202 protein-coding genes, 2 tRNA genes and 1 riboswitch (1 of these 205 cut by a window edge) are annotated in these 230,686 nt (G+C 69.5%); of the genes, 72 read left to right on the forward strand and 132 right to left on the reverse strand.

The genetic code is table 11. From position 1 onward, the window contains the following. On the reverse strand, window positions 1-1,423 hold a 1,423-nt coding region (gene guaB1 / locus H284_RS19920), incomplete at its 3' end, for a GMP reductase (protein WP_020075365.1). Between the two features lie 136 nt (window positions 1,424-1,559). Between guaB1 and H284_RS0105005 the strand changes: the two genes are divergently transcribed. After that, window positions 1,560-5,432, forward strand: coding sequence for a multifunctional oxoglutarate decarboxylase/oxoglutarate dehydrogenase thiamine pyrophosphate-binding subunit/dihydrolipoyllysine-residue succinyltransferase subunit (locus H284_RS0105005; RefSeq protein ID WP_029042823.1), 3,873 nt, complete (start codon window positions 1,560-1,562; stop codon window positions 5,430-5,432). Window positions 5,433-5,505: 73 nt separating this feature from the next. Here the strand turns inward: H284_RS0105005 and H284_RS0105010 are convergent, their stop codons facing one another. After that, window positions 5,506-6,411, reverse strand: a complete 906-nt coding sequence (locus H284_RS0105010) for a formylglycine-generating enzyme family protein (RefSeq protein ID WP_020075367.1) — start codon at window positions 6,409-6,411, stop codon at window positions 5,506-5,508. An 86-nt stretch (window positions 6,412-6,497) separates the two neighbouring features. Here H284_RS0105010 and H284_RS0105015 point away from each other — a divergent pair, with 86 nt between their 5' ends. Next, window positions 6,498-7,280 carry a VOC family protein gene (locus H284_RS0105015; protein ID WP_020075368.1) on the forward strand — a complete coding sequence of 261 codons (783 nt, stop codon included), beginning with the start codon at window positions 6,498-6,500 and terminating at the stop codon, window positions 7,278-7,280. Window positions 7,281-7,305: 25 nt separating this feature from the next. On the opposite strand, the gene H284_RS0105020 is transcribed toward H284_RS0105015, so the two are convergent. Then, the gene (locus H284_RS0105020) at window positions 7,306-7,551 is read right to left on the reverse strand and encodes a zf-HC2 domain-containing protein (RefSeq protein ID WP_018190122.1); all 246 of its coding nucleotides are present in this window, start codon (window positions 7,549-7,551) and stop codon (window positions 7,306-7,308) included. Then, complete coding sequence (locus H284_RS0105025) at window positions 7,548-8,159, reverse strand: sigma-70 family RNA polymerase sigma factor (protein ID WP_172823274.1); 612 nt, start codon at window positions 8,157-8,159, stop codon at window positions 7,548-7,550. The genes H284_RS0105020 and H284_RS0105025 overlap by 4 nt, the downstream gene beginning before the upstream one ends. Before the next feature lie 154 nt (window positions 8,160-8,313). Between H284_RS0105025 and aroA the strand changes: the two genes are divergently transcribed. Together aroA and rsgA are read left to right on the forward strand one after the other, a co-directional pair. Continuing rightward, window positions 8,314-9,681, forward strand: coding sequence for a 3-phosphoshikimate 1-carboxyvinyltransferase (aroA, locus tag H284_RS0105030; protein ID WP_020075369.1), 1,368 nt, complete (start codon window positions 8,314-8,316; stop codon window positions 9,679-9,681). Continuing rightward, entirely contained in the window at window positions 9,678-10,739 is a 1,062-nt protein-coding gene (gene rsgA / locus H284_RS0105035; protein WP_020075370.1) for a ribosome small subunit-dependent GTPase A, read from the forward strand. The genes aroA and rsgA overlap by 4 nt, the downstream gene beginning before the upstream one ends. Before the next feature lie 9 nt (window positions 10,740-10,748). On the opposite strand, the gene H284_RS0105040 is transcribed toward rsgA, so the two are convergent. From H284_RS0105040 to H284_RS0105050, 3 genes are read right to left on the reverse strand one after another with little or no spacing between them, the layout of a single operon-like run. Further along, entirely contained in the window at window positions 10,749-11,810 is a 1,062-nt protein-coding gene (locus H284_RS0105040) for a glycosyltransferase family 2 protein (RefSeq protein ID WP_020075371.1), read from the reverse strand. After that, window positions 11,807-13,117: an MATE family efflux transporter gene (locus tag H284_RS0105045; protein WP_231371071.1), complete on the reverse strand. Its 1,311-nt coding sequence runs from the start codon at window positions 13,115-13,117 to the stop codon at window positions 11,807-11,809. The genes H284_RS0105040 and H284_RS0105045 overlap by 4 nt, the downstream gene beginning before the upstream one ends. Next, a complete protein-coding gene (locus tag H284_RS0105050) occupies window positions 13,107-14,174 on the reverse strand; it encodes a UDP-N-acetylglucosamine 2-epimerase (protein ID WP_020075373.1) in 1,068 nt (355 codons plus the stop codon). Before H284_RS0105050 ends, H284_RS0105045 begins: the two co-directional genes overlap by 11 nt. A gap of 300 nt (window positions 14,175-14,474) precedes the next feature. Here H284_RS0105050 and H284_RS0105055 point away from each other — a divergent pair, with 300 nt between their 5' ends. From H284_RS0105055 to bcp, 5 genes are read left to right on the forward strand one after another with little or no spacing between them, the layout of a single operon-like run. Further along, on the forward strand, window positions 14,475-15,029 hold the full coding sequence (locus tag H284_RS0105055) for an acyltransferase (RefSeq protein WP_020075374.1): 555 nt from the start codon (window positions 14,475-14,477) through the stop codon (window positions 15,027-15,029). Beyond that, on the forward strand, window positions 15,026-16,120 hold the full coding sequence (locus tag H284_RS0105060) for a DegT/DnrJ/EryC1/StrS family aminotransferase (RefSeq protein ID WP_020075375.1): 1,095 nt from the start codon (window positions 15,026-15,028) through the stop codon (window positions 16,118-16,120). Before H284_RS0105055 ends, H284_RS0105060 begins: the two co-directional genes overlap by 4 nt. Beyond that, window positions 16,120-17,163: a Gfo/Idh/MocA family protein gene (locus tag H284_RS19925; protein WP_020075376.1), complete on the forward strand. Its 1,044-nt coding sequence runs from the start codon at window positions 16,120-16,122 to the stop codon at window positions 17,161-17,163. The genes H284_RS0105060 and H284_RS19925 overlap by 1 nt, the downstream gene beginning before the upstream one ends. Then, on the forward strand, window positions 17,160-18,671 hold the full coding sequence (locus H284_RS0105070) for a DUF2142 domain-containing protein (RefSeq protein ID WP_020075377.1): 1,512 nt from the start codon (window positions 17,160-17,162) through the stop codon (window positions 18,669-18,671). Before H284_RS19925 ends, H284_RS0105070 begins: the two co-directional genes overlap by 4 nt. Window positions 18,672-18,675: 4 nt before the next feature. Then, window positions 18,676-19,152, forward strand: coding sequence for a thioredoxin-dependent thiol peroxidase (gene bcp, locus H284_RS0105075; protein WP_020075378.1), 477 nt, complete (start codon window positions 18,676-18,678; stop codon window positions 19,150-19,152). Here the strand turns inward: bcp and H284_RS0105080 are convergent. From H284_RS0105080 to H284_RS0105110, 7 genes are all read right to left on the reverse strand, one after another. Beyond that, on the reverse strand, window positions 19,149-19,913 hold the full coding sequence (locus tag H284_RS0105080; RefSeq protein ID WP_020075379.1) for an ABC transporter ATP-binding protein: 765 nt from the start codon (window positions 19,911-19,913) through the stop codon (window positions 19,149-19,151). The two genes, bcp and H284_RS0105080, sit on opposite strands and share 4 nt — an antisense overlap. Further along, a complete protein-coding gene (locus tag H284_RS0105085) occupies window positions 19,910-20,725 on the reverse strand; it encodes an ATP-binding cassette domain-containing protein (RefSeq protein WP_020075380.1) in 816 nt (271 codons plus the stop codon). Before H284_RS0105085 ends, H284_RS0105080 begins: the two co-directional genes overlap by 4 nt. Next, window positions 20,722-21,597, reverse strand: coding sequence for an ABC transporter permease (locus tag H284_RS0105090; RefSeq protein ID WP_018190108.1), 876 nt, complete (start codon window positions 21,595-21,597; stop codon window positions 20,722-20,724). Before H284_RS0105090 ends, H284_RS0105085 begins: the two co-directional genes overlap by 4 nt. Continuing rightward, the gene (locus H284_RS0105095) at window positions 21,594-22,556 is read right to left on the reverse strand and encodes an ABC transporter permease (protein WP_020075381.1); all 963 of its coding nucleotides are present in this window, start codon (window positions 22,554-22,556) and stop codon (window positions 21,594-21,596) included. The genes H284_RS0105090 and H284_RS0105095 overlap by 4 nt, the downstream gene beginning before the upstream one ends. An 85-nt stretch (window positions 22,557-22,641) precedes the next feature. Beyond that, entirely contained in the window at window positions 22,642-24,138 is a 1,497-nt protein-coding gene (locus H284_RS0105100; RefSeq protein ID WP_231371073.1) for an ABC transporter substrate-binding protein, read from the reverse strand. Between the two features lie 58 nt (window positions 24,139-24,196). Further along, window positions 24,197-24,952 (reverse strand): DUF1684 domain-containing protein, encoded by a 756-nt coding sequence (locus H284_RS0105105; RefSeq protein ID WP_020075383.1) that lies wholly within the window; start codon window positions 24,950-24,952, stop codon window positions 24,197-24,199. A 35-nt stretch (window positions 24,953-24,987) separates the two neighbouring features. After that, window positions 24,988-25,428, reverse strand: coding sequence for a hypothetical protein (locus H284_RS0105110; protein WP_020075384.1), 441 nt, complete (start codon window positions 25,426-25,428; stop codon window positions 24,988-24,990). Between the two features lie 225 nt (window positions 25,429-25,653). Between H284_RS0105110 and H284_RS0105115 the strand changes: the two genes are divergently transcribed. Continuing rightward, window positions 25,654-25,902 carry a WhiB family transcriptional regulator gene (locus H284_RS0105115; RefSeq protein WP_018190103.1) on the forward strand — a complete coding sequence of 83 codons (249 nt, stop codon included), beginning with the start codon at window positions 25,654-25,656 and terminating at the stop codon, window positions 25,900-25,902. A 140-nt stretch (window positions 25,903-26,042) separates the two neighbouring features. Here H284_RS0105115 and H284_RS0105120 read toward each other — a convergent pair whose 3' ends face one another. Beyond that, window positions 26,043-27,536, reverse strand: a complete 1,494-nt coding sequence (locus tag H284_RS0105120) for a sensor histidine kinase (protein ID WP_018190102.1) — start codon at window positions 27,534-27,536, stop codon at window positions 26,043-26,045. A gap of 158 nt (window positions 27,537-27,694) precedes the next feature. Between H284_RS0105120 and H284_RS0105125 the strand changes: the two genes are divergently transcribed. After that, entirely contained in the window at window positions 27,695-28,315 is a 621-nt protein-coding gene (locus H284_RS0105125) for an Rv3235 family protein (protein WP_231371074.1), read from the forward strand. Window positions 28,316-28,376: 61 nt separating this feature from the next. On the opposite strand, the gene secA is transcribed toward H284_RS0105125, so the two are convergent. The 4 genes from secA to H284_RS0105145 all read right to left on the reverse strand — a co-directional run bounded on the left by secA (window position 28,377) and on the right by H284_RS0105145 (window position 33,739). After that, complete coding sequence (secA, locus tag H284_RS0105130) at window positions 28,377-31,178, reverse strand: preprotein translocase subunit SecA (protein ID WP_020075386.1); 2,802 nt, start codon at window positions 31,176-31,178, stop codon at window positions 28,377-28,379. An 81-nt stretch (window positions 31,179-31,259) separates the two neighbouring features. Continuing rightward, on the reverse strand, window positions 31,260-31,841 hold the full coding sequence (locus H284_RS0105135; protein WP_081630370.1) for an RBBP9/YdeN family alpha/beta hydrolase: 582 nt from the start codon (window positions 31,839-31,841) through the stop codon (window positions 31,260-31,262). 120 nt (window positions 31,842-31,961) lie between these two features. Then, a complete protein-coding gene (locus H284_RS0105140) occupies window positions 31,962-32,873 on the reverse strand; it encodes a serine hydrolase (RefSeq protein WP_020075388.1) in 912 nt (303 codons plus the stop codon). After that, on the reverse strand, window positions 32,870-33,739 hold the full coding sequence (locus H284_RS0105145) for a LysR family transcriptional regulator (protein WP_020075389.1): 870 nt from the start codon (window positions 33,737-33,739) through the stop codon (window positions 32,870-32,872). Before H284_RS0105145 ends, H284_RS0105140 begins: the two co-directional genes overlap by 4 nt. Window positions 33,740-33,895: 156 nt before the next feature. On the opposite strand from H284_RS0105145, the gene bla reads away from it, so the two are divergent. Then, window positions 33,896-34,834 carry a class A beta-lactamase gene (bla, locus tag H284_RS0105150; protein ID WP_020075390.1) on the forward strand — a complete coding sequence of 313 codons (939 nt, stop codon included), beginning with the start codon at window positions 33,896-33,898 and terminating at the stop codon, window positions 34,832-34,834. A 76-nt stretch (window positions 34,835-34,910) separates the two neighbouring features. Here the strand turns inward: bla and hpf are convergent, their stop codons facing one another. The 5 genes from hpf to mtrA all read right to left on the reverse strand — a co-directional run bounded on the left by hpf (window position 34,911) and on the right by mtrA (window position 40,598). Continuing rightward, a complete protein-coding gene (gene hpf, locus H284_RS0105155; protein WP_018190095.1) occupies window positions 34,911-35,612 on the reverse strand; it encodes a ribosome hibernation-promoting factor, HPF/YfiA family in 702 nt (233 codons plus the stop codon). A gap of 91 nt (window positions 35,613-35,703) precedes the next feature. Then, on the reverse strand, window positions 35,704-36,459 hold the full coding sequence (locus H284_RS20675; protein WP_081630371.1) for a ComF family protein: 756 nt from the start codon (window positions 36,457-36,459) through the stop codon (window positions 35,704-35,706). Window positions 36,460-36,558: 99 nt separating this feature from the next. Beyond that, window positions 36,559-38,268 carry an LpqB family beta-propeller domain-containing protein gene (locus H284_RS0105165; protein ID WP_231371075.1) on the reverse strand — a complete coding sequence of 570 codons (1,710 nt, stop codon included), beginning with the start codon at window positions 38,266-38,268 and terminating at the stop codon, window positions 36,559-36,561. Beyond that, window positions 38,265-39,899, reverse strand: coding sequence for an MtrAB system histidine kinase MtrB (gene mtrB, locus H284_RS0105170; RefSeq protein ID WP_020075393.1), 1,635 nt, complete (start codon window positions 39,897-39,899; stop codon window positions 38,265-38,267). Before mtrB ends, H284_RS0105165 begins: the two co-directional genes overlap by 4 nt. 15 nt (window positions 39,900-39,914) lie before the next feature. Next, entirely contained in the window at window positions 39,915-40,598 is a 684-nt protein-coding gene (gene mtrA, locus H284_RS0105175) for an MtrAB system response regulator MtrA (RefSeq protein ID WP_018190091.1), read from the reverse strand. 180 nt (window positions 40,599-40,778) lie between these two features. Here mtrA and H284_RS0105180 point away from each other — a divergent pair, with 180 nt between their 5' ends. From H284_RS0105180 to H284_RS0105200, 5 genes are read left to right on the forward strand one after another with little or no spacing between them, the layout of a single operon-like run. Further along, window positions 40,779-42,131: a hypothetical protein gene (locus H284_RS0105180; RefSeq protein WP_020075394.1), complete on the forward strand. Its 1,353-nt coding sequence runs from the start codon at window positions 40,779-40,781 to the stop codon at window positions 42,129-42,131. Then, the gene (locus H284_RS0105185; protein WP_018190089.1) at window positions 42,116-42,775 is read left to right on the forward strand and encodes a DUF4129 domain-containing protein; all 660 of its coding nucleotides are present in this window, start codon (window positions 42,116-42,118) and stop codon (window positions 42,773-42,775) included. The genes H284_RS0105180 and H284_RS0105185 overlap by 16 nt, the downstream gene beginning before the upstream one ends. After that, complete coding sequence (locus tag H284_RS0105190) at window positions 42,772-44,064, forward strand: DUF4350 domain-containing protein (protein WP_231371077.1); 1,293 nt, start codon at window positions 42,772-42,774, stop codon at window positions 44,062-44,064. Before H284_RS0105185 ends, H284_RS0105190 begins: the two co-directional genes overlap by 4 nt. Continuing rightward, a complete protein-coding gene (locus H284_RS0105195) occupies window positions 44,061-45,068 on the forward strand; it encodes an AAA family ATPase (protein ID WP_020075395.1) in 1,008 nt (335 codons plus the stop codon). Before H284_RS0105190 ends, H284_RS0105195 begins: the two co-directional genes overlap by 4 nt. An 8-nt stretch (window positions 45,069-45,076) precedes the next feature. After that, window positions 45,077-46,408, forward strand: coding sequence for a DUF58 domain-containing protein (locus H284_RS0105200; protein ID WP_020075396.1), 1,332 nt, complete (start codon window positions 45,077-45,079; stop codon window positions 46,406-46,408). A gap of 13 nt (window positions 46,409-46,421) precedes the next feature. Here the strand turns inward: H284_RS0105200 and H284_RS0105205 are convergent, their stop codons facing one another. Beyond that, window positions 46,422-47,417, reverse strand: a complete 996-nt coding sequence (locus H284_RS0105205; RefSeq protein WP_020075397.1) for a stage II sporulation protein M — start codon at window positions 47,415-47,417, stop codon at window positions 46,422-46,424. 17 nt (window positions 47,418-47,434) lie between these two features. Here H284_RS0105205 and H284_RS0105210 point away from each other — a divergent pair, with 17 nt between their 5' ends. Together H284_RS0105210 and H284_RS0105215 are read left to right on the forward strand one after the other, a co-directional pair. Then, the gene (locus H284_RS0105210) at window positions 47,435-48,274 is read left to right on the forward strand and encodes an RDD family protein (protein ID WP_020075398.1); all 840 of its coding nucleotides are present in this window, start codon (window positions 47,435-47,437) and stop codon (window positions 48,272-48,274) included. A gap of 40 nt (window positions 48,275-48,314) precedes the next feature. Continuing rightward, a complete protein-coding gene (locus tag H284_RS0105215) occupies window positions 48,315-48,995 on the forward strand; it encodes a cyclase family protein (protein WP_020075399.1) in 681 nt (226 codons plus the stop codon). Window positions 48,996-49,008: 13 nt separating this feature from the next. Here H284_RS0105215 and H284_RS0105220 read toward each other — a convergent pair whose 3' ends face one another. From H284_RS0105220 to H284_RS0105235, 4 genes are read right to left on the reverse strand one after another with little or no spacing between them, the layout of a single operon-like run. Further along, complete coding sequence (locus tag H284_RS0105220) at window positions 49,009-49,560, reverse strand: GNAT family N-acetyltransferase (RefSeq protein ID WP_018190082.1); 552 nt, start codon at window positions 49,558-49,560, stop codon at window positions 49,009-49,011. Then, the gene (gene ahcY / locus H284_RS0105225) at window positions 49,560-51,038 is read right to left on the reverse strand and encodes an adenosylhomocysteinase (protein ID WP_020075400.1); all 1,479 of its coding nucleotides are present in this window, start codon (window positions 51,036-51,038) and stop codon (window positions 49,560-49,562) included. The genes H284_RS0105220 and ahcY overlap by 1 nt, the downstream gene beginning before the upstream one ends. A 47-nt stretch (window positions 51,039-51,085) precedes the next feature. Further along, window positions 51,086-52,507, reverse strand: a complete 1,422-nt coding sequence (locus tag H284_RS0105230; RefSeq protein WP_020075401.1) for a phosphomannomutase/phosphoglucomutase — start codon at window positions 52,505-52,507, stop codon at window positions 51,086-51,088. A gap of 52 nt (window positions 52,508-52,559) precedes the next feature. Beyond that, a complete protein-coding gene (locus tag H284_RS0105235) occupies window positions 52,560-52,769 on the reverse strand; it encodes a DUF3499 family protein (protein WP_026307082.1) in 210 nt (69 codons plus the stop codon). A gap of 42 nt (window positions 52,770-52,811) precedes the next feature. Between H284_RS0105235 and H284_RS0105240 the strand changes: the two genes are divergently transcribed. Then, a complete protein-coding gene (locus tag H284_RS0105240) occupies window positions 52,812-53,255 on the forward strand; it encodes a metallopeptidase family protein (protein WP_020075402.1) in 444 nt (147 codons plus the stop codon). Window positions 53,256-53,296: 41 nt separating this feature from the next. On the opposite strand, the gene H284_RS0105245 is transcribed toward H284_RS0105240, so the two are convergent. The 4 genes from H284_RS0105245 to galE all read right to left on the reverse strand — a co-directional run bounded on the left by H284_RS0105245 (window position 53,297) and on the right by galE (window position 59,559). Continuing rightward, window positions 53,297-54,733 (reverse strand): DUF5719 family protein, encoded by a 1,437-nt coding sequence (locus tag H284_RS0105245; protein WP_020075403.1) that lies wholly within the window; start codon window positions 54,731-54,733, stop codon window positions 53,297-53,299. Further along, window positions 54,726-58,013, reverse strand: coding sequence for a glycosyltransferase (locus H284_RS0105250; RefSeq protein ID WP_020075404.1), 3,288 nt, complete (start codon window positions 58,011-58,013; stop codon window positions 54,726-54,728). Before H284_RS0105250 ends, H284_RS0105245 begins: the two co-directional genes overlap by 8 nt. Window positions 58,014-58,086: 73 nt before the next feature. Further along, the gene (locus tag H284_RS0105255; protein ID WP_018190075.1) at window positions 58,087-58,410 is read right to left on the reverse strand and encodes a WhiB family transcriptional regulator; all 324 of its coding nucleotides are present in this window, start codon (window positions 58,408-58,410) and stop codon (window positions 58,087-58,089) included. Between the two features lie 186 nt (window positions 58,411-58,596). Beyond that, complete coding sequence (galE, locus tag H284_RS0105260; RefSeq protein ID WP_020075405.1) at window positions 58,597-59,559, reverse strand: UDP-glucose 4-epimerase GalE; 963 nt, start codon at window positions 59,557-59,559, stop codon at window positions 58,597-58,599. Between the two features lie 94 nt (window positions 59,560-59,653). Here galE and H284_RS0105265 point away from each other — a divergent pair, with 94 nt between their 5' ends. Further along, complete coding sequence (locus H284_RS0105265; protein WP_020075406.1) at window positions 59,654-60,151, forward strand: hypothetical protein; 498 nt, start codon at window positions 59,654-59,656, stop codon at window positions 60,149-60,151. Window positions 60,152-60,255: 104 nt separating this feature from the next. Here the strand turns inward: H284_RS0105265 and H284_RS0105270 are convergent, their stop codons facing one another. From H284_RS0105270 to H284_RS0105290, 4 genes are all read right to left on the reverse strand, one after another. Then, a complete protein-coding gene (locus H284_RS0105270; RefSeq protein WP_020075407.1) occupies window positions 60,256-60,693 on the reverse strand; it encodes a hypothetical protein in 438 nt (145 codons plus the stop codon). A 160-nt stretch (window positions 60,694-60,853) separates the two neighbouring features. Further along, a complete protein-coding gene (locus tag H284_RS0105280; protein ID WP_020075409.1) occupies window positions 60,854-61,258 on the reverse strand; it encodes a hypothetical protein in 405 nt (134 codons plus the stop codon). Further along, window positions 61,255-62,466: a hypothetical protein gene (locus H284_RS0105285; protein ID WP_020075410.1), complete on the reverse strand. Its 1,212-nt coding sequence runs from the start codon at window positions 62,464-62,466 to the stop codon at window positions 61,255-61,257. The genes H284_RS0105280 and H284_RS0105285 overlap by 4 nt, the downstream gene beginning before the upstream one ends. A gap of 132 nt (window positions 62,467-62,598) precedes the next feature. Further along, a complete protein-coding gene (locus tag H284_RS0105290) occupies window positions 62,599-63,777 on the reverse strand; it encodes an acyl-CoA dehydrogenase family protein (RefSeq protein ID WP_020075411.1) in 1,179 nt (392 codons plus the stop codon). Between the two features lie 115 nt (window positions 63,778-63,892). On the opposite strand from H284_RS0105290, the gene manA reads away from it, so the two are divergent. Genes manA through H284_RS0105305 form a run of 3 tightly spaced genes read left to right on the forward strand, consistent with a single transcriptional unit; the run spans window position 63,893 to window position 67,736 of the window. After that, window positions 63,893-65,050: a mannose-6-phosphate isomerase, class I gene (gene manA / locus H284_RS0105295; RefSeq protein WP_020075412.1), complete on the forward strand. Its 1,158-nt coding sequence runs from the start codon at window positions 63,893-63,895 to the stop codon at window positions 65,048-65,050. Between the two features lie 43 nt (window positions 65,051-65,093). Continuing rightward, window positions 65,094-66,437 (forward strand): O-antigen ligase family protein, encoded by a 1,344-nt coding sequence (locus H284_RS0105300; RefSeq protein ID WP_020075413.1) that lies wholly within the window; start codon window positions 65,094-65,096, stop codon window positions 66,435-66,437. A gap of 9 nt (window positions 66,438-66,446) precedes the next feature. Further along, the gene (locus H284_RS0105305) at window positions 66,447-67,736 is read left to right on the forward strand and encodes an O-antigen ligase family protein (protein ID WP_029042826.1); all 1,290 of its coding nucleotides are present in this window, start codon (window positions 66,447-66,449) and stop codon (window positions 67,734-67,736) included. A 33-nt stretch (window positions 67,737-67,769) separates the two neighbouring features. Here the strand turns inward: H284_RS0105305 and H284_RS0105310 are convergent, their stop codons facing one another. From H284_RS0105310 to H284_RS0105320, 3 genes are read right to left on the reverse strand one after another with little or no spacing between them, the layout of a single operon-like run. Continuing rightward, window positions 67,770-68,171 (reverse strand): DUF2304 domain-containing protein, encoded by a 402-nt coding sequence (locus H284_RS0105310; RefSeq protein WP_020075415.1) that lies wholly within the window; start codon window positions 68,169-68,171, stop codon window positions 67,770-67,772. Further along, complete coding sequence (locus H284_RS0105315) at window positions 68,168-68,905, reverse strand: glycosyltransferase family 2 protein (RefSeq protein ID WP_020075416.1); 738 nt, start codon at window positions 68,903-68,905, stop codon at window positions 68,168-68,170. Before H284_RS0105315 ends, H284_RS0105310 begins: the two co-directional genes overlap by 4 nt. 52 nt (window positions 68,906-68,957) lie before the next feature. Then, window positions 68,958-69,845, reverse strand: coding sequence for a glycosyltransferase family 2 protein (locus H284_RS0105320; protein WP_020075417.1), 888 nt, complete (start codon window positions 69,843-69,845; stop codon window positions 68,958-68,960). A 212-nt stretch (window positions 69,846-70,057) separates the two neighbouring features. Here H284_RS0105320 and H284_RS0105325 point away from each other — a divergent pair, with 212 nt between their 5' ends. Together H284_RS0105325 and H284_RS0105330 are read left to right on the forward strand one after the other, a co-directional pair. Then, entirely contained in the window at window positions 70,058-71,266 is a 1,209-nt protein-coding gene (locus H284_RS0105325; RefSeq protein ID WP_020075418.1) for a polysaccharide biosynthesis protein, read from the forward strand. A 180-nt stretch (window positions 71,267-71,446) separates the two neighbouring features. Further along, window positions 71,447-72,994 carry a DUF2142 domain-containing protein gene (locus H284_RS0105330; RefSeq protein WP_231371079.1) on the forward strand — a complete coding sequence of 516 codons (1,548 nt, stop codon included), beginning with the start codon at window positions 71,447-71,449 and terminating at the stop codon, window positions 72,992-72,994. 1,405 nt (window positions 72,995-74,399) lie between these two features. On the opposite strand, the gene H284_RS0105340 is transcribed toward H284_RS0105330, so the two are convergent. The 3 genes from H284_RS0105340 to H284_RS0105350 form a co-directional block, all read right to left on the reverse strand. Next, the gene (locus H284_RS0105340) at window positions 74,400-75,374 is read right to left on the reverse strand and encodes a glycosyltransferase family 2 protein (protein ID WP_020075421.1); all 975 of its coding nucleotides are present in this window, start codon (window positions 75,372-75,374) and stop codon (window positions 74,400-74,402) included. Next, a complete protein-coding gene (locus H284_RS0105345) occupies window positions 75,371-77,848 on the reverse strand; it encodes a glycosyltransferase (RefSeq protein ID WP_020075422.1) in 2,478 nt (825 codons plus the stop codon). Before H284_RS0105345 ends, H284_RS0105340 begins: the two co-directional genes overlap by 4 nt. Window positions 77,849-77,920: 72 nt before the next feature. Continuing rightward, entirely contained in the window at window positions 77,921-79,918 is a 1,998-nt protein-coding gene (locus tag H284_RS0105350) for a LasA N-terminal domain-containing protein (protein WP_020075423.1), read from the reverse strand. A 232-nt stretch (window positions 79,919-80,150) separates the two neighbouring features. Between H284_RS0105350 and H284_RS0105355 the strand changes: the two genes are divergently transcribed. From H284_RS0105355 to H284_RS0105390, 8 genes are all read left to right on the forward strand, one after another. Beyond that, window positions 80,151-80,387, forward strand: coding sequence for a hypothetical protein (locus tag H284_RS0105355; RefSeq protein WP_020075424.1), 237 nt, complete (start codon window positions 80,151-80,153; stop codon window positions 80,385-80,387). A gap of 3 nt (window positions 80,388-80,390) precedes the next feature. Then, window positions 80,391-81,215, forward strand: a complete 825-nt coding sequence (locus H284_RS0105360) for a rhamnan synthesis F family protein (RefSeq protein ID WP_020075425.1) — start codon at window positions 80,391-80,393, stop codon at window positions 81,213-81,215. Between the two features lie 20 nt (window positions 81,216-81,235). Further along, complete coding sequence (locus tag H284_RS0105365; protein WP_020075426.1) at window positions 81,236-83,272, forward strand: glycoside hydrolase family 99-like domain-containing protein; 2,037 nt, start codon at window positions 81,236-81,238, stop codon at window positions 83,270-83,272. Window positions 83,273-83,280: 8 nt separating this feature from the next. Continuing rightward, window positions 83,281-84,402 carry a glycosyltransferase family 2 protein gene (locus H284_RS0105370; protein WP_231371080.1) on the forward strand — a complete coding sequence of 374 codons (1,122 nt, stop codon included), beginning with the start codon at window positions 83,281-83,283 and terminating at the stop codon, window positions 84,400-84,402. A gap of 94 nt (window positions 84,403-84,496) precedes the next feature. After that, on the forward strand, window positions 84,497-85,399 hold the full coding sequence (locus H284_RS0105375; protein WP_020075428.1) for an ABC transporter permease: 903 nt from the start codon (window positions 84,497-84,499) through the stop codon (window positions 85,397-85,399). 10 nt (window positions 85,400-85,409) lie between these two features. Then, entirely contained in the window at window positions 85,410-86,648 is a 1,239-nt protein-coding gene (locus H284_RS0105380) for an ABC transporter ATP-binding protein (protein WP_020075429.1), read from the forward strand. 14 nt (window positions 86,649-86,662) lie between these two features. Beyond that, window positions 86,663-87,520, forward strand: a complete 858-nt coding sequence (locus H284_RS0105385; protein WP_020075430.1) for a glycosyltransferase family 2 protein — start codon at window positions 86,663-86,665, stop codon at window positions 87,518-87,520. A 16-nt stretch (window positions 87,521-87,536) separates the two neighbouring features. Beyond that, on the forward strand, window positions 87,537-88,910 hold the full coding sequence (locus tag H284_RS0105390; protein ID WP_020075431.1) for a glycosyltransferase family 4 protein: 1,374 nt from the start codon (window positions 87,537-87,539) through the stop codon (window positions 88,908-88,910). A 30-nt stretch (window positions 88,911-88,940) separates the two neighbouring features. Here the strand turns inward: H284_RS0105390 and rfbA are convergent, their stop codons facing one another. Genes rfbA through H284_RS0105405 form a run of 3 tightly spaced genes read right to left on the reverse strand, consistent with a single transcriptional unit; the run spans window position 88,941 to window position 93,492 of the window. Then, on the reverse strand, window positions 88,941-89,810 hold the full coding sequence (gene rfbA / locus H284_RS0105395; RefSeq protein WP_020075432.1) for a glucose-1-phosphate thymidylyltransferase RfbA: 870 nt from the start codon (window positions 89,808-89,810) through the stop codon (window positions 88,941-88,943). 3 nt (window positions 89,811-89,813) lie between these two features. Continuing rightward, on the reverse strand, window positions 89,814-90,437 hold the full coding sequence (locus tag H284_RS0105400) for a dTDP-4-dehydrorhamnose 3,5-epimerase family protein (RefSeq protein WP_020075433.1): 624 nt from the start codon (window positions 90,435-90,437) through the stop codon (window positions 89,814-89,816). After that, window positions 90,409-93,492: a rhamnosyltransferase WsaF family glycosyltransferase gene (locus H284_RS0105405; protein WP_020075434.1), complete on the reverse strand. Its 3,084-nt coding sequence runs from the start codon at window positions 93,490-93,492 to the stop codon at window positions 90,409-90,411. The genes H284_RS0105400 and H284_RS0105405 overlap by 29 nt, the downstream gene beginning before the upstream one ends. A gap of 106 nt (window positions 93,493-93,598) precedes the next feature. On the opposite strand from H284_RS0105405, the gene rfbB reads away from it, so the two are divergent. From rfbB to H284_RS19930, 4 genes are all read left to right on the forward strand, one after another. Further along, a complete protein-coding gene (rfbB, locus tag H284_RS0105410; RefSeq protein WP_020075435.1) occupies window positions 93,599-94,588 on the forward strand; it encodes a dTDP-glucose 4,6-dehydratase in 990 nt (329 codons plus the stop codon). Further along, complete coding sequence (gene rfbD / locus H284_RS0105415) at window positions 94,588-95,436, forward strand: dTDP-4-dehydrorhamnose reductase (protein ID WP_020075436.1); 849 nt, start codon at window positions 94,588-94,590, stop codon at window positions 95,434-95,436. The genes rfbB and rfbD overlap by 1 nt, the downstream gene beginning before the upstream one ends. Beyond that, entirely contained in the window at window positions 95,433-96,581 is a 1,149-nt protein-coding gene (locus tag H284_RS0105420; protein WP_020075437.1) for a glycosyltransferase family 4 protein, read from the forward strand. The genes rfbD and H284_RS0105420 overlap by 4 nt, the downstream gene beginning before the upstream one ends. Window positions 96,582-96,657: 76 nt before the next feature. Next, a complete protein-coding gene (locus tag H284_RS19930) occupies window positions 96,658-97,845 on the forward strand; it encodes an acyltransferase family protein (protein ID WP_020075438.1) in 1,188 nt (395 codons plus the stop codon). Here H284_RS19930 and H284_RS0105430 read toward each other — a convergent pair. Then, entirely contained in the window at window positions 97,822-99,087 is a 1,266-nt protein-coding gene (locus tag H284_RS0105430; RefSeq protein ID WP_231371081.1) for an acyltransferase family protein, read from the reverse strand. The genes H284_RS19930 and H284_RS0105430 overlap by 24 nt on opposite strands. Window positions 99,088-99,236: 149 nt before the next feature. On the opposite strand from H284_RS0105430, the gene purE reads away from it, so the two are divergent. Next, window positions 99,237-99,740, forward strand: a complete 504-nt coding sequence (purE, locus tag H284_RS0105435; protein ID WP_020075440.1) for a 5-(carboxyamino)imidazole ribonucleotide mutase — start codon at window positions 99,237-99,239, stop codon at window positions 99,738-99,740. Window positions 99,741-99,750: 10 nt separating this feature from the next. Next, window positions 99,751-101,109 carry an LCP family protein gene (locus H284_RS0105440; protein WP_020075441.1) on the forward strand — a complete coding sequence of 453 codons (1,359 nt, stop codon included), beginning with the start codon at window positions 99,751-99,753 and terminating at the stop codon, window positions 101,107-101,109. A gap of 41 nt (window positions 101,110-101,150) precedes the next feature. On the opposite strand, the gene H284_RS0105445 is transcribed toward H284_RS0105440, so the two are convergent. Continuing rightward, window positions 101,151-102,293 carry a 5-(carboxyamino)imidazole ribonucleotide synthase gene (locus tag H284_RS0105445; RefSeq protein ID WP_029042829.1) on the reverse strand — a complete coding sequence of 381 codons (1,143 nt, stop codon included), beginning with the start codon at window positions 102,291-102,293 and terminating at the stop codon, window positions 101,151-101,153. Window positions 102,294-102,411: 118 nt separating this feature from the next. Here H284_RS0105445 and H284_RS0105450 point away from each other — a divergent pair, with 118 nt between their 5' ends. After that, window positions 102,412-102,990: a GtrA family protein gene (locus tag H284_RS0105450; RefSeq protein WP_018190030.1), complete on the forward strand. Its 579-nt coding sequence runs from the start codon at window positions 102,412-102,414 to the stop codon at window positions 102,988-102,990. On the opposite strand, the gene H284_RS0105455 is transcribed toward H284_RS0105450, so the two are convergent. Both H284_RS0105455 and H284_RS0105460 read right to left on the reverse strand, forming a co-directional pair. Then, complete coding sequence (locus tag H284_RS0105455) at window positions 102,952-103,500, reverse strand: PH domain-containing protein (RefSeq protein WP_231371082.1); 549 nt, start codon at window positions 103,498-103,500, stop codon at window positions 102,952-102,954. The two genes, H284_RS0105450 and H284_RS0105455, sit on opposite strands and share 39 nt — an antisense overlap. 6 nt (window positions 103,501-103,506) lie before the next feature. Further along, the gene (locus H284_RS0105460) at window positions 103,507-104,268 is read right to left on the reverse strand and encodes a biotin--[acetyl-CoA-carboxylase] ligase (RefSeq protein ID WP_020075444.1); all 762 of its coding nucleotides are present in this window, start codon (window positions 104,266-104,268) and stop codon (window positions 103,507-103,509) included. Window positions 104,269-104,362: 94 nt separating this feature from the next. On the opposite strand from H284_RS0105460, the gene H284_RS0105465 reads away from it, so the two are divergent. After that, window positions 104,363-105,985, forward strand: coding sequence for an acyl-CoA carboxylase subunit beta (locus tag H284_RS0105465; RefSeq protein ID WP_020075445.1), 1,623 nt, complete (start codon window positions 104,363-104,365; stop codon window positions 105,983-105,985). Further along, on the forward strand, window positions 105,982-106,230 hold the full coding sequence (locus H284_RS0105470; RefSeq protein ID WP_018190026.1) for an acyl-CoA carboxylase epsilon subunit: 249 nt from the start codon (window positions 105,982-105,984) through the stop codon (window positions 106,228-106,230). The genes H284_RS0105465 and H284_RS0105470 overlap by 4 nt, the downstream gene beginning before the upstream one ends. Window positions 106,231-106,588: 358 nt before the next feature. Here the strand turns inward: H284_RS0105470 and H284_RS0105475 are convergent, their stop codons facing one another. The 4 genes from H284_RS0105475 to H284_RS0105490 form a co-directional block, all read right to left on the reverse strand. Next, window positions 106,589-107,611: a DUF8320 family protein gene (locus tag H284_RS0105475; RefSeq protein WP_018190025.1), complete on the reverse strand. Its 1,023-nt coding sequence runs from the start codon at window positions 107,609-107,611 to the stop codon at window positions 106,589-106,591. Beyond that, window positions 107,608-108,933 (reverse strand): sensor histidine kinase, encoded by a 1,326-nt coding sequence (locus H284_RS0105480; protein ID WP_018190024.1) that lies wholly within the window; start codon window positions 108,931-108,933, stop codon window positions 107,608-107,610. Before H284_RS0105480 ends, H284_RS0105475 begins: the two co-directional genes overlap by 4 nt. Then, window positions 108,920-109,579, reverse strand: a complete 660-nt coding sequence (locus tag H284_RS0105485) for a response regulator transcription factor (RefSeq protein WP_018190023.1) — start codon at window positions 109,577-109,579, stop codon at window positions 108,920-108,922. Before H284_RS0105485 ends, H284_RS0105480 begins: the two co-directional genes overlap by 14 nt. 127 nt (window positions 109,580-109,706) lie before the next feature. After that, window positions 109,707-110,999 (reverse strand): class I SAM-dependent RNA methyltransferase, encoded by a 1,293-nt coding sequence (locus tag H284_RS0105490; protein WP_018190022.1) that lies wholly within the window; start codon window positions 110,997-110,999, stop codon window positions 109,707-109,709. A 24-nt stretch (window positions 111,000-111,023) separates the two neighbouring features. Here H284_RS0105490 and H284_RS0105495 point away from each other — a divergent pair, with 24 nt between their 5' ends. Further along, complete coding sequence (locus H284_RS0105495) at window positions 111,024-111,662, forward strand: Maf family protein (RefSeq protein WP_196802427.1); 639 nt, start codon at window positions 111,024-111,026, stop codon at window positions 111,660-111,662. A gap of 94 nt (window positions 111,663-111,756) precedes the next feature. After that, window positions 111,757-113,520: an acetyl/propionyl/methylcrotonyl-CoA carboxylase subunit alpha gene (locus tag H284_RS0105500; RefSeq protein WP_026307072.1), complete on the forward strand. Its 1,764-nt coding sequence runs from the start codon at window positions 111,757-111,759 to the stop codon at window positions 113,518-113,520. A gap of 151 nt (window positions 113,521-113,671) precedes the next feature. Here H284_RS0105500 and H284_RS0105505 read toward each other — a convergent pair whose 3' ends face one another. The 3 genes from H284_RS0105505 to H284_RS0105515 all read right to left on the reverse strand — a co-directional run bounded on the left by H284_RS0105505 (window position 113,672) and on the right by H284_RS0105515 (window position 118,126). Next, entirely contained in the window at window positions 113,672-114,529 is an 858-nt protein-coding gene (locus H284_RS0105505; RefSeq protein ID WP_018190019.1) for a hypothetical protein, read from the reverse strand. A gap of 216 nt (window positions 114,530-114,745) precedes the next feature. Beyond that, window positions 114,746-116,677, reverse strand: coding sequence for a cation:proton antiporter domain-containing protein (locus H284_RS0105510; protein WP_018190018.1), 1,932 nt, complete (start codon window positions 116,675-116,677; stop codon window positions 114,746-114,748). 15 nt (window positions 116,678-116,692) lie between these two features. Then, a complete protein-coding gene (locus H284_RS0105515) occupies window positions 116,693-118,126 on the reverse strand; it encodes an NAD(P)H-quinone dehydrogenase (RefSeq protein ID WP_018190017.1) in 1,434 nt (477 codons plus the stop codon). An 84-nt stretch (window positions 118,127-118,210) separates the two neighbouring features. On the opposite strand from H284_RS0105515, the gene H284_RS0105520 reads away from it, so the two are divergent. Together H284_RS0105520 and H284_RS0105525 are read left to right on the forward strand one after the other, a co-directional pair. Then, window positions 118,211-119,044: a purine-nucleoside phosphorylase gene (locus tag H284_RS0105520; RefSeq protein WP_018190016.1), complete on the forward strand. Its 834-nt coding sequence runs from the start codon at window positions 118,211-118,213 to the stop codon at window positions 119,042-119,044. Next, window positions 119,041-120,762, forward strand: a complete 1,722-nt coding sequence (locus tag H284_RS0105525; RefSeq protein WP_020075447.1) for a phospho-sugar mutase — start codon at window positions 119,041-119,043, stop codon at window positions 120,760-120,762. The genes H284_RS0105520 and H284_RS0105525 overlap by 4 nt, the downstream gene beginning before the upstream one ends. Window positions 120,763-120,841: 79 nt before the next feature. On the opposite strand, the gene H284_RS0105530 is transcribed toward H284_RS0105525, so the two are convergent. Continuing rightward, a complete protein-coding gene (locus tag H284_RS0105530; protein ID WP_018190014.1) occupies window positions 120,842-122,029 on the reverse strand; it encodes an MFS transporter in 1,188 nt (395 codons plus the stop codon). Window positions 122,030-122,079: 50 nt separating this feature from the next. On the opposite strand from H284_RS0105530, the gene H284_RS0105535 reads away from it, so the two are divergent. Further along, window positions 122,080-122,382 (forward strand): ArsR/SmtB family transcription factor, encoded by a 303-nt coding sequence (locus H284_RS0105535; RefSeq protein ID WP_018190013.1) that lies wholly within the window; start codon window positions 122,080-122,082, stop codon window positions 122,380-122,382. Window position 122,383: 1 nt separating this feature from the next. Here the strand turns inward: H284_RS0105535 and H284_RS0105540 are convergent, their stop codons facing one another. The 11 genes from H284_RS0105540 to H284_RS0105590 form a co-directional block, all read right to left on the reverse strand. Then, entirely contained in the window at window positions 122,384-122,656 is a 273-nt protein-coding gene (locus tag H284_RS0105540) for a PTS sugar transporter subunit IIB (RefSeq protein WP_018190012.1), read from the reverse strand. Next, window positions 122,653-123,111: a PTS sugar transporter subunit IIA gene (locus H284_RS0105545; RefSeq protein ID WP_018190011.1), complete on the reverse strand. Its 459-nt coding sequence runs from the start codon at window positions 123,109-123,111 to the stop codon at window positions 122,653-122,655. The genes H284_RS0105540 and H284_RS0105545 overlap by 4 nt, the downstream gene beginning before the upstream one ends. Window positions 123,112-123,135: 24 nt before the next feature. Beyond that, the gene (locus H284_RS0105550) at window positions 123,136-124,254 is read right to left on the reverse strand and encodes an adenosine deaminase (protein WP_020075448.1); all 1,119 of its coding nucleotides are present in this window, start codon (window positions 124,252-124,254) and stop codon (window positions 123,136-123,138) included. A 10-nt stretch (window positions 124,255-124,264) separates the two neighbouring features. Then, a complete protein-coding gene (locus H284_RS0105555) occupies window positions 124,265-125,572 on the reverse strand; it encodes a thymidine phosphorylase (RefSeq protein WP_020075449.1) in 1,308 nt (435 codons plus the stop codon). A gap of 16 nt (window positions 125,573-125,588) precedes the next feature. Next, complete coding sequence (locus H284_RS0105560; protein ID WP_020075450.1) at window positions 125,589-126,026, reverse strand: cytidine deaminase; 438 nt, start codon at window positions 126,024-126,026, stop codon at window positions 125,589-125,591. Beyond that, window positions 126,023-127,315: an ABC transporter permease gene (locus H284_RS0105565; RefSeq protein WP_018190007.1), complete on the reverse strand. Its 1,293-nt coding sequence runs from the start codon at window positions 127,313-127,315 to the stop codon at window positions 126,023-126,025. The genes H284_RS0105560 and H284_RS0105565 overlap by 4 nt, the downstream gene beginning before the upstream one ends. After that, window positions 127,312-128,610 carry an ABC transporter permease gene (locus tag H284_RS0105570; RefSeq protein WP_018190006.1) on the reverse strand — a complete coding sequence of 433 codons (1,299 nt, stop codon included), beginning with the start codon at window positions 128,608-128,610 and terminating at the stop codon, window positions 127,312-127,314. The genes H284_RS0105565 and H284_RS0105570 overlap by 4 nt, the downstream gene beginning before the upstream one ends. Continuing rightward, the gene (locus tag H284_RS0105575) at window positions 128,607-130,127 is read right to left on the reverse strand and encodes an ABC transporter ATP-binding protein (protein ID WP_020075451.1); all 1,521 of its coding nucleotides are present in this window, start codon (window positions 130,125-130,127) and stop codon (window positions 128,607-128,609) included. The genes H284_RS0105570 and H284_RS0105575 overlap by 4 nt, the downstream gene beginning before the upstream one ends. A gap of 213 nt (window positions 130,128-130,340) precedes the next feature. After that, window positions 130,341-131,423: a BMP family lipoprotein gene (locus tag H284_RS0105580; RefSeq protein WP_018190004.1), complete on the reverse strand. Its 1,083-nt coding sequence runs from the start codon at window positions 131,421-131,423 to the stop codon at window positions 130,341-130,343. A 178-nt stretch (window positions 131,424-131,601) separates the two neighbouring features. Continuing rightward, a complete protein-coding gene (locus H284_RS0105585; RefSeq protein WP_020075452.1) occupies window positions 131,602-132,735 on the reverse strand; it encodes a magnesium and cobalt transport protein CorA in 1,134 nt (377 codons plus the stop codon). Between the two features lie 64 nt (window positions 132,736-132,799). Further along, the gene (locus H284_RS0105590) at window positions 132,800-133,969 is read right to left on the reverse strand and encodes a glycosyltransferase family 4 protein (protein WP_020075453.1); all 1,170 of its coding nucleotides are present in this window, start codon (window positions 133,967-133,969) and stop codon (window positions 132,800-132,802) included. 74 nt (window positions 133,970-134,043) lie between these two features. Here H284_RS0105590 and H284_RS0105595 point away from each other — a divergent pair, with 74 nt between their 5' ends. Then, complete coding sequence (locus H284_RS0105595) at window positions 134,044-135,183, forward strand: mannose-1-phosphate guanylyltransferase (protein WP_020075454.1); 1,140 nt, start codon at window positions 134,044-134,046, stop codon at window positions 135,181-135,183. 16 nt (window positions 135,184-135,199) lie between these two features. Here H284_RS0105595 and H284_RS0105600 read toward each other — a convergent pair whose 3' ends face one another. Continuing rightward, window positions 135,200-135,424: a hypothetical protein gene (locus H284_RS0105600; protein ID WP_018190000.1), complete on the reverse strand. Its 225-nt coding sequence runs from the start codon at window positions 135,422-135,424 to the stop codon at window positions 135,200-135,202. A gap of 161 nt (window positions 135,425-135,585) precedes the next feature. Here H284_RS0105600 and sdhC point away from each other — a divergent pair, with 161 nt between their 5' ends. The 9 genes from sdhC to H284_RS0105645 all read left to right on the forward strand — a co-directional run bounded on the left by sdhC (window position 135,586) and on the right by H284_RS0105645 (window position 143,599). Then, window positions 135,586-136,002: a succinate dehydrogenase, cytochrome b556 subunit gene (gene sdhC, locus H284_RS0105605; protein ID WP_081626591.1), complete on the forward strand. Its 417-nt coding sequence runs from the start codon at window positions 135,586-135,588 to the stop codon at window positions 136,000-136,002. Window position 136,003: 1 nt separating this feature from the next. Then, window positions 136,004-136,447 (forward strand): succinate dehydrogenase hydrophobic membrane anchor subunit, encoded by a 444-nt coding sequence (locus tag H284_RS0105610; protein ID WP_018189998.1) that lies wholly within the window; start codon window positions 136,004-136,006, stop codon window positions 136,445-136,447. A 21-nt stretch (window positions 136,448-136,468) separates the two neighbouring features. Continuing rightward, complete coding sequence (gene sdhA, locus H284_RS0105615) at window positions 136,469-138,271, forward strand: succinate dehydrogenase flavoprotein subunit (protein ID WP_020075455.1); 1,803 nt, start codon at window positions 136,469-136,471, stop codon at window positions 138,269-138,271. After that, window positions 138,271-139,032: a succinate dehydrogenase iron-sulfur subunit gene (locus H284_RS0105620; RefSeq protein WP_020075456.1), complete on the forward strand. Its 762-nt coding sequence runs from the start codon at window positions 138,271-138,273 to the stop codon at window positions 139,030-139,032. The genes sdhA and H284_RS0105620 overlap by 1 nt, the downstream gene beginning before the upstream one ends. Before the next feature lie 93 nt (window positions 139,033-139,125). Beyond that, entirely contained in the window at window positions 139,126-140,352 is a 1,227-nt protein-coding gene (locus H284_RS0105625) for a YihY/virulence factor BrkB family protein (protein ID WP_020075457.1), read from the forward strand. Window positions 140,353-140,385: 33 nt separating this feature from the next. Continuing rightward, window positions 140,386-141,222 carry an exodeoxyribonuclease III gene (locus H284_RS0105630; protein ID WP_029042832.1) on the forward strand — a complete coding sequence of 279 codons (837 nt, stop codon included), beginning with the start codon at window positions 140,386-140,388 and terminating at the stop codon, window positions 141,220-141,222. A 45-nt stretch (window positions 141,223-141,267) separates the two neighbouring features. Then, on the forward strand, window positions 141,268-142,278 hold the full coding sequence (gene trpS / locus H284_RS0105635; RefSeq protein WP_020075459.1) for a tryptophan--tRNA ligase: 1,011 nt from the start codon (window positions 141,268-141,270) through the stop codon (window positions 142,276-142,278). Further along, on the forward strand, window positions 142,278-142,871 hold the full coding sequence (locus tag H284_RS0105640) for a GNAT family N-acetyltransferase (protein ID WP_020075460.1): 594 nt from the start codon (window positions 142,278-142,280) through the stop codon (window positions 142,869-142,871). Before trpS ends, H284_RS0105640 begins: the two co-directional genes overlap by 1 nt. Next, window positions 142,868-143,599 (forward strand): HAD family hydrolase, encoded by a 732-nt coding sequence (locus tag H284_RS0105645; RefSeq protein ID WP_020075461.1) that lies wholly within the window; start codon window positions 142,868-142,870, stop codon window positions 143,597-143,599. The genes H284_RS0105640 and H284_RS0105645 overlap by 4 nt, the downstream gene beginning before the upstream one ends. Window positions 143,600-143,729: 130 nt before the next feature. On the opposite strand, the gene H284_RS0105650 is transcribed toward H284_RS0105645, so the two are convergent. The 4 genes from H284_RS0105650 to H284_RS0105665 form a co-directional block, all read right to left on the reverse strand. Next, window positions 143,730-144,461, reverse strand: a complete 732-nt coding sequence (locus H284_RS0105650; RefSeq protein WP_029042833.1) for a hypothetical protein — start codon at window positions 144,459-144,461, stop codon at window positions 143,730-143,732. Between the two features lie 208 nt (window positions 144,462-144,669). Beyond that, window positions 144,670-146,190 carry a glycerol kinase GlpK gene (gene glpK / locus H284_RS0105655; protein WP_018189990.1) on the reverse strand — a complete coding sequence of 507 codons (1,521 nt, stop codon included), beginning with the start codon at window positions 146,188-146,190 and terminating at the stop codon, window positions 144,670-144,672. 72 nt (window positions 146,191-146,262) lie between these two features. Further along, on the reverse strand, window positions 146,263-146,991 hold the full coding sequence (locus H284_RS0105660; RefSeq protein WP_020075463.1) for an MIP/aquaporin family protein: 729 nt from the start codon (window positions 146,989-146,991) through the stop codon (window positions 146,263-146,265). 180 nt (window positions 146,992-147,171) lie between these two features. Beyond that, window positions 147,172-148,911, reverse strand: coding sequence for a glycerol-3-phosphate dehydrogenase/oxidase (locus tag H284_RS0105665; RefSeq protein WP_020075464.1), 1,740 nt, complete (start codon window positions 148,909-148,911; stop codon window positions 147,172-147,174). 146 nt (window positions 148,912-149,057) lie between these two features. On the opposite strand from H284_RS0105665, the gene H284_RS0105670 reads away from it, so the two are divergent. From H284_RS0105670 to ribH, 5 genes are all read left to right on the forward strand, one after another. Then, window positions 149,058-150,083, forward strand: a complete 1,026-nt coding sequence (locus H284_RS0105670) for a sugar-binding transcriptional regulator (protein ID WP_018189987.1) — start codon at window positions 149,058-149,060, stop codon at window positions 150,081-150,083. A 66-nt stretch (window positions 150,084-150,149) separates the two neighbouring features. Beyond that, a riboswitch (FMN riboswitch) is annotated at window positions 150,150-150,303 on the forward strand. A gap of 90 nt (window positions 150,304-150,393) precedes the next feature. Next, window positions 150,394-151,482 (forward strand): bifunctional diaminohydroxyphosphoribosylaminopyrimidine deaminase/5-amino-6-(5-phosphoribosylamino)uracil reductase RibD, encoded by a 1,089-nt coding sequence (gene ribD, locus H284_RS19935; RefSeq protein WP_020075465.1) that lies wholly within the window; start codon window positions 150,394-150,396, stop codon window positions 151,480-151,482. A 5-nt stretch (window positions 151,483-151,487) separates the two neighbouring features. Then, the gene (locus tag H284_RS0105680; RefSeq protein WP_018189985.1) at window positions 151,488-152,117 is read left to right on the forward strand and encodes a riboflavin synthase; all 630 of its coding nucleotides are present in this window, start codon (window positions 151,488-151,490) and stop codon (window positions 152,115-152,117) included. After that, complete coding sequence (locus tag H284_RS0105685; RefSeq protein WP_020075466.1) at window positions 152,114-153,415, forward strand: bifunctional 3,4-dihydroxy-2-butanone-4-phosphate synthase/GTP cyclohydrolase II; 1,302 nt, start codon at window positions 152,114-152,116, stop codon at window positions 153,413-153,415. Before H284_RS0105680 ends, H284_RS0105685 begins: the two co-directional genes overlap by 4 nt. Next, window positions 153,412-153,888 carry a 6,7-dimethyl-8-ribityllumazine synthase gene (gene ribH / locus H284_RS0105690; RefSeq protein ID WP_020075467.1) on the forward strand — a complete coding sequence of 159 codons (477 nt, stop codon included), beginning with the start codon at window positions 153,412-153,414 and terminating at the stop codon, window positions 153,886-153,888. Before H284_RS0105685 ends, ribH begins: the two co-directional genes overlap by 4 nt. A 37-nt stretch (window positions 153,889-153,925) precedes the next feature. Here ribH and H284_RS0105695 read toward each other — a convergent pair whose 3' ends face one another. From H284_RS0105695 to H284_RS0105715, 5 genes are all read right to left on the reverse strand, one after another. Continuing rightward, window positions 153,926-154,363, reverse strand: coding sequence for a VOC family protein (locus H284_RS0105695; RefSeq protein WP_020075468.1), 438 nt, complete (start codon window positions 154,361-154,363; stop codon window positions 153,926-153,928). Then, on the reverse strand, window positions 154,360-154,998 hold the full coding sequence (locus tag H284_RS0105700) for a dihydrofolate reductase family protein (protein ID WP_020075469.1): 639 nt from the start codon (window positions 154,996-154,998) through the stop codon (window positions 154,360-154,362). Before H284_RS0105700 ends, H284_RS0105695 begins: the two co-directional genes overlap by 4 nt. Before the next feature lie 27 nt (window positions 154,999-155,025). Continuing rightward, window positions 155,026-155,508, reverse strand: a complete 483-nt coding sequence (locus H284_RS0105705) for an SRPBCC family protein (protein WP_018189980.1) — start codon at window positions 155,506-155,508, stop codon at window positions 155,026-155,028. After that, window positions 155,505-155,858 (reverse strand): ArsR/SmtB family transcription factor, encoded by a 354-nt coding sequence (locus tag H284_RS0105710; protein WP_020075470.1) that lies wholly within the window; start codon window positions 155,856-155,858, stop codon window positions 155,505-155,507. Before H284_RS0105710 ends, H284_RS0105705 begins: the two co-directional genes overlap by 4 nt. A 96-nt stretch (window positions 155,859-155,954) precedes the next feature. Then, the gene (locus tag H284_RS0105715; protein ID WP_029042836.1) at window positions 155,955-156,383 is read right to left on the reverse strand and encodes a DUF2269 family protein; all 429 of its coding nucleotides are present in this window, start codon (window positions 156,381-156,383) and stop codon (window positions 155,955-155,957) included. 169 nt (window positions 156,384-156,552) lie between these two features. Between H284_RS0105715 and H284_RS0105720 the strand changes: the two genes are divergently transcribed. After that, window positions 156,553-157,947, forward strand: a complete 1,395-nt coding sequence (locus tag H284_RS0105720; protein WP_020075472.1) for an MFS transporter — start codon at window positions 156,553-156,555, stop codon at window positions 157,945-157,947. An 18-nt stretch (window positions 157,948-157,965) separates the two neighbouring features. Here the strand turns inward: H284_RS0105720 and H284_RS0105725 are convergent, their stop codons facing one another. The 3 genes from H284_RS0105725 to H284_RS0105735 are packed head-to-tail and all read right to left on the reverse strand — an operon-like array spanning window position 157,966 to window position 160,597. Next, on the reverse strand, window positions 157,966-158,745 hold the full coding sequence (locus H284_RS0105725; protein ID WP_172823277.1) for an ABC transporter permease: 780 nt from the start codon (window positions 158,743-158,745) through the stop codon (window positions 157,966-157,968). Between the two features lie 47 nt (window positions 158,746-158,792). After that, window positions 158,793-159,674 carry an ABC transporter permease gene (locus H284_RS0105730; RefSeq protein ID WP_020075474.1) on the reverse strand — a complete coding sequence of 294 codons (882 nt, stop codon included), beginning with the start codon at window positions 159,672-159,674 and terminating at the stop codon, window positions 158,793-158,795. After that, a complete protein-coding gene (locus tag H284_RS0105735; protein WP_018189974.1) occupies window positions 159,671-160,597 on the reverse strand; it encodes an ABC transporter ATP-binding protein in 927 nt (308 codons plus the stop codon). The genes H284_RS0105730 and H284_RS0105735 overlap by 4 nt, the downstream gene beginning before the upstream one ends. A 96-nt stretch (window positions 160,598-160,693) precedes the next feature. Between H284_RS0105735 and H284_RS0105740 the strand changes: the two genes are divergently transcribed. Beyond that, window positions 160,694-160,909, forward strand: coding sequence for a hypothetical protein (locus H284_RS0105740; RefSeq protein WP_018189973.1), 216 nt, complete (start codon window positions 160,694-160,696; stop codon window positions 160,907-160,909). 53 nt (window positions 160,910-160,962) lie between these two features. Continuing rightward, entirely contained in the window at window positions 160,963-162,951 is a 1,989-nt protein-coding gene (locus H284_RS0105745) for an ABC transporter ATP-binding protein (protein WP_020075475.1), read from the forward strand. 80 nt (window positions 162,952-163,031) lie between these two features. Here the strand turns inward: H284_RS0105745 and H284_RS0105750 are convergent, their stop codons facing one another. Beyond that, complete coding sequence (locus H284_RS0105750) at window positions 163,032-164,864, reverse strand: phosphoenolpyruvate carboxykinase (GTP) (RefSeq protein WP_020075476.1); 1,833 nt, start codon at window positions 164,862-164,864, stop codon at window positions 163,032-163,034. 115 nt (window positions 164,865-164,979) lie between these two features. On the opposite strand from H284_RS0105750, the gene H284_RS0105755 reads away from it, so the two are divergent. Then, the gene (locus tag H284_RS0105755; RefSeq protein ID WP_020075477.1) at window positions 164,980-166,434 is read left to right on the forward strand and encodes an XRE family transcriptional regulator; all 1,455 of its coding nucleotides are present in this window, start codon (window positions 164,980-164,982) and stop codon (window positions 166,432-166,434) included. Window positions 166,435-166,525: 91 nt separating this feature from the next. On the opposite strand, the gene H284_RS0105760 is transcribed toward H284_RS0105755, so the two are convergent. The 25 genes from H284_RS0105760 to topA all read right to left on the reverse strand — a co-directional run bounded on the left by H284_RS0105760 (window position 166,526) and on the right by topA (window position 199,111). Then, entirely contained in the window at window positions 166,526-167,287 is a 762-nt protein-coding gene (locus H284_RS0105760; protein ID WP_020075478.1) for a 3-hydroxyacyl-CoA dehydrogenase, read from the reverse strand. Between the two features lie 45 nt (window positions 167,288-167,332). Next, the gene (locus tag H284_RS0105765) at window positions 167,333-168,523 is read right to left on the reverse strand and encodes a thiolase family protein (RefSeq protein ID WP_020075479.1); all 1,191 of its coding nucleotides are present in this window, start codon (window positions 168,521-168,523) and stop codon (window positions 167,333-167,335) included. Window position 168,524: 1 nt separating this feature from the next. Further along, window positions 168,525-169,988 (reverse strand): NAD-dependent succinate-semialdehyde dehydrogenase, encoded by a 1,464-nt coding sequence (locus H284_RS0105770; RefSeq protein WP_020075480.1) that lies wholly within the window; start codon window positions 169,986-169,988, stop codon window positions 168,525-168,527. Then, the gene (locus H284_RS0105775) at window positions 169,988-170,527 is read right to left on the reverse strand and encodes an Lrp/AsnC family transcriptional regulator (protein ID WP_020075481.1); all 540 of its coding nucleotides are present in this window, start codon (window positions 170,525-170,527) and stop codon (window positions 169,988-169,990) included. The genes H284_RS0105770 and H284_RS0105775 overlap by 1 nt, the downstream gene beginning before the upstream one ends. Before the next feature lie 1,112 nt (window positions 170,528-171,639). Continuing rightward, a complete protein-coding gene (locus tag H284_RS20850) occupies window positions 171,640-172,158 on the reverse strand; it encodes a hypothetical protein (protein WP_155885445.1) in 519 nt (172 codons plus the stop codon). A gap of 57 nt (window positions 172,159-172,215) precedes the next feature. Beyond that, window positions 172,216-172,599, reverse strand: coding sequence for a hypothetical protein (locus H284_RS21150; protein ID WP_231371083.1), 384 nt, complete (start codon window positions 172,597-172,599; stop codon window positions 172,216-172,218). Then, window positions 172,599-173,819 carry an RHS repeat protein gene (locus H284_RS21155; protein WP_020075482.1) on the reverse strand — a complete coding sequence of 407 codons (1,221 nt, stop codon included), beginning with the start codon at window positions 173,817-173,819 and terminating at the stop codon, window positions 172,599-172,601. The genes H284_RS21150 and H284_RS21155 overlap by 1 nt, the downstream gene beginning before the upstream one ends. A 552-nt stretch (window positions 173,820-174,371) precedes the next feature. After that, window positions 174,372-180,551: an RHS repeat-associated core domain-containing protein gene (locus tag H284_RS19940; RefSeq protein WP_231371084.1), complete on the reverse strand. Its 6,180-nt coding sequence runs from the start codon at window positions 180,549-180,551 to the stop codon at window positions 174,372-174,374. Then, window positions 180,551-180,733 (reverse strand): LPXTG cell wall anchor domain-containing protein, encoded by a 183-nt coding sequence (locus H284_RS0105790; RefSeq protein ID WP_020075483.1) that lies wholly within the window; start codon window positions 180,731-180,733, stop codon window positions 180,551-180,553. The genes H284_RS19940 and H284_RS0105790 overlap by 1 nt, the downstream gene beginning before the upstream one ends. Before the next feature lie 19 nt (window positions 180,734-180,752). Then, complete coding sequence (locus tag H284_RS21010) at window positions 180,753-181,229, reverse strand: hypothetical protein (protein ID WP_020075484.1); 477 nt, start codon at window positions 181,227-181,229, stop codon at window positions 180,753-180,755. 53 nt (window positions 181,230-181,282) lie between these two features. Continuing rightward, the gene (locus tag H284_RS0105800; protein WP_020075485.1) at window positions 181,283-182,011 is read right to left on the reverse strand and encodes an alpha/beta fold hydrolase; all 729 of its coding nucleotides are present in this window, start codon (window positions 182,009-182,011) and stop codon (window positions 181,283-181,285) included. Between the two features lie 6 nt (window positions 182,012-182,017). Further along, on the reverse strand, window positions 182,018-182,341 hold the full coding sequence (locus H284_RS0105805) for a biotin/lipoyl-containing protein (protein ID WP_018189959.1): 324 nt from the start codon (window positions 182,339-182,341) through the stop codon (window positions 182,018-182,020). After that, window positions 182,334-183,308 (reverse strand): alpha-ketoacid dehydrogenase subunit beta, encoded by a 975-nt coding sequence (locus tag H284_RS0105810; RefSeq protein WP_196802835.1) that lies wholly within the window; start codon window positions 183,306-183,308, stop codon window positions 182,334-182,336. The genes H284_RS0105805 and H284_RS0105810 overlap by 8 nt, the downstream gene beginning before the upstream one ends. 10 nt (window positions 183,309-183,318) lie before the next feature. Further along, window positions 183,319-184,350: a thiamine pyrophosphate-dependent enzyme gene (locus H284_RS0105815; protein WP_020075487.1), complete on the reverse strand. Its 1,032-nt coding sequence runs from the start codon at window positions 184,348-184,350 to the stop codon at window positions 183,319-183,321. A 67-nt stretch (window positions 184,351-184,417) separates the two neighbouring features. Then, window positions 184,418-186,619, reverse strand: a complete 2,202-nt coding sequence (locus H284_RS0105820) for an MMPL family transporter (RefSeq protein WP_020075488.1) — start codon at window positions 186,617-186,619, stop codon at window positions 184,418-184,420. 80 nt (window positions 186,620-186,699) lie between these two features. Further along, complete coding sequence (locus tag H284_RS0105825; RefSeq protein WP_020075489.1) at window positions 186,700-187,275, reverse strand: isochorismatase family protein; 576 nt, start codon at window positions 187,273-187,275, stop codon at window positions 186,700-186,702. A gap of 40 nt (window positions 187,276-187,315) precedes the next feature. Next, on the reverse strand, window positions 187,316-188,923 hold the full coding sequence (locus H284_RS0105830) for a D-alanyl-D-alanine carboxypeptidase/D-alanyl-D-alanine-endopeptidase (protein WP_020075490.1): 1,608 nt from the start codon (window positions 188,921-188,923) through the stop codon (window positions 187,316-187,318). A gap of 153 nt (window positions 188,924-189,076) precedes the next feature. Further along, window positions 189,077-189,289 (reverse strand): hypervirulence associated TUDOR domain-containing protein, encoded by a 213-nt coding sequence (locus H284_RS0105835; protein ID WP_020075491.1) that lies wholly within the window; start codon window positions 189,287-189,289, stop codon window positions 189,077-189,079. A gap of 38 nt (window positions 189,290-189,327) precedes the next feature. After that, window positions 189,328-191,880, reverse strand: coding sequence for a PKD domain-containing protein (locus H284_RS0105840; protein ID WP_020075492.1), 2,553 nt, complete (start codon window positions 191,878-191,880; stop codon window positions 189,328-189,330). Window positions 191,881-191,988: 108 nt separating this feature from the next. Beyond that, window positions 191,989-192,064: transfer RNA gene (locus tag H284_RS0105845), tRNA-Thr, on the reverse strand. Between the two features lie 80 nt (window positions 192,065-192,144). Next, window positions 192,145-192,834 carry a TetR family transcriptional regulator gene (locus tag H284_RS0105850; RefSeq protein WP_231371085.1) on the reverse strand — a complete coding sequence of 230 codons (690 nt, stop codon included), beginning with the start codon at window positions 192,832-192,834 and terminating at the stop codon, window positions 192,145-192,147. A gap of 63 nt (window positions 192,835-192,897) precedes the next feature. Continuing rightward, on the reverse strand, window positions 192,898-194,472 hold the full coding sequence (locus H284_RS0105855; protein ID WP_020075494.1) for an alpha/beta hydrolase: 1,575 nt from the start codon (window positions 194,470-194,472) through the stop codon (window positions 192,898-192,900). Next, window positions 194,469-195,659, reverse strand: a complete 1,191-nt coding sequence (locus tag H284_RS0105860; RefSeq protein WP_018189949.1) for a DNA polymerase III subunit delta' — start codon at window positions 195,657-195,659, stop codon at window positions 194,469-194,471. The genes H284_RS0105855 and H284_RS0105860 overlap by 4 nt, the downstream gene beginning before the upstream one ends. Before the next feature lie 57 nt (window positions 195,660-195,716). Next, window positions 195,717-196,337: a dTMP kinase gene (gene tmk / locus H284_RS0105865; RefSeq protein WP_020075495.1), complete on the reverse strand. Its 621-nt coding sequence runs from the start codon at window positions 196,335-196,337 to the stop codon at window positions 195,717-195,719. Beyond that, window positions 196,334-199,111 (reverse strand): type I DNA topoisomerase, encoded by a 2,778-nt coding sequence (gene topA / locus H284_RS0105870; protein WP_020075496.1) that lies wholly within the window; start codon window positions 199,109-199,111, stop codon window positions 196,334-196,336. The genes tmk and topA overlap by 4 nt, the downstream gene beginning before the upstream one ends. Window positions 199,112-199,408: 297 nt before the next feature. Here topA and H284_RS0105875 point away from each other — a divergent pair, with 297 nt between their 5' ends. Beyond that, entirely contained in the window at window positions 199,409-199,654 is a 246-nt protein-coding gene (locus H284_RS0105875; RefSeq protein WP_018189946.1) for a hypothetical protein, read from the forward strand. Between the two features lie 43 nt (window positions 199,655-199,697). Here H284_RS0105875 and H284_RS19945 read toward each other — a convergent pair whose 3' ends face one another. Genes H284_RS19945 through H284_RS19955 form a run of 5 tightly spaced genes read right to left on the reverse strand, consistent with a single transcriptional unit; the run spans window position 199,698 to window position 202,690 of the window. Beyond that, window positions 199,698-200,075 carry an Rv3654c family TadE-like protein gene (locus H284_RS19945; protein ID WP_231371086.1) on the reverse strand — a complete coding sequence of 126 codons (378 nt, stop codon included), beginning with the start codon at window positions 200,073-200,075 and terminating at the stop codon, window positions 199,698-199,700. Window positions 200,076-200,083: 8 nt separating this feature from the next. Then, entirely contained in the window at window positions 200,084-200,425 is a 342-nt protein-coding gene (locus tag H284_RS0105885; RefSeq protein ID WP_020075498.1) for a TadE/TadG family type IV pilus assembly protein, read from the reverse strand. 8 nt (window positions 200,426-200,433) lie between these two features. Then, a complete protein-coding gene (locus H284_RS0105890) occupies window positions 200,434-200,706 on the reverse strand; it encodes a DUF4244 domain-containing protein (protein ID WP_020075499.1) in 273 nt (90 codons plus the stop codon). Between the two features lie 59 nt (window positions 200,707-200,765). Beyond that, entirely contained in the window at window positions 200,766-201,677 is a 912-nt protein-coding gene (locus tag H284_RS19950) for a type II secretion system F family protein (protein ID WP_039731212.1), read from the reverse strand. Then, a complete protein-coding gene (locus tag H284_RS19955; RefSeq protein WP_051092447.1) occupies window positions 201,674-202,690 on the reverse strand; it encodes a TadA family conjugal transfer-associated ATPase in 1,017 nt (338 codons plus the stop codon). The genes H284_RS19950 and H284_RS19955 overlap by 4 nt, the downstream gene beginning before the upstream one ends. Window positions 202,691-203,036: 346 nt before the next feature. Here H284_RS19955 and acs point away from each other — a divergent pair, with 346 nt between their 5' ends. Continuing rightward, window positions 203,037-204,986: an acetate--CoA ligase gene (gene acs / locus H284_RS0105905; protein ID WP_020075502.1), complete on the forward strand. Its 1,950-nt coding sequence runs from the start codon at window positions 203,037-203,039 to the stop codon at window positions 204,984-204,986. 55 nt (window positions 204,987-205,041) lie between these two features. On the opposite strand, the gene H284_RS0105910 is transcribed toward acs, so the two are convergent. Together H284_RS0105910 and sp36 are read right to left on the reverse strand one after the other, a co-directional pair. Continuing rightward, window positions 205,042-205,512 carry a RidA family protein gene (locus tag H284_RS0105910; RefSeq protein WP_020075503.1) on the reverse strand — a complete coding sequence of 157 codons (471 nt, stop codon included), beginning with the start codon at window positions 205,510-205,512 and terminating at the stop codon, window positions 205,042-205,044. Then, window positions 205,512-205,679: a Sp36 family protein gene (gene sp36, locus H284_RS20860; protein WP_020075504.1), complete on the reverse strand. Its 168-nt coding sequence runs from the start codon at window positions 205,677-205,679 to the stop codon at window positions 205,512-205,514. Before sp36 ends, H284_RS0105910 begins: the two co-directional genes overlap by 1 nt. Before the next feature lie 81 nt (window positions 205,680-205,760). On the opposite strand from sp36, the gene H284_RS0105920 reads away from it, so the two are divergent. The 3 genes from H284_RS0105920 (at window position 205,761) to H284_RS0105930 (ending at window position 209,405) form a co-directional block, all read left to right on the forward strand. Further along, on the forward strand, window positions 205,761-208,283 hold the full coding sequence (locus tag H284_RS0105920) for a transglycosylase domain-containing protein (protein ID WP_020075505.1): 2,523 nt from the start codon (window positions 205,761-205,763) through the stop codon (window positions 208,281-208,283). Continuing rightward, window positions 208,283-209,263 (forward strand): metallophosphoesterase, encoded by a 981-nt coding sequence (locus tag H284_RS0105925; RefSeq protein ID WP_020075506.1) that lies wholly within the window; start codon window positions 208,283-208,285, stop codon window positions 209,261-209,263. Before H284_RS0105920 ends, H284_RS0105925 begins: the two co-directional genes overlap by 1 nt. Before the next feature lie 68 nt (window positions 209,264-209,331). After that, window positions 209,332-209,405, forward strand: a tRNA-Pro gene (locus H284_RS0105930). 188 nt (window positions 209,406-209,593) lie between these two features. On the opposite strand, the gene msuE is transcribed toward H284_RS0105930, so the two are convergent. From msuE to H284_RS0106015, 17 genes are all read right to left on the reverse strand, one after another. Further along, window positions 209,594-210,184 (reverse strand): FMN reductase, encoded by a 591-nt coding sequence (gene msuE, locus H284_RS0105935; protein ID WP_020075507.1) that lies wholly within the window; start codon window positions 210,182-210,184, stop codon window positions 209,594-209,596. A gap of 88 nt (window positions 210,185-210,272) precedes the next feature. Then, on the reverse strand, window positions 210,273-211,283 hold the full coding sequence (locus H284_RS0105940; RefSeq protein WP_020075508.1) for an LLM class flavin-dependent oxidoreductase: 1,011 nt from the start codon (window positions 211,281-211,283) through the stop codon (window positions 210,273-210,275). A gap of 77 nt (window positions 211,284-211,360) precedes the next feature. Then, window positions 211,361-211,924, reverse strand: coding sequence for a hypothetical protein (locus H284_RS0105945; protein ID WP_018189933.1), 564 nt, complete (start codon window positions 211,922-211,924; stop codon window positions 211,361-211,363). Between the two features lie 52 nt (window positions 211,925-211,976). Further along, entirely contained in the window at window positions 211,977-213,854 is a 1,878-nt protein-coding gene (locus tag H284_RS0105950) for a DUF4012 domain-containing protein (protein ID WP_020075509.1), read from the reverse strand. Window positions 213,855-213,921: 67 nt separating this feature from the next. Continuing rightward, on the reverse strand, window positions 213,922-215,229 hold the full coding sequence (locus H284_RS0105955) for a UDP-glucose dehydrogenase family protein (protein ID WP_020075510.1): 1,308 nt from the start codon (window positions 215,227-215,229) through the stop codon (window positions 213,922-213,924). 46 nt (window positions 215,230-215,275) lie between these two features. Further along, a complete protein-coding gene (locus H284_RS0105960; protein WP_018189930.1) occupies window positions 215,276-215,950 on the reverse strand; it encodes a thymidine kinase in 675 nt (224 codons plus the stop codon). A 44-nt stretch (window positions 215,951-215,994) separates the two neighbouring features. Further along, on the reverse strand, window positions 215,995-216,699 hold the full coding sequence (locus H284_RS0105965) for a response regulator transcription factor (protein ID WP_231371087.1): 705 nt from the start codon (window positions 216,697-216,699) through the stop codon (window positions 215,995-215,997). Beyond that, window positions 216,696-217,940, reverse strand: coding sequence for a hypothetical protein (locus H284_RS0105970; protein WP_020075511.1), 1,245 nt, complete (start codon window positions 217,938-217,940; stop codon window positions 216,696-216,698). The genes H284_RS0105965 and H284_RS0105970 overlap by 4 nt, the downstream gene beginning before the upstream one ends. Beyond that, window positions 217,937-219,211, reverse strand: coding sequence for a sensor histidine kinase (locus H284_RS0105975; RefSeq protein ID WP_020075512.1), 1,275 nt, complete (start codon window positions 219,209-219,211; stop codon window positions 217,937-217,939). Before H284_RS0105975 ends, H284_RS0105970 begins: the two co-directional genes overlap by 4 nt. Before the next feature lie 125 nt (window positions 219,212-219,336). Further along, window positions 219,337-220,506 carry an Rv2578c family radical SAM protein gene (locus tag H284_RS0105980; RefSeq protein ID WP_020075513.1) on the reverse strand — a complete coding sequence of 390 codons (1,170 nt, stop codon included), beginning with the start codon at window positions 220,504-220,506 and terminating at the stop codon, window positions 219,337-219,339. Between the two features lie 27 nt (window positions 220,507-220,533). Further along, complete coding sequence (locus H284_RS0105985) at window positions 220,534-222,147, reverse strand: ABC-F family ATP-binding cassette domain-containing protein (protein WP_020075514.1); 1,614 nt, start codon at window positions 222,145-222,147, stop codon at window positions 220,534-220,536. Window positions 222,148-222,376: 229 nt separating this feature from the next. Further along, window positions 222,377-223,852, reverse strand: a complete 1,476-nt coding sequence (locus H284_RS0105990; protein ID WP_020075515.1) for a malate:quinone oxidoreductase — start codon at window positions 223,850-223,852, stop codon at window positions 222,377-222,379. A gap of 121 nt (window positions 223,853-223,973) precedes the next feature. Beyond that, complete coding sequence (locus tag H284_RS0105995; protein WP_020075516.1) at window positions 223,974-225,059, reverse strand: aspartate-semialdehyde dehydrogenase; 1,086 nt, start codon at window positions 225,057-225,059, stop codon at window positions 223,974-223,976. Between the two features lie 70 nt (window positions 225,060-225,129). Then, entirely contained in the window at window positions 225,130-226,416 is a 1,287-nt protein-coding gene (locus H284_RS0106000; RefSeq protein ID WP_018189922.1) for an aspartate kinase, read from the reverse strand. A 108-nt stretch (window positions 226,417-226,524) separates the two neighbouring features. Then, complete coding sequence (gene recR, locus H284_RS0106005; RefSeq protein WP_018189921.1) at window positions 226,525-227,121, reverse strand: recombination mediator RecR; 597 nt, start codon at window positions 227,119-227,121, stop codon at window positions 226,525-226,527. Between the two features lie 3 nt (window positions 227,122-227,124). After that, window positions 227,125-229,653, reverse strand: a complete 2,529-nt coding sequence (locus H284_RS0106010) for a DNA polymerase III subunit gamma and tau (protein ID WP_020075517.1) — start codon at window positions 229,651-229,653, stop codon at window positions 227,125-227,127. A 48-nt stretch (window positions 229,654-229,701) separates the two neighbouring features. Beyond that, window positions 229,702-230,686, reverse strand: partial view of an acyl-CoA thioesterase/BAAT N-terminal domain-containing protein gene (locus H284_RS0106015; RefSeq protein WP_231371088.1) — the 3' portion only. The gene runs 254 nt beyond the window's last position; the window shows 985 of its 1,239 coding nt (coding positions 255-1,239); the start codon falls outside the window, past its right edge — the gene reads right to left on this strand; its stop codon occupies window positions 229,702-229,704.

The raw sequence follows: 230,686 nt of genomic DNA on the forward strand, positions 1-230,686 counted from the left end.
GCGCCTTGCCCTCCTCGTAGCCGGCGGCGGACTGGATGCCGACCAGTGCGCGCTCGTGGAACTGCGCGAGGGTGCGCGCCCCGGCGTACGTGAACGAGCTGCGCACACCGGTCGTGATCATGTCCAGCAGGTCCTCGACGGACGGCCGCAGCGGGTCCAGGTAGATGCGCGAGCTCGAGATGCCCTCGGCGAAGAGCTCCTTGCGGGCGAGCTCGTACGCGTCGAGCCGCTCGAACCGGCCCTTCACCGCCTTCGTGGACGCCATGCCCCAGCTCTCCTTGTAGAGGCCGCCGTTCGCGTCGCGGTCGAGCATGCCGGGCGCCTCGATCGTCCCGGCGAACCAGGAGCCGATCATGACGGATGCGCCACCGGCGGCGAGCGCCAGCGCGACGTCGCGGGGGTAGCGCACACCGCCGTCCGCCCAGACGTGCGCCCCGAGCTCGCGCGCGGCGGCGCTGGTCTCGAGCACCGCGGAGAACTGCGGGCGGCCGACGGCGGTCATCATGCGCGTCGTGCACATCGCGCCGGGGCCGACGCCGACCTTCAGGATGTCCGCGCCCGCCGCGACGAGGTCGCGGACGGCCTGCTCGGTGACGACGTTCCCCGCGACGATCGGCAGGCCGAGACCCAGCTCCTTGACGGTGCGGATCGCGCGGATCATGCCGTCCTGGTCACCGTGCGCCGTGTCGATGACGAGCACGTCGACGCCCGCTGCGGCGAGCGCCTTCGCCTTGCCGGCCACGTCGCCGTTGATGCCGACCGCCGCGGCGACGCGGAGCCGGCCGTGCGCATCCAGCGCCGGCGTGTAGATGGTGGAGCGGAGGGCGCTGCGCTTCGACAGCGTTCCGACGACACGGCCGTGGTCGAGGACCGGCGCGAAGTCGATGCCGGCCGCATCCATCACCTGGAACGCCGCGCGCCCATCGGAGAGGTCCTCCGCATCGAGCGAGGTCAGGGCGCCGTGCAGCAGGTCGCCGACCCGCGCGTCGGCGAGCGCCGACCCGAGCTGGACGGCCGCAAGGCAGCCGAGGTACGCGCCGTCGTCGCCGGTGACGACGATGCCGTGCCCTTCGACGGCCGGGATGCGGCGGAGCACGTCGGCGACGCTCTCATCCGGGTGGGCCTCGTACGGGGTGTCGAACATCACCGGCTGCGCCTTCACCCAGCGGATCGCCTCGTCGAGGTCCTGCAGGTGCATGTCCTGCGGGAGGACGCCGAGACCGCCGCGACGGGCGAGGGTGGCGGCGAGCCGCTTCCCGGTGACCGAGTTCATGTTCGCGGACACGATCGGGATGGTCGCGCCGGTGCCGTCGTTGGGGGCGAGGGACACGTCGAGACGGCTCGTGACGTTCGACCGCGACGGCACGAGGAAGACATCCGAGTAGGTGAGATCGTGGCGCGGCGATGTTCCATAGAACTGCATGGGAATAACGCTATCCCGCTCGGCTGAGCGCCCGCACGCGAGTACCGATGGGATTAGGCTTGAGGATCGGATGGAAGCGGGCGGTGACAGGCCGCCCGGTCACGACGAAATCGATGGAGAGAGTGGGCGATCGGCTGTGTCGAGCCAATTGACCGGAGTAGGGACCGAAGACGGCGCCGCGGGCGAATTCGGAGCCAACGAATGGCTGGTGGACGAGCTGTACGAGCAGTTCGTGCACGACAAGAACTCGGTCGACAGGTCGTGGTGGCCCATCCTCGAGAACTACCACCCGGCGGTGAAGGACGAATCGATCCCGTCGCCCGGTGAGACCCCCACGGAGACGCCGTCGGAGCCCACCATCCCGACCCCGTCGGAGCCGACGGCCCCGAGCCCGGCCGAGCCGACGGTCCCGACCCCGTCGGAGCCGACGGCGCCCGGCCCGTCCGAGCCGTCGACACCGGCTCCCCCGGCGGGCGGTGCCCCTGCCCCGCACCCGAACGAGCCGAAGCCCGTCACCACGCCCATCCCGGTGATCGGTCAGCAGCCCGTCGCCCGCACGACCTCGGTCGCGCCCAAGCCGCAGCCGGTTCCCGCCGACGCCCCGGTGACCGCCCCGAACGCCACCGTCGAGGCCGCCGAAGAGGACAAGGTCACCCCGCTGCGCGGCATGTCCAAGACGCTCGCCACCAACATGGATGCGTCGCTCACGGTGCCGACCGCGACCAGCGTCCGCACCATCCCGGCGAAGCTGATGATCGACAACCGCATCGTCATCAACAACCACCTGAAGCGCGCCCGCGGCGGCAAGGTCTCCTTCACCCACCTCATCGGCTGGGCGCTCATCCAGGCGCTCAAGGAGTTCCCGAGCCAGAACGTCTACTACGACGAGGTCGACGGGAAGCCCTCCGTGGTGGCCCCGGCGCACATCAACCTCGGCATCGCGATCGACATCCCGAAGCCCGACGGCACGCGTGCGCTGCTCGTCCCGAGCATCAAGCGGGCCGACACCATGCGTTTCGGCGAGTACCTCGCCGCGTACGAGGAGCTCGTCAGCAAGGCCCGGAACAACAAGCTCGCCGCCGGCGACTTCGCGGGCACCACGCTCTCGCTCACGAACCCGGGCGGCATCGGCACCGTCCACTCGGTCCCGCGTCTCATGAAGGGGCAGGGCTGCATCATCGGCGCCGGCGCCCTCGAGTACCCGGCCGAGTTCCAGGGCTCCAGCGAGAAGACGCTCGCCGGCCTCGCGATCGGCAAGACGATCACGCTGACCAGCACCTACGACCACCGCGTCATCCAGGGCGCCGGCTCGGGCGAGTTCCTCAAGATCGTGCACGAGATGCTGATCGGGAAGCGCAACTTCTACGAGGACATCTTCGCCGAGCTGCGCATCCCCTACATGCCGATCCACTGGAACCCGGACATCAGCGTCGACCTGGCCAGCGCCGTCGACAAGACGGCCCGTGTCCAGGAGCTGATCAACTCGTTCCGCGTGCGCGGCCACCTGATGGCCGACATCGACCCGCTCGAGTACAAGCAGCGGTCGCACCCCGACCTCGAGATCGAGAGCCACGGCCTCACCTTCTGGGACCTCGACCGTGAGTTCGTCACCGGCCAGTTCGGCGGCGACAAGCGCAAGATGAAGCTGCGCGACATCCTCGGCGTGCTGCGCGACTCCTACTGCCGCACCGTCGGCATCGAGTACATGCACATCCAGGACCCGGCTCAGCGCAAGTGGTTCCAGGACAAGCTGGAGCGGCCGTACGAGAAGCCGACCCACGACGAGCAGCTGCGCATCCTCGGCAAGCTCAACGAGGCCGAGGCGTTCGAGACCTTCCTGCAGACCAAGTACGTCGGCCAGAAGCGCTTCAGCCTGGAGGGCGGCGAGTCCACGATCGCGCTGCTCGACTCCATCCTGCAGGGCGCTGCAGAGGCCGGGATGGACGAGGTCGCCATCGGGATGGCGCACCGCGGCCGCCTCAACGTCCTCACCAACATCGCGGGCAAGACCTACGGTCAGATCTTCCGCGAGTTCGAGGGGACGCAGGACCCGCGGACCGTCCAGGGCTCCGGCGACGTCAAGTACCACCTGGGCACCGAGGGCACCTTCAAGGGTGCCGGCGGCGAGGAGATCCCGGTCTACCTGGCCGCGAACCCCTCGCACCTGGAGGCTGTGGACGGCGTCCTGGAGGGCATCGTCCGCGCCAAGCAGGACCGCCGCCCGGCGGGCACGTTCCTCACCCTGCCGATCCTCATCCACGGTGACGCGGCGATGGCAGGTCAGGGCGTCGTGGTCGAGACCATGCAGATGTCGCAGCTGCGGGCGTACCGCACCGGCGGCACCATCCACGTCAACATCAACAACCAGGTCGGCTTCACCACCCCTCCCGGCGAGGCCCGCAGCTCGGTGTACTCGACCGACGTGGCCAAGACCATCCAGGCGCCGATCTTCCACGTGAACGGCGACGACCCCGAGGCCGTCGTCCGAGTCGCGGAACTCGCGTTCGCCTATCGCCAGGAGTTCAAGCGCGATGTCGTCATCGACCTCGTCTGCTACCGCCGCCGCGGACACAACGAGGGCGACGACCCCTCGATGACCCAGCCGCTGATGTACAGCCTCATCGAGGCGAAGCGGTCCGTCCGCCGCCTCTACACCGAGGCGCTCGTCGGCCGCGGCGACATCACCGAGGAGGAGTACGAGCAGGCGCACCGCGACTTCCAGGACCGCCTCGAGCGCGCGTTCATGGAGACGCACGCGGCTCAGACGAACTCCACGCCGGTGCTCGACTCCGACGAGTCCGCGGACCTGGAGAAGCCGGCGCAGTCGGACGCCAACGACAACGTCGGCGAGCCGGAGACGACGGCGGTCAGCGAGCAGGTCATCGGCATGATCGGCGACGCGTTCAACAACCCGCCTGCCGGCTTCACCGTCCACCCGAAGCTGCAGCAGCTGCTCAACAAGCGCAGCGAGATGAGCCGCAACGGCGGCATCGACTGGGGCTTCGGCGAGTTGCTGGCCCTGGGCTCGCTGCTGGTGGAGGGCACCCCGGTGCGCCTCGCCGGACAGGATGCGCGCCGCGGCACCTTCGTCCAGCGCCACGCGGTGCTGCACGACCGGGTCAACGGCCAGGAGTGGCTGCCGCTCGCGAACCTCAGCGACAACCAGGCGAAGTTCTGGATCTACGACTCGCTCCTCAGCGAGTACGCGGCGATGGGCTTCGAGTACGGCTACTCGGTCGAGCGCGCGGACGCCCTCGTGCTGTGGGAGGCGCAGTTCGGCGACTTCGCCAACGGCGCCCAGACGATCATCGACGAGTTCATCTCCTCCGCCGAGCAGAAGTGGGGCCAGCGCTCGTCGCTGGTGCTGCTCCTCCCCCACGGCTACGAGGGACAGGGACCGGACCACTCCAGCGCCCGCATCGAGCGCTACCTGCAGATGTGCGCCGAGAACAACATGACCGTGGCGCGTCCGTCGACGCCCGCGTCGTACTTCCACCTGCTGCGCCGCCAGGCGTACGCCCGTCCGCGCCGGCCGCTCGTCGTCTTCACCCCGAAGGCGATGCTGCGACTGCGCGGCGCGGCGAGCAACGTGGAGGACTTCACCAATGGCCGCTTCGAGCCGGTGATCGACGATGCGCGCATCAGCGACAAGGGCTCGGTGAAGCGGGTGCTGCTGATGGCCGGGAAGCTCTACTACGACCTCCTCAACGAGCTCGAGAAGAATCCCAACCCGGAGATCGCACTGGTGCGGGTGGAGCAGTACTACCCGCTGCCCGCCGCCGAGCTGAAGGCGGTCGTCGACTCGTACCCGAACGCCGAACTGGTCTGGGTGCAGGACGAGCCGGAGAACCAGGGCGCCTGGCCGTTCATGATCCTCGAGACGTCGAAGCTCGGCCCGCGCCCGCTCGGTGTGGTGTCGCGTCCGCCGTCGGCGTCGCCCGCCGCCGGGTCGGCGAAGCGTCACGCTCAGGAGCAGCAGGTGCTGATCCAGCGGGCGCTCACGCTGTAGTCCGCACGCGCGTCACGGGAGCCCCGGTCCGATCAGGACCGGGGCTCCCGCCGTTGCGCCGCGTGCCGGCGACTCAGACGTCGGCCGCGCAGCGGAACCCGATATGGGTGGTCGCCGTGTCCTCCGCCTGCGGCGACCGTGCCGCCGGCCGGAAGCGGAGGCAGTACTCGGGGCTGCACAGGTACGAGCCGCCCTTCAGCACCCGACGAGGGATGTCCGACCCGGGCTCCGCACTGCTCGCCCCGAGCAGGTTCAGCCGTCCGCCGGCGTCCGGTGCGCTCTGGGCGGGGACGACATGCCGCGGCGCGTAGTAGTCGCTCGTCCACTCCCACACATTGCCGATCAGGTCGTGCAGCCCATAGCCGTTCGCCGGGTACGACCCGACGGGCGCCGGGGTCGCCCCGAAGCGTCCCTGGTTGTCGTAGGGGAAGTGCCCGATCCACGAGTTCGCCTGCGCCTCCCCGCCCGGGTAGGCCTCGTCGCCCCACGCGAAGCGGGCGCCGTCCACGCCGCCTCGGGCCGCGTACTCGTACTCCACTTCGGTCGGGAGGCGCTTCCCGGCCCAGGCGGCGTAGCGGACCGCATCCTCATAGGCGACCTGCACGACCGGCCGGTCCATCCGCTCGTCGATGCCGGACGTCGGCCCCTCGGGATGCCGCCAATCCGCCCCCGGCTCCCATCGCCACCACTGCCGCCAGTCGGAGAGGTCGACCGGCCTGTCCGTCGCCGTGAACACCAGAGCACCCGGGAGGAGGTCGTCGTCGGGCAGCTCGGGGAACTCCGCCGCGTCGAGGGGACGTTCGGCGACGGTGACGTACCCGGTGTCGGCGACGAACGCGGCGAAGTCGGCGTTCGTCACCTCGAACCGGTCGATGCGGAACGCGGCGACAGAGCGCTCGTGGACGGGCTGTTCGTCCGGGTAGAACTCGGCGGAGCCCATCCGGAACCGTCCGCCCGGCAGGGGAACCATGTCGTCCATGGCCTCACGCTATCGACCCCGGAGGCTCGCGGACAGACCGCCGTCACCGCTGGCCGGTCCGGCGGCCTGCGGCGTATGGTGAGCGCATGACCGTCGTCACCACCCACCGCCTCGGCGAGCCCTGCTGGGTCGACTACACCAGCTCCGACGTGCCGCGCGCGACCGAGTTCTACACGAGCCTGTTCGGCTGGACGGCCGAGACCGCCGGCGCGGAGTACGGCGGCTACGTGACGTTCCGGCGAGACGGACGTACGGTCGCGGGCCTCGGTCCGACGATGGGCGACGCCCAGGCGAACACGTGGCTCACCTACCTCCTCGTCGAGGATGCGGACACGGCCGAGAAGGCGGCGCTCCAGGCCGGCGCACAGGTGATCGCTCCGACCATGACGGTCGGCGACCAGGGCCGGCTCGCGGTCATCGCCGACCCGGGCGGAGCGGTCGTCGGACTGTGGGATCCCGAGCAGCACCGCGGCTTCGAGCTGGTCGCCGAGGTCGGGGGCATCGCCTGGCACGAGCTGTACGCGCGCAACTACGCCGCGCAGGTCGATTTCTACACCCGGGTCTTCGGCTGGAGGACGCAGGTGCTCGGCGACACCGCCGACTTCCGGTACGTCACCTTCGGCGACCCGGACTCGCCCGCCGGCGGCGTCTACGACGCGGACGGGATGCTCCCGCCGGGCGTCCCGTCGCACTGGGTCGTCTACTTCGGGGTCGCGGACGCGGCGGCCGCCTCACAGCGCGTGATCGAGCTGGGCGGGACCGTCATCCGCGATCCGTGGGACAGCGAGTTCGGCCGCTTCGCGCAGGTCACCGACCCGCTGGGCGGTCTGTTCTTCCTCCACGAGGTCGGGACGGGCGGCTCCGCTTAGGCGATCGCAGCAACACCCCCAGGGCTCAGTGCACGCTCGCCTGGAAGGAGCGGATGCGCAGCAGCACCTCGGTGCGCAGCGTCTCGGGCGCCGTCTCCTTGCACGCCCGCTGCACCACCTCGGTGAGCACCACGTTCAGGTGCGCCTCGTCGGAGCACCCGGTGCAGTTCGCCAGGTGCTCGCGCACGTCGGCAGCATCCTCGCTGCACAGTTCGTTGCGCAGGTACTCTTCGAGTTCGGCCTTGGCCTTCTCACAACCGCAGTCGGTCATCTCTTGCTCCTGGGGGTCTGCACGGCCCGGTCCCCCTGGACGGCGGAGAGACCGCGCTCGTGCGCGTAGTCGGTCAGAAGCTCCCGGAGCATCCGGCGGCCGCGGTGGAGGCGGCTCATCACGGTGCCGATCGGGGTCTTCATGATGTCGGCGATCTCCTGGTAGGAGAATCCCTCGACATCGGCGAGGTACACGGCCAGCCGGAAGTCCTCCGGGATGGCCTGCAGCGCGTCCTTGACGGCGCTGTCCGGCAGATGGTCGATCGCCTCGGCCTCAGCCGAGCGGCTGGACGACGAGGACATGGACTCCGCGCCGCCGAGCTGCCAGTCCTCGAGCTCGTCGATCGTCCCCTGGTAGGGCTCACGCTGCTTCTTGCGGTACGTGTTGATGAACGTGTTGGTGAGGATGCGGTACAGCCACGCCTTCAGGTTCGTGCCCTGCTGGAACTGGCCGAACGCCGCATAGGCCTTCACGAACGTCTCCTGCACGAGGTCCTGCGCGTCCGACGGGTTGCGTGTCATGCGCAGGGCAGCCGCGTACAGCTGGTCCATGAAGGGCAGGGCCTGATCCTCGAAGAGGTGGCCCAGATCCTCGGTCTCGGTGCTCATCACCGGCCAGTCTAGTTGCGACGCCAGCGACGCGCTGAGAAGGCCTTCGGGGTCGACGAGGTCGTGCGATGCGACGCTGGGGGCGTCGAGCACGGCGGTGGCGGCCACGGGCGGATCCTTCCTGATACCGGGAACACGGATAATCTGGACAACAATGCTGATCTCGAAATATTCCGCCCCCGACTTCGACCCGTATGGCGACAACCGCGTCGAGGAGCCGAACACGCTCTGGGCCGCCCCGGTGGCCGGCGGTCCGGTCGCCGCGACCGTGTCCCTGCCCGGCTCGAAGTCGCTGACCGCGCGGGAGCTGGTGCTGGCCGCCCTCGCCGACGGACCGTCGCTGCTGCGGGCGCCTCTGCACTCGCGCGACAGCGCGAACATGGTGGAGGCCCTCCGCGCCCTGGGCGTGACGGTGGAGGAGAAGCCGGGCGACGGCGAGTTCGGCGCTGACCTGCTGGTCACGCCCGCGGAGGAGCTGCTCGGCAGCACGACGATCGAATGCGGTCAGGCCGGCACCGTGATGCGGTTCGTCCCGCCGATCGCGGGGCTGGCGCTCGGTCCGACCATGTTCGACGCCGACGACTCGGCCCGTGGCCGTCCGATGGGCGCGATCATCGCCGCCCTGCGCGCGCTCGGCGTCGACGTGAACGACGACGGCCGCGGCTCCCTCCCGTTCACCGTTCACGGCACCGGCCGGGTCGCGGGCGGCGCGGTCGAGGTGGATGCGTCCAGCTCCAGCCAGTTCGTCAGCGCGCTCCTGCTGTCGGCCAGTCGCTTCGACGACGGTCTCGATCTGACACACGCCGGCGAGCGGCTCCCCAGCCTCCCCCACATCGAGATGACGATCGCGGCCCTCGCCGCCCGCGGTGTGACCGTCGAGTCGCCGGAGGTCGGCCGCTGGATCGTCTCGCCTGGCACGATCGCCGCCCGCGACGTCAACATCGAGCCGGATCTCTCCAACGCCGCCCCCTTCCTCGCCGCGGCCGTCGTGACGGGTGGGACGGTGACCATCACCGGGTGGCCCGCGTCCACCACGCAGGTCGGTGCGGATCTCGCCGACCTGCTGCCGCTCTTCGGCGCGACGGTCACGCGCGAGGGCGACCGCCTCACCGTCACCGGGCCCGACCGCCCGACGGGCATCACGCTCGACCTCACGACGGGCGGCGAGCTCGCGCCCGCCCTCGTGGCGATCGCCGCCCTCGCCGACGGCCCGAGTGAGATCACCGGCATCGGCCACATCCGCCATCACGAGACGGACCGCCTCGCTGCCCTCGCCGCCGAGATCAACGGCCTCGGCGGCGCCGTCACGGAGCTGGAGGACGGCCTGCGCATCGACCCGCGCCCGCTCCACGGCGGCGTCTGGCGCAGCTACGAGGATCACCGCATGGCGACGGCCGGCGCGATCGTCGGGCTCGTCGTCCCCGGCGTCGAGATCGAGAACGTGGCCACGACGGCCAAGACGCTCCCGCAGTTCACCCAGCTGTGGGTCCGGATACTGCAGAAGGGCGCCGACGTCGCGTGACGGACAACAGCGGCTCCTGGTGGGCGAACGACGAGGACGACGACGAGCTCGACCTCTACGACGAGTCCAGCATCCGCAGTCGCCCGAACCCGAAGGGCAACCGCCCGCGGACGAAGACCCGGCCAGAGCACGCCGACGCCCAGATCGCTCGCGTGCTGGGCGTCGACCGCGGCCGGTACACGGTGCTGCTCGACGAGGACACCCCTGAGGAGCGGCAGGTCACCGCTGCCCGCGCCAGCGAGCTGCGGCGGAACCCGATCGTCACCGGCGACCGCGTGGCCGTCGTCGGAGACACCACCGGAGAGGAGGGCACCCTCGCCCGCATCGTGCGGGTGGAGCCGCGCACGACCCTGCTCCGGCGGAGCGCCGACGACACGGACGAGGTGGAGCGCATCGTCGTCGCCAACGCCGACCAGATGCTCATCGTCGTGGCAGCAGCCAACCCGGAGCCGCGCACACGCCTCGTCGATCGCTACCTGGTCGCCGCCTACGACGCCGGCATCGACCCGATGGTGTGCGTGACGAAGACCGACCTGGCCGACCCCGAGCCGTTCCTGTCGAACTTCGCCGGCCTCGACCTGCCCGTCTTCACCAGCCGCCAGGACGACATCCCGCTGCACGACATCACGGCGGCGCTGATCGGGCACGACACGGTCGTTGTCGGGCACTCCGGGGTGGGCAAGTCGACCCTGGTCAACGCGATCGTCCCGAGCGCGCACCGCGCCACCGGTCACGTCAACGTGGTCACCGGTCGCGGACGGCACACGTCCTCATCGACCGTGTCCCTCCGCGTCGAAGACGACGAGGGACGCCACGGCTGGGTCATCGACACCCCGGGCGTCCGCTCGTTCGGGCTCGGGCATGTGAACGCCGACAGCATCCTGAAGGCCTTCACCGATCTCGCGGAGCTCGCCGAGGACTGCCCGCGCGGGTGCACACACCTTCCCGATGCGCCGGACTGCGCGATCATCGAGGCCGTCGAGGCCGGGAAGCTCGGCGAGGCCGGGCGCGCGCGCCTCGACTCGCTGCAGCGCCTGCTGGAGACCTTCGCGCGCTGAACCGCCGACTCAGGGCGTCGAACTGGACTGAGCCTGCCTCCGCGACCCGCGGAACGCTGCTCGGTGCACCCAGACGCCGCGCGCGAGTCCGGCCCAGAAGACCGCACCGAAGGGGATGACGTAGAGCAGGAACGACAGCACGGCGCGCCCCGCGGCCGCTCGCGCCGCCGAGACGAGCACCAGGGCGAGGATGCCGGAGACGGCCAGGGCCAGCACGACGATCACCAGCCACCAGAGGCCGAACGCGATCGCGAGCACGAGCAGGATGAGCGCGACGACCGGTGCGACGACCAGAGCGACGAGGACCAGGTTGCGGAGGAGGCTGGTGCCTGCGTAGCTGTCGACGAACAGCGTGCCCCGCACGAAACCGTGACGGAGGAAGCCGCCCACCGTGATGCGCGGACGGTAGAGCGCACGGAAGCCCGGGTCGATGCGGAGGGCGCCGTGGTCGGCGACGTACCGCAGCAGCCGCGTGTCGTCCGATACGAGATCGGCGTTCTCCTCGGGCCAGGCCGCACGGCAGGCGTCGGCGAAGGCGGCACGGTCGATCACCAGGCACCCGGTGCCCTTCGGCATGCGGTCGAAATTCTCCGGAGTGATGTCGGTCGGCGCGGGATGCGCCAGGTATCCGCCCCAGAAGACGTGGGTGGGCACCTCCCAGAAACGTCCGACGAGCGGTGCCGCAGGGTCCGTCGGCACGTGCCCGACCCACGCGCGGGCGTCCGGGCGGAGCGCGTCCACGCTCTCAAGGTAGGCGAATGCGTCCGGAGCCATCAGGAGTCGCGAGTCGAACAGCAGGATGCGGTCGGCCCGCGCAGCCTGGACGCCCTCCCAGCGCGCGAGGAACCGCCCTTTGTTGGGCTGGGAGATCACGCGGAGCGGAACAGGGGACGACGCCGCGATGCCCGCGAGCACGGCGGCGGTGTCGTCGGTGGAGCCGTCATCGACGACCACGATCTCCGCCTCCACCGAGCTGTTGCCGAGGGCGGTTGTCAGCGATCCGATCGTGGTGGGGAGCCAGGGCGCCGAGTTGTACGACGCGATGACGATGCTGAGGGCAGGCGAGGTCATGGCGCGGGCTGCTCCTCGACGACGGCCTCCCGGCCGGTGCGCCTGCTGCGGAGCAGGAGCGCCCAGTGGATGCCGTACAGCGCCAGGAAGGTCACCAGCCCGATGAGGCCGTTGCCGACCAGCCAGGCATCCACGTCGGGCAGGGTCGCGGAGGCGACGAGCCACTGCGCGACGGCGGCGAGCAGGAAGACGGCGAGCGCCGCCTTCGACGCCGCGGCCGTGATGCGCACGAGCACACCCTGGGCCAGCGCCCACGGGATCCAGGCGAGGGAGAAGCCGACCACGATCTGCGCCGTCGCGGCGTAGTGCGAGCCGAACAGCAGGCCGACGATCCACGGCCCGAACAGCACGACCAGGAGGAACATCGCCACCTCGGTCAGCAGCGTCACTCCGAGGATCACGGTCACACCGAGGTTCGTCAGTGCGGCATTGCCCTTGGAGCGGACGAACCGCGGCAGCAGATAGAGCGAGAACGTCGCCGGGATGATGAGGGTCGTCTTCACCAGCACGGCGGCCGCAGCATACGCTCCGGCCAGCTCCTCCGGCGTTCCGGCACGGACCAGCACAACGTCGGCGTTCGTGAGCCACGCGAACCCGACGGTGAGCAGCAGCACGACGGTGCTCTGCATCGTGAACGGCGACCGGCCGACCGCCAGGGACCGGCGACGCGCCACGGCACCTGCGCCGATCGCGCCGGTGAGGGCGGTCAGGACGAGGATGGCCAGAATGGCCGCGGAGCCCGCGTGGGCGAGCATGGCGATCAGGGCGAGCACCGCCTGCGCGACCTGGGCACCCGTCGACCACCAGACCACGGAGCGGGAGTCGCCTGCCCCCTGCAAGCGCCCCTGAGCGAGCGCGAACAGGAAGTTCGGGATCATCGCCGCGGCCGTGAGGACGACGGTCAGGACACCGGTGGCGCCGGGAGCAGCGAGGGTCGACGACAGGGCGAAGACTCCGAGCGTGCCGATCCCTCCGAGCACGAGCGCCTCGACCAGGGCTCCGTCCACCCGGCGGACGCGATCGCCGGGGATGCTGCGCGGCGCGTGCAGCGCCTCGGCCGTCGTGACCGCGACGGAGTTGCGGAGCGCCGAGCTGCCGATCGCCGCAACGTTGATGAGTGCCAGGGCCGCAGCGAGGAGGCTGTACGAAGCGGGCCCGAGACCACGGATCGTGATGAGCTGGAACGCGGTCGTCGCCACGATCCCCACGATGCTGACGCCGGCGATCTCGGCGAGCGCGCGACCGTGACGGCTGATCATCCCCGGCGCTCGACGCTGCGCCTGCTCGCCGCCCGCGCTAGTCGGCATACCCTCGGCTGATCAGGTCGTTGACGATGATGTCCGACGGCGACCGCTCCGGGCGGTCGGGCTCGTGCCGGAGAGATTCGTAATCTCTCAGGAACGAACGCAGCCGGCCGAGGTCCCATTCGGACAGCACGATGTTGCGGCCGATGCCTTCACCCTGCTCCGTCGTCTTGCGGTGGATGAGCGTCGGGACGCCGAGCAGCGCCGACTCGGCCTGGATTCCGCCGGAGTCCGTGACCACGAACGCGGCGTTCTCCAGCAGGGCGACGAACTCGTCGTGCCGCAGCTTCGGGAGGACGGTGATACGGTCGCCGCCCTGATTGGCGAGCAGCTTCTCCAGCGTTTCCCTGTTGTAGGCGTCGACGATGAGCCGCAACGGGACCTCGCTGGTCGCGAGCACCTCGAGGGTGTCGTCGACGAGCTGGCTGTTGGAGATGAACTCGAACCGGTGCAGCAGCACGACGCCGTACGGCGCGTCCGTGCCGGCAGCGCGCATCCCGTGGTCGAGCACAGCGTCGAGGGCCGTGTTGCCGTGCGTGTACACGACGTTCGAACGCTTCTTCAGGTTCTCGGTCGCCTCGATCGACGGCGTGTAGTGCACCGTCGCCATGGTCCCGACGATGCGCCGGTCCAGCTCCTCCGGGAAGGGGTGCCGCCAGTTGCCGCTGCGGAGACCCGCCTCGATGTGGGCGCAACCGAAGCCCATGCGCTTGGCGATCCAGGCGCCGACGACGCTCGTCATGGTGTCGCCGTGCACGACGATGACCGTGTTCTTCGGCAGCGATGCCGCGACCCGCTTGCGGTTCTTCCGCAGCCAGCCGAGCACCGTCATGCCCCAGCGGACGACGTCGCCGGTGCCCCGGAGCGGCTTGCCTGCGGCACCGTGGGCGATGACCTGATCGGGAGTACCGAGTCCCAGCTGCTCCATTGCGGTCATCAGAGCCTCTGTGTGCTGCATCGTCACCCACTGCTGGGTCGCAACACCTCGCTCACGGAGCCGGCGGATGACCGGGGCCAGTTTGATGGCCTCCGCCGTCGTTCCGTAGATGAACACGATCATGGTCGAGTGTTGCGCCTTCTGGGTCGGAGAGCTTCATGTCGCGAGCTGACCGCTCCACCGTTGGGATCGGCGCTGTGACACCTGGGTGATCCCACACCATCCGCCTGCGTCCGTCCGACCGCGCAGATGCTGTGGAGAGCCCGAGCCTCCAGCCGAACCGGAAGCCACTCGATGATACATTCTATTTGGTCTGCCCGACGTGGCCGGACGACGCGCGCCGAGACGGAAGACTCCCCCAGGGAGCCCGGGCGCAGGGGAGGAAGAAACTCGTTGTTTGTTGCCGAGAATGCCGATGTCGCCGTGTCCGCCGCGGTCGGTGACGGAACGAAGATCTGGGACCTCGCACAGGTGCGAGAGAACGCCACGATCGGCGAGGACTGCATCGTCGGGCGAGGGGCGTACATCGGTTCCGGCGTGAGCATCGGCAGCAACTGCAAGATCCAGAACCAGGCGCTCGTCTACGAGCCGGCCGTGCTCGAGGACGGCGTCTTCATCGGGCCGGCCGTGGTCCTGACCAACGACACGTTCCCGCGCGCCGTGAACCCGGACGGCACGCTCAAGTCGGCCGCCGACTGGGAGCCGGTCGGCGTCGTGGTGCGCTCCGGAGCATCCATCGGCGCCCGCGCTGTCTGCATCGCGCCCGTGGTGATCGGCTCCTGGGCGACCGTGGCCGCTGGGGCGGTCGTGACGCGGGATGTGCCAGACTTCGCCCTGGTCGCCGGCGTCCCCGCACGGAGGATCGGCTGGGTGGGCCGCGCGGGCATCCCGCTGGTCCAGGACGCCGATGGATGGGTCTGCCCGACGACCGGCGAACGCTACCGCGAGAACGACGAGAAGCTGGAGGTGGTCGCGTGACCGATCTGGAGTTCATCCCGGCCGCCCGGCCGCTCATCGGCGACGAGGAGCGCGCGGCGGTCGACGCCGTGCTGCAGAGCGGGATGCTGGCGCAGGGCCCCGAGGTCGCCGCCTTCGAGCGCGAGTTCTCCGACGCTCTGGTAGCGGGCCGCCCCACGGCGGCGGTGAACTCCGGCACGTCCGGTCTCCACCTCGGCCTGCTCGCCGCGGGCATCGGCCCGGGCGACGAGGTCATCGTCCCCTCCTTCACCTTCGCCGCGACTGCCAACGCCGTCGTGCTGGCGGGCGCCGTTCCTGTGTTCGCGGACATCGAGCCGAACTCGTTCAACCTCGACCCCGATTCCGTGGCTCGAGCGATCGGTCCGAACACCGCGGCGATCATGCCCGTGCACCTTTACGGCCACCCTGCGGACATGGGCCGCCTGTCCGCCCTCGCAGCCGAGCACTCGCTGGCCCTGTTCGAGGATGCCGCGCAGGCCCACGCCGCGACCATCGACGGGCGACAGGTCGGGACCTTCGGCGACTGGGCGATGTTCAGCCTCTACCCGACCAAGAACATGACGTCGGGCGAGGGCGGGATGGTCGTCTCCGCCTCCGCCGCCACCGACGAGCGCGTCCGCCTGCTCCGCAACCAGGGCATGGCCCGGCCGTACGAGAACGAGATCGCCGGGTTCAACGCCCGCATGACCGACCTGCACGCCGCGATCGGCCGTGCCCAGCTCCGGAAGCTGGCCGGCTGGACGGAGCAGCGGCGCAGGAACGCTGCCCGCTTCGACGCCGAGCTGACGGGCGTGGTCACACCCCCGGTCGCCGATGGTGCAGAGCACGTCTACCACCAGTACACGATCCGCGTCGCAGAGGACCGCGACGGGTTCGCTCGCGCGCTCCGCGAGGAGCACGGGATCGGCACCGGCGTCTACTACCCCACTCCTGTGCACCGGCTCCCGGTCTTCGGGCTGGAGCTCGACCTGCCGGAGACCGAACGGGCCGCTCGCGAGGCGCTCTCGCTCCCGGTGCATCCCTCGCTCAGCGAGCGTGACGTCGACCGCATCGTGTCCGCTGTGAACACGCTCGCGAAGGCGGGAAGCTGATGGCCGCGCTGCGGGTCGGCGTCGTCGGCCTCGGGGTGATGGGATCGCACCACGCGCGCGTGGTCCGCGAGCTGGACGGCGTCGAGCTCGCGGGCGTGGTGGAGACCGCCCCCGAGCGCGCCGCCTCCATCGACGCCCCGGTCTACCGTTCCGTCGGCGAGCTCATCGAGGCGGGCGTCGACGCCGCCGTCGTCGCCGTGCCCACGACGTTGCACGAGTCGACGGCACTCGAGCTCGCCGATGCCGGCGTCCACGCCCTCGTCGAGAAGCCGATCGCCGCCGATCTGGATGAAGCGCGCCGGATGGCCGACGCCTTCCGCCGGAACGGTCTCGTCGGAGCGGTCGGACACATCGAGCGGTTCAACCCGGCCCTGCAGAACCTGCGGAGCCGCGTCGAGGCCGGCGAGCTGGGCTCGGTGTACCAGATCGCCACGCGCCGACAGGGACCGTTCCCGATCCGCATCGCCGACGTCGGCGTCATCAAAGACCTCGCGACGCACGACATCGACCTCACCTCCTGGCTGGCGCAGAGTCCCTTCCGGGCCGTGCACGCCAACACCTCCCGCCGGAGCGGCCGACCGCACGAGGACATGGTCGCCTTCAACGGCCGCCTCGACGACGGGATCATCACCAACCACCTGGTGAACTGGCTGTCGCCGATGAAGGAGCGCATCACGGTCGTCACCGGCGAGCGCGGCGCGTTCGTCGCCGACACGCTCAGCGGCGATCTGACCTACTACGAGAACGGCACCGACGCGACCGAATGGGACGCCGTCTCTAATTTCCGTGGGGTCGCCGAGGGATCCGTCATCCGGTTCGCGCTGAAGAAGCGCGAGCCGCTGCGCATCGAGCACGAAGCCTTCCGCGATGCCATCCTCCACGGCCGACCCGGCATCGTGACGATGGACGAGGGTCTCACCACGCTCGCGGTAGCCGAGGCCGTGATGCGGTCCGCCGACGAGCAGCGGGAGGTGGAGATCGACCCGGAGACTCTGCCCAGCGCTCTCGCCGGCCGCCTCGCCGGGAACGGCACGACACGATGAGGCCGGCGTGGAGGCCGTGGCGGATCGTCGTCGCAGCGCTCATCCCCGTCGCGCTTCTGATGAGCCTCGTCAGCTGGGCATTCGCTTCGCCCGTCGGTGCAGCACCCGACGACGACTACCATCTGGCGAGCATCTGGTGCGCCCAGGGCGACCGCCCGGGCCTCTGCGAGCCGGGAGCGGAAGCGAACGAGCGCTCGGTTCCGCGCGGGACCGTCCTGGCGTCGCTCTGCTACGCGCATCACTCCGAGATCCCGGGCGACTGCCCCGTGGCGAAGTCCGATGAGCTGGTCACCACCGACCGCGGCAACTTCAACGATCACGGCTACCCGCCGATCTACTACGCCGTCATGAGCGTCTTCGCCTCGACGCATGAGGCCACGGCCGTCCTGACGATCCGCATCTTCAATGCGTTCCTGTACGTCGCGATGCTCACCGCGCTTTTTCTCCTGCTCCCGGCACGGCGGCGCGGCCTCCTCGTGTGGTCCGCTCTTGCCACGCTGATCCCTCTGGGGTTCTTCCTCATCGCCAGCACGAACCCCAGTGGATGGGCGATCACATCGGCGACGACGCTCTGGCTCGCCCTCCTGGGCTACTTCGAGGTGAGGGGGCTCGGCAGACGGATCGGACTGGGGGTGCTCGCCACGGTCAGCGTGCTGATGGGCGCAGGCGCCCGGGCGGATGCTGCCACCTACGGTGTCCTGGCGATGATCCTGGTCGTCATCCTGAAGGCGGAACGCACCCGGGCGTTCTGGCTGCGCACGATCCTGCCGGCCGCCCTCTCCCTCGTCAGCGTGCTGCTGTACTTCGGCGCTTCGCAGGGCGGGATCGTCACGCGGGCCACGACCGCGCTCTCCCCCTACGACTTCGTCTGGCTGCTGTGGAAGGACCTGCTCGACCTCCCCTGGTTCTATGTGGGCGCGTTCGGCTACGCGCCGCTGGGGTGGCTGGACACCTTCATGCCGGTGACCGTCTGGGGCACGATTTCGCTGGTGGTCTGCGGTCTCATCTTCTGGGGCATCGGGCGGATGACCCGCCGGAAGCTCTGGGCAGTGGGGATCGCGGCATTCGCCCTGGTGTTCGTGCCGATCTACATCCTGATGCACGACCAGATCTGGGTCGGGACCGGCGTGCAGCCTCGCTACCTCTACCCACTGCTCATTCTGCTCGTGGGCCTCTGCCTGTACGGACTCAATCGGTTCGACCTCGGTCTCGGCCGCACTCAGCTCGTCGTCATCGGAGGCCTACTGATCGCGGGCTTCACGATCGCGCTCTACGTCAACATCCACCGCTACACGACCGGGACGGACGTCAAGACGCTGAACCTGAACACCAACGTGGCCTGGTGGTGGGACATCCCGCTGCACCCGATGCAGTGGTGGGTGCTGGGAGCCTTCGCCTTCGCCGTCGCGGTCGCGGCGGCCGTGGTGCTCGGGCTCTCGACCGCGCGCCGCAACGCGCTGCGCGGCTTCCGGTACCGCGCGCTCGAGACCACCGTGGCAGGAGAATAGACCCATGACTGACGCTCGACTCGAGGCCGGCGCTCCGGCGCCCGCCTTCACACTCACCGACCAGGACGGCACCACCGTCTCGCTCTCCGACTTCGCCGGCGAGAACGTGATCGTGTACTTCTATCCCGCGGCGATGACCCCGGGGTGCACGACGGAGGCCTGCGACTTCCGCGACAACCTGAACTCGCTCAAGTCGGCCGGATACCAGGTGATCGGCATCTCGAAGGATGTGCCGGCGAGAAATAAGGAGTTCCAGGAGCAGGAGGGCCTCAACTTCCCGCTGCTGTCCGACGAAGACCTGGCCGTGCACCGCACGTACGGCGCCTACGGCGAGAAGAAGCTCTACGGCAAGACCGTCGAGGGTGTCATCCGGTCGACGTTCGTCGTCGACCCGGACGGCACGCTCCGCCTGCCGCTCTACAACGTCAAGGCGACGGGACACGTCGCCTCGCTGCGCAAGAAGCTGGGGATCGACGCCTAAGCCGGCAAGCGGGGCACCGACGCCAGCAGGCGGCGGGTGTAGTCGTCGCGCGGCGTCCTGAGCACCTCGCTCGTGGCGCCCTGCTCGACGACGCGCCCGCCGCGCAGCACGACGGTCTGAGCACAGAGGGCTGCGACGACGCTGAGATCGTGCGAGACCATGACGACGGTCATCCCCTCGTTCGCCGCCAGTTCGCCGAGCAGGTCGATGATCTGGATGCGCGTCGTCACATCCAGCGCGCTCACGGGCTCGTCGGCCAGCAGCACGCGCGGCCGTGACACGATCGCCCGGGCGATGGCGATGCGCTGCCGCTGGCCGCCGGAGAATTCGTGCGGGTAGCGACGCGCCGCGTCGGCAGGAAGGGCGACGGAGTGAAGCGCCTGCGCGACACGTTCCCGCGCCTGCTCGCCGCCCGCGAGTCCGAGGGAGGCGAGGGGTTCGCCGACGATCCGGCCGACGCTCTGCCGCGGGTCGAGGGAGGAGTACGGGTCCTGGAAGACCGGTTGTACGCTCCGGCGGAAGTCGCGCACCTGGGTGCGATCGCGAGGGTTCAGCGGTCGGCCGTCGAAGAGCACGCTGCCGCTGGTGGGCGTCGTGAGCCCCAGGAGGAGCGAGAGAGCCGTCGTCTTGCCCGCCCCGGACTCTCCGACCAGGCCGAGGCTCCGTCCCGGCTCCACGGTGAAGGAGACGTCGTCCAGCGCCGGGTTCGCAGCCCGGCGGTACCGGAAGCCCGCGTCACGCAGTTCGAGGATGGGCGTCATGGCAGCTCCAGAGCGGAATCGAGCTCTCGGGCGCTGCGCACGAGTTCGGCGGTGTACGGGTCGCGCGGGTCGGACAGCAGGCCGTCGATCGCACCCTCCTCGACGACGCGACCCTGACGCAGCACGAGCGCCCGCTGCGCCATACGGGAAACGACGGCGAGGTCGTGGCTGACGAACAGGAGCGCCATCCCGCGTTCTGCAACCAAGCGTTCGAGCAGCGCCAGCACGTCGGCCTGGACGGTCACGTCGAGCGCTGTCGTCGGCTCGTCGGCGATCAGCAGCTGCGGGCGGCAGGCGAGGGCCGCGGCGATCGCGACGCGCTGCCGCTGCCCCCCGGAGATCTCCCAGGAGTAGGCGTGCGCGATGCGCTCCGGTTCGGGGAGGCCCACTTCGGCGAGCGCGTCATGCACCGCCTGACGCAGGGCATCGCCGCGCAGCCCGAGGTGCCGGCGGAGCGGCTCGGCCACCTGGCGCCCGAGACGCATGAGCGGGTCGAGGGCGGTCATCGGCTCCTGGAAGACGGTCGACGCCACCCGGCCGCGCAGCGCGACGAGCTCGCGCTCCCGCGCGCCGATGACCGGCACGCCGTCGAGCAGGACGCTGCCGGTCGCGTGCAGTCCTTCGGGCAGTAGACCGGTGAGGGCGAACGATGTCAGCGACTTGCCCGAGCCGGACTCGCCGATCAGGCTGAGCCGCTCCCCCGCGTCGAGACGGAACGACACGTCGCGTACGAGCACGTCGCCGTCCCGTGTCGCGATGTTCAGGCCGTCGACCTCGAGGAGGCCGCGCGCCGCACTGTTGTGGGTGGTCATCGCGACCTCCTGCGGGTCGGGTCGGCCACATCCCGAAGACCGTCGGCCACCAGGTTGACGCCGATCACGAGCACGACCAGGGCAACGCCAGGGGCGATCGCACCGGCAGGAGCCGTGGACACCGTCCCCTGAGCCTCCTGCAGCAGACGCCCCCAGGAGGCGTTGGGAGGCGGCGCCCCGAGCCCCAGGTACGAGAGGCTCGCCTCGGCGAGCACGGCCACTCCGAACTGCAGCGCGAGGTTCACGCTGAGCGTCGGCCAGATGTTCGGCAGGATGTGCCGTGCGATGATCCCCGGCCACGAGGTGCCGGAGGTGCGCGCGGCCGTGACGTACTGCTGCGACAGCACCCGCTTGGCGAGTACACGCGTCAGCCGGGCGACGACCGCCGACATGGCGAGCCCGATCGCGACGATGGCCGTGCCGAGCGACGCCCCCTGGGCGGCCACGATCAGCATCGCCAGGAGCAATGTGGGGAACGCGATCAGGATGTCGAGCACGGCCGACAGCGTGTCGTCCAGCCATTTGGTGGCGAAGGCGGCCAGCAGGCCGAGGGTTCCGCCCACCACCGCACCGATCGCGACGGAACCGAGGCCGACGGCCAAGGCGATGCGCGCCCCGATCATCAGCTGGGTCACCAGGTCGCGCCCGAACCGGTCCGTTCCCAGCCAGTGCGCCGCGCTCGGCTGCTCGAGCCGCGTGCCGGAGGTGTCGGACTGCGCGTACGGCAGCCAGAAGAACGACACGACGGCGACGATCACCACCAGGCCGACCAGGACGAGCCCGATGCCGAGCGTCAGCGAACGGCGGGCGCGGCGCCGCCCCCGCGCTTCCGGTGCGGCCGCCTCGGCCGCCTGCTCGACGATCGCGCTCATGTGTTCCCCGAGATGCTGCGACGGAGGCGCGGGTCGACGAGCCGCTGTGCGATGTCGGCGAGGAAGCCGACGATCAGCACGAGCAGCGTCGAGACGAACAGGATGCCCTGGATGTTCGGGTAGTCGTGCTGCTCGATGGCCTTCAGCAGCATGCTGCCGAGCCCGGGCAGGGTGAAGACGCTTTCGACGACGACCGCTCCGAGAAACGTCGTGGCGAGCTCGATCCCCAGCACGGAGATCACCGGCACAGCGCCATTGCGCAGACCGTGGCGCCACATCGCTCCCGCGAAACCCGACCCCAGTGCGCGGGCGTTGCGCAGATAGTCGCTGCCGATCACATCCAGCGTCGCGCTTCGGACGTAACGGGAGATGGATGCGCTCATCACGATCGCGATCGTCACGACCGGCAGGGCGAGCGAGGTCAGGGCCTCGGCCGGATCGGACCAGTCGTCACGCGGGAATCCGCCGGACGGGAACCACCCGAGGGTGATCGCGAAGACATCGACCAGCAGGATGCCCACCCAGAACACGGGCACGGCGATGCCCAGCTGCGAGAACGCGGACAGCAGGATGCCGTACCAGCGGTCGGCCTTCCACGCCGCGACGAAGCCGATCGGCAGCGCGAGCACGAGCGCCAGGACGAACGAGAGGAGCGTCAGCGGGATGGTCACGGACAGCCGCGCGGCGATCTCGGGGCCGACCGGCAGCGAGCTGATGAACGACTCGCCGAGATCGAGCGACACCAGGCTGCCGAACCACGAGAAGAACTGCTGCAGCAGCGGCTGATCGCTGCCCACCTGGTGCTGCGCCGCCGCGATCTGCTCCTTCGTCGCTCCGACGGAGAGCAGCGCGTTCGACGGGTCGCCCGGCAGCACACGGAGCAGGAAGAACAGCACGACCATGGCCAGCAGCAGTGACACCACGAGGAACGCGGTGCGACGCAGGAGGTAGAGAGCCATGGTGGTTTTCAGCGTAGATGCTCGGGGAGCCGGTCGGCTCCCCGAGCATCGGGGTTGTGGAAGAGCGGTCCTTGTGGAGAACCGCCTACTTCTTGACGATGTCGTACGCGAAGAACTGCGAGTTCAGTCCGTTGACCGGGTAGCCGCTCACGTCGCTGTCGGCGACGACGATCTGCGGGTACAGGTACAGCCAGGCGCTGGCCGCATCCTTCGCGATCTGCTCGTTGACCAGCTTCAGCTTGGCGGTCTGATCTGCCGTCGTGCTCGCCTGCTCGGCCTCGTTCACCCATGCGGTCACCTGCGGGTTGTCGTAGCCCCAGTAGAAGTCCGGGTTTCCGTACCAGACCACATCGCGGTCGTTGACGTGCTCCTGCAGCGTCGCGGTGAAGTCGTGGTTCTTGAACACCTTCGTGTACCACTCGTCCGCCGAGATGGAGTTGATGTTCACAGTGATGCCGACCTTCGCCAGCTCGCTCTTCAGGAACTCGGCGACCGCGGGGTGCGGGTCGTACGTGGGCGTGTCGAGCGTGAAGGTGAACCCGTTCGCGAGACCGGCCTCGGCCAGCTCCTTCTTAGCGAGGTTCACGTCGTACGGGTTGACCTTCGTGAGGTCCTCGTACCAGGGGTCGCTCGGCGGCACGATCGAGCCGATCAGCGTTCCGTAATCGCCCCAGATCGAGTTGAGCAGCTTCTTGGTGTCGATCGCCGAGTAGACCGCCTTCCGGACCTCGACGTTGTTGAAGGGGGCCACCCTGTCGTTGAACGCCAGGAGCTCCTTGGTCGTCGACTTGCCGTCGGAGATCGTGTAGTCCTTGTTTCCCTTGAATGTGCTGAGGGCGTCGGGGCTCTGGATGCTCGTCACGATGTCGACCTGCTTGGTCTGGAGCGCGTTCGAGAGGGCCGAGGCGTCGGTGAAGTAGTCGAACTCCACCTCCTTGTTCTTCGCCTTGTCGCCCCAGTAGCCGCTCCAGCGCTCGAGGCTGAGCGAGCTGCCGCGCTTCCAGGTGCCCAGCGTGTACGGGCCGGTGCCGTCCTCCGCGGTCTTGTAGTTCGACGTACCCGGGCCGTAGATCCACACGTAGCTGAGGTTGTACGGCAGCGAGATGGACCGCGAGGACAGGGTGATGGTCACCGTCTTGTCGTCCGGGGTGTCGATGCTCTTGATGACCTCGAGCTGCGACTTGCGCGCCGACTGCGAGTCGTCGGACGTGACGCGCTCGATGCTGCGCTTCACGTCGGCGCTGGTGAGCGGCTTGCCGGAGTGGAACTTCACCCCGTCGCGCAGGGTGAACGTGTACGTGAGGCCGTCGGCGCTCGTGGTGTACTTCGTCGCGAGCAGCGGCTCCACCTTGCCCTCGTCGGTGAGCTTGAACAGCCCCTCGTAGACGTTGCCGTTGAGCGCCTCGGTGACGCCCTGGCCGCCTCCGGCGGTGTTGTCGAGGTTGACCGGCTCATAGAGCGAGCCGATCGCGATGGTCGCGCCGTCACCGCCGGCGGACGACGAGCCGCCCGCGCAGCCCGCGAGCGTCAGGGCCGACGCCAGGCCGATCGCGAGCGCAGCGAACAAGGGGGTCTTTCTCACGGTAGTTCTCCAGTGCTGTGGGGGGTGGATGCTTCGGTGCTTCGGGCGCTCGGCCCGCTCAGTGCTGTGCGCCGCCGCGGAAGGTCACGCGCTTCTCCCCCGCGGTGACCGCGACGGGGAAGCGGTTGTTGTGCGGCGGCAGCGGACAGTTGTACTGGTCCGAGAACCCGCACGGCGGGACGAAGGCGCGGTTGAAGTCGAGGACGACGTGGTCGTCGACGTGCTCGACGAAGAGGAAGCGGCCGGACGCGTAGGTCCCGTCCTCCCCCTCGGCGCCGTTGGTCGGGTCGCCGAACACCAGGAGCAGCGTCCCGTCGTCGTCGAAGGCGCTCAACGTGTACGCGATGCCGTCCCGTTCGAACGTGATGTCGCCGGGCACCACCAGCTCCCGTGTCAGCCCGTTGTCACGGATGTGCTCGAACGGAATGGTGCGGTCGTCGCTGACGGGCGTGAACGTCGCCTCGATGACCCAGCTGGGGTCGAAGGGGAAGACCTCGATGGTCTCGAAGTCTTGGATGGCTGGGGATGCCGCATCCCAGAGCCGGATGCCGCGCTCGACCTCTCCGGTCTCCAGGCTGCGGCGCGTGAGCTCTGTCGCGGTGACCGTCGCCGGATGGCCGGCCAGGGCCTCCTCCGGAGTCGTGGTGTCGCCCTCCTGCAGCCACCGCGTCTCGATCAGAGCGAGGTTGCCGGTGGGCGCCGTCACGCTGCTCAGGCGGTTCGCACGCCAGGCGTCCCAGCCTGCGCGGGCGCGCTCGATGGTCGCGGAGGAAGCGGAGGTCTGTGTGGAGATATCAGTCACGATGCCGGACATAACCATCCGAGTCTCCGCCTTGTTCCCGGTGGACGCTATTCGTGTTGCTCCATGTTGCGGGACGTGGCCCGGACCACCGCCGGGGAGACGGCGAGGACGCCCGCGACGACCGCCGGCACCAGGAGCGCCCAGCCGACGTCCGGCCGCGCATAGAACCCCTGGAAGCATCCGATGGCGACGGCGAGCTGGAGGATCTGGATGGTCAGCGCCGACGCGCGTGCCCAGCTCCGCAGCCGCAGGATGCCCACGAGCGTCGCGATCAGCCAGGCCGCCGCGAGCAGGACGAGGACCACGATCGCGACCGCGGACGGGTACGACTCCGGCTTCTGCGTGAGCAGCTCGTACACCAGCCAGCAGGCGACACCGACCACGAGGACCGTCTCCAGGGCGAGGATGACGGTGAGCACCGTGAGGAGGGGTGGACGCGACGGGCGGCGCTCCGTGGCCGCCTCCGGGGCGTTCTGGGGGTCGGGCACTATAGCATCCTGACGTTTCCGGCTCGTGTTCTCAGCGTTATCCCATACAAAACTATTGATTCGCAATAACCGCTATGGGAGCATATTCAACGGTCGAGTTAACGCTCACAGGGTCGTGGGCAGGTCTGATTCCCCACGGATCTAAGCACCCTGCAACCCGACTGCTTATCTGCATTCTATGGCCCTCTCGGGTCAGGAACCCCAGTAAACAAGGAGCACATCTTCATGGATTGGCGCGACAAAGCCGCCTGCCTCACCGCGGACCCCGAGCTTTTCTTCCCGGTTGGCAACACCGGCCCTGCGGTCGACCAGATCGACAAGGCCAAGGCGGTCTGCGCACGCTGCACCGTGACCGAGATCTGCCTTCAGTACGCCCTCGAGACCGGTCAGGACTCGGGTGTCTGGGGCGGGCTCTCCGAGGACGAGCGCCGCGCCCTCAAGCGCCGCGCTGCGCGCGCACGCCGCGCGTCCTGACGCTCCACCCGCTTCTCACTGGTCGGCGCGGGCCATACCCTCCCGCGCGTCCGACACAGCCGAGGCGGCGCTCGCACACCTAGCATCGAGCGCCCCTCGGCATTTTTCATGCCCGGCTTCCTACGCGGCTTGGTCGCCGGTCAGATCTTGGTGAGGTAGCGCAACGGGACCTCGATGGTCACCTCGGTGCCCTGCCCCATCATCGTGTGCCAGTCGATCGCACCGCCGAGCTCGCCCTGGATGAGCGTGCGGACGATCTGCGTCCCCAGGCCGGTCCCGACCTTGCCCTCCGGGAGGCCGGAGCCGTTGTCGACGACCTTGACGGTCAGCGACTCCTCGGACCGGTGGGCGACGATCTCGACCTCTCCTTCGCGCCCGGCCAGACCGTGCTCAACTGCGTTGGTCACGAGCTCTGTGAGCGCCAGTGCGAGCGGCGTCGCGTACTCCGACGGCAGCTGGCCGAAGGTGCCCGACTTCTTCGGGTGCACGGTCGTGGTGTGGCTCGCCGCGACCTCGGCCACCAGCAGCAGCACGCGATCGAAAACGTCGTCGAAGTCGACGATCTGCGCGAGGCCGGTCGAGAGGGTGTCGTGGACGACGGCGATGGCCGCGACCCGGCGCATAGCCTGGCTGAGAGCCTCGCGCGCCTCCTCCGAGTGCGTGCGGCGCGCCTGGATGCGCAGGAGGGATGCCACGGTCTGGAGGTTGTTCTTCACCCGGTGATGGATCTCGCGGATGGTCGCATCCTTCGTGATCAGCTCGCGCTCCTGGTGGCGCTGCTCCGAGACGTCGCGACAGAGCACGATGGCCCCGACGCGCTCACCGCGGTTCCGGATGGGGATGGCGCGGAGCGACACCGTGACGCCGCGGGCTTCGATGTCGGTGCGCCAGGGGGCGCGGCCGGTCACCACCAGCGGCAGCGACTCGTCGACGGTGATCGTGCCGGCGAGCAGACCGGTCGTCACCGTGGCGAGGGACTCCCCCTCGAGCTCGCCGGTGAAGCCCATCCGGTTGAAAGCGCTCAGCGCGTTGGGGCTGGCGAACGTGGTGACCCCGTCGACGTCGAGCCGGATGAGACCGTCAGCCGCACGAGGCGCCCCTCGGCGAGGCGCGGCCGGGGCACCGAGGTCCGGGAAGTCTCCGGTCGCGATCATGTTGAAGAGATCGTTGGCGCACTCGTTGAACGTCAGCTCCTGCCGGCTCGGCGTACGCGCCTCGCTCAGGTTGGTGTGGCGCGTGATCACCGCCACGGGTTCCGGCGCGGTGTCCGGGGAGTGGACGGTCAGGCGGCGGATCACGGGAACGGCGCGCACCCGGGTCGGGGTCTCCTCGTACCAATCCGGCGCTGACGTGTCGATGATCTGCTTCGACCGATAGGCGTCGGTCACCTGCTGGCGCCACTCCGGCTTGATGCGCTGACCGACGAAGTCGCGGTAGAAGAGCGTGGCCGCCGAGGACGGACGGGCGTGCGCCACCGCGACGAAGTCGTCATCGGCGGTCGGCACCCACAGCACGATGTCCGCGAAGGCGAGGTCGGCGAGCAGTTGCCAGTCGCCGACGAGGCCGTGCAGCCACTCGACGTCCTCTTCCGAGGAGCGGCCGTGAGCGTGGACGAGATCGCTGAGGGTGGACATCACCCCATCCTAAATGGCGCTCCGACAGGCATGACGAGAGTTATCCACAACGCGTTTATGCCCTGGTCCGCCGCGCGCCGACCTGTTTGAGTGAGGCATCGTACATATCACGGGTCTATTTCAGCACCGACCACCGACACACCCCCTCGGGAGAAAAAATGCACCACCTCGCCCTCGCACCCGCGACCCCGTCCACCACCGGAATTCCCGGTGACCGGGCCGCGGATCCCGGCCGTTCCGGCATCCGACCCGGAGACCGCTCCGGAGCCCATCCGGCTCCCCGTCCCGGGATGCCCGAGGCCGCTGTCGCGTTGCCGCACGAACACCCTGCCGGGCGGCTGACGCCGGGCCGCGCTGACCGCCGCACCCCAATTGCGGCCACCGGCTTCGGGCGGGCTCGCACGGGCGGAGGGGCCATCGTCGAGTTCCCCACGGGCGACGAGCCGAGTCCGGCAACGCTGTGCTCCAACCTCGCGCGATCGGTCGTGGAGATCCTCGCGGGCGCGCGTCCGCTTGATCAGATCGGCCGCTGGGTGAGCGACTCCGTCTACGTCCACCTGCTACGCCGCACCATGCTCACCGTCCAGGCGCGGACGACGGCGGCCGAGAATCCGCTGCGACCGCGCATGACCATCGGCGATCCTGTCCTGGCGTTCCCGGTCGATGGCGTCGTCGAAGCGGTCGTCATGGTCCACCAGCCCGCTCGTTCCCGCGCGGTGGCGATCCGCCTGGAGCGACACCGCGCCCGCTGGCGCGCCACGGCCATCAACGTCCTCTAGCCGGCAAGACGACGATGGCGGCCCCGCAGGGCCGCCATCGTCGTGGTGATCGGTCGCGCGATCAGCGCTTCTTCGCCTGCGCGCGACGCTCTGCGCGGTTCGCGGGGGCCTCGTCCGAGGACTCGACGCGCTGGCCGAAGGCACCGCGCTGGTTGGACGCCTGCGCGGGCGGAGCGGCCGGGGCGGCCTGCTGCTGCGCGCGCTGCGCACGGGCGGTCGCTGCCTGCTCGAGCTGACCGCGCTGGTTGCGCACCTCGACGCCGCCCTGCTCGGCGGGAGCCGAGTAGCTGAGCTTCGTGTCGCTCTCGCCCCGCGCGAGGCCCTTCGCGGCGACGGCAGGAGCCTCGACCTCTCCGGGGGCCTGGTTGACCTCGACCTCCAGGTTGAACAGGAAGCCGATGGTCTCCTCGCGGATGGCGCCCATCATCTGCTGGAACATGGCGTAGCCCTCGCGCTGGTACTCGACCAGCGGGTCGCGCTGAGCCATCGCACGGAGGCCGATGCCGTCCTTCAGGTAGTCCATCTCGTACAGGTGGTCGCGCCAGCGGCGGTCGATGACCGAGAGCACGACGCGGCGCTCCAACTCGCGCATCGCCGGAGCGCCCAGCGACTCCTCGCGACGCTGGTAGGCGATCCGGGCGTCCGAGAGGATCTCGCGGCGCATGAACTCGCGGTTGATCTTGCCCTTGTTGCCGGCCTCCGAGATCACCTCGTCGATGCTGACACCGACCGGGTAGAGGGTCTTGAGCTCGGCCCACAGGGCGTCGAAGTCCCAGTCGTCGCCGCTCCCCTCGCCGGTGTGCTGGTCGAGGATGTCGTCGATCACGTCGGTGAGGAACTGCTGCACGCGCTCGTGCAGGTCGTCGCCCTCGAGCACATGACGGCGGTCGCTGTAGATCGCCTCGCGCTGGCGGTTCAGGACGTCGTCGTACTTGAGCACGTTCTTGCGGATCTCGGCGTTGCGGGCCTCGACCTGCGACTGCGCGCTGCGGATGGCGCGGCTGACGACCTTCGACTCGATGGCCATGTCGTCCGGGACGCTGCTCCGGCCCATGAGGCTCTCCGCCGCGCCCGCGTTGAAGAGGCGCATCAGATCGTCGGTGAGAGACAGGTAGAACCGGCTCTCGCCCGGGTCGCCCTGACGGCCGGAACGACCGCGGAGCTGGTTGTCGATGCGCCGGGACTCGTGGCGCTCGGTACCGAGCACGTAGAGACCGCCGGCCTCGATGACCTTCTCGGCCTCCTCGGCGACCTGCGCCTTGACGTTCTCGAAGACGCCCTCCCAGGCGACCTCGTACTCGTCCGGCGTCTCGACCGGCGACAGACCGCGGGCGTTCATCTCGGCGACGGCGAGGAACTCGGAGTTGCCGCCGAGCATGATGTCGGTACCGCGGCCGGCCATGTTGGTGGCGACGGTCACGGCGCCGAGACGCCCGGCCTGGGCGACGATCGCGGCCTCGCGCGCGTGGTTCTTCGCGTTGAGGACCTCGTGGCGGACGCCCCGCTTGGCGAGCAGACGCGAGAGGTACTCGCTCTTCTCGACCGAGGTGGTGCCGACCAGCACCGGCTGGCCCTTCTCGTGACGCTTCACGATGTCCTCGACCACCTGGTCGAACTTCGCCTTCTCGTTCTTGTAGACGAGGTCGGACTGGTCGATGCGCTGCATCGGCTTGTTGGTCGGGATGGGCACGACGCCGAGCTTGTAGGTGCTCATGAACTCGGCGGCCTCGGTCTCGGCCGTACCGGTCATGCCGGAGAGCTTCTTGTAGAGGCGGAAGTAGTTCTGCAGTGTGACGGTCGCGAGGGTCTGGTTCTCGGCCTTGACCTCCACGCCTTCCTTCGCCTCGATCGCCTGGTGGATGCCCTCGTTGTAGCGGCGGCCGACAAGGATGCGGCCGGTGTGCTCGTCGACGATCAGCACCTCGCCGTTCATCACCACGTAGTCCTTGTCGCGCTTGAACAGCGCGTTCGCCTTGATGGCGTTGTTGAGGAACGAGATGAGCGGGGTGTTGGCCGACTCGTAGAGGTTGTCGATGCCGAGGTAGTCCTCGACCTTCTCGATGCCCGGCTCGAGCACACCGACGGTGCGCTTCTTCTCATCCACCTCGTAGTCCACGTCCGGCGTGAGGCGCTTCGCCAGGTTGGCGAACTCGTTGAACCAGCGGTTCGCCTCGCCGGACGACGGACCGGAGATGATGAGCGGTGTGCGCGCCTCGTCGATGAGGATCGAGTCGACCTCGTCCACGATCGCGAAGAAGTGGCCGCGCTGCACCATGTCGCTCGCCTGCCAGGCCATGTTGTCGCGCAGGTAGTCGAAGCCGAACTCGTTGTTGGTGCCGTAGGTGATGTCGGCCGCGTACTGCTCGCGGCGCTCCTCCGGGGTCTGGCCGGCGAGGATCACGCCGGTCGTCATCCCGAGGGCGCGGAACACGCGCCCCATCAGCTCGGACTGGTAGCTCGCCAGGTAGTCGTTGACGGTGACGATGTGGACGCCGCGGCTGGCGATCGCGTTGAGGTAGGCCGCGGTGGTCGCGACGAGGGTCTTGCCCTCACCGGTCTTCATCTCGGCGATGTTGCCGAGGTGGAGGGCCGCGCCGCCCATGATCTGCACGTCGAAGTGACGCATCCCGAGGGTGCGCTTGGCCGCCTCCCGGACGGCCGCGAAAGCTTCGGGGAGCAGGTCGTCGAGGGATTCGCCGTTGCCGTAGCGCTCGCGCAGCTCGACGGTCTCGTGCGCGAGTTCCTCATCGGTGAGTTCGCTGAAGTCGTCTTCGAGGGCGTTGACCGCCTTCGCGTACGCCTCCAGCCGACGGAGGGTACGGCCCTCGCCAACACGGAGGACCTTTTCCAGAACTGAGGCCACTGATGCACTCCACTTACGCTCGGTCGGGCTGACAGCCCGGCGCCCCGGCGGACGCACGCCGGACGGCATACTCCGCCGACGCTAGAGACATGCTACTTGTTCCGCCCTGACGTTCGACCTGCCCGGCCTGGGAGGACTCTGGATGCCGGCGGCGAACGCGGTGAGGAGGTGCGCTCCTTCCTCCCAGTCGCCGAGGTTGCTGGCCGAGTTGAGGTGACCGCGTGGGCCGAGCGAGACGCTGGCGGCACCCCACTGCGCCGCGAACTGCTCCGCGCGCTCCGGCGAGCAGTACGGGTCGTCGCTGCTGTTGATCATGAGGACAGGGGCGGCGGGCGCGACATCGAGCCCTGCCGAGAACGATTCGGCTTCCCGGGGGAACCGAGGACCTGACGGGTCAGGGGCTGCCACCAGGAACAGGCCGGCGACGTTCTCCGGATGGAGATGCGCCCAGCGGACCGCGAGCAGGCAGCCAAGGCTGTGGGCGACCAGGACCGCACGGGCCCCGCCGACCGCCCGATCGAGAGCACGGGACCAGTCATCCCCATCCGGTTCGTCCCAGGAGGACGGCTCGATGCGGCGCATCCCGGGATGACGGGACTCCCAGATCGATTGCCAATGCTCACGATCCGAGCCTCCGATGCCCGGCACGATGACTGTTCGCATGCACGCCCTTCCGGTTGTTGTGGATGGTGGAGAGTGCCGTTCGACCGGTCGCTGACCACGATCGTAGGAAACCGTGAGCGTCGGCTGCAATCTCGACGTCGTCTATGCCGAAGGGATGAGTCAGCTCCAGGCGCGTCGGCGGAGCTCGTCATGCAGCTCGCGGGCGACGCGTCCCAGGAGCGCTTCGGCAGCGGGCTGCTGCACGGCGGCGACGCTCGACTCGGTCAGCGCCACCACGGCGAACGCCGAGCCGTCCGCGTGCTCCACGACGCCCGCTTCGTGGCGCAGGGTGAGCAGCGTGCCCGTCTTGGACCACCAGGTCGACGCGTCCGACACGAACTCGGGTGCGAGGCGCGCACGGTGGACGTTCGCCGCCATGAGCTCGCGCATCCGCGACGCGATGGCCCCCGGCACGCGGGGACGCCAGAGATCCTCCAGCCAGTCGGCCAGATCGCGTGCGCTCGCACGCGTGGCGTCGACGGCGCCGAGACGGGCGACGGCGTTCCCCCCGCCCGGCGTGCGGCCAGCGATGGCGAGCCTGTGCGCGAGGTGCGCGTCCGTCGGCGGGAGCTGCTCCGCCAGCGTCCGCGAGAGCTCCCCCGCATCGTGCCGGATGATCAGCCCAGGACGGCCGAGCTCGGCGAGGAGTTCAGCGACTCGTTCCGGCGGGGTGAGGGCAAAGAGGGCGTCGGAGGCGGACCCGTCACTCAGGGCGACGCTGAGGTAGACGAGGTCTTCGAGGGCGACGGTGGCGGGATGCCGGAACCGGGAGATCCCGGTCGGACCCGGTGTGGACACGCGGCCGGGTGGGACGGTGACCGGCTGGTCGGGCGCGAGCTCCCCACGTCGCATACGCTCCAGGGTCGCGATGCCGAGGGGGATCTTGACCAGCGACGCGATCGGACGCGGTGTATCGGCGTCGATCGCGAGTTCGTCTCCGGTGGCCAGGTCGCGCACCAGGAACCCGCCGCTCAACCCGCCCGCCTGCAGCTGCGAGACCAGCCGATCGATGAGCTGCTGCTCGTCGATCACGGGCGGTCCTCCCCGAGGGCGCGTGCCAGCGCACGCTCGGCACGCGAACCGAGGCGGCCGATGAGGTCTGGCTCGTCCGAGGCCAGGCCGTAGCCGCGTTCCAGGTCGAGCTCGGCGAGCGGGCTCCAGGACAGCCCGAGTTCCGCCGCGCGGGCCTCGGTGCTCAGCAGCAGGTCGCCGGCGAGGACATCGGCGATCGTGCTGGGGAGCGACCCGGCCCTCCCGAGCTGGTGCGGCAGGAGCGCGTGAGCGTCCCGGAGCGCGGTGAGGGGGTCCCGGATTGCCGGAATGTCGTCCTCGGCCTCGTAGAGCAGGCGCGTCGGGGCGGCGGTGTCCGACCGCCGGGGACGGATCGAGCCGAAGAAGAAGGGGCGGGGCTCCGCGTGCGCCGAGGCGACCCCGAGTCGGACGCGCCACCGCGCCTCCTCCCGGGGCCCGGACAGGACGGCCGCCTGGACGGCCCCCGATCCGAAGGCGTCGGCCCGCGCGTCGGGATCTCCGGACATCGTCTCCACCGCAACGCCGCTCCCCCGGCTCGCCGCGATGAAGGCGCCGACCGCGGTGGACGCGCAGTCCTCGGGGACTGCGATCCGGAGAACGGATGCGCGCGAGCGGCGCGCCTGAGCCTCGAGTTCGCCGGCCGCCGCCGTGACCTGCCGTGCGGCGCCCAGCACACCCCGTCCGAACGGGGTCAGCTGCGGACGGCGGGTCGAGCGGTCGAAGAGCGCTTCACCGAGGTGTGCCTCGAGCGCGGCGATGCGTCTGCTCGCGACCGACTGCTGCATCCCCGCGGCGGCGGCTCCGACCGTGAAGCTGCCGCGGTCGCTGACGCTCACGAACGCGCGGCAGGCGGCGACGATATCCATGGGGCCGGATACTAGCGAGCGGGGCTTCGTGGGAGCAGACAGAGGTCGGCGTCGACTCATGCCAGATCGTCATCGAACTGCGCGCGGGCGTCTGAGCGCCGTCGGCCGGGCTGCGGTTGCCTGGGAGCAGCACCTCCCGTGAAAGGACTCTTTGTCATGATCCGTCGCCCGATCCGCTCACTCACCGCGCTCGTCATCGCCGTCGTCGCGCTCACCGGTTGTTCCACCACCGGTGTCGCGTCGCCGTCGACGTCGCCCCACCCGGCGTCGCCTCACTCGACGTCGACGCGCGCCGCCGATCCACGCTCCGAGGCGGCGGCGCGCGCGCTGGCCGAGCTGGAGTCGCAGTACGGGGCGACCATCGGCGTGTATGCCGTGGACACCGGCACGGGCCGGTCTGTGGGCTACCGCCAGGACGACCGCTTCGCGTACGCGTCGACCTCGAAGGTACTGCTCGCCGGCGCGGTGCTCGCGCGGTCGTCGGACGAGCAGTTGGATGCCACGGTTCCGTACACCAGCGACGATCTGGTCTCCTACTCTCCTGTCACCGAGACCATGGCGGGCGCCGGAATGCCGCTGCGCGACGTCATCGCGGCGGCGCTGCAGAAGAGCGACAACACCGCGGCGAACCTGCTCTTCCGTCAACTGGGCGGGCCGGCCGAACTCGAGAAGTCTCTCCGCGCGCTGGGCGACGAGACGACGGAGGTCGAGCGCACGGAGCCCGACCTCAACGAGGCCGCTCCGGGCGACCCGCGCGACACGAGCACCCCCCGCGCCCTCGCCGCCGATCTGCGCGCGTACGCCCTCGGCGAGGAGCTCCCCGCAAACAGGCGGAAGCTCCTCGTGGACGACATGACCGGGAACGCCACGGGCGACCCGCTCATCCGGGCAGGGGTGCCGACAGGATGGACCGTGTCCGACAAGTCGGGTGCCGCGTCCTACGGAACGCGAAACGACATCGCCATGTTGACGGCACCGGGCCATGCGCCGGTCGTGATGGTCGTACTCTCCCGCAAAGCGGAGAAGGACGCCGCCTACGACAACGCTCTGGTCGCGGACACCGCGAAGGTCCTGTCGACGGCGCTGGGCCTGTGACGCCGCAGCCGTGACGGAGTCGATGGCGGCCGCCGCCCGGGCGGCCGCCATCGACGCTCCCGCGGATTCGCCGCGATCAGCCGAGCTTGCGTGCCGCGGTCGCGACCTCCTGCAGCTCTTCGGCCGCCTCGTCGAGCGAGATCACGCCGTAGTCCCAGCCCTTGCGCCGGTAGACGACGCTCGGGCGCATGGTCTCTTGCTCCACGAACAGGTAGAAGTCGTGACCGACGAGCTCCATGTAATACAGAGCGTCGTCCACGGTCATCGGTACGGAGGCGAAGACCTTCTTACGGATGACGACAGGGGAGTACTCCTCCTCGGCCTCCGATTTCTCCTCCGTCTCATCGGACACGGCGGGCAGTGCGCCGGTTCTCACCTGGTCCAGCACCGCGACGGGAGCCGCCGCGAGGCCGACCGCGCTGAAGCCGTCGGTGCTCGCCTCACGCAACGAGGTCGGTCTGTGCTGACCGCGATGGACCTTCCGTCGGTCCTTCGCCCTGCGCACCCGTTCGAGGAGCTTGCCGAGCGCGATGTCGAAGGCCGCGTACTTGTCCTGTCCGGTCGCCTCCGACCGCACGACCGCCTTCGGGCCGACGAGGGTCAGCTCGACCCGGTCGTCGCCGTTCTGGCTGCCCAGCTTCTCGTTGTGCCTGCTGACCTTGATCTCGAACGAGATCGCCCTTTCGGCCAGGTGCGCCACTTTCTCAGACTTCTCGGTGGCGTACTCCCGGAAGCGATCAGTGATACCCAGGTTGCGTCCGATGATGTTGATGTCCATGGAGACCTCCCTGTTCCGGCGTGACGACCGCCCGGATCACGAAGGGCGGATCGACCACACCTTTTCGACTACCGTAGTGCCGCCGACCTCATTAAGAAACCGGAAAACATACGGCATCCCCCCTGGGTCTTCTGGGTGCTCCCTGAAGACGTCCTCCGGCTCGGAGCGGCGTCCGTGCGATCGCTGCCGCACCCGCTACGCGGCCACCTGCCGCATGGATGGCTCTGGCCGCCTCGGCGATGGTCGCCCCGGAGGTGACGATGTCGTCCACGATCAGGCACGTGCGGCCCGCCAACCTCTTCGAAGCCACGAAACTGCCCCGCCGGTTGCCGGACCGCTGCGCTGCATTCAGCCCTGCCTGGTCGGCCGTCTGACGCGACAGCCGGAGCGCTCGCCAGAGCGGCGGGACCAGGATGTGCGCACGGGCGAGCACCGAACGGCTCGGGTGGTAGCCCCTCCGGCGCCACGCGGACCGGGTGGAGGGAATGAGCACCGGCAGCAGCGCCGCACCGGCTGCGGCAGGGTCTGCTGCATCACCGCCTCCGCGGGCGGCTTGCCGTTGCGCTTCGGCCACCGCGGACCGCAGGGCGCGCGCCAGCGCTCGCACGACATCCACTCGCCCGCCGTCTTTGTAGGCGAGGAGCACGCGTCGGGCGACGCCCTCGTAGCTGAGCGCCGACCAGACCGGGATCTCGCCGACGGCGTCGAGCCGAGTGACCGGACTCAACTCCGCTTCGCACTCGTCGCAGAGCGAGCGATCGGGGCGGCGGCAACCGGCGCATCGCACGGGGAGGACGATCGCGGCGGCGTCGAGCAGGGATTCACGGACCAGGGTGTGAGCTGTCATGGTTCGAGCATCGCGGTGAGGCCGTGTCGGCCGAGCTCCGACCACCTGATCTGTGGAGAACCCCCGCGCCGCCGAGGTTGTGAGCACGTGGCGGTCGGCCTAGGGCTGACCGAGCTGCACCGCCACGGCGCCGACCTTGTCGGTCTGCGCCTGCCAGCCCGTGCCCGTCGGCGCCAGAAGCGTGCCGTCCGCGCTGAGGACGACGTAAGGAGCCAGACCCGACGCTCCGACGATCGTCCGCCCGCCGGCCGGGCCGGAGGTCGTCGTCTGCTCGCCGCCGACCGTCTGCTGCGCGATGCTGGTCGCTTCGCCGTTCGTCGAGCTGAGCACCGCGATGGTGAGATCGGAGGTCCAGGCAGCTGATCGCGGCTCCGACGTCGGCACCGCGAGCTCGACCGGTTCGGTGAGAGAAGTGGGCGACATGTTGCCCCCTCGCACGATCCCCGCGGCCATGAGCGAATAGCCGGTCTGGGTCCTGAGGAGCGCTGCGATCCGCGTGCCGTCCCGGGAGACCGCGAGCGAGAGGATGGCGGTCGCGTTCGGCCAGACGGCCGTCACGGCATGCGGCTCTGCGCCGGTCGCCGTGGCGACCTGGATGGCGTTCGGCGTCGCGGCGGGCACCGACCAGACCCAGCCGTCGGCGTCGAGCGACGGTCCGATGAGGCCGGGCCGCGCATCCACCCGCACTGGATCGCCGTTCTTGCGCACCGAGTACACACCGGCCTGCGACAGCACAGCAGCCTGATCGTGCGAGGCGCTGAGGGTGATCGCCGAGGGGTGCAGCGACGCGACCTTGTCGCCGAGGCCGCTCAACGCGCTCACGGTGTCGCCGTTGAGCGGGCCGAACACGTCTCCGCGGTCCACGAATGGATGCGAGTCGACGGACGGATTCCGGATGGGCAGAGCGGCGGCGCTGAGCGACGGGACCTGCTGAACGTTGCCCTCGATCGACAGCTGGACGCTCTGAGCCAGGCTGCCGAGGGACTGCTCCAGCTGGAACTGCATCCGCTGCAGCTGGGTGGGATCGGCCTGGGCCGCCTCCGAGCTGAGGTCGACCCTCGCCACTCCGCCCGCGGTCGTCACCGAGGGCACGGCGAGCTGGGTCCCCTTCGGGAACGCGGTCGTCACCGCCCCCGTCAGCCACGGCGCAGGGCCGGCGAGCAGGGAGCTCGCGACACGTGTCGCAGCCGATGCCACCCGCGCCGGGAACCAGCGCGCGTCCGGGACGAGGTAGGCGTAGCCGGGACTGAAGAAGTACAGGGTCTGCTGCGTGTAGACGGCCCGGAACGTGGGATCGTCGATCACCACGCCGTTCGGGGCGACGGAGATGCGCCACTCCCCGTTCTCCTTGACCAGCTGGTAGTTCAGGCCGACCGGGGCCGTGCTCCCCACGGGGTGGAACGCACCGACGGCGTCGATGTTCGCGACGGGGGTCACATCCACGCGCCACAGCGTGCCCTGATCGTCGTAGCTGCGGTTGCGCCCGTCGTCGACGGTGACCGACTCGTCCGGGTTCCAGTTGGCCGCCATGGACCGGGTCAGGTACTCGCGGGCGATGGCGAAGTTGTTCTTCGGGCTCGAGGCGGCATCGATGAAGCCTTGCACGATGCGCTGCTGGGTCGCGCCCTTCTCGGGCGGCGACGGGTTGAAGTCCAGGTCGAGCGGGTCGTTGACCTGCGCCACCGGCGCTCCCTGACGCACCGGGCCTGAGTCCGGGATGCTCGCGCACGCGGCGAGCGCCACCAGCACCAGTGCGGTCGCCGACGCCACCGCGGCACGCACGCCCCATGACCGCCTGCGCCCGTTCATGCGTGGGCCTCGCTCCCGGTCGTGGCCGGGTTCGCCGCCGGCATGGTCGCACCGGCGTCCACCGGGGGAAGCGGCAGGGGCGACGCGGTGATCTCGCGTCCGACGACGCGCGGAAGGGTCAGCCGGAAGCACGAGCCCGCTCCCGGTGCCGACCAGACCTGCAGCCAGCCGGAGTGCAGCGTCGCGTCCTCCAGCGAGATCGCGAGCCCGAGGCCGGTGCCGCCGAGGGTCCGCTTGCGCGACGGGTCGGCCCGCCAGAACCGGTCGAACACGTGCCCCGTGTCCTGCGGGCTCATCCCGATGCCGTAATCGCGCACGGTGAGGGCGACCGCGCTCTCGTTGCTGTCGACCGTGATGACGACCGGGCGTCCCTCACCGTGCTCGATCGCGTTGCCGATCAGATTGCGCACGACGCGGCGGATGCGTCGGGGGTCCATCGGCACGTCGAAGTAGCCGCCGGGCGCGTCGAGCGTCAGTTCGGAGCCGTTCTGCTCGGCGAGCGTCCTGAGCTCGTCGACGCAGTCCTCAGCCAGCCGCACCAGGTTTGTCGGCTCGGCATCGAGCACGACCGATCCGGCGTCGTACCGGCTGATCTCGAGCAGGTCGGAGAGCAGGCGATCGAACCGCTCGATCTGGGTGTGCAGCAGCTCGGCCGTCCGGGCGGTGGCCGGAGCGAACCCCTCCCGCTGGTCGAAGATGACGTCACCGGCCAGCCGGATGGTCGTCAGCGGGGTGCGCAGCTCGTGCGACACGTCCGACACGAACCGCTGCTGCAGTTGCGACAGCGTCGCCAGCTGGTTGATCTGGCTCTGGAGGCTGTCGGCCATCCCGTTGAACGACCGCGCGAGGGTCGCGAACACGTCCTCCCCGCGCTCCGGGATGCGGACGGCCAGGTCACCGGCGGCGAGCCGCTCGCTGGTGCGCGCTGCGACACGGATCGGCTCGACCACGAACCGAACGATCACCCAGGTGATGGCGCCGATGAGCAGGATGAGGGCGAGGCCGGCCAGCAGCAGCGTGTTCTGCACGAAGAGCAGCGTGTTCTCCGAGTCGCGCAGGTTGTAGCCGATGTAGAGCTCGTATTTGCCGTACGACGGCAGTGTGAGTTGGGATCCGACCACGATCCCCGGGTCTGTGTCGCCCGCGGCGGGCAGAGCGACCGACTGGTAGTACTGCTTCGATCCGCCGTTCTGCACTTTCTCGCGCAGCTCGGGCGAGATGACCGAGTTCATGGCCGGGCTCCCGCGGTCGGGAGGGGCGAGGATGCCGGTGTCCTGCCCGGGCACGCGGTACGCCGCGACGAGGCGGCTCGAGGTCGAGGCCTGCACGCTCTGCAGGACGGTGTTGAGCAGGTTCTTGCCCGCATCCCCCGACGACACGTCGGAGGCGTTCAGCGTCGACTGCGCGGTGGTGGTCGCGCGGCTGGAATCGCGGAGCGCCTGGTCGAGCCGCGACTGGTACAGGTCGTTGCTGATGCTCAGCGACATGTACACGCCGGTGACGAGGATGGCGACGCCGGTGAGCAGCAGCGTGATGGCGACGGTCCGCAATTGCAGCGAACTGCGCCACAGGCGCGCGAGACGGGTGGGCGCCTGGCGCCACCAGTCCCGAGTCGGCCACCGCGCGCCCATCCGTGGCTCCGGTCGCTAGGCCGCAGCGCCGGCGCGGTAGCCGACGCCGCGCACGGTCATGACGATCTTCGGGTTGTCCGGATCCTGCTCCACCTTGGCGCGGAGGCGCTGCACGTGCACGTTCACCAGACGCGTGTCCGCCTTGTAGTGGTAGCCCCAGACCTGCTCCAGCAGCATCTCGCGCGTGAAGACCTGCTGGGGCTTGGAGGCGAGCGCGAGCAGGAGGTCGAACTCCAGCGGCGTGAGCGCGATGCGGGTGTCTCCGCGGCGCACCTCGTGCCCGGCGACATCGACGACCAGATCGCCGACGGTCAACTCATCGGTCGGCGGGGTGGCGGGCGCGGGCCGCAGCCGGGTGCGGATGCGGGCGACCAGCTCCTTCGGGTTGAAGGGCTTCACCATGTAGTCGTCGGCCCCGGACTCGAGCCCCTTCACGACGTCGGCGGTGTCGGACTTCGCGGTGAGCATGATGATCGGGGTGCCCGACTCAGCCCGGATGCGACCGCACACCTCGATGCCGTCGAGGCCGGGGAGCATCAGGTCGAGAAGGACGAGGTCGGGCTTGGACGACCGGAAGGTGTCCACTGCGAGGGATCCGTCTTCGCAGAAGACGGGGTCGAATCCCTCGGTGCGGAGGACGATGCCGATCATCTCCGCAAGCGCGGTGTCGTCGTCGACAACCAGGATGCGACTAGTCATGTGCGAAGTTCCCCGAACCCCTCTCGAGCGGCCTCTGGCCGTGAAGTGACATGACCAGCGTAATGGAGCAGTCTGCTACCAGCTTGAATGAAACCATTACGTGCCCTGTGGATGGGACAGCGCGCGCGAGAGCGCTGTGCCAGCATGGGAGCAACGCACGGGGGGAACGAAAGGTACGGCGTGAGCGACGAACAGAACTGGCAGGCGCCCGGCTCGAACGGGTCTACGCCGGAGGGCGGCCCGCAGCAGCCACCGCAGTACGGGCAGCAGCAGCCTCCGCAGTACGGGCAGCAGCAGCCTCCGCAGTACGGGCAGCAGCAGCCACCGCAGTACGGGCAGTACGGTCAGCCGCAGTACGGGCAGTACGGTCAGCAGCCGGGATGGCAGCAGCCGCCGGCGGGCCAGCCCGGATGGCAGCAGGCCTACCCGCAGGGTGGCGCGCAGCCGGCATGGACTCCTCCGCCGAAGCCCGGTCTGATCCCGCTGCGGCCGCTGACGCTCGGTCCGCTCCTCGCGGCGCCCTTCCAGACACTGCGTCGCAACCCGCGCATCACGGTCGGTTCGGCGCTGCTGCTGCAGGGCATCCCGTCCATCCTGGTCAGCGTCGTGCTCGCCGGCGGCATCGGGCTGCTGGCCGTCCGCGTCTTCTCGGGCGAGGCCCAGGACCAGCCGGCGCTCCGGGCGGGCCTCATCGGAGGCGCGATCCTGCTCGGCGTGCTCTCCCTCGTCATCTCGACGGTTTTCAGCGCCCTGCTGCAGGGGGTGATCGTCGGCGACGTCGCCCGCGAGTCCCTGGGCGACAAGCTGACGTTCCGAGCGCTGTGGCAGCTGGTGCGCGGTCGGATCGGGGCCTTGATCGGCTGGACGCTGCTCTACGCCCTCGCCTGGATCGTCGCGATCGCCCTGGTGGTCGCCGTCGTGGTCGCGCTGGGCGCCCTGGGCGGCTCCGCCGGCGCCATCGGAGCCGTACTCGTCGGCGTCGTCGGCGGCCTCGCACTGATCCCGCTGGCCTTCTGGATCAACACCAAGCTCGCGATGGTGCCGAGCGTGATCGTGCTCGAACGCCTGCCGCTGACGCAGGCGGTCGCGCGGTCGTGGCGGCTCACCACCGGCTACTTCTGGCGGACGCTGGGCATCATCCTGCTTGTGTGGGTGATCGTCTACGCCATCACGCAGACCGTCGCGATCCCCTTCGGCCTGATCGGCGGACTCGCAGGCGGGGTGTTCGCGCCGACGTCGGCGACCTCGGCGGATCCCATGCAGGAGGTCCTCGTCACGCAGCTGAGCGTCAATGTGCTCTCCAGCATCGTGACCTCGATCATCGGAGCGATCGGCAGCGTCATCCAGACGGCGGCCGTCGCCCTCCTCTACATCGACCTCCGTATGCGCAAGGAAGGACTCGACCTGCAGCTGGTGCGCTTCGTCGAGGGGCGGCAGACCGGTCAAGACCTGCCCGATCCCTATCTTCCGCAGGCGCAGCACCCGCAGCAGCACCAGCCTCCGCAGCCGCCCGCCGGGTGGCCGAACGCCTGACCGTGATCCGCTTCGACGTCCCGGTCGACCCCAGCTCGCCGGAAGCGCAGAACTGGCTGCGCGACGAACTGTCGCGCCCGGAATACCAGTCGGCCAAGCCGACGTGGTTCGATCTCGCCTCCAAAGCGGTGCAGGACTGGATCGGCTCGCTGTTCCAGGGCGCGGGCGGTGACGCCGCGCCCGTGCTGCTCCTGGTCGTCGTCGTGGTGATCGCCGGCCTGATCGTGGCCGCATTCTTCCTCTTCGGCCGGCCGCGGATCAACCGCCGCTCCGCTCTCGATCGGCGCGCGTTGTTCGGAGCGGACGAGGCGCGCAGCGCCGCCGACCTGCGTGCATCCGCAGAACAGGCGGCACGTCAGGGCGACTGGGTGACCGCTGTCGAGGAGCAGTTCCGTGCGATCGCCGTCTCCCTCGACGAGCGCACACTCGTCCACGTGACGCCCGGAACGACGGCGAACGAGTTCGCCGTGCATGCCGCCCGGATCGCGACCGACGAGGGCGAAGCGCTTCGGCAGGCCGCCCGCGCGTTCGATGAGGTCCGCTACCTCGACCGACCCGGCACCGAGGCAGCGTACCAGAACCTCGTCGCGCTGGATCAGCGGCTCCAGCGCGTGCGCGTCCCCCTGCCGGCGGTGAACGCATGAGCGCACCGACACCCGTCCGAGGCCCGGAGACGGCCCAGCCCGAGACGATGCGCGACCGCCAGGCGACGCCACAGGCGGCGACGGCACAGACCCTGACGGTCCGGCAGACCGCACGCCGAGCGCTCCCCTGGATCGTGCTCGCCGTGATCGCGATCGTCATCGCCCTCGGCGGCGCGCTGCTCACCGGCGGACGCGTCGCGCCGGGCACGACGCTCGACGCGACCAACCCCGCGCCCGCCGGAGCGAAGGCCGTCGCGCAGGTCCTGCGCGGGCAGGGGGTGGATGTGCGGAACGTGTCGACACTCGACCGCGCCACGGCGGCCGCGGCGGACGGTGCCACCGTGCTGGTCTACGACCCGCTCGGCAACCTGACCTCGGACGGTTATCGCGCCCTGACCGGCGACGGACGGACGCTGGTCGTCGTCGAACCGGACTTCGAGGCGCTGCAGACCCTCGATCGCGATGTGACGGCGGCGGGCGCACCCCGCGGGCCCGCTCCCGCCGACTGCACGGTGCCGGCCGCAGAGCGCGCCGAGCGCATCGACCCGCGCACCACGTCCACGACGGAGGATGTCGTCGTTCCCGGGACCTTCCGGGTGGCCGACGATGCAGCCGCGTGCTTCTCGGACACCGGCGGTCGCGCCTCGCTCGTGCGCACCTCTTTCAACGCCTCACCCGTCTACCTGCTCGGGTCGGCCGCCGTGCTGACCAACGACGGCGTCGACCGCCTCGGCAACGCGGCGCTCGCCCTCAACCTCCTCGGCGGCCACAGCACTCTGGTCTGGTACCTGCCCTCCCTCGACGACCGCCCGGTCAGCGGACCACCGGACATCGCCGAGCTCACACCCGGGTGGGTGACCCCGGTGATGCTGCTGCTCGTCGTGGTGTTCATCGCGGCGGCCATCTGGCGCGGCCGCCGCTTCGGCCCGCTCGTCGTCGAGAGCCTGCCGGTGGTGGTGCGCGCCGGCGAGACCCGCGAGGGCCGGGCGCGGCTCTACCAGCGGTCGTCCGCCCGGCTCCGTGCGGTGGACGCTCTGCGCGTCGGCACCATCGGCCGACTCTCCGCCCTCGCGGGTCTGCCGAGTACGGCAACCGTGCCGGAGGTCGCCGACGCCGTCGCCGCGCTCACCCGCCGTGACCGGCTGGCCGTCCGCGACCTTCTGGTCGAGCGCATCCCCCAGACCGACCGCGACCTGATCGCGTTGTCCGACGAACTCGCGGAGCTCGAGAGAGCCACCGCATCCGCCGTTACGCCCTCCACGGGCCCGACCGGAAGAATGGATGAATGACAGACGTCACGACGGGGACGGCGTTCCCCTCCTCCCCCGGCGCACCCGCTGACGCGGCGCGCCTCCGCTCCGCCCTCTCCGCCGTGCGGACCGAGGTGGGCAAGGCGGTCGTCGGCCAGGACGGCGCGGTCACCGGGCTCATGATCGCTCTGCTGGCGCGCGGCCACGTACTGCTGGAAGGCGTGCCGGGCGTGGCGAAGACCCTGCTGGTCCGCTCGCTCAGCCAGGCGCTCAGCCTCGACACCAAGCGCGTGCAGTTCACCCCCGACCTGATGCCGGGCGATGTGACCGGATCTCTTGTCTACGACGCCCAGACCGGCGGTTTCGTGTTCCGAGAGGGCCCGGTGTTCACGAACATCCTGCTCGCGGACGAGATCAACCGGACGCCCCCGAAGACCCAGTCGGCCCTCCTCGAGGCCATGGAGGAGCGCCAGGTCAGCGTCGACGGCGTCAGCCGCCGCCTGCCGGACCCGTTCATCGTGGCGGCGACGCAGAACCCGATCGAGTACGAGGGCACGTACTCCCTGCCGGAGGCACAGCTCGACCGCTTCCTGCTCAAGCTCACGCTCGACGTGCCAGAGCGGGACACCGAGGTGGAGGTGCTCCGCCGCCACGCCGCCGGTTTCAACCCGCGTGATCTGGCTGCCGCCGGGGTGACGCCGGTGCTCAGCGCCGCCGAGCTCCAGGCGGCCCGCGAGTCCGCCGCCCGCGTCGGCGCGAACGCCGACGTGCTGGCCTACATCGTCGACCTCGCGCGCGCGACCCGCCGCAGCCCCTCCGTCCGACTCGGCGTGAGCCCGCGCGGCACCACTGCTCTGCTCGCCGCGGCCAAGGCCTGGGCGTGGCTCTCGGGCTACGACTCGATCACCCCGGACCACGTGCAGGCGATGCTCGTGCCGGTGTGGCGCCACCGCATCCAGCTCCGCCCGGAGGCCGAGCTTGAAGGGGTGGGCGCCGACGCGATCCTGCGGTCGATCGTGCAGCAGGTCCAGGTTCCGATCTAGGCCCCGCTGTGACCGTATCCGGACGTTTCGTCGCCCTGCTCGCGCTCGGCGTGCTTCCCGTCGTGCTGCTCGGCGGTGCGACGGGGATGGCGTACGCCGCGCTCGGCGGCTGGCTGCTGCTCTGCGTGATCCTCGGGCTGCTCGACCTCCTGCTGGCAGCGTCCCCGCGTGCGGTCGCGGTCGAGCGCACCCTGCCCGGCCGGGTGCGTCTCGGCGCCGAGGCCGTCTCGGAGCTGTACGTGACGAACACCGGCCGACGGACGCTGCGCGGAACCGTCCGCGACGCCTGGGAGCCGTCGGCCGCCGCGGAACCGACGCGGACGAAGGTCGACATCCCCTCGGGCGAGCGGCGCCGGATCGTGGCGTCCCTGCGCCCCTGGCGTCGCGGCGAGCGTCGCGTGAGGAACGTGACCGTCCGGTCGTGGGGCCCCCTCCATCTGTGGGCGCGCCAGGCGACCCTCGACGCTCCCGGCCGCATCCGCGTGCTTCCGCCGTTCACCGCCAGAAAGCACCTGCCGTCCCGGTTGGCCCGGCTGCGCGAGCTCGAGGGCAGCACGAGCGTCCTGCTCCGTGGCCAGGGCACGGAGTTCGACTCGCTGCGCGAGTACGTGCGCGGCGATGACGTGCGCTCCATCGACTGGCGAGCCACCGCACGGCGGCACGACCCCAACGGCGGACTCGGCGCACGCGTCATGGTGCGGACGTGGCGCCCCGAGCGCGACCGCCGCGTCATCGTCGTGATCGACTCCGGCCGGACCTCCGCCGCTCGGGTGGCCGACGAGCCGCGCATCGACACCGCGTTCGAGTCGGCGCTGCTCCTCGCAGCCCTCGCCACCCGCGCGGGCGACCGCGTCGACATGGTCGCCTACGACCGCATGGTGCGCGGTCGCGTGCAGGGCGCGACGGGTCCGGAGCTGCTCTCACGGATGGTGGATGCGATGGCCGGCATCGAGCCGGCCCTGATCGAGATGGACTGGTCCGCCATCCCGGCACAGGTCTCCGCCCTGACCTCGCAGCGCTCACTGGTCGTGCTGCTCACCTCGATCGAGTCCCCGGGGGGCTCGCGGGGGCTGCTCTCGGTCCTCCCGCAGCTCACGGCGAAGCACCTGGTCGTCGTGGCCAGCGTCACGGATCCGGACACACTTGCGGTCACCAGCGAGCGCCATGACCGCAACGAGGTGTACCGCGCCGCTGCGGCGGAGCGTTCGCTGCTCGATCTCAGCCGGGTCGCCGCGGCGGTGAAGCGCCTCGGCGGCGACGTCGTGACGGGTTCGCCGGCCGATCTGCCGCCCGCACTGGCTGACCGCTATCTGGCCCTGAAGGCGGCCGGCCGGCTCTGAAACGCGACCGTCGTCAGGCGGCGACGATGCGACGCGCGCCCGCCTCGAACTCCTCGAGGTCGCCGGTCTCCCCCGCCCGCACCGCGCGCCGGCCGAGCACCAGCATGTACGCGAGGAACGCCGCGAGTGCGAGCGCGCCGATGCTGATCTTCGCCCACACGGGCAGCCCCGACGGCGTCACGAAACCCTCGATGAGCCCCGAGACGAACAGCGAGATCGCGCAGCCGACAGCGACCGTGAAGAGGGCCCGACCGTCCTCGGCCAGCGCCTGTCCGCGCGTCCGCGCCCCCGGGGCGATCCACGCCCAGAAGATGCGGAGCCCTGCCGCGGCCGCCACGAAGACGCTCGTGAGCTCGAGCATGCCGTGCGGCAGGATGTACGAGAACATCACGTCGCCACGCCCGTAGGCGAACATCACGCCGGCTGCCGTGCCGACGCCCACGGCGTTCTGGATGAGCACGTAGGGCACGTACAGCCCGGTGATTCCGAAGGCGATGCACTGGGCGGCGATCCACGCGTTGTTCGTCCACACCTGCCCGGCGAACGACGCCGCCGGGTTGTTGGAGTAGTAGTCGATGAAGTCGTGCTCGACGTACTTACGCAGGTTCGCGTCGTCGCCGAGGTTGCGGAGCACATCCGGGTTGCCGGTGATCCACAGGGCGTACAGGGTCGCGATCACGATCGTGGCGACTGCCACCGCGAGCACGATCCACCGCAGCCGGTACAGCGCGGCGGGCAGCTGGAGCACGAAGAAGCGGGGCAGCTGCGCGAACAGGTTGGCTCCGGCGCCGGTGAAGCGCAGCCGCGCGGAGGAGAGCGCGAGCGACAGCCGGTCACCCGCGGCCGTCGCGCCGGCACTCGTCTGAATGGCCGACAGGTCGGCCGCTCCCGACTGGTAGAGATCGATCAGTCGGTCCGCCTCCTGGCCGTCGAGGCGTCGCTTAGATGCCAACCGGGAGAGTTCCTCCCAGTCGGCGCTGCGCGCTGCGGTGTAGGCGTCGAGGTCCATCTGCTTAGATGATATCTATGATGCAGGCCGGGGCGGGGAACGTGTCCCAGGACGACCGCGAACTGGTCACGGGTGAGGCCGTCGCACTCGACGTGAAGCCCGCCAGTTACATCCTTCGGGCCGCCGGCACCATCATCGACTGGCTCACGTACCTGCTCGTCATGTTCGGGTGCATCATGCTTCTCGTCTCCACGGGCAGCGGGCTGGATGAGGCCCTCGCGCGGGCGCTGATCATCCTGATCCTGGTGTTCGGGATGGTGATCCTGCCCACCACCGTCGAGCTGCTGTCGCATGGCCGATCCCTCGGCAAGCTGGCGGTCGGGGCACGGATCGTCCGCGACGACGGCGGGGCCACCGGGTTCCGTCACGCGTTCATCCGCGCCCTGGTCGGCGTGCTCGAGATCTTCCTGACGTTCGGGTCCATCGCAGCACTGACCGGACTCCTCAACAGCCGCTCCAAGCGCCTCGGCGACCTCCTCGCGGGCACGTACAGCCAGCTCGTCCGTGTGCCGCGGCCGACACCGCTCCCGCTCTACCTCGCGCCGCACCTGAGTGCCTGGGCCGCGACCGCGGATGTCGCCCGCCTGCCCGACCGGTTGTCGCGCCGCATCGCCCAGTTCGTCCGCCAGGCGCCCGATCTGACCCCTGCGGCTCGTCACGGGCTCAGCACCGAGCTCGCCCGCGAGGCCGCGCCGTACGTCTCTCCGCTGCCCCCGGTCGATGCCGAGACCTTCCTCGTCGCGGTCGCCGTGCTGCGCCGCGACCGCGATGCCCGCGGGCTGGCGCTCGAGAAGCAGCGGCTCGACCGGCTGGACCCGGTGCTCGGCGCCCTCCCCCACGGTTTCCCGGACCGCTGACCGCGCGCCCCGTCGCCGCCCGCCACCGACTGGAGACGCCATGACGTACCGCCGCCGCATCGTCGACCTCAGCCACCGCATCCACGCGGGTCTGGTGACGTATCCCGGCCTGCCGGCGCCGACGATCCAGCCGCACCTGACGCGCGAGGCGTCCCGGTCCGTGTACGCCGCGGGGACCGAGTTCGCGATGGATGTCATCACCATGATCGGCAACACGGGCACCTACCTGGACAGCCCCTTCCACCGCTATGCGGACGGCTCGGATCTCGCCGGCCTCGACCTCGACACGCTCGTCGGTCTGCCGGCGGAGGTCGTCCACCTGACCGGGCGGGAGGAACGCGGCATCCCGGCGTCCGCGCTGGAGGGTCGCGCGGCGCCAGGCTCGGCGGTGCTGCTGCACACCGGCTGGGATGCGCACTTCGGGACGCCCGCGTACGCCGCCGGCGCGCCCTTCCTCACCGAGGAGGGCGCGCGGTTGCTCGCCGATGCCGGGGTCGCGCTCGTCGGCATCGATTCGCTCAACATCGACGACACGGAGTCGGGCGGCAGCCGGCCGGCGCACAGCATCCTGCTCGCCGCGCGCATCCACGTCGTCGAGCACCTCACCGGGCTCGGCGCGCTTCCGGAGCGCGGAGCCCTGTTCACGGCGGCGCCGCCCGCGGTCGAAGGGTTCGGTACGTTCCCCGTGCGGGCCTTCGCGGAGCTGCCGGCGGCCGAGTGACGCGCGAGCGCGCTCAGTCGTGCAGGATGCGCTGGAACAGGACGTGGTCCTGCCAGCGGCCCGCGATCTTGAGGTAGTTCGGGGCGACCCCGATCCGCTCGAATCCGGCGCGGGTCAGGACGGACTGCGAGGCGTGGTTGGCGAGCAGCGTCGCCGCCTGGATGCGGTGCAGGCCGTACTCGTCCCGCGCCGCATCGATGAGCGCACCGAGCGCCGCAGAGGCGAGCCCTCGGCCCACGTGGTCGCGGTCGAGCCAGTAGCCGACGTTCGCCGACTGGAACGCGCCGCGGACGAGGTGGCTGAGCGTGACACCGCCGGCGATCTGGTCGCCGTCGGCGATCACCAGAGGAAGGGCCGCATCCACGTCGCGCAGCGCCAGGAGTTCACGGGTCTGGGCGAGCTGCCCGGCCTCCGTGAAGAAGTCCTCCGTGCGGGTCGGATCCCACGGGGCCAGGTGCCCGCGATTGCGCTGGTAGGCGGCGGCGAGCGCCCCGGCGTCCTGCTCTCTCCGCACCCGGAGGATCAGGCCGCCGGGGAGCTCCCGGTCGGCGAAGTGGAGGGCCATCAGTAGCGGTAGTGGTCGACCTTGTAGGGACCGTCGACCGGGACGCCGATGTAGGCGGCCTGCTCGTCGGTGAGCGTCGTCAGCTCGACACCGAGGGCGTCGAGGTGCAAGCGCGCGACCTTCTCGTCGAGGTGCTTGGGGAGCACGTACACGCCGATGGGGTAGTTCTCCGGCGACACGTACAGCTCGAGCTGTGCGAGCACCTGGTTGGTGAACGAGTTGCTCATGACGAAGCTGGGGTGACCGGTGGCGTTCCCGAGGTTCATCAGACGACCCTCCGAGAGCACCAGGATGCTGCGACCGGTCGGCAGGCGCCACTCGTGCACCTGGGGCTTGATCTCCACCTTCTCGGCACCGGGCAGCGCCTCCAGCGACGCCATGTCGATCTCGTTGTCGAAGTGGCCGACGTTGGCGACGATGGCGAGGTGCTTGAGGCCGAGCAGGTGGTCGAGGGTGACCACGTTGACGTTGCCCGTCCCGGTGATGAGGATGTCGACCTGGTCGATCACCGACTCGAGCCGCGCGACCTGGTAGCCGTCCATCGCCGCCTGCAGCGCGTTGATCGGGTCGACCTCGCTGACGATGACGCGGGCGCCCTGGCCGCGGAGCGCTTCCGCCGCGCCCTTGCCCACGTCGCCGTAGCCGGCGACGAACGCGACCTTGCCGCCGATGAGGACGTCGGTCGCGCGGTTCAGGCCGTCCGGGAGGGAGTGGCGGATGCCGTACTTGTTGTCGAACTTGCTCTTGGTGACCGAGTCGTTGACGTTGATCGCCGGGAACAGAAGCTGGCCTTCCTTGGCCAGCTCGTACAGGCGGTGCACGCCCGTGGTGGTCTCCTCGGTGACGCCGAGGATGTCGGCGGCGATGCGGGTCCAGCGGTCGGTGGAAGCGGCGAGCGACTCGCGCAGAGCCGCCAGGATGACACGGTACTCGTGGCTGTCGGACGCGGCGTCCTCCGGTACGGCTCCCGCGAGCTCGAACTCGCGACCCTTGTGGACGAGCAGGGTCGCGTCGCCGCCGTCGTCGAGGATCAGGTTCGGGCCGAGGTAGTCGGCTCCGTCGGCGGCGGCCTCCGTCGACCAGTCGAAGATCTGCTGGGTGCACCACCAGTACTCCTCCAGCGTCTCGCCCTTCCAGGCGAACACGGGGATGCCCGCGGGCGCCTCGGGGGTGCCGGTCGGACCGACGGCGATCGCGGCGGCCGCCTCGTCCTGCGTGGAGAAGATGTTGCAGCTGGCCCAGCGCACCCGGGCGCCGAGCGCGACCAGGGTCTCGATCAGCACGGCGGTCTGCACCGTCATGTGCAGGGAGCCGGCGATGCGCGCACCGGCGAGCGGCTTCGCGTCGCCGAACTCGGCGCGGAGGGCCATCAGCCCGGGCATCTCATTCTCGGCGAGCCGGATCTGGTGCCGCCCGGCGGCGGCGAGGGAGAGGTCGGCGACCTTGAACGGCAGGGCGGTGGTGGCACTAGCAGGCATGGCCTCTATTGTGGCATGCCCTCCCCGCTGCGTCCCGGGGATGACGCTCAGGCGCGGATGAGCGCGAGCACCTCGTCGCGGATGCGCGCCATCGTCGCCTGGTCGGCCGCCTCGACGTTCAGTCGGAGGAGCGGCTCGGTGTTGGACGGGCGCACCGAGAACCACCAGAACGGCTCGTCCTGCCCGACCCGGCCGGTGACCGTGAGCCCGTCGAGCTCGTCGAAGTCGGCGCGCGGCGTGAACGCCTCCACGATGCGTGTGAAGGCGGCGGGCACGTCGGCGACGGTCGAGTTGATCTCCCCCGACATCGCGTACGGCGTGTACCGGGCGGACAGCTCGGACAGCGGGCGGTCCTGCGCGCCGAACTCGGCGAGGAGGTGCATTGCCGCGAGCATCCCGTTGTCGGCGCTCCAGAAGTCGCGGAAGTAGTAGTGCGCCGAGTGCTCGCCGCCGAACACGGCGCCGGAGCGGCGCATCGCATCCTTGATCAGGGTGTGGCCGACGCGGGTCCGCAGCGGAACAGCCCCCGCGGCCTCGATCGTCTCGGGGACGATGTTCGACGTGATGAGGTTGTGGATGACGGTGATCTCCGCGTCCGGATCCTCCGCTCGTGCCCGCGCGATCTCCCGCAGGGCGACGATTGCGGCCACGGCGGACGGCGTGACGGCCGAACCGCGCTCGTCCACGACGAAGCAGCGATCGGCGTCGCCGTCGAAGGCGAGACCGAGGTCGGCGCCGTGCTCGACGACCGCGCGCTGCAGGTCGACGATGTTCTTCGGCTCCAGCGGGTTGGCCTCGTGGTTGGGGAACGTCCCGTCGAGCTCGAAGTACAGCGGGATGACGGTGATGGGCAGCGCAGGGAGCCCGGCGGCCTCTCCGAGCACGGCCGGAACGGTCAGGCCGCCCATCCCGTTGCCCGCGTCGACGACGACCGTGATCGGCCGGATGCCGCTCAGGTCGACGAGCGAGCGCAGGTACGCGGCGTAGCGCTCGAGCACATCCTCCTCGCGGAAGGTCCCCGGGCGGTCGACGGCCGGGATCCCGTCGTGCAGGTACTCGGCGGCGCGGTCGCGCACCGCGCCGAGGCCGGTGTCCATGCTGAGGCCCTGGGCGCCGGCACGGGAGAGCTTGATGCCGTTGTAGGTCGCGGGGTTGTGGCTCGCGGTGAACATCGCGGCAGGCGCCTGCAGGTAGCCGGAGGCGAAGTACGACTCGTCGGTGGAGCACAGCCCGATCGACACGACGTCGGCACCGCGCTCCTGCGCGCCGCGGGCGAAGGCGGCGGCGAAAGCCGGAGAGGAGTCGCGCATGTCGTGGCCGACGATGACGTCGGTCCCCGCGGCCTGGACCTCGTCCACGAACGCCGCGGCGATGGCCTCGACGACCTCCTCCGTGAGGTCCTTCCCGACCAGTCCACGGATGTCGTAGGTCTTGACGACGGACTGCAGACGCGGGTCGGTGATGCTCATGGCCCTAACCTATCGCGACGGCCGCCTCGGATGCCGGAGCCGGGGGCCGGAGTCAGGCGTCGGCGACGCTGACGTGCCGGACGATCTGCCAGCCCTGCGGCGCGGACAGCCGCTCGGCGTGGATGGCGCACAGGTCGTACGAGTGCGGCTCGTGCTTCAGGCTCAGCGGTCCGAGCACGGCCATCGAGTCGGCGTAGACGTAGGTGAGCGTCTGAACGGCATCGCGAGGACACGCGACACGGGAACAGGGACGGCTCAACATCGGGCTCAGACTACCCGACGGCGGCCGACGTAGGATGGCGACATGCCCCGCAACCGCCGCACCAGCAGTCAGACCCCGGCGACCAGCCGCTGGCGGAGCAGGCACGGCCGAGGCGCGCGGGGTCCGGTGACCGGCCCGCACCTGCCGATGCTGCAGAACCGGATCGACTTCTTCGACATGACCGTCGCATCCACCGCCGACTATCTCAAGGGCGTCTGGCCGGAGGAGCTGGCGAACGTGCACTTCGAGGTGGCTGCGACTCCGATCGGCAACTCGGGCGCCGACGGCGTCGACCGCTGGCGGGTGGATGCGGCCCACCGGCGCATCGTGCTCTACCGGGTGCCCATCCAGCGCCTGACCAAGCTGCACCACGACGACGAGCTGCACCGGCGCATGTACATCGAGGGATGCGTCTTCCGCGCGGTCGCCGAGCTGCTCGGCAAGGACCCGTGGGACCTCGCCCCCGACCGCTACCGGCACTTCTGATCCGGCGCGTCTGATCGGCGAGGGGCGATCTGCCCCTCCGGTCAGTTCGGGTAGACCGTGATAGGTGCGGCGAGCGGACCGGGCGGAGTGAGCGCGAAGCTGCTCGCGCGACCGTCCGCGGCGAAGCTGATGCTGCCGCGCAGGCCGTCCGCGCCCGTGACGCGGTAGCTGTCCGGGGCGACGCGCAACAGCGCGCCTCCCTCCGCGGGGACCGTCAGTGTGGCGGGCTTGCTGCCGGGCGCCAGCCCCTGCACCGTCACCGTCTTATCGGCCTCGCCGGCGTTCGCGAAGTGGAAGGTGGCAGCGCCGTCCTTCGGGACGGTTGCGAGCAGATCCCTCTGGAGCGGCTGGGCCGACGAGAACCAGGTGAAGTCGCGCGTCCTGGTCCCGATGACCGAGGTCCGGACCGCGGCGACGACGGGGACGTTCGCGTTCACGGTGACCGTGTAGTTGCCGTCCTTGAGGTGGTCGAGCGGGACCTCGGCGACTGTTCCCGCCTTGACGGTGGTCGCGTACGAGTCGCCCGCTGCCGTGCCGGCCTCGCCGACGGCGCCGATCGTGATCTGGGCGTCGGTGTCGCCGGGAACGAGGAGGCGGACGACCGGGTAGGTGAATCCGACGCCCTCCGCCGACTGCTCCGCCTGGACCGCCGCCATCGAGGCGATCGTGACCCCTGGGATGATCTGCTGGCGTGCCGGGGCGCCGGTCGGCCCGGCGAGCTCGGCTCCGCGCGGCTGGATGCCCTGCTCGAAGCTCTGCTGGAGCGATGCGGCGACCTCGCCGCCGGTCGTCTGCACACGGACGACCGGAGCCGCGGCCGACGGCACGAGCCCGGCGAGCGGGACGACCTTCTGGGATCCGGCCGGGACCAGGATGCCGGCGGCGCCCGGTGCGCTGACCGGGCCGGTCTCGGTGTACAGCGTCAGGTCGACCGTCGCGTCGACCTCGCTCGCATTCGACAGCAGTACGAGGCTCGTCTGGCCGAGGGAGGTCGAGCCGGCGGCGAGCCAGGTGTCGGCGCTCGGCTCGGCGCACGCAGCGGCGGCCAGCCCGAAGAGGTCGTCCGCGGCGGCCGTCTGGGACTGGGCGGCGGCGAACAGCGGCGGCTTCGTGGCGCCCTGCGGAGTGGAGACGGTCGCCACCAGCGGCGACTCGTCCGACGAGGACGTGTCGGCGTCCGGCTTCAGGGTGCTCGTGCGCACCTCCGCGCCCTCCGCGTGGGAGGTGTAGGTCGGGGCGCCGACCGCGCTCGGACGGGTGGCCTCTCCCGCGTCGGCCGCCAGCTGGAGCAGCGGCCCGGGGCAGATGCGCTGCTGATCCGCGGGGACGGGCGTCACGACCTGGGTGGGCGCTCCGATCGCGAAGTCGGGAAGGGGGAGCAGGGTGGCTCCGGCGACCGCCACGACGGCGATGCCGACGCCCACCAAGCCGCCGACGGCGCGTGCACCGATGCGGGCGATGCCTCTGCGGTCAGCCACGGTCGCCTCCCTCGAAGCTGCGTCGGGGTCGGATGATGGTCTCCTCCAGTCCGTCTTCGAGCGTCGTCGGCGACGGCGGCGTCGTCACACGCTCCGTCTCGCGCTCGAAGGGGCGATCGGTGTCGTCGCTACCCATGTCCACGGCCTCATCGTTGCTCGGTTCCGGATCCCCGTCCGACGCGGGCGGCAGCTCGGGCTCAGGCTCCGCGACCGGCTCGTTCTGCGCGACCGGCTCGCTGTCCGCGACCGGCTCGACCTCCGCGACCGGCTCGCCGTCCGCTACCGGCTCGACCTCGGGCACGTCCTCCTCCTCGGCGGACTCCACGATCGCCTCGTCGTCGGGCTCGGCCTCGTACTCCTCCAGGCTCTCGTCCGCCACGCTGTCGGCGGCGGCCGGCTTCTCCGGCTCGTCGTCGGGCTCGACAGCGGCCTCCTCGCGGCGTCGACGGTCGGGCCGGCGGGCGGAGAGCTCGGAGATGCGGTCCGCGGACCGGGTGGTCGGGATGGCCATCAGCACCGTGAGGCCGATGACGATGCCCTGCACGAGAAGCACGATGACGCGCCAGATACCTCCGGCGTCCGCGGGGATTTGCGCGGCGGCGGGGACATCGGACGTTCCGCGATCGAACGCCCAGAGCCGGCCAGTGGAGGTGACGCCCACCGGCGCGAGAAGCGGGTTCGCATCCATCGCCACGGCGGCGCGCGTGCGTGTGGCGTCGCCTGCTGCGGCATCCTGCCCCGGCAGAGCGGTCTGCGGAGGCGTCAGCAGCACGAAGTCGATGCCGAGGCGTTTCAGCTCTGCCGAGGCGTCGTATCCGCTGCGGGAGGAGAGGTTGCCTGCCAGCTGTGCCAGAGCGCGCTGGTCGGCCGTGAGGGTGCGCTGCGTGTCCGCGAGCGTCGACTGGTCGTCGAGGGTCTGACCGCTGCCCCGCACGATCTCGGCGCGGATGCCGCCCTCGCCCTGCGGGATGATGCGCAGCGTCCCGGTGCGCGGCTGCGTGGCCGCCTTGGCCGTAACGACCGCGGGCATCGTGCGGCCGTCGCTCTCCGCGACGTCGGCGTGACCGGTGAGGCTGACGATCCCGACCGGCACGACGGCGATCGCGAGCGTCACGATCGCGACCCAGGCCGGATAGACGGCGGCGCGTCCGATGGCGGACAACGCGAGGACGGCGGCGCCGATGAGCCCGAGCCAGTAGAGGCTCACCGCCGTGCCCGGCCAGATCGGGACGACAGTGCCACCGGAGACCGCGACCTGGACGTGGAGGGCGGCGACGGCGGTCAGGAAGCCCACGAGTGCGACCAGGAGGGCGACGATCGCCCGGACCGTGCCCCGCAGGAAGAGAGCGAGGATCGCCAGCACGCCGAGCGGCGCCAGCAGGATCGGGACGATCAGGTTGGCCGACGCTGTCGGCAGCTGCAGGGCGGTGGCGAGAGCATGCCAGCCGCCGAGGGTGCCGTCCGGGAATCCGAGCGCGAGCTGCCACGCCGGCGTCTGCCGTGCGTCCAGCGGGACGCCCGGGTCGGCGAAGATCGAGAGCCAGGCCCCCCGTGCTCCCTGCTGCACCACGAGCGGAGCGAACAGCACGAGGGCGGGCAGCGGGATGAACGCGATCCGCGCGGCGCGACGGCCGGCGAAGACCAGGGCTGCGATCCACGCGATGCCGAGTGCCGGGATGAGGATCGGGGCGCACGCCGCTGTCGCGGCGGCGAGCAGGGCCGTGGTGGCGCTGGCCGCCCAGGACCGGCGGGCGGCGAGGCCGGCGAAGAACAACCACGGCAGCAGGATGTGCGCGAGCACCGCCGACGGGCGCCCGCCCTGCAGAGCCACCAGCAAGGTCGGTGCCAAGGCGTAGGCGAGCGCGGCGAACGCACGTAGCGTCGCCCGGGTCGTCAGCCGTGCGGCCGCGAGCCACGCGCCGAGCGCCGCGAGCGGCACGGCGAGGACCCAGAGCAGCACGAGCGACTGCGACGGCTGCCAGAACGTGAGGGTCCCCAGGACCGCGAGCACCGCGGAGAACGGGTCCGCGGCGCCGACGAACCCGAGGCTCGTGTCGCGCCACCCGTAGCCGAGGTCCGCCCAGAGCTGGCCGACCGACGAATCGAGCGGCAGGAGTCCGCCGCCGGAGAGGGCACCGGAGCCGATGAGGGGGAAGAACAGGGCGACGCCGACCAGGAGCGCGGCGAGCACCGCCCATCCCCCGCCGGTTCCGAAGAAGTCGAGGTCCTGCTTCTCTCCCTGCTGGCGGACCATCGCCGCTTCGCGTTTCAGCGCGCGGGCGCGGCGCACCTCGGCGAACGGGATGCGCAGAGGGGCGACTGCGGCCCAGCTCACCTCACGCGCGGCTGCGAGCCGCCGCCGGGCGCTGCTCACCGCGAGGCCGGAGAAGGCGACACGGAACGCAGCCCCGAGCTCACCGCCCACCGAGCCCGGCTCCTTGCGCAGAAGCCGGAGGAGCCCGCGCAGGATGCCGAGCGGCACCAGGGTCAGCCAATGCAGCGGGACAGCCCATCCGGGGGCGTACACCATCCGGCGATGCAGCTGCGCGCGGCGCCGCTCGCCCGAGAGACGACGGCGCACCGTCCACTTCGACGAGAGATTCGGCCCGGCGACGCCGTCGCCCGCGATGGCGATGCGCGCCTGAGCAACCAGAGTGACGCGGAATCCGGCCAGGCGCGCCCGCGTGCAGAAGTCGAGGCCGTCGTCGACGGTCGGGAGCGCGGGGTCGAAGCCCTCCAGCCGCTCCCAGAGCGCCTGGCGAACGAGCATCCCGGCGCTCGACACGGCGAGGACATCGCTCAGGCCGTCGTGCTGGGCCTGGTCGAGCTCGTTCTCGACCAGCGGCACGGAGGCGCCGAACGGGGTCATCGCCTCGCCGAACTCGCGGATCAGAGCCGGGTCGTCCCAGTCGACCAGCTTCGGGCCCACCACGGCGACCGAGGGAGACACCTCGAGCGCCGCAAGAAGCGCCTCCAATGCCTCCGGCTCCGGAGCGGTGTCCTGAGCCAGGAGCCAGAGCAGCTGGCCCGAGTCGGAAGCGGGAGGGAGGACACGCACGGCCGTCGCGACCGCGGCGCCGAACGAGAGCTTCTCGGGGACGTTGAGCAGCTGGGTGGGCTGGGCTTCCGAGAGCAGACGAGCGGCGTCGTCGGAGGTCGCACAGTCGACGGCGATCACGGCGTCCGGTCGACGGGTCTGCTCCGCGAGGGCGTCGAGAGTGCGCTGCAGGCGGGGGCCGCCGCTGTGGGCGACGACGATGGCGGTGACTCTCGGATACATCGCCAGTCAGCCTAGGTCGGGCTCGCGCCGATCCCGTCTTTGGGTCGGGCGCGGCGCGGTTTCAGCGAACGAGTCAGCCGGCGCGCTTGCGGAGCTTGCGGCGCTCGCGCTCGGAGAGGCCGCCCCAGATCCCGAACCGCTCGTCGTTGGCGAGAGCGTATTCGAGGCACTGCGACCGCACCTCGCACGAGGTGCAGATGCGCTTCGCGTCGCGGGTCGAGCCGCCCTTCTCGGGGAAGAACGCCTCCGGATCGGTCTGAGCGCACAGAGCGTCGGTCTGCCAGGCCAGCGGGTTGTCTTCTTCGACCTCCGCCGGTCGGACGCCCGGGACCCCGAGGCGGACCGGGTCGATGAACCAGTCGTCGGGTACCCCAGAACGATATTCAGGAACTGGCATATCGGTCTCCCCACCCATGAACTGCTGAAACACGAGATTCCCGCGTTGCCCTAATTACACCGTTGTCATTCGCTCACGTCAAGTCGCGAATCGTAAAGCCTTGACCGCAGGTCGAGAGTTCGCGACGCGCCGGAGAACGACAACAATCCCGACACGCCCGGTCGACCGGGCCTGTCGGGAACGGTGTCAGGACGCCGCCTGGCGTGCTTCCCAGGCGCTGCGCACCATGTCCTCGAGCGAGTGACGCATCCTCCAGTCGAGATCGCGCGCTGCGAGCTCTCCCGATGCCACGATCCTCGCGGGATCCCCTGCGCGTCGAGGCCCCACTTCTGGGGTGAAGGCGATTCCGGTCACCTCGGCCACCGTCGACATGATCTGGCCGACGGAGACGCCGTCGCCGCTGCCCAGGTTGTAGACGGGCTCGATCGCCTCGCCGGCGTCGAGGCGCTTCGCGGCCGCGACGTGCGAGACCGCCAGGTCGGCGACGTGGATGTAGTCACGGACGCAGGTGCCGTCGGGGGTCGGGTAGTCGTTCCCGTTGATGCGAGGGGTGCGGCCGGCGACCAGGGCGTCGAAGACGAGTGGGAACAGGTTGTGCGGGCTGGTGTCGCGCAGCGCCGGGTCACCCGACCCGACCACGTTGAAGTAGCGCAGGGAGGTGTGGCGGAGGCCCGCGGCGACGCCCTGGTCGCGCAGCAGCCACTCGCCGATCAGCTTCGACTCGCCGTAGGGCGACTCGGGATTCTTGGGCGTCGTCTCGGTGACGATGTCGACATCCGGCGTGCCGTACACCGCGGCGGACGAGCTGAACACGATGGCGTCGACGCCCGCATCCTGCATCGCCGCGAGCAGCACGGCAGTGGCGGTCACGTTCTGCTCGTACGTGTGCAGCGGCCGCTGAACGGACACACCGGCGTACTTGAAGCCGGCGACGTGCACGACGCCGGAGACCGTGTTCTCGGTGAAGATGCGCGACAGCAGCTCGCCGTCGAGGATGGTGCCCCGGTAGAACGGCACATCCGCCGGCACGAACTCCTCGTGACCGCTGGACAGGTCGTCGACGACGACAACGTCGATCCCCTCGTCGCGGAACGCCCGCACGACGTGCGCTCCGATGTAGCCTGCGCCTCCGGTCACCAACCACGCCACGGCGGTCCTCCTGATCGTTCGTCAACGGGATGCCGCCAGACTATCGTCCGCTCGACGGACGCGACGGGGGCCCGCCCCGTCCTACGGTCGGAGCATGCGCACCATCACGGCCGTCCGGGTCTGGCTCGTCGTCTTCGTCGTCGGACTCGTCCTCAGCGGACTGACCGCGTTTCCGCTGGAGGCGGAGCTCCGTTGGGCGTCGCAGGCCCTGCACTCCACTTCGGCGCCCGCGCTGCTGCCCGACCTCGTCCACTGGGTGGACCGCGTCCGCGATGCGCTCACCGACACTGGGACGCGCTACCCGTTCCTCGCCTACGGGACGGACTGGCTCGCGTTCGCGCACCTCGTCATCGCGGTGGCGTTCATCGGACCCCTGATCGATCCCGTCCGCAACATCTGGGTCATCCGGTTCGGGATGATCGCCTGCGCCGGCGTCATCCCGCTCGCGTTGATCGCGGGCGCTGTGCGAGGCATCCCGATCGGCTGGCAGCTGATCGACATGTCGTTCGGGGTCTTCGGAGTCATCCCTCTGCTGTTCGCCCACCGGCTGACGATGCGGCTGGAGGCCGCCGAGGAGCTCACACGAGGCTAGGCATCCCCAAGGCTTACCGCTCATTGAGGACATCCGCTCGCTCCATCGCAATGAGCGCTGCCCGCGAGGTTCCTATCCAGACAATCAGGGGCGTTCGTCCTGTCCTACAACTTTCGAAAGAAGCGGCCAGCCGGATTCGGGATAGCTTCGACAACCGCGCGTCCAGCGTCGGTGATCTGGAGCCAGCATGCCCAGTACCAGTCATCCTCGGGACCGTCAGGCTTGTACACCTCGGCCAGGCGATCCATCTGTTCGTCGAGTGTTCCTGTCCACTCCACCCAGCCGCTGTTCTCAAGGTGGTCGGAATCCCGGATCAGTTCGCCGATCCTGAGGTAGCCAGCTTCGGCGAGCGCGCGGACGACACTGAGGACCAGCACGCTTCGGCATTCCAGGTCATGCTCAAAGAAGCCCGCGTAGTAGTTCGGATTGCCTATCTCAAGCCAGTCATCGTCTGCCTGATGAAGCACCAAATGTGCCAATCCGTCCAGTTCGACGATCAGGCCGCCCGATGTCGCGAAACCTGCATTCTCATTGCTCACCATTCTCTAAACCGCTCATCGAGCTCTGGGAGCAGCGCCTCCGCCTGGCGCCCCTCGTCGGTGATCTCCAGCACGCAGGACCAACCCCACGCGTTCGAGTCCTGTTCCGGCGTGTACACCTGAGAGAGATGCTCAAGCCGGTCATTCACCGTTCCGGGCACGGCTAGATGAGACCCTCGAAAAAGCGGGCATCGGGCGCAGGGAGCGCCTGGACCACCTGTTCACCAGCGTCGGTGAGATCGAGCCAGCACCCGTAGTACCAGTCCTTGTCGTCCTTCACCTCTGGCGTATAGACCTTCTCGAGGCGTTCCATCTTGCCGGCCAAGGTGCCCGGCCACCCCACCCAGTGAAGGCCGGTCTTCGTCGCCGGATTTCGATACTCCAGATCACCAATGCGGATGTAGCCTTCCGCCGCCAAGGCACTTATCACCGCCAGGAGGCGAGCTTTCCTCTTCGGGATGTCCGATTCGAAGTCGGCTGCGTGGGCGCTGGCGTTACCGATTGGCAACCAATCGTCTTCGGCCAGGTAGAGGACCAGATGTTCCAAAGTGTCCGGCTCGATCTTCACTTTCCCCATCCCTTCGGCAAGTGCACTTTGATTTCCGGGCCTTTGGGCGACTTGATATCGATGGTGAGGCCGCCCGACTTGCTTTCGTCTCGGATTCCGATCTCCGTGCCGTCGGGAAGCCTGCGCTTCTCGCCTTTGTAAGTGCCGACGTCCTCGACGGGTTCGCTGCCGCTAGTGATTTCGTCGTACACGTCGCGGACTTCCTCGGGGGTGTCCACTTCTCGTACGCCGGAGTTCTTGCCTTTTCGGGTTTTCTCCTTGATGATCGCGCCAACGTCCTCGAACGTTGGCGACTCGTTGAGGTACTGGTCAAACGGCGAGATCGGCCCGATGTGCTGCCGCACACTGCCGTCCAGGTTGTGCGTGCGGTAGTAGATGTCCAGCCGCGCACGCCGGACTCGCTCTTCCGGCGTGTAGAACCGAGATCCGCTCGTGGAACCGGTCATCGTGATGAGGGTGATTGCGGCCATGACGGCCGCTCCGCCGCAAGCTGTAGTGAGCGCGCCGATACTGTAAGCCCCGGTGATCAGCCACTGCGCGATCTGCTGGGCGCTGGCCCCCGGTGCGGGCGCGACCAGAGACGCCGGCTGGACGCTTCCGTTCTGCGGACTTCCTACCCTGGCGCCGCGTGGCGACCGCCGGCGCGACTCGGTGTCGACCAGGTCGTTCTGGAAGAGCCTTCTGGTCGCAGCGTCGAAGGCCCGCAAAGCGAGCAGCCGGTCTTCCAGGTCTCGGATGTCGTTCCCCAGCTGCCCCAGCGCAAGTTCCAACCGGCGATTCGCCACCCCCAACGCCTCGCCCAATGCAGGCACAGCGGCCAGCGCAGTCGCTGCCTCGCTGTTGAGCTCGACGAGGCTTTCCGTCGCATCCCGCTGCGCCTTCGTCGCTGTCAGCTGCGCCGTCAGCTCGTCCTCCTTGAGCACACCGAAACGGCTGACCTTCGAGTCTTCCCACCGGTAGGTCTCGAGGTCCTTCTGGAGGGATGTCAGCTGACCCTGTGTCGTCGTCAGAGTCGGCACAATGGCCTGAGAGAACAACGATCCGACTGCCGCATAGCCTTTCCCGGACAGCTCGCCGGTGCCCAGAGCGCCCACCAGACGGTGACAGGCGTTCTCCGTGTCTTCCACCATCGACCGAGCAGCCGACAGATTCGCGGAGAGGGCCGTCATCATGCCGCTCGAATCGACAGAATCGTAGATCAGGCCCATGCCACCGGCTCTCTCGTGCTCCACCCGCGAGCCCTTGTCACAGGGTCGCGCGAAGTCTCGTCAATGTGTCTGAGCGAGACTAGCGAGCCGAGCGCCCCGGCCGCTGATTGAGGACAGCAGCCGCCGAGGAGCTCACACGAACGCCGCTTGCCCCGTGATCGCGCGGCCGACGATGAGCGTGTTCATCTCGCGCGTGCCCTCGTAGGAGTAGAGGGCTTCGGCATCCGCGAAGAAGCGGGCGACGTCGTAGTCGAGCACGATGCCGTTTCCGCCGAGGGCCTCGCGGCACCAGGCGACCGTCTCGCGCATCCGCGCCGTCGCGAAGGCCTTCGCCAGGGCCGAGTGCTCGTCGCGCTGCTCGCCGTCGTCGAGCATCTGCGACACGCGGGTGCACAGGCCGATCGAGGCCGTGATGTTGCCGATCGACTTGACCAGGAGGTCCTGGATGAGCTGGTGGGAGGCGATCGGCTTGCCGAACTGGACGCGCTCCTTCGTGTAGCGCAGGGCGGCCTCGTAGGCGCCGACCGCGACACCCACGGCCGCCCAGGCGACCTCGGCGCGGGTGAGGCGGAGCACCCGGGCGGTGTCCTTGAAGCTGTTCGCGTTCTGCAGGCGGAGCGACTCGGGGACGACGACGTTCTCGAGCGTGATGTCGGCGTTCTGCACGATCCGCAGGGACTGCTTCCCCTCGATCTTCGTGGCCGTGTAGCCCGGGGTCGAGGTGGGGACGATGAAGCCCTTGACCTGGCCGTCCTCCGCGCTCTTCGCCCAGATCACGGTGATGTCGCTGAACGTGGCGTTGCCGATCCAGCGCTTGGAGCCGTTCAGCACCCAGTTGTCGCCGTCGCGGGTCGCCACGGTCTTGAGGCCCTGCGCGGAGTCGGAGCCGGAGGTCGGCTCCGTGAGGCCGAAGGCGCCGAGCACCTCGCCGCTCGCCAGCTTCGGCAGCCACTCGGCGCGCTGCTCGTCCGAGCCGCAGACGCCGATCGCGCCGAGGGCGAGACCATTCTGCACGCCGACGTAGGTGCTCACCGAGGCGTCGACCCGTGCCAACTCCAGTGCGACCCAGCCGCGGAACACCGCGGAGTTCTCGAACGGAGCGGTCTCCGGGAATCCGAGTCCGATGGTGCCGTTCCTGTGCAGCACGTCGATGATCTGGTGCGGGAACTCCGCCTTCTCCCAGTACTCGTTGACGATCGGCTTCACCTCGGACTCCAGCTGCGCGCGCAGCGTGGTGATGAAGTCCTTCTCGCGGTCGGAGAGGAGGTTCTCGAAGCCGTAGAAGTCGCCGGCGATGGTCTCGAAGGGCATGTCTGCTCCATTGCGTCCACAGGGATGGTCGGGCCGCCGTCAGCCTAAGGAACGCGCGCGGCGCGGACAAAGCGATTGGTAGTTTGGTCCAACGGAACGAAAGGGATGGCGACGGATGTTTGTGCGCATCGGCAACACCCCACGCGACTACGCGTGGGGCTCCACGACCGCGATCGCGGGCCTCCTCGGCACGGAGCCGAGCGGCGGACCGGAGGCGGAGCTGTGGCTCGGTGCGCATCCCGGCTCCCCCGCCCGGGTGCTCGACCCGGCACTCGCCGGCGGCGCGCACGATCTGGCCGCCTGGGAGCGCACGAGCGACCTCCCGTACCTGCTGAAGGTGCTGGCCGCTGCAGGGCCGCTGTCGCTGCAGGCGCATCCCTCGCCGGAGCAGGCCCGTGCCGGTTTCGAGCGGGAGAACGCGGCAGGGCTCGCGCCCGACTCTCCTGAGCGCAATTACAAGGACCCGTTCCACAAGCCGGAGCTCATCTTCGCGCTGAGCGATCCCTTCGAGGCCCTGTGCGGGTTCCGTGACCCGGACGAGTCGCGCCAGGCTTTCGAGCGCCTCGCGGCCGCCACCCCCGGCGGCGCGGTGCTCGCCGGATTCGCCCGCACACTCGTCGGCGAGCCCGGCGCCGTGCTGCGGCGGGCGACCGAATGGCTGCTCGGCGAGGACCCGGAGGTCGACCTGCTCGTCGCGGAGGTGGTCCGAGCGGCGCGCGCCCTGCCGGACGACCGCGACGCCGACACGGTGAGGATGCTCGACGAGGCCTTCCCGGGCGACCCCGGGATCGTCCTCGCCCTGCTGCTCAACCGTGCGACCCTGCGCCCGGGCCAGGTGCTCTACCTGCCCGCGGGCAACATCCACGCCTACCTCCGCGGTCTCGGCATCGAGCTGATGGCGGCGTCCGACAACGTTCTCCGTGGCGGACTGACCCGCAAGCGCATCGACGTGCCCGAGCTGGTGAGCGTGCTCGACTTCACGCCGATCGAGGCCACTCCGCTCGCCGCGGAGCACCCCGCCGCCGGGGTGGAGACCTTCCGGCCGGATGTGCCCGACTTCGCCCTGGAGCACATCGTCGTCGACGACGGAGGACCCATGACGGTCCGCCTCCCCGGCACCGCCATCGCCCTCGTCACCGACGGAGAGGTGGAGCTGAGCGGCGCGAACGACACGGTGACGCTCGCCCGCGGCGAGTCGGCGGTCGTCGTCGACGAGACCGAGCTCACGGCCAGCGGTCACGGCACGGTGTTCGTCGCGCACCCGAACTCCTGAGCCGCCGACGGGATCGCGTGGCGCGGTCGGCTATCCTTCCCAGGTGACATCGCCCCGCGCCACGCTCCCCGCTCGCATCGCCGTCGCGCGCACCGCGACCGGCACGGCGGAGAACGCGTTCGCCGCGCTCGTGCTGTTCACCCTGTTCGCCGGCGACTTCTGGCGCAACACGATCAGCTGGCCGGGGTACTTCGTCCTCGCCGGAGTGCTCGCCGTCGGCAGCGCGGCGCTCATCGTGCGGTCGCGGCCGCGCTTCCACTGGCGGACCACGCCGAAGACGCTCGTGCTGTTCCTGGTTCTGGCGATCGCATCCATCGCCTGGTCGGCGTACCCGGGGGCGAGCGCGCTCGGCGTCGTCTCGACGCTCGTCACGACGCTCGCCGGCGTCTTCCTCGGCGTGCGGCTGGGCTGGCCGGGTCTGCTCAGCGCTCTCGGCAACGCCTTCCGCTGGATCCTGGGCCTCTCGCTGGTCTTCGAACTCGTCGTCGCCCTCTTCGTTCGGCGGCCGGTACTCCCTCTGACCCCGGTGTACGCGGTGCCGGAGGGGAAGCTGCCCCAGGCGTTCTACTGGAGCCGCGACCTGCTCTTCCACGGCGGCCCGATCCAGGGCATCGTCGGCAACAGCAACCTGCTCGCCATGATCGCGCTGCTGGCCATCGTGGTGTTCGCCATCCAGGTCGCCGACCGGACGACACGCCACGGCTCGGCGCTGGGCTGGCTGATCGCGGCGGTGCTGACCCTCGCCCTGACCCGCTCCGCGACGGTCATCGCCGCCGCGCTGGTGACCGCCGTCGTGCTGGCGTTCGCGCTGTGGGGCCGCCGTGCCGGCGCCGAACGACGGGGTCCCGTCTACCTGGTGGCGATCGTCGTGGTGGCGGCCGTGATCGTCGGCGTCTCGCTGTTCTCCTCGCGCATCCCGGCTCTGTTCGGGAAGAGCGAGGACCTCACCGGGCGTCTCGACATCTGGGCGGCGGTCACACGTCTGGCCCAGGAACGCCCGGCCTTCGGGTGGGGATGGGTCAGCTACTGGGCGCCGTGGGTGAAGCCCTTCGACGGGCTGGCAACCCGCAACGGCGTCGAATACCTGCAGGCGCACAACGCCTGGCTCGACGTGTGGCTGCAGCTAGGGATCGTGGGGCTCGTCGTCTTCATCCTGCTGGTCCTCACCACGTTCGGACGCGCCTGGTTCCTCGCGGTGGACCGCCCCCGCTCCACGATCGTCGACGACCAGCCGTACCGCGCGGTCACGCTGCTCCCCCTGCTGCTCCTCGGTGCTCTGATCGCTCAGAGTTTCGCCGAGAGCCGCATCCTGATCGAAGGCGGCTGGGCTCTCCTCGTGGCGCTCTCGGTGGCCACCAAGCGGGCCGCGAACCTGACGGCCCCGTAGTCTGTGAGCATGGCAACGCCCCGTCGAACCCCGGTGCCGCCCGCGGCCATCGAGTTCCTCGGTTCCGCCCGTTTCACCTCGACGCTCGCCCTGCTGGCGGTGATCACCGGGTTCTCGACGCACGCCATCCGCGGGCTGATCGGCTGGCCGGGCCTGATCGGCGCTCTGGCAGTGCTTGTGGTGCTCGCGGCCCTGTCGTTCGCTGCGCAGTGGCGGCTGATCGAATGGCACGGCCTGCTGCCCATCTCGGCCCTGCTGTTCGTCGGTTGGTGTGCCGCGTCCATCCTGTGGAGCCAGTACCAGTGGGCGACGCTCACCGGGGTGGTCTACCAGCTGATCTTCGCCTTCCTCGCCGTGTACATCGCCCTCGTTCGCGACGCCATCCAGATCGTCCGCGTCGTCGGCGACGCCCTGCGCTTCCTGCTCACGCTGTCGCTGGCGCTCGAGGTGCTGAGCGGACTGCTGCTGGATGCGCCGATCCGGTTCCTCGGCATCCAGGGCAACATCGCCCTCGGCGGCCCGATCCAGGGGCTGTTCGGCACCCGCAACCAGCTCAGCATCGTGGCCCTGATCGCGTTCGTGACGTTCCTCGTCGAACTCCGCACCCGATCGGTGCGCCCGCCGGTCGCGGCCTACTCGATCACGCTCGCCGGGCTGTGCATCCTGCTCGCCCACTCCCCCGTCATCGCGGCGGTCTCGGTGGTCGTCGGCCTCGCCACCCTCGCGCTCTACCTGCTGCGAAAGGCCCCGACGAACCAGCGCCCGTACTTCCAGTGGGGACTCGCGATCCTCACCGTCGCGGCACTCGTGACGGCTTACATCTACCGCACGCGGGTGATCGACCTGCTCAACGCGCGCTCCGACTTCCAGGTGCGCTACCAGCTGTGGATCCAGATCTGGCAGCTGATCCCGGTGCAGCAGACCGTGGGGTGGGGATGGATCGGCGCGTGGCCGACGGACCTCTACCCGTTCACGGCCATCCAGGCGAACACCGGCGTCTATCACTCGGACGGATTGAACGCGTACCTCGACGTCTACCTCCAGGTCGGCGTGATCGGCCTGCTGCTCTTCGTCGCCCTGATCGCGCTGGCGTTCAGCCGCTCCTGGCTGCTCGCCTCCAACCGTCGCAGCGTGGTCTACGCCTGGGCGCCGCTCGTGCTCGTCGCGCTGCTGGTCACGAGCGTCTTCGAGAGCTCGATCCTGGTCGAGTCCGGCTGGATGGTGCTCGTCATCTGCACGGTCAAGGCGTCGCAGGGGATGAGCTGGCGCCTCCGTCTGCCGCACCGCGACGCGAGCTGAGCCCGCAGCGCGAGCGTGCCCCCGCGTCGGAGGTCAGGCCGCGGGAGGCGTGCCCGCGTCCGACGCGCGATCGTCGTCGGCGCCGAGCCGACGTTCGAGCTCTTTGACGCGCAGCTGCAGCAGCACCGTCTGCTCGGCGAGCGACCGGGTCTTGTCCTCGAGGGTCGTGAGCTCGGCGCTCGCCTGGATGCAGACCAGGAACAGCACGGCGATGCTGACGAAGAACACGAGGTTCGTGCCGACCCCGACACCCAGGAGTTCGGCCGTCCAGTTCAGGATGCCCGGGAACACGCCGATGATGAGCGCCAGCGTGCCGGCGAGCAGCCACCAGATGGCGTGCCGTTCGCGCATCCTCTTGCGGCGCATCATCTCGATGACGACACCCAGGGTGAGCAGTGCGGCGAGGATGCCGAGGATGTAGGCGGTGAGACTCACGACGCGTTCAGCTGCCTCTCGGCGGGGGCGATCGGGCGGAAGAGGGCGAAACCGAGAGCGAGGAAGGCACGGCCGAGGTATGTCGCGGCCTTGAGCGGGTTGTGCGACGGGACGCCCGCGGCTCGCGGCCGCATGATCACCGGCACCTGCACGATGCGGCAGCCGGCGCGAGCCGCGATCACGAGCGCCTCGATGGTGTCGCCGAGGTACTCCGCAGGGTAGTTGCGGGCGAAGAGGGCGACGGCGCGCGGACCGCTCGCCTTGAACCCGGACGTGGTGTCGCTGAGCGTGGTGCCGGCTGTGCGGCTCAGCGTTCGCGACAGCATCCGCATCGCCCACTTGCGCGGGCCGCGGACCGTGTAGTCGCCGGCGCCGGCGAAGCGGGCGCCGATCGCCAGGTCCGCGTTCTCGAGCGCCGCGAGCAGTGCGGGGACGTTGCCCGGGTCGTGCTGGCCGTCCGCGTCGATCTGGATGACGTTGCTGAAGCCGTGCTCCAGCGCGTACTTGAAGCCGAAACGCATCGCGCCGCCGACCCCCATGTTGAACGGGAGCCGCGCCACCTCGGCACCGGCCTCGGCCGCGACGACGCTGGTCGTGTCGGCCGATCCGTCATCGACGACGAGCACGCTCACGCCGGGCAGCTTCTCGGCGATCTCGTGGACGACGGCACCGACGGAGGCCTCCTCGTTGAAGGCGGGCACGACGATCAGCGTCTGTGCGAGCGAGGTGGGCATGATGAGGGATTCTAGCAGTCGGGGGTGTCCGGAATCGGCGAAGGCGGCGCCGTCACCAGCCGCGGAAGACGTGCGTGAGCAGCGAGCGGATGCCGGCACCGTCGCGTGTGGAGAGGGCCGCCGGGAGCCGGGTGGCGGCATTCAGCCGGCTGGAGACGTGCGCAGAAGCCACCCGCGCGGCGCTCCGCCAGCCGCGTGCGCGGAGTCGTCGCTTGACGTCGAGGAAGAATGCGCGCTCCTCGTCGAAACGGGTCCCGTCCTGCGCCGTCCACGAAGAGACGCTGCCCTCGTGCCTGCGGTAGCAGAAGGTGTGCTCGGGGAGGAGGACGAGGTCGCCGCCGTCGAGCACGATGTCGAGCTGCAGAGCGAGGTCGAGCACGACGTCGAATGACGCGTCGAACCCGTACTCGCGCACGGTGTCGGTCCGCCAGCAGATCGAGGGGAAGTACGTCCAGTTGCCACGCAGGAGGCTCACGGCGAGCCGCTGCCCGGTCAGGACGGTCGCCTCGCGTCGGCGCGGCCGGTACCAGGACTTGACCCGGTCGGCGAGCGGCATCGCCGCCGCTCCGTCGTCGTCGATCACTGTCACGCCGGGCTGCAGGTAGGCCGCTCCGGGATGCGTCTCGATGGCCGCGAGCATGGACGCCACGTACCCGGGCTCCATCAGGTCGTCGCAACCCATCAGCACGAAGTAGTCGGCACCGACGAGCCGGACGCACTTGGAGAAGTTGCCGTTGACCCCGAGGTTCACCTCGTTCCGGACGTACTCCACCCGGGGATCGCCGAGCGATGCGACCCATTCGCCCGGCGCGGTGTCCGGATAGACGTCGTCGACGACGACCAGTCGCCACCGCGGGTCGGTCTGCGCCAGGACGCTCTCCACGGCGGCGCGGAACAGGCCCGGGTCACCGTAGAACGGCATCATGATGTCGATCGTCACTGCGTAATGGCTTTCGTCGTAGGGTAAGCGTGCCGCGCGCCGCGGTCGACCTCCATCCTTTCATGTGCTCAGGGGAGCCACCCATCACCGCTTTCGAACCGCTGAACGAACCCATACCCGATCCCGAGGAGCCGGGGGCCCCTCGATCCGCCCGGTCGTCGGTCGTCCTGATCCTCGCCGCGACCGCGATCTCGGGGGTTGCGGGGTACGTAGTGACCTGGCGCGTCTACACGGAGGCGGGCGCCGCGGGCTACGGCGTCTTCTCGGTGTTCTGGTCCGCACTCTTCCTCGTGGTGGGCGTGCTGTTCGGGCTCCAGCAGGAGGCGACGCGGGCGACGGCACATACGGAGAGGGAGCGGGAGCGCGCCGCGAACACAGAGCGGCATGCCACGGTATCCGCCGCTCGCACGCGCTCGACGTCCCTCTGGATCTTCGCCGCGGCCGCGGCGCTGCTGGTGGGTCTGCTGGTGCTCGCGACGAGCCCGCTCTGGGCGGTCCCGAGCCTGGGCGCCCAGAACGCCGGGCTGGCCTGGTTCGTAGCGGCGGGGGCTGCGCTGAACTGCGTCGTCGCGGCGGCATCCGGCGTCATGGCGGGGAGCGGGATGTGGCGCCAGCTGGCCGCCACCGTCGCGCTGGACGGCATCCTCCGGGTGGTCGGCGTGACCGCCGTCCTGAGCGTGACAGACGACATCGTGCCGCTCGCGATCGCGGTGATCGCGCCCTTCCCGCTGTCTCTCGCGATCGTCTTCGTCAGCGCACCGCGTGCCCTCGTGGCGAACGCACGCGTGGCGATCACCGCTCGCGAGCTGGTCGTCAACACGGGCCGGACGATGCTCGCCGCGTCGGCCACGGCCGTCCTGATCAACGGCTTCCCGCTCGTCCTCTCGTTCTTCGCCGGGCCGGACAACCATGCGGAGCTCGGGTCGCTCGTGCTCGCCGTCACGCTCACGCGGGCGCCGATCCTGGTGCCGCTCACCGCGCTGTCGAGCTTCCTGGTGAGCCGCTTCTCGCACCATCCGGAGCGCACGGGCCGGACGGTCGCGTACCTCCTGCTGCTGATCGCCGCCGTCATCGCCGTGCTCTGCGCGGCGGCCTGGCTGTGGGGTGAGCCGGTGATGCGGTTCGTGTTCGGCCCGCAGTTCGACCTCGACGCCGGCGTGCTGGCCGCTCTGATCGCCTCGTCGGGCCTCATCGGAGGTCTTTTCGTGAGCGGCTCGGCGGTTCTCGCACGCAACCTGCACGGGCTCTACGCCGCGGGCTGGGTGGCCGCGTCGCTCGTCACGCTGGCGCTGCTGTTCCTGCCGCTCCCGCTCCCCCAGCGCGCCGCGCTCGCCCTGGCCGCCGGCCCGGCGGTCGGACTCGCCACGCACCTCGTGGCGCTGCGGATGCTGGGCGGATCGCGGTCGACCGCGCTGGCCTGATGGCCTCGGCCGACGGGCGTCGGTGTCGGTCTGTAGCGGGATCGCTAGACGTGCATCCGGGCCGATCATGACGCGATCGCGGGTGTGAATCCCCTATGGTGTTGATGTGCAACCTGGGCGTACGGCGGTGACATGACGGTCCTCCAGCGACGAGCCGGCGGCACGGATGAGACGGATCTCGTGACCGATCGACAGGAACCCGCCGCCCGGACGCGCCTCCCGGTACGCGCCTTCCTTGTGTCGTGGGCCCTCCTGAGCCTTCTCTGCCTCTGCTGGAGCTTCGCCACCCCGATCTCCGGTTCGCCCGACGAGCCCGCCCACATCGTGCGAGCGGCCAGCGTCGTCCGCGGCGAATGGGTCGGCACCCCGAGCCCGGTGGGGAACGTCGTCACCGTTCCCGCCTACATCGCCCGGTCGCAGGCCGTCACGTGCTTCGCCTTCCACCCCGCGGTCGACGCCGACTGCGGCATCCAGGAACCCGCCGACCCGGACGCCGACACGCGGTCGACCACCAGCGCCGGCCTCTACAACCCGCTCTACTACCTCGCCGTCGGATGGCCGACGCTCGTCGTCCACGACACGGGCGGCATCTACGCCATGCGTGCGGTCAGCGCCCTCCTGACGGCGCTGTTCCTGGCACTCGCCTTCGCCGTCACCACGACGCTCCCGCACCGGCGCCTCGCCATGCTCTCGTACGCCCTGGCGATCACGCCGATGATGCTGTTCCTCGGCGGCACGGTCAACCCGAACAGCCTGGAGGCGGCCGCGACTCTCGCGGTCTTCGTGGCGATGCTCGCGATCGCGTTCGATCGGACCGCCGCCGGATTGCGCTCGAACCTGTGGGTCGTCGGCGCCGGAATCGCCGTGGCGGTGAACGCTCGCGGACTCTCGCCCCTGTGGCTGGTGGTCGCCCTCGGCGTCCCCCTCGCGCTTATCCCCGGGCCTCGCCTGCTCGCACTCCTGCGCCGCCCGGCCACGATCGTGACCATGGCGGTCTCCGCGCTCTTCGTCATCGGGGCGCTCGCCTGGACCCTCGGCTCCAACTCGCTGGCCAACGCCATCGTGAAGCCGGATGAGGCCCTCCAGTTCCCGGGCGTCGGCGCGTCGCCGCTGACCGGCTTCCTTCGCGTCCTCACCGGCACAGTGGGCTACGGTCAGGGCCTCGTCGGCCTCTTCGGCTGGCTGGACACTCCGGCGCCGGACGTCGTCGTGTATCTCTACGGCGCGGGGATCGCCGCTTTGGTCGTCGCGGCGCTTCTCGTCCTCCGCGGGCGGCGGCTTCTGGCCTTCGCCATCCTCCTCGCCGCCTTCCTGCTGCTGCCGGCAATCGTGCAGGCTGCCTACATCCACGGCGGGGGCCTCATCTGGCAGGGCCGTTACAACCTGCCGCTGTTCCTCTGCCTCATCGTGGGCGCCGCCGCGTTCCTCGGCCCGCGTGTCGAGCTGGTCGCCCCGACGACCATGCGGCGCCTCATCCTGCTCGTGTCCGTCCTCGCCGTCGGCGCGCAGTGGTGGGCGTTCGAGGCCACATTGCGCCGCTACGCGGTCGGCGGCAACGGCACCCTCCGGCTGTTCCTTCTCGGAGATGCGCCGTGGTCACCGCCCGGCGGGAACCTGCTGTGGCTGATCCTGAGCGCGGTGCTGATCGCCGCCTCCGGCGTGCTCCTCGCCGTGGCGACGTGGCCTCGCCGGGAGGCGGAGGTCGCCGTCGCGCCAGCCGTCCGGTGAACGCCGGCCGAGGGCGGCGGACAGGTAGACGGCGATCAGCGCGATGAACAGCGCCAGCAGCGAAAGCCCGTACCGCTCGCTGAGCGGGGTGTAGTAGCCGACCGTCACGCGGGTGAAGAACGCCAGCCCGGGGCCGAGGAGCAGGGTCACAGCGAGGAGGCACGAAGCGAGCACGAGGTTGCGTCCGCCCCAGAACCGATAGCCGACGATCAGTCCGACCAGCGATCCGATGGTGAGCACGACGAGTGCGCTGGAGACGGCGAGCCCGAACGCCCCGGAGAAGCTGACCGGACCGCCGACCGTCGTGAGGAACCGGAACGCCTCCGTGACGAGGGCGCGCGGCGACAGCTCCTGTCGCACGGTGTCGACGCCGGGAGAGGTCGACGGCAGGGTGAGAGCCGCTCGCAGCGCCAGCCAGCCGACCTGCGCGCACAGCGCGAGAATGACCGCCGCGATCGCCGAGAGCGAGCGCCCGTCGGTGAGGATCCGGGCCAGACGGTTGTTCCGCAGCGGGCGGTCTGCGGTCGAGCGCTCGACGATCACTCCCACCAGCAGTGCCAGTCCGACGGCGCCCACCGCCGCCAGGTTCTGGACCTTGAGCAGCACGGCGACGATGGCGGCGACCGGGAACAGCAGGATCGCGGGCCGCCGGCGTCGCCACGCCCACACTCCGAGACAGCCGAGCCAGGCGCCGACGGCCAGCGAGGGCGCGTCCGTGCTGATGTACGTGGTCGACCAGTACGCCGCGGGGGTCGCGATCACCACGAGCCCGGCGACCAGGCCGTAGAGCGGGTCGACGCGGAGCAGCCGGATGAGGAGCCAGACCCCCACGGTCCCGAGCGCGAGCCAGAAAGCCCCCACCAGTCGCCCGGCGTGGACGAGATCCATCCCGGTCCACACGAACGGCTGGGCCAGCGCCCACGTGACGGCGAAATAGACGGGTGTGTAGATGTCGGCGCCGGTGTGGCCCGCGTACGGGTAAAGGGAGTCCTTGTCGAAGTCGGTGCCGCGGCACGACTGGACGACGATCGTGTACTCCTGCACGCCCAGGCAGGCCAGCGCCTGCCGTGCGACGTCGCCGGTCTCCTCACCGTTCCGGACGACACCCTCGGTCGGCACCTTGGCCAGGTAGTCGACGTAGACGTACTCGTCGTAGGGCGACAGGGCCCGCGCGTGAGAGTTCTGCCAGGCGACGAAGCCCGCGCTCGCCACGATCAGGATCAGGATCGGAGCGATCACTCCCCTGAGCACACTCAACGCTCGCGACACGACACTCCGTGAGCCAGGCACAGGCTCCGCCCTTCCCCTCCAGCTGGGCGCGGTGCGTTTCGACCTCCCGCGCCGGCGGCGATCGACCGCCCGGACATCGTATCAGCGCAGGTCTCGCCGACTCCGCGCGACGGGCTCAGGCGGGCTGCAGCAGGTCGCGGACGATGTCCGCGTTGCCACGGCTCGCGAACCGCGCATAATCGCCGCGTGCGGCCAGTCGCAGCACGGTCGGAGCACGCAGGACGCGCGCAGCGGGCATGGCCGCACGTGCGGTCTCGAACTCCCGCTTCCGTCTGGCGAGCTCCAACGCATCCTGCGGGATGCGCTCCCCCAGCGCTTCGAGCCGGGTCACGAGGACCTGGGCGCGCCGCGCGAGGCCGCGGTTGCGGTCGCCGCGAGCCTGCAGGACGCGCGCCGCCTTGCCGCGCAGTGTCGGGTCGGCGACACCGATCTGGTTCGAACCGTGGCGCCGGTAGTCGGTCAGCGGCTCCTCGATCAGGTCGGCGCCCGAGAGTGCCGCCGCGATGATCGCCAGCCACTCGTCGTGCACCCACTCCTCGGGGAACGGGAGCGCCGCCTCCAGCAGCTCCCTCCGGAAGACCACCGTCGCGCCCGTGGCCAGGTTGCGGCGCAGGTAGATCCGGAACGCATCCCCGGCATGGATGCCGTCGCGGTCGGCCCGCGACACCTCGAGCGATTCGAAGAGCGTCGTCCCCGCCGGCCGACCCACGCCGTCGATCAGCCGCGCGTCGGTGTGGAGGAACAGGAGCGACGGGTCGTCGGCGAAGCGCGCGGCCATCCGCTCGAGCTTGTCGGGCATCCACACGTCGTCCTGGTCGCTCAGCGCGATCAGGTCTCCGTGGGTGGCCGTGACCGCCTGCTCGAAGTTGCGGACCACGCCCAGGGCGACCTCATTGCGGAGGATGCGGGCGTCAGGGAACCCGGCCAGCGCCGTCTCCGCGACGGCGACCGTCGTGTCGGCCGAACCGTCGTCCGAGACGACGATCTCGGCCGCAGGTCGCGTCTGCGCCCGGATCGACCGAAGCTGGGTGTCGAGGAAGGCCGCGCCGTTGTACGTGCACAGCGCGACCGAGACCGACGGCCCGGTCACAGCGACCGCTTGACCCGGCTGGTGATCTTCTTCGCGACGACCTTCGGACCGCCGTTGCTCAGGTAGTGGAAGAAGAGCCCGACGTCGTGGCGGATGCCGTGCTTCTTGCGGCGCGCAGGGCGCCCGGCGACCGGTCGCGCCGACCGCACTGCACCGCTCTCGACGAGGTCCGGCGCGTGCCGCGCATCGGCGACGAACGCAGTGAGCGGACGCAGCACGTTCTCCCAGAAGTACCGCTCGCGCACGCGACGGATGTTGCGCTTCGCGGCCTTGATGAACGCCTCGTCGTACAGGATCTTCTCGAGCGCATCGCGCAGGGCGGCGACATCGCCGGACGGGACCACGATGCCGAGCTTCTCCTCGCGTACGAGGTCGGCGAAGTGGTCGCCCTCGGTGACCACCATGGGCAGCTCGGCCCAGAGATAGTCGAGGATGCGCGTCCGGAATGAGAAGGTCGTCTCGATGTGGGCGAAGTGCGTGCTGACGCCCGCATCCGCCTCGGTGAGATAGTTCTGCCGGCCGGCGTAGTCGACCCACGAGTCGTTGAAGAACACCGCGCTCTCGAGCACGCCGAGCTCGCGGGCGAGCGCCCGCGACTCCGCGACGATGCCCATCTCGGGGACACCGGGATGCGGGTGCTTGGTGCCCTGGAAGAACAGCCGGACGTCGGGGTGCGTCTCGTTCAGTGCGGCGACAGCCCGGATCAGGGACGTCGGATCGAACCAGTTGTAGAGCCCGCCGCTCCAGAGCAGCACCTTGTCGTCGACGCCGATGCCCGGGCGGACGCCCTTGAGCACTTCGCGCTCGTGCCGCGGCGGCGTGCTGGAGAGTCCGAACGGGACGACGTCGATGAGCCGCTCGAGGTCGGGGTCGGTCTCGTAGACGGACGGGTTGATGCGGCCGAGGGCCGCCAGCTGGCCGAGGTAGAAGTGGCGCTGGCGCTCCGACGCGCACAGGAAGAAGTCGCCGCGCTCGAGCTGCTCGTTGAGGACGTCCGTCGCGTCGCCGACCTGCTTCTTCCACTGCGCCGCGCCGAGCTCGCGGCCCTGCTCCAGCTGCTCCAGGTGCATGGGGTCGTAGATGTCGGCGACGATGATCTTGTCGGTGGTGCGGATGCTGTCGAACAGCGCCATCGCCAGGCCCTGGAAGACGATGACGTCGGCCTCGCGCTCGAACGGCTTCATCGCGCGGTCGTCTCCGGGGCGGACATGCGTGACGCGGAACGGCGCGGAGACCGGCTCGACGCCGGCGAGCGAGACCAGGGTGACCTCGTTGTCGGCGGAGAGCGCCTCGGCCATGTGCCAGGCCCGGATGGCGGGACCGGCCATCTTCTCCCCGATGGGGTCGCCGGTGATGATCAGCACGCGGGTCACCTGCGGCGGCTCGGTGACGGCGAACGCGGTCGCGAGCTTGTCGTAACCCTCGAGGTAGTGGTCGTTCTGGAACGACGGCGCGTCCGTCTCGCCGAACAGCGACCACAGCCGAGCGTCCGAGACCACCCGGGAGGCCTGGATCTCGCGCCGCGACTCGGCCAGCGACGGAAGGTTCTCCACGAACTGGTCGATCGCGAAGACGCCGGCGAGGGTCTCGCGCGACACCTCCTGCGTCGGTGCGTCGTCGATCCCCCGACGGAGGTCGAAGGAGGCGGAGTCGAGGTCGCCCTTGGCGACCGCGCGTCGGACCGCCAGCGCGAGCGTTGCGGGGAGCGCGTCGGCGAGCGCCTCATCCCCGAGGTTCTTGTACTGCGTGTACAGCGCATTGCGCTCCAGCAGGTACGTCTCCTTGAACGCCCCGAATTTGCTCATGGAGGCGTGGTGCTTGTGATACGCGAGCGAACGCGGCTCGTAGACGTAGCGCCAGCCGCGCAGGTTGAGCCGCCAGCCCAGGTCGACGTCCTCGAAGAACATGAAGTAGCTCTCGTCGAATCCGCCCAGCGCGTCGTAGACGTCGCGGCGGACGAACATCGCCGACCCGGTACCGAACAGCACGTCGGCGGGCTCGTCGGCGCTGGAGGGCACCGGTTGGGCGGTGAGCGGCTTGTAGCCCTGACCGAACCAGGTCAGCGCCGAGCCGATGTAGTCGACCAGCTCGCCGTCCCAGTCGAGCACCTTGCTGGCGACGGCGCCGATCGCGCTGCTCTCGCCGAAGCGCTCGACGGCGGCCGCGATCCATCGCGCATCCGGGCGTGCGTCGTTGTTGAGGAACGCGACGATGTCGCCGGAGGACGACCGCACGCCGAGGTTGCACCCGCCGGCGAAGCCGAGGTTCTTCTTCGAGACGATCAGGGTGATCCCCTCGATCGCGCGCAGCCGCTCGGCGCTGTCGTCCCCCGAACCGTTCTCGACGACGACGATCTCGAGACGCTCGGCGGGCCAGTCCTGCTCACGCAGATGACGGATCGCCTGGAGGGTGTCGTCGGTCCCGCGGAAGTTCACGAGAACGACGGAGACGACGCCGGGACGGAGGTTCGGCATAGAGGCCTTCCTGTTCGCTTGCGGAAACCGATCTTAGCAATCGGCCCCTCGGCGACGGCTGCGCCGCGACTGTCAGCGGACGGTCACGGAGCGGCAGCCCATCTGGGTGAACCCGGTGCTCGTCTGCACACAGACCGAGTACGTGCCCGGAGGCCGCGGGATCGTCACGTCGAACCCGTGGTAGGGCCCGGCGCCCGGATACAGGTTGTTGAACCAGCTCAGCGGCAGGTTCGCCTTCGCGGCCGCCCCGGCGCCGCTCACATCGATCCAGACGTAGGACGGAACGCTGCGCTGCGTGAGGTCGACAGCCCAGCCGTGCACCCGGAGACCGCCCGGCACCGCTTCGACGCCGTCGAGCGAACCGGAGTCGGACTGCGTCACCGTGACCGTCTTGCAGCCGAGGAGCTGTGTGCCGCCGACCCCGTAGACGCAGACCTGGTGCGTGCCCTTGGTCGCGGGCAGGAAGAGATCGAATCCGTTGCCTGTACCGATTCCGGGGAGGAGGTTGGGCAGCCAGCTCAGGCTCTTGTTCGTCTTGTACGGACCGCCGGCGCCGTCGACGTTGACCCACAGGTACGACTGGCTCGGCGACGTGTAGTCCGCGGACCACCCACTGATCTGCACCCCTCCGGGCACCGCTGCTGCCGAGTCGAACGACCCGGTGCCGCGAGGCACCGTAAGGGTGACACTGCGGATGAGCACGTTCTGCGTCCCGTAGACGCCGTAGACGTCGAACTTGTGGGCGCCCGGCGACGCGGGCACTGTCACGTCGAAGCCGTGCGCGGTGCCAGAGCCCGGGTAGTAGGTGTTCAGCCAGTTGGTCGGGTTGCCCGCCTTGTACGGACCGCCCTGCCCGTCGACGTTCACCCAGATGTAGGCCGGCGCCGTGGTGGCGAAGTCGACGGCCCAACCGGTCAGGCGTGCTCCGCCCCAGGTCGCCGTCGCCGTGTCCAGGCTGCCCGAGCCGTACGGCACGGTGACGTACTTGCAGCCGAGGAGCGAGTTCGCGGACCCGCGGACGTTGTAGACGCAGATCTGGTGATCGCCCGGTGCCGCCTGGATCAGCTCCGAGAAGCCGTGGTTCGGGCCGTAGCCGGGGAACATGGTGTTGAACCAGCTCAGCGGCTTGTCGGCCTTCGACGGGCCGCCCTGCCCGTCGACGTTCACCCAGATGTACGAGGATGCCGTGGTCGACGGGTCGTAGGACCAACCGCTGATCTGGATGCCCTTGTAGGTGCCGACCGCGCTGTCGAACGAGCCGTAGTGCGGCGCGGTGGTCGAGCCGAACCAGTCGGTGTACATGCGGAAGAAGTTGCGGTTTCCGTAGGCCGAGCATCCGTCGCCCGTGCCGTAGAGGTTCGCGAGGGCTGCCGCATTGGGCGTGTACGGCGTGTAGTAGTAGAGCGCCGCGGTCGCGGCGTTCTGGATCTGGACCGCCTTGGTGCCGCAGGCCGCGTTCGGGCTGTACTGGATGTTCGCGACGCCGCCGACGGGGATCCAGGTGAAGAAGTTGCTGGTGCCCGCCGGGTTTCCGTAGCGCTTGAACTGCCACGCGGCCTTGTAGACCTGGTTGTAGAAGCCGAAGTACTCCGAGTCGCACGGCGCTGTGTCGGGGCAGGCGTAGCCCATCGCGATCTGGTAGCGGGATGCGGTCGGAGCGGTCGAGGAGACGAGCCCCTGCTCCTTCTCGAGGGTGACCAGGATCGCCTTGGCGCTGATGCTGCACGCCTGCTGGACCTTGAAGATGATCTGGGCGGCCGACTCGTTCGATGCTCCGCTGTACGCCCGGCACATCGGGTCAGCGCCACGGCTGTACGTGCTCTGCGTGTAGCTCTTCAGACAGGTGTATCCCGACTGGCAGCTCGGCACGCGGGAGTTGAGGAACGACTGGATCTCGGCGGTCGTCATCGCGGCCGGATCGTAGAAGTTCTCATCGCTGATGATGTAGCCCGGCTGGAAGTCGCTTCCGCTCGCAGCCTCGGCCGACGGAGCCGGCAGCAGCTGGGTCACCGGAACGAGCACGGCGACGGCGAGCAGCAGCGTCCCGAGGATGGAGAGGACTCGCTTCATGGTTGGGGGTTCCCTGGTCGGCGGGAGCGCTCCCCAGCGCACTATCGCGGCGCCGGGCGGCCCGGATGCACCGGGTCGGCGGGCGCATCCGCCCCCAGAGTACGTCAGCTCTCGGCGCTTTCCCAGCATTTGAGCGGGTTGTCGCGCTCCGTTGACTGCCCCTCTTTGAGGGCCACGGAGGCTGCCCTCGTAAGATGGCAGCGGCATACGCACGGCAGAGAGAACGGTTCCGATGGCTTCCACCACTTCCCGTCCATCCACGGAGGACGAGCTGGCCGCCGCCCGGCGGGAGATCCGCGCGCTGCGCGCCGAGCTCGCGTCCAACGCGCCAACGATCGACGACCTCCGGCGTCAGGTGACGGCGGCCGAGGAGCAGGCGGAGCGCTATAGGAAGCAGGTCACCGCGATGCGCTCGTCGATGTCGTGGCGCATCACCAAGCCGCTCCGCATGCTCGCGCGCCGAGGCTGACGGGTGGCCGGAAACCGCGCCTCCGAGCGCGTCCTCGATCTCGTCCGCCGCGATGTCACCGTCGAGCGCGGACCCGCCCGGCCGCCCGCCGGCGACCGCATCGCGATCGTCGCCAGCTGGGGCACCGACGCCCGGGTGAGCCGTTCGCTCAGCGAACTCGTCCGCGCGCTCGACCAGGCCGGGTACCCGTCCATCGTGGTGCGCGCCTCCGACGACCACGCCCCCCTGCGCTGGCCGCCCGCCCTGCCCGAGTCGACGATCGTGGTGCGGAAGCCGAACATCGGCTACGACTTCGGTTCCTGGGCCGTCGGCCTCGACCGGTTCCGCTCCGTCGCGAAGCGCCGCAATGTGATCCTCGTGAACGATTCCATGCTCGGCCCGTTCGCACCGCTGGACGGCATGATCGACTCCTTCGAGGGCACCGGCGCCGACGTCTGGGGCGCCACGAACACGCGGCAGATCGTGCCGCACCTGCAGAGCTACCTGCTCGGCTTCCACGGGGGCGTGCTCGCCGACCCGGCGATCCGGCAGTTCTGGCGCAACATCCAGCACCTCGACGACAAGACCAGCATCATCGGCGACTACGAGCTGGGCTTCAGCCGCCTCCTGCGAGCGGAAGGTCTGACCTCCCGTGCGTGGTTCGACTCGGAGCGCGTCGTCTCCCCCACCGACAACCCGGTCATCACCGGGTGGCGGCGACTGGTCGAGCTCGGATTCCCGTTCGTCAAGCGGGAACTGGTGCGCGACCCCTCCGTCACGCCGGACGCCCGTCTGGCCCCCGAGATCATCCGCGAACGGTTCGGCGCCGACGTCGGCGAGTGGCTGTGAGCGGCCAGGAAGGAACGCCCGTGGCATCCAGAGGACGGCAGATCCGCCGCAACATCAGCGCAGCGTTCCAGATCGCCGCGAGCGGCATCGCGCCGCGCGAGACGGTCATCCCGCCGCAGCCGCACCCGGCGGACCACGCGGCCTGGGTGGACCGCCGCACCGGGAAGCTGCGGCCGACGCTGCCCGACGCCTGGGCCTCCCGGTACGAGTACCCGGCGGCGCCCGCCCGCATCGGCGTGCTGATGCACGTCTTCTACACGGATCTGGTTCCCGAGCTGTGCGAACAGCTGCGGAACATCCCTGTGCCGTTCGACCTCATCGTCACCAACGCGAGCGGCGAGGAGCTGGACCTCCCCCTGGAGGACGTCCCGCTGGCCGGGCACGTCGCCGTGCTGCCCGTCGCGAATCACGGCCGCGACATCCTGCCGATGATCGAGGTCGTCAACGCAGGACTCCTCGACCCGTACGAGCTCGTCCTCAAGGTGCATACGAAGAAGAGCACCTGGCGGGAGGAGCACGCCGAGTTGTCCGGCACGGGCGACGACTGGCGTTCCTCTCTCTACGGCACCGTGCTCGGCTCGGCCGACAACGTGCAGACCGTGCTCGGCGCCTTCGCGGAGGACCCGAGCATCGGGATCGTCACCGCGGACGAGGACATCGTCGGCACGGAGTTCTGGGGCGGCGACCTGGAGCGGACGCGGGCACTCATGCGCCGCCTCCAGCTCTCGGTCAGCGAGCACGACCTCCGCTTCGCCTCCGGCTCGGTGTACTGGATCCGCGGCTTCCTGCTCCAGGGGCTGCGCGCGTTCGCCATGGATGCGGAGGACTTCGAGCCCGAGGCCGGTCAGGTCGACGGGACGACCGCACACGCGGTCGAGCGAGCGCTCGGGCTGGTGACGCTCGAGGCGGGCTACCGGATCGCCGGCCGCGGAACCGTCGATGCCCCCGCCGACGACAGCTGGCGGCACTTCGAGCTGGACGCCGACCGCGCTCCGCGCGCCCGCGTCATCCCCTTCTACCTGCCGCAGTTCCACACGTTCCCCGAGAACGACCAGTGGTGGGGCCCGGGGTTCACCGAGTGGTCGAACGTCACCGCGGCGCGCCCCGTCTTCGAAGGGCACAACCAGCCGCTGCTCCCGTCGGAACTGGGCTTCTACGACCTCTCGGTGGAGGGCGTGCGAGACCGGCAGTACGACCTCGCCCGGTCCGCCGGCATCGAGGGCTTCATGTACTACTACTACTGGTTCTCCGGGAAGAAGCTCATGGACCTCCCGGTGGAGCGGCTGCACGCGGCCGACGGGGACCAGCCGTTCTGCCTGATGTGGGCCAACGAGAACTGGTCGCGCCGGTGGGACGGCAGCGAGTCCAGCATCCTCATCGCCCAGGACTACGACCAGGTGCCGGCGGAGCAGTTCATCGAGGACGTCATGCATCTGCTCCTCGATCCGCGGTACATCCGCGTCGATGGCAAGCCGCTGGTGGCCGTGTACAAGATCGCCCAGCTGCCCGACTTCCCGAAGACGCTGCAGCGCTGGCGGGAGCGCGCCGTCGAGGAGGGCCTGCCCGGCCTCCACATCGCGACGGTCGACGTCGGGCGCGAGATGGACGGCATCGACGGAGCCCTCTCGGACTACGGGATCGACGCCTTCCTGGAGTTCGCTCCGCACAACCGCCGCTGGACCACCGTCGACCTGGAGAAGCTCGACCGTTTCGACCCGCGCTTCGAGGGGCACGTGCTCAGCTATCCCGAGATGGCGGTCACCTCGGAGCTCGTCCTCCGCGAGCCCGTCGAGGAGGAGCGGTACCCGGGCGTGATGGTCAATTTCGACAACACGGCGCGCCGCCAGTGGCGACCCGACCTCTGGTATGGTTCCAATCCGTACACGTTCCGGCGCTGGTTGAACTCGGCCATCTCCGCCGTCGCCGACCGTGAACCCGAACATCGCATCGTCTTTGTGAACGCATGGAACGAGTGGGCGGAGTCTGCTGTGCTCGAACCGTCGCAGCGCTTCGGCCGGACGTTCCTGCTCGCCGTGAAGGATGCGCTCCTCAGGTAAGGAAACCCGTGAAACTCGCTATGACGGTGATGGTCCGCGATGAGGCGGACATCATCCGGCCGATGATCGAGCACCATCTCGATCAAGGGGTCGACGTCCTGATCGTGACGGACAACGGCTCCGTCGACGGCACCGCGGAGATCCTCGGCGAGTTCGCCGAGCGCGGCCTGATCGACCTGCGCCACGATCCCGTGCAGCGCAAGCAGCAGAGCTCCGTCGTGACGGGCATGGCGCGCGACGCCGCCACCCGGTACGGCGCGGACTGGGTCGTCAACGCCGACGCCGACGAGTTCTGGGTCACCCGCGACCCGGCGCTCACGCTCAAGCAGGCGTTCGAGCACATCGATCCGGCGCTCCGTGCGTTCACCGTCCCGGTCGTGGACATGACCGGACCGGCCGCGCTGGCCGGCACCGGTCTCCAGCGGCTGATCTACCGCGACGAGCGGACGGTCGAGCAGCTGAACGCCGTCGGCCTCCACGCCCACTCCACGCCGGACGCCGTGCACGTCGGCGATCCCGACATCGAGGTCGCGCAGGGCAACCACTTCGTCAACCTCGAGAGCGCGGGCGAGCCCGACCCCGCCTACGCGGTGGAGGTGCTCCACTTCCCGTGGCGGTCGTGGCGGCAGTTCGCGCACAAGGTCGAGAACGCCGGCCGCGCGTACGAGAGCAACCCGGAACTCACGCCGAGTCCGAACCATCACGGGATGCGCGACTACCGCCGGCTTCGCGCCGGCACTCTGCTGGCGTCGTACCTGGTGCGCAATCCGACCGCCGAGGAGCTCGAGCGCGGGCTCGCCGACGGCTCCTTCCGGCTGGAACGACGCATCGCGGACCGCTGGCCATCGCCCGTCGCCGACGAGCTCGTGGACGAGCAAGCGTACGCGCAGGAGTACGCCTACGGCCGGGAGCTCGGTGCGATGGAGCTGCGCATCCGCGAGCTGGAGCGCCAGGGCGTGCGCGAGCGCGACATGATCTTCGACCTGAGCGATCAGGTCGGAGCCCTCAACGCGCACATCGCCGAGCTCTCCACTGCGGTGACGGAGGCCCGGCAGCGGGCCGACGAACGGCTCTCGGCCAAGGTCGCACGGGTCGTCCGGCAGCGCTCCAGCCGCCGCGACCACGCCTGATTCCACCGTCCCGGGCACTCAGGCGGCGCACGGCCGGGTCCGGGAGCGGCCGACTATACTTGCGAGGTCCCCCGCCCCCGACGAAAAGAAGTGCATGTCAGCCCAGGCGCGATTCGAGGCTCTCTCCCGCCAGAAACTGGCGCCGGTCGGAGCCGCCTCGCCCACCGGCCGACGGTCGATCGCCGCGTTGAAGGAGATCTTCTCGCACCGCGAGATGCTCTCGCTGCTCGTCCGCCGCGACCTGAAGTCCCGCTACAAGGACAGCGCCCTCGGGTTCGTCTGGACCCTGATCCGTCCGCTGACGCAGCTGTTCATCTACTACATCGTCATCGGCAAGTTCCTGTCGGCCGAGCGCGGCATCCCCGAGTTCGCGGTCTACGTCTTCACCGGCCTGACGGCCTACGGCCTCCTCAGCGAGATCATCGGAGGCGGCACCGCGTCGATCGTGGGCAACGCCGGACTGATCAAGAAGGTGTACCTCCCACGCGAGGTGTTCCCGCTGGCGAGCGTCGGATCCGCGCTGTTCAACTTCGCCATCCAGCTCGGGATCCTGCTGATCTTCACAGCGATCCTCGGCTCCTTCCCGTGGTCGCCCGACTTCTTCTACTTCTTCCCGGCGCTGCTGGTGCTGCTGGTCTACGGCACGGCCTTCGCCCTGCTGCTCTCCGCCCTCAACGTCTACCTGCGCGACATCCAGTACCTCGTCGAGGTGCTGCTGCTCCTCCTGCTGTGGGCCTCCCCGATCGTCTACTCGTGGAGCATGGTGAAGGGCATCCTCGGCCCGGGCCTCGCGCTCGAGATCTACACCGACAACCCGATCACGCTGGCGGTCCTCGGCTTCCAGAAGGCGTTCTGGATGGGCGGCCAGGCGACCGCGGAGTATCCCGCCGGCCTCGCTCTGCGCCTCGGCATCGCCTTCGTCATCGGTCTGGTGCTGCTGGTGTCCTTCCAGCGGGTCTTCCAGCGCCTTCAGGGCAACTTCGCGCAGGCTCTCTAGGAAGCACGGTATGACGGACAAACTCACCACCCGCCCGGAGCCCCGCACCGCGGAGAGCTCGCCGGAGATCGTCGTCATCGACGACGTCTCCAAGCGCTTCGTGCTGCGCAAGGACAACTCCCTCAAGGAGCGCCTCGTCGCCTTCGGCCGCGGCCGGAAGCACCGCGAGGAGTTCTGGGCGCTGCGGAACGTCTCGGCGACCATCACCGCCGGTCACACCGTCGCCCTGATCGGTCACAACGGCTCCGGCAAGTCGACGCTGCTCAAGGTCATCGGCGGCATCGTCGACCCGACGAGCGGCACCGTCAGCCGGCGCGGCCGCATCGCCGCACTCCTGGAGCTGGGAGCCGGGTTCCACCCCGACCTGACAGGCCGCGAGAACGTCTATCTCAACGCCTCGATCATGGGGCTGAGCCGCGCGGAGACCGAGGCCCGGTTCGACGACATCGTGGCGTTCTCGGGCATCGGCGACTTCATCGACACGCAGGTGAAGTTCTACTCCTCCGGCATGTACGTGCGTCTGGCCTTCGCCGTCGCCGTGCACACCGACCCCGACCTGCTGCTCGTCGACGAGGTCCTCGCTGTCGGCGACGAGGCGTTCCAGCGCAAGTGCCTCGACAAGATCCGCTCGTTCCAGGAGGAGGGGCGCACCATCATCCTGGTGACGCACACCCTCAGCCAGGTGATCGAGCTGGCCGACCGCGCCATCCTCCTCAACCAGGGCGAGATCGTGTTCGACGGGGAGCCGCGTGACGCGGTGTCCCAGTTCCGCGACATCCTCGAGGAGCGCCGCGTGACGGAGGTCGACGCCAACGGCCGTCTGACGGCCCCGGAACGCGAGGCCCGCATCAACGTCGTCTCCGCGAAGCCGGACGGCAAGACCGTGGGCTCCCCGCTGGAGCGCGACGACGACCTCCTCATCACGATGCAGATCGACCACTACCAGCCCGTCGAGGGCTGGACCTGCGGCGTCCAGATCGACAACGCCATGGGCCAGGTCGTTCTGGGGACCTCGACGCCGCGCGCCGGGACGGAGCTGCCCGCGTCGAGTGGTCCGCAGACCCTGCAGCTGCGGTTGCAGCGGCCGCAGTTCGGCCCGGGCAAGTACTTCGTCAACGTGTCCCTGATGGACCCGACGGGCCGCCACTTCGCCGACCTCCCCCAGGCGACGAGCTTCGATGTCGCTCAGGACCCGTCGACGGTGGGGATGCTGTACGCCAAGCCGACCTTCTCGATCGTCGACGACTGAGGCCCTGCGCTGAGATGCCCGGAGCCGACTCCCCCTCCGTCCTGATCGTCACCGTCACCCACAACACCGGCGAGGTGCTGCGCGCATTCCTGCGCTCGGCACGGACCGCGACCGCCGAGCCCGCCGAGATCGTCGTCGTCGACAACGCCTCGGCCGACACGACCGTCGAGCGGGAGGCGTGCGCCGAGTTCGGCGCGGAGTTCCTCGCCCTCGACGAGAACCTGGGCTACGGCGGCGGGATCGAGGAGGGCGTCCGGCACGGATCGCCCGACGCGGAGTTCCTGGTCATCGCCAATCCCGACGTCGAGTTCTCCCCCGGATCGGTGGACGAGCTGGTGCGTGTGCTGCGCGAACGGCCGGCCGCGGGCTCCGCCGGGCCGCGCATCCTCAACGTCGATGGCACCGTGTACCCGTCCGCCCGGAGCCTCCCCTCGCTCCGCACAGGCGTCGGTCACGCGATCTTCGGCCGCATCTGGCCCGGCAACCCGTGGACGAGACGCTACCGCGGGGTCGACTACGGGAGCGACGCGGTTCGCCCGGTCGGCTGGCTCTCCGGCGCCTGCCTGGTCGTGCGCCGCGACGCCTACGAGCAGATCGGCGGCTTCGACACCTCGTACTTCATGTACTTCGAGGACGTCGACCTGGGCGCCCGCCTCAGCAAGGCCGCTTGGGCCAACCTCTACGCGCCGACCGCGAGCGTCGTGCACACCGGGGCCCATTCGACGAGCACCGCCTCCCGGCGCATGGAGGCCGTTCACCACGAGAGCGCGTACCGCTACCTGTCGCGCAAATACACCGGCTGGTACCTGCTGCCCGTCCGCGTGGTCCTGTGGGTCGGCCTGCGCGTCCGGCAGTGGTGGGTCACCCGATGAGAGGAACGACCGACTGATGGAGAATCGCGCGAAACGCATCCTCATCGTGACACCGGACACGATCGGCGAGCGGATGGCGGGTCCGGCCATCCGGGCGTGGCACGTCGCCCAGGCGCTCAGCGCCGTCGGAGAGGTACGGCTCGCCTCAACGGTCGGCGCTACGGTCACCTCGCCCGAGTTCACCATCGTCCACGCCGGACAGGACGCCCTGAAGCCCCACGCGGAATGGGCGGACGTCGTGATCATCCAAGGCCACATCCTCCGCACGCACACCTGGCTGAAGGCCATGGACGTGCTGATCGTCGCGGACATCTACGACCCCGTGCACCTCGAGTGGCTGGAGCAGGGCCGCGACCTCCCCGAGGCCGACTACTACGCATCCTCCGTCGACTCCGTCGAGGTCATGAACGACCAGATCGAGCGCGCCGACTTCATGGTCTGCGCCTCTGAGAAGCAGCGCGACTTCTGGCTCGGCCAGCTCGCGGCGATGACCCGGGTGAACCCGGCCACCTACGCGGCCGACCCCACCCTCCGGAACCTGCTGGACGTCGCCCCGTTCGGCATCCAGGACGCCCCGCCCGTGCAGAAGGCCCACGGCATCCGCGGCGTCGTCGACGGCATCGGAGCGGACGACAAGGTCATCCTCTGGGGCGGGGGCGTCTACAACTGGTTCGACCCGCTCACGCTGATCTCGGCGGTCGGCCGGCTGGCGAAGGAGCACCCCGAGGTGCGGCTGTTCTTCCTCGGTGTGAAGCACCCCAACCCGGACGTGCCGCAGATGGAGATGGAGCGCGCAGCGCGCCGGCTCTCCGACGAGCTGGGCCTGACCGACTCCGTGGTCTTCTTCAACGAGACCTGGGTGCCCTACGACCAGCGCGCCGACTTCCTGCTCGATGCCGACCTCGGCGTGAGCACCCACCTCGAGCACATCGAGACGGCCTACAGCTTCCGCACCCGGGTGCTCGATTACTGGTGGGCGGGCCTGCCTGTCGTCGCCACCGACGGGGACACCTTCGCGCCGCTCATCCGCGACAACGGGCTGGGACGCGTCGTGCCGCCGCAGGACGTGGAGGCGCTGGAGGCCGCGCTCGGCGAGGTGCTGTTCGACGACGCGGAGCGTGAGCGGATCCGCGAGAACGTCCGGGCGTTCGCCGGCCGGATGCACTGGTCGACCACCCTGGAACCGCTGGTGCGCTACGTGCGGGCGCCCTACCCGGCGGCGGACCGCGTCCGCGGTGTCATCTCGCAGCGCAACCAGATCACCGCCGACCTGCGGAAGCGCATCGCGGGCATGGAGGCGAGCTCCTCGTGGCGGGTCACCGCTCCCCTGCGCCTGGCCGGCGAGTGGGTCGCGCGCCTCCGTGGGCGGGCGCCCGAACGGCCCGAATAGGCCGGTAGGGCCGTTACCGCCTGAGCAGGCTCAGGACTCCGCGGCGAGCAGCGCCATGATGTACGTGCCGTAGCCGCTCTTCACGAGCGGCTTGGCCAGCTCGGCGAGCTGCTCGTCGTCGATCCACCCGGCACGCCAGGCGATCTCCTCGATGCAGCCGACCTTGAAGCCCTGGCGGTCCTCGATCACGCGCACGTACTCGGACGCCTGCATCATCGACTCGAATGTGCCGGTGTCGAGCCACGCCGTGCCACGGTCGAGCACCTGCACCTGCAGCTTCGAGGCGTTGAGGTAGCGCTCGTTGACGGTCGAGATCTCCAGCTCACCGCGCGCACTCGGGGTGATCGTCTTGGCGATCTCGACCACCGAGTTGTCGTAGAAGTAGAGGCCGGGCACCGCGTAGTTGCTCTTCGGCGAGGTCGGCTTCTCCTCGATGGAGAGCGCGGTGAAGCTGTCGTCGAACTCGACGACTCCGTATGCCCTCGGGTTGCTCACGTGGTACGCGAAGATCAGCGCGCCGTCGATGTCGTTGTGGTTGCGCAGCGACGAGCCGAGGCCGGCGCCGTGGAAGATGTTGTCGCCGAGCACCAGCGCGACGGATTCGTCGCCGATGAACTCCTCGCCGATGATGAAGGCCTGCGCAAGGCCGTCCGGCGACGGCTGGACCGCGTACTCGAGCCGGATGCCGAGCGACGACCCGTCGCCGAGCAGTGCCTGGAACTGCTCGTTGTACTCCGGCGTCGTGATGATGAGGATCTCGCGGATGCCCGCCATCATCAGCGTCGACAGCGGGTAGTAGATCATCGGCTTGTCGTAGATCGGCATCAGCTGCTTCGAGATGCCCTTGGTGATCGGCCAGAGCCGCGTGCCGGATCCGCCGGCGAGGATGATTCCGCGCATGGGTTACTTTCCTCCCTGGTTCGCTGCCTGGTCGAGTGACGCGTAGAAGGCGCGTGCGGCCTCCCACGTCGGGAGGAGCCCCGCCTCGGCGGCCTCGTGCAGGCCGGGGGCGTCGGTGTCCTTCGGAGAGAGCAGGGGCTCGCCCGCCTCGTCCGGGAAGCGCAGGGCGATGTCCGCGTCGAGCGGGTTGATGCCGTGCTCGCGGGTCGGGTTGTAGGTGTCGGTGACGAGGTAGCTGACGGTCGCGCTCTCCGTGAGTGCGACGAAGCAGTGCCCGAGGCCCTCGGCCACGTAGATCGCGCGGCGGTCGACATCGTCGAGCAGGACGCTGTCCCATTTGCCGAACGTCGGAGACCCGACGCGGATGTCGATGACGAAGTCGAGGACCGCGCCCTTGGGGGCGGTGACGTACTTCGCCTGGCTCGGCGGGATGTCCGCGAAGTGGATGCCGCGCACCGAACCGCGCTTGGAGACCGAGCTGTTGGCCTGGCGCAGGTTCAGGGGGTGCCCGACCGCCTCCTCCAGCCGATCGAAGCGGTACCACTCGAAGAAGACGCCGCGGTCGTCCGCATGCTGCTGCGGCGTCACTTCGTAGGCGTCAGGGATGGAGAGCTCGCGGATTTGCACCCGAGGAGTCTAGCAAGGGCCTCCTGAGCACCCGCGCCGTCTCGCGGGCGGCCTCGATCAGGACGTCCGCGCGGGCACCGAAGGAGTGCCGCTGCCGGATGCTCTCGACGATGCCGACCATCGCCTCCTGGTCGGGCCAGCCGGCGTCCGAGCCGATCAGCCCGCGCAGCTCGTCCACCGAGGTGTATGCGCGGGCGGCGCCCCCGAAGATCTCGAGGCCGTCGATCGGATCGGTCACGACGCGCGCCCCACTGGCGACCGCGTCGAACAGCCGGTTGGAGAGGAATCCCTCCGCCGCCATGTCGTGCCAGTGGTCGTTGAGCACGATCCGTGCGCTGGCGTATGCGGCGGACGCCCGGTCGTTGTCCAGGAACTCGGCCCGGATGTGCGACGGGTCGATGAACCGCTCCCAGCCGTCGCCGTAGACCGCCAGGTCGGCGCCCGCCTCGACGGCGTCGCGGACGACCGGGCGGAACACGTTGCGCGTCTTCCCGACGAAGAGCACGTCGGAGGCCAGCGCGGGGTCCGACCGCTCCGGGCTGAAGCGCGCAGGTGAAGTGGCCTGCAGCAGAGGGCGCACGGGGACCGCCGACAGCGCATCCATCCGCTCCGCCCAGCGCGGCCCGGCGGCGAAGACCAGGTCGTAGCTCTCGATCTCGTCGAGCGTCACGAGCTCGGGGTGGCTGATGACCCAGAGGATGTTGACGGCCGCCGGATTGGTCGGCAGGCGGTAGAGCCCGCGCAGCGCGATCGACACGTCGTCGAGGTGGTCGGAGTCCGGCCGCACCATCGACTCCCGGGTGTCGATGACGACCTGCTGCCCACGCTCGCGCAGGGCCGCGGCGAGGTCCTCCGCGAAGTAGGTGTCTCCCCAGACGCGCCCTTCCGGACCGAGCGGTGCGCCGCTGCGGATCGACCAGCGGAGCGCACGGGATTCGTAGGCCGTCCCCTGCTCGGCCTCGCGCACCAGGATCGGCCGGGCGCGGCGCGCCACGTCGTCGAAGTCGTTGCGCACGATGCGGCGGCGCAGGTCGGGCACCGGATCGCCCGCCAGTCCGACGAGGGCGAGGCCGGCATGCCCGTAGACCGCCGACGGCGTCGGCTCGACCAGGCTCTCGCTCGGCACCCCGCTCCAGGCCGAACGGCTGGAGGGCGATGCGGCCAGCCGACGGCTGTCGGCGTCGGCGATCTCGGCGCGGGCGCGCAGGGCGACGACGGCGCCGCTCCCGACGCTGGCCCGGGCGAGCGCGACGTCGGCCGGGGCTCCGGGCGCGAACCCGTCGAACACGGCGAGGTCGACGAGCACCGCAGGAGAGACGACCACCCGCGCGGGCAGTGATTCGGCCGCGGGCAGGTCGGCGGGGAGGTGCCCCTCGAACAGCCGGAGCGGCGGGGCGCCGCGTGAGGCGAAGACCGCTCCGGCGTCGACGACGGTCCCCGACTCCCGTACGATCACGGGCTGGACGAACGCGGCGCCGGTCGAGACCGCAACGCGCAGCAGTTCCGCGGCCGCGTCGTCGTCCAGCCGGACGGCGGGGTCGAGAAGGAGCGCGTGGCGCGTGGAGACCGTGGAGAGCAGGCGGTTGGCCTCCGACGCCCACGAGTCGCCGGATCCCCGGCTCGGGTCGACGGTCACGGTGGTCGACCCGGCGGTGCGATCGTCGGCACCGGCGGCGGGCCGGTACGGGACGGACTCGCTCGCGGGCACCGGTGCCTCGACCTCGACGGCCTGAGCGCTCCGCCCGAGGCGGTCGCCGAGCGCCGCGGCGACAGCGTCGACGACCTCGGCGAAGGGACGGCCGAGTGCTGCGGGCGCCGCCCACTCCCCCGGTTCCTCGGCGAGCGCCTGCAGGGCGGCGGTCACAAGCGCCTCCCCGAGCACGTCCGGTCGCGCCTCGACCGCACGGAGCCGCTCGTGGAGGCCGCCGCGCGCCCCGTCCACGTCGTTGGTGACGGACACGGCCCCCGAGATCGCCAGGTCGAACGGCGGGTGGCTCGGGTGCGGGCTGGCCTGCAGGCTCAGGCCGACATCCACCTCCGAGAGCAGGGCGAAGTAGTCGTCGCGCGTCAGCACGCCGCGGTTGACCAGTACGGCGCCGTCGAGGTCGACATCGGGGCCGTCCTCACCGGCCATGACGAACGACGCCGGGATGCCCTCGGCGGCCAGCCGACGGGAGGCGTACCGCAGGGCCGCGATTCCGAGCCCGTACATGTTGCGCGGGCGCGCGGTGCGGCCGTAGAAGAAGATGCGCACGGTGTCCGCCCGGCGACGCGCCTCGGCCGTCTCCCGCAGGGCGTCGAGGTCGAAGGAGGGCGCGAACACGAAGTCCGGATCCACCTCGGGCGCTCCGCTGCGGGCGAGGTAGGCGGCGACCGGCGTCGAGTTCACCACGGGAGTGAACCCGGCCCGGTAGGTCGACTCGGCCACCGCGGAGTCCGTCGACCAGCCCACGAACCCCGGCTCGTAGTCCTGGATGAGGTACACGACGTCGGACGCGGCGATCCGGCCCGTGCGCGCGGCGACATCCAGGGCGTGCGCGGTCCACCAGTGCGTCGCGACCCAGAGGTCGGACCGCGAGAACGTTGCGGAGTCGATCTCGTCGCCCGACACGATGGCGGCGTCGCCGATCCCGAACGCGTCGAGGCGCGCGCGGATCGCGTCTGCCTGGTCCGTCGGTTTGAGCAGCACGATCCGGACCGGCAGGCCGAGACGCCGGGCGAGGCCGGCGGCGAACTCGAGCGCCGTCTTCACCCCGGCGAAGATGCCGTCGGGATGCAGCTCGGGCAGCACCAGGTCGAGCGCGGCGTCGGCGTCGGCGATGGTGCAGTGCAGGAACGACTCCGAGAACGGCGTCAGCCCGCGATACGGCGACGACGGGCGGGCGGGCGCGGCCGGCGTCTCCTCGACGATGCCGGCGGGCTCCGGCGCGTCCTGAGCGCCCCGCTGCGCGTCGTACGCGGCGGCCGCGGCCCGCAGCGCCTGCCGCTTCGCGGGGTCGCGCAGGAAGTCGCGCGAGAGCGCGAGCATGTCCATCAGGTCGACGCGGCGGGTCATCGGTCTCCAAGTCGTCGTGGGGTGCGCTGCAGAGTCTCAGGTGGCCCGGGAACACTTTCGCTAGGATTGCTCGCGACCATCGTAGGAGAAGGCACCCAACATCCCCATGAAGATTCTCGTCACCGGCGGCGCCGGTTTCATCGGCTCCAACTTCGTCCGTCGCACCCTGCAGGATGCCTACCCGGGCCTGGAGGGCGCCGAGGTGGTCGTGCTCGACGCGCTCACGTACTCCGGCAACCTCGCCAACCTGGCGTCGGTGGCCGACTCGCCCCGCTACACCTTCGTGAAGGGCGACATCCGCGACGGCGGCCTGCTCGACGAGCTGTTCCCCACGGTGGATGCGGTGGTCCACTTCGCGGCGGAGTCGCACGTCGACCGCTCGGTGCGCGACGCCTCCATCTTCGTCGAGACCAACGTGCTCGGCACCCAGCAGCTGCTCGACGCGGCGCTGCGCAACAACCTCAAGCGCTTCGTGCACGTCTCGACCGACGAGGTCTACGGCTCGATCGCCGAGGGCTCGTGGGCGGAGGACCGCCCGCTCGAGCCCAACTCGCCGTACTCGGCGTCGAAGGCCGGGAGCGACCTGCTCGCGCGCAGCTACTTCCGCACGCACGGGCTGAACCTCTCGATCACGCGCTGCTCGAACAACTACGGGCCGTACCACTTCCCCGAGAAGGTCATCCCGCTGTTCGTCACGAACCTGATCGACGACAAGCACGTCCCGCTCTACGGCGAGGGCAACAACATCCGCGACTGGCTGCACGTCGACGACCACACCCGCGGCATCGCGATGGTGCTCGTGAACGGCCGCGCGGGCGAGATCTACAACATCGGCGGCGGCACCGAGCTCACCAACAAGGAGCTCACCCAGCTGCTGCTCGACGCCACCGGCAAGGACTGGTCGTACGTCGACCGCGTCGCCGACCGGCTCGGCCACGATCTCCGCTACTCGGTCGACATCTCCAAGATCCAGTCCGAGCTCGGCTACGAGCCGCTTGTGCCGTTCCAGCAGGGTCTCGCCGACGTGGTGCAGTGGTACCGCGACAACCGCGCGTGGTGGGAGCCGCTGAAGGCCCGCGCCGCGCTCGACAACTGATGCGCATCCTCATCGCCGGCGCGGCCGGGATGCTCGGCCAGGACCTGCAGAAGGCTCTGGCCGGTCGTGACGTCACGGCGCTGTCCCGTGCCGACCTCGATGTCACCGACCGCGACGCCGTGCTGGCGGCCGCCGCCGGCCACGACGTGATCGTCAACGCCTCCGCCTACACCAAGGTGGACGACGCCGAGACGCACGAGGACGACGCCTACGCCATCAACGCGCTGGGCACCGAGAACCTGGCGGTCGCCGCCGAACGCAACGGCGCACGGTTCGTCACGGTCTCGACCGACTACGTCTTCGACGGCCACGCGACGGAGCCGTACGCCGAGGACACCCCGCGCGACCCGATCAACGCCTACGGCCGCACGAAGGCCGCGGGCGAGGAGCTCGCACTCGCGGCGCATCCCGACGGCACGTTCGTCGTGCGCACCGCCTGGCTCTACGGGGCCGGCGGCCCGAACTTCGCCAAGACGATGGTGAAGCTCGCGGGCAGCCACGAGACCGTCAGCGTGGTCGACGACCAGCTCGGCCAGCCGACGTGGACCGGCGACCTCGCCGCGCAGATCGTCGCGCTCCTCGACAGCGACGCCCCGGCCGGGGTGTACCACGGCACGAACTCGGGCCAGACGAGCTGGTACGGGTTCGCCCGTGCGGTCTTCGCGCAGGCCGGACTCGACCCGGAGCGCGTGAAGCCCACCGACAGCTCGACCTTCGTCCGGCCGGCTCCGCGCCCCTCGTACTCGGTGCTCGGCCACGACGGCTGGGTCCGCGCCGGCCTCGCTCCCCTTCGGCCGTGGGAGGACGCCCTCGCCGCGGCGACGGCGGAAGGCCTCTTCGCGGAATGACCACTCTCCGTGTGATCGTCGACGAGCTCGTCGGAGACGAGCCCGGCGGCGCGCGCCGGTACACGGAGGAGCTGACCCGTCAGCTGATCGCCACGGCGCCGCGCGACTGCGTCGTCGAGGCCGTCATCTCGAACGTGAGCGACGAGCAGGTGCAGGCGGTCCGCGACCGCCTGCCGGGCGTCGCAGCGGTCACGCGCCTGCCTCTCGCCCGGCGGGAGCTGGCCCTGGCCTGGCAGTCGGGCCTCTCGGTGGGCGGCCCACCCGGGATGCTGCACGCTCCGACCCTCCTCGCGCCGCTGCGGAAGCACGTGCAGCTGGACACCCCGCAGCAGATCGCGGTCACCATCCACGACACCCTGGCGTGGACGCATCCCGAATCGCTCGGCTCCGCCGCGACGATCTGGACCAAGACGATGGCGAAACGAGCCAGGAAGCACGCGGACGCGATCGTCGTTCCGACCCACGCCGTCGCCGACCGGCTCGGCGACTTCCTCGACTTCGGCGATCGCATCCGCGTCATCGGCGGGGCTCCCGCGACCGCTCTGCGCCTGCCGCCGGACGCCGACGAGCGCGCGGAGCGCCTCGGCCTCCCCGAGCGCTACGCGTTCACACTGGGGACGGTCGAGCCGCGAAAAGGGATCGCTCCCCTGATCCGCGCCATCGCCCGACCCGAGGCACAGCGCATCCCCCTGCTGATCGCCGGCCGTGACCGCGTCGGCGAGCGCTCCGCGACCGGGGTCGCCGCAGCCGCCGGGCTTCCGGAGGACCGCGTGCGGCCGCTTGGCCGTCTCGACGACGGAGACCTTGCCGTCGCCCTCGACCGCGCCACCCTGTTCGTGTACCCGAGCGTCGCCGAAGGGTTCGGCCTCCCGATCGTCGAGGCGTTCAAGTTCGGTCTGCCCGTCATCCACTCGGACGACGCCGCCCTCGTCGAGGTCGCCGCGGGTGCGAGTGTCGTCGTCGAGCGTCCGGCACCGGGTGAGGACGACGAGCCCTATGCCGAGCGTCTCGCAGCCGCGATCGGCCGTGTGCTGTCAGACGCCGAGTTGAGCGCCCGACTGCGCGTGCTAGCCTCGGATCGCGCTCGCGCGTTCAGCTGGCGGGATTCGGCAGAACGCGTCTGGCAGCTGCACGCCGACCTCTGAGCGACGACCTCGCTCCGACCACTCCGTCGCACCTCCCCTTCTCCTCATGCCAACTCCTTCCCTCCCATCCGCCCGGATGACGTCGCTCGACGGCCTGCGCGGCATCGCCGCACTGATCGTGCTCGCCCACCACGCCTCCCTGCTGAACCCGGCGATCTCCGGGGCGTACGTGCCGGTACCCGGGTCTTCCGGGCCGGCCGCCGGAAGCCTGGCCTGGTGGTTCACGTACACGCCGCTCAAGCTGTTCACCGCCGGCCCGGAGGCGGTGGTCGTGTTCTTCGTGCTCTCGGGATTCGTGCTGAGCCTGCCCGTGCTGTCTCCGCGGGCCTTCGACTGGATGGCGTACTACCCACGCCGGATCGTCCGGATCGGACTTCCGGTGGTGTGCTCGCTGGTCTTCGCCGCGGCCCTCGCCCTGCTCGTCCCGCAGATCGTCGCCAACGCCATGAGCGGCTGGGTCGCCACGACCTCGGTACCCGACCTGAGCGTCGAGACGTTCATCGGCCAGCTCGACCCCACCCGCACGTACCACCTGCTCAACAACCCGCTGTGGTCCATCTACTGGGAGGTCGCCTTCTCGGTCATGCTGCCGCTCTTCCTCGGGCTGGCCGTCTGGCTGCGACGGGTGTGGCCGCTCATCCTGCTCGTCGCCACCGCGACCGTCTTCTTGGGCGTGGATTCCGGGGCGGACGGCCTGCGTTACCTCCCTCCATTCTTCCTCGGCGTCGTCGCGGCCGTGCTGCTCCCGCGCATCCGCCGCCTGGGCGCCACTGTCTCCGGCTGGCGTCTCGGCTGGGCGGTGTGGCTTCTCGCGCTGATCGGGTCCGCTCTGCTCCTGATCGCCCACTGGATGGTCGGGCCGGGGGTGGTGCCGCTCGCCCTCACCGCGCTCCAGCCGCTCGCCGCCCTCGGGCTGCTGATCTGCTGCCTGGAATGGCGGCCGCTTGCGAGCCTGCTCTCTCACCAGCCGTTCCGCTGGGCCGGGAAGATCTCCTTCAGCCTGTACCTCGTGCACGTCCCGATCATCGTCACGCTGAGCTACGCCCTGCGCGACTGGGGGCCGACCAAGGTGGCCGCGCTCGCCATCCCGGTGGCGCTCATCGTCGGCACGCTGTTCTACCAGCTGGTCGAGAAGCGATCCCACACCCTGTCGAAGCTGTTCGGTGCCACGGTTGCTCGCGCCTTCGAGCGTCGCTCCGGCGAGGTCGCGGCGTCAGCGGAACCGACGGCGCCGGCCGAGCTACCGTCGCGCGCTTCGCGCTGACCCGGCTTCGACCGCCCGGCCGCCGCCGGTCGCTTCGCCCTGGTCGCCGGACCGGCGCTCCTCGGCCTCCTCGTCGCGACCGAACCAGGTGCGGTACCGGTCGGACGCCCAGTTCCCGACCGCCTTCGACCAGCCGTGGCTGCGCTTCTCGATCAGCCAGGTGAAACCGACGGCGACCAGGACCGCGACCGGGATGCCGAACAGCAGCGGGACGTACCAGGGCTCGTCCGCGAAGAGGTAGGTGCTGAAGATCAGGATCGGCACGTGGACGAGGTACAGGCTGAACGAGATGGTCCCAGTGAACTGCACGGGGCGCGTGTCGAGCACGGCGCGGAGCGGCTTCCAGCCGAGTGCCGCCACCACGAGCCCGGCCGCGGCGAGCGGCACCAGGCCCTTCAGCACCGGCTCGAGTTCGGGGATCTCGCCGACGTTCGGCCCGACCAGCCACGGAGCGATCAGGAGCAGCAGACTGGCCACGGTGAGCCCGGCCCACAGCGGGTGTCGGTACCAGTGCGTGTTGATCCGGTCGGCGACGTTGCGCACCGCCTCCAGGCGGACCGCGATGACCGCGCCGACGAAGAACGCCGGGAGGTACTGCAGCGCACCGGAGTCCGCGTGCACGCCGAGGTAGGTGAGGGCGCACGCGGCGGCCAGGCCGCCCATCCACCACTTCCGCACGGCGAGGGCCGCCACCGCGAAGATCGGCAGGGCGAGCGAGAACAGCAGCTCCCAGCGAAGCGACCAGAGCGGGTTGTTGATCTGCCCGTCGCCGCCGAGGAGGTCCCACGCCTTGACGATGTACTCCCAGCTGAAGTTCGGGGTGGAGGAGCTGCTCAGCCACGTGCCCTTCGGCTGAGTGGACACCTGTGGGATGGCCATCACCCAGACGGCGGCCAGCACGACGGACGCCATGACCGGCACCAGAAGCCGGACGGCGCGGCGCGGGAAATAGGCGACCCAGTCGAAGCCGCGGTGACGGATCACGGGAAGCGTGACCACCAGCCCGGAGAGCACGAAGAAGACGATGACCGACTCGACACCGGCGGTCGCGAGCTTCAGCGGCGTATAGCTGATCCACCACATCGCGGAGCCCGTCGGCGCGGATCCTGTGCCGGGCGCACCCGGGAAGTCCGGGTTCGTGTACATGGCGTGGTGGAGCAGGACGACCACCGCGGCGATGCCGCGCAGACCGTCCAGCGCGGCCAAACGGCCGCCCGTCGTCTGTTTCGTCTTGTCTGCCACCGTTACACCTGTACCCGTCATAGGCGGGCGACGGTACCCATGCGCCCTGGGCAGTTCCTGTGACCCGTTCAGGGGTCAGCTGGATGCGAGAGAGCGGCCGTCCGCGTGGCGGCGCCGTCATGCGCGGGGCGGCACCTAGCATGTTCGCTATGCCTGCATCCACGTCACCGCTGGTCTCCGTCGTCATGGGATCGGACTCCGACTGGACGGTCATGCAGGAGGCTTCGCGCCTGCTCACCGAGTTCGGCGTCGCGCACGAAGTCGAGGTCGTCTCGGCCCACCGGACGCCGGAGAAGATGATCGCGTTCGGCAAGGAGGCCGCCGGACGCGGCGTCCGGGTCATCATCGCCGGAGCGGGCGGCGCAGCCCACCTTCCCGGCATGCTGGCCGCGGTCACGACCCTCCCCGTCGTCGGCGTCCCGGTGCCGCTCGCCCGCCTGGACGGGCTCGACTCCCTGCTCTCGATCGTCCAGATGCCCGCCGGGGTGCCGGTCGCCACCGTCTCCATCGGCGGCGCGCGCAACGCCGGACTCCTCGCCGTCAAGATCCTGGCCACCTCCGACGACGCCCTCGCCGAGGCTCTCGCGCGCTTCGCCGCCGACCTCGAGGCGAGCGTCGAGCAGAAGAACCAGGCTCTGCAAGCCCAGCTGTGAGAACCGCCCGATGACGATCGCCACGCCGCTGCGCCACCCCGACGCCTCCTCGTCCCAGACGATGACGAAGCGGGGCTGGTGGCTGGTCACCATGAACATCCTGCTGCCCGGCTCCGCCCAGGTCGTCGCCGGAAACCGTGTCCTCGGCCGGGTCGGCGTGCTCGCCACCCTGCTGCTCTGGCTGCTCGGCATCGTGACGCTGGTCGTCTACCTGGTCTCGCCGTCGTCGATCTACACGCTGTTCACGCAGGCGGGCAGCCTGACCCTCGTCCAGACACTGCTGATCGTCTACACGGTGCTCTGGGTCGTGCTCACCCTGGACACTCTCCGTCTCGTGCGCCTCATCCGCACCGCACCGAACGCTCGCGGCTGGATCGCCGCGTTCTCGGTGCTCGTCCTCGTCGGGCTCGCCTGCACCGCCGGCTACGCGTCGGTCGTCGCCGGGTCCGCCCGGGGTGCGCTCGGCGACATCTTCTCGGCAGGGCCGTCACAGCCTCCCGTCGACGGCCGCTACAACATCATGCTGCTCGGCGGCGACGCCGGCCCCGACCGCGACGGCCTGCGCCCGGACAGTATGTCCATCGTGAGCATCGACGCGAACACGGGTCAGGCCGTCACCATCGGCCTGCCACGCGACCTCGACCCCGTGCCGTTCCCGGCCTCGTCCCCGCTGCACGCCGAGTACCCGGACGGCTACGGCTACAACGACCGCTGCGACGTGGACGTCTGCCAGCTCAACTCCATCTACACCGAGGTGGAGCTGTACAAGCCGGACCTGTACCCGAACGCGAAGAAGAACAAGAGCGAGCCAGGCATCGAGGCCATGCGCGACGCCCTCGAAGGCGCGACCGGCCTGAAGATCCAGTACTACGTCCTCATCGACATGCAGGGCTTCGCCGACCTGATCGACGCCCTCGGCGGCGTCGACGTCACCGTCGCGGACCGCGTGCCGATCGGCGGCGACGAGAACCTCAACGGCGTCGCCGAGTGGATCGAGCCGGGCAAGCGCCACCTCGACGGCTACCACGCCCAGTGGTACGCCCGAGCCCGCCACGGTTCCAGCGACTACGACCGCATGGCCCGTCAGCGGCAGCTGCAGGACGCCATCCTGAAGCAGGTCAACCCGGTCAACGTCGTATCGAAGTTCCAGGGCATCGCGACCGCCGGTGCGCAGGTCATGAAGACCGACATCCCGCAGTCGATGCTCGGCTACTTCGTCGACCTGGGCATGAAGACGCGCAAGCTGCCCGTGCAACAGCTGGAGCTGGTGCCGCCGACGATCGACCCGACCGAGCCGGACTATGCGCAGATCCAGGAGCTGGTGCGCCAGGCGGTGAACCCCGCGACGGCGAAGCCGAAGGGGAGCTGACCGACGGCCCGCCGCCCTCGGCTCAGCCCTGCACGGCCTGGTCAGCCCTCGAAGAACGCGGCCGCCGCGCGGGCCCGGTACACGACGTCCTCGATGTCCTCGCCGCCCACGACGGTCACGTGACCGACCTTGCGGCCGGGCCGGGGCTCCTTGCCGTAGCCGTGGAACTTGGCCTCGGGATGCGCGGCGAGCGCGGCCGGGTAGCGGTCCTGGAGGCTGCCCTCCGACGGGCCGCCGAGGATGTTCACCATGACCGACCAGTCGGCGCGCGGCTCCGTCGACCCGAGCGGAAGGTCGAGGACGGCCCGCAGATGCTGCTCGAACTGGCTGGTGACGGCGCCCTCGATCGACCAGTGGCCGCTGTTGTGCGGCCGCATCGCCAGCTCGTTGATCAGCACGCGCCCGTCCGTCGTCTCGAACAGCTCGACGGCGAGGACCCCGGTGACCCCGAGTCCGTCCGCCACGCGGCGGGCGATCTCGGCGGCGGCCTCCGCCACCCGGCCGGCTGCGCCTGGCGCCGGCGCGAGCACCTCGGCGCAGACGCCGTCGCGCTGCACGGTCTCGACGACCGGCCACGCCGCGATCTCCCCCGACGGACGGCGCGCGACGAGCTGTGCGAGCTCCCTCCGGAACGGCACGAGCTCCTCGACCAGAAGCGCTCCGCCACGGCCGTCCTCGGCGAGCGCCAGGAACCAGTCGTCAGCCCCGCTCGCGTCCGACACCACGCGGACGCCCTTGCCGTCGTAGCCGCCCCGCGCCGTCTTGACGACGGCCCGGCCGCCGTGATCGGCGAGGAAGGCGCCCAGCTCGTCCGCGGACTCCACCGCGGCCCAGTCCGGCACCGGCAGCCCCAGCTCGCTGAGCTTGGCCCGCATCTGCAGCTTGTCCTGCGCGTACAGGAGCGCGTCAGGTCCCGGGTGCACGGGGATGCCGCGGGACACCAGCTCGCGGAGGATCGCCTGCGGCACGTGCTCGTGGTCGAAGGTGATCACATCCACCATCTCGGCGAACGCGAGCACGGTGTCGAGGTCGCGGTAGTCGCCGACGCCCGACGCGGCGATGTCGGCGCTCATGCCCTCCGCCTCCTCGAGCACGCGGATGTCGACCCCGAGCTCGATGGCCGGGGGGATCATCATCCGTGCCAGCTGACCTCCGCCGATCACTCCGACGATGTGACTAGCCATGGACCATCCGCTCCTCTGATACTTTTCATGCTGGCCGGGAAGACTCACAGGAACGCGAAACCTGGTCCGCGTACTGTGACGAACGTACTGACCATCTTCCCGCATCTCAGGCAGGGGCATGACGACCGAGACCAGCACACCGGCGCGACGCGCACGGCTCCTCCCGCAACTGATCAAGTTCGGCGCGGTCGGAGCCGTCGGCTTCGTGGTCAATCTGCTCGTGTTCAACGTGCTGATGCTCTTCGTGCTGGTGAACGTGCCGCACAAGACGCTCTTCTCGACGGCGATCGCGACACTGGTCGCCATCGGCACGAACTGGATCGGCAATCGCTACTGGGCGTTCTCCGGCAACCGCAACGAGAACGCCACGCGTGAGGGCATCGAGTTCTTCATCGTCAGCCTGGCGGGCATGGCCATCCCGCTCCTCTGCGTCTGGGTGTCGCACTACCTTCTCGGCTACCAGAGCCTGCTCGCCGACAACATCTCCAACAACGTGGTCGGTCTCGCGCTCGGCACGGTCTTCCGGTTCGCGTTCTACCGCTGGTGGGTGTTCTCGCCCGACCGCGCGATCGCTCGCTCCGGCCGTCGTGGCGCCGTCTCGGACAGCCGGCACGTGCCCGCCCGCGGCCGCGAGAAGGCGCCGATCACCGGCTCGACCCTAGCGAGCGCCCCAGACCGTGGTCTCGTCGGAGACTGACTGCGCCTGCTGACGCCGCACGGCCACGACGGTCTGCGAGTGGTCCATCAGCTCGGACAACGCGCGCTGCACCTGGTCGGCCTTCGGCACATCCTTCAGGACGACGGGATGGTCGAGACCCGAGTTGATCAGCACATCGCCGGAGCGGAACAGGCTCTGCAGCCACGTCCGTCGCACGGTCACGTCGTAGCCGCGGCTGTGCAGCAGCTCCTGGCGCACGCGCACGAAGAAGCCGTGCCGGATGATCAGACGGCGGTTGGTGATCGTGTAGCGGCGGCTCAGCCACGCCGCCAGCGGCAGGAGGAAGAGCAGGAGCACGACGGCAGCCGCGGCGGACCACAGCAGGACGATCTCCCAGACCTCACCGACCCGGCCCGCGAGGTACCCGACCGCGCCGGCGGTCGCGATCAGCACGAGGCTCGGGAAGAACAGCCGGCGGGCGTTCGAACGCAGCCGGGCCACCACACGCTCGGGCGGCTGGGCGGGTATCCCGTCCGGGCTGCTGCTCATGCTCCATTAATACCGCAGGTGCGTCACGTCGCCCGCCGCCACTGCGGTGCGGCCCGCATCCGACTCCACGATCAGCCTCCCGCTCTCGTCGATGCCGACGGCGGTGCCGAGGAGGTCGTCGCCCGACGGCAGCTGCACGCGGACCGGCCGGCCGATGGTGTGGCAGGCCTCGGCGACCTCATCGCGCAGCGCGCTGCGGAGCGGATCGCCGTCGGCGGCCAGGAACTCGCGGTACAGCGTCGTCAGCTGGATGAGGTAGGCCGAGAGCACCGAATCCGCGTCCACATCGTGCGCACCGGCGAGTGCCAGCGAGGTCGAGGTCTCGGTCGGGAGTTCGTCGCGCGTCTGCGTGAGGTTGACGCCGGCGCCGATCACCAGCCCCGACATCCCGGGCAGCAGTTCGGCGAGGATGCCGCACACCTTGTCGCCCTCGATGAGGACGTCGTTGGGCCACTTGACCTGCACACCGCCCGGGACGAATCGGCCGAGCGCGCGGCTCATCGCCAGGCCGCCGAGCAGGGGGAACCAGCCGAACGACTCCGGCGGCAGGCCGACCGGCTTGAGCAGAACGGAGATCGCCAGGGCTCGCCCCGGCGGCGTCACCCACACCCGGCCGAGCCGGCCGCGACCGCCGGTCTGGTTGCCCGTGATCACCACCGCGAGGTCCGGGAGGTCGCCCGCCCGTGCACTCAGGACGTCGTTGGTGGAACCCGCCTCGGGGAGCACCTCGAGCACGGGGACGATGGTTCGGCTGCGTCGGAAGTCCACGGGGTCAGTCTCTCGCACTGGGTCAGTCTGCCAGCGCAGACCGTCGGATTTGTAGGGTTTCGTCAACGGCACGGCCATTCGGCTGGCCGGTAGAGTGAACGACGTGACCGACACCGAACCTCGTCAGACCGATCAGCTCCCCGACCTGACCACCACCGCCGGCAAGCTCGCCGACCTGAAGGAACGGTTCCACGAGGCCGTCACCGCGAGCGGTCAGGCGGCGATCGAGAAGCAGCACGCCAAGGGCAAGCTGACCGCGCGTGAGCGCATCGACCTCCTGCTCGACCAGGGCTCCTTCGTGGAGTTCGACGAGTTCGTCCGCCACCGCACCCACGCCTTCGGCATGGAGGCCAAGCGCCCGTACGGTGACGCGGTCGTCACCGGCGTCGGCACCATCCACGGCCGCAATGTCGCGGTGTTCAGCCAGGACTTCACCATCTTCGGCGGCTCTCTCGGGGAGGTGGCCGGCGAGAAGATCATCAAGGTCATGGACCACGCGCTCAAGACGGGCGTCCCGATGATCGGCATCCTCGACTCCGGCGGCGCCCGCATCCAGGAGGGCGTCGTCGCCCTCGGCAAGTACGGCGAGATCTTCCGCCGCAACACCGCGGCCTCGGGCGTCATCCCGCAGATCTCCATCGTGATGGGCCCGGCGGCCGGCGGCGCCGTGTACTCCCCCGCCCTCACCGACTTCGTCATCATGGTCGACAAGTCGAGCCACATGTTCGTCACCGGCCCGGATGTCATCAAGACGGTCACCGGCGAGGACGTCGGCTTCGAGGAGCTCGGCGGCGCGTTGACCCACAACAAGGTCTCCGGCGTGGCCCACTACCTCGCCAGCGACGAGGAGGACGCGCTCGACTACGCGCGGACCCTGCTCAGCTACCTGCCGCAGAACAACCTCGCCGAGCTCCCGACGTTCCAGTCCGAGCCGGAGCTCGAGATCACCGACGCGGACCGCCGGCTGAACATGATCATCCCGGACTCCCCCAACCAGCCCTATGACGTGAAGACGATCATCGAGGGCGTGGTCGACGACGGCGAGTTCCTCGAGATCCAGCCGCTGTTCGCCCCAAACATCGTCATCGGGTTCGCCCGCGTCGAGGGCCGGTCGGTGGGCATCGTCGCGAACCAGCCGAGCGCGATGGCGGGCACGCTGAACATCGACGCCGGCGAAAAGGCCTCCCGGTTCGTCCGCTTCTGCGATGCCTTCAGCATCCCGATCCTCACCCTGGTGGATGTGCCCGGCTACCTTCCCGGCACCGACCAGGAGTGGACGGGCGTGATCCGGCGCGGGGCGAAGCTGCTGTACGCGTACGCCGAGGCGACCGTGCCGCTCGTGACCATCATCACCCGCAAGGCGTACGGCGGCGCGTACATCGTCATGGGCTCCAAGCAGCTCGGCGCCGACATGAACCTCGCGTGGCCCACCGCCGAGATCGCGGTGATGGGCGGCCAGGGTGCCGTGAACATCCTCTACCGCGGCGAGATCAAGCGCGCGGAGGAGGCCGGCGAGGATGTGGCGGCCGTCCGCACGAAGCTCGCCAACGAGTACACCTACAACGTCGCGAGCCCGTTCCTCGCGGCCGAGCGCGGCGAACTCGACGGCGTGATCGAGCCCGCGGCGACGCGCGTGTCGGTCATCAAGGCGCTGCGCGCGCTCCGCACCAAGCGGGCCACGCTGCCCCCGAAGAAGCACGGGAACATCCCGCTGTGACCGGCCAGGAGGCCCAGAGCGGTGCGCCGCTCGATCCGTCGCAGCTGCGGTTCCTCACCCGCGGCGTGACCGCGGAGGAGATCGCGGCCGTCACCGCCGTCCTGACGGCCGCTGCCGCCGAGCAGGCGGCCGCCGGTCGGGAGGCCAGGGCCGAGCAGGGTCCGGATGCCTGGGCACGCACGCAGCGGAACCTGCGCGGCGAGCTCCGGCCCGGAGCGGGTGCCTGGCGGTCGTTCTCGGGCTGAGATGTACCCCGATCCGGGCGTCCCCCGAGTAAGGGACACGCGGATTCTTCGGCATGTCCCACGAACGGGGGTCGTGATATGTCCCCCAGGTGTCCTCCAAAATGACGACTATGTATTTTCTGGGAGCGCAGCCACTATAGATATTGCTAGGTGTCTCTCCTCGTGAGTCACACCGCCAATCACTCGCCGACTAGGGTAAGCGGGCGAGTGCTTTGGGGGCGAGTCAGGGCGATATTCGGGTTGTCGCCCTGACTCGGGGTTTGAAAAGGGGCCGACAATTCGGGTGTCGGCCCCTTTCTCCTCGTTAAAGGGAGCTTCGACCGCGTTCAGGCGGGGTCCGACCCGGTTCGGGCCAGATTCAGCCGACCGGCCGGGGGATCTCCAACCAGAGGTCGACCTCGTCGTCCTCCGACTCCGCGCCGAGTGCATTCGCCGCGCCGTCGTCCGACATGCGCAGGCCCACGACGGTCACCGCGGTCTTCGACGACCGGGGTACGGTCCGGATGATCAGCTTGTCCGTCGTCGTCCCGCGGATGGCGTCGGCCAGCCGCCGGAGCACGGTCTCGAGCCCGCGCTGGTCGATGTCGTCGATGCCGCCCTCGTCCAACAGGCTGACGACGACGCCACGGCGGCGCGCATCCATCACCTCGCGACGGACATCGTCATTGAGCAGGCGGCGACCGCGGATCTCGTCGCGGATCGCGCCCTCGAGGTACCGGCACTCACGTCGCTCCGCCTCGGTGAGGTCTCCCCCACGGCGGACGATCTCGGCGAGCATCGGAGCGGCGACCCGGTAGGTCTGACGCAGCCGCAGCTGGCGCTCCATGACGTGCGCCTCCTGGGCAGCCTGCCACTCCGTCGCCTCGCGCTCGGCACGGGCGAACTGGAGGGCATCGCGGCCGGCTTTCGCGAGCGAGCCGGAGATCACGACGGCGACACCGACCCACACGACCGAGCCGATGACGCCGAGCCCTGCGAGCGCGCCGAGACCGGCCCAGACGACCGTCTGCACGGCCAGGAAGGCGACGCCGGCCCACGCGACGATCTGCTGCCGGCGGACCGCGCAGATGGTCATCAGCGTGCCGACGGCGGCGACGTACCAGGTGGCGTATCCGTTGTCCTTGGACGGATCCAGCTGGCTCGTGACGAGGATCGGGATGACGACGCAGACGGCGAGGTCGAAGGCGGCGAGCCAGAGCGGCATCTTGGTCGGGCTGGTGGGCCACAGGCTCATCACCGTCGCGACACCGTACAAGACCATCGCGACGACGATCGGGCCTGCCGTGCGCGGCATCCACAGCGACGACAGCGCGAGGAAGAGGTGATAGGCGGAAAAGAGCGCGCCGAGGATGAGGAAGAGGACGCGATTGAGGGTGATCACTCCGCCGCCTCCGTCTCTCGCGCCTCGCCCGGCGCGAAAGGACCCTGCTGATCGAAGCGGGCCGCCCCGGGCGCCTGGGCGCCGACGGGCTGCGGTTCGGCGGACGGCCAGAGGATCGTGACGGTCGTGCCCTCGCCCGGTTCGGAGCGGATGTCCGCGCGACCGCCGACCTTGGCGAGACGGTCGCGGATGCTGATGCGCAGGCCGAGCCGCTCCGCCGGCACTTCCGCCTCGGTGAACCCGCGTCCGTCGTCGCCGACGATGATCTCGACCGTGGCCGCCGGTCCGCCGCCGCGGATCGACAGGCCGCGGTGCACCTCCGGGCCGCCCGCGTGCTGCATGCTGTTCACCATCGCCTGGACCGCGGCCGAGTAGACCGCCTCGGCGACGTTCACAGGCAGCATGTGCACCTCGACGTCGCGCACCTCGACCTCGAACGGCGATGAGAACGCGTTGGCGGAGGTCACGAGGCGCTCTGCGAGCTGGTTGAGGCCGACCAGGGACTGGTCCTCAGGCGTGGATGCCTCGGCTGCGTGCAGGTGCCCGATCGCGTCGGCGGCCATCGCCGCCGCGAGCTCCTTCTGCTCCGGTGTCCTCGCGGAAGCGGCCGAGAGCAGGGTCGTGAGCACGCTGTCGTGCACGATGGCGTCGACCTGCACGCGCTCGACCTCAGTCGCGTGCTGGCGGACCGCGGTGGCGTACCGGGCGAGCGCCTGGCTCTGGGCCGCATCCACCGCGCTCGACGCCTGGCGCATCATCGCGATGATCGCGAGGATGACACCGCCGAGGATGATGGCGTAGATCGCGTCGAGCGCACCCAACTCGAATCCGACGCCGCCGCCGGCCGGAAGCGCCCGGACGACGCCGTAGGCGATGGGCGCGATGAACGTGTAGGCGATCGCGAGCCAGAGCGGGTAGGCGACAGCCGCGAAGGCCGTGAAGACGGAACACAGGAACCACACCCACGGCTTGTCGGAGCTGAACGCACTCGGGTCGCGGACGAGCAGCGGCCAGGTGACGATCGCCGCGAGGTACAGAACCGACAGGACGCCCATCGCGATCTTCACCCCGCGCTGAACGACCGCAAGGATCACGGTGAGGGCGAGGCCGCCGAAGATCCCGATCATCCAGACGGCGCCCCACGGCTCGCGGAGCGCGCTGAGCTGGCCGAGTGCCGTCGGGAGGGTCTGCAGACCGAAGACGAGCCCGAAGGCGGACACCGTGCGGTCGGCGATGCGCTCGATCCGCGCCCGGCTGAGGGGGTTGCGGGGCTTGGCCGGTTCGAGCGGCGCCCCGGGGCGAACCCCGCTAGGAGCGCTCATTGCCTGTCTCGGGGTCGAGCCCGGGAAGGATGCCGTCCTCCACGGCGCGTCGGAGGAGGTCCACCTTCGTCGGCGCCGGCCGCCCGACTTCCACGTATTTGACGCGGATGCGGTCGAGGTACTCGCGGGCGGTGGAGTTCGCGATGCCCAGCTGGGCGGCGACCGCCTTCAGAGGGAGGCCGGAGGCGTACAGGTGCAGGACGTCGCGTTCGCGTCGCCCGAGCTGCGCTTTGGCGAAGTCACTGTCGGCGTCGATCGCCGTCGCCCATTCGAGGTTGTTGAGGACGTCGCCTCGGGCCACCGTCGCGATGGCGCTGATGACCGTCGTCGTGGGTGACGACTTCGGGATGACGCCTGCAGCTCCGGCGGCGAGCGCCTCGCGGACGCTGGCCACGCGATCGGCGATGCTGTGCACCAGCACTGCGGCCCCGGTCGCCTGGGCCCGCTTGACGTTGTCGGTCACCTTGGAGCCGTCGCCGAGCGACAGGTCGAGGACGACGACGTCGCACTCCTGGGAGCCGAGCTGGGCGACGAAGTCGTCCACCGTCGGAGCGGTCAGGACCACGTCATAGCCGGCGTCCTGGCAGGCCGCCTTCAGCCCGAGACGCACGGACTCGTGATCGTCGACGATTGCCACCCGCACCATGTTGACCATCGTAGGGGGTGAATGCATGCGGAGGGTCGTCCGGACGTCAGCGCGTCCGTGTGGGCGCGTGTCGGTCGTCGACTCGCGCCCGCGCGTCAGCCCGTCAACCCGTCAACCCGTCAGCCCATCAGCGGGTGAGGGAGGCGACGGCTTCGACGTGGTGGGTGTTCGGGAAGAGGTCGAAAGCGCGCATTCCCCGGAGGTCGTAGCCGTGGCCGGCGAAGAAGGCGAGGTCGCGGGCGAGCGCGACGGGGTCGCAGGCAACGTAGACCACCTGAGCGGGCGAGAGGGAGGCGATCGCGTCGACGACCTCGCGGCCGGCACCGGAGCGGGGCGGGTCGAGGACGACCGTCGCGGCCCGCAGCCGGGCGCGCTCCGCCGCCGACGCCTCTCCGGCGAGCCGGGTGACGTAGCGCTCGACGCGGTCGGTGATCGCCGAGGCGCCGACCCAGTCGGCGAGGTTCTCGGCTGCGTCGTCGGTCGCGGCCTCGTCGCTCTCGACGGAGGTGATGCGGAGCGTCGAGCCGAAGCGGTCGCCCAGCGCGGCGGCGAGGAGGCCGACACCGCCGTACAGGTCGAGGTTCGCCGCACGGGGGTCGAAGAGCGCCTCGTCGACGGCGGACTGCACCGCCTGGGTGAGGGTCTGGGCAGCGGCGCGGTGCACCTGCCAGAAGCCGCGCGCATCCAGCCGGAACTCGCGGTCGCCGACACGCTCGCGGATGGGGACCGGACGGCGCCGCGGTCGGACGTTCCGCCGTCCGGAGCGCACGGGCTTGTCGTTGACGAGCACGTGGGAGGCGCCGAGCCCGGTGGCGACGACGTCGACCGACTCGGCTCCGGGGAACTGCTGCCCGAACGGGGTGGCCTCCTGGACGGCGTCGGTCGCGAGGGGCAGGTCGGTGACCGGGATGACGGTGTGCGAGCGCTGCGCGTACGGACCGAGGCGGCCGGCGCCGTCGACCTGCAGACGGACGCGGGTGCGCCATCCCGTGCCGTCGCCCGTTTCGCCCTCCACCGGCTCGACGCGGACCGGGGAGCCGTCGACCCCGGCTGCCGCGATCGCGTCGGCGGGCAGCTTGGCGGTGCGCTGCAGGGCGTCCTCGATCACGCGCCGCTTCAGCTCGCGCTGGTGGTCGAGCCGGATGTGCCCGAACTCGGCGCCACCCGCACGCTCGGTGGGCCGGCGCTCGATGGCGGCGGCTCTCCACACGTGCGGTTGCCGTTCGGGCGCGGCCTCGACGACCTCGACGACCTCTCCGCGCCAGAAGCGCTCGTGGCTGGTGTCCGCGATGCGGACGCGAACACGCTCGCCCGGCATCGTGTCGGGCACGAAGACGACCCGGCCCTCGTGGCGTGCGACGAACACCCCGCCGTGGGCCACGTTGGTAATGTCGAGCTCGACCTCGTCCTTCTGGGGCATCCTTCGAGCATCCCACAGGTGACCATGCGCCTCTACCTCGCTTCCACCTCGCCCGCCCGCCTCGCGTTGCTGCGCGCCGCCGGCGTCGAGCCGGTGGTCGTTCCTTCGCACGTCGACGAACCGGCCGCTGTCGCCGCGGCGGAGGCCGAGCACGGTCCGCTGAGCGCCGACGCGATGGTCCAGCTCCTCGCGCGGCTGAAGGCGGAGGCTGTGCGCGGCACCCTGGACGGCGAGCCAATCGACGGGCTGATCCTGGGCGGCGACTCGGCCTTCGCGATCGACGGCGCCATCCACGGCAAGCCCCACCTCCCCGAGGTCGCCCGCGAGCGCTGGATTCAGCAGCGCGGACGCACGGGCACCCTCCATTCCGGCCACTGGCTGATCGACCATCGCGACGGTCGGGAGAACGCCGCGGCCGGCGCGACCGCCGTCGCCTCCGTCACGTTCGCGGACGTCACGGATGACGAGATCGACGCCTACGTGGCGAGCGGCGAGCCGCTCGAGGTGGCGGGCTCCTTCACGATCGACAGCCTGGGCGGACCCTTCATCACCCGGGTGGACGGCGATCCGAGCACGGTGGTGGGCCTCTCCCTTTCGACGCTGCGAGAGCTCGTGCGCGAGCTCGGCGTGCCGTGGACATCGCTCTGGAACCGCGGGCACTGACGCAAGCCGTTGTAGGCTGCCGGAGTCTTCGGTCGCCCATTTTTGTGGGGATCACCCAAATCCACTCCGATTTCGAGCAATAGGCTAGGGAACTGTGCCACGTATCACCAAGGTTTTGATCGCCAACCGCGGCGAGATCGCCGTCCGCGTCATCCGTGCGGCGAAGGACAGCGGGATCGCCTCCGTCGCCGTGTACGCGGACCAGGACCGGGACGCCCTCCACGTCCGCCTCGCCGACGAGGCCTACGCGCTGGACGGGACCACGAGCGCCGAGACGTACCTCGTCATCGACAAGCTCCTGTCGGTCGCGCGCCGCTCGGGTGCCGACGCCGTGCATCCGGGTTACGGCTTCCTCGCCGAGAACGCGGACTTCGCCCGCGCCGTCATCGACGCCGGGCTGACCTGGATCGGCCCGTCCCCGGAGGCCATCGAGCGCCTGGGCGACAAGGTCTCCGCACGTCATGTGGCCGAGAAGGTGGGGGCGCCGCTCGCCCCCGGAACGCTCAACCCGGTCAAGGACGCGGCCGAGGTGCTCGACTTCGTCGACGTCTACGGGCTTCCGGTCGCCATCAAGGCGGCGTTCGGCGGCGGCGGCCGCGGCCTGAAGGTCGCCCGCGCCCGCGAGGAAGTGGCGGAGCTGTTCGAGTCGGCCACGCGTGAGGCGATCGCCGCCTTCGGCCGGGGCGAGTGCTTCGTCGAGAAGTACCTCGACCAGCCGCGCCACGTCGAGACCCAGTGCCTCGCGGACGCGTACGGCAACGTCGTCGTCGTCTCCACCCGCGACTGCTCGCTGCAGCGCCGGCACCAGAAGCTCGTCGAGGAGGCGCCCGCGCCGTTCCTCACCCCCGAGCAGACCGAGAAGCTCTACTCGTCGTCCAAGGCCATCCTCAAGGAGGTCGGTTATCAGGGCGCCGGGACGTGCGAGTTCCTCATCGGCAAGGACGGCACGGTCTCGTTCCTCGAGGTGAACACGCGCCTCCAGGTCGAGCACTGCGTCTCGGAGGAGGTCACCGGCATCGACCTCGTCCGCGAGCAGTTCCGACTCGCCGAGGGCGGCGAGCTCGACTACGACGACCCGGCTCCCCGCGGCCACTCGTTCGAGTTCCGCATCAACGGCGAGGACGCGGGACGCGGCTTCATCCCCTCCCCCGGGCCCGTCCACGTGTTCAAGGCCCCGAGCGGCCCCGGCGTCCGCGTCGACAGCGGCATCCAGGCGGGCGACGTGATCAGCGGCTCCTTCGATTCCATGCTGGCGAAGCTCATCGTGACCGGCGCCAGCCGCGAGGAGGCCCTCGAGCGCTCCCGCCGCGCGCTGGACGAGTTCGAGGTCGCGGGCCTTCCGACCGTCCTCCCCTTCCACCGTGCCATCGTGCGCGACCCCGCCTTCGCACCGCAGGACGGCGAGCCGTTCTCCGTCTACACGCGCTGGATCGAGACCGAGTGGGTCAACGAGATCGAGCCGTGGTCGGGCGAGCTCGGCGACCAGCCGGCCGCGGAGCGCCGCAGCAACGTGGTCGTCGAGGTCGAGGGCAAGCGCATCGAGGTCTCCCTCCCCGCGCGCCTCCTCAGCGGTGGTGCCGGCGAGCCGTCCGGTGCCCCCGCTCCGCGTCGCCGCGGCGCCGCGCACGCGGTGGACACCGCGACCGGCGACTCCGTCACCGCTCCGATGCAGGCCACCGTGGTGAAGGTCGCCGTGGCCGACGGCGACCCGGTCGTCAAGGGCGACCTGGTGCTGGTGCTCGAGGCCATGAAGATGGAGCAGCCGCTGACCGCCCACAAGGACGGCACCGTCTCCGGCATCAACGCGAGCGTCGGCGAGACCGTCTCGTCGGGCCACCTGCTGCTCAACATCGTCTGACACCACCGCATCGTCTGGCACCACCGCATCGTCCGACACCGGCGTCCGCGTCGCGAGTCGCGCCATAACGCGCGCCCGACGCGCCGCCAACCACCTTGCGAAAGGGAGGAGCACCGCCGACATTCGGGCGGAAGCTCCTCCCTTTCGCGCCTCATCCCGCCGCCGCACGACGCAACTCCTCCCTTTCCAGCGACCCGAGCAACTCCTCGATGGTCGCCACCGTCGCGTCCGGGCTCCGAAGTACCTGACGCGCCGTCAGCCGCAACCTCGGCAGATCCTGCAGTGTCATGGCGACATCGCGGCGGCGATCGCGCTCGAACGCTTCGCGATCGGCGTGGAACTCGAATCCATCGATCTCCAGATAGAGCACCCCATCCACCAGGGCATCGACGCGCCCCACTCCGTCGACGGCCAACTGCTGCTCGACGATGCGACCGCGAGCCGTGAGACGCTGCCGGAGGAAGGACTCGACACCGGAGTCCGAACCGGGCCGCGCACGTTCGGCGAGACGTCTGGACCGATGCGGTTCATCCGCGAACACCCGTCGCAGCCCGTGGCGTGTCACCTGGCCGGTAGAGATCGCCGTGTCGAGCACCGCGATGGCGGTCTCGTCCTCTGCGCACCGCACGGCGCTGCGCAGACGATCGGCCAGCGAAACACGCCACACCTCGCTGTGCCGCTCTGCGCGACCCCAATGACGGACCGTCCGGTCATCGGCGGCTCCTGCCCGTCCGGCGTGGGGAGGAACCAGCAGATGTGTCCGTTCGTCCTGGCCGCCCCACAATCCGTATGTGCGGGCGGCGGTGACACGGCAGAGGCGCCCGCCGGCCCGCAGGGCTGAAATGGCGGCCTCACCGATCCCGGGAAGGGCATAGCGACCGTTCCGCGGCCGCAGGAGGCGACCTTCGCGCACGGCGGCGGACAGGACGTGCCCCCGCGCCCCGGCCTCCTTCAATTGGCCGAGCGACGCTGCGCCACCGAGGCGAGTGAGTTCCGTCATCCAATCCATGTCCCCATCCTGCGGAAACGGCGGCTGCCCTCAGGACGGACAGGGGCGATCTGTGGAGAGATCCACTCGGGTGTCGATTGTGCACACCGTGAATCCCGCGGGACGGAAAGGGAGGAGATCGCTGCCGACACGCCGCCGGAACGCCACGAACGGAGGAGATCGGGACGGGAAACCCGCCGGAATACCTCCGTTCCGCGGGCGGCCCAGCGGCAGGCGTCAGCCGGTCGCCTCCGTTGGGTCGCCCTTCAGGTCGATGCTGATCTCGTCGGCGTCGAGGTTGCTCAGCGCGCCGGCGAGGACGTCGGCGCTGAACGCGCCGTCGTCGCGCGCATCGAGGAGGGCATCGCGCTGGGCCCGCAGCTGAGCGAGCCGCGCCCTCTTGTGCTCGGCGAACGCCTCCGGTGTGCGCTCGGTCGTCGTCGGCACCGGGACGGTCTTCGCCGCGTCGTAGAGGAGTTCCATCAGCTTGCGCCGTTCCTGCCGCTCGGCCTCCGGGTCGGCCGCCGCGGGCTTGACAGCCTTCAGCACGAGCCCAAGGGTGCCGCCCTGGAGAAGCAGCGAGCCCGTCGCCACCAGGAAGGCGATGAGCACGAGCACCGAGCGGCCCGGCGTGTTGTCGGGCAGCGACTGGGCGGCCGCGACGGTGACGGCGCCGCGCATCCCCGCCCACACCACGATCGTGCCCTCACGCCACCCGAGCGGGGCTCCCGTGAAGTACTCGATGTCGGCCAGCAGTCGTCGGAGGCGCGTGCCGAAACGGGTCAGGTTCTCGACGGTCGGGATGCCGCGACGCGCGAGCAGGCGACGCCGCCGCTCGGCCTGCTTGGGCGAGAGGGGGCGTCGGCCGTCGGAGTCGCCGAAGGCAGGGTCCGGGAACGCGGGGTCCGGGAATGTCGGATCGGGCACAACGGCCGCCGCGACGGCGGAGGACGCAGCGGCGGCCGGGTCGGGCGAGGTGTCCGCCGGCACGTCGGCACCCGATCCCGCGCCGGACTCGTCTCCGACCTCCCCCGCGGCCGCCGACGAGCCGGCCGCGAGCGCCCGCTGCTCCCCCGGTTTCGCGATGCGCTCGGCGATCCCCCGCCGCACCGCCTCCGGATCGCTCAGGTGCTCCTGCAGCTGCTCCAGGCGCGGCCGAATCCGTTGCCTTCGCTTGCTGCGCCGGGCAAGCAGAGCGAGCAGGGGCGCGACGAACGCGGCGCGCACCAGGATTGTGAGAAGGAGAGCGCCCGCAGCGATTCCGATGGCGGGCGCCACCCCGGAATGGTCCTCCTGCACGTCCTGCACGATTCCGAACAGCTCCAGGCCCATCGTCAGGAAGATGAGCCCCTCGAGGATGAGCTCGACCGTGCGCCAGTTCTGCGCGTCCGACAACCGGTGCTCCGGCGAGAGCACGCGCGGCGCGCGGCTGCCGGTCACGAGGCCGGCGACGACAGCGGCGACGAGGCCGGAGGCGCCGAGCGCCTCGGCCGGGATCGAGGCGAGGAACGGCACGGTGAACGAGATGACGGTGTTGACCGTGGCGTCCTTCACGCGAGCACGGACGAGCAGGTTCAGCCAGCCGACCACCACGCCGAAGACGACGGCCACGAGCACCGAATACACGAACGAGAGTGTGACCGCGCCGATCGTGAACGACGCGCCGGCGGCTGCCACCGCTGCTCGCAGGAGCACGAGCGCGGTCGCGTCGTTCAGCAGGCTCTCGCCCTCGAGGATGGCCACGACGCGCGGCGAGACGCCCGCTCGTTTGACGATGCCAGTGGCGACGGCGTCGGTCGGGCTGACGATGGCGCCCAGGGCGATCCCCCAGCCGAGACCCAGGCCAGGGATGACCCAGGCGAAGAACAGCCCGAGCAGCACGGAACTCACGATCACGAGCAGGACGGAGAGCCCGCCGATCGCCCCGAACTCGCGCCGGAAGTTCATGGCCGGCATGGACACGGACGCCGAGTAGAGCAGCGGTGGGAGCACCCCCGCGAGGATCCACTCCGGTTCGAGCTCGATCGCCGGCACGAACGGCAACAGGCTCACCAGGATGCCGATGACCACCAGGATCAGGGGCGACGCGACGCCGAACCGCGGCCCGAACGTCGTCGCCGCGGCGATGGTGAGCACCGCGAGCACTCCGATGACGAGCCCGACCTCCATCCCCCTGGCCTCCCGTCAGAGCACGATGTGCATCGCGCGCGCTGCGTCGGTGATCGAGCCGGAGAGGGACGGGTACACCGTGAACGCCCGGGCCACCTGATCCACCGTCAGACGCTGCTCGACGGCGAGCGCGAGCGGGAAGATCAGCTCGGATGCCCGCGGGGCCACGATGACGCCTCCGATCACCGTGCCGGACCCGGTGCGCGCGAACAGCTTCACGAAACCGTCGCGGATTCCGAGCATCTTGGCGCGCGGATTGGATTTGAGGGGCAGCTTGTAGATGTCGCCCTGGGCGATGCCCTCCTCGATCTGCTTCTGGCTCCAGCCGACCGTGGCGATCTCGGGCTGGGTGAAGATGTTGGAGCTGACGTTGCGCAGCTCGATCGGGTTGACCGCGTCGCCCATCGCATGGAAGACGGCGGTGCGGCCCTGCATCGACGCGACAGAGGCGAGCGGTAGGGAGTCGGAGCAGTCGCCGGCGGCGTAGATGTTCGGGATGGACGTGCGCGCGACCCGGTTGACCCGGATGTTCCCCGAGTTGGTCACCTGCACCCCGGCCTCCTCGAGCCCGATGCCTGCGGTGTTCGGGACGGAGCCGACCGCCATGAGACAGTGCGAGCCCTCGATCGTGCGTCCGTCGGTGAGCGTGGCGACGACGCCGTCCTCGGTGCGGACCACGGATTCGGCGCGCGACTTCGAGAGGACCTGCATGCCGTTCCGCTTGAAGACGTTCTCGATGACACGCGCGGCGTCGGCGTCCTCGCCCGGGAGCACCTGGTCGCGCGACGAGATGAGCGTCACCTTCGAGCCGAGCGCCGTGTACGCCGAAGCGAACTCCGCGCCGGTGACGCCCGAGCCCACCACGATGAGGTGCGATGGCACCGTCTGCAGGTCGTACAGCTGGGTCCAGGTGAGGATGCGCTCCCCGTCGGGCACGGCGGAGGGCAGCACGCGGGGCCGGGCGCCGACGGCGACCACGATCGTGTCCGCCTCCACCCGGTCGAAGTCGGTCCCCGCCTCCTTCGAGGTGGAGACGATGATCGCGCTCGACCCGTCGAGCCGACCCTCTCCGGTCACGATGCGGACGCCGGCGCGCACGAGCTCGGCCCGCATGTCCTCCGACTGCTGGCGCGCGAGGCCCATCAGCCGCTTGTTGACCGCGGCGAGGTTCACGGCGATCTCCGGGCGCACGGGCTTGCCCGTCTCTCCGCGCGAGAAGAACTGGACACCGAGGTCGGCCGCCTCGGCGAGCGCATTGGTCGCCTCCGCGGTGGCGATGAGGCTCTTCGACGGCACGACGTCGGTGATGACGGCGGACCCGCCGACGCCGGAGCGCTCGACGAGCGTGACATCGGCGCCGAGTTGCGCGCCCGCGAGCGCCGCCTCATAACCGCCGGGGCCGCCGCCGAGGACCGCGATGCGCTGTTTCCGCTCGAATTCGTACGCCATGCGCTCCATTCTTCCGTATGGGGTGCACCGATGCGCATTCGGCTCCGAGCCTGTGGAAAGCCGGCCGCTCAGTAGAGTTGGCTCATGCTGGAATCCATCACGAACCCGCTCGACGACCCCTCTGCCGACCCGTTCGAGGTCGCTCGGGAGGCCGCGGGCCAGCTCGCCGAGAAGACGGGCGTCGAGCGCCATGACATCGCGCTCACGCTGGGCAGCGGCTGGGGCCGTGCCGCCGATCTGATCGGCGAGACCGTCGCCACCGTCCCCGCCACCGAGATCGTCGGCTTCAGTAAGCCGGCTCTCGAGGGCCACGTCGGAACGCTGCGCTCCATCCGGCTGCCGAACGGCAAGCACGCGCTGGTGATCGGCGCGCGCACCCACTATTACGAAGGGCACGGCGTGCGCCGGGTCGTGCACAGCGTCCGCACCGCCGCGGCCGCCGGAGCGACCACGATGGTGCTCACCAACGGTGCCGGTGGCATCAAGGAGCACTGGAAGCCGGGCACGCCCGTCCTCATCTCCGACCACATCAACCTCACGGCGGACTCCCCGCTCGAGGGCGCCACCTTCATCGACCTCACCGATCTCTACTCTCCGCGTCTCCGTGCGCTCGCCCGGACCATCGACCCCAGCCTCGACGAGGGCGTGTACACGCAGTTCCGCGGTCCGCACTACGAGACGCCGGCCGAGGTCCAGATGGCCAAGACCATCGGCGGCCACATCGTCGGGATGTCGACAGCGCTCGAGGCGATCGCCGCCCGCCAGGCCGGCATGGAGATCCTCGGGATGTCGCTCATCACCAACCTGGCGGCGGGCATCCAGAAGACGCCGCTCAGCCACCAGGAGGTCATCGACGCCGGTCGTGCCGCGGAGCCGGTGATCAGCGCCCTTCTCGCCCAGATCGTGGAGGCCCTGTGACCGACAACGCGACGTCCACGAAGAAGGACACCCCGGAGCTGCTCAGCGAGGCCCGCGCCTGGCTTGCGCAGGACCCCGACCCGGAGACCCGTGACGAGCTGGATGCGCTCATCGTCGCCGCCGAGGCGGGCTCGGCCGAGGCGATCGCCGACCTGCACTCGCGGTTCGACGAGCGGCTCGCGTTCGGAACTGCCGGTCTGCGCGGCGCCATCGCCGCAGGCCCCAACCGCATGAACCGCGTGCTCGTGGCCCAGGCGGCCGCAGGCTTCGCGCGCTGGCTTCTGGAGCACGCCGAGGGCGGAACGCCGTCGGTCGTGATCGGGTACGACGGACGCAAGAACTCCGACGTCTTCGCCCGCGACACCGCGGAACTCATGGCCGGTGCGGGCATCCGCGCCGTGCTGCTCCCCCGCCTCCTGCCGACACCGGTGCTCGCGTTCGCGGTCCGGCACCTGGATGTGAGCGCCGGCGTCATGGTGACCGCAAGCCACAACCCGCCGAACGACAACGGGTACAAGGTCTATCTCGGCGGAGACGACCACGGCTCGCAGATCGTCTCGCCGATCGACGCCGAGATCGCCGCCCACATCCTCGAGGTCGCTCAGGGCAGCGTGGCCGACCTGCCGCGCTCCGACCGCTACGAGATCGCCCCCGACGACGTGGAGCAGGCCTACATCGGCGCGACCGTCGCGGTGGCCGTCACGGACACCCCGCGTGACGCGGTGTCGTTCGTGTACACCGCGATGCACGGCGTCGGCTGGCGCACCGCACGCGAGGTGTTCGCGCGTGCCGGATTCGCCTCCCCCACCCCGGTCACGGCGCAGATCGACCCGGATCCCGCCTTCCCGACCGTCGCCTTCCCGAACCCCGAGGAGCCGGGCGCGATGGACCTGTCGTTCCAGACCGCCCGTGACGCCGGGGCCGACCTGGTGATCGCGAACGACCCGGATGCCGACCGGCTCGCCGTCGCGGTGCCCGACCCGTCGAGTCCGGACGGCTACCGACGGCTCTCCGGCAACGAGGTCGGCGCCCTGCTCGGCTGGCGCGCCGCCGAGATCGCTGTGGAGCGGGCGGATGAGCGCGGCGCCTTCGGGACGCTGGCCTGCTCGGTCGTCTCGTCGCCGGCCCTCGCCGCGGTCGCGCACGCGTACCGGCTCGACTTCGCCGACACCCTCACCGGGTTCAAGTGGGTGTCCCGCGCCCCCGGCCTCGTCTACGGCTACGAGGAGGCGCTGGGCTACCTGGTGAACCCGGACACCGTCCGTGACAAGGACGGCATCTCGGCCGCCGTCGCCCTGCTCGATCTGGCGAACGGGCTCGCCGCGGACGGCGTCACCATCGCCGGACGCCTGGAGGCCTTCGCCGAGCGGTTCGGCTTCTTCGCGAGCGACCAGATCTCGCTACGGGTGACGGACCTTTCGCGCATCGGCGAGATCATGGCGGCGCTGCGGTCCACTCCGCCGAGCCATCTGGGCGAGGTGCGCGTGACGCAGATCGACGACCTGCGCGACGGATTCGGCGGACTGCCTCCGAGCGATGTGCTGCGCATCCTGCTGGAGGACGGCTCCCGCGTCATGGTCCGCCCGAGCGGCACGGAGCCCAAGCTGAAGATCTACATCGACGCATCGAGCGACGAGGGCACGGTCGAGGAGCGCCGGCAGACGGCGACAAACCGGGTCGCCGCACTGGCCGAGGCGATGCGCCTGCTCGTCGCCTGATCCCGACGGTCTGGCGCGGTCCCGCCTTCGCGGGGCCGCGTCGGACCGGCCGACCTGGCTCAGACCTGCTCGGCCCGCCTCAGACGGTCACCGCGCGCGGAGTCCGCGCCAGATAACCGACGACGAACACGCCGAGCGCACCGAGCGTGACCACCGCTCCCGCCAGCGGCACGGCCACGGCCCCTCCCGCCGACAGGGCGAGCGCTCCGATCGGCGGCGCGATCGCGATCCCCACGTACATCGCCGTCGAGTACCACGACAGCGCGAGAGCCGAGCTCTCCGGGTCGACGTGGACGAGGCGGTGCTGCACCGGGATGGCGATCGCGAACGCCGCGACGCCCCACAGCGCGAACACGACGACGGAGGCGACGAAGGACGCTTCGGCGAAGGCCAGAACCACCAGCATCACGGCTTGCCCGGCGAGCGCGACGATCGCGACGATCCTGCTGCCGAAGCGGTCGGTGAGCGGACCCGCGACCGAGTTGCCCGCGATTCCGGCGACACCGTAGGCGAGCAGCAGGACGGCGAGCAGCGACCCGGAGCCGCCTGTCGAGGCATGGGTCACCGACGCCGAGAAGATGTAGACGATGTTGAAGCCGGCGACCATGAGCAGCGTGGTCCCGAGCGGCGCCACGATACGGAGGTCGGCCAGCGGGGCCAGCCGTCGGCGCAGGCTGACAGCCGGAGGCACGGGCACGCCGCGAACGACCAGCGGGATCGCTACGACCAGCAGCACGGCGATGCCGACGATGCACCAGAGCGCGAAGCGCCAGCCCGCGACGCCTCCGAGGGCGGTGCCGAGCGGCGAACCGACCGCCGTGGCCAGCGTGAAACCGGCTCCCACGATCGCGAGGGCCTGTCCACGCTTGCCCGGCCGGGCGAGCGAGGCCGCCGCCGCGGTGGCCGTCGGGACGAGGGCGGCACCACCGAGGCCGGAGAAGGTGCGTCCGGCGATGAACAGCGGGAGGTTCGGAGCAAGCGCCGAGGCGGCCGTCCCGATGGCGAAGATCGCGAGTCCGGCGGCCATGAGGGTCGCGCGCGGCACGCGCGGAAGGAGGATGGAGACGGCCGGTGCGGCGACCGCCACGACCAGCGAGTAGGTGGTGATCGACCAGCTGACCTGGGTCGCCGTCGCGCCGATGCTCTCGCCGACGCGCGGCAGGAGGCCCGCGATCACGAACGCGTTCGTACCGACGACGAACAGGGCGAGGGCGAGTACCAGCAGGGCCGGAAGCGTCCTGCGGTATGATTGTTCGATGAACGTCATACCGTTACGGTACGACCATTGTTCGATGATTGTCAAACAATTGTGGTGAGATGACCGACTACCCCACGCCCGACATGGCCGATGTGCAGCTCGTGGATGTGCTGCGCGCCCTCGCCGACCCCATTCGGCTGCAGATCGTCCGGGTCCTCGCGGACGGCCGCCCGCATCCCAAGTCGATGACCGAGTGGGGCGTCGACATCCAGAAGTCGACCATGGCGCATCACTTCAAGACGCTGCGCGAGGCCGGTGTCACACGCACGATCGTCTCCGGCCGCACGCACGAGATCCAGCTGCGTCGTGAGGAGCTGGACGACCGCTTCCCCGGGCTCGTCGAGGCCCTTCTGCAAGGCTGAGTCAGCCGAGCGCCTCGTCGAGCTTGCGCTCCAGCTCATCCAGATCGAAGTAGTTCTCCACCACGATCACGTCGGCGTTCGTGCGACCGATGCGGTCGACGAGCTCCGGCGAGGTGAGCACGACCTGCGCGTCGGATGCCGCCTCGGCGATGTTCGCCGCGTCGGAGGCCGTGACGTCCGCGTCGATCCCCAGCCGGTCGAGCACGCGCTCGGCGTTGACCTTGAGGATGCCGGACGTACCGACCCCGACGCCGCAGATCGCGACGATCTTCACCGCGATGCCTCCTCGCTCAGCGTGAGGATGCGCTGCACGTCGGCCACGTCGGTCGCCGCGGCCAGGGCCGGGATCGCCTCCGGATCGTTGAAGACGTTCGCCAGTTCGGCCACGCTCGTCACATGCGCCTCGGGCGTCGACACGGCGAGGCCGAGGACCACCGAGACCGGGTCGTTGTGGGGGTGACCGAAGACCACCGGCTCGTCGAGGGTGACGACGGAGAGGCCGTCCGCGTTCACGTCGGGACCGGGTCGCGCGTGCGCCAGAGCGAGACCCGGCGCGATGACGATGTAGGCGCCGAACTCCTCGATGACCTGAATCATGCGCTGCGCGTAGCCCTGCTCCGTCGCTCCGGAGCGCGCCAGCGCCTGCCCTGCCAGCTCGACCGCTTCACGCCAGTCGGCGGCGTGCGCGCCGACGGTGATGGCGGAATCAGGCAGCGGTGGCAGTGACATATCTTCAGCGTAACGCCCGAGGGGTTACGAACCCTCGAAACCTGCTGTGATGATCTCCGCGAGCTCTTCACGCTCCTCCAGCGGGAGGAAGGATGCCGCCGCAGCGTTGAGCTGGAAGATCTCCAGGTCGGTGCGGTCGTAGGCGAACGCGTCGGCGAGGATGCTCAGCTCGCGGGTCAAAGTCGTGCCGCTCATCAGCCGGTTGTCGGTGTTGACGGTGACGCGGAAACCCAGCTGGTAGAGCAGGTCGAACGGGTGGTCGAGGATGTCGTCGCCCCACGCGGCGATGGCGCCGGTCTGGAGGTTCGACGACGGGCTCGTCTCGAGGGCGATCTCGCGATCCTTGACCCACTGCGAGAGCGTGCCGAGGGTGACATAGGTGTTCTCGTCGTCCTGGCGCTCCACCGTGATGTCCTCGGCGAGACGCACGCCGTGGCCCAGGCGCAGAGCCCGGCCGTCGAGGAGGGCGCTGCGGATGCTCTCGAGGCCGTCGGCCTCGCCCGCGTGGACGGTCGCCGGGAAGAACTCCGACGCCAGGTAGTCGAAGGCGGCGCGGTGGTTGGATGCGGGGAAGCCCGCCTCGGCACCGGCGATGTCGAAGCCGACCACTCCGCGGTCGCGGTGGCGGACGGCGAGCTCGGCGATCTCGAGGCCGCGGTCGTTGTGGCGCATGGCGGTGACGAGCTGGCCGATGCGGATGCGTCCACCGGCGCCGCGGACGTCGGCGATGCCCTGCTCGATGCCCTCCTGGACCGCCTCGACCGTCTCGTCGAGGCTGAGGCCGCCGGACAGGTGCTGCTCGGGTGCCCAGCGGAGCTCGCCGTACACGACGCCGTCGGCCCCGAGGTCCTGGACCGACTCCCGGGCGACGCGCACGAGTCCCTCGCGGGACTGCATCACGGCGATGGTCAGGTCGAACGTCTTCAGGTACTCGACGAGCGAGCCGGAGTTCGATTTCTCGCCGAACCAGCGGCCGAGCTCGGTCGCATCCTGCGCCGGCAGCTCCAACCCGATCTCCTGGCCCAGCTCGAGCACCGTCGCGGGCCGGAGGCCGCCGTCGAGGTGGTCGTGGAGGGAGACCTTCGGCAGCGGGCGGATCTCCGTGCCGTCGGCCAGCGTGTACTCGTTCCAGGCGTCGCTCATGAGTCCAACCCTAGGCGATGCGGTCGGCGATCAGCGGGCCGCGCTCGTACGCGGTGCCGGGGGCGGCGATCCGGTAGGCGCCCTCCAGCGCCTCGAGTGCGCGCTCGAACCGGGCGGGCTCGTCCGCCGACAGGGTGAACAGCGGCTGACCGGCCCGCACCTCGTCGCCGGGCTTCGCGTGCAGGTCGATCCCCGCCGCGTGCTGCACCGGGTCCTGCTTGCGCGCGCGTCCGGCGCCGAGCCGCCAGGCGGCGATGCCGAAGGGCAGCGCCTGCTGCTCGACGAGGATGCCGTCCTGCTCGGCGACGACGGTGTGCGTCTCCTTCGCGACAGGGAGGGCGGCATCCGGGTCGCCGCCCTGAGCGCGGATGACCTCGCGCCACTTGTCCATCGCGCGGCCGTCCTTGAGAGCCGCCTCGACGTCCTCGTCCGGGCGGCCGGCGAGGGTCAGCATCTCGCGGGCGAGCGCGACGGTCAGCTCGACGATGTCGGCCGGGCCGCCGCCGGCGAGCACCTCCACCGACTCGCGGACCTCGTTCGCGTTGCCGATCGCGAGGCCGAGCGGGACGTTCATGTCCGTCAGCAGAGCGGAGGTGGCGACGCCGGCATCCCGGCCGAGCTCGACCATCGTGCGGGCGAGTTCGCGCGAGCGCTCGATGTCCTTGAGGAAGGCGCCGGAGCCGAACTTCACGTCGAGCACCAGCGCGCCGGTGCCCTCGGCGATCTTCTTCGACATGATCGAGGAGGCGATCAGCGGGATGGCCTCGACCGTCCCGGTGATGTCGCGCAGCGCATAGAGCTTGCCGTCCGCCGGAGCGAGGCCCGACCCGGCCGCGCAGATGACGCCGCCCTCGTTCCGGAGCTGGGCGAACATCTCCTCGTTGCTGAGGTTCGCCCGCCAGCCCGGGATGCTCTCGAGCTTGTCGAGGGTGCCGCCGGTGTGACCGAGACCACGTCCGGACAGCTGCGGCACGGCGACGCCGAACGTCGCGACGAGCGGCATGAGCGGCAGGGTGATCTTGTCGCCGACGCCGCCGGTGGAGTGCTTGTCGGCGGTCGGCTTGCCGAGGCCCGAGAAGTCCATCCGCTCGCCCGAGGCGATCATCGCGAGGGTGAGGTCCTTGATCTCGCGGCGCGTCATCCCGTTGAGGAAGATCGCCATGGTCATCGCCGACATCTGCTCGTCGCCGACATAGCCGCGGGTGTACGCGTCGACGAGCCAGTCGATCTCGGCGGTGCTCAGCTCGCCGCGGTCGCGCTTGGTCCTGATCAGGTCGACGGCGTCGAACGCCTCGACCTCTCCTGCACGGTCGGTCACGAAGGTGTTCCTCTGTTCAGTCGTTGTCGTGCTCGGCCGCGTAGGCGGCGAGCTGGCGCGGCCCGAAAGCGTCGGGCAGCACCTGGTCGATGGTGCGGATGCCGGAGACCGTCTCGAGCAGCATCCCCTCCGCCGAGTGCTCGTAGAGCAACTGGCGGCAGCGGCCGCACGGCATCAGGATGTCGCCGTCGCCGTTCACGCACGTGAACGCGACGAGGTGGCCGCCGCCGGTCATCGCGAGCGACGAGACGAGCCCGCATTCGGCGCACAGCGTCACGCCGTAGCTGGCGTTCTCGACGTTGCAGCCGCTGACGATCCGGCCGTCGTCGACGAGCGCCGCCGCACCGACCGGGAACTTCGAGTACGGGACGTACGCGTGCGACATAGCCTCCGTCGCGGCGGACCGCAGCGCATCCCAGTCGATCGAATCGGGGTTCTGATCCACGGCGCTCATGACTTGATGTACGGCTTTCCGTCGGCAGCAGGAGCACGCGAGATGCCGACGAGGCCCGCAACGGCGAGGATCGTCACGACGTACGGCAGCATCAGCATGAACTCGCTCGGGACGGGCGAGCCGATGGTGCTGAGCACGTTCTGCAGGTTCGTGGCGAAGCCGAACAGCAGGGCGGCCAGCGTGGCCTTGATGGGATCCCAACGGCCGAAGATCACGGCCGCGAGGGCGATGAAGCCCTGACCTGCGGTCATCTCCTTCGAGAACGCACCGACGGAGCCGAGCGTGTAGTACGCGCCGCCGAGGCCCGCGATGGCGCCCGCGAGCGAGACGTTCCAGAACCGGGTGCTGTTGACCTTGATGCCGACGGTGTCCGCCGCCTCGGGGTGCTCGCCGACCGAGCGGAGCCGCAGGCCCCAGCGCGTCTTGAACAGACCGAACCAGACCAGGAACACGGCGATATACATGAGGTACTCGATGATCGACTGGTCGAACAGCACCTTGCCGACGATCGGGATCTCGCTGAGCACCGGGATCGGCCAGTTCGGCAGGCGCGGCGGGTGGTTGAGGAGCTGCGGGTTGCCCGCGAGCACCTTCGAGTAGAGGAAGCTCGTGAGACCGACGACGAGCACGTTGAGCACGACGCCGACGATGACCTGGTCGACGAGGTACTTGATCCCGAACGCGCCGAGCAGGAAGGACACGAGCACGCCGGCGACCATCGCGGCGATGAGGCCGACGACCCAGCTGCCGGTGAGCGTCGCCGTCATTGCCGAGACGAACGCGCCGGCGAGCAGCTGACCCTCGATGGCCACGTTCACCACGCCGCCGCGCTCGGAGACGACGCCGCCGAGCGCGCCGAAGACGAGCGGGACCGCGAGACTGATCGTGCCGAGCAGGAGGCCCGTCACCGGAACCGGATACGGGCTGCCCGAGTCCGCCCAGGTCAGGAAGCCGAACATGAACAGCAGCGAGAAGACGATGACGACCCAGATCGGCGTCCGGCGTGCCCGGTAGGAGAGGTACGCGCTCCACAGGGTGAGCGCGATCAGGAGGATGGTCACGACCGTGGTGGTGACGAAGCTGTCGACCGTCAGGGTGGGCAGACGGACGGCATCCGACTTCTCCGAGAAGCGGAACGTGCTCTCGCCGTGCCGGGAGAACCCGAAGAACAGGATGAGGCTGACCAGCACGAAGATGCCGAAAGCGATCGGCGCCTTCCAGGAGCGGATCTCCGCCTTCTCCAGGACGATCGGCGAGGAGTCGGGAACGACGGGGGCGGTGGTGCTCACTTGGCCGCCACCTCCTTCGTGACGATGGGGCGCTGTCTCCGGGGAGTGCTCCCCGGGGCAGGCAGGCGGAAGATCGCGCGCACGAGCGGCGGCGCAGCGACGAACAGGACGATGAGGGACTGCAGGATCAGGACGATGTCGATCGGGATGTCGTTCGCCGCCTGGATGGTGTACCCACCGGCCTTGAGAGCTCCGAAGAGGAGGCCGGCGATGAACACACCCCACGGACGCGACCGACCGAGCAGCGCGACCGTGATCGCGTCGAAGCCGATGCCCGCGTCCACACCGGAGCTGATGCCCTGCGGGAAGACACCGAGCGCCTGGCTGGCGCCGGTGATGCCGATCAGTCCACCGGCGATGAGCATGGCGTAGACGTACACGTTCTTGACGTTGATGCCCGCGACGCGTGCGGCGTTCGGGTTCTCGCCCACCGCACGGAAGCGGAAGCCGAGGCTCGAGCGGTTGATCAGCCACCACACGAAGACCGTCGCGCCGATCACGAGCACGAAGGCCCAGGTGAGGTTGTACTGCGCACCGAGCAGCGGCGGGAAGATCGCGTTGGCGTGCACCGCCGGCGCCTTCGGGTTGTTCGACCCCGGCGCCTGCAGGAGCCCCTGCGTTCGGAGCATGTACGAGATCAGATAGAACGCGATGTAGTTGAGCATGATCGTGACGATCACCTCGTGTGCACCGGTCCGGGCTTTTAGCAGGCCGACGATGCCGGCCCAGATCGCTCCGCCGACGATGCCGGCGACGACGGCAAGCACCAGGTGGATGACCGGCGGCAGGTCGAACGAGAAACCGACCCAGGCGGATGCGGCGGCGGCGATGAGGATCTGCCCCTGACCACCGATGTTGAACAGGCCGACGCGGAAGGCCAGCGCGACGCCGAGACCACTGACGATCAGCGGAGTGGCGAAGGTGAGCGTCTCCGTCAGCGGCCGAATCCCCGCGCTGAACGACGGCCGGCGGAAGTTGTAGATCGCGCCCTGGAACATCGAGACGTACGCGTCGGAGACCGACGTCCAGATGGCGGCGAAGGTGTCGCCGGGCCGGGCGAAGAAGTACCCCGCCGCCCGCTGCACCTCGGGGTCGGTGACCGCGATGAGGATGGCGCCGACGATCAGGGCGAGGACGACCGCGAGGATCGAGATGACCACGGGCCCGCTCATGATCTCGCGGACCGCCTGGTTCCAGCGCGAGGGCTCCTCACCCGCTGGTGCGGGAGCCGGCGTGCCGGGCTCCACGGGCTGGGCCGGCGCCACGGGCTGGCCGGGCGTGGGGGTCCCCGTCATGCTGCTGCTCCTGCCTGCTCCGGCGACTCGCCGGCCATCATGAGGCCGAGCACGTCGCGAGACGTGTTGCCCGGCACGATTCCTACGATCCCGCCGCGGTACATCACGGCGATGCGGTCGGCGAGGGCGGCGACCTCGTCGAGCTCCGTCGACACCACGATCACCGGGATGCCGGCATCCCGGGTCTCGACGATGCGCTTGTGCACGAACTCGATCGAGCCGACGTCCAGACCGCGCGTCGGCTGCGCCGCCACGAACAGCCGCAGCTCGCGGCTGAGCTCGCGGGCGAGCACCACCTTCTGGGCGTTGCCGCCGGAGAGCCGGCCGACCTTCTCGTCGATGGACTGCGTGCGCACGTCGAACTCGCGCACCTTGTCCTCGGCGAACTGCTTGAGATAGGAGAACTGGATGTTGCCGGCCTTCACGAACGGGTCGCTCGTCGAGCGGTCGAGCATGAGGTTCTCCTGGATGGAGAACTCCCCCACCAGGCCGTCCTCGTTGCGGTCCTCCGGCACGAACCCGACACCCTCGTCGAGCACCTTGCGGACGCTGTGGCCCTGGATCGGCTTGCCGTCGAGCAGGATCTCGCCCTGCACACGCGGCTGGAGGCCGATGATCGCCTCCGTCAGCTCCGTCTGGCCGTTGCCCTGGACGCCGGCGATCGCCAGGATCTCACCGGCGGCCACCTCGAAGCTCACGTTGTTCACGACGATCTGCCCGATGGGGTCGATCACCGAGAGGTCCTTGACCACGAGCGCCGGGGCGCCGGGTGTCGCCGGCTTCTTGTCCACCGTGAGCGACACCGCGCGGCCGACCATCATCGACGCGAGCTCGACGTTGGTGGCGGTGGGCTGCGCCTCGCCGATCACCTTGCCCAGCCGGATGACGGTGATGCGGTCGGCGACCTCGCGCACTTCGCGCAGCTTGTGCGTGATGAAGACGATCGCGGTGCCCTGCTCCTTGAGCTGGCGCATGATCGCCATGAGCTCGTCGGTCTCCTGCGGCGTCAGCACGGCCGTCGGCTCGTCGAAGACGAGCACCTTGGCGTCTTGCGACAGCGCCTTGATGATCTCCACGCGCTGCTGGACGCCCACCGGGAGGTCTTCGACCAGCGCGTCCGGGTCGACATCGAAGCCGAAGCGGGCGGAGATCTCGCGGACCTTGGCCCGGGCGGCGTTGAGGTCGAGACGGCCGCCGAACTTCGTCTGCTCGTGGCCGAGCATGACGTTCTCGGCGACCGTGAAGACGGGGATGAGCATGAAGTGCTGGTGCACCATGCCGATGCCGGCCTTCATGGCGTCACCCGGGCCGGAGAAGTGCTGGACGACGTCGTCGAGCAGGATCTCGCCCTCGTCGGGCTGGTAGAACCCGTAGAGCACGTTCATGAGGGTGGACTTGCCTGCACCGTTCTCGCCGAGCAGGCAGTGGATCTCACCGGGTTCGACGGTCAGATCGATGTGGTTGTTCGCGACCAGGGGACCGAACCGTTTGGTGATCCCGCGGAGTTCGAGCTTCATTCGGGTGGGTTTCCTTCTCTACTCGCCCGGGGGGAGCGAAGAGCCTTTGTGAGGAGGGGGCACGCGGAACGGCTGGTGGCCTCGTCGCGCATCCTCAACCCTACCTTCCTGCGCAGATGTCAGTGTGTGCTCAGATGAGCGAGGAAGGTAGGGAGGGAACGGAACGGGGAGGCCAGCCGTGGCTGACCTCCCCGTCGAGCGTTCTCGTCGCTGTTACTGCTTGGGCGACGAGGGCGAGGTGACCTTGATCGAGCCGTCGATGATGCCGGCCTTGATCTTGTCGAGCTCGCCCTGCAGGCCCGAGTCCACCTTCGACTCGAAGTCGTGGAACGGGGCGATGCCGACGCCGTCGTTCTTCAGCGTGCCCACGTACGGGGTGCTGTCGAACTTGTCCTTGGCGGCCTGGGTGACGACGTCGTTGGTTGCCGGCTTCATGCCCTTCATGACCGAGGTGAGGAGCAGGTCCTTCACGGTCGGGTCGGACTCGTAGACGTCGGCGTCGACACCGATCATCGCGATCGGCTTGCCGGAGTCCTTGATCGCCTGAGCGGCCGACTGGTAGATCGGTCCGCCGACCGGCATGATCACGTCGGCGTTCTGGTCGATGATGCCCTGAGCGGTGTTCTTCGCGGTCTCGTTGGCGTCGAAGCCACCGGTGAAGAGGCCGTTCTGCTTGTCGACATCCCAGCCGACGACCTTGACCGACTTGCCCTTCTGGTCGTTGAAGTACTTCACACCGTCGGCGAAACCGTCCATGAAGATGGTGACCGTCGGGATCTGCATTCCGCCGAAGGTGCCGACGATGCCGGTCTTCGAGTAGCTGGCGGCGGCGTAGCCGGCCAGGAACGCGGCCTGGGCCGTGTCGAAGATGATCGGCTTGACGTTCTTCGCCTGGATCTCGTTGTCGTCGATGATCGCGAAGTTCACGTCCGGGTTGGCCTTCGCGGCCTTCTCGGTCGCGTCCTTGAGGAGGAAGCCGACCGTCACGACGAGGTTGCAGTTGGCGTCGACCATGCTCTGGATGTTCGGAGCGAAGTCGTTCTCGCTCTTCGACTCCGCCTGCTTGTACTTCACGTCGAGCGACTTCGCGGCCTGCTGCAGACCCTCGTAGCCGAGCTGGTTGAACGAGTGGTCGTCGAATCCACCGGAGTCGGAGACCATACAGGGCAGGAAGTCGCTCTTCGCGGCGCCACCGGACGAGCTGTCCGACGGGGCAGCCGAGCAGGCAGCGAGCAGCGACATGACGCCGACCGCCGCGAGGCCGAGGAGTCCGGCCTTTCGGGCTGTGATTGACAAGGTTGTTCCTCCAAGATGCGTAGCCGCGCGGGTAATCGCAGGCTTCTGCGGTTCACGTTACCGAATGTGACGAACCACTCCGTTCGAAAATCCGGGTTCTTCATGCAAGCGTTACAAACGCTCACCCGGTTGGCACGTGCTCATTCGAGCAGCCCGTCCCTCATTCGGGGAGGGGTGCTCAGAGCCAGCCGCGCCGCTTGAAGATGGTGTACAGCAGACCGCTCAGGCCGAGCATCGCCAAGACCGCGAGCGGGTATCCCAACGGCCAGGACAGCTCCGGCATGTGCGTGAAGTTCATGCCGTAGATGCCGGCGATGAGCGACGGCGCGAACAGGATGGCCGCCCACGAGGAGATCTTCTTGACCTCCTCGCCCTGCCGGTTGCTGGAGTGCGCCAACCGTGTCATCTCCTCGTTCTGCCGCTCGGAGACGAGGGTCGAGTTCACCGTCAGGATGTCGCGCAGCAGGTAGCGGAACCCGTCGACGCGCTCGTTGACCTGCGTGAGGTGGTCGGCGACGTCGCGGAGCCGGCGTTCGAGCTCCTGCGTCACGCCGTACTTCACGGAGCCGCGCTCGAGCGCCAGCATGACCGCCGAGAGGGGATGCGTCGCCCGCTGGAAGTCGATGACCTCCCGGGACAGCTCGTAGATGCGCCGGGAGACCAGGGCGTCCCCGCCGAACACCTGCGTCTCGATCTCGTCGATGTCGTTGGCGAGACCCGCCACGACCGGGCTGTACGCATCCACGACCGCGTCGATGATCGCGTAGAGGATGGCCTGCGGCCCGAGTGCGAGCAGCTCCGGCTCGCTCTCCATCCTCTGCCGGACGTGCGAGAGGTCCGGCGACTCGCTGTGGCGGACGGTGATGACGAAGTTGCGCCCGACGAAGAGGTGCAGCTCGCCGAAGTCGACCTCCTCCGGCACGTCCAGGTAGTTCGCCGCCTTGAGCACGACGAAGAGGACGGTGTCGTAGCGCTCCAGCTTGGGACGCTGGTGGGCGACGATGGCGTCCTCGATCGCCAGCGGGTGGAGGTTGAACTCCTCCGACAGCGACAGCAGCTCCTGCTCGCTCGGCCGGTAGAGGCCGATCCAGGCGACCCCGCCCGGGGTGCGGTCGAGCGCCGCGTAGGTCTCGGCGAGAGACGTCGGGGAGGCGACGCGGACGCCGTCGGCGTAGATCGCGCTGTCGACCATGCTGCGCCGACCCGAGGGCGTCTCGACCGGCGCCGTCGCGACGGCCGGAGAGGGAGGCTCGACCCGGCGGGTGCGCGTCACGAAGGGCATCGGGATGCCGCGTCGGTTCTGGTTGGCCATAAGTCACCTCCGTGGTCCGGACGACGTCGAGTCGACACGAGTTCAGGACGGCCCGAGGGGCCACCTAACTGTACGCTCGCGAACCCTCCGGACGCTGGACGCGGGTCGCATCCACCGCCGCGACGGCGTCGAGGATCACGCGCTCGTAGTGGCGCGTCAGCTCGCCGCACACGACATCCCAGCTGCGTCCGAGCACGGCGCGGCGTCCGGCCTCCCCCATGCGGCGACGCAGGGCGCCATCGCGGACGAGCATCGAGACGGCTGCACGGAGGGCGCGGTCGTCCGACGGGCGGAACAGCAGTCCGTCCACGCCGTGCTCGACGAGGTCGATCGGGCCGCCCGCGCGCGGCGCGACCACCGGGAGCCCGGACGCGTGGGCCTCCTGAACCGTCTGGCCGAACGTCTCCTCGGATCCGGTGTGCGCGAAGACGTCGAAGGCGGCGTAGGCGGCGGCGAGATCCTCGCCGCCGAGCCGGCCGAGCCAGGTCACCGGGATGCCGCGGAGCTCGCGGGCGACGGCGTCGCGTGACGGGCCGTCCCCGACGATCGCGAGCGACACTCCCCCGATCCCGCGGAGTGCGCGCAGCCGCTCCACCTGCTTCTCCGGGGCGATGCGGCCGACGTACCCGACGACGGTCTCGCCGTCCGGCGACAGGCGCTCCCGCAGAGCGGCCGCCGCCGACGTTCTCCTCTTATTGGGGTGGTACCGCACCAGGTCGACGCCGCGTCCCCAGCGGGCAACCCGTGTGACGCCGGCCGTGCGGAGGTCGTACTCGCTCGCCGCCGACGGCGCGAGCGTCAGGTCGGCGCCTTCGTGGACCCAGCGGACGTACTTCCAGGCGATGGCCGAGGTGACGCCCAGCCCGTTGCGGCGCGCGAAGCCGGCGACGTCCGTCTGGTAGATGGCGACGGACGGCACACCCATCCGGTTGGCCGCCGCGATCGCCTGCGCCCCCAGGAAGAACGGCGAGGCGGCGTGCAGCACATCGGGGCCGAAGCCGGCGAGGATGCGCTGCACCTGTGGGCTCGGCAACCCGACCGGGAACTGGCGGTACGCGACCGACGGCACCTGGTGGATGCGGAACCCGTTGTACTCCGCCGGCGCCCCCGCGTCCGGGCAGATCACGATCGCCTCGTGCCCCTCGGCCGCCAGATGGTCGAGCACCCGCAGCACACTCGTCGTGACCCCGTTGACTGTGGGGAGGAAGCTCTCGCTGACCACCGCGACCCGCATGACGCCACGCTAGGCGGCGCCGGTGTCGTCACCGTGAACAGCCGGTGTCCGGCGACGCTCGCTATCCTTTCGGCATGACTCAGAAGCGCAGGATCACACAGGGCCCGCCCATCGAGCGCTTCTACAGCGTGATCCCGGCCGGCGGCATCGGCTCGCGGCTGTGGCCCCTGTCGCGGGCGGATGCCCCGAAGTTCCTCCACGACCTGACCGGCTCCGGCCAGACGCTGCTCCGCGACACCTGGGACCGCGTCGCTCCCCTGTCGGGCGAGCAGCGCATCATGGTCGTCACGGGCCGCGCCCACCGCGCCGCCGTCGAGCAGCAGCTGCCGTCGCTCACCGACCCGAACGTCGTGCTGGAGTCCGAACCGCGCGATTCCACCGCGGCCATCGGCCTGGCCGCCGCCATCCTGGAGCGCCGCGAGCCCGGCGTGATCATCGGCTCGTTCGCCGCGGACCACGTGATCAACAACCTCCCGCTGTTCCAGTCGGCGGTGCGCGAGGCGGCCGCCTCTGCGCGCGCGGGCTACATCACGACCATCGGCATCCAGCCGACGGAGCCCGCCGTCGGGTTCGGCTACATCCACTACGGCGAGCGGCTCGAGATCGCCGGCGCCCCCAGCGCACTGGCTGTCGACTCCTTCAAGGAGAAGCCGGACCTGCAGACCGCCGAGCGGTACCTGGCGAACGGCTCGTACCTGTGGAACGCGAGCATGTTCATCTCACGGGCCGACAAGCTCCTGGAGGAGATCGGCCGCAACAAGCCGAAGCTGCTCGCCGGACTGCTGGAGCTTGCGGAGGCGTGGGACGACCCCGCGACCCGCGGCCCCGCCGTCGACCGGATCTGGCCGGAGCTCGAGAAAATCGCCATCGACTATACGGTCGCGGAGCCCGCGGCCGCCGCCGGTCGCCTCGCCGTCATCCCTGGATACTTCGACTGGGACGACGTCGGCGACTTCGCGTCGCTCGCGAAGCTCAACTCGGGCGGCCGCAAGTCGGACCTCGCCATCCTCGGCGAGAACGCCCGGGTGCTGTCCGACTCGTCGAGCGGCATCGTGGTGAGTCAGAGCAAGCGGGTGATCAGCCTCATCGGCGTCAAGGACATCGTCGTCGTCGACACTCCGGACGCGCTGCTCGTCACCACGAGCGAGAACGCGCAGCGGGTCAAGGCGGTGGTGGATGCGCTGAAGATCACCGGATCCACCGACGTCCTCTAGTCGGTCGTCCGGTCGGTCAGTCGACGACCGACGGTCCGTTCTGCACCTCGTGCACCAGCCGCGAGACCTCCTCCTGCGGAAGCTGGATGCCCGCCTCGTCGAGCCGCTGCTTCAGCAGCCGCTCGCTGTCCTCGGAGCCCCGCAGCTGCATGTCCGCGCGGACCTGCTCGACGATGCCGGCGACCTTGCTCTCGTCCGTCGCGTCGGTGCTTCCCTGCATGATCGGTTCGTCCTGTGTCATGGCGTGGACGGTACGCCCGGCCGATCCCGGCGTACAGGGCGGGTTATCTCGACATCGAGATAACTGAGGTCACCCTAAGAGGCGGCTGGACCCCACCCGGCATAGACTGGCGCTGCGCTCACCGCGCCGCATCAGCGATCAGCAACCAGGGAGGGTTGTCCGTGTCAGACCAAGCGACAGGGACCCTGCAGCCGGCCAAGACCCGGCCCGGCGGAACTCTGTACCGTGGCCGTGAGGGGATGTGGTCGTGGGTCCTCCACCGCATCACCGGCGTCGCCATCTTCTTCTTCCTTCTCGTCCACATCCTGGACACGTCGCTCATCCGCGTGAGCCCCGAGGCCTATAACGCGGTGATCGGCACCTACAAGAACCCGATCATGGGGCTCGGCGAGATCGCCCTCGTCGCGGCCATCGTGTTCCACGCCTTCAACGGCATCCGCATCATCCTGATCGACTTCTGGAGCAAGGGCGTCAAGTACCAGAAGGTCATGTTCTGGATCGTCATCGCGCTGTGGGTGATCCTGATGGCCGGCTTCGTGCCCGTCCAGCTCGTCCACATCTTCTCGGAGGTGAACTGACGTGACGACCATCGAGGCGCCGCGCACCCCCGCAGCCCGATCCTCCCGCGGCAAGAACTGGGAGAAGTGGGGCTGGATCTACATGCGGTTCTCGGGCGTCCTGCTCGTGATCCTCATCTTCGGCCACCTGCTGATCAACCTCGTCCTCGGCGACGGCGTCAAGCAGATCGACTTCGCCTTCGTCGCCGGCAAGTACGCCACGCCGTTCTGGCAGGTCTGGGACCTCCTGATGCTGTGGCTCGCCCTGATCCACGGCGGCAACGGGATGCGGACGCTCATCAACGACTACGCCTACAACCGGGTGGTCAACCGCATCCTCAAGTGGGCCGTCCTCGCCGCGGTCGTCGTGCTGATCGTGCTCGGAACGCTCGTGATCTTCACGTTCGACCCGTGCCCGGCCGGCGCCGCGGCCTCCGACCTGCCGTCCTTCTGCCCGGCACGCTGATCCTTCGACAACGGAAGACCTGTGACAACAGAAGCTACTGAATCCACCGTCATCGACGGCGTCCACTACCACGAGTTCGACATCGTCATCGTCGGAGCCGGCGGCGCCGGCATGCGCGCGGCGATCGAAGCAGGGCCCCACGCCCGCACCGCCGTCATCTCGAAGCTCTACCCGACGCGCTCCCACACGGGTGCGGCGCAGGGCGGCATGGCCGCCGCCCTCGCGAACGTCGAGGAGGACAGCTGGGAGTGGCACACCTTCGACACCGTCAAGGGCGGCGACTACCTCGTCGACCAGGATGCGGCGGAGATCCTCGCCAAGGAGGCCATCGACGCGGTCATCGACCTCGAGAACATGGGCCTGCCGTTCAACCGCACGCCCGAGGGCAAGATCGACCAGCGCCGCTTCGGCGGCCACACCCGCGATCACGGCAAGGCTCCGGTCCGCCGGGCGTGCTACGCCGCGGACCGCACCGGCCACATGATCCTGCAGACGCTGTTCCAGAACTGCGTCAAGCTCGGCATCAACTTCTTCAACGAGTTCTACGTGCTCGACGTGATCATGAACGAGGTCGACGGGGTCCCCCAGCCGGCCGGCGTCGTTGCTTACGAACTGTCGACCGGCGAGCTGCACGTCTTCCACTCGAAGGCGATCATCTTCGCCACCGGCGGCTTCGGCAAGATCTTCAAGACCACCTCCAACGCCCACACCCTCACCGGTGACGGCGTCGGCATCATCTGGCGCAAGGGCCTGCCGCTGGAGGACATGGAGTTCTTCCAGTTCCACCCGACCGGCCTCGCCGGCCTCGGCATCCTCCTCACCGAGGGCGCCCGAGGCGAGGGCGCCATCCTCCGCAACGCGTCCGGCGAGCGGTTCATGGAGCGCTACGCCCCCACGATCAAAGACCTCGCACCGCGCGACATCGTCGCCCGCTGCATGGTGCAGGAGGTCGCGGAAGGACGCGGCGCCGGCCCGCACAAGGACTACGTGCTGCTCGACTGCACGCACCTGGGCGCCGAGGTGCTGGAGACGAAGCTCCCCGACATCACCGAGTTCGCGCGCACCTACCTCGGCGTCGACCCCGTGGTCGAGCCCGTCCCGGTCATGCCGACCGCGCACTACGCGATGGGCGGCATCCCGACGAACACGGCCGCCGAGGTGCTGCGCGACAACACCACTGTCGTCCCCGGCCTCTACGCCGCGGGCGAGTGCGCCTGCGTGTCTGTGCACGGCTCGAACCGTCTCGGCACCAACTCGCTGCTCGACATCAACGTCTTCGGCAAGCGCGCCGGCAACAACGCGGTGGAGTACATCAAGACCGCCGAGGCCGTCCCGCTGCCGGAGGACCCGGCCGGAGCCGTCCGCCGCATGATCGACGAACTGCGCACCTCCACGGGCACCGAGCGCATCGCCGCCATCCGCAAGGAGCTGCAGGACGAGATGGACCGGAACGCCCAGGTGTTCCGCACCGACGAGTCGCTCTCCCAGGTCACGCAGACCATCCACGAGCTGCGCGACCGGTACCGCAACGTGCAGGTGCAGGACAAGGGCAAGCGCTACAACACCGACCTGCTGGAGGCCGTCGAGCTCGGCTTCCTGCTCGACCTCGCCGAGGTCGTCGTCTACTCCGCGCGCAACCGCAAGGAGTCGCGCGGAGGCCACATGCGCGACGACTTCCCGAAGCGCGACGACGAGAACTACATGAAGCACACGATGGCCTACCTCACCGGCGACCCGCACTCGTCGGACGCGGCAGACCACATCACGCTCGACTGGAAGCCCGTCGTCGTGACCCGCTACCAGCCGATGGAGAGGAAGTACTGATGTCGAACGCCGTGCTCGAGACTCCCCCCGCCCCCGAGGCCCCGGTCGAGTCGTTCACCGTCACGCTCATCATCCGCCGCTTCGACCCGGATGTGGACACGGAGCCGCGCTGGCAGGACTTCGACGTCGAGCTGTACCCGACCGACCGCATCCTGGACGCCCTCCACAAGATCAAGTGGGAGCAGGACGGCTCGCTGACCTTCCGCCGCTCGTGCGCGCACGGTATCTGCGGATCGGACGCCATGCGCATCAACGGCCGCAACCGCCTCGCCTGCAAGACGCTGATCAAGGACCTCGACATCTCGAAGCCGATCTACGTCGAGGCGATCAAGGGCCTGCCGCTCGAGAAGGACCTCATCGTCGACATGGAGCCCTTCTTCGAGTCGTACCGCGAGGTGCAGCCGTTCCTCGTCGCGAACTCGAAGCCGGAGAAGGGCAAGGAGCGCATCCAGTCGGTCGCCGACCGGGCCCGCTTCGACGACACCACCAAGTGCATCCTCTGCGCCGCGTGCACGTCGTCCTGCCCGGTGTTCTGGACGGACGGCCAGTACTTCGGCCCGGCCGCGATCGTCAACGCGCACCGTTTCATCTTCGACTCGCGCGACGACAACTCCCAGGTGCGCCTCGACATCCTCAACGACAAGGAGGGCGTGTGGCGCTGCCGCACGACCTTCAACTGCACCGACGCCTGCCCGCGCGGCATCCAGGTCACGCAGGCGATCGCCGAGGTGAAGCAGGCGATCATGCGCGGCAAGGCCTGATCGAGCCGCGAACACGTCCACGACGGCCCGCTCCGCATCGGAGCGGGCCGTCGTGCATCTCCGAGCGGTACGCCCGCTCGCTATCCTGACGGCGTGGCCAAGAAGTCCCGAGGCGAGCCCTCCCCGCCGGACCCGGACCTCCAGCGCGCCGCGGGCAACGTGGAGCCGCACGTGGACGAGTCTCTGAGGGAGCGCCTGGTGGAGCGTGCCGACCCCCTGGTGCGCCGGTTCGAGCGCCCGGTGGCGCGCGTCTCGGTCTGGGCGAAGTGGGTCAAGGCTCTGCGGCCGTATCGCGTCTACATCAACTACTCGTATTCGGACGGCAACCTGCGCGCGGCCGGAATGGGGTACCAGTCCCTCTTCGCGGTGTTCGCCGCGGTGTGGGTGGGATTCTCCGTCGCGAGCTACTGGCTCTCCGGCAACGAGGCGGTCTTCGACGCTCTCGTGGCCCTGATCAACCGGGCGGTGCCCGGCCTGATCGAGACGAGCGCCACCGTCGGGGTGATCCCGCAGGAGCAGCTGCGCAACGCCTCCTCCTTCGGCTGGATGGGGGTCATCGCCGCCATCGGCCTGATCTGGACCGCGATCGGCTGGCTCTACTACACGCGGCAGGCGGTCCGGGCGGTGTTCCGCCTCAGCCGCGACACCACCAGCTATGTGCTCCAGAAGGTGCGCGACCTCGGACTCGCGCTCATCTTCGGCGTGCTGTTCGTGCTGTCGGCGCTGCTCACGATCGTCAGCACGCAGGCGCTGACGCTCCTCCTGGATCTGACGGGCCTGTCGGACTCGTTCTGGACCAACGCTGCGACGCGTCTCTCGGGTCTCGTCGTGTCAGTCGCGCTCAACATCGTCACGCTGGGGGCGATGTTCCGCATCATGTCCCGGGTGGCGATCCCGTGGCGCAACCTGTTCTTCGGCGCGCTGCTGGGCGCGCTCGTGCTCGCCGGGCTGAGCGCCCTCGGTGGTCTGCTTCTCGGGGCCGCCTACAAGAACCCGCTCCTGGCGACCTTCGCCGTCTTCATCGGTCTCCTGCTGTGGTTCAACCTCATCTCGCGCGTCATCCTGCTGTCGGCGTCGTGGATCGCCATCGGAATGGCCGACCGCGGCCTCTCGCCGCGCGCCGTCACGCCGGAGGAGGCGGCCGCGGAGCGCGCCGCGGCCGAGCACGAGGCGCGTGTGCTGGTCGCTCGATCGGAACTGGCGCAGGCACAGGACGATCTGGCGACGGCGAGGTGGTTCTCCCGGCTGCCCGCGCAGCGCCGCGTCGCCCGGGCGGAGCAGCGGCTGAACGACCTCCTCGACGGAGAACCGGTCGCCTGAACCGGTGTCGGCCGCCCCCGGTAGGCTGGAACCATGCCCTCGAGTCGCTTGCGCATCGCCACGATCAACGCCAACGGCATCCGCGCCGCCTTCCGCAAGGGCATGGGCGCCTGGCTCGACGGGCGCGACGTCGACATCCTCGCCATCCAGGAGGTCCGGGCCTCGTCCGAAGACCTTCAGGGGCTCCTCGGCGACGAGTGGGACATCGTCCACGACCCGGCCACGGCCAAGGGCCGTGCGGGAGTGGCGATCGCGAGCAGGCACCGTGCATCCATCCACCGCGTGGAGCTCGGCCCGAGCGAGTTCGACAGCGCGGGCCGCTGGCTGGAGGCCGACTACGAGGTCGGCGGCACGGTGATCACCGTCGTCAGCGCGTACGTCCACTCGGGCGAGGCCGGCACGGAGAAGCAGACCGAGAAATACCGCTTCCTCGACGCGATGGAGGCGCGGCTTCCCGAGTTGCAGAAGCACAACGAGCTCGCGGTGGTGATGGGCGACCTCAACGTCGGCCACCGCACGCTCGACATCCGCAACTGGAAGGGCAACGTCAAGCGCGCCGGCTTCCTGCCGGAGGAGCGGGAGTACTTCGACCGCATCCTCGGCGCCGAAAGAGACCCGGCCTACAACGCCGGCGCCGGGCTCGGCTGGGTCGACGTCGTCCGCAAGCACGCGGGCGAGGTCGAGGGGCCGTACACGTGGTGGTCGTGGCGCGGCAAGGCGTTCGACAACGACACCGGATGGCGCATCGACTACCAGCTGGCGACCCCCGCACTCGCGGAGCGGGTCACGGGCTGGTCGGTCGACCGTGCGGCCGCCTACGACGAGCGATGGTCGGACCACACGCCTGTGGTCGTCGACTACGCGCTCTGACGGCCCGAAGCCTCCGCATCCCCTCCAGATTTCGAAAGCAGAACCATGACAACCCTCCCCCGCCTCTACTCCGGCATGCAGCCGTCGGCCGACTCGCTGCACCTCGGCAATTACATCGGCGCACTCCTGCAGTGGAAAGAGCTGCAGAGCACGCACGACGCGTTCTTCTCCGTCGTCGACCTGCACGCCATCACGGTGGCGCAGGATCCCGCCGAACTGCGTGAGAAGACGCGCCGCACGGCGGCGCAGTACATCGCTGCCGGGATCGACCCGTCCGCCTCCACCCTCTATGTGCAGTCCCACGTGCCCGCGCACGCGCAGCTGGCCTGGGTGTTGAACACCATCACCGGCTTCGGCGAGGCGTCGCGGATGACGCAGTTCAAGGACAAGTCGCAGAAGCAGGGCGCCGAGGCGACCTCGGTCGGGCTCTTCGCGTACCCGGTGCTGATGGCTGCGGACATCCTGCTCTACGACACCGAGATCGTGCCCGTGGGCGACGACCAGCGCCAGCATGTCGAGCTGACGCGCGACCTGGCCGAGCGCTTCAACAGCCGCTTCGGCCAGACGTTCGTCGTGCCGCAGGCGATGATCCTGAAGGACAGCGCCCGCATCTACGACCTCCAGAACCCGGAGTCGAAGATGTCGAAGTCCGCCGAGTCGGGCGCTGGCATCATCTGGATGCTCGACGAACCGGATGTGACGCGCAAGAAGATCATGCGCGCGGTCACCGACACCGACGGCGTCGTGTCGTTCGACCGCGAGGGCAAGCCGGGCATCTCCAACCTGCTCTCGATCTTCTCGGCGCTCAGCGGCCGCTCGATCGAGTCCATCGAGCTGGAGTACGAGGGCAAGGGCTACGGCGACTTCAAGAAGGGCCTCGTGGAGGTGGTGGTCGAGGAGTTCGCTCCCATCCGCCAGCGCGCGCTCGACCTTCTCGCCGACCCCGCCGAGCTCGACCGCATCCTCGCGGTCAACGCCCAGCGCGCAAGCGAGGTCGCTGAGGGCACCCTCGAGAAGGCGTACGACCGCATCGGCTTCCTCCGGCGAGCCCGCTGATGCCGGCGCCGGTCGTCCTGACGGGCGCGCGGGTGACGCTCTCGACGCCCGGGCACGCGGATGTCGACCGGATCGCCGAGGTCTGCGCCGACCCGGCCATCGCCCGCTGGACGACCGTGCCGTCGCCGTACACGCGCGAGAACGCCGTGGGATTCGTGACGAGTGTCGTCCCCGACGGCTGGGCGAGCGGCCGGGTCTGCACGTGGGCGGTCCGCGTCGATGGCGTGCTGCTCGGCATGATCAGCATCGGCGACATCCGCGAGCACCAGGGCGAGATCGGCTACTGGATGGCGCCGGAGGCCCGCGGGAAGGGCATCATGTCCGAGGCCACAGCACTGGTCGTCGACTACGGGTTCGCTCCGGCTCCGGGCGGCTTGGCGCTGCGCAAGCTGGTGTGGCGTGCCCTCGCCGGGAACGCCGCCAGCGCGGCCGTCGCCCGCCGTGCCGGCTTCCGCTGGGACGGCATCGTGCCGGGCGGCGCCGAGCAGCGGGGCGAGCGGTTCGACGAGTGGCGTGGCACCCTCCTGCCGCAGGACTCCGGACGGCCCGCGGGCGACTGGCCCGGTGTCTCGTTCGTCCAGGCTCCGGCGTGAGCGACATCCGCGTCGTCCTGTTCGACCTCGACGACACCCTGTTCGCGCACCGGGCGGCCGTCGAGGCGGGCATCCTGCGGTATGCCGAGACGCTCGGGCCGCCCTACGGCACGGCCGAGGCAGACGAGGTCGTGACTCTCTGGCACGACCTCGAGGAGGAGCACTACCACTCGTACCTCGCGGGTGACCTGGACTTCGAGGGGCAGCGGCAGGCGCGCGCCCGCGACTTCGCGGCCCGCCACGGCGTCGAGCTGGACGACGCCCAGGCGAGCGCCTGGTTCGCCGACTACTTCGAGCACTACGTGGCCGCCTGGTCGCTGCACGACGACGCCCTCCCTGCCCTGGATGCACTGGAAGCCGCCCTCCCCGGTGTCCGCTTCGGCCTCATCACGAACGGCGACCTGGCCTTCCAGGGCCGGAAGGTGGAAGCGGTCGGTCTCGACGCCCGCATGGAGCATCTGATCGCCTCCGGCGAGGTCGGCGTGGCCAAGCCCGACGCGGCGATCTTCCACGCGGCGTGTGACGCCTTCAGCGTGCGACCGGATCAGGCCGCCTACGTGGGTGACCGGCTCCGCACGGACGCGATCGGGAGCGCACGGGCCGGCCTCACCGGGGTGTGGCTCAACCGGCGGAATGCCGTCCCCTCCCCCGAGGACGAACTCGACGCGGCCACCGCCGGCGTCCGGACCATCACATCCCTCGCCGAGCTCGCTCCCCTCCTGGCCTGAACGAGGAGCTACGTGCGATGAATGGCGGAGCGATTATGCGTGACTTCAGGTTTTCGACCCACACTGGTGACAGGGATTCTTGAACACGTTCTCCGCGATTGCCCCAAGGACACACGCTCGCAGGGGCGCTCTAGAGTTTTCCGAGCAGCGCCGTTGCCGCTGCAACGAGCCCTGCACTGATGAGGTTCGCCGTGGTACCGTTCGCCAGGTCGGCGACCCACCTCACGGTTCGTCTCACCCACGGATCCTGTAGGTTCTGCTCCTCTACTGCTCTCGACAGCGTCTCAGCAGCCTCTTCCAGGTGCTGCGCGAGTTCGCCTTCGTGACGCAATGACTCACGATGCAAGCTGAGAGCGAGTTTGCTCACGTCCCGTTCAATGACGGTCCACTCGAATGTGATCTTCCCGTTGTTCACAAGGTCGCCGTCGCCGAGGTGGGTCAGCCCGTTGAAGGTGATTGACCTCGGCTCCTCGGGTTCGCGCGGAGACCAGCGTTCATAGGAATCGGGGGTCAGCGCCGCGGTCCGCGGCAGAGAGTTCCAGATGACACCGTCCGTGATGACTGTGAAGTTCGGCACGGTCAGCCATCCGTGCGCTACCGCATACTCGATTACACGAAGGATTTCAGCATGCGTCCAGCCGAACGAGAGCCAGAGCGCAGGCGGAAGCGTCATTGGACGGTCCGGACCACCGCAATAGCCGCGCAGACTCCCGATCAGATAATCGGCCATCTCATCGAGCACATCTTCCGAAAGTACCGTTTGTGAATAATGGAGATACCGTCTTCTAGCCACCACGATGAGCGGCGTGGCAAGGGCGACGAGAATTACCACGAAGCCCCACGTTGACCATAGGTCGTTCATCGTCCCCAATCCTTTCAGCTCCGAACAGAATAGGACCGGCCTCCGACGTGGCGCCGCTGGCCCGCAATTGACGTGCGTGCGCCAGCGGGCTGACGCGACACGCCGTCGGCGAGAGCGCCCGGACGGCGTGTCGTGGCAACAAGCTCGGCGCCTGAACGGCGAAGCGCCGCCCGGCGGATGCCGGACGGCGCTTCGTGGAGTGGACGGCTCAGGCGTTGCGAACGTCGTCGTCGACCCAGTCGAAGGTCTTCGTGACGGCCTTCTTCCAGAGACGGATCTGACGGTCGCGCTCCTCCGCATCCATGTTCGGGGTCCAGCGGCTGTCCTCCTGCCAGTTCTTGCGCAGGTCGTCGAGGTCCGACCAGAACCCGACCGCGAGCCCCGCGGCGTACGCGGCACCGAGGGCGGTCGTCTCCGCGACGACCGGACGGATCACCGGGACGCCGAGGATGTCGGCCTGGAACTGCATGAGCAGGTTGTTGGCGATCATGCCGCCGTCGACCTTGAGCTCCGTGAGGTCGACGCCCGAGTCCGCGTTGACGGCGTCCAGCACCTCGCGGGTCTGGAAGGCCGTGGCCTCCAGCACCGCGCGGGCGATGTGGCCCTTGTTCACGTAACGGGTGAGTCCGACGAGCGCACCGCGCGCATCCGCCCGCCAGTACGGAGCGAACAGGCCCGAGAACGCCGGCACGAAGTACGCACCGCCGTTGTCGTCGACCGTCTTGGCGAGCTCCTCGATCTCCGGCGCGCTCGAGATGATCCCGAGGTTGTCGCGCAGCCACTGCACCAGCGAGCCGGTGACAGCGATCGAACCCTCCAGCGCGTAGTGCGGCGCCGCGTCCCCGAGCTTGTAGCCGAGGGTCGTCAGCAGACCGTTCTTCGAGTGGACGATCTCCTCACCGGTGTTGAAGATGAGGAAGTTGCCGGTGCCGTACGTGTTCTTGGACTCGCCGGTGTCGAACGCGGCCTGGCCGAAGGTCGCGGCCTGCTGGTCGCCGAGGATGCCGGCGACGGGCACCTCGCGGAGGAGGCTGGACGCCTCGACCTGACCGTAGACCTCGGACGAGCTCTTGATCGCGGGGAGCATCGACTTCGGCACCCCGAACACCTCGAGGATGTCGTCGCGCCAGCTCAGCGTCTCGAGGTCCATGAACAGCGTGCGGGAGGCGTTGGTCACGTCGGTGGCGTGCACACCGCCGTCCGGGCCGCCGGTGAGGTTCCAGAGCACCCAGGTGTCGGTCGTGCCGAACAGCAGGTCGCCCGCCTCGGCGCGCTCGCGGGCGCCCTCGACGTTCTCCAGGATCCACACGATCTTCGTGCCGGAGAAGTAGGTCGCCAGCGGGAGGCCGACGATCTGCTTGAAGCGCTCCGTGCCGCCATCGGCCGCCAGGCGGTCGACGATCGGCTGCGTGCGGGTGTCCTGCCAGACGATGGCGTTGTAGACCGGCTCGCCGGTGTTCTTGTCCCACACCACCGCGGTCTCGCGCTGGTTGGTGATGCCGACCGCCGCGATGTCGTGGCGGGTCAGGTCGGCCTTGGAGAGCGCCTGGCCGATGACCTCGCGGGTGTTGTTCCAGATCTCGACCGGGTTGTGCTCGACCCATCCGGCCTTCGGGAAGATCTGCTCGTGCTCCAGCTGTCCGGTCGAGACGATCGACCCGGACTTGTCGAAGATGATCGCCCGGGTGCTGGTCGTGCCCTGATCGATGGCGACGACGTAGTCGGCCATAGGTAACTCCTTTGTTCTTTGGGGGTGGAACGGAGAGGGGCCGGCGGGATCGCTCCCGGCCGGCCCCCGATGTCACTTGATGAGCGGGAGGAGCACCAGCGCGAGCCATCCGGCGATCAGACCGCCGATGATCGGGCCGACGATGGGCACCCACGAGTAGGCCCAGTCGCTCGAGCCCTTGCCCTTGATCGGGAGGATCGCGTGAGCGATGCGAGGACCGAGGTCACGAGCAGGGTTGATGGCATACCCGGTCGGACCACCGAGGCTCGCACCGATGCCGATCACGAGGAGGGCGACGGGGAGAGCGCCGAGGGCGGCGAGGCCGGCCGCCTGGCCGGGCTGGTGGCCGAACGCGATCACCACGAAGACCAGCACGAACGTGCCGATGATCTCGGTGACCAGGTTCCAGCCGTAGCTGCGGATGGCCGGGCCGGTCGAGAAGACGCCGAGCTTGTTCGCCGGGTCCGGCTCCTCGTCGAAGTGCCGCTTGTACGCCAGGAACGTCAGCACGGCGCCGATGATCGCGCCGATCAGCTGAGCCAGGATGTACAGCAGCACCGTGATGAAGTTGACCGGCACCAGGGTGTGCGCCGCCGCGGAGCCGAACGTCTTGGCGCCGTTGGCGACGAGACCGAGGGTCACAGCCGGGTTGAGGTGCGCTCCCGAGTTGTAAGCCACGACCACACCCGAGAACACCGCGATGCCCCAACCGAAGTTGACCATCAGGAACCCGCCGTTGAAGCCCTTGTTCTTGATGAGGGCGACGTTCGCCACGACACCGGTACCGAGCAGGACCAGCATTGCTGTGCCCACCAGCTCGGACAGGAAATCTACACCGATATTGTCCACGTTGACCTTCCAGTTGTTCAGTTGACCCGCACCCTGTTGTGCGTTCTGGTGTGGCTCTTGTCAGGGTGGGCATTTGAACGCTATTGCGGTCACGCCCACCGTGACAAGAACCGTGTCATGCACGTTCGTGCATTATCGAAGCGCCGCGGCTTCGCTCCCGTCCCCCGACTTCAACTGCACCCGGTGGGCGTCGGCGAGGTCCGCTACGAACGAATCTTCCTCCTCCGCGCGTCGATTTGGCGACCATCCGAGCGCGTTTGCCGTGATTTCGCCGATCTCGTGCACCAGCTCGAGGTTCACCGCACCGGTGAACGCCAGGCTCGTCCGTCGCAGGAACACGTCGTCGAGGTGCACGACGTGCTCGCTCCGGACGACATGGTCGATCTCCGCGCGGGAGTACGACGGGGCTGCGGCGAGCGGGGCGTCCTCCCCGTCCCAGCCGGCGATCGCATCGAGGACATAGGTGGCCTTGGTGCCGTAGCGGTGCAGCAGCGTCGCGGCCCGCTCGTCGCCGACATCCGCGCCGTAGCGGGCGATCCAGTCGCGCTCCGCCTGCGGAGTGGTCGGGAAGCCGGCGCCGCCGCCGATCGGCAGTCCGAGGGTCTGGACGGTGCGGGTCGCGCCGAGCGCCTTCAGCGTCTCGTTGGCGAGGTGCTCGCTGAGCGCGCGGAACGTCGTCCACTTGCCGCCGACCAGGCTGAGCACCGTCGTGTCGCCGAGGCCTGCGACGGTGCCCGGCACGATCCGGTAGTCGCGCGACACGAAGCCGGGAGCCGTGTCGTCGTGGTGCGGCAGCGGCCGGACGCCGGAGAACGTGTAGACGATCTGCTCGCGGGTGACCGGGATTCGTGGGAAAACGTGCGAGACCAGTTCGATGAAGTAGTCGATCTCGTCCTCGGTGATGACCGCGCGCTCGGACATGTCGGCGTCGATGTCGGTCGTACCGACCATGACCCGGCCCTTGAGCGGGTAGATGAGGACGATGCGGCCGTCGTTGTTCTCGAAGAACATCTCGCGGCCCTGGCAGGCCTCCAGCAACTCGGGGTTGTCGAGCACGATGTGCGACCCCTTAGTGCCGCCCATGTAGCGCGTCTCCTGTCCGAGCGCCTCGTTCGTCAGATCGGTCCACGGGCCGGAGGCGTTGACGACGACGTCCGCCGTGATGGTGAACTCCTCACCCGTCTCGCGGTCGCGCACCAGCACACCGCCGTCGCGCGCGCCGATCGCTTCGACGTAGTTGACGGCGCGGGCGTGCGGACCGGCGGCGAGGCCGTCGGCCAGGACGTCGAGGGCGAGACGCTCCGGGTCGTGCACGGATGCGTCGAAGTACGTGGCCGTGTACTTGAGGTCCGGGTTGAGCGCCGGCAGGGTCTCCAGCGACTTCTTGCGGCCGTGGAACGTGTGCCGCGGCACCGAGCCGCCGTCGCGCGAGAAGGAGTCGTAGATCGTCAGGCCGGTCTTGATCAGGAACGCGCCGCGCTCCTTCGGCTTGCCCTGCTTGTGGGTGAGGAAGCGGAGCGGGGCCGCGAGGATGCCGGAGAAGGTGGAGAAGATCGGGATGGTGGTCTCGAGCGGCTTCACGTAGTGCGGCGCGATCTTCAGCAGGCCGTTGCGCTCCGTCACCGACTCCTTGACGAGGCGGAACTCCCCGTTCTCGAGGTAGCGGATGCCGCCGTGGATCATGTGGCTGGAGGCCGCCGATGCGCCGGAGACGAAGTCGTTGCGCTCGACGAGGATCACGTCGACGCCCTGCAGGGCGAGGTCGCGGAAGGTGCCGAGTCCGTTGATGCCGCCGCCGACGACGAGCACCTGTGCTCGGGGGCGTTCGCGGAGGCGCTGGACCTCGGTGCGTGTGGTCGACTTCGTCGTCACGGTCTTCTCCTGTATCGCTTCTCTTCTGGGGTGGTGCTGCAGCTATAGTTTTCGTGGCGGCACAACTTCGATCAAGCCGGATGCACATACGTGCACACCCCCCGATCCGCTTGAAGAGAACGTGCCGGAGGAGAAAGAGGCCCCGAATGCCCCAGCCCGACACCGAGCACCTGCCCGACAAGGTCCGCGACGCCCTCAAGGCGGGCCACCTGTACTACATGCAGGACCTCACGATGGAAGCGATCGCGCACGAGATGCACACCTCGCGCTCCAGCGTTTCCCGGCTGCTCAGCTACGCCCGCTCGTCCGGACTCGTCACCATCCAGATCGCCGAGCCGCACGAAGGTGCGAGCCGCATCCAGCAGACGATCCACGACCGCTTCGGCATCGCGGCGCACATCGTCCCCATGCCGAGCGCCATCAGCGACGTCGACCGCCTGGAGCGCGTCGCCATCTCCGCTGCACGAATTCTCGACAGGTTCATCGACTCCAACCAGACCGTGGGGGTCGCGTGGGGCTCGACCATGAGCGCTCTGAGCAGGCACCTCATCCCGAAGGAGCTGCACAACGTCGAGTTCGTGCAGCTCAACGGCGCCGGCAACACCTACACGACCGGTGTGCTGTATGCGTCCGAGATCCTGCGCCGGTTCGGCGACACGTATTCGGGCACCATCCAGGAGTTCCCGGTGCCCGCCCTCTTCGACGACCCGCAGACCAAGACCGCCATGTGGCGCGAGCGCAGCACCCGGCGCATCCTCGACATCCAGGAGCGCATGGATGTCGCCCTCTTCGGTCTCGGATCCCCGTTCTCGGAGGTCCGCTCGCACGTCTATGCCGGCGGCTACCTCGACCAGGCCGACTACGCGTCGCTCGACGAGTCCGGTGTGGTCGGCGACGTCGCGACCGTCTTCTTCCGCGAGGACGGCAGCCACCACGGCATCCCGCTGAACGAACGGGCGAGCGGCCCGGACATCGACCTGATCAAGCGCGTGCCGCGCCGGGTCTGCATCGTCTCCGGCCCGTCCAAGGTGCACAGCCTCCGTGGCGCCCTCGCCGCCGGACTCATCACCGACCTGATCGTCGACGAGGGGACGGCACGGGCGCTCGTGCAGCTGACGCAGCCCGCGCAGGTGGAGCCGGCGGGCGAGCCGACCGCCGTCGCCGCCGCGTAACGCGGCGTCGCACCCACCAGGGAATAGACGGCGCGACGGCGCGTTGATCTAGACTCGACAACGAAATACGTGCTCCGGGGTCGGTGAAAGTCCGAACCGGCGGTGACAGTCCGCGAGCGGGACGCCCAGGCGTCCTGCTGAGCCGGTGGAATTCCGGCACCGACGGTAATGCGTGCAGGCGAAAGCCCGCTCGCTCAGTCCGGATGGGAGGAAGCACGGTGGGCAGCCCGCATGGGCTGGCGCCCACGCGACCCCGGCGACACGTCTCGACACGAGACAGGATGGCAACGGGATGACGTGGGAAGCCCCCATGCGCACGGCTCTCGAGCTCGCCGCGAACGGTCCCGCCCGGGGCGTCAACCCCCGGGTCGGCTGCGTGATCCTCGACCCGGAGGGCCACGTGCTCGCCGAGGGCTGGCACCGCGGCGTCGGCACCGCGCACGCCGAGGTGGATGCGCTGAGCCAGCTGCCCGACGGCGGCGCCCGCGGGGCGACGGCCGTCGTCACGCTCGAGCCGTGCAACCACTGGGGCCACACCGGCCCGTGCTCCGAGGCACTCATCGAGGCGGGCGTCGCCCGCGTGGTCTACGGAACGGACGACCCGGGTCACCACTCCAGCGGCGGCGCCCAGCGCCTCCGCGAGGCCGGCGTCGAGGTCATCGGCGGCGTGCTGCGCGACGAGATCGACGCCTTCCTGGGCGACTGGCTCACCGCCGCCCGCCTCGGCCGGCCGTACATCGTCGTCAAGTGGGCGAGCAGCCTCGACGGCCGGGCCGCCGCGGCCGACGGCACCAGCAAGTGGATCACCGGCGCAGCGGCCCGGCAGCGCGTGCACGAGCAGCGGGAGGCGTCCGATGCCATCGTCGTCGGCACCGGGACGGTACTCGCCGACGACCCGAGCCTCACGGCGCGGGGCGACGCGGGAGAGCTGATGGGCACCCAGCCGACGCCGGTCGTGGTGGGCACCCGCGCCATCCCGAAGGACGCGGCGGTGTTCCGCCACCCCAACCCCGTCGTCTTCGAGGGAACGCACGACCTGGACGAGGTGGTCGCCGATCTGCACCAGCGCGGCTTCCGGCGCGTCTACGTCGAGGGTGGTCCGACGCTGGCGAGCGCGTTCGTCGCCGCCAGCCTCGTCGACGAGTACGCGATCTATCTCGCGCCCACGCTCCTCGGCGGCCCGCGGGTCGCCCTCGGCGACCTCGGCGTCGAGACCATCGCCGACCAGCGCCGCCTGCGCGTGATCGACGTCGAGCGCCTCGGCGGCGACCTGCTCATCCGAGCCGTCCCCGTCCCCGACGGCGCACCCCGCACTGCCGCACCCATCGACGATCCCGTCGATGTGGCCGGCGCCGACATCTTCCCCACACCCCCGATCCCCACCGGCCAGGAGGGCTGACGATCATGTTCACCGGAATCATCGAAGAGCTGGGCGAGATCACCGCCGTCGAGCACACCGAGGACGCCGCCCGCGTCACCGTGCGCGGCCCGCTGGCCGTCAGCGACGCCCGGCACGGCGACTCCATCTCGGTCAGCGGCGTCTGCCTGACCGTCATCGACAAGGACGCAGAGACGTTCACGGCGGATGTGATGGCCGAGACCCTCGCGATCAGCACTCTGGACGGCGTCCAGCCCGGCCGCCGCGTCAACCTGGAGCGCGCGGCGCAGGTCGGCGACCGCCTGGGCGGCCACATCGTCCAGGGTCACATCGACGGCACGGCGACCGTGCTGGCGATCACCGACGGCAGCGCCTGGCGCGTCGTGCGGCTGAGCCTCGACCCCGAGCACGCGCCACTGGTCGCGCGCAAGGGATCGATCGCGATCGACGGCGTCTCCCTCACGGTCAGCGCTGTGGGCGGCGGACGCGAGGACGGCTGGTTCGAGGTCTCGCTGATCCCCGAGACGCTGGCCGCGACGACCCTCGGCGACCGTGTCGTGGGCGACAGGGTCAACATCGAGACGGACATCCTGGCCCGTCATGTGGAGCGCATGCTCGCGCTCGAACCGGCACTGAGCGAACGGAGCGCATCATGAGCCTGGCCACCATCCCCGAGGCCCTCGCGGAACTGCGCGCGGGCCGGCCCGTCATCGTCGTGGACAACGAGAGCCGTGAGAACGAGGGCGATGTCGTCCTCGCCGCCGAGTTGGCGAGCCAGGAGTGGATCGCCTGGACGGTGAAGAACTCCTCGGGGTTCATCTGCGCGCCGATGACGAACGAGATCGCGGACCGCCTCGAGCTGCCCGTGATGGTCGCCCACAACGAGGACGACCGCGGCACCAACTACACGGTCAGCGTGGACGCGGCGGACCGCCTCTCCACCGGCATCAGCGCCGCCGACCGCGCGCACACCCTCCGCGTACTCGCCGACCTGGACTCGACGCCGTCGAGCCTGCACCGGCCGGGCCACATCCTGCCGCTCCGTGCGGTGGAGGGCGGCGTCCGCGAACGCGACGGGCACACCGAGGCAGCGGTCGACCTGCTCAAGCTCGCCGGGATGACACCGGTCGGCGCCATCGCCGAGATCGTCGCCGACGACGGCGAGATGATGCGCCTTCCCGGGCTCATCGAGCTGGGCCGGCGCGAGGGCGTGCTCGTCGTCACGATCGAGTCGCTGATCGCCTACCTGCAGGAGTTCCACTGCGACCAGCCGCTGGAGACGGTGACGCCCATCCCCGAGACCTCCCGCGTGATCTTCGAGGTCGAGACGACCGTGCCGACGACGCACGGGCCGTTCCGGATGCGGGCCTACCGCGACCGCATGACGGGCGCCGACCACGTCGCCATCGTGGCGGGCAACCCGCAGCGCGAGGGCACGCTCATCCGCGTCCACTCGGAGTGCCTGACCGGTGAGGCGTTCGGCTCGCTGAAGTGCGAGTGCGGTCCGCAGCTCGACGCGGCGCTCGACACCATCCAGCGGGAGGGCGGCGTCGTCGTCTACCTGCGTGGGCACGAGGGCCGCGGCATCGGCCTCATCAACAAGCTGCGCGCGTACAAACTGCAGGAGGAGGGGCTCGACACGCTCGACGCCAACCTCGCCCTCGGCCTTCCGATCGACGCCCGGGACTACGGGGCGGCCACGGCCATCCTGCAGGACCTCGGCATCGAGTCGGTGCGCCTGCTGACCAACAACCCGGAGAAGGTGCGCCAGCTGGAGGAGCACGGCATCGAGGTCGAGGAGCGCGTTCCGCTCGTCGTCGGCGTCGGCGCCTTCAACGAGGGGTACCTGGAGACAAAGCGCGACCGCATGGGTCACGCGATCGGGGACATCGATCCGGTGTCCACGACCACCGAGACGGCCGCGGGACTCGCGGCGGAGAGGACTGCACGATGAGCGGAGCGGGAGCCCCGAACGCCGAGGAGCGGATCGACGGGAGCGGCCTGAACGTCGTCGTCGTCGCCGGCAGCTGGCACGAGACGATCAGCGAAGGCCTCATCGCCGGCGCGAAGCGGACCCTGGATGCGTCGGGCGCGACCCACACGCTCGTCCGCGTGCCCGGCAGCTTCGAGCTGCCTGTCGTCTCCAAGGCCGCTCTGGAGGCGGGGGCGGATGCAGTGGTCGCGCTCGGCGTGATCATCCGCGGCGGCACCCCGCACTTCGAGTACGTGTCGGCCGCCGCGACCGACGGCCTCACCCGGGTCGCCATCGACACCGGGAAGCCGGTCGGGTTCGGCGTGCTGACTCTCGATGACGAGGCCCAGGGCATCGACCGCGCCGGCTTCGCGGACTCCAAGGAGGACAAGGGCGCCGAGGCCGCTCACGCCGCCCTCGCGACGGCCATCGCCCTCCGCTCGCTGCGCGGCTGATCACGCGCGAGACGACGAAGCGCCTGGGCCCTCCGGTCTATGCCCGCCAGGGCATGTGCTGGAGCGCCCACGTGTTCCCGTCGGGGTCGGCGAACCAGGCGTAGAACACTCCGCCCATGTCCTGGACCGGCGACACATCGACGCCGCGCTCGACGAGCGCCGCACGGGCCGCCTCGATGTCGGCGACGACCAGATGCAGTCCGCGCACGGAGCCGGGCTCCGACGGCGCCTGCCCGATCCCGCTCGTCATCGTGACCGAGCAGTAGGAGCCCGGCGGCGTCAGCTGGACGACGCGGACGCCCTCCGCCGGGCGCACATCCACGTCCAGCGTGAAGCCGACGTGGTCGCGGTAGAACTCGAGGGAGCGGTCGATGTCCGAGACCGGCAGCATCACCAGTTCGAGCATCATGGCCCCGGCGGGAACGGGCGGGGTCGGATTGGCGGTGGGATTGGCGGTCGGGTCGGCGGTGGTCATGATGCCTCCTGCTGGGTGTTCTGCGACGTGGGTCCCCGGCGCACCGGGTAGCGCAGGTGCAGCACACGCTCCCCCGGGATCACGATGTCCGGATCGTCGAGCACGAGCGGTCCGCCCGGGAAAGAGCCGAAGTAGCGCTTGCCGCTGCCGAACACCGCGGGCACCAGATCCATCGCGACGTAGTCGATGAGACCGAGCGCGAGGGCCTGGCCGCCGATGTCGCCGGCGGTGACACCCACCTCGCCGTCGCCGGCGAGCTCCTGCGCGAGCGCTACCGCGCCGTCCACCCAGTCGACGAAATGGTACGACGCCTCGGGATGCCAGCCGTCCGGCTTCGGACGGTGGGAGACGACCACCACGTGCTCGCTCGCCGGCGGGTGCCCCTCCCATCCGTTCGTGAGGTCGAAGAGCCGGCGGCCGATGACGAGCGCGCCCTGCCGCGACCACATCCCGCTCACGTAGTCGACCGAGGCGGCGGAGACCCGGAACGGGCCGCTGTGCACTTCGGGATGGTCCTCCACCTCGAGTGGATGGTCGCCGTTGAAGTACCAGTCGTGCAGCGGTCCGACGTCGTCGTGGTCGTCGGCGATGAAGCCGTCGAGCGACGCCACCGCGTGGAGATAGGTCGTGCTCATGTCGCGTCCCTTCTGCCGTTCCGCCGCTTACGCACCGCGCCGGAGCAGCAGTTCGTCGAGCTTCTCGTATCCCTCGCGGACGCCGTACTCCATCCCGTTCTCGATCATGCTCTCGAGCGCTTCGCGCGAGCTCATGACCGACCGGGCGGACAGGCGGGACCGGCCGTCCGGCAGCTGCTCGAAACGCATGCGCTCGAGCGCCACCTCGTCCGGCATCCCGACGTACTCGAACGTCTGGATGATCAACTCGTTCTCGACGACGCTGTGGAACACGCCGCGGAACGCGTAGACGGATCCGTCCGTGTCGCGCTGCTCGTAGGCGTACGCGCCGCCGGTGCGGAAGTCCCACTCGGTGATGGTGGTGCTGAGGCTGCGCGGGCCGATCCATTCGGCGAAGGACTCGCGATCGGCGTGGGCGCGGAAGACGGCCTCCGCGGGGGCGTCGAACTCCCGGGTGAGGTCGGCGTACGACGTGCCCGGTACGGCTTCGATGACGACGGGGTTGCTCATGATCTCTTCTCCCTGTTCGGGATGCTGGTCTGCTGGTGGGTGAGGACGGCGTCGAGGCGGCGGTAACGCGACTCCGCCTCGAGGCGATAGCGGTCGATCCACGAGGTGAGGCGCTCGAGCGCTGCGGCGTCGAGGTGGACGGGGCGACGCTGGGCCTCGCGCGTTCGTGAGACCAGGCCGGCCGCCTCGAGCACGGCGATGTGTCGCGACACCGCCTGCAGGGTGATGTCGAACGGCTCCGCGAGCTCGTTCACCGTCGCCGGACCCCGGCTGAGGCGGGCGACGATCGCCCGGCGCACCGGATCCGCCAGAGCGGCGAACGCCCGGTCGAGACCGTCCTCATCCTGCATGATCAACCGTTTCGTTTATCAATGTTTCTGTTGAATACGAGAGTAGAAGAATGCGCGCCCCGCGTCAAGAGCGGAGCGCGCAGCGATCGGATGCGACTACGGCTTCCAGACCATGAGCACGACCACCGCGAGAAGCAGCAGACTCGCGACCCCCGACCCCGCGGCGATCTGCGGGTACCGGGACGCGGTGCTGTCGCGCAGCGCCTCGGCGGCGCGGCGCATGGCCGGCACGACGACGAACAGCGTCAGTCCCAGGGCGACGACGTAGAGGATGATCGACCACAGGATCCACGGCGTCGTCACGCTGAGGTCGTACTTCTTGTCCGCCAGGCCCATGACGCCGAAGCCGAACAGCACGACCAGCAGGGAGAGCAGCGACAGCAGATTGGTCGACTTCGCGAGCGTCTCGACCTGGCGGGCGTCGCCCGCGCGGACAGCGCGCATCGCCGTCATGGGAAGGATGGCCATCGGGCCGACGATGAACACGGCGGTCACGACGTGCAGCACAGCGAACAGTGTTTCCATGCCCTCAGCGTACCGAGCACGCCGATTCGGCGGGCTCGCGTGAGGCCGCATAGGGTAGAAGGTGCGCCACAAGCGCTTTCCGACCTCCCGCCCACGCGCGCCTTCCGCCCGACCGACGCCGCGCACGCCATGCGGCCTCTCTCGCCTTCACCGGAAGCTCTCCACACGCATGTCTACGACGGCCCCCGTCACCACCCCGGCGCCCGCGAACACCCGCGGTCGCGTCATCCTCGCCAGCCTCATCGGCACGTCGATCGAGTTCTACGACTTCTACGTCTACGCGACCGCCGCCGTCCTGGTGTTCCCCTCCCTCTTCTTCACCAACCAGAACCCGACGACCGCCCTGCTGTCGTCGTTCGCCGTGTTCGGCGTCGCCTTCATCGCGCGGCCGGTCGGCTCCATCCTGTTCGGCCACTTCGGCGACAGGATCGGCCGCAAGGGCACCCTCGTCGGCTCGCTGCTCACCATGGGCATCGCCACGGTGCTCATCGGCTGCCTGCCGACCGCGCAGGTGCCGGGCTGGGAGTTCTGGGCACCGTTCCTCCTCGTCGTGATGCGGTTCTGCCAGGGCCTCGGCCTGGGCGGTGAGTGGAGCGGCGCCGCGCTGCTCGCCACCGAGAACGCCCCGGCCGGCAAGCGCGCCATCTACGGGACGTTCCCGCAGCTCGGCGCTCCCATCGGCTTCATCGTCGCGAACGTGCTGTTCCTCATCCTCAGCCTGACGATCTCGCCCGACGCCTTCGCCGCCTGGGGCTGGCGCATCCCGTTCCTCCTGAGCGCCGTGCTCGTCATCGTCGGCCTCTACGTCCGCCTGAAGCTCGTCGAGACCCCGGCGTTCCAGAAGGTCGTCGACACCGGCGAGGTCGCCAAGCTTCCGCTCGCCCGCGTCTTCCGCACGAGCTGGTGGCAGATCGTGCTCGGCACCTTCATCATGCTGGCCACGTACGTGCTCTTCTACCTGATGACGGCGTTCACGCTGACCTACGGCACCACGGCGGCGTCCGCCCAGCAGGCTCAGGCCGCGGCGGAGAAGGCCGGAAAGCCCTTCGACGCGTCGACCTTCGTGCCCGGCCTCGGCTACAGCCGCAACGACTTCCTCGTCATGCTCATCATCGGTGTCGTGTTCTTCGGCATCTTCACGCTGGTCGCCGGTCCGCTCGCCGAGCGCTTCGGCCGCCGCAAGACGCTGATCTGGGTCACCCTGGGGATCATCGTGTTCGGTCTGCTGTTCGTCCCGCTGTTCGCGGGCGGCACGGTCGGCACGATGGCGCTCCTCATCATCGGCTTCACGCTGATGGGACTCACCTTCGGGCCGATGGGCGCGGAGCTGCCGGAGCTGTTCCCGACGAACGTCCGCTACACCGGTTCGGCGATCTCCTACAACCTGTCCAGCGTGCTCGGTGCGGCCGTCGCACCGACCATCGCGGTGTGGCTGTGGACACTCGCGGACGGCAGCACATTCTGGGTCGGCGTCTACCTGTCGCTCGCCGGTGTGCTGACGCTGATCGCCCTCCTGCTCTCGAAGGAGACGCGCGACATCGACTTCACCGACAACGTGAGCTGACGCGCTCCGTCTCTCCCTTCAGTCGAGGAAGAGAGCGCGCAGGCGGCGGGTGGTCAGGATCAGGCCGAGCACGATCATGACCAGGAAGTACAGGACGTGCCAGAGCATCCCCCAGTCGACCATGCCCGTGGTGAGACCACGGACCAGCTCGACACCGTGCCACAGCGGGAGCGCCTTGATGATCACCTGGATCGGTTCGGGGTACACGGTGATCGGGTAGAAGGTCGCCGACAGCAGGAACATGGGCAGCAGGATGAAGTTGATCCAGTCCATCTGCTGGAACGTCTTCATGTAGCTGGTGATGCCCATCCCGAAGCTCGCGAACCCGAACGCGATGAGCAGCACCGCGGGCAGCGCGAGCAGGGCCCACCACGACAGGTTGAGCCCGAGCGCCTGCATCACCAGCATGAAGCCGAGCGCGTACAGCGCACCGCGCAGAAGGGCCAGCAGGATCTCGCCCAGCGCGACGTCGAGCGGCCCGAGCGAGGTGGCCAGCATCCCCTCGTACAGCTTCGCGAAGTGCATCTTGAAGAAGACGTTCCAGGTGGAGTCGTACACGGCGCCGTTCATCGCCGCGGTCGCGAGCAGCGCCGGAGCGATGAAGGCCGCGTACGGCACCGTCTGACCGGACGACGTCTGCACGTCGCCGACGAGCGCTCCGAAGCCGATCCCGAGCGAGAGCAGGTAGAAGATCGGCTCGAAGAAGCCCGACACGATCACCAGCCAGTTGGTGCTGCGCGTCGCCGACCAGCCGCGCTGCATCACGGAGCGGGCGTTTCCGGCGTACAGCGCACGCATCGCCCGCGGGCGTGCGGTCGAGGCGGCGAGACGCTGGTCGGTCGCGGTCACTTGTTCAACCTCCTCGCGGCGATGCGGCGGCTCCACAGCCAGAAGGCGACGAAGAGCGCGGCGAGGTACACGACGTGGACGACCGACAGCCAGAGCGGCTCGCTCATGCCGTAGGTGAACACGCGGCTCAGCTCGGTGGAGTGCCAGAGCGGTGAGATCCACCCGATCCACTGGAGGAACCACGGCATGGAGGACAGCGGGAAGAACGTCCCGGAGAACAGGCTCATCGGCAGCAGCACGAACCGCATCAGCATGGCGATCTGGCCGGTGTCCTGCTCCAGCGTCGCCACGTACGCCATGATCGGCGCACCGAAGGCGAGGCCTCCGAGGGTGCCGACCAGGATGCTGACCCAGCCCCACGGGCTCGGGACCGCGCCGAACAGCACCATGAACGCGAAGTAGATGGCGCTCGTGCCCAGGATGCGAGCGAGGACGGCGATGACGACGCCGTCGATGATCTGGCCGGGCGAGATCGGCGAGGCGTTGATGCCGTAGAAGGTCGGATTCCACTTGAACCCGAGCATGATCGGGTAGGTGAACTCCTCGCTCGCCACGGTGACCGCCGCCGTGCAGAGGAGCGCAGGGGCGACGAACGCGAGGTAACTCACGCCGTCCACGGCGTTCGGGCCCATGTTGGCGCTGACCAGGGAGCCGAGCCCGAGGCCCATCGCGAGCAGATAGAGCAGCGGGTTGCCGAACCCGGTGACCAGCACGGTCTGCAGGTACGAGCGCATCACCCGGAAGCGGTGCTCGGCCACGTACCAGGCGCCGAAGCGCCGTGGCCGTGCGGCAGCGGCGAGCGCCTCCCGCGCCTCGGCGCGAGTCTCGGGGCCGGGGTCGCCGGCCGCTCCCCCGGCGGGGCCGACTGCCACGCTCATTCGATCAGGCTCCGTCCGGTGAGCCGGAGGAAGACGTCCTCGAGGCTCGACCGCCGCACCAGGCTCGTCAGCGGATGCAGGCCGCGCTCGGCGATGCGGACCAGCTCGGCCTCGCCGTCGTCGCTGTAGACGAGGATGCGGTCGGGCAGCACCTCGATGCGGTCGCCGATGCCGTCGAGCCGCTCTGCGACCTCCGCATTGCGCTCCGAGCCGAAACGGACCTCGAGCACCTCGCGGGTCGAGTATTCGCGGATGAGGGCCGCCGGAGAACCCTCCGCCATGATGGTGCCCTTGTCGACGACGACCAGGCGGTCGCAGAGCTGCTCGGCCTCATCCATGTAGTGGGTGGTCAGCACCAACGTCGTGCCCTGCTCCTTGAGGCGGAAGAGGCGGTCCCAGAGGATGTGGCGCGCCTGCGGGTCGAGGCCGGTCGTCGGCTCGTCGAGAAGCAGGATGCGCGGGTCGTTGATGAGCGCGCGGGCGATGGTGAGCCGGCGCTTCATCCCGCCCGAGAGGTCGTCGACCTTCGCCTTGGCCTTGTCCTCGAGCTGGGCGAAGGCGAGGAGCTCGTCCGCCCGAGCGCGCACGCGGGAGGACGGCAGGCCGAAGTAGCGCCCGTAGACGATGAGGTTGTCGCGCACGCGGAGCTCGGTGTCGAGGTTGTCCGCCTGCGGCACGACGCCGAGCTGCGATCGGATCTCCGGCCCGTACGTGTCGGGGTCGAGACCGAGGATGCTGAGCGAACCGGCGGTGCGGGTCGAGACCGCGCCGATCATCCGCATCGTGGTGGACTTGCCCGCGCCGTTCGGCCCGAGGAGCCCGAACGACTCCCCCGGCTCCACCTCGAAGCTGATGCCGTCGACGGCCGGGAAGTCCTTGTACTTCTTGACCAGGTCTCGGGCGGCGATGACGGGCGTCGGCATAGTTCAGCACTGTAGCCGCGACCGGGGACATTCGGAGGGGGTGGCGAAAGTCAATCCAGGTTGACGTTGCACGTGGGGTCAACTATGGTTGACGCCATGGACTCCGGAACACTGCAGACCCTCGCCGGCGACGCCGACTCCGACGACCCGATCGTCGCCCTCCGGGCCATCGCGAAGATGCACCGCGAGCTCGACCGCCTCGAAGCGGTCGCCGTACGGCGCGCCCGGAACGCCAACGCGACCTGGCAGCTGATCGCGCTCGCCCTCGGTGTCAGCAAACAGGCAGTTCACAAGAAGTACGGTCGGAGTTAGCGCAAAGCAACGATCCCGACGCCCCTCCTCCTCCCCCGAACGGAGACACCGTCATGTCCACCACGTCAGCCCCCGCCCGCCGCCGTCGCGGCTTCGGACGGCCCACCGACGACGCCGGCCCCCGCGCGCGGTTCTCGCAGCTGCTCCCGTACCTGCTGGAGCACAAGCGTGTCCTCGCCTTCGTCATCGTGCTCAGCATCCTGGGCGCCGCGGCGAGCCTCGCTCAGCCGCTCCTGGTCAGCCAGGTCATCGAGGTGGTCGGGAAGCAGGAGCCGCTCGGCGGCCTGGTGTGGGGCCTCATCGCCCTCGTGGTGATCTCCGGGATCATCTCGGGGTACCAGCACTACCTGCTGCAGCGCACCGGCGAAGGCGTCGTGCTGTCGTCTCGGCGCAAGCTCGTCGGGCGGCTCCTGCGGCTGCCGATCAGCGAGTTCGACACCCGGCGCACGGGCGACCTGGTCTCCCGGGTCGGGTCGGACACCACGCTGCTGCGTGCCGTCCTGACTCAGGGCCTGGTCGAGGCGATCGGCGGAGCGCTCACCTTCATCGGCGCCCTGATCGCGATGCTCATCATCGACCCGGTGCTGCTCGGGCTGACCGTGCTCGTCGTCGCGGTCTCGATCGTCGTCGTCGTGCTGCTCTCCGGCCGCATCCGCGTCGCGAGCCAGAAGGCGCAGAACAAGGTCGGCGACCTGGCCGCCGCGGTCGAGCGGGCGATCAGCTCCGTGCGGACCATCCGCGCCTCCAACGCTACCGAGCGCGAGATCGCGGCGGTGGACGAGGACGCGACCGGAGCCTGGCGGATGGGCATCCGGGTCGCGAAGATCTCGGCGCTCGTCGTCCCCGTCGCCGGCATCGCCATGCAGGTGTCGTTCCTGGTCGTGCTCGGCGTGGGCGGGTTCCGCGTCGCCAGCGGGGCTATCACGGTCGCGAACCTAGTCGCGTTCATCCTGTTCCTCTTCATGATGATCCTTCCGCTCGGACAGGCGTTCGGCGCCATCGCGGCGGTCAACTCGGCGCTCGGGGCGCTGGGCCGCATCCAGGAGATCCTCGACCTGCCGACCGAGGACCAGCACGACCGCGACATCGCTCCGCTGGCCCTGACCGTCGGCGCCGCGAACGAGGCGCTTGCCCCGGAGGCGCCCGCGATCGAGTTCGTGGATGTGCGGTTCGCGTACCCGGAGGGCACCGCGCCGGAGGATACGGCGGATGGGTCCCGCCCGGCCAGCGGCGGCCAGCAGCAGACGCCCGAGCAGCCGACACCGGAGCGGCTCGCGTTCGAGGCGCTGACCGGAGCGGACGTCGTCGCCGAGGCGGAGGCTGCGGCCGGAGCCGGCTCGGACGAGGGCACGCAGCGGCACGGCGGAGTGCTGCAGGGCGTCAGCTTCCGCGTCCCGCGCGGCAAGCGGACGGCGCTCGTCGGGCCGTCCGGTGCGGGCAAGTCGACCATCCTCGCGCTGGTCGAGCGGTTCTACGACCCGCAGGCGGGCGAGGTGCGCTTCGGCGGGATGGACGTGCGCACCCTCGACCGTGTCTCCCTCCGCTCCCAGATCGGCTATGTGGAGCAGGATGCGCCCGTGCTGGCCGGCTCGCTGCGCGACAACCTGACGCTGGCCGCGCCGGACGCGACCGACCAGGAGTGCATCGACGTCCTGCACGCCGTCAACCTGACCGAGGTGCTGGAGCGCAGCGAGCTCGGCCTCGGCGCACCGGTCGGCGAGGACGGCATCATGCTCTCCGGCGGCGAGCGGCAGCGTCTCGCGATCGCCCGTGCGCTGCTGGCCGCTCCGCCCGTCCTGCTTCTCGACGAGTCGACGTCGAGCCTCGACGGGCGCAACGAGCAGCTCATGCGGGAGGCGATCGACGCCGTTGCGGAGGACCGCACGCTGCTCGTGATCGCGCACCGGCTGTCCACCGTGGTCGACTCCGACCAGATCGTGGTGCTCGACCACGGTCGCGTCATCGGCAGCGGCACGCACTCCGAGCTCGTCGAGACCACGCCGCTCTACCGCGACCTCGCCAAGCACCAACTCCTCGTCTGACCCACCCCCCGTCGAGTACGCAAAAACTGCACGCGATCCGAGCGGATCGCGTGCAGTTTTTGCGTACTCGACGGGGGCGGTCAGGCGCGGAGGTGGTAGCGAAGGGAGGCGAGCTCGGCGCGGAGGGCGGCCGGGACACGGGAGCCGAAGCGGGCGAAGAACTCGTCCGTCAGATCGCACTCGGCGAGCCAGCTCTGCGGATCGACCTCGAAGAGGGCCTCCACGTCCTTCTCCGGGAGATCGAGTCCCTCCAGGTCCAGCTCCTCCACCACCGGCAACTGCCCGATCGGTGTCGTGACGCTTCCCGCACTCCCCTCCACACGCCGGGCGATCCACTCGATCACCCGGGCGTTCTCGCTGAAGCCCGGCCACAGGAAGCGCCCGTCGTCCCCCGTGCGGAACCAGTTCACCTGGAACACGGCCGGCGCGTGCTCGCCGAGCCGCTCCCCCATCTCCAGCCAGTGCGCCCAGTGGTCGGCCATGTTGTAGCCGCAGAACGGCAGCATCGCGAACGGGTCGCGCCGCAGCTCGCCGACCGTCCCCTCGGCCGCGGCCGTGCGCTCCGACGAGATCGTCGCCCCGATGAACACGCCGTGCCGCCAGTCGCGCGCCTGCGCCACGAGCGGGACGTTCGTCGCACGCCGGCCGCCGAACAGGATCGCGTCGATCGGCACCCCGTCGAAGGCATCCCAGTCGTCGGCGATGGACGGGCACTGCGCGGCGCTCACGGTGAAGCGGGAGTTCGGATGCGCGGCCGGGCGACCGCTGTCGGGCGTCCAGTCCTTCCCCTCCCAGTCGATCAGGTGGGCAGGCGGCTCGTCGGTCAGCCCCTCCCACCAGACGTCGCCGTCGTCGCGCAGTGCCACGTTGGTGAAGATCGTGTTGCCCCACAGCGTCTCGACCGCCGTGCGGTTCGTGCTCTCGCCGGTGCCCGGCGCGACGCCGAAGAAGCCCGCCTCCGGGTTGATCGCGCGCAGCCGGCCGTCCGGACCCGGGCGCAGCCAGGCGATGTCGTCGCCGATCGTCTCGACCGTCCAGCCCGGGATGCTCGGCTGCAGCATCGCCAGGTTCGTCTTGCCGCACGCCGACGGGAACGCCGCGGCGAAGTGGAAGACGCGGCCCTCGGGCGACGTCACCTTGATGATGAGCATGTGCTCGGCCAGCCAGCCCTCGTCGCGCGCCATCACCGACGCGATCCGCAGAGCGAAGCACTTCTTCGCGAGGATGGCGTTGCCGCCGTATCCCGAGCCGTAGGACCACACCTCCCGGGTCTCCGGGAACTGAACGATGTACTTGGTCGTGTTGCACGGCCACGGCACATCGTCGCGACGGGTCCCCTCGGCGTCGACGAGCGGGAAGCCGACGCTGTGCACGGTCGGAACCCACGGCTGCCCGGCCGAGATCAGATCGAGCACGGTCTCGGTGACGCGGGTCATCATCCCGAGGCTCACGGCCACATACGCCGAGTCCGTGAGCTGGATGCCGACCTGCGAGATCGGACCGCCGACCGGTCCCATCGAGAACGGGACGACGTACATGGTCCGCCCGCGCATGCTGCCCGCGAACACGCCCCGGAGCTCGGAACGCATCGCGTCGGGCTCCCGCCAGTTGTTGGTCGGGCCGGCGTCCGTCTCGTCCTCCGAGCAGATGAACGTGCGGTCCTCGACCCGGGCGACGTCGCCGGGGTCGGTGCGCGCCAGGAAGCTGTTCGGCCGCCATTCGGGGTTCAGCCGGACGAGCTTGCCCTCCGCGACGAGCTGCTTAGTCAGCCGGTCGGTCTCGGCGAGGGAGCCGTCGCACCAGACGACCTCGTCGGGCTGCGTGAGGGCGGCGATGTCGTCGACCCAGGCGCGCACGGCGTCCATCCCGTCGGACGGGGCCGTGTCGGTGAGGGTCAGCTCGGCGATGCTCATGACGGAGTCCTTTTCGTCGTAAGAAGTGGAGTCACCTCCAGCATCCGCGAGGTTCCGGGCGTTGTGACCGCGAATTCCCCTGTAAGAATCGCGAATCTTTCGCTATCGTGAAGCGATGAGCACTCCCGTGGACACAGGCGACATCGACGTCGCCACGCTCGGCCACCGCATCCGGCACTTCCGCACCCGGCGCGGCATGACCCTCGACGACCTGGGCGCGGCGGCCGGTGTCGCCGCCAGCCAGCTGTCGCTGATCGAGAACGGCAAGCGCGAGCCCCGCATCTCGCTCTTGAGCTCGCTCGCGGCTGCTCTCGGCGTCCAGCCGGCCGACCTGCTGTCGGCCGAGCCGCCGGACGAGCGCGCCGCCCTCGAGATCGAGCTCGCCCGGGCGCAGCGCGGTCCGCTGTACGCCTCGCTCGGTCTGCCGACGGTCAAGCCGACCAAGGGCACCCCGACCGAGACGCTCCGGGCCATCGTCGGCCTGCACCGCGAGCTGAGCCGGCGGGCGAGCGAGGCGATCGCGACGCCCGAGGAGGCCCGGCGGGCGAACACCGAACTGCGCGAGCGGATGCGCGCCCAGCACAACTACATGCCCGAGATCGAGGAGCTCGCGGAGCAGCGGGTCCGGGCGTCCGGCCATGTCCGTGGAGCCCTGACGCACCGCGAGGTCAGCGTCATGGCCGAGCAGCTGGGCTTCGAGCTCATCTACGTCAACGATCTCCCCCGGTCGGCGCGGTCGATCACCGACCTCGAGAACGGGCGGATCTACCTCCCGCCCGCCTCCATCCCCGGCGGCCACGGCCTCCGCTCGATGGCACTCCAAGCGATGGCGCACCGGTTGCTCGGGCACACCCGCCCCGCGTCGTACGCGGACTTCCTCCGGCAGCGTCTGGAGATCAACTACTTCGCGGCCTGCTGCCTCATGCCGCGCGAGGCCGCCGTCGCCTTCCTGCAGCAGGCGAAGAAGGACAAGGACCTCGCCGTCGAGGACTTCCGCGACGCCTTCGGGGTCACGCATGAGGCGGCCGCGCTCCGGCTGACGAACCTGGCGACGAGCCACCTCGACATGACGATGCATTTCCTCCGCGTCGGCGACGACGGAGCCCTGTACAAGGGCTACGAGAACGACGGGCTCCCGCTGCCGACAGACGTGACGGGATCCATCGAGGGGCAGGTCGTCTGCCGGAAGTGGGGAGCGCGGACGGCGTTCACCCACACCAACCGGACCACGGAGCTGTACCAGTACACCGACACTCCGGCCGGCACCTACTGGTGCGCGACGCAGACCGGGACGACCGCGGAGGGCGGCTTCTCGATCAGCGTCGGCGTCCCGTTCGATGAGGCGAAGTGGTTCCGCGGCCGCGAGACGACCATGCGCGCCGAGTCGCGCTGCCCCGACGAGTCGTGCTGCAAGCGTCCGCCCGCGACATTGTCGGGACGATGGGCGGGCAAGGCGTGGCCGAGCGCGCGGCTGCACGCGCACATCCTGTCGCCGCTGCCGTCCGGGTCGTTCCCCGGCGTCGACGACTCCGACGTGTACGCGTTCCTGGAGGCGCACTCGGGCGCGTGACCCGCGTGCGTATTGCGCGAGATTTGCGCCAAATCGCGGGATTGGGCCGCCCTTTCCCGCGATTTGGCGCAAATCGCGAGGCGGACCCGGACTACTTCGGCTGCATCCGGATCGCGCCGTCGAGGCGGATCGTCTCCCCGTTCAGCATCGGGTTCTCGACGATCGCGCGCACCAGCGCGGCATACTCCGCCGGCCGGCCGAGCCGCGAGGGATGCGGCACCTGCGCGGCCAATGAGTCCTGCGCCGCCTGCGGCAACCCCGCCATCATCGGGGTCTCGAAGATCCCCGGCGCGATCGTCATGACGCGGATGAGACTGCGCGCGAACTCCCGCGCCAACGGCAGTGTCATGGCCGCGACCCCGCCTTTCGACGCGGAATAGGCCGGCTGGCCGATCTGGCCGTCGAACGCGGCAACCGACGCCGTGTTGACGATCACGCCGCGCTCCTCGCCGACCGGCTCGGTCTGCGCGATCGCCGCCGCGGCGAGGCGTACGACGTTGAACGTGCCGATCAGGTTCACGCGGATCACGCGCTCGAAGTGCTCGAGCGGGATGACGCCGTCGCGACCCATCACCTTCTCGGCAGTGGCGATGCCGGCGCAGTTGACGACCACGCGCAGCGGGGCGAGACCTGATGCGGTGTCCACCGCCGCCTGCACCTGCGCCTCGTCGGTGACATCCGCTGCGACGAACCGGGCGCCGGGGCCGAGGGCGATCGCGGCCTTCTCGCCTTCCGAGCTGGGGAGGTCGAGGATGACGACACGGGCGCCCGCCTCGGCGAGTGCGCGTGCGGTGGCGTTTCCGAGTCCGCTGGCTCCGCCGGTGACGATGGCCGAGCATCCGTCGAGCTGCATGGTTCTCCTTCGTGTCGTTCTGTGGGCCGTTGCGTCGATGCGCGGTCAGCGCAGCACTTCGATGAGGGTCGCGTTGGCGGTGCCGCCGCCCTCGCACATGGTCTGCAGGCCGTAGCGTCCGCCACGCGACTCGACCTCGTTGAGCAGCGTCGCCAGCAGGCGCGTGCCGGACGAGCCGAGCGCATGCCCGAGCGCGATCGCCCCGCCGTGCGGGTTGAGCCGCGACGGGTCCGCGTCGAACTCCTCGCGCCAGAGCAGCGGGATGGGCGCGAACGCTTCGTTGACCTCGTACGCGTCGATCTCCTCCATCCGCACCCCGCTGCGGTCGAGCAGCTTGCGGGTGGCGGGAAGGATGCCGGTGAGCATCAGCAACGGGTCACTCCCGGCGACGGCGAACGAGTGGAATCGGGCGCGCGGACGCAGGCCCAGCCGCTTGGCCGCATCGGCGCTCATGATCAGGGCGGCGGAGGCGCCGTCGGTCAGGGGCGACGAGTTGCCCGCGGTGATGCGCCACTCGAGCTGCGGGAAGCGCTCCGCCAGGCGGTCGGTGCGGAACACCGGCTGCAGCTGCGCGAGCTTCTCGACGGTCGTCCCCGGACGGATGGTCTCGTCCGCGACGACACTGCCGGAGTCGGGCGTCGGGACTCCGACAAGCTCCCCCTCGAACGCGCCGCTCGCCGCGGCCCAGGCGGCGCGGCCGTGCGAGTCGGCGGCGTAGTCGTCGAGCTGCGCACGACTGAAACCCCAACGGTCGGCGATCAGTTCGGCGGCGACGCCCTGGTTCACCAGTCCGTCCGGGTACCGCGTCTTCAGCAGTTCGCCGCCGAGGGACGCGCCCTGCACGTTCGACCCCATCGGCGCGCGGCTCATCGACTCGACACCGCACGCGATCACCACGTCGTACGCCCCCGACATCACGCCCTGCGCCGCGAACGCCGCGGCCTGCTGGCTGGAGCCGCACTGCCGGTCGATCGTCACGGCCGGCACGCTCTCCGGGAACCCCGCGCTCAGCACCGCCGTCCGGGTGATGTTGCCGGCCTGCTCGCCCGACTGGGTGACGCATCCACCGATCACGTCGTCGACGATGGCGGGATCGATGCCGGTGCGTCCCACCAGTTCGAGCAGCACTCCGGCCAGGAGGTCGGCCGGATGGATGTCGGACAGCTCGCCGTCCGGCTTGCCGCGCCCGGAGGGGGTGCGGACGACGTCGACGATGACCGCTTCGGACAGCGCCATGTCAGGCTCCGAACGGGTTCGGAGTGAGCGTGTACTTCGTGTTCAGATACTCGTGGATGCCCTCGAAGCCGCCCTCGCGTCCCAGCCCGGACTGCTTCACCCCGCCGAACGGGGCCGCAGCGTTGGAGACGACGCCGACGTTGAGGCCCATCATCCCGGTCTCGAGGCGTTCGATCATCCGCTGGCCGCGGGCCAGGTCTTTGGTGAAGACGTAGGAGACGAGCCCGTACTCGGTGTCGTTCGCGAGCCGCACCGCCTCGTGCTCGTCGGAGAAGCGGATGATGGACAGCACCGGACCGAAGATCTCCTGGCGGAGGATCTCGCTGCCCGGACGCACATCGGTCACGACCGTCGGCTCGAAGAAGGTACCCGTTCCGCCAACGCGCGCGCCGCCGGTGAGCACGGACGCGCCTCGGCTGACCGCATCCTGGAGCAGCTCCGACGCCTTGTCGATCGCATCCTCGTTGATGAGGGGGCCGATGGTGACGCCGTCGTCGGTTCCGCGGCCGACCTTCAGCCCGTTCACGCGCTCGGTCACGCGTCGGGCGAACTCGTCGGCGACGTCCTCGTGCACGATGAACCGGTTGGCCGCCGTGCAGGCCTCGCCGATGTTTCGGAACTTGGCCAGCATCGCGCCGTCGACCGCCTTGTCGAGGTCGGCGTCGTCGAATACGACGAACGGCGCGTTGCCGCCGAGCTCCATGGACGTACGGAGCACGTTCTCGGACGCCTGCTGCAGCAGTTTCCGGCCGACCTCCGTCGAGCCGGTGAACGACAGCTTCCGCAGCCGCGGGTCCGCGATGATCGGAGCCGACACCTTGCCGGAGGTCGTCGTCGTGACGACGTTGAGCACGCCGCCGGGGAGCCCCGCATCCTCCAGCAGTTTGGCGAAGTAGAGCGTGGTCAGCGGTGTGAGCTCCGCCGGCTTGATGACGACCGTGCAGCCCGCGGCGAGCGCCGGAGCGATCTTCCGCGTCGCCATCGCGAGAGGGAAGTTCCACGGCGTGATCAGGAAGCAGGGGCCGACGGGATGCTGCGACACGATCATCCGCCCAGTGCCTTCCGGGTTGCTCCCGTAGCGGCCGGAGATGCGCACCGCCTCCTCCGAGAACCAGCGCAGGAACTCGCCGCCGTAGGTGACCTCGCCGCTCGCCTCGGCGAGCGGCTTACCCATCTCGAGCGTCATCAGCAGCGCGAACTCGTCGCGCCGCTCCTGCAGCAGGTCGAAGGCGCGGCGGAGGATCTCGCCGCGAGTCCGGGCAGGCGTCGCGGCCCAGGCATCGGCTGCGGCGACGGCGGCGTCGAGCGCACGGATGCCGTCCTCCGGCGACGCGTCGGCGATGTCCATGAGCTTGTCGCCCGTCGCCGGGTCGTACACCGCGAAGGTGCCCGCCGATCCAGTGGTCCACGCCCCTCCGATGTAGAGTCCGTCCGGCACACGCTCCAGCAGAGCTTTCTCATCCATCAGCCGCGTTCCTCCTCGTTCTTCGCGTCGTTCTGCGCGTCGTTCTGGGTGTCGTCGTTCTCGGAGTCGTCGTCGGGGGCCACCGCCGCTTGGACGAGCGGTACCGCTCGGTGGTCGATCTTGGTGGCGAGGGCGATGACCGTCGACGTCCGCATGATGCCCGGATCGCTGACGATGCGGTCGATCACCCGCTGCAGATCGGTGTTGGAGCGGGCGACGGCGCGGATCATCAGGTCACCGGCACCCGTGATGGTGTGCACTTCGAGCACCTCGGGGATGGCCCGCAGGTGCTCGACGACGGTGACATCCCGGTCGCCCTGGGCGATCTCCGCGGTCACGAAAGCGGTCACCGGGTACCCGAGCCGGTCGGTGTCGATCGTCGGCGCGAAGTCGCGCACGACCCCGGACCGCTGGAGCCGATCCAGCCGCGCCTGCACGGTCCCCCGCGCCACCCCGAGACGCCGCGAGGCCTCGAACACGCCGAGCCGCGGCTCCTCAGTGAGCAGCGCGATCAGATCGGCGTCGAGCTTGTCGATCATGCGGCCTCCTTCGGTCCTCGCACATCGTACGACGCAGGGTACGCGCCTACGGCACGCTGACCGAAGCTCCCAGGAAGGGCAGAGCAGCCTGCGTGAAGCCGCTGACACTCCATCACTGCGCGGTGTTGTACGCGATCAGGAGTTTTGTTCGCCTTGGTCGTCTGTCGAGCGAGCTGCCGTGTCTCTGACGATTTCGACGATCGTGTTACCGCGGTCGATTGCCCACTCACGTGATGCAGTCATGATTGATGTGGGGCGGGGACCATTGATTCGAATCGGTAGCTCGAAGGTTGTTCCGCCCGCCGCAATACCAAAGAAGAGCGTCGTGTAGTCGGCTAGCAGGACAGAGGTTGTACCAACCCGCACGTCACGGACCTGGCACCCGTCAAACTCCGCCACGATGTCAGCTTCTCTTCCCCTAACCAAAGAAAGGTGCCCACTGCTCGCAATTACTGAATAGATCTGGCCCGTCCGTTGCTTCCGCGTACCCGCTGCCCTCGTGATCCTCCGCAGTGCCAGATTTGTCACAGCAGCGCCTTGAGCAGAGGTGGATACGGCTCCCGGGAACTTGGTCGAAATCGCCGAAACTTGTTCTCGGAGGGTGTTTCGGATGTGGCGCAGGTACGCCCCAACCCCTGCAGCCAGGAGCAGAAGAAAACTAGCGCCAGCCCAAACGAGGATGCTCGTCATGCTCGAGCCCGCGCTGAACAGAAAGGAGCACCCGCGGCGCGAAGCACCTTCCCAGTACGGGCGTCAACCCAAGGCAAGTGGCGCAGCTTCCCCTCAAGCGTTGTATACCCGGCACGCGATTCTCGCCATACCGCCAGCGCGAAGGCGCCTACCGCCGTCACCATTAGCAGCGTGCTGGTCAGCATTCCTATAACTGTCCAAGCGAGTACTTCCTCAGGCGCCCTCGAGAGCACAATCACGGCTCCGCCAACCATGCAAGCAAGGCAGAAGAGCGAGAGCACCAAGCCCAGCACTCGCAATGAGTTCGCCGTCGGGCCCCTTAGGAGTCGTCCCGGAAAGTTCCTGCTTTCTGTCTCGCTTGAGATAGAGATCACCGCCACTCATGACAAGCCCCAGTGCTCTACAGATCCCAACCAATTCGTTCACGGCTCCCTTGCGAGTCTTTTGCGAATCTCTTCCACATATTGGTCACGCTCCTGGGGTGTGGCATTCCACACACCCTTGGCGTTCGCCACACGGAGTTGGAGGTCGAACGTTCGGCCGCCAACAGTCACCCCGAAGAAGATCGTCGGAAATGTGCTGTTTCCGAATCCCGTCGTTCCGTAGTCAACGTCGCGAATGGCTTCAAGCGGAAAACGGGCGATCCGCAGAGGGTCCTCCGCGCCACGCCACCACGTCATCGCGTCGCTGTCTACGATCACAGTGAACCGTTGGCCGGTAGCGATAGAGGCTCGATTTTCGGCACCGGCGATCCGTTTCAATACGGAGTTGGTTTGCGACCCATAAATTCCGGTCATGACCAACGCTCGATCTTCAAGGTGCAAGGCGCTGCGTCTCGCCCGATCCTGGCGCATGGCAGACCTGTTCACGCTTAGCGTGATGACCAGAGAGAAAACGAGTAACACCAAAACGATCGTCAACCCGATGACTCCGCCATTCACGATGTGTGCCTCATTCTCTGGTCCTCGTGTCCCGGTACTCGGTCTCATACCGAATCGTCATCGCAACCTCTCGTACGGCGGGTTGTATCTCTCGCCCGCCTCCCGAATGATCCGCCTAGTTCTGGGATCGAGCTGCGGCAGATCACGGTAGCGATTCGGCAGCGTGGTGTAACCAGCCCGCGCTTCCAAAAAGCCGAGGAATCTGCCGGCGAGGTAACTGAGAACCGCAAGACCCAGGGAGGTCAGAATCATCGTGCTGCCGATGCGGATGACAACAGTCCCAAGTACCGCTCGAAGGAGGAGCGGTACGGCACCGACTAGAGCTGCCGAGACGCACACGAGTAGCGAACCGATCGCAACCCGGAGCAGGGATCTTGCAGAGGGACGCAGCAGCTTCGCGGGAGAAGAGGCGTCCGCCGCTTGAGCATCGTCGGCGGCCACTAGCTGCCCGTTCCTTTGCCGATCAGCTTTCCGCCGTTCTGTCCCACGGCCAGCCCACTCCCCGAACTGCCGATTGCCTGAACTGCGCCCCTGACCATATCGAGGACCATTCCCCGAATCCAGTTCTTTAGGACTAAGGGTATGAACGGAATTGCCGTGAGAATCGCTCCGATTATGCAGTCCGCCCAATTGGGCGCGGTTGGTGACTCAAACGCGTTTAGACATGAAATCGCTGTGCTCACTAGACCCGCTGCAGCTGAGATCGCAGCGAACACGGGTCCTGCATACGGTACCCAGAAGAAAAGCCCGGCGACTCCCGAGATCACTCCGAATATGGTTCCGATCAGTTCCCAATTGATGTCGTGTCGGTCAGTTGTATTGCTCTTCGATGCAGGATCAGCCGGCGCCGGCTTTTTAGGAGTCTGCTCGGTGCGCGGAGGTTGCGGTGCGACAGGTGGTTTGGAGCGGTCCGCGACGTTGGTGTGCGCCTGCACGGGGGTCGCACCACAGCCCACGGGGAGGGCATCGGATTTCGGGTTGACGCGTGCGCAGAGGTTGCCGTCGATGTCGAGATTGCTCGTCGGGTTGTTCCAGGCGTACCCGTATCGGTGCTGCGACCGCGGCTCATCCGTGGTCCCATGCCACGGGTCCTGGCTGGTCCAGGAGGCGGCCGACGGGTCGTAGGCGCGCGCGTAGTAGTGGTTCCGGCCCTGGGTGGGGTCCGTGGTCTCGCCGGTGAAGTTCTCCGGGGCCGACCAGCCAGTGGTCTCGAACCGCTGATCGCCCCAGTCGTCGTAGGACGACAACTGGGTGATCGAGCCACCGGTCGCACCGGCGACGGTGGAACCCAGCCGGTCCAGCAGATCCCACGTCGCCGTCCCGTTCGCGGTGACGTGCTCGGCCAACGCACCCACCGCGTCCCGGATCAGCGTCGTCGTGCCGGCACCCGCGGTGGTCGACTGCACGGGATCCAGGCCGTCGAAGCTCGTGCGCGTGGTGGAGGTGCCGTACCGGGTCTCCTCCGTCGCCGTGGTGCGGCGACCCAGACCGTCGTAGCCGTAGGTGTACGCGAGCTTCTGGCCCGTGGGCAGCGTCACCTGAGTGGTCTGACCTGCCTTGTCGTAAGCGGTCGACAGCCTGCCGCCCTGTTGATCTACCGGCGTCGTCATGCGGCCGTCCTCGTCGTAGACGAAGCCGGTGACGCCGCCCGAGTCCTTCACCGCGATGTTGTCAGCAGGGCAGTAATCGTCGCCGCCACCTCTTCGGCCCATTTGTATTCCGCGACAAGAAAGTCGCTCGAAGGGTGCGTCACCCGGATCGGCAGGTTGACCTTCACCCCTCGAATAGAGCAATTGACGTACCACGCCGTATAGGCTCCGACGCCAGACGTAGAAGTCTGTATCGAGCGAAATTCACTCGGCCTAACGAGCGTGACGCCTTGATCTCCTCTGGCACCCTGAATCATCCATAGCCCGCTGTTAGAAACGGCAACTACAAAATGTGGGCTGACTTTGGGAGGGCTAGCCTCGCCACGCAATCTCGAGATCTTTCTTACCGCTCGCCGAGTGTCAAGCCCCCAAACCGCGTTGTACGTCCGGATGGAGCCAACGAGCTGCGCGACGTTAGCGGAGCGCACGTTGGAGCCTCTTCTCCAGGCACGACGAGTGTGTATGGCGTGAAAGATTGCGGCGAAAAGTGCTGCTACCAGCACAACCACAATTGATAGTAGAGCGGGAGCATTTTGCTCCAAAGTTGGATTCATCAGGCAATTCCTATCTCAGAAGTCCATTCCCGCCCGCGCTCTTCCAGCCCCCGAGGCCGCCCAAGGCCCCACTGAAAGCTTCCAGCGCGAGTTTGACGATTGGTTTCAAGATTCCCCTCAATCCGATAGCAACCGCGGTTGCTCCCGCCGGAACTAGGGCCAGAATCGCGTTCACCACACAATCGACATTGATGCCGGTCGCAACGCAGCCGAGCACCGCACCGGCTATGCCGATCAAAGCCGAAGCTATTCCCGCCACAACGCCAGCTGCAGGCCCAAGGAAGAGGGCCGCGAGGCCCAGCGCACCGCTGATCATTCCGAGCACGTTTCCCCAGACCTCGAGTTGCTTTCGAAGTTCTTTTGCCTCTTGAGCGTGGCGTGCCTGCTCGTCGTTCTGGCTGTTAGGTCCGACCGCCTTCGGCTTGCTGTAGTCGATGGGCTTGCCGCCCTTGTCGAAGACGGGGACCGGCGGCGGCGGGTTGGCGGGGACCGGGCGATTGGTCGACGGGAGCAGCGGTGGGTGCCACGGCTGGGTTCCGGGTCGCTTGAAGATGTCCGAGATCGGCGCGAAGCCGAGCAGGTCGGTCAGCGTGGCCGGGTTGTTCTCGACGTAGGCGTAACGGTTCAGCGACTGAGGTCGCACTAGCAGACCATGCCACGGGTCCTGGCTTGCCCAGGAGGCCGTGGACGGGTCGTAGGCGCGCGCGTAGTAGTGGTTCAGGCCCTGGGTGGGGTCCGTGGTCTCGCCGGTGAAGTTCTCCGGGGCCGACCAGCCGCTGGTCTCGAACCGCTGAGCGCCCCAGTCGTCGTAGGACGACAACTGGGTGATCGAGCCACCGGTCGCACCGGCGACGGTGGAACCCAGCCGGTCCAGCAGATCCCACGTCGCCTTCCCGTTCGCGGTGACGTGCTCGGCCAACGCACCCACCGCGTCCCGGACCAGCGTCGTCGTGCCGGCACCCGCGGTGGTCGACTGCACGGGATCCAGACCATCGAAGCTCGTGCGCGTGGTGGAGGTGCCGTACCGGGTCTCCTCAGTCGCCGTGGTGCGGCGACCCAGACCGTCATAGCCGTACGAGGTGGTCCGGCCCTCCCGGCTCACCTGTGTGGTCTGCCCGGCCGGGTTGTAGCCGAACCGGGTCGCGGTTCCGCCCACCGACTGCGAGACCCGGTTGCCGGCGCCGTCGTAGGAGTACGACGCGATCCCCGCCGCGACGCCCCGACCGCGGCCGGCCGTCTCGGATTGGGTCAGTTGGTTGGCGTCATTGAACGTCGCCTGCTGACGGAAATCGCCATCCTTCGCGCCCGAGCGCGACCACCCGGTGCGATTCCCAGCCGGATCGTACGCGTACGTGTTCTTCTCGCCCGACGACGACCTGGACGCAGTCAGCCGGTCCAAGGCGTCATACGCATAGGTCACCGTCGACTTCTTCACCGAGACCGGCTTCACCGGCCCGTCGGAGCCGGCCTCCGCCAACTGGTTCGGCGCCGACTGGATCGACCGCGATGCCGCGACAACGTTGCCGTTTCCGTCGTAGGTGTACCCGTACGAGAGCGAGCCGCCGTCAGCCACCGGATGTGCGGGAGCGGGCACCGCCCGACCGTTCAGGTAGGCGTCGGTGCTCTCACAGAGCGGGGCCGAGCTCGTCGACCGGGCGCGCGCACCGAGGTAGCCCGCGACGCCCGTGCACTTCGTTGCGGATGCATCGCCCTTCGCATAGGGCGCGGCGGTCGGAGTCGGCGACGGCGTGGACGGTTTTGCCGGCTGCGGTGTCGTGTGGGTGATCCCGGTCACCCGGTCGGCGGCGTCATAGGCGTACCGACTGGTCACGCCCGTCGAGCGTGTCTGCTCCGTCAGAAGCCCTGCCGCATCCCACCGGTAGGACAGGGAGCCCCACGGCGACGATTGCGACGTCGCGTTGCCCGCCTGGTCGTAGGTGTACATGAGCTTCTGGCCCGTGGGCAGCGTCACCTGAGTGGTCTGACCTGCCTTGTCGTAAGCGGTCGACAGCCTGCCGCCCTGCTGGTCCACCTGCGTCGTCGTGCGCCCGTCCTCGTCGTAGACGAAGCCGGTGACGCCACCCGGGTCCTTCACCGCGATGAGATTCTGATCGGCGTCGTATTCGAAGGACGCCACGGCGCCGGCCGCGTCCTGACGCGTCACGCTTCCGCGACGGTCGTAGCTGTACGCCGTCGTCGCGCCGGTCCCGGCGACGACCGACGCCGTCCGGCCCGCCGCGGTGTAGGTGGTCCTGGTCGTGTTGCCGACGGCGTTGCGCTCACTCGTGACCCGGCCGGCGGCATCCACCGTGTACGTGGTGGCATGACCGTTCGGATCGGTGACTCGGGCCAGATTGCCGTCGGGGTCATACGCGTAGCCGGTTGTGACGTTCGCGGTCGGAGTGGTCTTCCCGCCCTTCGAGTAGGCCTCGACCACCGCGGTCAGTTGGCCCGTGGGGTCGTAGCTGTAGCGCGTCGTGCTGCCATTCGGCGTCGACACCGAGGTCTGCTGGCCGGCGGCATCGTAGCCGTATGAGGTGACGGCGCCGGTCGGGTCGGTCACCGATATCTGCCTGCCGTCTGCATCGAACGCGAACCGCGTCGTGTGACCGTTGGGATCCGTCACCGACGTCTGCTGCCCGGCCGCGTCGTAGGCGTAGGTCGTGACGTTGCCTGCAGGGTCGGTCGTGGACGCGACCTGGCCCGTCGGAGTGTAGGCGGTGCTCGAGATCCGGCCCAGCGGATCGGTGGTCGTGGTCAGGTTTCCCGCCGGGTCGTACGCGAAAGAGGTGGTCTCGCCGAGGGGCGACGTGGATGCGGTGACGCGACCGGCCGCGTCGTAAGCGAAGACCGTGGCATGACCATTGCGGTTCGTCACCGACGTGAGGTTGCCATCCACGTCATACCCGTAGTCCGTGTGCTTGCCCAAGCCGTCCGTGATCCGGGCGACCCGATCCAGCACGTCGTACGTGTAGCGGGTCCGGACGCCGTCCGGATCGACCTGCTGGACCATTCGGCCGACGGCGTCGTAGCCGTACCGCGTGGTCGCGCCGGTCGCGTCCTTTTGCTCGGTGAGGTTGCCCATGGCGTCGTACCGGTAGGTGGTTGTCGCGCCGCTCGGTGACGTGACCGACGTCACGTTCCCCACGCCGTCGTATGCCCGGGTCCAGGTCCCGCCGTTGGCATCGGTCGTCGTGGTCACCCGGTCCTGGCTGTCTGTCGCGTACGTCGTTGCGGCGCCGAGGGGATCCTTCTGGCCCAGCAGAGAGTCCTCGGAATCGTATGAATAGGCGATCGACCCTCCGCCCGGGCTGGTCGACGACGTGAGATGGAAGAGCGCGTCCCACGCGAACGTGCTCTTCGCTCCGAGGGGATCGGTGACCGCGGCGACGTGATCGTTCGGCTCGTAGCCGTAGGCGGTCACGCCGCCTGCGGCGTCGCTTACCTGCGTCAGCCGGTCGCCGCTGTCCCACACGTAGGCGGTCGCCTGGCCGTTCGGGTCCGTCACGGAGGTGATGCGGCCGGCACCGTCGTACGCGTAGCGGGTGACGGCTCCGGTTGGGTCGGTGACCGTCGTGACGTTGCCCGACGCGTCGTGGCCGTAGGCCGTCGCGGCGCCCGACGGCTGCGTGACGGACACGAGGTTGCCGCTCGCGTCGTACCGGTTCGTGACGGTGGTTCCATCGGGCTGATGGATCGCCGTGAGGCGACCGGCCCCGTCGTATTCGTACGCCCACGTCCGGGCTGCACCCTTCGCACCGCCGGGGTCCGTCTTCGTCGCGACACGACCCGAGGGTGTGTAGGTGTAGGTGGTCACTCGGCCGTTGGGGGCGGTCTCGGTCAGGATGTTGCCGGAACCGTCGTACGTGTACGTCGTGGTGTGCGCGTTCTCGTCCGTCGAACGCGTGACGTTATTCTGGCCGTCGAAGCGGAACGATGCCGTCGAGCCGTCAGGATGCTTCACCTTCGTCACCCGGAACGAAGCGTCGAAGGAGTAGACGCTGACCCGTCCGAGGGTGTCGGTATAGGTCGTCTGGCCCGGGGTGGAGTAGTCGAGCGTCCGGAGCTTCCCCGCTGCATCCCACTGTTTGGTGATCCTGCCGGCGGAGTCGTACTCGTTCTTCAGATACTGCGTGCCTGTCGCATCGATCGCCGTCACCAGCTGATGCGTGCCGTCGTAGCCGAAGCGATGCGTCCGCCCGTCCGGGAGGGTCACGGCGGTGAGGTCACCCGCCGCGTCGTACGACAGCGACCACCGGTCTCCGCCTGGTCGGATGAAGGCCGCCACGCGACCGAGGGCATCCGACTCGACCTGGATCACCTGGCCTCCGGGGACGGTGATCGAGCTCAGCGGCGCGAACTGGTGCACCTCGGGATTCGCCGGACCATAGCTCAGCGTGGTGGTGTTCCCGCTCGCGTCCGTGTGAGAGATCAACTCGCCGATACCCTCGATGTCGCCGGCATCGAAAACCCACGACTCGCCGGAGACATCCGTCAGCTGCAGGTGTCCGCCGGGTTGTTCGGAAAGTGTCTGATGCAACCCCGGTTCCGCGGAGTAGCCTCCGTGGCCGTCCGGCGCGAAGACGAAGCTCGCTCCGTCGCCCCGGACCACCATCACGCTGCCGTCGCTGAACCGTTGGGCTCGCGCGCCCAGACCGAACGACCATCCCGCGCCGACGCGGGAGAGCCGGCCGTCCTGCGAGTTGTAGAAGAGAGTCAGTTCGGTAGTGGATCCGCCGAGCCCGGGCAGGGAGAAGAGCTTCTCCTGCTCCACGAGATTGCCGGTGGAGAAGGAGAACGGCTCGCCGCCGTAGGTGAGGTAGTTCTGCAGTCCGAGCATGCGCCAGCGGGCGATCTCCGCGGCCGTCGGCGGCGCGGGCCAGCCGCCGGTGACCGGGTCGGTGCAGTCGAAGCCCTGCGTCTCGAGCCACGTGCCCAGTCCGGTGAGCACACCGTCGGCGATGTGCGAGAAGCCGTTCTCGATGACCGCGCGGTCGAGGTTGTTGTCGAGGAACAGGGCTTCGACATGCGTGAACGCCCCGGGCACGCCGTCGAACTCGCTGCCGGGGAAGTTGCCGTTGTTCCCCATGTTCTTCGCCGGTCGCGTCGTATAGGTGGGCAGGTTCCCGACAAGCGAGTTCGACAGCGCGTCGTCAGGAGCCCTTCCGCGCGAGTAGACCTGAGAGCCGCCCAGCGCGGGATCGGCGCCACCCCACGATTCGCCGTCGAGAGTGTTGAAGCCGATGCCCAATGTCGCGACCGGGCTCGACGCCGCGATCATGCCTGCTCGCGTCTCCCGGCTGATGAACGGGACGGACGGATCTTCACGGGTGATGACGACGGAGGCGCGGCAGTCCTGCCTCAGAAGCGCTGCCACCTGCTGGGCCAGCCGGATGTTGTATCCGAGCTCTGAGACGGGCGGCGCCGGCGTCGTCACATGGCCCTCATCGTTATCCGGGTCGAGGACGACGACCGGGCCCGGCGGTGGGACGAACTTGATGCCGATGACGACGAACTGCGAGAGATGCGTGGACTCGCCCCGCACCACGCCCTTCTTCTGGTCGTAGTACGACGGCAGGGCCGCCCAGGGCTCGCCCGCCTTCTCACGGGTGTAGATCTTCAAGCTCGACGGGTCGACGCCCTGCGCCTCGATCGCATCCGTGTCCGGTGCGATGGAGAGCGCGACTCCGGGGACGATGTCGGAGACGATCGGGCCTTTCTTCCCACCGCCACGAGTGTGAACGCGCTTGGCAGGGAACGCGGTGTGGGGTTCACCCGCCGCGTCGGTCGCGCTGATCTGCACCGGCTCGGAGACCGGGATTCCGCCTCCTGGCTGCTCCGCCCGCGCGGACACGAGGGCGTCTCGTGCGGCCGCGCCGACGGAGACGGACAGTTCTCCGGGCAGATCGTTGCCGGAGAAGGTGGCCGAGACACCGGCGTCCTTGGCGGAGATCGTCACTTCTGCATCCGGTCGGACGGTGCCCTCGGTCTCCGGCGCCGGCGGCTGCGTCGCGGCCGCGATTCGCACCGCGGATTCCGTCGCCGCCGCGCGGACCTCGGCGAGCGTCGCGGCGGCGGTACGCCGCGCCGTCTCCCAGGGCGACGCCTCTGCTGGGGTCGCCGTACCGCTGACGGTCAGCGCGGTGATCGCCGTCGCGGCCACGAGGCCGCGCAGGATGGTTGCGCGCATCAGACGACCGCGTCCGTGCGAACGGCGGCGGCGAACAGGTGACGCTTGCGTGCCAGAACCAGGCCCGTGGCGATCAGCCCGGCGGCGAGTGCGGCGATCAGCCAGATCGCGATGGTCGCCCCCGTGCTGGCCAGACCGTCTCTTGCGATCACACAGGCGGCCAGCTCGATCGCGTCGGACACACCGTCGGCGTCGTAGTCCTCATGCCCGGTGGCACACGCCGTCGTGCCGCAGATGACGACCGAGGCCCAGCGGAACTCCGTTGGCGTTGAGATCGGCGTTGCCCGTGTAGCACGTCGCAGACCCGCACACGATCTGGCGGGCGAAGTCCGGGATGCCATCGCCGACGGAATCCTTCGTCGGGGATGCGCACGCGGTCGTGCCGCACGCCAGGACCTCGACCCAGTCGGGGACGCCGTCATCGTCGCGGTCCTCACGACCGGACGCGCAGGTGGCGGATCCGCAGACGGCCCGCTCCACGGTGTCCGGGATGGTGTCGCGATCGGCGTCGCAGGCGGCGACGTCCGCCGTGGCGGGACACGGCACCGCCGCGGATGTGGATGCCGTGGCCGCGAGCGGCGCAGCAGCCAGCGTCAGCCCGGCGCAGAGCAGCGCCGTGGCGAGGACGGAGAGAAGCAGCCGGGAAGCTGCGGAGGGGAGATGAGAAATGCGCCGCACACTAAGTACGACGCACCTCGTTCGCGTTTATGACGCGAATATCAGATAGAAGATTACGGCACGCTGACCGAAGCTCCCAGGAAGGGCAGAGCAGCCTGCTTGAAGCCGCGGGCGCTCAACGTGGTGACGTGGTTGCGGCGCGGCAGCACGACGAGCTCGGCGCTCAACAGACGCGCGGCCTCGTCGGCACCGTCCGCCACGGGATCCGCATCGCCGACGACGAGCATCGTGGGGACGGAGCTCGCCAGCGGGAGCGGATGCGCGGCCATCCCCGCGGCGCAGGCCGCGAGTGCCTCACGGTCGACGCCCGGAGCCTGACGGAGGGAGGCGAGCAGTGGCGCCAGCGGGCTGGCGGGGTCGAGCGCGGAGGCGTCGTCACGGAGGGCGGACTGCACCGCCGAGACGCCCCAGTGACCGAACTGCTCGACCGTGCCCACGCCGCCGATCACGAGCCGGCGGACGCGGTCGGGCGCGAGTGCGGCAAGCGCGAGCGACACCCAACTGCCCATCGAGTAGCCCATCACATCCACGCGTTCGACATCCTGCTCGTCGAGGACGGCCAGGAGGTCGCCGGCGAGGATGTCGGGCGAGTACGCGTCGGCGTCGTGCGGCGCCTCGCTGGCGCCGTGACCGCGGAGGTCCGGGACGATCGCGCCGCGACCCGCCTCGGCGAGCGCACGGATCCAGCCGGTCGCGTCCCAGGTGAGCGAGCCGGTCGACGCGAAGCCGTGGACCAGCAGCACGGGGTCGTCGCCCGGGTGCCTCTCGACGTGGATGCGCATCCCGGGTCAGTCCTCCGGCAGCGAGAGGCGAACGCGGCGCCGCGGGGCCTCCTCCGTCGGGACGGTGCCGACGATGCCGGCCTGGTCGTCCTCGACGGTGAACGTCACGAGAGGGGCACCCACCTCGAGCGCCTCGCCCTCGGCGACGTGGAAGCGCGCGACCACGCCGGACTGCGGGGACGGCAGCTCGACGGCCGATTTGGTCGTCTCGACCTCGACGAGGGGCGCGTTGCGCTCGACGTGGTCGCCCTCGGCGACCAGCCACTCCAGCACGGTCGCCTCCTGCAGGCCCTCACCCAGGTCGGGGAGGTCGAAGGTTCGTTCAGCCACGGCGGTACTCCAGGGTCTTCTGGACGGCGTCCAGGATGCGGTCGATGGACGGCAGGTACTCATCCTCCAGCACCGGCGACGGATAGGGGACGTCCCACCCGGTGACGCGCTGGACGGGCGCCTTCAAGTCGTCGAAGCAGCGCTCGGTGATGAGGGTGCTCACCTCGGCGCCGAGCCCGGCGGTGAGCGGCGCCTCGTGCACGACGACGGCTCGGCGGGTCCGTGCGACGGAGGCGGCGAGCCCGTCGGCGTCGATCGGCTTGAGCCAGCGCAGGTCGACGACCTCGATCTCCACGCCGTCCTCGGCGCCGAGCTCCGCCGCCTGGAGGCAGCGGGCGACCATGGCACCCCACGCCACCAGGGTGACGTGCTTTCCCGGACGGACGACGCGAGAGGTTCCGACGGGCAGGCGCTCCTCCGGCTCGTCCAGCGAGACCGGCTCCTTGTGCCAGTAGCGCGACTTCGGCTCCAGGAAGATGACCGGGTCCGGGTCGTCGATCGACTGCCGCAGCAGCGTGTAGGCCTCCGCCGGCGTCGAGGGCGCCACGACCTTCAGGCCGGGGACGTGCGCGAACAGCGCCTCCAGACTTTCGCCGTGGTGCTCGGGCGCGCGGATGCCGCCGAAGCTCGGCAGTCTCAGCGTGATCGGCATCCCGAACGCGCCGCGGCTGCGGTAGTGCATGCGCGCGACCTGGTTCACGATCTGGTCGACGGCGGGATAGGAGAAGCCGTCGAACTGGATCTCCGGCACCGGCCGCCATCCGGCCATCGCGAGCCCGACCGCCATGCCCATGATCCCGGACTCGGCGAGCGTGGTGTCGAAGACGCGGTCGCCGCCGTACTTGGCCTTCAGGCCGTCCGTGACCCGGAAGACGCCGCCGAGGGTTCCGACGTCCTCACCGAAGACGAGGGTGCGGTCGTCGGCGGCGAGCGCGTCGTCGAGCGCGCGGTTCAGGGCGCGCTGCATCGTGCTGAGCTCAGCCAAGGCGCGACTCCTCCCAGGCTCGGCGCTGACCGAGGAGGGCGGCGGGCGGGTCGGAGAACACGAAGTCGAACATCTCCTCGGCGGGGCGTCCACCGAGGGCGGCGACGTCGTCACGCACCCGGTCGGCGAGGGCGCCGGCGGTGTCGGCGACCTCGGCGAAGAACTCGTCCCCGACCGTCCCAGTCTGGCGCAGCTGTTGCTCGCACAAGGCGAGGGGGTCGCGGGCAAGCCAGCTCTGCTCCTCGTCGAGGGCGCGGTAACGACCGGGGTCGTCGGAGGTGGAGTGCGGGCCCATGCGGTAGGTCATCGCCTCGATGATGGTCGGTCCGCCGCCGGTACGGGCGCGCTCGAGGGCCTCGGTGGTCGCGTCGTAGACGGCGAGGACGTCGTTTCCGTCGATGCGCACGCCCAGCATCCCGTATCCGGCGCCGCGCGCCGCGACGGACCCGCCGGCGACCTGCTGCTCGGTGGGCACGGAGATGGCCCAGCCGTTGTTCTGGCAGAAGAACACGACGGGGAGCTGCGAGACGGCCGCGGTGTTCATGGCCTCGTGGATGTCGCCCTGCGAGCTGGCGCCGTCGCCGAAGTAGGCGATCGCCACTCCCCCGGTGCGGTCGAGCTTCGCGCCCAGCGCCCAGCCGACGGCGTGGGTGACGGCGCCGCCGACCACGGCATTGATCGGGGCGAGCCGTGCGGCAGCCGCATCCCAGAGTCCGCCGTGCCAGGCGCCCTGGTGCGACGCCAGGTACGCCACCGGGTCGACGCCCATGGCGACCGCGACGCCGAGCTCGCGGTAGGTCGGGAAGGCGAAGTCGCGGGTGAGATCGAGTGCGGCGGCGCTGCCCACCTGGGCGGCCTCCTGACCGCGCATCGGGGCGTAGCCGGGGATGATGCCCTGGCGCTGCATCGCGACCCCGTCGAGGTCGAGGCGCCGGACGGTCGCCATCGTCCGATACAGCCGCCGGAGCAGCGCTGCGTCGTCGGGGCGCGCCGCGGCGGCGCGCTCGGTGGTGGTCATGGTCATGACGCCACTTTCGCGCACCGCCCACGATCGAGCAACACGCACAGTGCGAGCTGGTCAGACTGTCCGATCAGGACGAGACTTCGGCCCTCTCACTATGCATCTTGCTATGCGAGAGCTTCGACGGCCACCAGATGGCGCGGCCGATGTCGTACGACACCGCCGGGACCAGCAGGGAGCGCACCACCACCGTGTCGAGGAGCACACCGAACGCGACGATGAACGCGATCTGCACGAGGAACAGGATCGGGATGACGGCGAGCGCCGCGAACGTCGCAGCCAGCACGATCCCGGCCGACGTGATGACGCTGCCCGTCAGTCCCAGACCGCGCAGGATGCCGGGCCGCGTTCCGATGCGCAGCGACTCCTCCCGCACCCGGGTCATCAGGAAGATGTTGTAATCCACACCCAACGCCACCAAGAAGACGAAGCCGAACAACGGCACCGCCGCATCCGCCCCCGGGAAGCCGAAGACATGGTTGAAGACGAGCGCCGAGACACCCAGCGCCGCCGCGTACGACAGCACGACGCTGCCGATGAGGATCACCGGCGCGACGATCGACCGGAGCAGCAGCATCAGGATGAGCAGGATCACCGCGAGCACGATCGGGATGATCCTGATCAGGTCGCTCTGCGCCGTCTCGTTGGTGTCGAGCGCGATGGCGGTGACTCCGCCCACGAGCACCGAGCCGTCGGTCGACAGCGATTCCCGGAGTCCCTTCACGACCTTCTCGGCTTGAGCGGAGTCGGGCTCGGAGGCGAGGGTCGCCTGGATCAGCACGTGGCCGTCCTTCACGACGGGGTCGGCCGGAGTTCCGGGCTGGGGCCGACCTCCTCCGGTGTAGTAGGCGGCCGACGCGATGCCGTCCGTCTTCTCGGTCGCGGTGAGCACGGCCTCCGCTTCGCTCTCCGGCGCGACGATGAGCACTGGCGAGCCTGAGCCCGCGTCGAAGTGCTTGGCGACCACGGCCTGGCCGTCGACGGCGTCGGACTGCGACAGGATGACGTCGGTCTGCTGCACGCCGTTCGCCTTCAGCTGCGTGAGCCCCAGGGCACACGCCACGAGCAGGACGAACGACACGATCCAGGTGACGCGCGGGCGGCGGGCGATGAGGCCGCCGACACGTCGCCATATCCCGCGAACCCCTTCGAGGCCGGTCAGCGTGGCGCCGTCGGCGTGCTTGTGCGCGTGCCCGCCGACGACCGGCCGGAACGGCCAGAACGACGCCCGCCCGAACACGGCGAGCAGGGCGGGGAGGAAGGTCAGCGCCGAGAACAGGGAGAAGACGATCCCGATCGCCGCGATCGGTCCGAGGCTCTTGTTCGAGTTCAGGTCGGAGAAGAGCAGGCACAGCAGAGCCAGGATCACGGTCGCACCGGAGGCGACGATCGGCTCGAACGACGCCTTCCACGCGCGCAGGATGGCCACCCACCGCGACTCCTCGACCTCGAGCGCCTCCCGGTAGCGTGAGACGAGAAGCAGCGAGTAGTCGGTCGCAGCGCCGATGACGAGGATCGACAGGATGCCCTGGCTCTGGCCGGACAGCTTGATCCATCCCCAGAGGGCGAACAGGTAGACGATGAGGATCGCCGCGCACAGGGCGAAGACCGAGGTCAGCAGCACCAGGAACGGCAGGAGCAAAGCTCGGTAGACGAGCAGGAGGATCACGAAGACGGCCGCTACGGCGACCAGCAGCAGGATGCCGTCGATGCCCCCGAAGGCGTTCACCAGATCCGCGGTGAGGCCGGCCGGACCGGTGACCCATGCCTGGGCGCCCTCGGGCACGGCGTCGTCTGCCACCGTGCGGAGGTCGGCGACCACGGTCTTCAGCTCGTCGGAGTCGGAGATCGGGACGATGTACTCGACAGCGCGCCCGTCTTCGGACGGGATGGGGCCGGCGACGCTCGTGGTCTGCCCCTCGGGTGCCGGCTCCACTCCGTCGACTCCGCCCAGCTTCGTGCCGAGGTCGGCGTAGGTGGTGCCCAGCTCGCTCTTCGGGATGCTCTCGTCGGCCTCGACGACGACGATCGCCGGGATGGAGCCGGAGTCCGTGAAGCGCTTCTGCCAGTCCTGCACCTCGGTCGACTCGGCGCTGGCCGGAAGGAACGCCGCCTGGTCGTTGCTGGAGACACCGGACAGCTTGCCGAAGGTGGGACCGCCGATACCGGCGAGTACGAGCCAGATGAGCACCAGCACGGTCGGCACGACGATGCGCAGCCACCGCGCCGGTACCCGTGCCGGAGCGGTCCGCTCGGGGGCTTCCTTCGACACTTCGCCTCCTGATTACTAGATGAGCTAGCAATCACCATACCGTGGATGCGGCCGAGCGTCCACGCGGAGGCCCGCGGGCGTCAGTCCACCAGTTCCGCCCCTGCGTGCGCCAGCTCCGCGAGCGCCGCCTGCGAGGACGTCTCCGCCACTCCGGCGACCAGCGAGGTCAGCACGCGCACGCGCTGGCCGTGGGCGAGCGCATCCAGTGCCGACGCCCGAACGCAGTAGTCGGTCGCGATCCCTGTCACATCGATGGTGTGGATGCCGCGCTCCTCGAGGATCTCGTGCACCGTGGCGCCCTCCTCCGTACGGCCCTCGAAGAGGGAGTACGCCGGCACGCCCTGGCCCTTGCGGACGTGGAACGTCACGCGCGAGGTGTCGAACGCCGGGTGATACTCGGCACCGGGAGTACCCGCGACGCAGTGCCGCGGCCAGCTCTCCACGAAATCAGGCTCGTCGTCCGTCGCAAAATGGCCGCCGTTGTCATTGTCGGGGTCGTGCCAGTCGCGGCTGGCGACGATCACCTCGTACTCGTCGGCGTGTTCCTGGAGGAAGGCGGTGACGCCCGCCGCGACCGCGGCCCCTCCGTCGACGCCGAGCGCGCCTCCCTCGGTGAAGTCGTTCTGCACGTCCACGATGAAGAGCGCCTTGCCCATTCCCGTCCTCCCGGTGATGGTCGTCGCTGCGCCGGCCGGCTCAGCCGTTGGAGAGGTTGTCACCGCACTTGTAGAAGCCGGTGACGAGCGTGTCGATCGCCTGTTTCGCGTTGTCGCTCACCGGCCCGAGCGCGAATACAGCGAAGGTCAGGGGTGTGCCGTCGGCCGCGTTGATGATGCCGGAGAGCGTGTACCCGTTGTCGATCCAGCCGGTCTTGGCGAACACCGCGCCGCGCGCGACGGAGTTGGCTCCGGTGAACCGGTTGTAGCCGGGGCCGAGCGTTCCCGACTGGCCGGCCACGGGCAGTCCGTCGTAGACGACGCCGAGGCCGTTCTGGCGGTTGAGCACCTTGATGAACAGCTGCGTCAGGTACGACGGCGGAACGGCGTTGTCGCCGCTGAGGCCGGAGCCGTCGGCGATGTGGATCCCGGAGGTGTCGATCCCGTAGCCCTTCAGCCCGGCGAGCACGCCCGCGTTCAGAGCGTCGAAGGTGTTGCCCGCGCCGTTCTTGATGGCGACGAGGCGGGCGAGTTCCTCCATGATCGTGTTGTCGGAGACCCGCATCGCCTGATCGATCAGTGTCGTGACCGGCTGCGACTGGACGACGCCCAACTGGCGAGCACCGGCCGGCGCGACGCCCTGGCTCACGCCGACATTGGTGCCGAGGTACTGCTGGAAGTACTGCACGGCGCGACCCACCGGATCGGTGCTGCGCGGCGACTCGACGGCGGTCGGGTCGTCGCGGTCGCCGTCGACCATGAGCGCCGTCATGTACGGGGTCGAACCCTCGACGACGCGCTCCTCGCGCTCGTCCCAGCTCGGCTGCCAGAAGGGAGCTCCGAAGAGGGTCGCGTCCACCACGATCGAGGTGATCTGCTGGCCGCCCATGGCCTGCTTCACCTGGTTGGCGAGGTCCTGGATCTTCGGCGCTCCGGTGTAGAAGGACGCCTGACCGTCGGGCAGCCGCGACAGGGTCACATCCCCGCCGCCGACGATGACGACCTGGCCGGGCGTGCTGCCGGCAACCACGGTCGTCGAGACGCGGTAGTCGGGACCGAGGGTCGCGAGGGCTGCGGCCGACGTGAGCGTCTTGAGCACGGAGGCGGTCGGGCCGGGCTTCACGCCGTTGCGATCGAACAGGGTTTGACCCGTCTTGGCGTTGACGACCTGCGCCTCGAGGTTGCCGAGGCGGCCGTCGGCCGCGAGACCGGCGACCGAACACGTGCGGATGCGCGTCGCGGCGGCCTGGTTCGCCGGAACGGGACGCGCCGGGTCGACGGTCGGCGTGGGGGTCGGGGTGGCGGTCGCGGTCCGCGTCGGCGAGGGGGTCGCGCTGCTGACGGGTCCCGCCGCGACCGCCGGCGAGCCGACGGTGGCCCCGAGCGCGACACTGCCGCCTCCGAGCAGCAGGAAGACGACGGCGGCCGCTGCGGCCATCCACGTCTTCGGGTGCTTCCGGATCGTCGCGAGCACCCCGGCCGCAACACCCGACAGGCCGGCGGCTTTCGCGGGCCGCGCGGCAGCGCGACGGCCGGAACCTGTGGTCGCGGGCGGCTCCGAGCCGGCTGCGGAGTCGGCGAGCGGAGTGGGAGTGGTCGGGAGGTTCGACGGGTCGGGTCCGGTGACCGGCTGATCCGATTCGTGCATCCGGGTATGTTACCTGGGCTTTCTGAATGCTGCTACGCTCCCTCGGCCGGCGAACACGACGATTCCCTCAGACCGAAAAGGGAACGATCCGCGCGCCTGCGGACAGTAGAGGGTATGAGCACGGATGGTTTCGAGGCTGATGGGAGCCGTCCGTCACTTCTTCTTGTGGAGCGCGTCCGGCTTGTGCACGGCCTCCTTGCCGGTCTTGTCGCTCTTCACGAGGTACTGCGGGTCGTCCTTCGACGCCCGTACGGTCCGTCCGGCCGCTTCGGTGTCGTCGGTGAGCTTCTTCTCGACCTCGCCCGGCACATCCACGCCGTGCGAGGACCACTCGACATGGTCGCCATGCTTCAGTTCGTCCGCCATGACCGCAGCAAACCACCGACAACGACCATGCGCGAGGGTCAGGGCACCGCGGTGACGAGGAAGTTGTCGAAACGCGCCGTGATCGGCGTGGCCGTGGCGGAGGCGGAGAGGTACGCGCGGAGTCCGACACCCCCGGCCGACTGCAGACCTGCCGTCGAGTCGGTCGCCGTGACCTGCCACGCGGCCGGCTCGGCCTGCGTCGACGGCCAGACCTTCGCCCGCAACGTCGTGGGTGAGGAGCCGACAGCCTGGACCCGCAGCGAGAGCTGCTGCCCCGCACTGTAGGTCAGCCCGCTGACAGGCACTGCCTGCAGCGTCGTCCCGTTGGCGAGCAACTGCACCTGCACGGCTCCGCTGGCGCTGAGCCAGGCACGACCCTCGTACACGGCCGAACCGAGCTGCCGTCCGATCGCCGAGACGAAGATCCCGCCGCCGGTCGGGGCGAAGTCCGTCGTGAAGGTGACTGTCGTGTCCGTCCGGCTCGACGACACGCTGCCGAGCGTCTCCGTCCGAGTCGAGCCGGCCGGGACGTTCATCCGCGCGGTGCCGGACGAGACTGTGTAGAAGGATGCCGTGCCCGAGGCGGTCCACGCGCCGCCGACTTCCGCAGATCCCCATCCACTGGTCAGCGTCCGCTCGAAGCCGTCCTTCGCGACCGTGCTTCCGCTGGTCGCTGCGACGGTCACCTGGCGCGTGGTCGACGCGGTGGCGCCGACGTTGTCCGCCACGGTCAACGTGATCGTGTAGGTGCCGGCGTTTGCATAGGTGTGTCCGGCGGTCGCCCCGGTGGCCGTGCCGCCGTCTCCGAAGTTCCAGTTCCACGAGGCGATCGCGCCGTCGGGGTCGCTCGATGCGTTGCCGTCGACCGCGACCGCGAGGCCGTTCGTGCCGGCGGTGAAGCTCGCCGTCGGCGGCTGGTTCGCGCCGCCGCCGAGGATCACGACGCGGTTGCCGGTCCGGGCGATCCGATTCCCGTCAGGGTCCGTGACCGTCAGCGTGTACGTGTGCGCGCTGCCGCCGGCGAGTCCGGTGTCGGTGAAGGACATCCCGGGCCGGTTCCAGAAGGTGGAGGTGCGGGTGACCTGGGAGATGGGATGCGCCGTGTCGCCGTCCCGTGCCAGTGCGTACGTGAGGGAGACGTTGTCCTGGTCGTACGTCGCCGTCCAGCTGATCTTCGCCTGCCCGGCCGTCGGCGAGGTGGCGTTCGGTGTCAGCGCCGTGTTGTTGTTCGGGCCGGTGGTGCTGCGCACGACCGAGTCGGCCGCGAAGCGGGTGAGGCCGTATTGGGCTGTCCCGTTGACGGCCGGGAACTCACCGCCGACGACGAGGTAGCGGCTGTCCCCCGCAACGCTCCATGCCGCCTGACCCTGACCGGTGTACGACCCCGTCACGTAGTCGGGGAACCAGTTGAGGAGAGTCGGCGACGGCTGGCCGCGGAAGTTCGCGTACGACGAGTTGCCGTCGTTGGTCAGCGTCCCGGTGCGAGCTTTCGAGAACGCGATCGTGTGGTGGAACGTACGCGGATTGGTCTCGGGGAAGCCGCCGACATTGCGGCAGTCATGCGGGTGGCCGGCCGCATACAGCGCATTGTTGAGCGGAACGATCGAGTAGGTGTCACCGTGGCAGTCCTCCAGCCAGATCAGGGCGCCCGTCACGCCGTCCGCCGCGAAACTCCCTTCGAGGTTGCCCCCACTGCCGAACACGTAACCGGAGCCGTAGACCCGGTCGCTGGTCGCCTGGAGGGAGGTGATGCTGGCGTTCGCTCCGGCATCCCGGACCACGCTGTTCGCGGGGAAGGGAAGGGCCGAGCCGTTCGAACCGCTCAGCATCGCGAGCCCGTAATGCGCGGATCCGTTGACGTTCTTGAAGCGGCCACCGGCGTAGACGCGGTTCCCGTCCGGGCTCACCGCGAGCGCGTCGACCACGTTGTCGGCCGATGCCGACCACGAGGTGACGAGCGACCCGTTGGATGCGTCGATCTTGGCGATGTATCCGCGCGAGACGCCGTTCACGCTGGAGAACGTGCCGCCCGCGTAGACGGCCGTGTTCGTCACCGCGAGTGCACGGACCTGGCTCTCCATGACGGGCCGGAAGGAGCTGATGGGTTGGCCGGTGGCCGTGCTGATCGCCACGATGCGGTAGTAGGTGGCTCCGGCTGCCGACGTGAAGTCGCCGCCGATATACACGCGGGAACCGTCGGGGGATGCCGCGATCGCGAGCGCCTGCCCGTTCAGCGGCACGTTGATGCTCGTGATGAGGGCGCCCGTCGTGATGTTGTAGGCGAGGAAGTTGCTCCGCGGGGTGGTGTTCGATCCGGCGGGCGAACCGGCCGGGCGCGCCGTACCGAACTTGCCCGCGACGTACACCGTGTCGCCGACGACGGTCTGCGCCCAGGCGACGCCGTCGATCTGGACGGTGGGAAGCGCGGTCGCCCCCACAGTGGGCGGAGACGCGGGGTCATTCGGATCGGGTGGCATGGTGTCCGCCGACGCCGGGCCCGCGACACCTCCCCCGATCAGCAGCAGCGCGCTCAGCACCGCGGTGAACAGCCCGAGCGCGCGCGCCCGGCGGGACTTCGATGTTGCATCCATGACAGCCTCGGGCAGACTTGATTGATCCTCAGTTTGTGCCCTCAGGCTACTCCGAGGGGCGCGCATGTGCACGAGGAATCTGTCCGGATGTTCAGGAGAAGGAACTGATGGAGCCGCCCAAGGGAATCGAACCCTTGACCTTCTCATTACGAGTGAGATGCTCTGCCGACTGAGCTAGGGCGGCGTGGGCCGGACTACCGTCCGACGCACAGGAAGATAGCTTACCCGATCATGCGGGGTGCTGCCGACCATGCCGGGACGGCGTCAGCGGACCTGCGTTCCGAGCGCTGAGAGCTGCTCGAACGAGCTGCGCAGGCGGTCGGAGAGCGGCTCGACGCCGCCGTGGTCGGCCCAGCAGGACCACGCGTGCCGCATGCCCGCAAAGGCCACGTAGGTCACCAATCGGGCGCGCTGGTGCAGGGCTTCCTCGTCGGCAGCGAGAGCCGGGTCGTCGTGTGCGAGGCGGCGCTGGACGACGCCGCTCAGCGCATCCTCGAACTTGTGCATGCTGGCCATGCGCAGCGCGAAGAGCTCCGGGTTGTCCTTGAGGAGGGCCCGACGGAGGGTGTGCAGGCGGTGGACGCTCTCGGGCGCCTGGGGCGCTTCGGCTTCCCCGTCCACGGTCTCGCCCAGGTCGATCGCGGCGACCAGCAGGGTGCTGATTCCGTCGAGGATCGGCTGGCTGGGCCCCGCGGAGATGAACTCCTCGATGGTCTCCTCGTCCGGAAGCTCCGGGAGTTCGCCGATGATGGCGGACTCCTTCGAGGGGAAGTAGTTGAAGAAGGTCCGCGGCGAGACGTTCGCGACGTGACTGATCTCGTCGATCGTGACGCGGTCGAATCCGCGCTCACTGGCGAGCTCGACGGCGGCGAGCTGGATCGCGCGACGGGTTGCAATGCGCTTCCGTTCGCGGAGTCCGAGCTCGTTCAGCGTGGAATCGGGGGCCACTGACACGACGTCGATTATTTCACTCCCTGCAAAATTGCACCACTCACCCGAACGGCGGACGCCGACGGATCAGCAGGTCTTCCCGTCGGTCGGAACGGTACCGTTGACGAGGTAGTCGTCCACCGTGTCGTTCACGCAGGAGTTGGACTTGTTGTACGCGGTGTGCCCCTCGCCCTTATAGGTGAGCAGGTGCCCGTTCTGCAGCTCGGAGGCGAGGTTCTTCGCCCAGACGTACGGCGTCGCCGGGTCGTTGGTGGTGCCGACGACGAGGATGGGCGCCGAGCCGTCCGCGGAGATCGGACCGCGCTGCCCGGTCGACTGGTACGGCCAGTTGGCGCAGCCGATGTCGCCGTAGGCCATGTACGGCCCGATCACGGGGGCCGCCTTGGCCAGTTCCGCCGCCTGCTGGCGCATCAGCGCGGGATCGGCGTCGTAGGTGTAGTCCAGGCAGTTGATGGCGACGAACGCCTCGGTGGAGTTATCCGAGTACGTGCCGTCGGCGTCGCGGTTGTTGTAGGTGTCCGCCAGCGAGAAGGCGACGGATGCGCTCCCCTTCATGACCGACTCGAACAGCTTGTCGAGGTACGACCACGCTGTCGCGTCGTACAGCGGCGTGATGATCGCCGTCACGAGAGTGTTGGCGCCGAGCTCCCGGCCGTCGGAGTTGCGGATCGGGCTCTTCTCGACCGACGCGAGCAGCTGCCCGACCGTGCTCATCGCGTCGTTCACCGTGCCTGTGAACGGGCAGTCCTTCCGGGTCAGGCAGTCGGTCAGGTAGGCGCGCAGCGCGCTCTCGAATCCCTTGGCCTGCACCTCGGTCACGTCGAAGTTCGTCGCGGCGGGATCGAGCGCGCCGTCCAGCACGAGCCGCCCGGTCTTTCCCGGGTACAGCCCCGCGTACACGGCGCCCAGGTAGGTGCCGTACGAGTAGCCGAGGTAGTTGAGCTTCTTGTCCCCGAGCGTCGCCCGGAGCAGATCGAGGTCGTGCGCGGCGCTGACCGTGTCGACCTTCGGCAGCGGAGCGCCGGTGTTCTTCTTGCACGCCTCGCCGAAGTCCTTGGCGATGGTGGTGTTCTCGGCGATCCACTGGTCGGAGCCGCGCTCACCGGGGGTGATGCCGTACAGGTACTGGTCCATCTGCTCGGCGTCGTAGCACTTCACCGCAGTGGACCGGCCGACACCGCGCGGGTCGAAGCCGACGATGTCGAAGTGCTGCTGGAGGGTGTCGTCGGCGACGAAGTCGACCGAGTCCTTGACGAAGTCGAAGCCGGATGCGCCGGGGCCGCCGGGATTGGTGAGCAGCGATCCCTGCTTGGTCCCCTTCGCGGGCTGACGGATGAGCGCGAGCTCGACGTCGCCCTTGCCGGGGTGGTCCCAGTCGAGAGGGGCTTTGACGGTCGTGCACTGCTTGCCGCCGCTGCAGTTCGTCCAGTGCAGCACCTGGCTGTAGTACGGCTGCAGCTCGGCGGAGACGTCGTCAGGAGCGGGAGTGGACGTCGTCACTGTCTTCGCGGGCAGGAACCAGGTGACGCAGCCGCTGAGGGTCAGGGCGACGACGGCGGCGAGCGCGACGGCCGCGGTGCGGGCGGTGCGCCGTCTCGCGGCCTGGTCGCGTACCGGGGCACGGCCGGGTCGGGTGATCACAGGTCGGTCCCCTTTCGAGCGGTCGTGCCGCGCAGGATGGTGGTCAGCATGGCCTCGAGGGCGAGGGCCGGGGCGACGTTGCCGTCGATGCGCTCACGCGCGGTCGCGACGGCGTCCATCGCGGCGAGCGTAGCGGCCGGAGTCGTGTGGGTGCTGAGAGCATCCAGCTCGGCGCGCAGCTCGCGGTTCACCAGTTCGCTGTCGCTGCCGAGCTGGATCATCATCACGTCGCGGTACAGCGAGAGCAGGTCGACGAGGATGCGGTCGATGCCGTCGCGGAGGCTGCGGGTCGCTCGGCGCTTCTGGTCCTCTTCGAGCTGGCGCAGCTGGCCGCGGAGCGCCGGTGGGATCGTGCCGCCCGGCTCGATCCCGAGCGAGCGGAGGGCGTGCTCGCGCTCCTCCGCATCACGCTCCTCCGTGATCGCCTTCGCGTCGGCGCCGGCGATCTCCAGCAGGGTCGCCGCCGCGAGGACGGCGTCGGAGACCGAGCGGATTCCGAGGGCCAGCTCGAGCGTCTGCTCGCGCCGGCGGCGGGCCTCCTCGTGGGTGGCGAGGCGATGCGCCATGCCGATGTGGCTCTGTGCGTGGCGAGCAGCGCGCTCGGCGGTCTCCGCATCCACCCCGTCGCGCCGCTGGATGAGGCGGGCGACATCGTCGACGCTGGGCACCCGCAGCCGCACGGTGCGGACGCGGGAGCGGATGGTCGGGAGAAGGTCGGCGTCGCTCGGCGCGCAGAGGATCCAGACGGTCCGCTCCGGCGGCTCCTCGAGTGCCTTCAGCAGGACGTTGGAGGTGCGTTCGGTCATCCGGTCGGCGTCTTCGATCACCATCACGCGGTACCGGCCGACCGACGGCGCGAACTGCGAGCTGGCGACGAGGGCGCGGACCTCGTCGATGGAGATGATGACGCGCTCGGTGCTCAGGACGGCGAGGTCGGGGTGGGTGCGGGCGTCGACCTGACGCCGCGTGGCGAGGTCGCCTTCGGGCGTGCCGGGGCTGAGCAGCGCTGTCGCGAAGGCGTATGCGAGGTTCGATCGGCCGGAGCCGGGCGGGCCGGTGATGAGCCAGGAGTGCGTCATCCCGCGGCCGGGAGCACCGGCTCCGTTGCCTGCGGCGGAGCCGATCGCGGCAGCGCGGACGACCTCGATCGCCTCGTCCTGCCCCGTGAGCTCGTCCCACACCGTCATGGTGTCCAGGCTAGCTGGCACGACGGACACGCTTGCTCGGTCTCCGCACGACGGTCCTCAGACGCGCAGCGCGAGGCGGTCGCGGATCTCCGCGGCGATCTCCTCGACGGGCCGGCTCGCATCCACGACCAGGAAGCGCTCGGGCTCCTGCTCGGCCAGCGCGAGGTAGCCGGCGCGGACGCGGGCGTGGAAGTCCGAGCGTTCCGCCTCCAGGCGGTCGTACCGGGTGCGCGCGGAGTCGAGCCGGGTGCGCGCGGTGTCCTCGTCGAGGTCGAGCAGGATGGTGAGGTCCGGCAGCAACCCCTCGGCCGCCCACAGGGACAGGTCGCGGATCTGCTGCGCGTCAAGGACCCGCCCCGCGCCCTGGTAGGCGACGGAGGAGTCGATGTACCGGTCCTGAACGACGATGTCGCCGCGGGACAGGGCCGGACGGACCACCGTGGCGATGTGGTGAGCACGGTCGGCTGCGTAGAGGAGTGCCTCGGCACGCGGCGCGATGTCTCCGCGGTGGTGGAGGACGATCTCGCGGATCTCGACGCCGGCGTCCGTGCCGCCCGGCTCGCGGGTGCGCACGACGGTGCGGCCGCGCCCGGTGAGCCACTCCTCCAAGAGCGCCGCCTGCGTGGACTTTCCGACCCCGTCGCCGCCCTCGAGCGTGATGAAGAGGCCCTCGCTCACTCGGCGGACTTCTTCGCCGCAGCGGTCGTGGACTTCTTGGCCGCCGGCTTCTTGGCGGCGGGCTTCTTGGCCGTCGTCTTGGCGGTCGTCGTCTTGGCCGCAGCGGTCTTCCGCGCCGGCTTCTTGGCCGGTCCCTTCGCTCGCTTGTCGGCGAGCAGCTGGACCGCGCGGTCGAAGTCGACCTCGTCCACGGTCTCGCCGCGCGGGATCGTGGCGTTGGTCTCACCGTCGGTGACGTACGGGCCGAAGCGGCCGTCCTTCACGCGGATCGGCTTGCCGCTGACCGGATCGGCGTCGAACTCCTTGAGAGCGCTCGACGCCCGGCGGTTGCCGTACTTCGGCTGGGCGAACAGCTCCAGCGCGCCCGGCAGGTCGATGTCGAAGATGTCATCCTCGCTCGGGAGCGACCGGGTGTCGGCGCCCTTCTTGAGGTACGGGCCGTAGCGACCGTTCTGCGCCTGGATCTCTTCGCCGCTCTCCGGGTCGGCTCCCACGACCCGCGGGAGGTCGAGCAGTTTGAGCGCGGTGTCGAGGTCGAGGGTCGCCAGATCCATCGATTTGAAGAGGGATGCCGTGCGCGGCTTGGCGGCGGCGGTCTTCTTGGTCTTCGCCGGCTCCTTCACCTCACCGGTCTTGGAATCGGCTGCCGCTTCGTCCTCGGGGTCGGCCTCGGTGACGTACGGTCCGAAGCGGCCGTCCTTGGCGAGGACGAGCTTGCCGTTGTCGGGGTTCGTCCCGAGCACGCGGTCGGTCTGGACCGGCGCCTCGATCAGCTCGTGCGCCTTGGCAGGCGTGAGCTCGTCGGGAGCGAGCTCCGGCGGGATGTTGACGCGGCGCGGCTGGGCGTCGGGACCGGCATCGGGCTCGGACACCTCGAGGTAGGGGCCGTACTTGCCGATGCGGAGCGTCACTCCGTCGTCGATGGCGATGGAGTTGATGCTGCGGGCGTCGATGTCGCCGAGGTTGTCGATGACCCGTCGGAGACCCTTGTGCTTGTCGCTGCCGAAGTAGAAGCTGTTCAGCCAGTCGATGCGCTCGGCCTCGCCATCGGCGATGCGGTCGAGGTCATCCTCCATCTCGGCGGTGAAGTCGTACTGCACCAGGTCGCCGAAGTAGTCCTCGAGCAGCCGGACGACCGAGAAGGCGACCCAGCTGGGGACGAGGGACTGGCCGCGCTGGGTCACGTATCCGCGGTCGATGATGGTGGAGATGATGCTCGCGAAGGTGGAGGGGCGCCCGATCCCGAGCTCTTCGAGCGTCTTGACGAGGCTCGCCTCCGTGTAGCGCGGCGGCGGGGTGGTCTCGTGGCCGTCGGCGGCGATGTCGCGGACGGTCAGGGCCTGCTTCTCGGTGAGCGGCGGAAGCTTGGCCTCGGCCGAGTCGCTGCTGTTGCGCTCCTCGTCCCGGCTCTCCTCGTAGGCGTTCAGAAAGCCTCGGAACGTGATCACGGTGCCGCTGGCCGTGAACTCGGCCACGGTGCCGTCGAGCGGACCTTCCGAGACACGCGCCTCGACGGTGACGGATGCCGTCTGGCCTTTCGCGTCGGCCATCTGGGAGGCGACTGTCCGCTTCCAGATCAGCTCGTACAGGCGCAGCTCGGGTCCGCGCAGCGAGCGCTCCAGCTCGGCAGGGGTGCGGAAGGTCTCGCCCGACGGACGGATCGCCTCGTGCGCCTCCTGCGCGTTCTTGCTCTTGGATGCGTAGGTGCGCGGCTTGTCGGGGACCGTCTCCGGGCCGTACAGCTTCGCCGCCTGCGTCCGCGCAGCGTTCGTCGCCTGCTGCGACAGCGACGCGGAGTCGGTGCGCATATAGGTGATGTACCCGTTCTCGTAGAGGGTCTGCGCGACACTCATCGTCTGGCGCGCGGAGAAGCGGAGCTTGCGCGCCGCCTCCTGCTGGAGGGTCGAGGTGGTGAACGGGGCGGCGGGGCGCCGCGAGTATGGCTTGGAGTCGACCTTGGAGACGGCGACGGTCGTGCTCGGCTGACGGATCGCCGCCGCGAGCGTGGTCGCGGAGGCCTCGTCGAGCGTCCGGGCTTTCGTGGTGAGGCGGCCGTGGTCGTCGAAATCGCGGCCGGTGGCGACGCGGTCGCCGTCGATCCGGGCGAGGCGTGCCTCGAAGGCGTTCGCGTCTTCCGGAGCCAGCTGTGCGGTCAGTCCCCAGTACGAGGCCGGGACGAACGCCAGGCGCTCGCGCTCGCGGTCGACGACGAGCCGGGTGGCCGCGGACTGGACGCGACCGGCCGAGAGGCCCGGTCCGACCTTGCGCCAGAGGACGGGAGACACCTCATAGCCGTAGAGCCGGTCGAGGATGCGGCGGGTCTCCTGAGCGTCGACCAGAGCCGTGTCGATCTCCCGGGTGTTGTCGCGAGCCTTCTCGATGGCCTCGCGGGTGATCTCGTGGAAGACCATCCGCTTGACGGGCACCTTGGGCTTCAGCACCTCGACGAGGTGCCAGGCGATTGCCTCTCCTTCGCGGTCCTCATCCGTTGCGAGGAGGAGTTCGTCGGCGTTCTTGAGAGCACGCTTAAGGTCGGCGACCGTCTTCTTCTTCTGGTCGGACACCACGTAGTAGGGCTCGAACTCGTTCTCGACGTCGACGGAGAACTTGCCCAGCGACCCCTTCTTGAGCTCGGGCGGCAGGTTCTTCGGCTCGATGAGGTCGCGGATGTGCCCGACCGAGGCCATGACCTCGTAGCCGTCGCCGAGATACTGGGCGATCGACTTCACCTTGTTCGGAGACTCGACGATGACGAGCTTCTTCGTGTCAGGCACCTGACTCCTCTTATATATGCACACACTGTGTCGCCACAGCTCACGGTTGTCGTCACGACTGGACCGGCGTGGCGCGCTCCCCCTGAAGGCGCCGATCCATTGTTGGGTATGGTCCGTGCGGCCGACAGGCAAACCATACACACCTTCGCCGCTTGTCCGCCTAATCGAGTGTTCGGCGTTCGCCGTCGGCGCAGCCCCAGGCGAACGCCCTACCCGCGCCGGACCGAACGGACGGCCCCAGGGACGGAGCACCCACCGACCCTATGCCGACGATCCCGTCGGGAGGACAATACGTGTATGGCAACGACGATGATGTACACCGCCAAATTGATCGACGGGCCTCTGGAGGGCAAGACGATCTCGACCGGTTTCCTCGACTCCGGCGACGCCCGCCCTCGCCTGGAGATCTCGGCACCCGTGGGCTCCAAGCACTACCTCTATGTGAGAGCGTCGGGGGCCGAGCTCGAGTACGCGTCCGACGACGGCCGCGGGCAGCGCCCCACCGCCGTCTCATACCGCTACCTCGAGACCGTCTTCGACTGACCGGAACCCGTCGGCGTAGCGCGGACACCTCCGGCTTCGGAACCTACCCGCCGGGCGGTCCGGCACGCGCCGATGCCGTCGAGGCGAAGGCGAGGTACGGGGTGGATGTGGTCACGGTGACCACCGTCCCGTTCTGATCGCAGTCGGTCATCGCCGCTCCGTTCACCTGCGCGATGCTCTGGGCCACGTCGCAGGGCACCCCTCCGGCACGGCCGCTCGCCACGTCGGCGCCGGCCAGCGCCGCCAGGTCGGCCGCCATGGCTGCGCGCGCGTACGCCGCTCCGGCTCCGACCACCGCGACTCCGGCCGCCGCCACCGTGACGATCGCGCACACCGCTGCGAGCGCGAGCACCGATCCGCTCCCCCGGTCCGAATGCAGTGCAGCCACGACCGCCGACCGGCAACCGGATGTCTCGGACACCCTCCCCTTCATCCCGCCTCCGCCTCGTCCAGGGCGCACGCCCTCGCGCTGAGCAGGACGCCGAGACGGCTGAGAACCGTGTCGCCTGCCGCCGTCAGTCGAACGCATACGGTCCGCCCCTCCCTCTCGACCATCGCCGTCGCTCCAGCCGGGATCGAACCACCCGGGTCGTCTCCCCTGCCCTCCAACCGCGCTGCCGCCGCCGCCCCGGCCGCGAGCGATCCGTACTGGACCGCTCCATGGAGAGCGCCGATGCAGAGCGCGAGACACGCGAGCACCGCCGGGAGTACGACCGCGAACTCGGCCGTCACGCTGCCCCGCTCGTCGCGGAGGTCTCGGACGGACGCCACGCGGACCGTCATCCGCCCGACAGCGCACGATGCACCAGGTCGGAGAGGATTCCCTTCACTTCATCGCCCTTCAACAGGGCGACCAGGAGCCCGGCGAACCCGACAGCGGCCAGGATCGTGATTGCGTATTCGGCGGTCGCCGCGCCCCGGTCGTCGGCGAGTCGTCGCCGGAACCGTCGGCCGAATCGTCGCCCGAGTCGCCGCAGTGGGGATCGCCCGTCGGTGCCGAGGGAACGCGGAACGCCCTCGCCCGTTCGTTCTTCGATCGTCATGTGCTTCATGACTCCATCCTTCGCTTCGGGGCCGCCTGGCGGATGCGGGACGGCCGATCTGTGGACAGTCATCGCAGACCCGCAGTTGTGGACGACAACAGGGACAGCACCAGCGGCGCCACGGCCAGCAACAGGAAGCTGGGGAGCACACAGGCGCCCAAGGGCACCATCAGCCGGACGCCGAGCGTGGTTGCGCGTCGACGACCCTCGGCCCTGGCCATTCGGCGCTGCTGGCGCGCGGCGGCGGTCAGCAGCTCGCCGGCGGGTGCCCCGGCCGCGGAGGCCAGCCGGAGCACCCGTGCGGCACCTCGCTCATCCAGCGAGCCAAGCCCGGAATCCTCCGCGGCCTCCCTCACGATCTCCCGCGCCGCACCGATCGACACGCCACCGGCCAATCCGACGGCGATGAGCTCCTCGGCAAGCCCCTGCGGCAGCGGGCGTGCGACCGCGCGTGTGGCCAGTGCACGCATCCACCACCGGCCGGCGAGCATGAGCAGAACGCCAGCACCGACGGATATCGCGCCGGGTGCCGACCCCAGTGCGCCCACGAGGTCCGCTCCGAGCGCTCCAGCCAGTACCGCCCCGACCGCCGGCAACCACGAGACGAGCCGCGCCGTCGCGCGGGGACCGCTCAGGGCGACGTCCACCTCCCTTTCCGTCTCCGCCGCGTCCCGCAGCGTCTCCGCCATCGCACGCAGCGCGTGGCCCAGCGGTGCGCCCGTCCGTTCGGCGACCCGCCACGCCACCGCGAGCATGCGGACGTCGTCGGTGTCGGCTGCCTGCAGAAGAGCGGACGCGCACGACGGCTGATGCCTGAGGGTGTTCGCGACCCGATCCGCCAGAGGATGTGCTCCGTACCCGGCCGCGGCCTCCCAGGCGGACCGCGGGGGCAGTCCTGCGTCGAGCAGCACGGCGAGCGACTCGGCGAGTGCGGCGACAGCATCCGGCTGCGCTCCGGCCGGCGCGCGCGGTCGTCTCACGGTCCCGACCCGGCGCGGACGGCATCGTCGTCGACGCCCACACCGCCGCCGGCGCCGAGCGGTGTGATCGCCAACCGGCCCGCTCCATCCAGGTGCAGCCGTCCGAAGCCCGAGACCTTCCTCACGCCGTCGGCCCTCGACAGGTGCACGACCAGCCCGATCGCACTCACCGCCTGCCTCGCCAACGCGTGGTCGTCCAGCCCGGCCAATGCGCCCAGCGCCTCGAGCCGGGCGGGAACGTCCTCCAGCGAGTTCGCGTGCAGAGTCCCGGCGCCACCGTCGTGGCCGGTATTGAGCGCGGTGAGAAGGTCACGCACCTCCTCACCCCGGCACTCGCCGAGCACGAGCCTGTCCGGCCGCATCCTCAGGGCCTCCCGCACCAGCCGGCTCAGATCGACACCGCCGGCGCCTTCGAGGTTCGGCTGCCGGGTCTCGAGACCGACGACGTGCGGATGACGGATGCGCAGCTCCGCGACATCCTCGATCACCACGATCCGCTCATCCGGAGGGGCGTTCCCGAGGAGCGCCGCCAGGAGCGTCGTCTTGCCCGCGCCGCCGGCGCCGGTGATCAGCAGGTTCGTCCTGGCGTGGACGGCCCGCAGCAGCCGATCCCGTTCGAGCGGCTCCATTCCGCCGCGGGCGACCAGCTCGTCCAGAGTCGGCTGCTCCCGCGCTGGCACGCGGATCGACAGCAGCGCGCCCCCGGTCGACACCGGCGGGAGGACCGCATGGACCCGCACGCCGCCGGTCAGCCGGACGTCGACAAACGGGGTCGCTTCGTCGATGTGGCGGCCACCGGCGGCGATCAGCCGAACCGCCAGCTCCCGCGCGCTCGACCGGTCGGCGCGCCAGCCGCCCTCCCGCCGTAACCCGTCCGGTGGCCCGTCGCTCCACAGCTCCCCCGATGCGGTCACGAAGAGGTCGGTGACCCCGGGGCGCAGGAGGTAAGGAGCGAGTGGTCCGAAAGTGCGCCAGAGTCCGGGAGACTCGTCGCCGCGCTGGTGGTTCGTCATGCGACGACGCTAGAGATGCCATACGCACGGCCGGCGGCTCCCCACCACATCGGTGGAGAAGTCACCGCCGCATCCAGCTGTGAACAACCGCCCGGAGGAGTCGACCCGCCGGTTAAAAAAGGGGGGCCGCACCTATTGGGGGGAACAGGTGCGGCCACTGCGGCGCAGGATTGGGGGGAATCGATTGCGCCGCACGCACGAATTTACATTCGGCCGGGGTCCAGTTTACGCAGAATCGATGCAAACGCAAGTCTCCTGGGGCGGTCGCTCGAGCAGGTTGTAGAGTCAGGCATTGTCGCGCCACGACCCGTATCGACCGCATCGCAAAGGAGCGAAAAGACTCCCCATGAGCAACACAATCGACAACCTGCTGCATGAAGCCCGCCGGTTCCCACCGAGCGACGAGTTCGCCGCGAACGCGATCGCCGACGCGGGACTGTACGAGCGCGCGGCCGCCGACCGGCTGGGATTCTGGGCCGACCAGGCTCGCGAGCTGCTGCACTGGCACACGCCGTTCACGCGAACGCTCGACTGGAGCGAGCCTCCCTTCGCCAAGTGGTTCGACGACGGCGAGCTGAACGTCGCCTACAACTGCCTCGACCGGCATGTGCTTGCCGGCAACGGTGACCGTGTCGCGATCCACTGGGAGGGCGAACCGGGCGACACCCGCACGATCACATACGCCGAGCTGACGGCCGAGGTGAAGAAGGCGGCCAACCTGCTCACCAGTCTGGGCATCCGCGCCGGCGACCGCGTGGCGATCTACCTCCCGATGATCCCTGAGGCCGTCATCGCGATGCTCGCCGTCGCACGGATCGGCGCGGTGCACTCCGTCGTCTTCGGCGGATTCAGCGCCGAGAGCCTCCGCTCGCGCATCGACGACGCCGAGGCGAAGCTCGTCATCACCGCGGACGGCGGCTGGCGCAAGGGCCGCGTCTTCCCCCTGAAGGACGCGGTGGATGCGGCGCTCACCGGCGACGCGACCACGGTCGAGCACGTACTCGTGGTCAAGCGCGGCGAGAACGAGGTGGCCTGGACCGAGGGCCGCGACCTGTGGTGGCACGACGAGCTCGCGCTTGTCGACGCCGATCACGTGGCGAAGGCGTTCCCGGCCGAGCAGCCCCTCTTCATCCTCTACACGTCCGGGACGACGGGTAAGCCGAAGGGCATCCTGCACACCACCGGCGGGTACCTGACGCAGGCCTCGTTCACGCACAAGTTCGTCTTCGACCTCCACCCCGATTCCGACGTGTACTGGTGCAGCGCCGACGTGGGATGGATCACCGGCCACACATACGTCGTCTACGGGCCGCTCGCGAACGGCGCGACCCAGGTGATGTACGAGGGCACGCCCGAGACGCCGCACCCCGGCCGCTGGTGGGAGCTGATCGAGAAGTACAAGGTCTCGATCTTCTACACCGCGCCGACCGCGATCCGCTCGTTCATGAAGCTGGGCCGCCAGCACCCGCAGCAGTTCGACCTGTCGAGCCTGCGCGTCCTCGGCTCGGTCGGTGAGCCGATCAACCCGGAAGCGTGGATGTGGTACCGCGAGGTCATCGGCGGCGACACGACCCCGATCGTGGACACCTGGTGGCAAACCGAGACCGGCGCGATCATGGTCTCCGCCCTCCCGGGGGTCACGACGCTGAAGCCGGGAAGCGCCCAGGTGCCCCTGCCGGGCATCTCGATCGACATCCTCGACGAGTCGGGCACACCCGTCGGCAAGGACCAGGGCGGCCTGCTGGTCGTCACGGAACCGTGGCCGAGCATGCTGCGCGGCATCTGGGGAGACCCGGAGCGCTTCACGGAGACCTACTGGTCGAAGTTCGGCGACAAGTACTTCGCCGGCGATGGCGCGCGGTACGACAAGGACGGCGACATCTGGCTGCTGGGCCGGGTGGACGACGTCATGAACGTCTCGGGCCACCGCCTGTCGACGGCGGAGATCGAGTCCGCCCTGGTCGCGCATCCCTTCACGGCGGAGGCTGCAGTCGTCGGCGCGAACGACGAGACGACCGGACAGGCCGTCGTCGCGTTCGTGATCATCAAGCAGAACCAGTTGGAGCAGGCCGGCGCGATGGATGTCGCGGCCGAGCTGCGCAAGCACGTCGCCGAGCAGATCGGTGCGATCGCGCGTCCCCGTGACATCTTCATCGTCACGGAGCTGCCCAAGACGCGATCGGGCAAGATCATGCGGCGCCTGCTGCGGGATGTGGCCGAGGGCCGGGAGGTCGGCGACACCACCACCCTGGCGGACACCGCGGTGATGAGTTCGATCCAGGCCAAGCTCTCCTAGCCGAGACGACGAAGGGGCGGCACCGGTCGGTGTCGCCCCTTCGTCGTATCCGCGCTCAGTCGACGGCGAGGATCAGCTCCACCTCGACCGGCGCATCGAGGGGCAGCACGGCGACGCCCACGGCGGAGCGGGCGTGGACACCGGCGTCGCCGAAGATCTCGCCGAGCACCTCGGACGCCCCGTTGATGACCGCAGGCTGGCCGGTGAACGCGGGGTCGGAGGAGACGAAGCCGACGACCTTCACCACACGGGTCACTCGATCGAGGGACCCGAGGACGCTCTTCGCGGCGGCAAGCGCGTTCAACGCGCAGATCCGCGCGTACTCCTTGGCATCGGCCGGCGGGACGAGGCCGGCGCCCTCACCGACCTTGCCGGTCGCCGGAAGAGCTCCCGCCACCATCGGCAGCTGCCCCGAGGTGTAGACGCGGTGCCCGTCGAGCACCGCCGGCGTGTATGCCGCGACCGGCGGGACCACGTCCGGCAGGTCGATCCCGAGCTGGGCGAGACGCGCCTCGATGTCCGCCATCAGGCCTGCTCCCTATCCGTGACGGGGCGCTTCAGGTAGGCGACCAGTCCGCCCTCCGGGCCGGTGACGATCTGCACCAGTTCCCAGCCCTCCGACCCCCAGTTGTTCAGGATCGCTGCGGTGTTGTGGATCATCAGCGGGGTTGTCAGGTACTCCCAGCGCGGCATCGTGCTCCTCGGATCGGGGGATTTTGCAGGTTCATCACCTACTCTGATCCTATGTCTGCGCAAAAACCACAGGCTAGAGGTGTGCTCGGCGCCGCCGGTGCGTTCATCGGCATGAGTGTTGTGGCCGGTCTTCTGGTCACCGCCGCCGTCACGCCTGCGATCGCTGTGACGGGGATGGCGGCCAACAACAGTATCGGCGTGTTCGAGGGACTCCCGGAGTACCTGAACGTCGACCAGCTGGCCCAGCCGACCACCATCTATGCCAAGAACGGCGACCAGGACGTCCCGCTCGCCACGTTCTACTCCCAGAACCGCCTGCCGGTCGCCTTCGACCAGATCTCGCAGGCGGCGAAGGATGCCGCGATCGCCGGTGAGGACCCTCGGTTCTACACGCATGGCGGTGTCGACATCCAGGGCACCGTGCGCGGCGTGCTATCCACCGTCGCCGGCGGCGGTGTGCAGGGTGGATCCTCGATCACCCAGCAGTACGTGAAGAACGTGCTGCTGCAGAAGTGCGAGGCGCTCCCGGTGAAGTCCAAGGAGCAGAAGGCCAAGTACCAGCAGTGCGTGGATGACTCCACGGGCGTGTCTCCCGACCGAAAGGTCAAGGAGATGAAGTACGCCATCGGTATCGAGAAGAAGTACACCAAGGACCAGATCCTGGTCGGGTACCTGAACATCGCAGGCTTCGGTGGCACCGTCTACGGCATCGAGGCCGCAGCGCATTACTACTACAACACCACCGCGGCGGCGCTGACACCTGCGCAGGCGGCCAGCCTGATCGCGATCGTGAACGAGCCGACCAGCCTGAAGATCGACAACCCCGGTTCGGAGACCAACGGCGCTGCGAACGGGTACGCGAAGAACAAGGAGCGCCGCGACTACATCCTCCAGAAGATGTACCAGTACAAGCGCCTCACGAAGGCGCAGTACGAGGAAGCGGTCAAGACCCCGATCCAGCCGGCGATCACCCCCTCCGAGCGCGGCTGCCAGACCGCGGGCGGGTCCGCGTATTTCTGCGACTACGTCCAGAAGATCATCCTCAACGACCCCACCTTCGGCGCCGACGAGGACACGCGCGCCTCCAACTTCAACCGGGGTGGTTACAAGATCTACACCAGCCTCGACCTCCAGCTGCAGCAGGTCGCCGAGGAGACCATCAACTCCTACGTGCCCCAGGTGTACGACAGAGCGAATATCGGCGGTGTGCTCGTCGGAGTCGAGCCCGGCACCGGACGCGTCCTCTACATGGCGCAGAACAAGACGTACAGCCAAGATCCCGAGGTCCTGAACCAGGGCAAGCAGTTCACCTCCGTCAATTACGCCACCGATCAGAATTACGGAGGCTCGAACGGCTTCCAGGTGGGATCGACGTACAAGGTGTTCACCCTTGCCGAATGGCTCAAGCAGGGTCACTCGCTGAACGAGACGGTGAACGCGAATGTGCGCACCTACACGAAGTTCAAGAACTCGTGCACAGGTGACTGGAGCGGCACCTGGAAACCCACCAACGACTCAGGCGGCGAAGAGGGTATCCGGAGCGCCCAGAACGCGACGACCAACTCAATCAACACCGCCTTCGTCGCCATGGCGAGCCAGCTCGACCTGTGCGAGATCAAGAAGGACGCGGAAGCCTTCGGAGTCCACACCGCGACCGGTGGGGAGTTGAACTCCGACCCGGCTTCGGTCCTGGGTACTAACACGGTCTCGCCCCTGACCATGGCCACGGCGTTCGCGGGCATCGCGAACAACGGCATGACCTGCTCCCCCATCGCGATCGACAAGATCGTCGATGGCAACGGCAAGGCGGTCCCGCCCCCCGCGACGAAGTGCGCGCAGTCCGTCGACCCGGCCATCGCAAACACGATGGCGAAGGCCCTGCAGGGCCCGATCCAGAACGGCACCGCGGCAGGCATGAACCGCACCGGCAAGGACATGCTCGGCAAGACGGGTACCACCGACGGCAACGAGCAGCTCTGGCTGGTCGCGTCGACAACGAAGGTCGCCGGCGCCTACTGGGTGGGCAACATCTCGGGCCATGTGGACATGCGCCGCATCTACCCGACGCACGGAACCACGCCCGCGATCGCCCGAACAGCCGTCATGCGAACCATGATGACCGCGGCGGTCGGCAAGTACGGCGGCGACGACTTCCCGGCGGCTCCCGACAAGCTGACGCGCGGCATCCAGGTCGCAGTTCCCGACCTGACGGGTAAGACGCCCGACGAGGCGAAGGCGATCCTGACGGGTCTCGGACTGGACTCGGCCGACGGCGGCCCGCAGGACTCGGTCGCCCCCGCCGGAACGATCTCGGCAACGGATCCGCCCGCCGGTACGCAGGTCAGCAAGGGCACGCCCATCACCCTGTTCACCAGCAACGGGTCCCTCGTAGCCGTCCCGAACGTGGTGGGCCAGAAGTACGGCGACGCTCTCGCGACGCTGACTGCCGCCGGATTCAAGGTGAAGACCGCGGGCGGCAACAGTCCGACCGCGACCGTTCAGGCTCAGGATCCCGCCGGCAATGCCCCTGCCAAGCCGGGAACCCAGGTGACCCTGACCCTGACCGCACCCGCCGTCCAGCCGACACCGGGCACGGGCGGATAGTGGCGCGCGGAGTCCTCCGACCGGCGGCGTCCTCCCTGGCGTTCCTCGCCGGGGCGGGCGCCGCCGCGTTCGCCTATGGGTCGCTGGTGGAGCGTCGCGCGTACACGCTGCGCGAGGTGAGCGCGCCGGTCCTTCCGGCCGGGGCGCAGCCGATCCGCGTGCTCCACCTCTCCGACCTGCACATGGCGCCCTGGCAGCGCGACAAGCAGGAGTGGATCCGCTCCCTCGCCCGGCTGAAGCCGGACCTGATCGTCGAGACCGGAGACGTGCTCGGCCATGCCCGGGGCCTCGAGGGCGTCCGTGCCGCCTACGACGGCTTCCGCGGCATCCCGGGCGTCTTCGTGCACGGATCCAACGACTACTTCGGCCCGCAGGCGAAGAACCCGCTGAAGTACTTCCTCGGCCCGTCGAAGAAGCGCCCGTCGACCGCCCCGCGGCTCGACACGGCCGCCCTGACAGCGTACTTCCACGATCTGGGCTGGACCGACCTGGACAACCGCGCAGCCGGCCTGGAGGTTCGGGGAACGCACCTCGAGTTCTTCGGTGTCGACGACCCGCACATCCGTTTCGACCGGGTGGAGGCCATCCCCGGCGCTCTGGACCAGCTGCGCGAGGACGACCCGTTCTCGGACGACAACGCCTGGCCGGATGAGGGCCCGAGCGAGCAGCGGCAGGCGGTCACCATCGGTGTCACGCATTCGCCGTACCGTCGCATCCTCGACGCCTTCGTCACCTACGGTGCGTCGATGATCTTCGCGGGCCACACGCACGGCGGTCAGGTCTGCGTTCCGGGGTTCGGCGCGCTGGTCACGAACTGCGACATCCCACGCGCACAGGTGAAGGGGTTGAGCGTCTGGCGCCATGCCTTCCGCTCGGCGTACCTCAACGTGTCGGCGGGCCTCGGCACGTCGATCTTCGCGCCGGTGCGCTTCGCCTGCCGCCCGGAGGCGTCGCTGGTCACGCTGACGCCCGCGCCGTGAAGCGAGGTGCCGAGCAGGGTGCTGTGGTCATGACCACTCCCCCGCTCGTGTATCCTGGATGAGGCCTTCGGGGTGTGGCGCAGCTTGGTAGCGCGCTTCGTTCGGGACGAAGAGGCCGCAGGTTCAAATCCTGTCACCCCGACGTAATGAAAAAGAGGAAGCCCCGGCTCGCGATGCGAGCCGGGGCTTCCTCTTTTTCATTACTCGCTGATGTCTATTGGGGTCCCCGCCCGCGAGGGGCCCCGGGCGCCGCTCCGAGCGCCAGCGAGGACCGGCGTTCGGGGTAGCGGGTGGGGCGCACCGCGCGAGATCCGTGGAGAAGCGGTAGACCTAAAACGCGTCCGGCCGGGCGAACTCCGGCTCCCCGAGCCGCGACACGGAGTCGTCCGAACGCACCAGAGGCAACGTCCGCGCCACAGCGGTGTCGATGCGATCCCGCAGGTCCTGGGAGCGAATCTCGTAGTCCTCGAAGTCGCTCTCGGCCGCGTAGATGCCCAGGGGCAGGGTCAGCGACTGGAAGAACCCGAACAGCGGACGCATCTGGTGCTCGACCAGCAGCGCGTGCCGATCGCTGCCTCCCGTCGCCGTCAGGACGACCGGCTTGTCGACCAGGGCGTACTGGCCGACGTGGTCGAAGAACAGCTTGAACAGGCCTGTGTACGTGGCGCGGTAGGCGGGTGACCCGACCACGAGGATGTCCGCGTTCTCGACCGCCTCCAGGGCCTCGGTGACCGTCGGGCTGAGACTGCTCCGGAAGGGACCGGCGCCGAGCTCCGGCAGCAGAGGCGCCAGCCGGATGGTGCGGGCGATGCCCCCGGACGCCTCGGCATAGGCGCGCGTGACCTCGTCCACGAGCACGGTGGTGCGCGACGGGTGGGTCGGGCTTCCGCTCACTCCGACCACGTTGAGTGGATGCGACATGTGGGAACCGCCTTCTGGCTGGGGACCGGGATTTCGCCCAACGGTACCCGGAGCCGCCCCGCATCGCTCGGGGCGGCGTCACGGTCCGTCATGCTGCGGGGTACAGCTCCCGGACGATCTCCAGCGAGCGGATGCGCCCCTCCAGCGTCGCGGCGCCGGACGAGACCATCAGCTCGTCCACCTGGGTGGAGGCCAGCAGCGCCTCGAGTCGCGCCTTCACCTCGTCGGGCGTCCCGATCGCCTGACGGGCGTTGCGGGCAGCGATGAACTCCTCCTCCAGCGGGGTGAACTCGTGGGCGAGCGCCTCCTCCACGCTGACCGGCTCGGGCTTCTGTCCCTGACGCATCCGCAGGAAGGACAGCTGGCCGGGAAGGGACAGGGCGCGCACGGTCTGCGGGTCCTCGTCCGCGATGACATTGACCGCGATCATCGTGTGCGGCTCGGCGAGGGTGTCACTCGGCTCGAATCGCGAGCGGTACAGGTTGAGCGCGGCCTCGGTGTTCTCGCCTGCGAAGTGATGGGCGAACGCGAACGGGATGCCGAGGGCGGCGGCCACCTGGGCGCTGTAGCCGCTCGAGCCCAGCAGCCAGATCTGAGGCGCGTCGCCGAGGCCGGGGATGGCGGTGATGCCGTGCAGAGGGTTGGCGTCGCTCATGCCGCCGTAGAAGAAGCCGTACAGGTCGAGGAGCTGCTGGGGGAAGTCCTCGACGCCGAGTCCCTCGGGACTCCGGCGCAGAGCCATCGCTGTGGCGCCGTCAGTTCCCGGCGCGCGGCCGATGCCGAGGTCGATGCGGTCGCCGTACAGGGCGCGCAGGGTGCCGAACTGCTCCGCCACGACCAGCGGCGCGTGGTTGGGGAGCATCACGCCGCCGCTGCCGACCCGGATGCGCTCGGTCGCTGCCGCGACTCCGGCGATGAGAACAGCCGGAGCGCTCGACGCGATGGCGGGCATGCCGTGGTGCTCTGCGACCCAGAACCTCTCGTATCCCAGCCGCTCGGCCGCTTGCGCGAGCTGGATGGTGCCGGCGACGGCATCGGCGTTGGTGCCCCCGGCGGGGCGGCTGGCGAGGTCGAGGACGTTGAGGGGGATGCTGCTCACCCCAGGTGCAACGCAGCCCCGGACACAGCGATTCCCGGTCGGCGCGAGGCCGACCGGGAATCACCGGGTAGGGATTGTCAGGACGCCTTGAGCTTGCGCACCCAGCCGACGATCGCCAGGGCGATCAGTCCGAGGATGACGAGCGAGCCGCCCATCCATGCCGCCCAGGTGGCGACGACGGAACCGGTGTGGGCCAGTCCGTCGCTACTGCCCGGGTCGAGGACGGTGCTCGCCTGGTCGGCCGGCAGGACGGTCAGGGAGGCGGGGCACTCGTGACCGCTGCTCTGTCCGTGTCCGACGACGCTGTAGGTGCCCGAGGCGCTCGCGGGGAGCGTCACGGTGAGGACGTCGCTGCCGTCCGCGTTCGCGTGCTTCACGAACGAAAGACTGCTGTCGGCGGTGCGGAGCGAGGCGAGCTTGAAGCCCGCGCCGTCCTGGCCGGTCACGGTCCAGTTGATCGCCTCACCGGGCGACCACGTGCCCGGGATGCAGATGAGGGTGGCCGTGCCGCCCGCCTCTGCGACGCTGACATCGAACTTGCACTGGGCGCCGTCGGTGTAGTTGACGGCGTTCGCCGCGGCCGGAGCCGCAAGCAGCAGCCCCGCGGTCACGGCGATAGCCGCCAGAATCTTCTTGAACATCGGCCGCCTTTCTGTTGGGGCCCGGCTCACGGTCGGGTTAATTGAGTAATACTCACTTTACGACGGACGAGCACTGTACGACAATGGGCGCGACGGCGTTGCGTGCCCCCACATCGGGGGTCGTACCGTCCCCCGGAAGCGTCGGCGTGGTCACGACGCTGAGGTCCGACGACGTCTGCTGGTCGTTCAGGAACTGCACGGTGACGGTCTTCGACTCCCCGGGAGCCAGTTCGACCGTGTACAGACTGACCGGCCGCGAGCGATCGACGCCCGCAACGGTGGTGTAGTTCTCCCCGCCGCTCAATGTCGCGGCCAGGAGTCCTCCCGTCGGCCCGTAGACGGCCACCCGCGTGCGGATGTTGCCGGGAGTCACGCCGTACGTGCCGCCGCCGGTCACGTAACGAGGCAGGGTCGTCCCGGCGTCTGCGGGGGCCCGGTTGGTCAATGTCACGGTGACGACCGTCGACGGTTTGCCGTCCGCGCGGCACACGGCGGATCCGGCAGCGACCGAGGTGCGGAGGTAGTAGTCCATCTTGGCGCCGGTCGCGTCGTTGAAGTACACGCCGATGCCCGCGGTCGACAGATCGGACGCGGGAAGGCCCCCGGCGAGCGTCGTGCCCGCGAGCACCTTCTGGTCCTCGGTGTGCGTGGTCCAGATCAGCACACGGCGCGACTCACCGGCGTCCGCCAGCGCGGTCAGCAGCTTCTTCGCATCCACGTTCCCGGACGACATCCGGTCGAACACGGCACTCGCGGCGGACGCGAAGAAGGCGTCCTGCTGCGCCGGATCCTCGTAGCGCTGATAGACGTCGCTCAAAAGCATCTTCACGGCATTGGCGGAGGTGAGCCGATCGCCGGTCGGCAGCGTCACCGGGCCCGTCGCCTTGAGGAGGCCGCTGAGGACGACCGGGTCGACGGCGATCACGCCGTCGACGGTGCCGCCGTAAGTCGTCGTCCACATCCGCGAGGCGGTCGCCGCCGCGAGCGGGAAGTCCGGAGTGAGATTGGCATCCTGGAGGTAGCGGCCGACGAGCGGTCCGTAGAGGCCCTCCGTATTGAGCGGCACGTCGGCGACCGGGGTCTTCCACGGACCGATGGAGGTGCCGGCCTCCTGGCGCTGCAGCGTGACAGCGCCGTTGTCGGCATGGACGAGGGCGACCGCGCCGATCAGACCGCCCGTCGCGCGGAGCTCGGCCGGGTTCTGCGCGGCCAGCAGGTAGTCGCGCGGACCGTCGGCGCCCAGCATCGAAGGAAGCAGGCGGACGGCGTTGCCCAGCGCATCCATCTCCGGAGCCGCCTTGTCGAGCACATCGTGCAGCCGATCGACTCCCGACGCGACCGGACTCACGAGAGCGCCGGTCTCGATGGTCGCGACGCTCGCGCGAGCGTCGGTGAAGGCCGACCGGGCCTTCGCGACCGCGGGCTGCGCCGCCGTGATGGGTGCGAGGTCGATCCGGCCATCCGTGATGGCCAGAGCGCGGAGGTCCACGCCGGTGCCGGCGGCGACCAGCGGCCGCACGACCCGCGAGGCCACATCGTCGGATGCGGCCGCAGCAGTGCGGACCGCCGCGAGGTTCGGCCCCAGCCACGGGATGGCTTCGACGGTGACCCAGACCGGATCCGAGGTGAGCGCCGCGGCCTCGTGAGTCTTCCGGCTGAGCGAGTCGGCGGCGCGACCCGCGGCGGCGAGGTCCCCCGTCGCGATCGCGGTCTTCACCTGCTCGGCTGCCGGGATGGCGTCAGTGAGCGCGCGCTGGGCCAGGAAGCCGCGGACGCCGATCCACACGATGGTGAAAAGCAGGATGGCGCCCAGCCCGACGAGGATGCCGACGAGGACGGGATGCCGCAGCCTGCGACGTCTTCGCGGCGCGACCGACGGCCCAACCGCGGGACGCGGCGGCGCGTCCGGCTCCGTGAGACCTGTCGCCATGCGACAAATCTAACAAATCCTCACTTTTTTGGCGGCCCCCAAATGGGGCGAGTTCTGGGGAGGCCGCTCAGCGACCCAAACCGCGATACGTCCACCCTGCTCCGCGCCATGCCGCCGGGTCGAGCGCATTGCGTCCATCGATCACCGTGCGATGCGCCACGAGCTCGCCGACCGCTGCCGGGTCCAGGCTCGTGAACTCCGGCCACTCCGTGATCAGGACAACGACGTCCGCATCCCGGACCGCGTCCTCCGCCGTCTCGGCGAAGCGCAGTTGGGGCGCACGACGTCGCGCGTTCTCGACGGCCTGAGGGTCGGTCGCGGTGACGATCGCCCCCGCGTCGGCGAGTCGCATCGCGATGTCCAGCGCCGGGGAGTCGCGGATGTCGTCCGAGTGCGGCTTGAACGCGAGTCCCAGCACACCGACGCGCACGCCGGCCAGTCCACCGGCCTCCTCGCGCACCAGTTCGACGACACGCGTCCGGCGGCGCAGGTTGATCTGATCGACCTCGTCGAGGAACCGGACAGCGTCGCCCTTGCCGAGCTCGCGGGCCCTGGCGCTGAATGCGCGGATGTCCTTCGGGAGGCAGCCGCCGCCGAACCCGACTCCCGCGTTGAGGAAGCGGCGTCCGATGCGCGCGTCGTGCCCGATCGCGTCCGCCAGCTTGGTCACATCCGCGCCGGTCACTTCGGCGATCTCGGCCATCGCATTGATGAACGAGATCTTCGTGGCGAGGAAGGCGTTCGCCGAGACCTTGACGAGCTCGGAGGTCGCGTAGTCGGTCACGATGACCGGTGTGCCCGCGGCGACCGCCGACGCGTAGACCTCGTCGAGCAGGCCTGCGGCGCGCTCCCCCGACTCGCCCTCGGGAACGCCGTACACGAGGCGGTCGGGGCTCACGGTGTCGCTCACCGCGAATCCCTCGCGGAGGAACTCGGGGTTCCAGGCGAGTGTGACCTCCGGCTGCGCCTGCGCGACCAGCTCCGCCAGACGCGCGGCGGTCCCGACCGGGACGGTGCTCTTGCCGACGATGAGATCGCCGGGCTTCACGTGCTCCAGGAGGGAAGCGAATGCGGCGTCGACGAAGCGCATGTCCGCCGCATCCCCGTCGGCCACCTGGGGCGTGCCGACGGCGACGAAGTGGACGTCGGCCTCGGACACGGCGGAGAAATCCGTGGTGAAGCGCAGCCGCCCGGACGGCGCGGCCGACTCGAGCACCTCCGGCAGCCCGGGTTCGAAGAACGGCGGACGACCGGCGGAGAGGAGGGCGATCTTGGCCTCGTCGACATCGATACCGACGACGTCGTGGCCCAGGTGGGCCATCGACGCGGCGTGGACCGCTCCGAGGTAGCCGCAGCCGATCACGGAGATTCTCATGGTGTGCAGTTCCTTCGGGTGAGGTCGCCTTCGGGCGTGGTGCGGATCAGGTGAAGTCGGGGTCGGGCTCGTCGACGTAGGCGGGAGCCGCCTCGACCGGCCAATGCCGCCGGCCGTTGTTGAGCACCCCTCGACTTTCCTGAAGGTAGCAGTTCCCGCAGAGGGACTCGTACGACACCGATGCACCGTCGATCGCGACCTGGTCGCCGTCGAAGACGAACACCCCGTCGATCTTGCGGGCGTTGAAGATCGCCTTGCGCCCGCAGCGGCAGATCGTCTTCAGCTCTTCCAGGCTGTGCGCGACCTCGAGCAGCCGGCGGCTCCCCGGGAACGCGACGGTCTGGAAGTCGGTGCGGATGCCGTACGCGAGCACCGGGACGTTGTCGAGCAGCGCGATGCGCAGGAGGTCGTCGACCTGCGCCTCGGTCAAGAACTGGGCCTCATCCACCAGGAGCGCGCTGACGTCGGTGTCGAAACGCTTGATGGTGCGTTCGCGGTGCCGCTGGAAGGCGCCGTACGCGTCTGTCTCGGGCGCGATGAGGAAGTCGACCTCCCGGGTGACGCCCAGGCGGGAGAGGATGCCCAGGTCGCCCTTCGTGTCGATCGACGGCTTCGTGAGCAGGACGCGGTGGCCGCGCTCCTCGTAGTTGTAGGCGGCCTGAAGCATGGCCGTGCTCTTGCCGCTGTTCATCGCTCCGTAGCGGAAATACAGTTTTGCCACGCACCGATCCTATGCGGCACGGATGACGGAAGCCCGATGGCGCGTCAGGTGAGGTATCCGTCCTCCGCAGCCCGGCGGATCAGGTCGGCGCGGGAGCTCGTCGGCCGTCCGGCCTTGCCGTACTTCTCGCGCACCCGCCGCAGGTAGGTCTTGGCCGTCTCGTACTGCACGTTCATGGCGCGCGCCACCTCGGACGTGGTCCGCCCGTCGGCGTAGAGGACGAGGGCCTGACGCTCGCCGTCGCTCAGCCGCGGCCGGGCGGACTCGGGGATGAGGGGCTTCGGGCGCCAGGCCGTCGGTGCGGCGGTCCGGCCGACACCGCGTCCGGACGCCGACAGCGCTGCGGCGACCAGCTCGGTCATCGGCTGCGACTTGGTGACGTAGGCGACGGCTCCGGCGGCGAGCGCCGCATCCCGGTCCTCCGGTGTGTCGACGGCGCTGAGGACGACGACCTTCGCGCCCGCAGCACGGCAGGTGCGGACCCGGGCGCCGATGGATACCGACTCCTTCAGTTGCAGGTCCATGATGACGAGGTCGGTCGGGAAGGCGTCGCTGTGCACCAGCTCCAGCCAGCTGCCGGCGCGGACGACGAGGTCGAACTCGGGGGCGTTCTTCTCGATCCACGACGCCAGGCTGTCGAGCAGGATCTCGTGGTCGTCCAGGATCGCCAGACGGATCGGTGGCTCCGTGGATCGTCCGGCGGCCGAGGTCGCCGGCGCTCCGGGGTCGTCCGGACGCATGGTTCTCATCGTCTTCTGCCTTCGCTGTCGGGGAATCCGCCGTGGGGGTAGGCGAATCGGATGGTGACGTCGCCACCGCGCAACCGCATCGTGGCGCGCATTGCGACGGAGTTGAGGGAGCTGACGAACGGAAGGAGCTCGCGACGCAGCTCTGCGCGGGGCTCTGCGATCTTCGCATGCAGTGCGAACGACGGCTTCTCGGGGTCGCTTGCTTCGAGGAGGACGGAGCGGGCGTCGAGGCCGGGGCGAGCGGCCACGGTGGCGATGAGGGCTCCGACGATGGCGCGCTGGTCGGCGGTCAGCACACGCTCGAGGAGGTGAGGGTCGTCGACCCGCGGGCCGGTCTCCTCGTCGACGGGCGCGATGGGCGCCTCCACCAGTCGAGGGGCGAGGGCGAGCTCGAGGGTGTCCTCCAGCCAGGTGCGCGAGATGGCGCGCACCGACATCCCTCGGAGGCGTTCGGCGATGGCGCGGGCGCGCAGGGTGTCCTCGTCGGTCACGGCGCCGCGATGGGCGACGGCCGTGAGGAATGGCACTGCCTCCGCGTTCAACGCGGTCATGCGCTCCTGAGCGATCATACGCTCGGCCGCCTGGCGGAGCTCGGACTCCAACCGGAACTGACCCTCCCGCGCGACCTCCCGCCAGCGCAACGTCTCCCCCGTCAACGTCCAGGCGTATCCGGCACCTCCGGCGGCCAGGGCGAGGATCGGCGTCGCCGCCACCGTGGCGTACACCAGGGGGTCGTTCGCGATGACGAGCGAGTGCTGGACCGCGGCCAATCCGCCGAGGACGATCGCGGCGACGAGCGCCGAGCCGGCGACCTCGCCGATCGGGCGATAGAGCGGCATCGCGACGAGCAGGAGGGCGACGGCGATCTGCCCCCAGTCGTCTTGGATGCGTTCGTTGCGGCCCCACACGGCCGAGTCGAACAGCGCTGCGGCGGTGACGGCGAACGCGACGACCGAGAAATGGGACCAGCGCCCGAACGGGGCGAACCCGGGATGGGTGCGGATGGCGGCGATCACGACGGCGAGGAGGAGGACGCCGATGGCGACGATCGCGAGGGAGGTGTTCCGCAGCTGGCCTGCGTGGATGATCGTGGAGTACACGGCGTACGCCAGCGCAACGGCCCCGAGCAGGGGCACGAGCGGCCACGCCGACTGGGCTCCGAGCGGGTCGAGCCGCTGGGGCGTCCGCTCGAGCGTCACCGATCGGGCCCCGATGATCGTGCGGGGGTTCAGTGCGGTCATCCGGCGCGCCCCTCGGAGACGGCTGCTTCCGGCCCGGTCGGAACGGTCAGGATGACGGTCGTACCCACGTCGGCGCTCGAGTAGATGTCGACCGTGCCGCCCACGCGGGCGATCCGGTCGCCGACGGACTGGCGGAGCCCCAGGCGATCGGCTGCGGGGGCCGACGCCGGGAAGCCGCTGCCGCCATCCACCACCATGACGGAGAGGGACCCGCCGCCCGCCGACAGGGCCACTTCGGCACTCGGGCTGCCGGAATGCCGGACGACGTTCACGAGGCATTGCCGGACCGCCAGCCCCAGGGCACGACGGGCCTCGTCACCGAGGGTGGTGTACGCCGTGCGGTCTCCCGAGATGTCGACCGTGAGCCCCTCGTCGCGAGCCGCCTCGATGGCGCGGTGGAGTTCGCTGTCGTACCAGGGATCCGCATCGGGAAGCCCGACCCCGGCGACCCGGGCAACCCCGGCCACCTCGGCCCCGCCGCCTTCCGCTGCCGGCACGCCAGCGGCGAGACCGCGAAGGTCGGCGTCGATACGGCGCGCGAGACGCTCGTCCAGAGGGCCGGGCTGAGCACCGGCGACGGCCACCAGCTCACTGAGAACCGTGTCGTGAAGGTCGGCGGTGGATGCGGCCAGCAGCTCTCGGCGGAGGTCGACCAGCCGGGCGTCGCGCACGGCGCGATGCAGGGCCGCTTGCGCGCGGGACCGGGTTCCGCGGGTCAGCCCGTCGAACGTCAGCACGCCGACCAGCAGCAGGTACGCCCCGAGCGAGATGGCGTCGGGGATGTAGGCGCGCTCGGTCGTCGCAGCACCGAAGATCACGGCCGCCTCCGCGAGGGCGAAGCCGAGAGTCGCCCAGAGGATCCCGGCGAGCGCCCCCGTACCCGTCCCGCCGACTAACGTCATCGCGACCACAGGCAGAGCCACCACGAAGAGGTTGGTGTCGCGGTACGCCGGCGTGCTGGTGAACAGGGCGACGACGTAGAAGTACGTGCACACGGTGCCGACGAGCAGGTACGCGATCGTGAGCCCCGCGGTGCGCCCGCGCGCCAGCGCCAGCAGGAGGGCGACCATCGGCACCAGCACGAGCAATGTCACCCAGGAGGTCACGTTGCCGTCGGCCAGACTGGCGCTGCCGACGTTCACGACGGCGGCGGCGAGGCAGATCAGGCCGGCCCAGCGGGCAGCCGTTGCGAGGGCGCGCGAGTTCGCAGGTCGTGCCAGATGGCTGGGCAGACCGAGCGACACGTCGTCGTCCCTTCCGGATCCGAGCACTCATCGGTCCCTCCCGGATTATGGCATCCGACGCGGACTCTGTGTACCCCGGTCGCTCGTACCCCGATCGCCCGGACATGGCTGGCGTAGATGTCTCTGTGGAGTTGGCTGCGAGAGGACCACCCTCAGAACAGGGTCGGCTGCACCCCCAAGCCCGTCAGGGAGGCGCTCACGATCGACGCCGCGTCCGGCGCCTCCCCCTGCGACGCAGCGGATCCCGCCGACCCCGCCGCGGACCCCGCCGCACGCACAGCGGACCCCACCAACTGGCGCTCCCCCTCGTCGTCGCGCAGCATCCCGAGCGCACTGGAGCGGACCCCGCCGGTCATCGGGTCTTCGCGGCCGCGCTCCAGACCGTGCGCTCGGATCAGGGGCTTGATGCGCCCGGCCAGCCACCGGCGGTACTCCTGCGGCGCGTAGGTGCCGCGCCCGTACATGCGGCGATACTGCGGCAACAGCTCGGGATGCTCCCGCCCGAGCCAGAGGTAGAACCACTCCTTGACGCCCGGCTTCAGATGCAGCGCCGAATAGAGCACGGAGGTGGCGCCTGCCTCCTTCGCCTGCCGCAGCGCCTCGTCGAGATGGGCCCGGGTGTCTGTCAGGTACGGGATGATCGGCATCAGGAACACGGAGCAGTCGAGGCCGTGCTCGCGCACCGCGGTGACCGTGGCGAGGCGGGCCTTGGTCGTCGGAGTGCCGGGCTCGATCGACTGCTGCAGCTCGTCGTCGTAGACCGCGATCGACATGGCGAGATCGACGGGCACCCGCTTGTTCGCCTCGACCAGTCGGTCGAGATCGCGCCGCAGCAGGGATCCCTTCGTGAGGATGCTGAACGGCGTGCCCGAGTCGGCGAGCGCGTCGATGATCCCGGGCATCAGTCCGTATCGCCCCTCCGCCCGCTGGTACGGATCGGTGTTGGTGCCGAGAGCCACCGGATGATGACCCCAGCTGGGCTTGGCGAGCTCTTTACGCAGCACCTCGGCCACGTTCACCTTGACGATGATCTCGTTGTCGAAGTCTTTGCCCGAGTCGAGGTCGAGGTAGGTGTGCGTCGGCCGGGCGAAGCAGTACACGCAGGCGTGCGAGCACCCGCGGTACGGATTGATCGTCCACCCGAACGGCATCGGCCCTCCACCACCCGGGATGCGGTTGAGCGCCGACTTCGCCAGCACCTCGTGGAACGTGATGCCGGCGAAGTCGGGAGTGCGCACCGAGCGCACCAGGTTGTTCAGCCGCGCAAGCCCGGGCAGGGCGGACGGCTCATCGACCGACAACTCCTGACCACTCCAGCGCATGTCTCTATTCGAACATATGTTCGAATCTTAAGCAAGATGCACCGTCTCTCCTCTCCAGCCCGAGCGGAGCCAGCGGTCGTGGCTCGCCACCACGACTGCGCCCGGATAGGCGCCCAGTGCGTCCTCCAGCTCCGACGCGAGCGTCAGCGAGAGGTGGTTGGTCGGCTCGTCGAGCAGGAACACGTGCGGCGGACGGGCGAGGATCAGAGCCAGCGCGAGTCGCCGCTGCTGACCGACGGACAGTGTGCCCACCGCCCGATCGGCGTCGCGCGGGGCGATGAGCCCGAGCGAGGTGAGCGGCACCGCTTCCGACCGCCGCTCCCCCACCGCCGACTCGTAGATCCGGCGCGGTGAGAGCGCAGGATCGGCGAACCGCACATCCTGCTCCAGCAATCCGACGCGGAGACCGCGCCGTCGCTGCACGGCACCGCTCGCCGGCTCGAGGCGGCCGGCGAGCACCGACAGCAGGGTCGACTTGCCCGCTCCGTTCGCCCCCGTCACCAGGATGCGGCTCGCGGGCGCGACGACGAACTCCTCGACCCGGAGACGGCCCGGGATGTGCACCCCGCGTGCCTGGACCAGCAGCTCCGAACCGTCGCCGAGCACCTGGAACCCCGACGGGATGCCCGCGAAGCCCAGACGCGCAGGCGGCTTCCGCACCTGGCCGGCGCGCAGCTCCTGCAGCCGCCCGTCCGCGTTGCGGATGCGCCGGCTGATCTGGCGATCGAGCGCGTTGCCCTTGACCGACTTCACGAACTTGTCGTTGTCGCGCACTTTCCCCGACCAGGCGATGGACCGGGCAGTAACGTCAACGGCATGCTCGAGCTCCTTGAGCTCGTGCTGCTCATCGGCGTACTGCTTCTCCCATCGCGCCCGTTCCGCCTCCTTCTCGGCCAGATACGCGCTGTACCCTCCGCCGAAGACCGTGGTGCCCGAGCGCGCGGGGTCGAGGTCGAGCAGGCTGGTGGCCACCGCATCGAGGAACGCGCGGTCGTGGCTGGCGAATACGACCGGCCCCGCCCATCCCCGCAGCTGTCGCTCCAGGAAGGCCGCCGCCTCGTCGTCCAGGTGGTTCGTCGGCTCGTCGAGCAGCAGGGCCTCCGGGCGGGCGAGGAGCAGCGCGGCGAGAGCGAACCGGCTGCGTTGACCGCCGGAGACCTCGCTCAGCCTCCGCGACAGCGGGATGTCACCGACCCCGAGTCCGTTGAGCAACTCGTCCCGGCGCGCCTCGACGCTCCAGATCTCGGCGCGTTCGGCCGCCGCGAGGGCGGCGTCGTAACGCGCATCGGAGACCGGGTCGCCGGAGCCGAGCGCAGAGGCCGCCTCCTCGAGTTCGCGCTCGATCGCACGGACATCGGCGAGCGCGTGCTCGATCAGCACCGCGAGCGTGTCGCCCGGCTCGAACCGCACCTCCTGCCAGAGGAAGCCGGTCCGCTCCGGCCGGGTCAGCGCGCCGGAGTCCGGCGTCTCGGCACCGGCCAGGACACGCAGCAGAGTGGACTTGCCCGCACCGTTCTCGCCGATGAGGCCGAGCCGGGCGCCGGGACCGACCGTGAGCGAGACGTCGGTGAGCACGCGACGCTCGCCGTAGGTGACAGAGACGCCGTCGGCGCGCAGCGGGGTGAGAGTGATCGTTGGCATGGGGAACCGCCTTTCCGGGCGCTCCACGAGGAGCGGTTTCCCGCCGGGCGATCTCCGTCGTGAGTGGCGCCGGAGCGCCCAGGTGCCTGACCGGGCAGCGCAGCGACCGAAGGGTCCTCACTCACATCGACGGCGCCTCAGGCGCGGGACGTCAGGAGGTTCTCACTTCATAGCGTGGACGACCATACCAGGCCATCCACGCGGCTGTCCAGAGGACGTGTCCAGAGGACTACTGCTGCAGCTGCAGGGTCTCCGCCGTGGTGTCGAGCACGCGCTTGGCCTCGTCCGGGCGATCGTTCAGCGTCGTTCCGACCGTCGGGATCAGTTCCTTCAGCGTCGGCAGCCAGTCGCCGAAGCGGTCGGGGAAGCAGTGCTTCAGCAGATCGACCATGATCGGGACGGCGGTGGATGCGCCCGGCGAGGCTCCGAGGAGACCGGCGATCGAGCCGTCCTCCGCCGCGACCACCTCGGTGCCGAACTGGAGGACGCCGCCCTTCTTGGCATCCTTCTTCATCACCTGCACGCGCTGGCCAGCGGTGATGAGCTCCCAGTCGTCCATCTTGGCGGTCGGCATGAACTCCTGCAGCGCCTTCAGCTTCTTCGCGCGGTTGGCGAGGAGCTCGCCGACGAGGTACTTGATGAGGTCGAAGTTGTCGCGGGCGACCGCCAGCATGGGCCCGATGTTGCCGGGGCGGACGGAGCCGGGCAGGTCGAACCAGGAGCCCGTCTTCAGGAACTTCGGGCTGAAACCGGCGTACGGGCCGAACAGCAGCGAGGCCTGGCCGTCGACGACACGGGTGTCGAGGTGCGGCACCGACATCGGCGGGGCGCCGACGGCGGCCTTGCCGTAGACCTTCGCCTGGTGCTGAGCGACCAGCTTCGGGTTGGTGGTCCGCAGGAACTGACCCGAGATCGGGAAGCCGCCGAAGCCCTTGATCTCCGGGATGCCGGACTTCTGGAGCAGGTGCAGCGCGCCGCCGCCCGCGCCGACGAAGACGAACCGTGCGGTCGCGACGTGCGGGGTGTTGCCGACCTCGTGCTTGACGGAGAGCCGCCAGAGGCCGTCCTTGGAGCGCTTGATGCTGCGGACGGTGTGATTGAGCGCGAGTTCCGCGCCGTTCTCGATCAGGTTGTCGATGAGCGCACGCGTCAGAGCGCCGAAGTCGACGTCGGTGCCGGACGTCTGACGGGTCGCGGCGATGCGCTGCTTCGCGTTGCGCTTCTTGGTGAGCAGCGGCGTCCACTCTCCGATGACGGCAGGGTCTTCGGAGTACTCCATGCCGGCGAACAGCGGCTGGTCCTTCAGCGCCTCGTAGCGCTTCCGGAGGTAGCGCACGTTGTCCCGGCCGCGCACGAAGGTCATGTGAGGCGTGGAGTTGATGAACGTGTGCGGCTCGGGCAGGTCACCCGCGGCCACGAGGCTCGCCCAGAACTGCCGGCTGAGCTGGAACTGCTCGTTGATGCTGATCGCCTTGGCGGGGTCGACGGTGCCGTCGGAGGCCTCGGGCATGTAGTTGAGCTCGCAGAGGGCGGCATGGCCCGTGCCGGCGTTGTTCCACGGGTTCGACGACTCCTGGGCCACTTCGCCCAGGCGCTCGTAGATGCGGATGCTCCAGTCGGGCTGGACACGCTGGATCATGGCCCCGAGCGTCGCACTCATGATGCCGCCGCCGATCAGGACGACGTCGATGGGAGAATTGCTCACCCGTCAATCCTATGATGCGGCGGCCATCCGACCGCCCGCAGGCGCGGACACGGCCGACGGCGAGGAAGTTGTCTCGATATCGAGACATCTCCGCTCGCCGCGACCGAACGGCCCGAGTGGATCAGGCGGTGACGGGATTGGTCAGGCGCTCGGCGACCAGCTCGGCGATCTGCACCGCGTTGAGTGCCGCACCCTTCCGCAGGTTGTCGTTGCTGATGAACAGCGCGATGCCGCGGCCCTCCGGTGCACCCTCGTCCGCGCGGATGCGGCCGACGAAGCTGGGGTCGCTTCCGGCGGCCTGCAGCGGGGTGGGGACGTCGGTCAGCTGCACACCAGGGGCGTCGGCCAGCAGTGCGGCGACGCGCTCGGGGCTGATCGGCTTCTCGAACTCGGCGTTGATGGAGAGCGAGTGACCGGTGAACACGGGGACGCGGACGCAGGTGCCGCTCACGAGGAGACCCGGCAGGTCGAGGATCTTGCGCGACTCGTTGCGCAGCTTCTTCTCCTCGTCGGTCTCGTTGAACCCGTCGTCGACGATGGAGCCGGCCAGCGGGATGACGTCGAAAGCGATCGGACGGACGTACTTGACCGGCGCGGGCAGGGTCACCGCCGAGCCGTCGTGCACCAGGTCGAGCAGGTGCTCGTCCGCGATCGCGGCGCGCGCCTGCTCGGCGAGCTCCTCGGCGCCGGCGAGGCCGGAGCCCGAGACCGCCTGGTAGGTGCTGACCACGAGGCGCGACAGGCCCGCCTCGTCGTGCAGCGGCTTCAGGACGGGCATGGCCGCCATGGTCGTGCAGTTCGGGTTCGCGATGATGCCCTTGCGCGCATCGGCGATGGCGTCGGGGTTGACCTCCGACACCACGAGCGGGACGTCCGGGTCCATGCGCCAGCCGCTCGAGTTGTCGATCACGATGGCGCCGGCCTCGGCGAACCGGGGGGCGTGAGCCTTCGACCCGGTGGCACCCGCCGAGAACAGCGCGATGTCGATGCCGGAGACGTCGGCGGTCGCCACATCCTCGACCGTGATCTCCTGGCCCTTGAACGGCAGGGTCGTTCCGGCCGAGCGGGAGGAGGCGAAGAAGCGGATGCTCTTCACCGGGAACACGCGCTCCTCCAGCAGGCGGCGCATCACGCCGCCCACCTGGCCGGTCGCGCCGACGACGGCCAGACGGACGCCGTTGCTGTCGAAATCGGTGAACTCGGTCATGTCAGCCCCTTGGGTCGTTTCGTGTGGTCAACCGCGCCGGTCGCGCGGCCATTCCCGTTCGGCGAGCGAACTACCGGCCGGTGCCGGCGTAGACGACGGCCTTCTCGTCCCCGTCGAGCCCGAAGGCCGTGTGGACGACACGGGCGGCCTCGGCGACCGTGTCGGCGCGGGTGACGACCGAGATGCGGATCTCGCTGGTGGAGATCATCTCGATGTTGATGCCCGCGTCGTAGAGCGCTTCGAAGAGCTTCGCCGAGACGCCGGAGTTGGTGCGCATCCCGGCGCCGACCAGGGCCAGCTTGCCGATCTGGTCGTCGTACTGCAGCGACTGGTAGCCGACCTCGTCGCGCTCGGCGGTGAGGGCGGTCAGCACGCGCTGCCCCTCCGACTTGGGGAGGGTGAAGGAGATGTCGGTGAGGCTCGTCGCCGCGGCGGACACGTTCTGGACGATCATGTCGACGTTCGCGTTCGCCTTCGCGACGATCTTGAAGATCTGCGCGGCTTTGCCGGGCACGTCGGGCACGCCGACGACGGTGATCTTGGCCTCGCTCAGGTCGGTGGCCACGCCGGAGATGATGGGCTCTTCCACGGTTCCATCCTTCTTGGCGGCCTCGGCGGCCGCTGCTTCGTTGAGGACATACGTGCCCTCCTTGTTGGAGAACGACGAGCGCACGTGCAGCGTCACGTTGTGACGCCGTGCGTACTCGACGGCGCGGATGTGCAGCACCTTCGCGCCGGCAGCCGCGAGCTCCAGCATCTCCTCGCTGGTGATGCGGTCGATCTTGCGGGCGAGCGGCACCTGCCGCGGATCAGAGGTGAAGACGCCGTCGACGTCGGTGTAGATCTCGCAGACCTCCGCGCCGAGGGCGGCGGCGAGGGCGACGGCCGTCGTGTCGGACCCACCGCGACCGAGCGTGGTGATGTCGCGCGACTCGCGGCTGAACCCCTGGAATCCGGCGACGATCGCGATGGCGCCCTCGGTCAGCGCATCCTGGATGCGGCCGGGCGTGACGTCGACGATGCGCGCGGAGCCGTGCTGCGCGTCGGTGATCATGCCGGCCTGGCTGCCCGTGAACGAGCGCGCGTCGTATCCCATGCTCTTGATCGCCATCGCGAGCAGCGCCATGGAGATGCGCTCGCCCGCGGTGAGCAGCATGTCGAGCTCGCGAGGCGCGGGGATCGGCGTGACCTCGTGCGCAAGGTCGATGAGTTCGTCCGTCGTGTCGCCCATCGCGGAGACGGCGACGACGACCTCGTTGCCGGCCTTGCGCGTCTCGACGATGCGCTTCGCGACGCGCTTGATGCTCTCAGCTGTCGCGACGGACGAACCGCCGAACTTCTGGACGATGAGGGCCACAGACTCTCCTGAACTCACGGGCTTCCCATCCTACCGATCGGGATATGACCGTTCCTTCATGTGACGACACCTGTTGACAAGGGTTCGTCGAATATGCGGTGCGCGAGGTCAGGAGACCTGGCGGCGGCCCTCGAACGCGCGACCGAGCGTGACCTCGTCGGCGTACTCGAGGTCGCCGCCGACCGGCAGGCCGGAGGCGAGCCGCGTCACGCGGATCTCGAGCGTGGTGAGCAGGCGGCTGAGGTAGGTGGCGGTGGCCTCGCCCTCGAGGTTCGGATCGGTGGCGATGATCACCTCCTGGACCGTGCCGTCGGCGAGTCGCTGCATCAGCTGGCGGATGCGCAGGTCGTCGGGCCCGACGCCGTCGATGGGGCTGATCGCCCCGCCGAGCACGTGGTACAGCCCGCGGAACTCGCGGGTGCGCTCGATCGCGACGACGTCCTTCGCCTCCTCCACCACGCAGATGAGGTTCGGTGTGCGCCTCGGGTCACGACAGATGGAGCAGGTGACCTCCTCCGACACGTTTCCGCAGATCTCGCAGAAGCGCACCTTGTCGCGCACCTCGAGCAGCACCTCCGCGAGGCGGGTGACGTCGAACGTCTCCGTTTGAAGGATGTGGAACGCGATGCGCTGAGCGGACTTCGGGCCGATGCCCGGCAGCCGCCCGAGCTCGTCGATCAGCTCCTGGACGATGCCTTCGTACACCGGCTACCTCATCCCCGGGGTCGGAGGTGCAGGCTGCTCCTCGATGAAGGTGGCTCCGAGGATCTCGCGCACCACAGCTTCGCCGTACCGCTGCGGCTGCTGGAAGGTCGGAGTTCGGGAGCCTGCGGCCGGGGCTGAGGACGGGCGCGCGGCGCGTGAGGCATCGCCGGACGATGCGCTCTCGGCACTGCGCGCAGGCTGCGCCGACGGGGCGGCGGATGGAGTGGCGGCGGCCGTCCCGGACGGAGCGGCGGCCCAGTCGCCCACGGGCTCCTCCGGAACGGGCGGCTCGAACGGCGGCTCGATCTCGGGCGGAGGGACGTCGTCGTACGGCGGCTCCTCCGGCGCTGGGGCGCCCTGCGGGGCGGCGGCAGGCGCTGGTGCCTGAGGTGCTGCCGCCGGCGCGGCCGGACGCTCCATGGTCGCCACCGCGGACGTCACCGTTGCGGCCGCCTCGGCCGTCTCGCGCGACGAGGGGATGGTGACGGTCGCCCACTCGGTGACCACGGCCGCCGGGGCGGCGGCGTCCGAGGACGCGGTGCGAGTCGACGACGCGTCGGTTGCTGTCGACCGCGGGGAGGCGGTGTCGCGCTGAACCGGAGTGCTCGGAGCGGATGCCGTGCGGGCGGCCGGCGTCGCCTCACGAGCGTCGCCGGGCTCGGCGCCTGGCCAGGTCTCGGCCGCGGGCGCGGTGGGCGCACCCGCGGAGGGGCGGGGCGACCCGCCCGACCCGGGAGCCGAGTCGGCCTTCGCGATGAACTTCACGCGGATGCCGAGGACGTCGACGATCGCCTGACGGAGGTACTCGCTGACGCCCGGAGCGCCGCCTGCGTCGGGCTGCCGGAAGCTCTGGACGTCGTTGTCGCTCGGGAACGACAGCGACAGGACGTCGCCGTTCAGCGAGCGCACCTGCGCGGTGAACACGACCATCCAGGCGCTGCGCTTCGCCCGCTGCACGGCGTCGAGGATCTGCGGCCAGGCGTCCTTGACCTGCTGCGTGGTGACGGGGCCGACGGCGGCCGCCGCGGGAGCCGGAGACGCAGCGGGCGCGGAGGGCTGTTCCGTGGGAGCCGGCGCGACGGCGGGCTTCTCCGCCGGCGGCGTGACCGTCGCGGCTTCTGCGGCGGGCTCTGCTTCGGCACCCGCATCTGCCGGGGCAGCATCGGGAGCCGGAGCGGCAGCCGCAGTGGATGCGGCGACGGGAGCAGGAGCGGGCTCCGGCGCGGGAGCAGCGGGGGCAGCAGCTGCGGCACGAACCGGCTCGCGCGGCGGAGCCGAGCTCGCCGCGGCCGGCGCACCGCGCTCGGCGGCCGCACGCTCCGTCCGACCGGACTCGGCACGACCGGGCTCTGAGCCGATGGCGTCGCTCACGCCGACGCGGCGCTCGAGCCGCTCTACGCGGGCGAGCGCACCGCGCTCGCTCTCGTCGCTCGACGGCACCAGCACGCGGGCGATCATGAGCTCGAGGTGAAGCCGCGGCGATGTCGCGCCGGTCATCTCGGTGAGCGCGGCGTTCACGATGTCGGCGGCACGGCTGAGCTCGGCCGCGCCGAACTTCATGGCCTGCACGCCCATCCGATCGAGCTCGTCCTGCGGGACTCCGCGCAGCACGGCCGCAGCCCCCTCGACACTCGTCGCGGCGACCACGATCAGGTCGCGCAGCCGCTCCAGCAGGTCTTCGACGAACCGCCGGGGGTCCTGCCCCGTCTGGATGACGCGGTCGACCGCGGCGAAGGCGCCCGCCGCATCCCGAGCCGAGATCGCGTCGATGACGTCGTCGAGCAGCGCGGCGTGCGTGTAACCGAGGAGGGCGACCGCCCGCTCGTAGTCGATGGCGCTTCCCTCGGACCCGGCCATCAGCTGGTCGAGCAGGGACAGAGTGTCGCGCGGCGAACCGCCGCCGGCGCGAACCACCAGCGGGAGGACGCCCGGTGCGACCGTCATGCCCTCGCTGTCGCACAGGCTCTGCACGTACTCCAGCATCTGCGCGGGAGGGACGAGCCGGAACGGGTAGTGGTGGGTGCGGGAGCGGATGGTCCCGATGACCTTCTCGGGCTCCGTCGTCGCGAAGATGAACTTCACGTGCTCCGGCGGCTCCTCCACGATCTTCAGCAGGGCGTTGAAGCCCTGCGGGGTGACCATGTGCGCCTCGTCGAGGATGAAGATCTTGTAGCGGTCGCGGGCGGGAGCGAAAATGGCTCGCTCGCGGATGTCGCGCGCGTCGTCGACGCCGTTGTGGCTGGCCGCGTCGATCTCGACCACGTCGAGGGAGCCGCCGCCGTCGCGGCTCAGCTCGATGCAGCTGGCGCACTTCCCGCACGGGGTGTCGGTGGGCCCCTCTGCACAGTTCAGGCAGCGGGCCAGGATGCGGGCCGAGGTGGTCTTGCCGCAGCCGCGGGGACCCGAGAACAGATAGGCGTGATTCACCCGGTTGGTGCGCAGCGCCGTCATCAGCGGCTCCGTCACCTGAGACTGGCCGATCATCTCGGCGAAGGTGTCGGGCCGGTAGCGGCGATACAGGGCGGTTACCACTCACACATGCTACTCACCGCCGCCGACATTCGGCTGGGTCGCCGACGATCACGGCCCCCGGACGTTGAGGGCACGGCCGATCGCCGACCACAGGGCTACCCGGGCGTCCTCCGTGGGCTGCGCCTGCGGCGCGGGAGGCAGGTCGAGCGGTGTGTAGGGCGGAAGGTAGAAGGTGTGCGTCGCCTTCGGCGCCCGGACGTACGCGTCTCCCCCGCGCGCCGGCCGCACCTCGGCTGCGACGTCGAGCCACCGGCAGCCGTTCCCGAGCTGCTCGTCCTCCCCCGCGCATCCCAGCACCACCGGACCGGGGATGCGGTCCAGGTCGAGCACGGCGGCCCGCGTCACCACGTGGGTGCCGCTGAGGCAGGGCACCCACGAGCCTCCGACGGTGATCGCCGGGCCGGGAACGGGCGACGGGCAGACCAGACCGGTCGTGCCGGCGGGCGCGATGGCGCCGTAGACCAGCTCGGGATGCGCGACCGCGGTCCACAGGGCGAGCTGCGCGCCGCGCGAGGTCCCGAAGACGAAGACGCGCCGCGCATCCACCCCCGGCTGTGCGCGCAGCCAGTTCAGCGCCGCGACGACGCGCTCGGCGGGGAGCACGCGGACCGGCCCGAGCTGGCCCGCCGACCCGTAGGTCGACAGGGCGAGCGCCGGATACCCCATCGCGGAGAGGGTGGCCGCCGAGAGCACGCCGGTCTGCACATCCGGCTCGGTCCCGTCGAAGACGAGCACCGCCGGGCGCGGCGCCGCGGCGGCCGACGCGGGCTGGAAGTAGTCCCCCGTGATGCCGTCGTCGAACACCGCCCGTGACGGCGCCACCGAGGTCAGCCCGACCCGGTGCAGGCGGCGTGCGGCGACCCGGCGACCGTCGATGACGGCCTCCAGGTCGACGGTCATGGTCGAGCCGCCCCACACCTGCGGGGAGTTCGCCTCGCGGCCCGAGTCGCTCTGCAGCGTCCAGAACAGGCCCATCCCGTCCGCTCCGCCGAACGGGGCCTCGGCGGGCACGTCGTGGTCCAGGTCGACCACG

The organism is Cryocola sp. 340MFSha3.1 (assembly GCF_000383315.1).
GTDB lineage: Bacteria > Actinomycetota > Actinomycetes > Actinomycetales > Microbacteriaceae > Leifsonia.

Bases quoted from the DNA above. Each gene is read 5' to 3' on its own strand.
- H284_RS0105010 (WP_020075367.1), bottom strand. From the start codon at position 6,411: ATGGACGACATGGTTCCCCTGCCGGGCGGACGGTTCCGGATGGGCTCC.
- H284_RS0105015 (WP_020075368.1), top strand. From the start codon at position 6,498: ATGACCGTCGTCACCACCCACCGCCTCGGCGAGCCCTGCTGGGTCGAC.
- H284_RS0105020 (WP_018190122.1), bottom strand. From the start codon at position 7,551: ATGACCGACTGCGGTTGTGAGAAGGCCAAGGCCGAACTCGAAGAGTAC.
- H284_RS0105025 (WP_172823274.1), bottom strand. From the start codon at position 8,159: ATGAGCACCGAGACCGAGGATCTGGGCCACCTCTTCGAGGATCAGGCC.
- aroA (WP_020075369.1), top strand. From the start codon at position 8,314: ATGCTGATCTCGAAATATTCCGCCCCCGACTTCGACCCGTATGGCGAC.
- H284_RS0105040 (WP_020075371.1), bottom strand. From the start codon at position 11,810: ATGACCTCGCCTGCCCTCAGCATCGTCATCGCGTCGTACAACTCGGCG.
- H284_RS0105045 (WP_231371071.1), bottom strand. From the start codon at position 13,117: ATGCCGACTAGCGCGGGCGGCGAGCAGGCGCAGCGTCGAGCGCCGGGG.
- H284_RS0105050 (WP_020075373.1), bottom strand. From the start codon at position 14,174: ATGATCGTGTTCATCTACGGAACGACGGCGGAGGCCATCAAACTGGCC.
- H284_RS19925 (WP_020075376.1), top strand. From the start codon at position 16,120: ATGGCCGCGCTGCGGGTCGGCGTCGTCGGCCTCGGGGTGATGGGATCG.
- H284_RS0105070 (WP_020075377.1), top strand. From the start codon at position 17,160: ATGAGGCCGGCGTGGAGGCCGTGGCGGATCGTCGTCGCAGCGCTCATC.
- bcp (WP_020075378.1), top strand. From the start codon at position 18,676: ATGACTGACGCTCGACTCGAGGCCGGCGCTCCGGCGCCCGCCTTCACA.
- H284_RS0105080 (WP_020075379.1), bottom strand. From the start codon at position 19,913: ATGACGCCCATCCTCGAACTGCGTGACGCGGGCTTCCGGTACCGCCGG.
- H284_RS0105085 (WP_020075380.1), bottom strand. From the start codon at position 20,725: ATGACCACCCACAACAGTGCGGCGCGCGGCCTCCTCGAGGTCGACGGC.
- H284_RS0105090 (WP_018190108.1), bottom strand. From the start codon at position 21,597: ATGAGCGCGATCGTCGAGCAGGCGGCCGAGGCGGCCGCACCGGAAGCG.
- H284_RS0105095 (WP_020075381.1), bottom strand. From the start codon at position 22,556: ATGGCTCTCTACCTCCTGCGTCGCACCGCGTTCCTCGTGGTGTCACTG.
- H284_RS0105105 (WP_020075383.1), bottom strand. From the start codon at position 24,952: ATGTCCGGCATCGTGACTGATATCTCCACACAGACCTCCGCTTCCTCC.
- H284_RS0105115 (WP_018190103.1), top strand. From the start codon at position 25,654: ATGGATTGGCGCGACAAAGCCGCCTGCCTCACCGCGGACCCCGAGCTT.
- H284_RS0105120 (WP_018190102.1), bottom strand. From the start codon at position 27,536: ATGTCCACCCTCAGCGATCTCGTCCACGCTCACGGCCGCTCCTCGGAA.
- H284_RS0105125 (WP_231371074.1), top strand. From the start codon at position 27,695: ATGCACCACCTCGCCCTCGCACCCGCGACCCCGTCCACCACCGGAATT.
- H284_RS0105135 (WP_081630370.1), bottom strand. From the start codon at position 31,841: ATGCGAACAGTCATCGTGCCGGGCATCGGAGGCTCGGATCGTGAGCAT.
- H284_RS0105145 (WP_020075389.1), bottom strand. From the start codon at position 33,739: ATGGATATCGTCGCCGCCTGCCGCGCGTTCGTGAGCGTCAGCGACCGC.
- bla (WP_020075390.1), top strand. From the start codon at position 33,896: ATGATCCGTCGCCCGATCCGCTCACTCACCGCGCTCGTCATCGCCGTC.
- hpf (WP_018190095.1), bottom strand. From the start codon at position 35,612: ATGGACATCAACATCATCGGACGCAACCTGGGTATCACTGATCGCTTC.
- H284_RS20675 (WP_081630371.1), bottom strand. From the start codon at position 36,459: ATGACAGCTCACACCCTGGTCCGTGAATCCCTGCTCGACGCCGCCGCG.
- H284_RS0105165 (WP_231371075.1), bottom strand. From the start codon at position 38,268: ATGAACGGGCGCAGGCGGTCATGGGGCGTGCGTGCCGCGGTGGCGTCG.
- mtrB (WP_020075393.1), bottom strand. From the start codon at position 39,899: ATGGGCGCGCGGTGGCCGACTCGGGACTGGTGGCGCCAGGCGCCCACC.
- mtrA (WP_018190091.1), bottom strand. From the start codon at position 40,598: ATGACTAGTCGCATCCTGGTTGTCGACGACGACACCGCGCTTGCGGAG.
- H284_RS0105190 (WP_231371077.1), top strand. From the start codon at position 42,772: ATGAGCGCACCGACACCCGTCCGAGGCCCGGAGACGGCCCAGCCCGAG.
- H284_RS0105195 (WP_020075395.1), top strand. From the start codon at position 44,061: ATGACAGACGTCACGACGGGGACGGCGTTCCCCTCCTCCCCCGGCGCA.
- H284_RS0105205 (WP_020075397.1), bottom strand. From the start codon at position 47,417: ATGGACCTCGACGCCTACACCGCAGCGCGCAGCGCCGACTGGGAGGAA.
- H284_RS0105210 (WP_020075398.1), top strand. From the start codon at position 47,435: ATGATGCAGGCCGGGGCGGGGAACGTGTCCCAGGACGACCGCGAACTG.
- H284_RS0105215 (WP_020075399.1), top strand. From the start codon at position 48,315: ATGACGTACCGCCGCCGCATCGTCGACCTCAGCCACCGCATCCACGCG.
- H284_RS0105220 (WP_018190082.1), bottom strand. From the start codon at position 49,560: ATGGCCCTCCACTTCGCCGACCGGGAGCTCCCCGGCGGCCTGATCCTC.
- ahcY (WP_020075400.1), bottom strand. From the start codon at position 51,038: ATGCCTGCTAGTGCCACCACCGCCCTGCCGTTCAAGGTCGCCGACCTC.
- H284_RS0105230 (WP_020075401.1), bottom strand. From the start codon at position 52,507: ATGAGCATCACCGACCCGCGTCTGCAGTCCGTCGTCAAGACCTACGAC.
- H284_RS0105235 (WP_026307082.1), bottom strand. From the start codon at position 52,769: ATGTTGAGCCGTCCCTGTTCCCGTGTCGCGTGTCCTCGCGATGCCGTT.
- H284_RS0105240 (WP_020075402.1), top strand. From the start codon at position 52,812: ATGCCCCGCAACCGCCGCACCAGCAGTCAGACCCCGGCGACCAGCCGC.
- H284_RS0105250 (WP_020075404.1), bottom strand. From the start codon at position 58,013: ATGTATCCGAGAGTCACCGCCATCGTCGTCGCCCACAGCGGCGGCCCC.
- H284_RS0105255 (WP_018190075.1), bottom strand. From the start codon at position 58,410: ATGCCAGTTCCTGAATATCGTTCTGGGGTACCCGACGACTGGTTCATC.
- H284_RS0105265 (WP_020075406.1), top strand. From the start codon at position 59,654: ATGCGCACCATCACGGCCGTCCGGGTCTGGCTCGTCGTCTTCGTCGTC.
- H284_RS0105270 (WP_020075407.1), bottom strand. From the start codon at position 60,693: ATGGTGAGCAATGAGAATGCAGGTTTCGCGACATCGGGCGGCCTGATC.
- H284_RS0105285 (WP_020075410.1), bottom strand. From the start codon at position 62,466: ATGGGCCTGATCTACGATTCTGTCGATTCGAGCGGCATGATGACGGCC.
- H284_RS0105290 (WP_020075411.1), bottom strand. From the start codon at position 63,777: ATGCCCTTCGAGACCATCGCCGGCGACTTCTACGGCTTCGAGAACCTC.
- manA (WP_020075412.1), top strand. From the start codon at position 63,893: ATGTTTGTGCGCATCGGCAACACCCCACGCGACTACGCGTGGGGCTCC.
- H284_RS0105305 (WP_029042826.1), top strand. From the start codon at position 66,447: ATGGCAACGCCCCGTCGAACCCCGGTGCCGCCCGCGGCCATCGAGTTC.
- H284_RS0105315 (WP_020075416.1), bottom strand. From the start codon at position 68,905: ATGCCCACCTCGCTCGCACAGACGCTGATCGTCGTGCCCGCCTTCAAC.
- H284_RS0105345 (WP_020075422.1), bottom strand. From the start codon at position 77,848: ATGCCGAACCTCCGTCCCGGCGTCGTCTCCGTCGTTCTCGTGAACTTC.
- H284_RS0105350 (WP_020075423.1), bottom strand. From the start codon at position 79,918: ATGAAGCGAGTCCTCTCCATCCTCGGGACGCTGCTGCTCGCCGTCGCC.
- H284_RS0105355 (WP_020075424.1), top strand. From the start codon at position 80,151: ATGGCTTCCACCACTTCCCGTCCATCCACGGAGGACGAGCTGGCCGCC.
- H284_RS0105375 (WP_020075428.1), top strand. From the start codon at position 84,497: ATGTCAGCCCAGGCGCGATTCGAGGCTCTCTCCCGCCAGAAACTGGCG.
- H284_RS0105380 (WP_020075429.1), top strand. From the start codon at position 85,410: ATGACGGACAAACTCACCACCCGCCCGGAGCCCCGCACCGCGGAGAGC.
- H284_RS0105385 (WP_020075430.1), top strand. From the start codon at position 86,663: ATGCCCGGAGCCGACTCCCCCTCCGTCCTGATCGTCACCGTCACCCAC.
- H284_RS0105390 (WP_020075431.1), top strand. From the start codon at position 87,537: ATGGAGAATCGCGCGAAACGCATCCTCATCGTGACACCGGACACGATC.
- rfbA (WP_020075432.1), bottom strand. From the start codon at position 89,810: ATGCGCGGAATCATCCTCGCCGGCGGATCCGGCACGCGGCTCTGGCCG.
- H284_RS0105405 (WP_020075434.1), bottom strand. From the start codon at position 93,492: ATGACCCGCCGCGTCGACCTGATGGACATGCTCGCGCTCTCGCGCGAC.
- rfbB (WP_020075435.1), top strand. From the start codon at position 93,599: ATGAAGATTCTCGTCACCGGCGGCGCCGGTTTCATCGGCTCCAACTTC.
- rfbD (WP_020075436.1), top strand. From the start codon at position 94,588: ATGCGCATCCTCATCGCCGGCGCGGCCGGGATGCTCGGCCAGGACCTG.
- H284_RS0105420 (WP_020075437.1), top strand. From the start codon at position 95,433: ATGACCACTCTCCGTGTGATCGTCGACGAGCTCGTCGGAGACGAGCCC.
- H284_RS19930 (WP_020075438.1), top strand. From the start codon at position 96,658: ATGACGTCGCTCGACGGCCTGCGCGGCATCGCCGCACTGATCGTGCTC.
- purE (WP_020075440.1), top strand. From the start codon at position 99,237: ATGCCTGCATCCACGTCACCGCTGGTCTCCGTCGTCATGGGATCGGAC.
- H284_RS0105440 (WP_020075441.1), top strand. From the start codon at position 99,751: ATGACGATCGCCACGCCGCTGCGCCACCCCGACGCCTCCTCGTCCCAG.
- H284_RS0105445 (WP_029042829.1), bottom strand. From the start codon at position 102,293: ATGGCTAGTCACATCGTCGGAGTGATCGGCGGAGGTCAGCTGGCACGG.
- H284_RS0105450 (WP_018190030.1), top strand. From the start codon at position 102,412: ATGACGACCGAGACCAGCACACCGGCGCGACGCGCACGGCTCCTCCCG.
- H284_RS0105455 (WP_231371082.1), bottom strand. From the start codon at position 103,500: ATGAGCAGCAGCCCGGACGGGATACCCGCCCAGCCGCCCGAGCGTGTG.
- H284_RS0105480 (WP_018190024.1), bottom strand. From the start codon at position 108,933: ATGAGCGCTCCTAGCGGGGTTCGCCCCGGGGCGCCGCTCGAACCGGCC.
- H284_RS0105485 (WP_018190023.1), bottom strand. From the start codon at position 109,579: ATGGTGCGGGTGGCAATCGTCGACGATCACGAGTCCGTGCGTCTCGGG.
- H284_RS0105490 (WP_018190022.1), bottom strand. From the start codon at position 110,999: ATGCCCCAGAAGGACGAGGTCGAGCTCGACATTACCAACGTGGCCCAC.
- H284_RS0105495 (WP_196802427.1), top strand. From the start codon at position 111,024: ATGCGCCTCTACCTCGCTTCCACCTCGCCCGCCCGCCTCGCGTTGCTG.
- H284_RS0105505 (WP_018190019.1), bottom strand. From the start codon at position 114,529: ATGGATTGGATGACGGAACTCACTCGCCTCGGTGGCGCAGCGTCGCTC.
- H284_RS0105510 (WP_018190018.1), bottom strand. From the start codon at position 116,677: ATGGAGGTCGGGCTCGTCATCGGAGTGCTCGCGGTGCTCACCATCGCC.
- H284_RS0105515 (WP_018190017.1), bottom strand. From the start codon at position 118,126: ATGGCGTACGAATTCGAGCGGAAACAGCGCATCGCGGTCCTCGGCGGC.
- H284_RS0105520 (WP_018190016.1), top strand. From the start codon at position 118,211: ATGCTGGAATCCATCACGAACCCGCTCGACGACCCCTCTGCCGACCCG.
- H284_RS0105530 (WP_018190014.1), bottom strand. From the start codon at position 122,029: ATGACGTTCATCGAACAATCATACCGCAGGACGCTTCCGGCCCTGCTG.
- H284_RS0105535 (WP_018190013.1), top strand. From the start codon at position 122,080: ATGACCGACTACCCCACGCCCGACATGGCCGATGTGCAGCTCGTGGAT.
- H284_RS0105545 (WP_018190011.1), bottom strand. From the start codon at position 123,111: ATGTCACTGCCACCGCTGCCTGATTCCGCCATCACCGTCGGCGCGCAC.
- H284_RS0105550 (WP_020075448.1), bottom strand. From the start codon at position 124,254: ATGAGCGACGCCTGGAACGAGTACACGCTGGCCGACGGCACGGAGATC.
- H284_RS0105560 (WP_020075450.1), bottom strand. From the start codon at position 126,026: ATGAGCGCCGTGGATCAGAACCCCGATTCGATCGACTGGGATGCGCTG.
- H284_RS0105570 (WP_018190006.1), bottom strand. From the start codon at position 128,610: ATGACGGGGACCCCCACGCCCGGCCAGCCCGTGGCGCCGGCCCAGCCC.
- H284_RS0105575 (WP_020075451.1), bottom strand. From the start codon at position 130,127: ATGAAGCTCGAACTCCGCGGGATCACCAAACGGTTCGGTCCCCTGGTC.
- H284_RS0105585 (WP_020075452.1), bottom strand. From the start codon at position 132,735: ATGGCCAACCAGAACCGACGCGGCATCCCGATGCCCTTCGTGACGCGC.
- H284_RS0105590 (WP_020075453.1), bottom strand. From the start codon at position 133,969: ATGCGGGTCGCGGTGGTCAGCGAGAGCTTCCTCCCCACAGTCAACGGG.
- H284_RS0105595 (WP_020075454.1), top strand. From the start codon at position 134,044: ATGACTCAGAAGCGCAGGATCACACAGGGCCCGCCCATCGAGCGCTTC.
- H284_RS0105600 (WP_018190000.1), bottom strand. From the start codon at position 135,424: ATGACACAGGACGAACCGATCATGCAGGGAAGCACCGACGCGACGGAC.
- H284_RS0105620 (WP_020075456.1), top strand. From the start codon at position 138,271: ATGTCGAACGCCGTGCTCGAGACTCCCCCCGCCCCCGAGGCCCCGGTC.
- H284_RS0105630 (WP_029042832.1), top strand. From the start codon at position 140,386: ATGCCCTCGAGTCGCTTGCGCATCGCCACGATCAACGCCAACGGCATC.
- trpS (WP_020075459.1), top strand. From the start codon at position 141,268: ATGACAACCCTCCCCCGCCTCTACTCCGGCATGCAGCCGTCGGCCGAC.
- H284_RS0105640 (WP_020075460.1), top strand. From the start codon at position 142,278: ATGCCGGCGCCGGTCGTCCTGACGGGCGCGCGGGTGACGCTCTCGACG.
- H284_RS0105650 (WP_029042833.1), bottom strand. From the start codon at position 144,461: ATGAACGACCTATGGTCAACGTGGGGCTTCGTGGTAATTCTCGTCGCC.
- glpK (WP_018189990.1), bottom strand. From the start codon at position 146,190: ATGGCCGACTACGTCGTCGCCATCGATCAGGGCACGACCAGCACCCGG.
- H284_RS0105660 (WP_020075463.1), bottom strand. From the start codon at position 146,991: ATGCTGGTCCTGCTCGGTACCGGTGTCGTGGCGAACGTCGCCCTCATC.
- H284_RS0105670 (WP_018189987.1), top strand. From the start codon at position 149,058: ATGCCCCAGCCCGACACCGAGCACCTGCCCGACAAGGTCCGCGACGCC.
- ribD (WP_020075465.1), top strand. From the start codon at position 150,394: ATGCGCACGGCTCTCGAGCTCGCCGCGAACGGTCCCGCCCGGGGCGTC.
- H284_RS0105680 (WP_018189985.1), top strand. From the start codon at position 151,488: ATGTTCACCGGAATCATCGAAGAGCTGGGCGAGATCACCGCCGTCGAG.
- H284_RS0105685 (WP_020075466.1), top strand. From the start codon at position 152,114: ATGAGCCTGGCCACCATCCCCGAGGCCCTCGCGGAACTGCGCGCGGGC.
- ribH (WP_020075467.1), top strand. From the start codon at position 153,412: ATGAGCGGAGCGGGAGCCCCGAACGCCGAGGAGCGGATCGACGGGAGC.
- H284_RS0105695 (WP_020075468.1), bottom strand. From the start codon at position 154,363: ATGACCACCGCCGACCCGACCGCCAATCCCACCGCCAATCCGACCCCG.
- H284_RS0105700 (WP_020075469.1), bottom strand. From the start codon at position 154,998: ATGAGCACGACCTATCTCCACGCGGTGGCGTCGCTCGACGGCTTCATC.
- H284_RS0105705 (WP_018189980.1), bottom strand. From the start codon at position 155,508: ATGAGCAACCCCGTCGTCATCGAAGCCGTACCGGGCACGTCGTACGCC.
- H284_RS0105710 (WP_020075470.1), bottom strand. From the start codon at position 155,858: ATGCAGGATGAGGACGGTCTCGACCGGGCGTTCGCCGCTCTGGCGGAT.
- H284_RS0105715 (WP_029042836.1), bottom strand. From the start codon at position 156,383: ATGGAAACACTGTTCGCTGTGCTGCACGTCGTGACCGCCGTGTTCATC.
- H284_RS0105720 (WP_020075472.1), top strand. From the start codon at position 156,553: ATGTCTACGACGGCCCCCGTCACCACCCCGGCGCCCGCGAACACCCGC.
- H284_RS0105725 (WP_172823277.1), bottom strand. From the start codon at position 158,745: ATGCGTGCGCTGTACGCCGGAAACGCCCGCTCCGTGATGCAGCGCGGC.
- H284_RS0105730 (WP_020075474.1), bottom strand. From the start codon at position 159,674: ATGAGCGTGGCAGTCGGCCCCGCCGGGGGAGCGGCCGGCGACCCCGGC.
- H284_RS0105735 (WP_018189974.1), bottom strand. From the start codon at position 160,597: ATGCCGACGCCCGTCATCGCCGCCCGAGACCTGGTCAAGAAGTACAAG.
- H284_RS0105740 (WP_018189973.1), top strand. From the start codon at position 160,694: ATGGACTCCGGAACACTGCAGACCCTCGCCGGCGACGCCGACTCCGAC.
- H284_RS0105745 (WP_020075475.1), top strand. From the start codon at position 160,963: ATGTCCACCACGTCAGCCCCCGCCCGCCGCCGTCGCGGCTTCGGACGG.
- H284_RS0105750 (WP_020075476.1), bottom strand. From the start codon at position 164,864: ATGAGCATCGCCGAGCTGACCCTCACCGACACGGCCCCGTCCGACGGG.
- H284_RS0105755 (WP_020075477.1), top strand. From the start codon at position 164,980: ATGAGCACTCCCGTGGACACAGGCGACATCGACGTCGCCACGCTCGGC.
- H284_RS0105760 (WP_020075478.1), bottom strand. From the start codon at position 167,287: ATGCAGCTCGACGGATGCTCGGCCATCGTCACCGGCGGAGCCAGCGGA.
- H284_RS0105765 (WP_020075479.1), bottom strand. From the start codon at position 168,523: ATGGCGCTGTCCGAAGCGGTCATCGTCGACGTCGTCCGCACCCCCTCC.
- H284_RS0105770 (WP_020075480.1), bottom strand. From the start codon at position 169,988: ATGGATGAGAAAGCTCTGCTGGAGCGTGTGCCGGACGGACTCTACATC.
- H284_RS0105775 (WP_020075481.1), bottom strand. From the start codon at position 170,527: ATGATCGACAAGCTCGACGCCGATCTGATCGCGCTGCTCACTGAGGAG.
- H284_RS19940 (WP_231371084.1), bottom strand. From the start codon at position 180,551: ATGCGCGCAACCATCCTGCGCGGCCTCGTGGCCGCGACGGCGATCACC.
- H284_RS0105800 (WP_020075485.1), bottom strand. From the start codon at position 182,011: ATGCGCATCCACGTCGAGAGGCACCCGGGCGACGACCCCGTGCTGCTG.
- H284_RS0105810 (WP_196802835.1), bottom strand. From the start codon at position 183,308: ATGCAGCGCGCCCTGAACCGCGCGCTCGACGACGCGCTCGCCGCCGAC.
- H284_RS0105815 (WP_020075487.1), bottom strand. From the start codon at position 184,350: ATGACCATGACCACCACCGAGCGCGCCGCCGCGGCGCGCCCCGACGAC.
- H284_RS0105825 (WP_020075489.1), bottom strand. From the start codon at position 187,275: ATGGGCAAGGCGCTCTTCATCGTGGACGTGCAGAACGACTTCACCGAG.
- H284_RS0105830 (WP_020075490.1), bottom strand. From the start codon at position 188,923: ATGCACGAATCGGATCAGCCGGTCACCGGACCCGACCCGTCGAACCTC.
- H284_RS0105835 (WP_020075491.1), bottom strand. From the start codon at position 189,289: ATGGCGGACGAACTGAAGCATGGCGACCATGTCGAGTGGTCCTCGCAC.
- H284_RS0105840 (WP_020075492.1), bottom strand. From the start codon at position 191,880: ATGGATGCAACATCGAAGTCCCGCCGGGCGCGCGCGCTCGGGCTGTTC.
- H284_RS0105860 (WP_018189949.1), bottom strand. From the start codon at position 195,659: ATGACGGTGTGGGACGAGCTCACGGGGCAGGACGAGGCGATCGAGGTC.
- H284_RS0105875 (WP_018189946.1), top strand. From the start codon at position 199,409: ATGGCAACGACGATGATGTACACCGCCAAATTGATCGACGGGCCTCTG.
- H284_RS0105890 (WP_020075499.1), bottom strand. From the start codon at position 200,706: ATGAAGCACATGACGATCGAAGAACGAACGGGCGAGGGCGTTCCGCGT.
- H284_RS19955 (WP_051092447.1), bottom strand. From the start codon at position 202,690: ATGACGAACCACCAGCGCGGCGACGAGTCTCCCGGACTCTGGCGCACT.
- acs (WP_020075502.1), top strand. From the start codon at position 203,037: ATGAGCAACACAATCGACAACCTGCTGCATGAAGCCCGCCGGTTCCCA.
- H284_RS0105910 (WP_020075503.1), bottom strand. From the start codon at position 205,512: ATGGCGGACATCGAGGCGCGTCTCGCCCAGCTCGGGATCGACCTGCCG.
- sp36 (WP_020075504.1), bottom strand. From the start codon at position 205,679: ATGCCGCGCTGGGAGTACCTGACAACCCCGCTGATGATCCACAACACC.
- msuE (WP_020075507.1), bottom strand. From the start codon at position 210,184: ATGTCGCATCCACTCAACGTGGTCGGAGTGAGCGGAAGCCCGACCCAC.
- H284_RS0105945 (WP_018189933.1), bottom strand. From the start codon at position 211,924: ATGTTCAAGAAGATTCTGGCGGCTATCGCCGTGACCGCGGGGCTGCTG.
- H284_RS0105950 (WP_020075509.1), bottom strand. From the start codon at position 213,854: ATGGCGACAGGTCTCACGGAGCCGGACGCGCCGCCGCGTCCCGCGGTT.
- H284_RS0105955 (WP_020075510.1), bottom strand. From the start codon at position 215,229: ATGAGAATCTCCGTGATCGGCTGCGGCTACCTCGGAGCGGTCCACGCC.
- H284_RS0105965 (WP_231371087.1), bottom strand. From the start codon at position 216,699: ATGAGAACCATGCGTCCGGACGACCCCGGAGCGCCGGCGACCTCGGCC.
- H284_RS0105970 (WP_020075511.1), bottom strand. From the start codon at position 217,940: ATGACCGCACTGAACCCCCGCACGATCATCGGGGCCCGATCGGTGACG.
- H284_RS0105980 (WP_020075513.1), bottom strand. From the start codon at position 220,506: ATGCGCTGGAGTGGTCAGGAGTTGTCGGTCGATGAGCCGTCCGCCCTG.
- H284_RS0105985 (WP_020075514.1), bottom strand. From the start codon at position 222,147: ATGCCAACGATCACTCTCACCCCGCTGCGCGCCGACGGCGTCTCTGTC.
- H284_RS0105995 (WP_020075516.1), bottom strand. From the start codon at position 225,059: ATGACCGAGTTCACCGATTTCGACAGCAACGGCGTCCGTCTGGCCGTC.